Source organism: Aquirufa sp. A-Brett2-15D (assembly GCF_054558735.1).
Genome location: NZ_JBSKFT010000001.1, coordinates 403,700 through 634,385, shown reverse-complemented (window position 1 = coordinate 634,385; position 230,686 = coordinate 403,700). Strand labels below are relative to the sequence as shown.

Annotated in this window: 208 protein-coding genes and 4 tRNA genes (2 of these 212 cut by a window edge); 112 read left to right on the top strand and 100 right to left on the bottom strand. The window is 39.3% G+C overall.

Going from position 1 to position 230,686, the window contains the following annotated elements:
• Positions 1-2,825, top strand: partial view of a TonB-dependent receptor gene (locus tag ACST14_RS02905; RefSeq protein WP_459460378.1) — the 3' portion only. Its footprint begins 538 nt before the window's first position; 2,825 of the gene's 3,363 nt are visible here — the last part of the coding sequence; the start codon falls outside the window, past its left edge; its stop codon occupies positions 2,823-2,825.
• A gap of 213 nt (positions 2,826-3,038) precedes the next feature.
• On the opposite strand, the gene ACST14_RS02900 is transcribed toward ACST14_RS02905, so the two are convergent.
• Genes ACST14_RS02900 through ACST14_RS02885 form a run of 4 tightly spaced genes read right to left on the bottom strand, consistent with a single transcriptional unit; the run spans position 3,039 to position 7,362 of the window.
• On the bottom strand, positions 3,039-4,010 hold the full coding sequence (locus ACST14_RS02900; protein ID WP_459460376.1) for a UDP-glucuronic acid decarboxylase family protein: 972 nt from the start codon (positions 4,008-4,010) through the stop codon (positions 3,039-3,041).
• A gap of 1 nt (position 4,011) precedes the next feature.
• Entirely contained in the window at positions 4,012-5,322 is a 1,311-nt protein-coding gene (locus ACST14_RS02895; RefSeq protein ID WP_459460374.1) for a UDP-glucose dehydrogenase family protein, read from the bottom strand.
• Between the two features lie 4 nt (positions 5,323-5,326).
• Positions 5,327-6,922, bottom strand: coding sequence for an alkaline phosphatase PafA (gene pafA / locus ACST14_RS02890; RefSeq protein ID WP_459460372.1), 1,596 nt, complete (start codon positions 6,920-6,922; stop codon positions 5,327-5,329).
• The gene (locus tag ACST14_RS02885) at positions 6,919-7,362 is read right to left on the bottom strand and encodes a type I restriction enzyme HsdR N-terminal domain-containing protein (protein WP_459460370.1); all 444 of its coding nucleotides are present in this window, start codon (positions 7,360-7,362) and stop codon (positions 6,919-6,921) included. The genes pafA and ACST14_RS02885 overlap by 4 nt, the downstream gene beginning before the upstream one ends.
• A gap of 67 nt (positions 7,363-7,429) precedes the next feature.
• On the opposite strand from ACST14_RS02885, the gene ACST14_RS02880 reads away from it, so the two are divergent.
• Positions 7,430-8,203 (top strand): AMP nucleosidase, encoded by a 774-nt coding sequence (locus ACST14_RS02880; RefSeq protein WP_459460368.1) that lies wholly within the window; start codon positions 7,430-7,432, stop codon positions 8,201-8,203.
• Between the two features lie 32 nt (positions 8,204-8,235).
• Here ACST14_RS02880 and ACST14_RS02875 read toward each other — a convergent pair whose 3' ends face one another.
• The 4 genes from ACST14_RS02875 to argS are packed head-to-tail and all read right to left on the bottom strand — an operon-like array spanning position 8,236 to position 12,925.
• Positions 8,236-9,588, bottom strand: coding sequence for a tetratricopeptide repeat protein (locus ACST14_RS02875; protein ID WP_459460366.1), 1,353 nt, complete (start codon positions 9,586-9,588; stop codon positions 8,236-8,238).
• A 31-nt stretch (positions 9,589-9,619) separates the two neighbouring features.
• The gene (gene menA / locus ACST14_RS02870) at positions 9,620-10,528 is read right to left on the bottom strand and encodes a 1,4-dihydroxy-2-naphthoate octaprenyltransferase (RefSeq protein ID WP_459460364.1); all 909 of its coding nucleotides are present in this window, start codon (positions 10,526-10,528) and stop codon (positions 9,620-9,622) included.
• Between the two features lie 2 nt (positions 10,529-10,530).
• Entirely contained in the window at positions 10,531-11,109 is a 579-nt protein-coding gene (locus ACST14_RS02865; protein ID WP_459460362.1) for a glutathione peroxidase, read from the bottom strand.
• Positions 11,110-11,155: 46 nt separating this feature from the next.
• Entirely contained in the window at positions 11,156-12,925 is a 1,770-nt protein-coding gene (argS, locus tag ACST14_RS02860) for an arginine--tRNA ligase (RefSeq protein ID WP_459460360.1), read from the bottom strand.
• Positions 12,926-13,029: 104 nt separating this feature from the next.
• Here argS and ACST14_RS02855 point away from each other — a divergent pair, with 104 nt between their 5' ends.
• Both ACST14_RS02855 and ACST14_RS02850 read left to right on the top strand, forming a co-directional pair.
• Positions 13,030-13,593, top strand: a complete 564-nt coding sequence (locus tag ACST14_RS02855; RefSeq protein WP_459460358.1) for an L-threonylcarbamoyladenylate synthase — start codon at positions 13,030-13,032, stop codon at positions 13,591-13,593.
• 1 nt (position 13,594) lies between these two features.
• Positions 13,595-15,034 carry a CCA tRNA nucleotidyltransferase gene (locus ACST14_RS02850; RefSeq protein WP_459460356.1) on the top strand — a complete coding sequence of 480 codons (1,440 nt, stop codon included), beginning with the start codon at positions 13,595-13,597 and terminating at the stop codon, positions 15,032-15,034.
• A gap of 44 nt (positions 15,035-15,078) precedes the next feature.
• On the opposite strand, the gene ACST14_RS02845 is transcribed toward ACST14_RS02850, so the two are convergent.
• From ACST14_RS02845 to ACST14_RS02835, 3 genes are all read right to left on the bottom strand, one after another.
• Entirely contained in the window at positions 15,079-15,708 is a 630-nt protein-coding gene (locus ACST14_RS02845; protein ID WP_459460354.1) for an NAD(P)H-dependent oxidoreductase, read from the bottom strand.
• A 236-nt stretch (positions 15,709-15,944) separates the two neighbouring features.
• Positions 15,945-16,520, bottom strand: coding sequence for a YceI family protein (locus tag ACST14_RS02840; RefSeq protein ID WP_459460352.1), 576 nt, complete (start codon positions 16,518-16,520; stop codon positions 15,945-15,947).
• 12 nt (positions 16,521-16,532) lie between these two features.
• On the bottom strand, positions 16,533-16,997 hold the full coding sequence (locus ACST14_RS02835) for a MarR family winged helix-turn-helix transcriptional regulator (protein ID WP_459460350.1): 465 nt from the start codon (positions 16,995-16,997) through the stop codon (positions 16,533-16,535).
• 110 nt (positions 16,998-17,107) lie between these two features.
• On the opposite strand from ACST14_RS02835, the gene ACST14_RS02830 reads away from it, so the two are divergent.
• Positions 17,108-17,716 carry a Maf family protein gene (locus ACST14_RS02830; RefSeq protein WP_459460348.1) on the top strand — a complete coding sequence of 203 codons (609 nt, stop codon included), beginning with the start codon at positions 17,108-17,110 and terminating at the stop codon, positions 17,714-17,716.
• Positions 17,717-17,723: 7 nt separating this feature from the next.
• Here the strand turns inward: ACST14_RS02830 and ACST14_RS02825 are convergent, their stop codons facing one another.
• Entirely contained in the window at positions 17,724-18,050 is a 327-nt protein-coding gene (locus ACST14_RS02825; RefSeq protein WP_459460346.1) for a HesB/IscA family protein, read from the bottom strand.
• A gap of 150 nt (positions 18,051-18,200) precedes the next feature.
• On the opposite strand from ACST14_RS02825, the gene sufC reads away from it, so the two are divergent.
• The 6 genes from sufC to ACST14_RS02795 are packed head-to-tail and all read left to right on the top strand — an operon-like array spanning position 18,201 to position 22,625.
• On the top strand, positions 18,201-18,953 hold the full coding sequence (gene sufC, locus ACST14_RS02820) for a Fe-S cluster assembly ATPase SufC (RefSeq protein WP_459461246.1): 753 nt from the start codon (positions 18,201-18,203) through the stop codon (positions 18,951-18,953).
• Position 18,954: 1 nt separating this feature from the next.
• A complete protein-coding gene (gene sufD, locus ACST14_RS02815) occupies positions 18,955-20,166 on the top strand; it encodes a Fe-S cluster assembly protein SufD (RefSeq protein ID WP_459460344.1) in 1,212 nt (403 codons plus the stop codon).
• Positions 20,167-20,168: 2 nt separating this feature from the next.
• Complete coding sequence (locus ACST14_RS02810; RefSeq protein WP_459460342.1) at positions 20,169-21,395, top strand: SufS family cysteine desulfurase; 1,227 nt, start codon at positions 20,169-20,171, stop codon at positions 21,393-21,395.
• A gap of 14 nt (positions 21,396-21,409) precedes the next feature.
• On the top strand, positions 21,410-21,826 hold the full coding sequence (locus ACST14_RS02805) for a SufE family protein (protein ID WP_459460340.1): 417 nt from the start codon (positions 21,410-21,412) through the stop codon (positions 21,824-21,826).
• Between the two features lie 31 nt (positions 21,827-21,857).
• The gene (locus tag ACST14_RS02800; protein WP_459461243.1) at positions 21,858-22,169 is read left to right on the top strand and encodes an iron-sulfur cluster assembly protein; all 312 of its coding nucleotides are present in this window, start codon (positions 21,858-21,860) and stop codon (positions 22,167-22,169) included.
• Positions 22,170-22,211: 42 nt separating this feature from the next.
• Positions 22,212-22,625, top strand: a complete 414-nt coding sequence (locus ACST14_RS02795) for a BrxA/BrxB family bacilliredoxin (protein ID WP_459460338.1) — start codon at positions 22,212-22,214, stop codon at positions 22,623-22,625.
• 67 nt (positions 22,626-22,692) lie between these two features.
• Here the strand turns inward: ACST14_RS02795 and ACST14_RS02790 are convergent, their stop codons facing one another.
• Together ACST14_RS02790 and ACST14_RS02785 are read right to left on the bottom strand one after the other, a co-directional pair.
• Positions 22,693-25,521, bottom strand: a complete 2,829-nt coding sequence (locus tag ACST14_RS02790) for a M16 family metallopeptidase (protein ID WP_459460336.1) — start codon at positions 25,519-25,521, stop codon at positions 22,693-22,695.
• Positions 25,522-25,599: 78 nt separating this feature from the next.
• Complete coding sequence (locus ACST14_RS02785) at positions 25,600-27,003, bottom strand: tetratricopeptide repeat protein (RefSeq protein ID WP_459460334.1); 1,404 nt, start codon at positions 27,001-27,003, stop codon at positions 25,600-25,602.
• Between the two features lie 86 nt (positions 27,004-27,089).
• Between ACST14_RS02785 and ACST14_RS02780 the strand changes: the two genes are divergently transcribed.
• The 6 genes from ACST14_RS02780 (at position 27,090) to ACST14_RS02755 (ending at position 32,846) form a co-directional block, all read left to right on the top strand.
• On the top strand, positions 27,090-28,019 hold the full coding sequence (locus ACST14_RS02780; RefSeq protein ID WP_459460332.1) for a Ppx/GppA phosphatase family protein: 930 nt from the start codon (positions 27,090-27,092) through the stop codon (positions 28,017-28,019).
• 57 nt (positions 28,020-28,076) lie between these two features.
• Entirely contained in the window at positions 28,077-28,826 is a 750-nt protein-coding gene (locus ACST14_RS02775; protein ID WP_459460330.1) for a MotA/TolQ/ExbB proton channel family protein, read from the top strand.
• Between the two features lie 4 nt (positions 28,827-28,830).
• Positions 28,831-29,232, top strand: coding sequence for an ExbD/TolR family protein (locus tag ACST14_RS02770; protein ID WP_459460327.1), 402 nt, complete (start codon positions 28,831-28,833; stop codon positions 29,230-29,232).
• A 7-nt stretch (positions 29,233-29,239) separates the two neighbouring features.
• A complete protein-coding gene (locus ACST14_RS02765; RefSeq protein WP_459460325.1) occupies positions 29,240-29,380 on the top strand; it encodes a hypothetical protein in 141 nt (46 codons plus the stop codon).
• 66 nt (positions 29,381-29,446) lie between these two features.
• Positions 29,447-31,909, top strand: coding sequence for a bifunctional aspartate kinase/homoserine dehydrogenase I (gene thrA / locus ACST14_RS02760; RefSeq protein WP_459460323.1), 2,463 nt, complete (start codon positions 29,447-29,449; stop codon positions 31,907-31,909).
• Position 31,910: 1 nt separating this feature from the next.
• Positions 31,911-32,846, top strand: coding sequence for a homoserine kinase (locus tag ACST14_RS02755; protein ID WP_459460321.1), 936 nt, complete (start codon positions 31,911-31,913; stop codon positions 32,844-32,846).
• Here the strand turns inward: ACST14_RS02755 and ACST14_RS02750 are convergent.
• Positions 32,843-33,709, bottom strand: a complete 867-nt coding sequence (locus tag ACST14_RS02750) for a tyrosine-type recombinase/integrase (RefSeq protein ID WP_459460319.1) — start codon at positions 33,707-33,709, stop codon at positions 32,843-32,845. The genes ACST14_RS02755 and ACST14_RS02750 overlap by 4 nt on opposite strands.
• Positions 33,710-33,749: 40 nt before the next feature.
• Positions 33,750-33,944 (bottom strand): 30S ribosomal protein S21, encoded by a 195-nt coding sequence (gene rpsU / locus ACST14_RS02745; protein WP_459460317.1) that lies wholly within the window; start codon positions 33,942-33,944, stop codon positions 33,750-33,752.
• Between the two features lie 124 nt (positions 33,945-34,068).
• Between rpsU and metG the strand changes: the two genes are divergently transcribed.
• The gene (metG, locus tag ACST14_RS02740) at positions 34,069-36,099 is read left to right on the top strand and encodes a methionine--tRNA ligase (protein ID WP_459460315.1); all 2,031 of its coding nucleotides are present in this window, start codon (positions 34,069-34,071) and stop codon (positions 36,097-36,099) included.
• 229 nt (positions 36,100-36,328) lie between these two features.
• Here metG and ACST14_RS02735 read toward each other — a convergent pair whose 3' ends face one another.
• Positions 36,329-36,787 (bottom strand): hypothetical protein, encoded by a 459-nt coding sequence (locus tag ACST14_RS02735; protein WP_459460313.1) that lies wholly within the window; start codon positions 36,785-36,787, stop codon positions 36,329-36,331.
• A gap of 248 nt (positions 36,788-37,035) precedes the next feature.
• Positions 37,036-37,596: an aminoacyl-tRNA hydrolase gene (pth, locus tag ACST14_RS02730; RefSeq protein WP_459460311.1), complete on the bottom strand. Its 561-nt coding sequence runs from the start codon at positions 37,594-37,596 to the stop codon at positions 37,036-37,038.
• A gap of 83 nt (positions 37,597-37,679) precedes the next feature.
• On the opposite strand from pth, the gene ACST14_RS02725 reads away from it, so the two are divergent.
• Positions 37,680-38,429, top strand: a complete 750-nt coding sequence (locus ACST14_RS02725) for an SDR family NAD(P)-dependent oxidoreductase (protein ID WP_459460309.1) — start codon at positions 37,680-37,682, stop codon at positions 38,427-38,429.
• Here the strand turns inward: ACST14_RS02725 and rlmB are convergent.
• Positions 38,426-39,220: a 23S rRNA (guanosine(2251)-2'-O)-methyltransferase RlmB gene (rlmB, locus tag ACST14_RS02720; protein WP_459460307.1), complete on the bottom strand. Its 795-nt coding sequence runs from the start codon at positions 39,218-39,220 to the stop codon at positions 38,426-38,428. The genes ACST14_RS02725 and rlmB overlap by 4 nt on opposite strands.
• A 90-nt stretch (positions 39,221-39,310) precedes the next feature.
• On the opposite strand from rlmB, the gene ACST14_RS02715 reads away from it, so the two are divergent.
• Both ACST14_RS02715 and ACST14_RS02710 read left to right on the top strand, forming a co-directional pair.
• Positions 39,311-40,081, top strand: a complete 771-nt coding sequence (locus ACST14_RS02715; protein WP_459460305.1) for a class I SAM-dependent methyltransferase — start codon at positions 39,311-39,313, stop codon at positions 40,079-40,081.
• The gene (locus ACST14_RS02710) at positions 40,082-40,720 is read left to right on the top strand and encodes an O-methyltransferase (protein ID WP_459460303.1); all 639 of its coding nucleotides are present in this window, start codon (positions 40,082-40,084) and stop codon (positions 40,718-40,720) included.
• Here the strand turns inward: ACST14_RS02710 and ACST14_RS02705 are convergent.
• Complete coding sequence (locus tag ACST14_RS02705) at positions 40,697-41,605, bottom strand: lytic transglycosylase domain-containing protein (RefSeq protein ID WP_459460301.1); 909 nt, start codon at positions 41,603-41,605, stop codon at positions 40,697-40,699. The two genes, ACST14_RS02710 and ACST14_RS02705, sit on opposite strands and share 24 nt — an antisense overlap.
• Positions 41,606-41,663: 58 nt before the next feature.
• Between ACST14_RS02705 and ACST14_RS02700 the strand changes: the two genes are divergently transcribed.
• Entirely contained in the window at positions 41,664-42,236 is a 573-nt protein-coding gene (locus ACST14_RS02700; protein WP_459460299.1) for a DUF3109 family protein, read from the top strand.
• The gene (locus ACST14_RS02695; RefSeq protein ID WP_459460297.1) at positions 42,236-42,553 is read left to right on the top strand and encodes an MGMT family protein; all 318 of its coding nucleotides are present in this window, start codon (positions 42,236-42,238) and stop codon (positions 42,551-42,553) included. The genes ACST14_RS02700 and ACST14_RS02695 overlap by 1 nt, the downstream gene beginning before the upstream one ends.
• On the opposite strand, the gene mtgA is transcribed toward ACST14_RS02695, so the two are convergent.
• The 3 genes from mtgA to ACST14_RS02680 are packed head-to-tail and all read right to left on the bottom strand — an operon-like array spanning position 42,545 to position 45,702.
• On the bottom strand, positions 42,545-43,327 hold the full coding sequence (gene mtgA, locus ACST14_RS02690) for a monofunctional biosynthetic peptidoglycan transglycosylase (RefSeq protein ID WP_459460295.1): 783 nt from the start codon (positions 43,325-43,327) through the stop codon (positions 42,545-42,547). The two genes, ACST14_RS02695 and mtgA, sit on opposite strands and share 9 nt — an antisense overlap.
• A gap of 25 nt (positions 43,328-43,352) precedes the next feature.
• Entirely contained in the window at positions 43,353-44,468 is a 1,116-nt protein-coding gene (gene hemW, locus ACST14_RS02685; RefSeq protein ID WP_459460293.1) for a radical SAM family heme chaperone HemW, read from the bottom strand.
• A 4-nt stretch (positions 44,469-44,472) separates the two neighbouring features.
• Complete coding sequence (locus ACST14_RS02680) at positions 44,473-45,702, bottom strand: M16 family metallopeptidase (protein WP_459460291.1); 1,230 nt, start codon at positions 45,700-45,702, stop codon at positions 44,473-44,475.
• 68 nt (positions 45,703-45,770) lie between these two features.
• On the opposite strand from ACST14_RS02680, the gene ACST14_RS02675 reads away from it, so the two are divergent.
• Positions 45,771-46,769: a glycosyltransferase family 9 protein gene (locus ACST14_RS02675; RefSeq protein ID WP_459460289.1), complete on the top strand. Its 999-nt coding sequence runs from the start codon at positions 45,771-45,773 to the stop codon at positions 46,767-46,769.
• On the opposite strand, the gene ACST14_RS02670 is transcribed toward ACST14_RS02675, so the two are convergent.
• From ACST14_RS02670 to rfbC, 3 genes are read right to left on the bottom strand one after another with little or no spacing between them, the layout of a single operon-like run.
• The gene (locus tag ACST14_RS02670; protein WP_459456128.1) at positions 46,742-47,662 is read right to left on the bottom strand and encodes an aspartate carbamoyltransferase catalytic subunit; all 921 of its coding nucleotides are present in this window, start codon (positions 47,660-47,662) and stop codon (positions 46,742-46,744) included. The two genes, ACST14_RS02675 and ACST14_RS02670, sit on opposite strands and share 28 nt — an antisense overlap.
• Before the next feature lie 8 nt (positions 47,663-47,670).
• Complete coding sequence (pyrR, locus tag ACST14_RS02665; protein ID WP_459460287.1) at positions 47,671-48,213, bottom strand: bifunctional pyr operon transcriptional regulator/uracil phosphoribosyltransferase PyrR; 543 nt, start codon at positions 48,211-48,213, stop codon at positions 47,671-47,673.
• Between the two features lie 25 nt (positions 48,214-48,238).
• Positions 48,239-48,778, bottom strand: coding sequence for a dTDP-4-dehydrorhamnose 3,5-epimerase (gene rfbC, locus ACST14_RS02660; protein WP_459460285.1), 540 nt, complete (start codon positions 48,776-48,778; stop codon positions 48,239-48,241).
• Between the two features lie 66 nt (positions 48,779-48,844).
• Between rfbC and pyrF the strand changes: the two genes are divergently transcribed.
• Positions 48,845-49,669, top strand: coding sequence for an orotidine-5'-phosphate decarboxylase (gene pyrF, locus ACST14_RS02655; RefSeq protein WP_459460283.1), 825 nt, complete (start codon positions 48,845-48,847; stop codon positions 49,667-49,669).
• A 1-nt stretch (position 49,670) separates the two neighbouring features.
• A complete protein-coding gene (locus ACST14_RS02650) occupies positions 49,671-50,078 on the top strand; it encodes a DUF2721 domain-containing protein (protein ID WP_459460281.1) in 408 nt (135 codons plus the stop codon).
• A gap of 195 nt (positions 50,079-50,273) precedes the next feature.
• On the opposite strand, the gene glgB is transcribed toward ACST14_RS02650, so the two are convergent.
• Complete coding sequence (glgB, locus tag ACST14_RS02645) at positions 50,274-52,172, bottom strand: 1,4-alpha-glucan branching protein GlgB (protein ID WP_459460279.1); 1,899 nt, start codon at positions 52,170-52,172, stop codon at positions 50,274-50,276.
• 127 nt (positions 52,173-52,299) lie between these two features.
• Between glgB and ACST14_RS02640 the strand changes: the two genes are divergently transcribed.
• The 13 genes from ACST14_RS02640 to ACST14_RS02580 all read left to right on the top strand — a co-directional run bounded on the left by ACST14_RS02640 (position 52,300) and on the right by ACST14_RS02580 (position 68,733).
• A tRNA-Glu gene (locus tag ACST14_RS02640) sits at positions 52,300-52,371 on the top strand.
• Positions 52,372-52,788: 417 nt separating this feature from the next.
• Positions 52,789-53,196 carry a T9SS type A sorting domain-containing protein gene (locus ACST14_RS02635; protein WP_459460277.1) on the top strand — a complete coding sequence of 136 codons (408 nt, stop codon included), beginning with the start codon at positions 52,789-52,791 and terminating at the stop codon, positions 53,194-53,196.
• Positions 53,197-53,201: 5 nt separating this feature from the next.
• A complete protein-coding gene (locus tag ACST14_RS02630) occupies positions 53,202-55,559 on the top strand; it encodes an ice-binding family protein (RefSeq protein ID WP_459460275.1) in 2,358 nt (785 codons plus the stop codon).
• Between the two features lie 562 nt (positions 55,560-56,121).
• Positions 56,122-56,832 (top strand): hypothetical protein, encoded by a 711-nt coding sequence (locus ACST14_RS02625; RefSeq protein ID WP_459460273.1) that lies wholly within the window; start codon positions 56,122-56,124, stop codon positions 56,830-56,832.
• 7 nt (positions 56,833-56,839) lie between these two features.
• Positions 56,840-58,462 (top strand): hypothetical protein, encoded by a 1,623-nt coding sequence (locus ACST14_RS02620; RefSeq protein WP_459460271.1) that lies wholly within the window; start codon positions 56,840-56,842, stop codon positions 58,460-58,462.
• A 10-nt stretch (positions 58,463-58,472) separates the two neighbouring features.
• The gene (locus tag ACST14_RS02615; protein WP_459460269.1) at positions 58,473-58,997 is read left to right on the top strand and encodes a hypothetical protein; all 525 of its coding nucleotides are present in this window, start codon (positions 58,473-58,475) and stop codon (positions 58,995-58,997) included.
• A gap of 18 nt (positions 58,998-59,015) precedes the next feature.
• A complete protein-coding gene (locus tag ACST14_RS02610) occupies positions 59,016-62,627 on the top strand; it encodes a LamG-like jellyroll fold domain-containing protein (protein WP_459460267.1) in 3,612 nt (1,203 codons plus the stop codon).
• 430 nt (positions 62,628-63,057) lie between these two features.
• Positions 63,058-63,888, top strand: a complete 831-nt coding sequence (locus tag ACST14_RS02605) for a helix-turn-helix domain-containing protein (protein WP_459460265.1) — start codon at positions 63,058-63,060, stop codon at positions 63,886-63,888.
• Positions 63,889-64,090: 202 nt separating this feature from the next.
• Complete coding sequence (locus ACST14_RS02600) at positions 64,091-64,576, top strand: T9SS type A sorting domain-containing protein (protein WP_459460263.1); 486 nt, start codon at positions 64,091-64,093, stop codon at positions 64,574-64,576.
• Between the two features lie 77 nt (positions 64,577-64,653).
• Positions 64,654-65,187 carry a hypothetical protein gene (locus ACST14_RS02595; protein WP_459460261.1) on the top strand — a complete coding sequence of 178 codons (534 nt, stop codon included), beginning with the start codon at positions 64,654-64,656 and terminating at the stop codon, positions 65,185-65,187.
• A gap of 47 nt (positions 65,188-65,234) precedes the next feature.
• The gene (locus tag ACST14_RS02590; protein ID WP_459460259.1) at positions 65,235-65,738 is read left to right on the top strand and encodes a hypothetical protein; all 504 of its coding nucleotides are present in this window, start codon (positions 65,235-65,237) and stop codon (positions 65,736-65,738) included.
• Between the two features lie 196 nt (positions 65,739-65,934).
• Complete coding sequence (locus ACST14_RS02585; protein WP_459460257.1) at positions 65,935-67,200, top strand: ice-binding family protein; 1,266 nt, start codon at positions 65,935-65,937, stop codon at positions 67,198-67,200.
• Between the two features lie 174 nt (positions 67,201-67,374).
• Entirely contained in the window at positions 67,375-68,733 is a 1,359-nt protein-coding gene (locus ACST14_RS02580; RefSeq protein ID WP_459460255.1) for an alginate export family protein, read from the top strand.
• Here the strand turns inward: ACST14_RS02580 and ACST14_RS02575 are convergent.
• On the bottom strand, positions 68,710-70,167 hold the full coding sequence (locus ACST14_RS02575; RefSeq protein ID WP_459460253.1) for a sodium:solute symporter: 1,458 nt from the start codon (positions 70,165-70,167) through the stop codon (positions 68,710-68,712). The genes ACST14_RS02580 and ACST14_RS02575 overlap by 24 nt on opposite strands.
• A gap of 51 nt (positions 70,168-70,218) precedes the next feature.
• Between ACST14_RS02575 and ACST14_RS02570 the strand changes: the two genes are divergently transcribed.
• From ACST14_RS02570 to chrA, 5 genes are read left to right on the top strand one after another with little or no spacing between them, the layout of a single operon-like run.
• Positions 70,219-70,551, top strand: a complete 333-nt coding sequence (locus ACST14_RS02570) for an ATP-dependent Clp protease adaptor ClpS (protein WP_459460251.1) — start codon at positions 70,219-70,221, stop codon at positions 70,549-70,551.
• A complete protein-coding gene (recR, locus tag ACST14_RS02565) occupies positions 70,548-71,156 on the top strand; it encodes a recombination mediator RecR (RefSeq protein ID WP_459460249.1) in 609 nt (202 codons plus the stop codon). Before ACST14_RS02570 ends, recR begins: the two co-directional genes overlap by 4 nt.
• Before the next feature lie 16 nt (positions 71,157-71,172).
• Positions 71,173-71,847: a superoxide dismutase gene (locus ACST14_RS02560; protein ID WP_459460247.1), complete on the top strand. Its 675-nt coding sequence runs from the start codon at positions 71,173-71,175 to the stop codon at positions 71,845-71,847.
• A gap of 1 nt (position 71,848) precedes the next feature.
• Positions 71,849-72,817, top strand: coding sequence for an isopenicillin N synthase family dioxygenase (locus ACST14_RS02555; protein WP_459460245.1), 969 nt, complete (start codon positions 71,849-71,851; stop codon positions 72,815-72,817).
• A 2-nt stretch (positions 72,818-72,819) separates the two neighbouring features.
• Positions 72,820-73,986: a chromate efflux transporter gene (gene chrA / locus ACST14_RS02550; RefSeq protein WP_459460243.1), complete on the top strand. Its 1,167-nt coding sequence runs from the start codon at positions 72,820-72,822 to the stop codon at positions 73,984-73,986.
• Positions 73,987-73,992: 6 nt separating this feature from the next.
• On the opposite strand, the gene rfbA is transcribed toward chrA, so the two are convergent.
• The 3 genes from rfbA to galE are packed head-to-tail and all read right to left on the bottom strand — an operon-like array spanning position 73,993 to position 76,925.
• Positions 73,993-74,853: a glucose-1-phosphate thymidylyltransferase RfbA gene (gene rfbA / locus ACST14_RS02545; protein ID WP_459461241.1), complete on the bottom strand. Its 861-nt coding sequence runs from the start codon at positions 74,851-74,853 to the stop codon at positions 73,993-73,995.
• Between the two features lies 1 nt (position 74,854).
• A complete protein-coding gene (rfbB, locus tag ACST14_RS02540; RefSeq protein ID WP_459460241.1) occupies positions 74,855-75,910 on the bottom strand; it encodes a dTDP-glucose 4,6-dehydratase in 1,056 nt (351 codons plus the stop codon).
• Position 75,911: 1 nt separating this feature from the next.
• Entirely contained in the window at positions 75,912-76,925 is a 1,014-nt protein-coding gene (galE, locus tag ACST14_RS02535) for a UDP-glucose 4-epimerase GalE (RefSeq protein WP_459460239.1), read from the bottom strand.
• An 83-nt stretch (positions 76,926-77,008) separates the two neighbouring features.
• Here galE and ACST14_RS02530 point away from each other — a divergent pair, with 83 nt between their 5' ends.
• On the top strand, positions 77,009-77,842 hold the full coding sequence (locus tag ACST14_RS02530; protein ID WP_459460237.1) for a transglutaminase-like domain-containing protein: 834 nt from the start codon (positions 77,009-77,011) through the stop codon (positions 77,840-77,842).
• On the opposite strand, the gene ACST14_RS02525 is transcribed toward ACST14_RS02530, so the two are convergent.
• Entirely contained in the window at positions 77,822-78,433 is a 612-nt protein-coding gene (locus ACST14_RS02525) for a 4'-phosphopantetheinyl transferase family protein (protein ID WP_459460235.1), read from the bottom strand. The genes ACST14_RS02530 and ACST14_RS02525 overlap by 21 nt on opposite strands.
• A gap of 58 nt (positions 78,434-78,491) precedes the next feature.
• Here ACST14_RS02525 and ACST14_RS02520 point away from each other — a divergent pair, with 58 nt between their 5' ends.
• The 6 genes from ACST14_RS02520 (at position 78,492) to ACST14_RS02495 (ending at position 85,989) form a co-directional block, all read left to right on the top strand.
• Entirely contained in the window at positions 78,492-79,376 is an 885-nt protein-coding gene (locus ACST14_RS02520; protein WP_459460233.1) for a WD40 repeat domain-containing protein, read from the top strand.
• A gap of 45 nt (positions 79,377-79,421) precedes the next feature.
• The gene (locus ACST14_RS02515) at positions 79,422-80,345 is read left to right on the top strand and encodes a DivIVA domain-containing protein (protein WP_459460231.1); all 924 of its coding nucleotides are present in this window, start codon (positions 79,422-79,424) and stop codon (positions 80,343-80,345) included.
• Between the two features lie 8 nt (positions 80,346-80,353).
• Positions 80,354-80,710 (top strand): dihydroneopterin aldolase, encoded by a 357-nt coding sequence (gene folB, locus ACST14_RS02510; RefSeq protein ID WP_459460229.1) that lies wholly within the window; start codon positions 80,354-80,356, stop codon positions 80,708-80,710.
• A gap of 48 nt (positions 80,711-80,758) precedes the next feature.
• Positions 80,759-81,781 (top strand): LacI family DNA-binding transcriptional regulator, encoded by a 1,023-nt coding sequence (locus tag ACST14_RS02505; RefSeq protein ID WP_459460227.1) that lies wholly within the window; start codon positions 80,759-80,761, stop codon positions 81,779-81,781.
• A 114-nt stretch (positions 81,782-81,895) separates the two neighbouring features.
• A complete protein-coding gene (gene gyrA, locus ACST14_RS02500) occupies positions 81,896-84,493 on the top strand; it encodes a DNA gyrase subunit A (RefSeq protein WP_459460225.1) in 2,598 nt (865 codons plus the stop codon).
• Between the two features lie 50 nt (positions 84,494-84,543).
• On the top strand, positions 84,544-85,989 hold the full coding sequence (locus ACST14_RS02495) for a hypothetical protein (RefSeq protein WP_459460223.1): 1,446 nt from the start codon (positions 84,544-84,546) through the stop codon (positions 85,987-85,989).
• 263 nt (positions 85,990-86,252) lie between these two features.
• Here the strand turns inward: ACST14_RS02495 and ACST14_RS02490 are convergent, their stop codons facing one another.
• The 6 genes from ACST14_RS02490 to ACST14_RS02465 all read right to left on the bottom strand — a co-directional run bounded on the left by ACST14_RS02490 (position 86,253) and on the right by ACST14_RS02465 (position 91,211).
• Positions 86,253-87,626, bottom strand: coding sequence for a sensor histidine kinase (locus tag ACST14_RS02490; RefSeq protein ID WP_459460221.1), 1,374 nt, complete (start codon positions 87,624-87,626; stop codon positions 86,253-86,255).
• A gap of 2 nt (positions 87,627-87,628) precedes the next feature.
• Complete coding sequence (locus ACST14_RS02485; protein WP_459461239.1) at positions 87,629-88,306, bottom strand: response regulator transcription factor; 678 nt, start codon at positions 88,304-88,306, stop codon at positions 87,629-87,631.
• On the bottom strand, positions 88,306-88,773 hold the full coding sequence (locus ACST14_RS02480) for a pyrophosphohydrolase domain-containing protein (RefSeq protein WP_459460218.1): 468 nt from the start codon (positions 88,771-88,773) through the stop codon (positions 88,306-88,308). The genes ACST14_RS02485 and ACST14_RS02480 overlap by 1 nt, the downstream gene beginning before the upstream one ends.
• 164 nt (positions 88,774-88,937) lie before the next feature.
• Positions 88,938-89,435, bottom strand: a complete 498-nt coding sequence (locus ACST14_RS02475) for a helix-turn-helix domain-containing protein (RefSeq protein ID WP_459460216.1) — start codon at positions 89,433-89,435, stop codon at positions 88,938-88,940.
• 67 nt (positions 89,436-89,502) lie between these two features.
• Positions 89,503-90,351, bottom strand: a complete 849-nt coding sequence (locus ACST14_RS02470; protein ID WP_459460214.1) for a CvfB family protein — start codon at positions 90,349-90,351, stop codon at positions 89,503-89,505.
• A 41-nt stretch (positions 90,352-90,392) separates the two neighbouring features.
• Positions 90,393-91,211: a 2,3,4,5-tetrahydropyridine-2,6-dicarboxylate N-succinyltransferase gene (locus ACST14_RS02465; RefSeq protein WP_459460212.1), complete on the bottom strand. Its 819-nt coding sequence runs from the start codon at positions 91,209-91,211 to the stop codon at positions 90,393-90,395.
• A 503-nt stretch (positions 91,212-91,714) separates the two neighbouring features.
• Between ACST14_RS02465 and gap the strand changes: the two genes are divergently transcribed.
• The gene (gene gap / locus ACST14_RS02460) at positions 91,715-92,707 is read left to right on the top strand and encodes a type I glyceraldehyde-3-phosphate dehydrogenase (protein ID WP_459460210.1); all 993 of its coding nucleotides are present in this window, start codon (positions 91,715-91,717) and stop codon (positions 92,705-92,707) included.
• Between the two features lie 47 nt (positions 92,708-92,754).
• On the opposite strand, the gene trmB is transcribed toward gap, so the two are convergent.
• The 6 genes from trmB to ACST14_RS02430 are packed head-to-tail and all read right to left on the bottom strand — an operon-like array spanning position 92,755 to position 101,070.
• Positions 92,755-93,414, bottom strand: coding sequence for a tRNA (guanosine(46)-N7)-methyltransferase TrmB (gene trmB, locus ACST14_RS02455; RefSeq protein ID WP_459460207.1), 660 nt, complete (start codon positions 93,412-93,414; stop codon positions 92,755-92,757).
• A gap of 12 nt (positions 93,415-93,426) precedes the next feature.
• Positions 93,427-94,683: a bifunctional folylpolyglutamate synthase/dihydrofolate synthase gene (locus ACST14_RS02450; RefSeq protein WP_459460205.1), complete on the bottom strand. Its 1,257-nt coding sequence runs from the start codon at positions 94,681-94,683 to the stop codon at positions 93,427-93,429.
• 7 nt (positions 94,684-94,690) lie between these two features.
• Positions 94,691-95,563: a hypothetical protein gene (locus ACST14_RS02445; RefSeq protein ID WP_459460203.1), complete on the bottom strand. Its 873-nt coding sequence runs from the start codon at positions 95,561-95,563 to the stop codon at positions 94,691-94,693.
• Positions 95,564-95,567: 4 nt separating this feature from the next.
• On the bottom strand, positions 95,568-96,533 hold the full coding sequence (locus tag ACST14_RS02440; protein ID WP_459460201.1) for an HU domain-containing protein: 966 nt from the start codon (positions 96,531-96,533) through the stop codon (positions 95,568-95,570).
• A gap of 2 nt (positions 96,534-96,535) precedes the next feature.
• Positions 96,536-98,200 (bottom strand): TonB-dependent receptor, encoded by a 1,665-nt coding sequence (locus tag ACST14_RS02435; protein ID WP_459460199.1) that lies wholly within the window; start codon positions 98,198-98,200, stop codon positions 96,536-96,538.
• Positions 98,201-98,205: 5 nt separating this feature from the next.
• Positions 98,206-101,070 carry a tetratricopeptide repeat protein gene (locus ACST14_RS02430; RefSeq protein WP_459460197.1) on the bottom strand — a complete coding sequence of 955 codons (2,865 nt, stop codon included), beginning with the start codon at positions 101,068-101,070 and terminating at the stop codon, positions 98,206-98,208.
• 157 nt (positions 101,071-101,227) lie between these two features.
• Here ACST14_RS02430 and ACST14_RS02425 point away from each other — a divergent pair, with 157 nt between their 5' ends.
• On the top strand, positions 101,228-102,991 hold the full coding sequence (locus ACST14_RS02425) for a M61 family metallopeptidase (protein WP_459460195.1): 1,764 nt from the start codon (positions 101,228-101,230) through the stop codon (positions 102,989-102,991).
• On the opposite strand, the gene ACST14_RS02420 is transcribed toward ACST14_RS02425, so the two are convergent.
• Both ACST14_RS02420 and ACST14_RS02415 read right to left on the bottom strand, forming a co-directional pair.
• The gene (locus tag ACST14_RS02420) at positions 102,988-103,224 is read right to left on the bottom strand and encodes a hypothetical protein (protein WP_459460193.1); all 237 of its coding nucleotides are present in this window, start codon (positions 103,222-103,224) and stop codon (positions 102,988-102,990) included. The genes ACST14_RS02425 and ACST14_RS02420 overlap by 4 nt on opposite strands.
• Positions 103,224-103,661 (bottom strand): peptidylprolyl isomerase, encoded by a 438-nt coding sequence (locus ACST14_RS02415; RefSeq protein WP_459460191.1) that lies wholly within the window; start codon positions 103,659-103,661, stop codon positions 103,224-103,226. The genes ACST14_RS02420 and ACST14_RS02415 overlap by 1 nt, the downstream gene beginning before the upstream one ends.
• A gap of 73 nt (positions 103,662-103,734) precedes the next feature.
• Between ACST14_RS02415 and ACST14_RS02410 the strand changes: the two genes are divergently transcribed.
• Positions 103,735-104,478, top strand: coding sequence for a tetratricopeptide repeat protein (locus ACST14_RS02410; protein ID WP_459460189.1), 744 nt, complete (start codon positions 103,735-103,737; stop codon positions 104,476-104,478).
• Here the strand turns inward: ACST14_RS02410 and menD are convergent.
• The 6 genes from menD to ACST14_RS02380 all read right to left on the bottom strand — a co-directional run bounded on the left by menD (position 104,464) and on the right by ACST14_RS02380 (position 111,494).
• Positions 104,464-106,068, bottom strand: a complete 1,605-nt coding sequence (gene menD, locus ACST14_RS02405) for a 2-succinyl-5-enolpyruvyl-6-hydroxy-3-cyclohexene-1-carboxylic-acid synthase (RefSeq protein WP_459460187.1) — start codon at positions 106,066-106,068, stop codon at positions 104,464-104,466. The genes ACST14_RS02410 and menD overlap by 15 nt on opposite strands.
• Positions 106,069-106,102: 34 nt before the next feature.
• Entirely contained in the window at positions 106,103-106,966 is an 864-nt protein-coding gene (locus tag ACST14_RS02400) for a sigma-70 family RNA polymerase sigma factor (RefSeq protein WP_377982372.1), read from the bottom strand.
• Between the two features lie 62 nt (positions 106,967-107,028).
• Positions 107,029-109,182 (bottom strand): polyribonucleotide nucleotidyltransferase, encoded by a 2,154-nt coding sequence (gene pnp, locus ACST14_RS02395; RefSeq protein WP_459460184.1) that lies wholly within the window; start codon positions 109,180-109,182, stop codon positions 107,029-107,031.
• A 115-nt stretch (positions 109,183-109,297) separates the two neighbouring features.
• The gene (gene rpsO / locus ACST14_RS02390; protein ID WP_377980005.1) at positions 109,298-109,573 is read right to left on the bottom strand and encodes a 30S ribosomal protein S15; all 276 of its coding nucleotides are present in this window, start codon (positions 109,571-109,573) and stop codon (positions 109,298-109,300) included.
• Between the two features lie 74 nt (positions 109,574-109,647).
• Positions 109,648-111,090, bottom strand: coding sequence for an LptF/LptG family permease (locus ACST14_RS02385; RefSeq protein ID WP_459460182.1), 1,443 nt, complete (start codon positions 111,088-111,090; stop codon positions 109,648-109,650).
• A gap of 11 nt (positions 111,091-111,101) precedes the next feature.
• Entirely contained in the window at positions 111,102-111,494 is a 393-nt protein-coding gene (locus ACST14_RS02380; RefSeq protein WP_459460180.1) for an START-like domain-containing protein, read from the bottom strand.
• Between the two features lie 135 nt (positions 111,495-111,629).
• Here ACST14_RS02380 and ACST14_RS02375 point away from each other — a divergent pair.
• Together ACST14_RS02375 and ACST14_RS02370 are read left to right on the top strand one after the other, a co-directional pair.
• Positions 111,630-111,703: transfer RNA gene (locus tag ACST14_RS02375), tRNA-Met, on the top strand.
• A 33-nt stretch (positions 111,704-111,736) separates the two neighbouring features.
• Positions 111,737-112,195 carry a deoxycytidylate deaminase gene (locus ACST14_RS02370; RefSeq protein WP_459460178.1) on the top strand — a complete coding sequence of 153 codons (459 nt, stop codon included), beginning with the start codon at positions 111,737-111,739 and terminating at the stop codon, positions 112,193-112,195.
• 206 nt (positions 112,196-112,401) lie between these two features.
• Here ACST14_RS02370 and ACST14_RS02365 read toward each other — a convergent pair whose 3' ends face one another.
• The gene (locus tag ACST14_RS02365; protein ID WP_459460176.1) at positions 112,402-112,920 is read right to left on the bottom strand and encodes an FKBP-type peptidyl-prolyl cis-trans isomerase; all 519 of its coding nucleotides are present in this window, start codon (positions 112,918-112,920) and stop codon (positions 112,402-112,404) included.
• 92 nt (positions 112,921-113,012) lie between these two features.
• On the opposite strand from ACST14_RS02365, the gene holA reads away from it, so the two are divergent.
• Positions 113,013-114,059, top strand: a complete 1,047-nt coding sequence (gene holA / locus ACST14_RS02360) for a DNA polymerase III subunit delta (protein ID WP_459460174.1) — start codon at positions 113,013-113,015, stop codon at positions 114,057-114,059.
• Here holA and ACST14_RS02355 read toward each other — a convergent pair.
• Complete coding sequence (locus ACST14_RS02355; RefSeq protein WP_459460171.1) at positions 114,056-114,793, bottom strand: SH3 domain-containing protein; 738 nt, start codon at positions 114,791-114,793, stop codon at positions 114,056-114,058. The genes holA and ACST14_RS02355 overlap by 4 nt on opposite strands.
• Positions 114,794-114,930: 137 nt before the next feature.
• Between ACST14_RS02355 and ACST14_RS02350 the strand changes: the two genes are divergently transcribed.
• From ACST14_RS02350 to ACST14_RS02340, 3 genes are all read left to right on the top strand, one after another.
• Positions 114,931-115,003 (top strand) — tRNA-Lys (locus tag ACST14_RS02350).
• A 79-nt stretch (positions 115,004-115,082) separates the two neighbouring features.
• Positions 115,083-116,162 carry an HNH endonuclease domain-containing protein gene (locus tag ACST14_RS02345; protein ID WP_459460169.1) on the top strand — a complete coding sequence of 360 codons (1,080 nt, stop codon included), beginning with the start codon at positions 115,083-115,085 and terminating at the stop codon, positions 116,160-116,162.
• Between the two features lie 131 nt (positions 116,163-116,293).
• Entirely contained in the window at positions 116,294-116,776 is a 483-nt protein-coding gene (locus ACST14_RS02340) for a DUF3237 domain-containing protein (protein WP_459460167.1), read from the top strand.
• Positions 116,777-117,067: 291 nt separating this feature from the next.
• Here ACST14_RS02340 and ACST14_RS02335 read toward each other — a convergent pair whose 3' ends face one another.
• A complete protein-coding gene (locus tag ACST14_RS02335; RefSeq protein ID WP_459460165.1) occupies positions 117,068-117,784 on the bottom strand; it encodes a DUF4197 domain-containing protein in 717 nt (238 codons plus the stop codon).
• Between the two features lie 197 nt (positions 117,785-117,981).
• On the opposite strand from ACST14_RS02335, the gene ACST14_RS02330 reads away from it, so the two are divergent.
• Together ACST14_RS02330 and ACST14_RS02325 are read left to right on the top strand one after the other, a co-directional pair.
• Entirely contained in the window at positions 117,982-119,355 is a 1,374-nt protein-coding gene (locus tag ACST14_RS02330) for a M20/M25/M40 family metallo-hydrolase (protein WP_459460163.1), read from the top strand.
• Positions 119,352-120,164, top strand: a complete 813-nt coding sequence (locus ACST14_RS02325) for a ThuA domain-containing protein (RefSeq protein ID WP_459460161.1) — start codon at positions 119,352-119,354, stop codon at positions 120,162-120,164. The genes ACST14_RS02330 and ACST14_RS02325 overlap by 4 nt, the downstream gene beginning before the upstream one ends.
• A 30-nt stretch (positions 120,165-120,194) precedes the next feature.
• On the opposite strand, the gene ACST14_RS02320 is transcribed toward ACST14_RS02325, so the two are convergent.
• From ACST14_RS02320 to ACST14_RS02310, 3 genes are all read right to left on the bottom strand, one after another.
• On the bottom strand, positions 120,195-122,423 hold the full coding sequence (locus tag ACST14_RS02320) for an Lcl C-terminal domain-containing protein (RefSeq protein ID WP_459460159.1): 2,229 nt from the start codon (positions 122,421-122,423) through the stop codon (positions 120,195-120,197).
• Positions 122,423-122,938 (bottom strand): T9SS type A sorting domain-containing protein, encoded by a 516-nt coding sequence (locus ACST14_RS02315; protein ID WP_459460157.1) that lies wholly within the window; start codon positions 122,936-122,938, stop codon positions 122,423-122,425. Before ACST14_RS02315 ends, ACST14_RS02320 begins: the two co-directional genes overlap by 1 nt.
• 104 nt (positions 122,939-123,042) lie before the next feature.
• Positions 123,043-124,230 (bottom strand): helix-turn-helix domain-containing protein, encoded by a 1,188-nt coding sequence (locus tag ACST14_RS02310; RefSeq protein ID WP_459460155.1) that lies wholly within the window; start codon positions 124,228-124,230, stop codon positions 123,043-123,045.
• Between the two features lie 55 nt (positions 124,231-124,285).
• Between ACST14_RS02310 and ACST14_RS02305 the strand changes: the two genes are divergently transcribed.
• Positions 124,286-124,639 carry a hypothetical protein gene (locus tag ACST14_RS02305; protein ID WP_459460153.1) on the top strand — a complete coding sequence of 118 codons (354 nt, stop codon included), beginning with the start codon at positions 124,286-124,288 and terminating at the stop codon, positions 124,637-124,639.
• Here the strand turns inward: ACST14_RS02305 and ACST14_RS02300 are convergent.
• Positions 124,628-125,584, bottom strand: a complete 957-nt coding sequence (locus ACST14_RS02300; protein WP_459460151.1) for a zinc-dependent alcohol dehydrogenase family protein — start codon at positions 125,582-125,584, stop codon at positions 124,628-124,630. The two genes, ACST14_RS02305 and ACST14_RS02300, sit on opposite strands and share 12 nt — an antisense overlap.
• 74 nt (positions 125,585-125,658) lie before the next feature.
• Between ACST14_RS02300 and ACST14_RS02295 the strand changes: the two genes are divergently transcribed.
• From ACST14_RS02295 to ACST14_RS02280, 4 genes are read left to right on the top strand one after another with little or no spacing between them, the layout of a single operon-like run.
• Positions 125,659-126,417, top strand: coding sequence for a glucose 1-dehydrogenase (locus tag ACST14_RS02295; RefSeq protein WP_459460149.1), 759 nt, complete (start codon positions 125,659-125,661; stop codon positions 126,415-126,417).
• A 3-nt stretch (positions 126,418-126,420) separates the two neighbouring features.
• Complete coding sequence (locus ACST14_RS02290; protein ID WP_459460147.1) at positions 126,421-127,611, top strand: acyl-CoA dehydrogenase family protein; 1,191 nt, start codon at positions 126,421-126,423, stop codon at positions 127,609-127,611.
• Complete coding sequence (locus ACST14_RS02285) at positions 127,611-128,600, top strand: phosphotransferase family protein (RefSeq protein ID WP_459460145.1); 990 nt, start codon at positions 127,611-127,613, stop codon at positions 128,598-128,600. The genes ACST14_RS02290 and ACST14_RS02285 overlap by 1 nt, the downstream gene beginning before the upstream one ends.
• The gene (locus tag ACST14_RS02280) at positions 128,597-129,451 is read left to right on the top strand and encodes a 3-hydroxyacyl-CoA dehydrogenase (protein WP_459460144.1); all 855 of its coding nucleotides are present in this window, start codon (positions 128,597-128,599) and stop codon (positions 129,449-129,451) included. Before ACST14_RS02285 ends, ACST14_RS02280 begins: the two co-directional genes overlap by 4 nt.
• Here the strand turns inward: ACST14_RS02280 and ACST14_RS02275 are convergent, their stop codons facing one another.
• The 6 genes from ACST14_RS02275 to ACST14_RS02250 form a co-directional block, all read right to left on the bottom strand.
• Positions 129,452-131,512, bottom strand: coding sequence for a penicillin acylase family protein (locus tag ACST14_RS02275; RefSeq protein ID WP_459460143.1), 2,061 nt, complete (start codon positions 131,510-131,512; stop codon positions 129,452-129,454). It lies immediately after the preceding gene.
• Positions 131,512-133,974, bottom strand: a complete 2,463-nt coding sequence (locus tag ACST14_RS02270; RefSeq protein WP_459460142.1) for a PIG-L family deacetylase — start codon at positions 133,972-133,974, stop codon at positions 131,512-131,514. Before ACST14_RS02270 ends, ACST14_RS02275 begins: the two co-directional genes overlap by 1 nt.
• The gene (locus ACST14_RS02265) at positions 133,974-135,338 is read right to left on the bottom strand and encodes a Gfo/Idh/MocA family oxidoreductase (protein WP_459460141.1); all 1,365 of its coding nucleotides are present in this window, start codon (positions 135,336-135,338) and stop codon (positions 133,974-133,976) included. Before ACST14_RS02265 ends, ACST14_RS02270 begins: the two co-directional genes overlap by 1 nt.
• The gene (locus tag ACST14_RS02260) at positions 135,335-136,642 is read right to left on the bottom strand and encodes a glycoside hydrolase family 30 protein (RefSeq protein ID WP_459460140.1); all 1,308 of its coding nucleotides are present in this window, start codon (positions 136,640-136,642) and stop codon (positions 135,335-135,337) included. Before ACST14_RS02260 ends, ACST14_RS02265 begins: the two co-directional genes overlap by 4 nt.
• Positions 136,643-136,799: 157 nt before the next feature.
• Positions 136,800-140,153, bottom strand: coding sequence for a HEAT repeat domain-containing protein (locus tag ACST14_RS02255; RefSeq protein WP_459460138.1), 3,354 nt, complete (start codon positions 140,151-140,153; stop codon positions 136,800-136,802).
• Between the two features lie 8 nt (positions 140,154-140,161).
• Positions 140,162-142,561, bottom strand: a complete 2,400-nt coding sequence (locus ACST14_RS02250; RefSeq protein WP_459460136.1) for a TonB-dependent receptor — start codon at positions 142,559-142,561, stop codon at positions 140,162-140,164.
• Positions 142,562-142,664: 103 nt separating this feature from the next.
• Here ACST14_RS02250 and ACST14_RS02245 point away from each other — a divergent pair, with 103 nt between their 5' ends.
• The gene (locus ACST14_RS02245; protein WP_459460134.1) at positions 142,665-144,776 is read left to right on the top strand and encodes a penicillin acylase family protein; all 2,112 of its coding nucleotides are present in this window, start codon (positions 142,665-142,667) and stop codon (positions 144,774-144,776) included.
• A gap of 39 nt (positions 144,777-144,815) precedes the next feature.
• Here ACST14_RS02245 and ACST14_RS02240 read toward each other — a convergent pair whose 3' ends face one another.
• A complete protein-coding gene (locus ACST14_RS02240; protein ID WP_459460132.1) occupies positions 144,816-145,622 on the bottom strand; it encodes an SDR family oxidoreductase in 807 nt (268 codons plus the stop codon).
• Positions 145,623-145,693: 71 nt separating this feature from the next.
• Between ACST14_RS02240 and rlmD the strand changes: the two genes are divergently transcribed.
• The gene (gene rlmD / locus ACST14_RS02235; protein WP_459460130.1) at positions 145,694-147,112 is read left to right on the top strand and encodes a 23S rRNA (uracil(1939)-C(5))-methyltransferase RlmD; all 1,419 of its coding nucleotides are present in this window, start codon (positions 145,694-145,696) and stop codon (positions 147,110-147,112) included.
• A gap of 242 nt (positions 147,113-147,354) precedes the next feature.
• Here the strand turns inward: rlmD and dnaB are convergent, their stop codons facing one another.
• Complete coding sequence (gene dnaB, locus ACST14_RS02230; RefSeq protein WP_459460128.1) at positions 147,355-148,947, bottom strand: replicative DNA helicase; 1,593 nt, start codon at positions 148,945-148,947, stop codon at positions 147,355-147,357.
• Positions 148,948-149,050: 103 nt separating this feature from the next.
• Here dnaB and ACST14_RS02225 point away from each other — a divergent pair, with 103 nt between their 5' ends.
• A complete protein-coding gene (locus ACST14_RS02225; RefSeq protein ID WP_459460126.1) occupies positions 149,051-150,010 on the top strand; it encodes a PhoH family protein in 960 nt (319 codons plus the stop codon).
• Positions 149,991-150,443 carry a GNAT family N-acetyltransferase gene (locus ACST14_RS02220; RefSeq protein ID WP_459460124.1) on the top strand — a complete coding sequence of 151 codons (453 nt, stop codon included), beginning with the start codon at positions 149,991-149,993 and terminating at the stop codon, positions 150,441-150,443. Before ACST14_RS02225 ends, ACST14_RS02220 begins: the two co-directional genes overlap by 20 nt.
• Positions 150,444-150,568: 125 nt before the next feature.
• Here ACST14_RS02220 and ACST14_RS02215 read toward each other — a convergent pair whose 3' ends face one another.
• Positions 150,569-150,937, bottom strand: coding sequence for a DUF3127 domain-containing protein (locus ACST14_RS02215; RefSeq protein WP_459460122.1), 369 nt, complete (start codon positions 150,935-150,937; stop codon positions 150,569-150,571).
• Positions 150,938-151,010: 73 nt separating this feature from the next.
• On the opposite strand from ACST14_RS02215, the gene ACST14_RS02210 reads away from it, so the two are divergent.
• Positions 151,011-151,093 (top strand) — tRNA-Leu (locus tag ACST14_RS02210).
• A 36-nt stretch (positions 151,094-151,129) separates the two neighbouring features.
• Positions 151,130-152,119 (top strand): oxygen-dependent tRNA uridine(34) hydroxylase TrhO, encoded by a 990-nt coding sequence (gene trhO / locus ACST14_RS02205; RefSeq protein ID WP_459460120.1) that lies wholly within the window; start codon positions 151,130-151,132, stop codon positions 152,117-152,119.
• Here trhO and ACST14_RS02200 read toward each other — a convergent pair.
• The 3 genes from ACST14_RS02200 to ACST14_RS02190 are packed head-to-tail and all read right to left on the bottom strand — an operon-like array spanning position 152,110 to position 153,229.
• Complete coding sequence (locus tag ACST14_RS02200; RefSeq protein WP_459460118.1) at positions 152,110-152,463, bottom strand: iron chaperone; 354 nt, start codon at positions 152,461-152,463, stop codon at positions 152,110-152,112. The genes trhO and ACST14_RS02200 overlap by 10 nt on opposite strands.
• 5 nt (positions 152,464-152,468) lie before the next feature.
• Positions 152,469-152,795, bottom strand: a complete 327-nt coding sequence (locus ACST14_RS02195) for a DUF2834 domain-containing protein (RefSeq protein WP_459460116.1) — start codon at positions 152,793-152,795, stop codon at positions 152,469-152,471.
• The gene (locus ACST14_RS02190) at positions 152,792-153,229 is read right to left on the bottom strand and encodes a hypothetical protein (RefSeq protein WP_459460114.1); all 438 of its coding nucleotides are present in this window, start codon (positions 153,227-153,229) and stop codon (positions 152,792-152,794) included. The genes ACST14_RS02195 and ACST14_RS02190 overlap by 4 nt, the downstream gene beginning before the upstream one ends.
• A 55-nt stretch (positions 153,230-153,284) precedes the next feature.
• On the opposite strand from ACST14_RS02190, the gene ACST14_RS02185 reads away from it, so the two are divergent.
• Positions 153,285-154,166 carry a nucleoside phosphorylase gene (locus ACST14_RS02185; RefSeq protein ID WP_459460112.1) on the top strand — a complete coding sequence of 294 codons (882 nt, stop codon included), beginning with the start codon at positions 153,285-153,287 and terminating at the stop codon, positions 154,164-154,166.
• Here the strand turns inward: ACST14_RS02185 and ACST14_RS02180 are convergent.
• A complete protein-coding gene (locus ACST14_RS02180; RefSeq protein WP_459460110.1) occupies positions 154,132-154,608 on the bottom strand; it encodes a GNAT family N-acetyltransferase in 477 nt (158 codons plus the stop codon). The two genes, ACST14_RS02185 and ACST14_RS02180, sit on opposite strands and share 35 nt — an antisense overlap.
• 36 nt (positions 154,609-154,644) lie before the next feature.
• On the opposite strand from ACST14_RS02180, the gene surE reads away from it, so the two are divergent.
• Positions 154,645-155,412 carry a 5'/3'-nucleotidase SurE gene (gene surE, locus ACST14_RS02175; RefSeq protein WP_459460108.1) on the top strand — a complete coding sequence of 256 codons (768 nt, stop codon included), beginning with the start codon at positions 154,645-154,647 and terminating at the stop codon, positions 155,410-155,412.
• On the opposite strand, the gene ACST14_RS02170 is transcribed toward surE, so the two are convergent.
• The gene (locus ACST14_RS02170) at positions 155,383-155,937 is read right to left on the bottom strand and encodes an NUDIX domain-containing protein (protein ID WP_459460106.1); all 555 of its coding nucleotides are present in this window, start codon (positions 155,935-155,937) and stop codon (positions 155,383-155,385) included. The two genes, surE and ACST14_RS02170, sit on opposite strands and share 30 nt — an antisense overlap.
• Before the next feature lie 26 nt (positions 155,938-155,963).
• On the opposite strand from ACST14_RS02170, the gene ACST14_RS02165 reads away from it, so the two are divergent.
• Positions 155,964-156,950 carry a cation diffusion facilitator family transporter gene (locus ACST14_RS02165; RefSeq protein ID WP_459460104.1) on the top strand — a complete coding sequence of 329 codons (987 nt, stop codon included), beginning with the start codon at positions 155,964-155,966 and terminating at the stop codon, positions 156,948-156,950.
• Here ACST14_RS02165 and ACST14_RS02160 read toward each other — a convergent pair.
• Genes ACST14_RS02160 through ACST14_RS02150 form a run of 3 tightly spaced genes read right to left on the bottom strand, consistent with a single transcriptional unit; the run spans position 156,947 to position 158,731 of the window.
• A complete protein-coding gene (locus ACST14_RS02160) occupies positions 156,947-157,645 on the bottom strand; it encodes an SDR family NAD(P)-dependent oxidoreductase (protein ID WP_459460102.1) in 699 nt (232 codons plus the stop codon). The genes ACST14_RS02165 and ACST14_RS02160 overlap by 4 nt on opposite strands.
• 2 nt (positions 157,646-157,647) lie before the next feature.
• Entirely contained in the window at positions 157,648-158,349 is a 702-nt protein-coding gene (gene folE / locus ACST14_RS02155; protein ID WP_459460100.1) for a GTP cyclohydrolase I FolE, read from the bottom strand.
• Positions 158,309-158,731 carry a 6-pyruvoyl trahydropterin synthase family protein gene (locus tag ACST14_RS02150; RefSeq protein WP_459460098.1) on the bottom strand — a complete coding sequence of 141 codons (423 nt, stop codon included), beginning with the start codon at positions 158,729-158,731 and terminating at the stop codon, positions 158,309-158,311. Before ACST14_RS02150 ends, folE begins: the two co-directional genes overlap by 41 nt.
• A 69-nt stretch (positions 158,732-158,800) precedes the next feature.
• Here ACST14_RS02150 and ACST14_RS02145 point away from each other — a divergent pair, with 69 nt between their 5' ends.
• Genes ACST14_RS02145 through ACST14_RS02130 form a run of 4 tightly spaced genes read left to right on the top strand, consistent with a single transcriptional unit; the run spans position 158,801 to position 163,569 of the window.
• Positions 158,801-160,153 (top strand): Gfo/Idh/MocA family protein, encoded by a 1,353-nt coding sequence (locus ACST14_RS02145; RefSeq protein ID WP_459460096.1) that lies wholly within the window; start codon positions 158,801-158,803, stop codon positions 160,151-160,153.
• A 5-nt stretch (positions 160,154-160,158) separates the two neighbouring features.
• Positions 160,159-161,361, top strand: coding sequence for a sugar MFS transporter (locus ACST14_RS02140; RefSeq protein WP_459460094.1), 1,203 nt, complete (start codon positions 160,159-160,161; stop codon positions 161,359-161,361).
• A 30-nt stretch (positions 161,362-161,391) separates the two neighbouring features.
• Complete coding sequence (gene ispG, locus ACST14_RS02135) at positions 161,392-163,377, top strand: (E)-4-hydroxy-3-methylbut-2-enyl-diphosphate synthase (RefSeq protein ID WP_459460092.1); 1,986 nt, start codon at positions 161,392-161,394, stop codon at positions 163,375-163,377.
• A 3-nt stretch (positions 163,378-163,380) separates the two neighbouring features.
• Positions 163,381-163,569, top strand: a complete 189-nt coding sequence (locus ACST14_RS02130) for a DUF6728 family protein (protein ID WP_459460090.1) — start codon at positions 163,381-163,383, stop codon at positions 163,567-163,569.
• On the opposite strand, the gene ACST14_RS02125 is transcribed toward ACST14_RS02130, so the two are convergent.
• Positions 163,570-164,601: a thioredoxin family protein gene (locus ACST14_RS02125; RefSeq protein ID WP_459460088.1), complete on the bottom strand. Its 1,032-nt coding sequence runs from the start codon at positions 164,599-164,601 to the stop codon at positions 163,570-163,572.
• Positions 164,598-164,954: a gliding motility protein GldC gene (gldC, locus tag ACST14_RS02120; RefSeq protein ID WP_459460086.1), complete on the bottom strand. Its 357-nt coding sequence runs from the start codon at positions 164,952-164,954 to the stop codon at positions 164,598-164,600. Before gldC ends, ACST14_RS02125 begins: the two co-directional genes overlap by 4 nt.
• On the opposite strand from gldC, the gene ACST14_RS02115 reads away from it, so the two are divergent.
• Both ACST14_RS02115 and ACST14_RS02110 read left to right on the top strand, forming a co-directional pair.
• Positions 164,953-166,248 (top strand): competence/damage-inducible protein A, encoded by a 1,296-nt coding sequence (locus ACST14_RS02115; RefSeq protein ID WP_459460084.1) that lies wholly within the window; start codon positions 164,953-164,955, stop codon positions 166,246-166,248. The two genes, gldC and ACST14_RS02115, sit on opposite strands and share 2 nt — an antisense overlap.
• Positions 166,249-166,252: 4 nt before the next feature.
• On the top strand, positions 166,253-167,512 hold the full coding sequence (locus ACST14_RS02110; RefSeq protein ID WP_459460082.1) for a dihydrolipoamide acetyltransferase family protein: 1,260 nt from the start codon (positions 166,253-166,255) through the stop codon (positions 167,510-167,512).
• 35 nt (positions 167,513-167,547) lie between these two features.
• On the opposite strand, the gene ACST14_RS02105 is transcribed toward ACST14_RS02110, so the two are convergent.
• The 4 genes from ACST14_RS02105 to ACST14_RS02090 form a co-directional block, all read right to left on the bottom strand.
• Entirely contained in the window at positions 167,548-168,309 is a 762-nt protein-coding gene (locus tag ACST14_RS02105) for an acyl-CoA desaturase (RefSeq protein ID WP_459460080.1), read from the bottom strand.
• A gap of 85 nt (positions 168,310-168,394) precedes the next feature.
• Positions 168,395-169,099: an RsmE family RNA methyltransferase gene (locus ACST14_RS02100; protein ID WP_459460078.1), complete on the bottom strand. Its 705-nt coding sequence runs from the start codon at positions 169,097-169,099 to the stop codon at positions 168,395-168,397.
• 3 nt (positions 169,100-169,102) lie between these two features.
• Positions 169,103-169,678 carry a hypothetical protein gene (locus tag ACST14_RS02095; protein WP_459460076.1) on the bottom strand — a complete coding sequence of 192 codons (576 nt, stop codon included), beginning with the start codon at positions 169,676-169,678 and terminating at the stop codon, positions 169,103-169,105.
• Positions 169,679-169,684: 6 nt separating this feature from the next.
• Positions 169,685-171,892: a glutamine synthetase III family protein gene (locus tag ACST14_RS02090; RefSeq protein ID WP_459460074.1), complete on the bottom strand. Its 2,208-nt coding sequence runs from the start codon at positions 171,890-171,892 to the stop codon at positions 169,685-169,687.
• Between the two features lie 242 nt (positions 171,893-172,134).
• Here ACST14_RS02090 and ACST14_RS02085 point away from each other — a divergent pair, with 242 nt between their 5' ends.
• Both ACST14_RS02085 and mtaB read left to right on the top strand, forming a co-directional pair.
• On the top strand, positions 172,135-173,148 hold the full coding sequence (locus tag ACST14_RS02085) for a glutamine synthetase beta-grasp domain-containing protein (RefSeq protein ID WP_459460072.1): 1,014 nt from the start codon (positions 172,135-172,137) through the stop codon (positions 173,146-173,148).
• Between the two features lie 89 nt (positions 173,149-173,237).
• On the top strand, positions 173,238-174,551 hold the full coding sequence (gene mtaB / locus ACST14_RS02080; protein ID WP_459460070.1) for a tRNA (N(6)-L-threonylcarbamoyladenosine(37)-C(2))-methylthiotransferase MtaB: 1,314 nt from the start codon (positions 173,238-173,240) through the stop codon (positions 174,549-174,551).
• Positions 174,552-174,751: 200 nt separating this feature from the next.
• On the opposite strand, the gene ACST14_RS02075 is transcribed toward mtaB, so the two are convergent.
• The 3 genes from ACST14_RS02075 to ACST14_RS02065 form a co-directional block, all read right to left on the bottom strand.
• Positions 174,752-176,098, bottom strand: a complete 1,347-nt coding sequence (locus ACST14_RS02075) for an ammonium transporter (protein ID WP_459460068.1) — start codon at positions 176,096-176,098, stop codon at positions 174,752-174,754.
• A 26-nt stretch (positions 176,099-176,124) separates the two neighbouring features.
• Positions 176,125-177,267 carry a porin gene (locus ACST14_RS02070; RefSeq protein ID WP_459460066.1) on the bottom strand — a complete coding sequence of 381 codons (1,143 nt, stop codon included), beginning with the start codon at positions 177,265-177,267 and terminating at the stop codon, positions 176,125-176,127.
• 421 nt (positions 177,268-177,688) lie between these two features.
• Positions 177,689-178,036: a 4Fe-4S dicluster domain-containing protein gene (locus ACST14_RS02065; RefSeq protein ID WP_459460064.1), complete on the bottom strand. Its 348-nt coding sequence runs from the start codon at positions 178,034-178,036 to the stop codon at positions 177,689-177,691.
• Positions 178,037-178,148: 112 nt separating this feature from the next.
• On the opposite strand from ACST14_RS02065, the gene ACST14_RS02060 reads away from it, so the two are divergent.
• Positions 178,149-179,144, top strand: a complete 996-nt coding sequence (locus ACST14_RS02060) for an acyl-CoA reductase (RefSeq protein ID WP_459460062.1) — start codon at positions 178,149-178,151, stop codon at positions 179,142-179,144.
• On the opposite strand, the gene ACST14_RS02055 is transcribed toward ACST14_RS02060, so the two are convergent.
• Positions 179,117-179,662, bottom strand: a complete 546-nt coding sequence (locus tag ACST14_RS02055) for a phosphatase PAP2 family protein (RefSeq protein WP_459460060.1) — start codon at positions 179,660-179,662, stop codon at positions 179,117-179,119. The two genes, ACST14_RS02060 and ACST14_RS02055, sit on opposite strands and share 28 nt — an antisense overlap.
• Positions 179,663-179,665: 3 nt before the next feature.
• On the bottom strand, positions 179,666-180,637 hold the full coding sequence (gene trpS, locus ACST14_RS02050; protein WP_459460058.1) for a tryptophan--tRNA ligase: 972 nt from the start codon (positions 180,635-180,637) through the stop codon (positions 179,666-179,668).
• Between the two features lie 118 nt (positions 180,638-180,755).
• Here trpS and ACST14_RS02045 point away from each other — a divergent pair, with 118 nt between their 5' ends.
• The 3 genes from ACST14_RS02045 to trxA all read left to right on the top strand — a co-directional run bounded on the left by ACST14_RS02045 (position 180,756) and on the right by trxA (position 185,409).
• The gene (locus tag ACST14_RS02045) at positions 180,756-181,439 is read left to right on the top strand and encodes a DUF2461 domain-containing protein (protein ID WP_459460056.1); all 684 of its coding nucleotides are present in this window, start codon (positions 180,756-180,758) and stop codon (positions 181,437-181,439) included.
• A 6-nt stretch (positions 181,440-181,445) separates the two neighbouring features.
• Positions 181,446-185,012: a DNA polymerase III subunit alpha gene (gene dnaE, locus ACST14_RS02040; RefSeq protein WP_459460054.1), complete on the top strand. Its 3,567-nt coding sequence runs from the start codon at positions 181,446-181,448 to the stop codon at positions 185,010-185,012.
• 73 nt (positions 185,013-185,085) lie between these two features.
• Positions 185,086-185,409, top strand: a complete 324-nt coding sequence (gene trxA / locus ACST14_RS02035; RefSeq protein ID WP_459460052.1) for a thioredoxin — start codon at positions 185,086-185,088, stop codon at positions 185,407-185,409.
• 2 nt (positions 185,410-185,411) lie between these two features.
• On the opposite strand, the gene ACST14_RS02030 is transcribed toward trxA, so the two are convergent.
• Positions 185,412-186,575: an aspartate aminotransferase family protein gene (locus ACST14_RS02030; RefSeq protein WP_459460050.1), complete on the bottom strand. Its 1,164-nt coding sequence runs from the start codon at positions 186,573-186,575 to the stop codon at positions 185,412-185,414.
• A 125-nt stretch (positions 186,576-186,700) separates the two neighbouring features.
• On the opposite strand from ACST14_RS02030, the gene ACST14_RS02025 reads away from it, so the two are divergent.
• Positions 186,701-189,232, top strand: coding sequence for a DUF5686 and carboxypeptidase regulatory-like domain-containing protein (locus ACST14_RS02025; RefSeq protein ID WP_459460048.1), 2,532 nt, complete (start codon positions 186,701-186,703; stop codon positions 189,230-189,232).
• Positions 189,233-189,298: 66 nt separating this feature from the next.
• Complete coding sequence (locus ACST14_RS02020; RefSeq protein ID WP_459460046.1) at positions 189,299-191,479, top strand: sodium-translocating pyrophosphatase; 2,181 nt, start codon at positions 189,299-189,301, stop codon at positions 191,477-191,479.
• Between the two features lie 81 nt (positions 191,480-191,560).
• Here ACST14_RS02020 and ACST14_RS02015 read toward each other — a convergent pair whose 3' ends face one another.
• The 3 genes from ACST14_RS02015 to ACST14_RS02005 all read right to left on the bottom strand — a co-directional run bounded on the left by ACST14_RS02015 (position 191,561) and on the right by ACST14_RS02005 (position 195,461).
• The gene (locus ACST14_RS02015; RefSeq protein WP_459460044.1) at positions 191,561-192,127 is read right to left on the bottom strand and encodes a 50S ribosomal protein L25/general stress protein Ctc; all 567 of its coding nucleotides are present in this window, start codon (positions 192,125-192,127) and stop codon (positions 191,561-191,563) included.
• Positions 192,128-192,188: 61 nt separating this feature from the next.
• Positions 192,189-193,130, bottom strand: a complete 942-nt coding sequence (locus ACST14_RS02010) for a ribose-phosphate pyrophosphokinase (protein ID WP_459460042.1) — start codon at positions 193,128-193,130, stop codon at positions 192,189-192,191.
• A gap of 66 nt (positions 193,131-193,196) precedes the next feature.
• On the bottom strand, positions 193,197-195,461 hold the full coding sequence (locus ACST14_RS02005; protein WP_459460040.1) for an aconitate hydratase: 2,265 nt from the start codon (positions 195,459-195,461) through the stop codon (positions 193,197-193,199).
• Positions 195,462-195,641: 180 nt separating this feature from the next.
• On the opposite strand from ACST14_RS02005, the gene ACST14_RS02000 reads away from it, so the two are divergent.
• The 3 genes from ACST14_RS02000 (at position 195,642) to ACST14_RS01990 (ending at position 201,412) form a co-directional block, all read left to right on the top strand.
• The gene (locus tag ACST14_RS02000; protein WP_459460038.1) at positions 195,642-197,930 is read left to right on the top strand and encodes a DUF5686 family protein; all 2,289 of its coding nucleotides are present in this window, start codon (positions 195,642-195,644) and stop codon (positions 197,928-197,930) included.
• Positions 197,931-198,027: 97 nt separating this feature from the next.
• Positions 198,028-200,517 (top strand): type I DNA topoisomerase, encoded by a 2,490-nt coding sequence (gene topA / locus ACST14_RS01995; RefSeq protein WP_459460036.1) that lies wholly within the window; start codon positions 198,028-198,030, stop codon positions 200,515-200,517.
• A 1-nt stretch (position 200,518) separates the two neighbouring features.
• Positions 200,519-201,412: a bifunctional 5,10-methylenetetrahydrofolate dehydrogenase/5,10-methenyltetrahydrofolate cyclohydrolase gene (locus ACST14_RS01990; RefSeq protein WP_459460034.1), complete on the top strand. Its 894-nt coding sequence runs from the start codon at positions 200,519-200,521 to the stop codon at positions 201,410-201,412.
• On the opposite strand, the gene ACST14_RS01985 is transcribed toward ACST14_RS01990, so the two are convergent.
• From ACST14_RS01985 to ACST14_RS01965, 5 genes are read right to left on the bottom strand one after another with little or no spacing between them, the layout of a single operon-like run.
• Positions 201,409-202,314: a class I SAM-dependent methyltransferase gene (locus tag ACST14_RS01985; RefSeq protein WP_459460032.1), complete on the bottom strand. Its 906-nt coding sequence runs from the start codon at positions 202,312-202,314 to the stop codon at positions 201,409-201,411. The genes ACST14_RS01990 and ACST14_RS01985 overlap by 4 nt on opposite strands.
• Positions 202,315-202,317: 3 nt before the next feature.
• Positions 202,318-203,925: a hypothetical protein gene (locus ACST14_RS01980; RefSeq protein ID WP_459460030.1), complete on the bottom strand. Its 1,608-nt coding sequence runs from the start codon at positions 203,923-203,925 to the stop codon at positions 202,318-202,320.
• 2 nt (positions 203,926-203,927) lie between these two features.
• On the bottom strand, positions 203,928-204,332 hold the full coding sequence (locus ACST14_RS01975) for an EVE domain-containing protein (RefSeq protein WP_459461237.1): 405 nt from the start codon (positions 204,330-204,332) through the stop codon (positions 203,928-203,930).
• A gap of 3 nt (positions 204,333-204,335) precedes the next feature.
• Complete coding sequence (gene menB / locus ACST14_RS01970; RefSeq protein ID WP_459460028.1) at positions 204,336-205,160, bottom strand: 1,4-dihydroxy-2-naphthoyl-CoA synthase; 825 nt, start codon at positions 205,158-205,160, stop codon at positions 204,336-204,338.
• Positions 205,161-205,176: 16 nt separating this feature from the next.
• Complete coding sequence (locus ACST14_RS01965; RefSeq protein ID WP_459460026.1) at positions 205,177-205,626, bottom strand: DUF2452 domain-containing protein; 450 nt, start codon at positions 205,624-205,626, stop codon at positions 205,177-205,179.
• Between the two features lie 85 nt (positions 205,627-205,711).
• Here ACST14_RS01965 and ACST14_RS01960 point away from each other — a divergent pair, with 85 nt between their 5' ends.
• The 11 genes from ACST14_RS01960 (at position 205,712) to ACST14_RS01910 (ending at position 216,018) form a co-directional block, all read left to right on the top strand.
• Positions 205,712-206,728: an AMP-binding protein gene (locus tag ACST14_RS01960; protein ID WP_459460024.1), complete on the top strand. Its 1,017-nt coding sequence runs from the start codon at positions 205,712-205,714 to the stop codon at positions 206,726-206,728.
• Positions 206,729-207,487: a hypothetical protein gene (locus ACST14_RS01955; protein WP_459460023.1), complete on the top strand. Its 759-nt coding sequence runs from the start codon at positions 206,729-206,731 to the stop codon at positions 207,485-207,487.
• A gap of 9 nt (positions 207,488-207,496) precedes the next feature.
• Positions 207,497-208,891, top strand: coding sequence for an aldehyde dehydrogenase family protein (locus tag ACST14_RS01950; RefSeq protein ID WP_459460021.1), 1,395 nt, complete (start codon positions 207,497-207,499; stop codon positions 208,889-208,891).
• On the top strand, positions 208,882-209,775 hold the full coding sequence (locus ACST14_RS01945; RefSeq protein ID WP_459460020.1) for a hypothetical protein: 894 nt from the start codon (positions 208,882-208,884) through the stop codon (positions 209,773-209,775). Before ACST14_RS01950 ends, ACST14_RS01945 begins: the two co-directional genes overlap by 10 nt.
• 60 nt (positions 209,776-209,835) lie before the next feature.
• The gene (gene thrS / locus ACST14_RS01940) at positions 209,836-211,776 is read left to right on the top strand and encodes a threonine--tRNA ligase (RefSeq protein ID WP_459460018.1); all 1,941 of its coding nucleotides are present in this window, start codon (positions 209,836-209,838) and stop codon (positions 211,774-211,776) included.
• Between the two features lie 81 nt (positions 211,777-211,857).
• Positions 211,858-212,418 carry a translation initiation factor IF-3 gene (gene infC / locus ACST14_RS01935; RefSeq protein ID WP_459460016.1) on the top strand — a complete coding sequence of 187 codons (561 nt, stop codon included), beginning with the start codon at positions 211,858-211,860 and terminating at the stop codon, positions 212,416-212,418.
• An 88-nt stretch (positions 212,419-212,506) separates the two neighbouring features.
• Positions 212,507-212,701 carry a 50S ribosomal protein L35 gene (rpmI, locus tag ACST14_RS01930; protein ID WP_459460014.1) on the top strand — a complete coding sequence of 65 codons (195 nt, stop codon included), beginning with the start codon at positions 212,507-212,509 and terminating at the stop codon, positions 212,699-212,701.
• Positions 212,702-212,786: 85 nt separating this feature from the next.
• Positions 212,787-213,131 carry a 50S ribosomal protein L20 gene (gene rplT, locus ACST14_RS01925; protein ID WP_459460012.1) on the top strand — a complete coding sequence of 115 codons (345 nt, stop codon included), beginning with the start codon at positions 212,787-212,789 and terminating at the stop codon, positions 213,129-213,131.
• 67 nt (positions 213,132-213,198) lie between these two features.
• A complete protein-coding gene (locus ACST14_RS01920) occupies positions 213,199-214,284 on the top strand; it encodes a cysteine desulfurase family protein (RefSeq protein ID WP_459460010.1) in 1,086 nt (361 codons plus the stop codon).
• Positions 214,281-215,249, top strand: coding sequence for an XdhC family protein (locus ACST14_RS01915; RefSeq protein ID WP_459460008.1), 969 nt, complete (start codon positions 214,281-214,283; stop codon positions 215,247-215,249). The genes ACST14_RS01920 and ACST14_RS01915 overlap by 4 nt, the downstream gene beginning before the upstream one ends.
• Position 215,250: 1 nt before the next feature.
• Positions 215,251-216,018, top strand: coding sequence for a DUF3050 domain-containing protein (locus ACST14_RS01910; RefSeq protein ID WP_459460006.1), 768 nt, complete (start codon positions 215,251-215,253; stop codon positions 216,016-216,018).
• Between the two features lie 72 nt (positions 216,019-216,090).
• On the opposite strand, the gene dnaK is transcribed toward ACST14_RS01910, so the two are convergent.
• On the bottom strand, positions 216,091-217,983 hold the full coding sequence (dnaK, locus tag ACST14_RS01905; RefSeq protein WP_459460004.1) for a molecular chaperone DnaK: 1,893 nt from the start codon (positions 217,981-217,983) through the stop codon (positions 216,091-216,093).
• 160 nt (positions 217,984-218,143) lie between these two features.
• Between dnaK and ACST14_RS01900 the strand changes: the two genes are divergently transcribed.
• On the top strand, positions 218,144-219,148 hold the full coding sequence (locus tag ACST14_RS01900; RefSeq protein WP_459460002.1) for a fatty acid desaturase: 1,005 nt from the start codon (positions 218,144-218,146) through the stop codon (positions 219,146-219,148).
• Between the two features lie 155 nt (positions 219,149-219,303).
• Here the strand turns inward: ACST14_RS01900 and ACST14_RS01895 are convergent, their stop codons facing one another.
• A complete protein-coding gene (locus tag ACST14_RS01895) occupies positions 219,304-221,574 on the bottom strand; it encodes a family 65 glycosyl hydrolase domain-containing protein (protein WP_459460000.1) in 2,271 nt (756 codons plus the stop codon).
• 81 nt (positions 221,575-221,655) lie between these two features.
• Entirely contained in the window at positions 221,656-222,303 is a 648-nt protein-coding gene (gene pgmB / locus ACST14_RS01890; protein ID WP_459459998.1) for a beta-phosphoglucomutase, read from the bottom strand.
• Positions 222,304-222,401: 98 nt separating this feature from the next.
• Here pgmB and ACST14_RS01885 point away from each other — a divergent pair, with 98 nt between their 5' ends.
• From ACST14_RS01885 to ACST14_RS01855, 7 genes are read left to right on the top strand one after another with little or no spacing between them, the layout of a single operon-like run.
• The gene (locus tag ACST14_RS01885) at positions 222,402-224,168 is read left to right on the top strand and encodes an alpha-amylase family glycosyl hydrolase (RefSeq protein ID WP_459459996.1); all 1,767 of its coding nucleotides are present in this window, start codon (positions 222,402-222,404) and stop codon (positions 224,166-224,168) included.
• Entirely contained in the window at positions 224,165-225,490 is a 1,326-nt protein-coding gene (locus tag ACST14_RS01880; protein ID WP_459459994.1) for an MFS transporter, read from the top strand. Before ACST14_RS01885 ends, ACST14_RS01880 begins: the two co-directional genes overlap by 4 nt.
• A 1-nt stretch (position 225,491) precedes the next feature.
• Complete coding sequence (locus tag ACST14_RS01875) at positions 225,492-226,262, top strand: N-acetylmuramoyl-L-alanine amidase-like domain-containing protein (protein ID WP_459459992.1); 771 nt, start codon at positions 225,492-225,494, stop codon at positions 226,260-226,262.
• Entirely contained in the window at positions 226,252-227,400 is a 1,149-nt protein-coding gene (locus tag ACST14_RS01870) for a MalY/PatB family protein (protein WP_459459990.1), read from the top strand. The genes ACST14_RS01875 and ACST14_RS01870 overlap by 11 nt, the downstream gene beginning before the upstream one ends.
• Positions 227,393-228,031, top strand: a complete 639-nt coding sequence (locus tag ACST14_RS01865; protein ID WP_459459988.1) for a hypothetical protein — start codon at positions 227,393-227,395, stop codon at positions 228,029-228,031. The genes ACST14_RS01870 and ACST14_RS01865 overlap by 8 nt, the downstream gene beginning before the upstream one ends.
• Positions 228,024-229,739, top strand: a complete 1,716-nt coding sequence (locus tag ACST14_RS01860; RefSeq protein WP_459459986.1) for an IlvD/Edd family dehydratase — start codon at positions 228,024-228,026, stop codon at positions 229,737-229,739. Before ACST14_RS01865 ends, ACST14_RS01860 begins: the two co-directional genes overlap by 8 nt.
• Position 229,740: 1 nt before the next feature.
• Positions 229,741-230,457, top strand: a complete 717-nt coding sequence (locus tag ACST14_RS01855; RefSeq protein ID WP_459459984.1) for an SDR family NAD(P)-dependent oxidoreductase — start codon at positions 229,741-229,743, stop codon at positions 230,455-230,457.
• On the opposite strand, the gene ACST14_RS01850 is transcribed toward ACST14_RS01855, so the two are convergent.
• Positions 230,454-230,686: the end of a dipeptidase gene (locus ACST14_RS01850; RefSeq protein WP_459459982.1), read on the bottom strand. The gene runs 826 nt beyond the window's last position; only the last 233 of its 1,059 coding nucleotides appear in the window; its start codon lies off the right edge, out of view; the stop codon is at positions 230,454-230,456. The genes ACST14_RS01855 and ACST14_RS01850 overlap by 4 nt on opposite strands.

The window sequence follows — 230,686 nt, the reverse complement described above, 5'->3', positions numbered from 1 at the left end:
GTCGTAATGCTTTATATAACAACGTTACCGTTGATGGTGCGTTCTTTAATAATGCCTTCGCTTTATCACCTACGATTGGTGGTCAAGCAGGTGCGTCTCCTATCTCAGTGGATGCGATCGATCAGTTCCAAGTATTAATTGCTCCTTATGACGTTCGTCAAGGTATGGCAACGGGTGCTAACATTAACGTAGTAACTAAATCAGGTACGAATGAGTGGACTGGTTCAGCTTATTATTTTGGTACAGATCAAAACCAAGTAGGTAACAAGATCGGTGATGTGGTGAATCAATATGGTAAATTCCAAAGAGGACAATTTGGTGGTCGTATCGGTGGAGCAATCATTAAAAACAAATTATTTGTTTTCGCGTCTTTCGAGCAAGAATTACAAACTCAACCAGGTTCTAACTTCGTAGCAGCTCGTCCGGGTTCTACAGCAGGTAACCAATCTGTTGCAACTGCAGCTCAATTAGATCAAATCAAAGATTTCTTAAAATCGAAGTATAACTACGATCCAGGTGCATATGAAGGCTGGGATAGAGAGAGTTATTCACAAAAGGCAAACATTCGTTTTGACTGGAATATTTCTGATAAGCATAAGTTTAACTTGAAGTATAACTACTTACGTTCTTATTCAGATGTTCCTCCATCATCATCTGGATCATTAACGGGTGGTCGTAACCCATCGGCTACGGTATTACCTTTCCAAGGTTCTTTATACCGTATCAACAACAACTTGGATTCGTATATTGCTGAATTGAACTCTACGCTCTCTTCTACAGTAGCGAATAACTTAACAGTAGGTTATACGCAGATGCGTGACTTCCGTCAATCACCTGTAAATAATACGCCATTCCCTACGGTTGATATTGGTAACAATAATAATAACTCCCTTACAGCTTTTGGTTTCGAGCCATTCTCTGCAAACAATATCTTAGATTCAGATATCTTCCAAGCATCTGATAACTTGACTATCTATGCAGGTAAGCATGTATTTACATTAGGTGCAGCATATGAAACGAATGCATTTAGAAATGGTTTTGCACCTAATTACTATGGTGGCTACCAATTTAAATCAATTGATGATTTTATTAATTCTGCTACGAATGGTGTTTCCAACGCCATACAATACCAACAATCTTGGTCGAACTACTCGACTTTCCCTTTCTCTGAAATGAAGGGTTACACCGCCTCTTTATATGCGCAAGATGAGTTTACTGCAGCGAAGGGATTAAAGTTAACATTTGGTCTTCGTGCGGATGGTACTGGTTTCCCAGTAGCTGAGGATGCGAAATATAATAATGCATACGTTCCTAGCTTAACATTCCGTAACAACACGGTATTGAGAACAAATCAATTTCCTGACTTCACCACTTTATGGTCTCCACGTTTCGGATTTAACTGGGATGTGAAAGATGATAAGACGACTCAAGTTCGAGGTGGTTTAGGTGTATTCTCAGGTCGCGTTCCTTACGTTTGGTTATCGAATCAATTATCGAATAATGGTGTATTATTTGGCTCTGAGCGTTTAACTGCTCCTACTAATCGTCCATTCAATGCAAACGTAGATGCTTATCGTCCAGCTGTTGCAACTTCTATTATCCCTACGTCTTATAACTTAGCGATAACAGATCCTAACTTTAAGTTCTCTCAAGTATTCCGTGCGAACTTAGCAGTAGATAAGAGCTTAGGTGATGGTTGGTTAGTATCTCTAGAAGGTATCTATACAAAAGATATTAACGCGGTTTACTTAGAAAACGTCAACTTACCAGATTCGAAAGTGAAGGCAGTAGGTTCTGATAGCCGTGTAATCTATTATACCTTAGGTACTAATGGTTTACCTAGCTCGACTAAAAATAACCAAATCTATGGTGGAACTAGAGGTTTAAACGCTCCTACAACAGGAAATACGGGTTTAAATCCAAACATTTCTGATGCGATTGTAATAAAGAATACGCAATTAGGTTATTCTTATGCTTTAACGGCAACAGTTTCGAAAGCATTTGATAATGGTTTATTTGCTTCCTTATCATATACTAACTCTGATTCTCGTTCAGTGAATGACGGTGGTTCTATCGCTCAATCACAATGGAGAGACCGTGTTGTATCCGGTGATCCTAATGAGAATGTAGCGTCTTATTCTTCTTATATGCAAGCACACCGTTTCAATGCTTACGGTTCTTACAAGTTGAATTACTTGAATGAGAAAGCGGCTACTACATTTGGATTTACCTATTCAGTAGCACCAGCAGGTCGTTTCTCTTATACCTATTCAGGTGATATGAATGGTGATGGCCAAATTTCTAATGACTTGATGTACATTCCATATGGAGAAGGTGATATCTTGTTAAAGGATAAAGTCATCTCTTATAACGTTTCTGAGAAATTTACTTATACAGCTGCACAGCAATGGGCAGATTTAGATAAGTACATCTCTCAAGATGCTTATTTAAATTCCCGTCGTGGTCAATATGCAGAGCGTAATGGAGCTGAATTACCTTGGTCAGCTAACTTCGATTTCAAAGTAATCCAAGATTTCTACATCAACGTAGGTGGTAAGAAAAATACCTTACAATTTACTTTAGATGTATTTAACTTAGGTAACTATGTTTCTCCACAGTGGGGATTAGGTCAATCATCGCTTCGTGCTGGTTTATTATCTTACACGGGTAATGATGCAACGACTGGTAAGCCTTCGTTTGAATTCCCTCACCGCTACCAAGGTAACCCTACCTCATCTGTGCCTTTGACAGATTCATTCCAACGTAGCTTTGGTTTAGGATCTAGATGGCAAGCACAGTTTGGTGTACGTTATATCTTTAACTAAAAAAATGGGGACTTCGGTCCCCTTTTTTTTAGAGTAGAGATAATAGAGTAGAGAGTAGAGATTTGGTTAACACAAAAGGCGCCGCAGGCGCCTTTTGTGTTGTATAGGAAATATTTTCCTCCGGACTCTTTTCCTCCGGACTCTTTGACTAAGCCGAGGGCGGCATCGCCGCCTGCGGCGACTCATTGACAAAACATTTTAGACGCGAAGCGTCTAAAATGTTTTGTGATGCGCCATTCTAAACAAATCATCCTTACTCAACGACTTGAAGTACTCGTAGGTAATCTTTAAACCATCCGCGCGGTTTACCTTGGGTTCCCAGCCTAGTATGCTGCGAGCCTTAGTAATGTCAGGTTTGCGTTGTTTGGGGTCATCTGTAGGCAAAGGAAGAGAAATAAGCTTCTGTGAAGTCCCTGTTAATTTGATGATCTCCTCGCCAAATTCTTTGATCGTAATCTCATCCGGATTTCCAATATTTACTGGCTGTGCATAATCGCTCAATAAGAGACGATAAATGCCCTCTACTAGATCATCTACATAACAGAACGAACGCGTCTGAGAACCATCACCAAACATCGTTAAATCCTCTCCACGCAGCGCTTGTCCTATGAAGGCAGGCAATACGCGTCCGTCATTTAGTCTCATACGAGGTCCGTAGGTATTGAAGATGCGGACGATGCGTGTTTCTAAGCCGTGGTAAGTGTGGTAGGCCATGGTCATGGCTTCTTGAAAACGTTTGGCCTCATCATAAACTCCACGAGGTCCCACTGGATTCACATTTCCCCAGTATTCCTCAGGTTGCGGATGCACGTTAGGATCTCCGTATACTTCTGAAGTAGAAGCGATCAGTACACGCGCATTTTTTACGCGCGCTAAACCTAGGCAATTATGTATTCCAAGAGATCCTACTTTTAAGGTTTGGATCGGAATCTTTAAATAATCGATAGGAGAAGCTGGTGATGCGAAATGTAGGATGTAATCCAGTTCACCCGGTACGTGGATGAATTTAGATACATCGTTATGGTAAAATTCGAAGTGTTCTAATTTGAACAAGTGTTCGATGTTCTTTAAATCGCCTGTGATCAAATTGTCCATCGCGATCACGTGGTATCCTTCTTTGATAAACCGATCACATAAATGAGATCCTAGAAATCCAGCTCCGCCGGTGATTAAAACTCTTTTCATATTATTTTATCGTTTGACGGCCTATGGAATAATAGGTGTAGCCTAATTCTGCCATTTGGTTTAATTCGTATAAGTTTCTTCCGTCAAAAATGACTTTATTTTTCAATAAACTATCCATCCGATCGAAATCTGGTGTTCGGAATTGTGGCCATTCGGTGACGATCAAAAGGGCATCTGCGCCTTCTAAGGCCTCGTATGGATTCTTTGTGAAGGTGATTTTATCCCCTAAGATATTTTTGACATGACCCATCGCTTCCGGATCGTAAGCACTAACGGAAGCCCCCAGCTCTAATAAGGCGTCGATATTGTACAAGGACGGCGCCTCTCTAATATCATCGGTGTAGGGTTTAAAGGCAAGACCCCACATGGCGATTTTTTTACCTTGTAGATCACCTGTAAAGTGTTTTTGAATCTGAGGGATTAACTTCGTTTTTTGGTTCTCGTTCACTTTCATGACGGAGTCCAAAATTTTAAACTCATAATCGTTCTCAGTGGAAGTTTTAGCTAAAGCTTGCACATCTTTTGGGAAACAACTTCCGCCATATCCGATTCCTGCAAATAGGAAGCGTTTTCCGATGCGCGAATCAGTACCAATACCTTTACGTACCTCATCTACATTCGCGCCTACAAGTTCACAAAGATTAGCGATCTCATTCATGAAAGTGATTTTAGTCGCTAAAAAGGCATTAGCGGCATATTTAGTTAGCTCAGCCGAACGTTCATCCATAAAGATGATCGGATTACCTTGGCGAACTAAAGGTGCATATAGGCGTGACATTAAGTCTTTCGCTCTTTCTGATTGCGTACCTATAACCACTCGGTCAGGCTTCATGAAATCTTCTACAGCAACTCCTTCGCGTAAGAATTCTGGATTGGAAACGACATCGAAATCGACTTTAGCCCGCTTAGCAATAGCTGCGTGTACTTTTTCTGATGTGCCTACAGGAACGGTACTTTTATCAATGATGACCGCATAATCCGATAGGAGTGGGCCTAAATCATCCGCCACCTGCAAAATGTATTTTAAGTCGGCAGAACCATCCGCACCCGGAGGGGTAGGAAGAGCTAGGAAAATGACTTTTGCGCCTGCAATACCCTCTTTTAACGAAGTGGTAAAATCCAAGCGACCTTCTTCTGTATTTCTTTTGAACAAATCTTCTAAACCAGGCTCATAGATAGGAATAATTCCGGCCTGCATTTGCTTTACTTTTTCTTCATTGATATCTACGCAGGTAACATGGTTTCCTGTTTCAGCGAAACAAGTTCCAGTCACTAAACCCACATATCCGGTTCCTACAACAGCTATTTTCATATTCTTATTGAATTACTTTACCAATACTTCCTGAGGGTTCATTTATTTTTAACCAATTAGCTAAGGTGCTTGAAATATCACTAATATGTGTTCTTTGATTGATAGTGCCTGGTTTTACATTCCATCCAAAAAATAATAACGGAACGTGGCTATCGTAGGCATAAAGAGCACTATGTGTTGTTCCTGTTTTGTAGTTAGATGAGAACCATTGAGGCTTTAATAAATACATAAAGTCACCACTTCTGTGTTGATTGTAGCCATTCGTTATCATTTCGCGATAAAGTGATGGTATGGGGCTGGAAGCAGCTTCTCTCATGTTCACTAATTCAGCAAAACCAGGTTGATTTTTAAATGATTTTTCCAAAACCTTTCCTACAGCCTCCTTCGAAATCTGCAATCTAGCTAGGTTAGCCTGATTCAGGTATATTTGGTAATTATCCGTTCCCGTGATAATATCCACATCTCCAAATTCCTGCTTCAAAGCCTTTTTTGCATCACTTAAAGCTTTTCCATTATCAAATACGCCACCCGGCATACGCTTGCTTTGAATGTAAGCCGGAATTTCTGCCACCGCATGATCAGCCGTTAAAAACACTAAGTATTGATTCTTTCCTAGTTTTGCATCTAAAAAGCTTAAAATTTCAGCGATATCTTGATCTAAACGCAAATAAGTATCTTCTAATTCTATAGATTGGGGTCCAAAAGAGTGTCCCACATAGTCAGGTGATGAAAAGCTAATGGCTAAAAAATCGGTCGTGCCATTTTTGCCTAGTTTCTCCTCTTCTATTGCTTTCAGAGCAAAATCTTTCGTTAACGTATTACCATAAGGAGTTGTGCGAATAACCTCTAATGCATTTCCTCCTTTAAGTTCGTGAGGGAAGGTCGGCGTTTTTTCACCTGGTAATTTGCTTTCATACGGGCTGTCATCTTCTGCTGATCTCGTATAAGTAGAAATAGGATACAGGGTGTTCCATCCTTGGCTAACGAGCTTTTGAGGGCGCCCCTCTAAGTTGAATTTTTGAACCCAAGCCGGCAGTTCTTTCATGTAAAAGGTCGAGCTTATCCAATAACCATCAGCAGAGTCATACCAATAAGAACCGTTTGCTGTATGTCCTCCCGGTAAAATAGATCCTCTGTCTTTTAGCGCTATCGCAATTGTTTTCGATTTGTAATTTTGCGCCATTTTTAATTGATCTGTAATCGTAGATGTCCAAAGATTTTTAGGGGACATCATACCCGCTTTGCTTTTGCTTCCTACCGTTTGAACGGTCGAATCATCTGTGCAATACATTTTTTTTCCGTTAGCTACTTCAATCCATTCGTTACCTACAATGCCATGAACCGCTGGAACAGTTCCTGTGTACACGCTAGCATGTCCTGCTGCCGTTACCGTAGGTGCGTAATTATAATGATTATCCGTGCAATTTAAGCCTTCATTCATGAGGCGTTTAAATCCATTATTGGAATACCGATCGTAGAATTTGTTCAAATATTCATAGCGCATTTGGTCTACTACAATGCCTACGACTAAAGCAGGTTTCTTTTGTGCTGTAGCCGTAATAGAAAATAGGGAGAGTAAGAGTAAGGAAATCTTTTTCATGAATAGGAGGGGAAATCGCTTAGGATTTCGGATGATTTGTTGAAAATGTGAGAATGAAGTCCATTGGTAATAACTAAATAATTCGCTTGCTGGGTTTTTTGGTATTGACTAATTTGTTGTAGTGTTTCTAAGTTCAATTCCACCTGCGGAGCTTTGCATTCAATTAACATAAAAACATCTCCCTGTGTGTTGTAAATACGGATATCTGTTCGTCTGTTCAATTTGTCTACCTTCATTCCTCTTTCAATTTGAAATAAGGAGGCTGGGTAGTTTAAGTGTTTTACTAAATAATTAATGCAATGTTGTCTGACCCATTCTTCGGGTGTAAGTAATCGATATTTAGTAGAGATCTCTTCGAAAATATATAGTTTTCCTTCATTTTTCTTTACTTTGTGAGAATAGGCAGGAAAAACTAGGTTTAGCTCCGGAGATGTTGTCATCTTTATCAATATAAGCTCTAAATTAATCTTTTTGCTTAATTAATTCATCACATAGAAGCGTATAAATATGAAAACGAAAGAGGAAATTGTTCAGAATTGGTTGCCCCGGTATACGGGGACGAATTCAGACGCATTTGGTCAATATATTTTATTGACTAATTTCAAGAATTACGTGGATATGTTTGCTGAGAAATTTGGCGTTGAAATAATGGGCCAGGATCGTCCTATGCAGACTGCAACAGCGCATAATATAACAATCATTAATTTTGGGATGGGTTCCCCCATGGCGGCTACGGTGATGGATATTTTATCTGCCATTAGTCCTAAAGCCGTTCTTTTTTTAGGGAAATGCGGTGGTTTGAAGAAGAATTTAGCGCTAGGGGATTTGATTTTACCTATTGCCGCGGTACGTGGCGAAGGAACGTCGGATGAATACATGCCTAAAGAAGTACCAGCTTTACCCTCTTTCCGCTTGCAGCGTGCCGTTTCCTCGATGATTAAGAAACACGAATTAGATTATTGGACAGGTTTAGTTTATACCACTAATCGCCGTGTTTGGGAGCATGATGAAGTATTTAAGACCTATTTGTCGGATATTAGGGCAATGGGAATTGATATGGAAACCGCTACGATATTTACGGTCGGATTTAAAAATAAAATACCTCATGGGGCTTTATTATTAGTTTCTGATAATCCAATGACTCCAGATGGGGTTAAAACGGATGCAAGTGATAAGAATGTCACAGCTAATTTTGTAAATAAGCATTTACAAATTGGCATCGACGCCTTGGAAGAATTAGCGAATTCAGGTGAATCGGTTAAACACTTACGTTTTGACTAAGAAAAAAGGCCTTCTTAATCGAAGGCCTTTTTTTAATTACAAAAATCTCTAATCACATTATAGGCTCCAGCATATCCGAGTTCTCCGGATTTACTTAAGTCTAAACAGCCAGAGGAGTCATTTAGGGCAAGCTTAATTATTCCACGAATAAAATAGGCTTCGGCATATTTAGGATTTAAAACGATGGCATTGCTACAATCTTGAATGGCATTTCGCTGATCTCCCAGAGTAGACTTCGCTACTCCTCTTAGGAAATAGGCCTCAGCATAAGTTGGTTGAAGTGAAATGGCTCTGTTATAATCATCCATTGCATTTTTAGGATCCCCTGATTTTGATTTAGCTAATCCACGGTGAAAAAAGACTTCAGCTCTTTCCAGACTCATATCAGTCATTTTTGTGCGATCCACTAAACCATTACGTAATTCGTCTAATTGAATTTTACCTAGTTTCGCCGTATAAAGAATTTTAGCATTTTCATTATTGCCAAAATCAATAGCTCGAGTAAAATCTTCCATCGCAGCTCTTTGGTCTCCCAGCTTAGCTTTAACAAAACCTCGACCATATAAAGCTTCGATTTTTTCGGGATCTAATTCTAAAGCCTTGTTGAAGTCTTCTAAAGCGCCTTTTTCGCCATTTTCTCCTCGGTAATTCTCTAATTGTGCTTTACACAAACCAGCATAGTACCAATCATCGGCTTTCTCTGGGCTTAATTTCAGCACCTCAGTGAAATCCACTAAGGCTCCTTTGAAATCAGCGGTTTTAATTTTTGCGTAACCACGGCCAGATAAATAATTTGTCCGCTTAGGACTAATTTCAATTGCCTTATTATAATCCTCGATGCTTCCTGCAAAATCGCCTAATTTCGTTTTGCTATCGGCTCTTGCAGCTAATGTAGGTGCATAATCGGGAACTAATTCTAATGATTTATTGAAGTCGGTGATCGCCGCTCGGTAGTTTTCAACTTTGTTTTTGGAAATACCACGACTAAAATAGGCCGTTCCCTCTAAAGGATTTAATCGAATAGCTTCATTATAATCTTGAATGGCTAGGGGATGCTTATCTTGTTTACTATAGCTTTGACCGCGTGCAATAAAAGCTTCGAAGTAAATGGGTTTCAACTCGATGGCTTTGTTAAAGTCTAAAATCGCTCCTTGAAAATCCTTTAAATTGTATTTAGCAAATCCCCGGTTATAATAGGCAATTGGATTCGGATTGGCTGCCGTCTTTTCAATTTCTAAACTGAAATTGCGTAAGGCATCCGCATAGTTGCCAGATTTATTTTGATTTAAACCAATCTCTAAGTGATTGATCTCAGCTGTTTGTGCTGATAAGGATAAGCTACTTACTGTTAAGGCGAAGGCCAAAAAGCCTATATTGAATTTCATTGCGCTGTTTTTTTTGTAAAAATAAGCGAAATTACTGGCTTGTTAAAATTTGTATCACCCCAAAAATAAAGATCAAAAAAAGCGTCCTCAATGCGGTCTTTTTCAAATAAGGATCGATCTGCTCTGAACTCATGCCAGCGTGTAGTTCGCGGAACAATAAGACAATGGGATAAACACCCACAATAAGTAATTGTTGATTTATGTCTATTTTAAACCCTGCTACAAAAGGGTAGGCATAAAAACAGGCAATGGCTAAAATATAGAGAGCTTTTTGGTAATAAAATCCGAATGTTTTGCCTATTCGAACCGGAATTGAGAATTTTCCCGTTTTAATATCATTATCGATATCCCTTAAATTATTCAAATTTAACACGGCCACAGATAAGAATCCGCATCCTGAGGCTGGGAATAAGATGGCGAAATTTAAAGTAAAGGTTTGTAGGTAATAGGTTCCTAAAGTTCCGATCAAGCCAAAAAACAGAAAAACAGATAAATCGCCTAAACCCATATAACCATAGGGTCTTTTCCCTACGGTGTAGGCAACGGCTGCAGCAATGGCAGCGACTCCTAAGCCTAAAAAGGTGCCCCATACTTCGATGGGTGCCTCCTTGAGTCCGAAAAATAATAAGGAGATACCTGATAAAAAAGAAAGAACCGCTGTCATTATAACAGCAGTTCTCATTTCTTGTTGACTAATTTTTCCTGTTTGAACGGCTCTTAAAGCCACTTTACGATCTTGGTTGTCGACTCCGTTAGAGAAGTCCCCTAAATCATTCGCAAAGTTGGAAAGAATTTGTAATAAAAGGGTAGTTAATGTGGCAAGTACGGCAACTAGTAGATTAAATTTCCCTGCAGAATAAGCTAGAAAATTACCTAATAATATACTTCCAACCGCTAGCGGTAAGGTTCTTGGCCTTGCCGCATCTACCCATCTATTCATTATTACTTACCTATAGCAGCTAAAAATTCTGCACTGTTAGGTTTGATTCCAGAGGCGAAGAAGTTTTGTAACTCTCCTTTTTCATTAATCACATACTTACAAAAGTTCCAGCTAGGCTCTTTTTCATTCCAGCCATTTTTCGACTTATCTGATAACCATTGATATAAGTCACATTTTCCATTGCCTTTTACAACTACTTTTTCCATCATTTGAAAGGAAACGCCATAGTTTAGAGAGCAGAAAGACGAAATTTCCGCATTGGTTCCAGGCTCTTGTCCACCAAACTCATTAGCAGGGAAACCTAAGATTACGACGTCTTTGTTTTCTTTGTGGAATTTCTCCCAGTCTGCATATTGTGGTGTGTAACCACATTTAGAGGCTGTATTCAAAATGATAATTTTCTTTCCTTTAAATTGAGAAAAATCAATTTCTTTTCCATCAATGCCCTTCATTTTGAAGGAGTGGAAGTTCGAGGCTGCAGTAATTTCCATTTTTTCTGGTCTGTTTAAGACTGTTTTTTGGGTGAACGGTAGGGCCAAAGCCGTTAATAACGATCCGATTTTCATAAAACTTGCGATCATAATGATAATAATTAAAATGGTGAGGTAAATATAGTTACGTTTCAAATTACATACGATTAGGTGAAACTATCCCTAATAACGAGGTGGCATGCTGAATTGTTTTACCTGTCAGGTCAGCTAAGTTAATTCGAATGTTTCGTTTCACCTCATTTTCTTCTGAAAGAATAGTCATCTCATTATAAAACTTATTAAAAGTCTTCGCTAAATCATAAGCATAATTAGCGATAACTGATGGCGCAAAATTAGCCGCAGCTGTCGCAATGATGGCCTTGTATTCACCTAATAAGTAAATTAATTCTTGTTCTGAATTAGCTAATTCTGAATCTGTTGTCACTGGGGTAATTTCACCTGCTTTCCGTATGATCGAACAAATTCTGGCATGCGTATATTGAATAAATGGACCTGTATTTCCTTGGAAATCAATGGATTCCTCTGGATTAAATAGCATCCGTTTCTTAGGCTCTACTTTTAATAAGAAATATTTTAAAGCTCCTAATCCCAGGTTATGGAATAATTCGTTTGATTCTGCCTCCGTGAAACCGTCGATCTTTCCTAATTCTAGTGTGCGATCTTTCGCTGTTTGAATCATCTCTGCCATTAAATCATCGGCATCTACCACGGTTCCTTCGCGGGATTTCATTTTGCCACTTGGTAAATCTACCATTCCATACGAAAGGTGAAAATTACCTTTCGAGAAGGGCTTATTTAATTTTTTCAAAATATGGAAAAGTACTTCAAAGTGGTAATCCTGCTCATTTCCCACCACGTAAACTGATTGACTAGCTTTGAAATCGGCATATTTTAATTGGGCAGTTCCCAGGTCTTGCGTGATGTAAACGGACGTACCGTCTTTACGCAGTACTAATTTCTCATCTAAGCCTTCCGCCTCTAAATTAATCCAAACAGAGCCATCGGGCTTTTGGAAAAATACCCCAGAAGCTAATCCTTCGTCCACAATTTGTTTTCCTAATAAATAGGTATTCGATTCACGGTAAATTTTATCGAAAGAAACTCCCATGGTTTGGTACGATTTCTCGAAACCAGCGAATACCCAGGCATTCATCGTATTCCACAATTTCATCACATCGGCATCACCCTGTTCCCATTTTAAGAGCATTTCTTGCGCCTTCAATAGGATAGGAGCCTGTTTTTTCGCCAGCTCTTCTTCTACACCACTTGCCTTTAAGTCAGCGATTTCTTCCTTATAAGCGATATCGAAAGCCACATAATATTTGCCCACTAAATGATCACCTTTTAATCCTGCTGATTCAGGTGTCTCTTCCTTTCCAAAAAGTTGGTAAGCAAGCATTGATTTACAAATATGTATACCTCTATCGTTGACTAAATTGGTTTTAACCACCTCATATCCACCCGCAGCTAAAATTTGTGCTACCGAAAAACCCAGAAAATTATTCCTTAAATGTCCTAGGTGTAAAGGCTTATTGGTGTTAGGTGAAGAGTATTCGATGAGTACTTTTTCGCCTTTCGACTCTATTTGAAAAGGATTTTTATCGGATGCCACAGCTGATAATAAACCTAACCAAGCTGAATCATGAATTGAAATATTTAAGAAACCCTGAACCACCTGAAAAGCCTTTACAATGGCGCAATTAGACAGTAAATAGTTCCCTAAATCAGTTGCAATGGCTGCAGGAGCCTTTCCAGCTTGCTTGGTATATGGGAAAACAACTAGGGTATAGGCGCCTTCGAATTCCTTTTTCGTCTCTTGCAAAACGATTTCGGAAACCTCGATGCTAAATAATTCCTGTAGGCCCTTAGCTAGTTGTTCTTGTAATGTTTGTTGAATGTTCGACATTAAAAATGGTCTGATTTGTCAATCTACAAAGGTAGCTAAATTCGCTCTAAACCTTGCCTCTAATGCTCAGAAATGAATAAATTAATCTTACCTTTGTCGCTATTATGCAAAATATGTACCACGAGGCGATTCAAACTTTAAAATCAGGAGGAGTGTTGTTGTATCCCAGCGACACCATTTGGGGTTTAGGCTGTGATGCTCGGAATGATCAAGCGATTGAGAAGATTTTAGAACTTAAAAATAGACCAGCCAATAAAGGCTTGATTCTATTGATATCTAAGATGGAACAATTGAGCGAATATGTAGAGCAAGTGCCTGAAATTGCCTGGGATTTAGTGGAATTTGCGGAAGATCCTTTGACGGTCATCTATCCTAAAGGGAAGAATGTATCCCCTTTATTACTAGGTCCGGATGGAAGTATTGCCATTCGACTTTTGAAAGATGAGTTCTGTAAAGGATTAGTTTATCGCTACCAAAGAGGGATTGTTTCCACCTCCGCTAATCTTTCTGGTGATCCATCCCCGCTAAATTTGGCAGGCATAGCGCCTTCCATAGTGGCTGGAGTGGCAGGGATTTTAAAGAACCCAGCAGGAGAGGGGGCTGTAAAAAAGGCGAGTAAAATTGTACAATTAGGCCTAAACGGCGATTATAAATTAATTAGAGGATAGCATGAAAGAAGGGACGGAGATTGTAGCAGATCCTATTTTCCAAAAAATCGGTTTAGCGGCTGATCGTTTGGGATTGGATAGTTACGTCATTGGGGGATATGTACGCGATGCTATTTTAGGGCGTGAATGCAAGGATATTGATGTGGTTTGTATCGGTTCTGGGATTGATTTGGCTTTAGAAGTAGCTAAAGAATTTGATTTGCCCGAACACGCCGTATCTGTTTTCAAGAATTTTGGAACGGCAATGATCAAAGTCGATGACTGGGATCTCGAATTCGTAGGTGCACGCAAAGAATCCTATAATCGTGATTCCCGCAAGCCGGTGGTGGAAGAAGGGTCCTTAGAAGATGATCAAAACCGTCGTGATTTCACGATAAATGCGATGGCGGTTCAATTGAACCAGGCTAATTGGGGATTATTATTAGATCCATTTCATGGTTTGGATGATTTAAAGGCCAAACTAATTCGAACACCCCTTGCCCCCGGCATCACCTTTTCGGATGATCCTTTACGCATGATGCGTGCGGTTCGATTTGCTGCTCAGCTAGGTTTTGATATTTTTCCAGAGACTTTTGAAGCCTTGAAAACGGAGAAAGACCGCTTAGAAATCATTTCGATGGAGCGGATTTCGGATGAATTGAACAAGATAATCTTATGTAAAAAGCCATCCTATGGATTTTTACTTTTAGATGCCTGCGATATATTACCTATCATTTTCCCTGAGTTTATGAAATTGAAAGGTGTTGATACGGAAGATGGTAAAGGGCATAAAGACAATTTTTACCATACGCTGCAGGTTTTAGATAATATTTCAGATAATACGGATGACCTTTGGTGGCGTTGGGCTTCCATTTTACATGATATTGCCAAACCTCAAACCAAACGTTTCGTTCAAGGAAAAGGTTGGACTTTTCACGGGCACGAAGATATGGGTGCGCGTCAGGTTCCGAACATTTTCAAGCGTTTGAAATTGCCTTTGAACGAGAAAATGAAACTTGTCCAAAAACTCGTACGACTGCATTTACGCCCCATCGCCTTATCAAAGGAAGAAATAACGGCTTCAGCTTTGCGACGTTTACTCTTTGAAGCAGGAGAGGAGCTCGAGGCTCTAATGACCTTATGTAGAGCGGATATTACCTCTAAAAACGGGGATAAAGTCAAACGCTATTTACGCAATTTTGATGTTGTAGAGCAAAAATTGAAAGAAGTCGAAGAAAGTGATTCGCTGCGTAATTTCCAGCCTGTTTTCTCTGGAGAAGTTATCATGCAGGTTTTTGACATAGGCCCCGGACGTGAAATTGGCTTAATAAAAATTGCCATGCGCGAGGCTATCCTAGAAGGTTTGATTCGGAACGATTTCGAATCTGGTTGGGATTTATTACTAGAAGAGGGTAGAAAGCTGGACTTAAAACCTATCTTATCTTTTAGTGACCTTCAATAAAAAAGGCTCCGAATTTGGAGCCTTTTTTATTGTTTTGAAGTGGATTATAAATTAATCACAAAATCTTCTTTTGCATAACGGACTTTGGCAGCATTCGCCATAAAGTCATTAGCTGCATCACGTTCTCCTACGGCTAGCATTAATACAGAATGTAATCCCATAGCTTCTAAGCCAAGTAATTCATCTAATTTCGCTGGAATAAATCCTTCCATTGGCGTTGTATCGATTTGTAATTCACCTGCCGCTGCAAGGGCTGTACCCATAGCTAAATAAACTTGACGGGCTGCCCAGTGTCTTTTCGCCTCTACAGGACGACCTAGTAATGAACCAGCAATAGCACCGCGGTAATCCCCTAGCATATCTAGTGAAAGACCACGTGTATCAGCCACTAATTGGATGAAAGAATCGATTTGAGCTTCAGTAATATCATTCCAAGCTGCAAAAACTAATAAATGTGATGATTCAACTGCCTGTGGCTGACCATAAGCGATTGGTTGAATTTTTGCTTTTAATTCTGGGTTTTCAATCACTAAAACTTTATAGGGTTGTAAACCAAAACCTGATGCTGAAAGGCGGATTGCTTCTAATAAAGAATCAATTTTATCTGCGGAAACTTTGTTTCCGGTCATTCTTTTTGCGGCATAGCGCCACGATAATGAGTCGATTAAAGACATAAGTTGAATGGTGAATGGTATATGGTGAATGGTAAAATTCAAGGCTTACTCTAGAAAATGGTCTTCGACATATTTTCTGCGAATAAGCCTTGATAATTTATCAAATAAATAAACTCAAATGCTACTACTCCTGCTCCTAATTAAGAGAGCGAAAGAGTTAAATTAGTAGTGAAAATTTTAAAATTTAATCTCATAAAACATTGTCGTTAGGCAGTTTTAGAGATTACATTTTGAAATTACTCACTAACTAAAGACACAGTAAGAGCGAAATCATCATAAATCGCCTTATCACCGATTGATTCGAAGAATTTCTTAGAATTGTAACGGATGTTAAAATCAGTACGATCGATGGTAATGTTCGCTTTCGCAGTCACTTTACCGCCTTTAACCGTAATTTCTGCTGGGAAAGTGATTGATTTTGTGATTCCTTTTGCTGTTAAGTTACCAGTTACTTGCTTGCCCGCCACTTTAGTGATCACGAAAGTAGCCGTTGGGAATTTTTCTACTTCAAAGAAATCACCAGAAGAAAGATGACCTACTAATTTTTGGTTGTATCCAGGGTCAGTAAGATCTAAATCCTTGATAGTTTTCAAGTCAATGGTGAAGTTTCCTCCGATTAATTTGTTTCCATCTACGTTTAACGCGCCTGCAGAGATTCCTACAGTTCCATTGTGCTCTCCAGTTACTTTCTTGGCTAACCAAGCGATCGAACTAGCAGATTTGTTTAAGTTTACCACTTTCGGTGCAGCAACACCAGAGAAGGTGATTAGGCCTAAAGTCAAAGTGGCAATAATTACTTTTACAGATTTCATCTTATTTATTGTTTAATTGTGAGAAAATACGGTTCTAAATTCGTCCAAAATTTGGTTCATTTCTTCGAGTTTCTTAACTCCTAAGGCGTTGAAATGTTTCCCCCAGTCATTTTGAACTTGGTCTACTTGAGTTAATAAGGATAATCCCGCTGGTAGAATTAGGATATCCACCGCTCTGCGATCTTTAGGGCATTCGCGGCGTAGTACTAATTTTTTTTCAAGCAATTTATCCACCAGGCGAGAGGCATTGGACATTTTATCTAACATTCGTTCCGTAATGGCTAGAACGGTCATTGGAGTTCCTTGTTGTCCACGCAGAATACGGAGTACATTGTATTGTTGTACCGTAAGTCCAAAAGGTTTTAGCAATTCCTGCTGTTTCTGAACAATCCAGTTGCCTGTATAGATCGCATTCACAACGGCTTTAGAGGCCTCAGAAGGAAATTTGGTTTGCTTTAAATCTTCGGAAATACCCATGATTACAATTTGATGTCGTAAAATTAAATGTAATTACATTAAATACAAAGGAAATTAAATATATTTTTATTTTAACCCTGATAATTTTAAATTTTGGGCTATTTTTGAAGATGCAGAATCTATTATCCCTTCAATATCCTTTCATTTTAGCATCGAATTCTCCGCGTCGCAAAGAGATCTTGCGTTCTGCCGGATTTGAATTTTCAGTTTTACCGAGTGATGTAGATGAATCTTTTGATGAAAAAATGAAAGCCCAAGACGTTCCAGTACATTTAGCGGAACGTAAAGCCAGAGAATTAGCCAAAATTTCTCCCAATGCCTTAGTTTTAGCGGCTGATACGGTCGTGATTTTGGGAACAGAAATTTTAAATAAGCCTCAGGATAAAGCTGAGGCAATCCAAATGCTACAAAAATTATCAGGTCAAACACACGAGGTAGTGACTGGCATTGCATTACAAACTCCGCAAGGACTGTATACGAAAGCGGATTCAGCCTTAGTTAAATTCCGCAGCTTCGAAGATTGGGAAATCGATTTTTATGTTCGGGAGGGTTCTTGCATGGACAAAGCCGGTTCTTATGGTGTACAAGATTTTCTAGGAATGGTAGGAATCGAATCGATTCAAGGTTCTTTCTATACGGTTATGGGTTTGCCCATATACGAAGTCTACCAATTAATGAAGCCTTATATTTTAGACGGGAAACAGTTACTTATAAGATAAATAAGCCTTAGATAGAGAAGCTTTCTCCACATCCACACGTACGGCTTGCATTGGGGTTTTTGAATTGGAATCCTTTGCCATTTAAACCATCAGAAAAGTCTAATTCAGTACCAGCAAGGTATAAAATGGATTTTTTATCGACCATTACTTTTACCCCTTTGTCTTCGATAATCATGTCATTAGGTTGAGCTTCTGCGGCAAAGTCTAGGTTATACATTAAACCTGAACAGCCACCACCTTCTACCGCCACGCGGATATTGAATTCCTCCGTCAAACCTTCTTTAGAACGCAATTCTTTAATTCTATTGGCTGCTAAATCTGTTATCGTGATCATGATCGCTATTTTTAGATGTAATTCGAGTACAAAAATAGGAATAATTTTGATAATAAATTGATTAATTTAGAGTGAATCTAAATAAAGTCTAGTTTTTCAGAACCATTGGTCTTAATTTTGTGTTTTAAATGCAGATTCAAATATAATATGATGCTTTCAATTAAGAATTTACACGCAAGTATAGGGGAGAAGGAAATCTTGAAAGGGATTAATTTAGAGGTTAAAGCCGGAGAGGTTCACGCGATCATGGGGCCGAACGGTTCAGGTAAGTCTACCTTAGCCTCCGTTTTAGCTGGCCGTGCTGATTATGAAGTAACAAGTGGAACCGTACAATTTCTGGGTAAAGATTTATTGGAGTTAGCTCCTGAGGAACGTGCAGCGGAGGGTTTATTCCTAGCATTTCAGTATCCGATAGAGATTCCAGGTGTATCGACAACTAATTTTATGAAGTCTGCGGTAAATGAAATTCGTAAATACCGTGGCGAAGAGCCTTTAGACGCTGTTCAGTTTTTGAAAATGTTTAAAGAGAAGATGAGCTACGTTAATATAGACCAAAGTCTTTTATCACGTTCCTTAAACGAAGGCTTCTCTGGTGGTGAGAAAAAAAGAAATGAAATCTTCCAAATGGCGGTCTTAGGACCTAAATTAGCCATTTTAGATGAGACAGACTCTGGATTAGACATTGATGCCTTGCGCATCGTGGCAGAAGGAGTTAATAAATTAAAGTCCCCAGACAATGCGACGATTGTCGTAACGCACTATCAACGTCTTTTGGACTATATTATTCCAGATTTTGTGCACGTTTTGTACAAAGGAAAGATTGTGAAATCTGGTGGGAAAGAATTAGCGCTGGAATTAGAAGAGCGTGGGTACGATTGGATCATTTCAGCTTTAGGAGAATAAGATGTTGTATACAGAATTAACGTCATCAGCTCAGAAAGAGGCTTTGGAGCGTTTTAAGGCCAAAGGTTTTCCCACCAATAAATGGGAGGAATGGAAATATGCCTCCTTAAAATCTTTTAATGAGAAAGAACTAGAGTGGAGTCCATCAGCTTTGAATGAGTCTTCAGCGGCTAGCTTACAAACTCAAAATGGGCATACTACCTATACCGGTAAATTACCAGCAGGGGTAGAATTTCTACCTTTTGATCAGTTTTTAGCTACTAATCCAGCAATTGCCGCCAATTGGGAGCAGCGTTTTCCAATCCTAGATCAAAATTCGCTCTATGATTTGAATACAGCACTCGTGGTTAATACCCAGGTATTTTGGGTGAAAGCTGGTGTTTCTGTGGATGAGGCCATATCGCATGATTTTATTTTATCAGCGAATAAAGTGTCGGCGATTCAAAGTCGTTTGATCGTTTTCTTAGAGGCAGATGCCTCGTTAACTCTGATTGAGCGCGCTTATACCTCAGCGGGTTCCGAAGAAGTCTTGTCTAATTTTGTGCAAGAAATATATGTGAGTGAGAAGGCAAATTTGACCTACGTGAAGGAACAAGATTTGGCCCAAAACACCACCCACATCGATCATACCTTCATTACGCAGCTTTCAGATAGCCAAGTAGATTTATTTACATTCTCCCTGAATGCCGCATATTTACGTAATAACTTGCATTTCTACAGTGATGGAGAACGCGTAATGTCTAATCTAAATGGACTTTATGTGCCAGGAGAGGATCAATTAATGGATTCTCACACCATAGTGGATCACCGCAAACCAAATTCGGAATCCCATGAATTATACAAAGGGGTTTTGATGGGAAATGCGACAGGGGTGTTCAACGGTAAGATTTTTGTGCGTCCTGATGCGCAGAAAACGAATGCTTTCCAAAGTTGCAAAAACGTCTTAGCCTCTACTCGTGCTACGATGAATACAAAGCCTCAATTAGAGATTTGGGCGGATGATGTGAAGTGTTCTCACGGAACTACGACCGGTCAATTGAACGAGGATGCGTTATTCTATTTACGATCTAGAGGTATTTCTTTAGCAAACGCAAAAACTTTATTGTTATTAGCCTTTGTTCAAGAAGTAATCGATCGTGTGACACACGAAGAGACGAAACTACGTTTGACAGATAAAATTATTTCTAAAATCCAGACTTCTTTAGCGATTTAATCATGGCGAAAAAATTTAATATAGATCAAATTAGAGCGGATTTCCCTGTTTTACATCAACAGGTGAACAAGGCTCCCTTGATTTATTTTGATAATGCGGCGACTACACAGAAGCCTAAAGTCGTTACGGATGCCTTACAACATTATTATGAGCAGGATAACGCGAATATTCACCGAGGACTTCACACTTTGGCTGAACGCGCTACGACCGCTTATGAATTAACGAGAACAAAGCTTGCCGCCTTTTTGAATGCCCCTTCCACGGATCAGATTATTTTTACTTCGGGTACAACGGCGGGGATTAATTTAGTGGCCCAAACTTTTGGCCGTGCTAACATCGGAAAAGGCGATCAAATCATCGTTTCTAACCTAGAGCATCACTCGAACATCGTGCCTTGGCAGATGATCGCGGAGGAAAAAGGGGCAGAGATTAAAGTAATTCCGGTAAGCGACGAAGGCATTTTAGATATAGATGCTTTGAAGGGTTTACTAAATCCTAAAGTTAAATTAGTTGCCGTAAACCATGTTTCAAATGCCATAGGGACCATCAATCCCATAGTGGAAATCATTTCTTTAGCGCATGCAGTAGGAGCGAAAGTACTTATTGATGGCGCACAATCGGTAGCCCATTTGGCCGTAGATGTTCAAGCTCTTGATTTAGATTTCTTTGTATTTTCTGCACACAAGCTTTTTGGCCCAACTGGTGTAGGTGTATTGTACGGGAAACGCGAGTTACTGGAGGCTATGCCACCTTACCAAGGAGGAGGGGAGATGATTAAAGAGGTGAGCTTTGCGGGTACGACTTATAATGAATTACCCTATAAGTTTGAAGCAGGAACCCCTAATATTGCTGATGTGATCGCTTTAGGAGCTGCTTTAGATTATTTGCAGGCAATTCCTGCTGATGCCTTAGCGGCTCAGGAAGAAGCACTTTTAGCTTATGCTACGGAGAAATTACAAGCTATTCCGGGTTTGAAAATTGTCGGAACGGCACCTGAAAAAATTGCGGTTATTTCCTTCGTAATAGACGGTGTTCATCCGCAGGATATTGGCGTTTTATTAGATAAATTTGGCATTGCAATTCGCACGGGTCATCATTGTGCGCAGCCTTTGATGGAACGTTATGGCCTTGTGGGGACGTGCCGTGCCTCTTTCTCGTTTTACAATACGTTCGAGGAAATCGATCGATTTGTTTTATGTTTAGAGAAGACATTACAGATGTTACAATAGAGATGTTACAATAGATGGGACAGCCGATAAACGAAATTCAAGAGGAATTAATAGAGGAGTTTGGTCTTTTCGAAGATTGGGCTGATAAATATGAGTATTTGATTGATTTAGGCAAGAAATTAGCCCCTATGTCAGATGCTTTTAAGACAGAGGAGAATGTGATTAAGGGCTGCCAAAGCCGGGTATGGTTACATGCCGATAAACAAGGTGATTTAGTCGTATTTCAGGCTGATTCGGAAGCAATCATTGTGAAAGGAATGATTTCGATGTTGATTCGGGTTTTATCGAATCATACACCTGCGGAGATTTTGGCATCGGATTTATATTTTATTGATCAAATTGGAATGAGCCAGCATTTGGCCCAAACAAGATCAAACGGTTTAGTTTCCATGGTAAAACAAATGCAACATTATGCTTTGGCCTTCTCTTAAACGATTATTTAGAATGGAAAATTCAAGTCAAATGAATGAGGTAGAATTAAAGGAAAAAGTGGTAAAGGCGATTAAGACCGTTTATGACCCAGAAATTCCAGTCGATGTGTATGAACTAGGATTAATCTATGAGATCAAGATTTTTCCAGTGAATAATGTCTATATTTTGATGACTTTAACTTCACCCTCTTGTCCGTCTGCGGAAAGTATTCCGGTAGATATTGAGAAGGCGGTGAGAGAGGTGGAAGGTATAGCTGAAGTGTCAGTTGAATTAACTTTTGACCCACCTTACGAGCAAGATATGATGTCAGAAGTGGCAAAATTGGAACTCGGATTTATGTAATTGCGTTATCGTTTTAATTATAAAATTTAAAAATAGAAATATATGTATCCAGAACATTTAGTACATCCTATGCGGATGGATATCGTAGCCGGAGGATTCCAAGAATTGAAGTCAGCTTCAGAAGTGGAAGACATCATGGCTAAACCAGGTACAACCTTGGTATTTTTTAACTCTGTTTGCGGATGTTCAGCCTCTACGGCTCGTCCAGGTGTTAAAAATGCAGTAGCAGCCTCTGAAAAGAAACCGACAAACTTAGTGACGGTTTTCGCAGGTGTAGATCCTGAAGCAGTTCAAAAAGCACGTGAATATACGTTACCTTACCCTCCATCATCTCCATCGATTGCTTTATTTAAAGATGGCGAGTTAGTTCATTTCGTAGAGCGTCACCACATTGAGGGTCGTTCTGCAGATATGATAGCAGGGCACTTAGAAGGTGTGTTTGATGAGTTTTGCTAATAAAAATTAGCCATAAAAAAAGGGAGCTTCGAAAGAAGCTCCCTTTTTTGTTTCCTTTCAGAAAGGATTATTGCTTGGGCGCACCGCCCATCGCTCCTGATTCTGAACTGCTATTCTTAGCCTTCTCTGCCATTTTCTTCGCAGCCCCTTCATAGTCACCCGCTTTAATGAAGGACATCTTCAATAAGTCGATAGATTTCTGAGTAGCCTCTTGAATTTGAGCAGGAGTTAGGCTCTTCACCTTAGTCTCTAAATCTTCAGACCATTTCATATTACGGCCTAAGTACAAGTTACTGTTCAAGCTTCCTACTAAAGCGTTATCTTGAGAGCGTGTCACTTGACGTGATTGCAACCAAGATTTCTTCGCCTCATCGATTTCTTTCTGAGTAAATCCTTCTTTCAATACTTTCTCGATTTCCTCTTTGAAAGCAGACTCAAGCTTCGCTAAGTTCTCTGGAGCGTAAATTGCATATCCGATAAAGGCACCGCTTTGATCTAATGGACTCGCTACGAATTGTGATCCTACACCGTAAGATAAACCATCTTTCTGGCGAATACGGTTCATTAAACGAGAGCTTAATCCACTACCACCACCTAACATATAGTTAGATAACTCTAAAGCAGCAAAATTAGGATCGCTATCGGAGATCTTCAAAGGCTGGTAAGCTAAGAAGAAGGCATTTGCCTTATCAGGAGTTTCGATCGAAATTGCTTTACCACCCGTCTCTTTGAACACATCTGGAATGCGTTTGTAAGGCTTAGGGGATTTCCAGTTAGCAAATTCCGCTGTTATTACATCCTTCAATTCTTTCTCATCAAAATCACCTACAGCAGAGAATGTTGCATCCGATGCTCCATAGAAGTTCTTGTAGAAATTAATTGACTCATCTAATTTTGCAGCCGCATAATTTGCCGTTTGCTCTGCCATGGTAGGCTGGTAACGTACATCTTTCTTATCGTAGTGACCAGTTCTCAATTGGCCTAATGCATCTGACCCTTTTGCTTGCGGCTCACTTTTTTGACCTTCGATAGCTGTTAAATTCTCTTGCTTTAACTTCTCGAATTCAGCTGCCGGGAAAACCGGTTGCTTTAAAGCCTCAGCCACTAACTTCATAGCTGGGATTAAATTCTCTCGAGTTGTTTCGATAGAAACACTTGCTTGCGTAGGTCCGCCATTGATGCTCACACGCGCTTTTAATTTGTCTAATTCATCTTGGAATTGTTGACGAGTGTGCTTTGCTGTTCCTTTAGATAACATGTCTGCCGCTAAATCTGCAGCAGTTACTGTACCCATTAAGGATTTTTCATCACCAAAACGTAAAGTCATACGAGCATAAACCGAGTTACCTCTTGTCTTCTTAGATAAAAGCGCTAATTGGATACCACCAATTTTTTCTTTTTTAGTACGAGCATCGATATTTGCTGGAGATGGATCAAATGCCTCACCTTGGCTAACTGCTGCTTTTGGCTTGAAGTCTTTCAATACTGATGCTACGTCTTTTGCTTCTGGAATTTCCGCACGCTCTGGTTTCTCAGTAGGATAGAAAGTACCTGAGGTTCTATTAGATGATCTAAAATAAGCAGCTGCCACACGTTGAATATCCGCAGGAGTGATTTTTTCTAATTGATTGCGTGTGTGGAATAATAAACGCCAATCACCTTGAGCGATGTACTCAGACATTCCAACACCCACACGCTGGGCATTATTTAATAATAATTCGATGTTCTTAATGCCTTTCGTTTTGATACGATCTACCTCTTCTTGCGTTGGAGGAGTTTTAGCAAAATTCTCGATGGTGTTAATCATAATCTGACGAACCGAATCCACAGATTTTTCTTTCAATACTTCTGCACCAAAATAAATCAATCCTGGCTCTTTCAATTGGAAGGAGAATCCAAACTGGCTACTTGCCTTCTTCGTATCAATCAAGGCCTTGTATAAACGTCCAGACGGAGCATCCGTTAATAAATCAGCCATCACATCTACTGCAACATAATCCGGGTGTAAGCCAGATGGAATATGGTAGGCCATACCCAAAACTTGAACATCACCCACGCGGCGAAGTGTTACCTCTCTTTCGCCATCTTGTGTAGGTTCAGCCGTGAATGTAGGCGTTAAAACACGCTCAGGACGTGGAATTACACCAAATTTCTCATTGATTAATTTCAATGTCTTTATTGCATCAAACTTACCTGCCACTAATAACACGGCATTATCTGGTTGATAATACTTGCGGTAATAGGCTTGTAAATTCTCGATAGGCACTTTTTCGATATCAGAACGTGCTCCGATCGTAGAGTTTCCATAGTTATGCCATAAGAAGGCAGTAGAAACGACACGCTCCATTAAAACACTTCCCGGATCATTTTCACCACGTTCGAATTCATTACGAACAACTGTCATTTCGGTTTCTAATTCGCTTTTTGCTATGCGGGAGTTGATCATACGATCAGCTTCCATATCTAAAGCCCAGTCTAAGTTTTCATCAGATGAAGCAAATGTCTCGAAGTAATTCGTGCGATCTAACCAGGTAGTTCCGTTGAATTGAGCTCCGTGGTCAGAGATTTCTTTTGCGACTTCTTTGTGCTTTTCTTTCGTTCCCTTGAACACCATGTGCTCTAATAAGTGGGACATACCTGTTTCACCGTAGCCTTCGTGACGAGATCCTACTAAATAAGTGATATTAACTGTAACGGTTTGCTTCGATGGATCAGGGAACAATAAAACTTTTAAGCCATTGGCTAATTTATATTCCGTAATTCCTTCCGCTTCTGTTACCTTTTCGGGTATAGGAAGGCTAGCGGACGCCTTTTGTGTGGTTGGTGCGGGTTTCGTTTGTGCGATGGCTGGTTGCAAAAGACAAAGCAGTAAACCCGATAGAATAATTTTCTTCATAGGGGTATTTTGTTTATTGACTAGAAATTTAAAAGATTATTGAATTGAGTGTATGATTAATGTGATGAGCGGTTGAATTTATTTCTTGTATTGTTGAATTAACTTGTAAATCGCTTTTTGTGTTTCCATATTAGGGAAGTATTCGAAAATGATCTCATGCTTATCATAATCTAATAAAAGACCTGATTCTAGGAAGTGAAATGCCTCTTTGAATTGACCTGCTTTAATTAAAAAGATAGCAGCTCGGTAATATAAGTCGGCTTCCTCGGGAAGTTCATCGATGGCTGAAAGCATGATTTCGGCACATTTTTCGAAATCGTCTAAATCATAATGCAATTGTGCCCATTTAACCCAAGTAGGAGCGAAGAAGGAATCTAAATCAACGGATTTGGCATAAGCCTCATCCGCAGAAACTGGATTACCTAAATAGGATTCCACATCTGCTAAGCCTGTCCAATAGAGTGGATTTATATCATTTAATTTCAGCGCTTTCTTCAGGAAATGCAGAGCTTCAAACCATTTGTCCATCTCAGTTAAGCAAACAGCTAAACCATAATATCCTTCATCCCAAAGCGGGTCGACCTTAATCGCCTCCTTATAATTTTCTAAAGCGCCCTCAAATTTACGTTGACGCTCTAAACTGGCCCCTAAACAGCAATATAATTCTGGATTAGGATCATCATATTTCAAACATAATAGGTAAGATTCCTCTGCTTTTACGTACTCCTGAATATTCATATAGGTATTACCCAGGTTAAAAAGAGAGGACCCAAACGTAGGTTCAATCGCCAGCGAATATTCATAGGCATCGATCGCCTTTTCATATTGCTTCAGCTTAGAATAAGCAATACCTAAATTATACCAAGCCGTAAATGAGAAGGGATCAGAATCAATGAATTGCTTGTAATAAGGGATGCTTTCGTCGATTTTCCCTATTTCGTCCAAACAATTAGCCAATTCCACCAGCGCATTTTCATTCTCTGGATTCATTTCTAAACATTTCTTTAGCATGTCGACCGCCTCCCGAGGTTTCCCCCAGGCTTGGTAACTTAATCCGATTCGAAAATAGACCTCGTCTTTTTCTTCTGTTCGGTCTAAGGACGCTAAAAAAAGTTGGATGGATTCTTCGTGTTGGCCCATTTGGCTTAATAAATAGCCTTTAACGAGCGTTAATTCGATGTCATTCGGGAATAATAAGATGGCATTTTCGATTAATTCCATCGCCTCTTCAGGCTTCTGCATTTCGCCCAAAATTTGTGCTTTCAGCGTAATTAATTCCAGCGAATAACTGTAGTGCGTCAGACCTAGATTAACGGCCTCTAATGCTTGATCAAAACGCGATTGAACGAAGTAATGTTCTGCGATTTGTTCCAGCGTCTCTGCATCGAAAAACGCGTTTTCTTGCTGATTTAACATGTTCTCGTAACGTTGTACGGAAGATTGAATGTCTTCTTTATTTTCGTCGAATTCGGGATCTAGCATTTTTCAGAATACATTTTTACTAAAATAAAGAATATTATTTATTCTTGAACGCCTTTTAGGCTTATTTTTGTTCCAAATAGCTGATAATGTCAAAAATCTGTGCAATTGCGGACCTCGGTACGAATACTTTTCAATTATTAATTTCACCTAAGGAGGAATTTCACATTTTGGATCACCTTCAACGGCCCGTTGGCTTAGGGATGGGAGCGATGGAAAAGGTGATATTGCAAGAGGATGCCATGGATCGAGCTTTGGAATGTCTAAGGGAATTTAAATCAGTTTTTCAGGCCAAAGGTGGCGACCTCAAAGATTTTCATGCCATCGGTACGAGCATCTTAAGGCGCGCCTCGAATGCGGAGGTTTTTATTCAGCGAGTTAAAAATGAATTAGGGATTCAGATTCAAGTGATTGATGGAATGCAAGAAGCAGAATATATCTATTCAGGTATACGAAATTCCTTGCCTGAACGTTGGGACAAAACTAGTTTAGTGATGGATATTGGTGGAGGAAGTGTGGAATTCATCCTGTTTAAAGGTAATGAAGTGCTTTATCGGGTGAGTTTGGAACTGGGAGGTTTGCGTTTAAAATCGATGTTTTTTGTGGATAACGAATTTAATCTATCGATTCTAGCTGATTTAGATAGTCACGTAACGAAAGAATTGCAGATTTTATTTAGCGAATGCGCAAAGGCAAAACCGGCTGTTTTAATAGGAGCTGCTGGAGCTTTTGAGACGATTTTAGACTTAGAGAATAGACCTGGAGGAGCACCGGCATCCTGTGAAATAGATCTAGCTCAATTTTTAATGCATAAAAAGACCTTAGATGGCTTGCCTTATCAGGATAGGATAGCCTACCCGGGAATGAAGGCTTTTAGAGCAAGTATTTTCCCTTATGCGACTTTTTTAGTGGAGAAAGTTTTACGGGAATTGAGGATTAACGAACTTTGGTTTTCGTCTTATAGTTTGAAGGAAGGATTTTGGTTTACCGAACTAAGCCCTTCCAAGAAACAAGGATAGAAATTGTAAAAAAAAAATTGTAAACTTGTAGTATATAAGATTAATCAACCTCATCCTATGGCTTTTTCGCTAGCAACTATTTTACTTCAGGCGGGTTCAGTGACCGTCGACTCTACTGCTGCTATGGCAGATTCTATTGTTAATTCAGCTCCTGTTCAAGAGGTTACGAAAGTAGTCGTGGAGGAATTTTCAGTTTTGGATTTATTAGGAAAAGGGGGATACGTGATGTATCCGATTGGTTTCTTATTCGCTGCTGCGGTTTTCTTGTTCATAGAACGCTATTTATACATCCGCAAGACAGCAAAATTAGACGAGAATTTCTTACATACGATTCACGATATGTTGCAGGCGGGTAATGTGCAGGGTGCGATTAATTTTTGTAAGACGAATTCGTATCCGATTGCGAAGCTTTTGGAAAAAGGATTATCTCGTTTAGGTTCTCCTATCCGTGATATTGAGGCGGCGATAGAGAATAAGGCCAAAGTAGAAATCTACAACATGGAGAAGAATTTAGGTATTCTTAGTGCGATTGCTCGTATTGCTCCTATGTTTGGTTTCTTAGGTACGGTAACGGGTATGATTCGTACGTTTCACAATATTTCGATCTCGAATAAAATTGATATTTCAACGATTGCTGGTGGTATTTATGAGAAAATGGTGACTTCGGCATCAGGTTTAATTGTAGGTATCATTGCGTATGTATTATATACTTTATTAACGACGATGATTGATCGTACGATTAATAAGATGGAGATTACAGCGATTGATTTCTTAGATATTCTTCACAAACCAGCGTCTAAATCATAATTCGATGAACTTCAGAAAAAGAGCTAGAGAAGCATCGGAGGTAGAAACAGGAGCCCTAGCGGATATCCTTTTCTTCTTATTGATGTTCTTTTTAATGATTTCTACGCTTGCCTCACCAGATGCGATTAAATTGCTTTTGCCTGAAACGGCGAAGCCAATGCCAACGCCTGCAAATGAGGTGATTCGCTTAACAGTGGATGAGCAGCTAAATTACTATATTGACGATCGTTTAGTTGATTTTACGAATTTGGAGGCAGAATTAACCAAGGAAGCAACTTCGAAGAAAGCGGTGACCTTAGTAGTTCGGATGGATCGCAATCAGACAGTGCAAGAATTAACCAATATCTATGACCTGGCAGCTAAGTTAAAATTAGCCATGGTGATGGCGGCGGAAAAGAAAAAATAACCGTATTATGGAAGGCTATGTCATCATCGCCCTCAAATCAATAGCCGTTTACGTGTTCATCGTAGTATCTGTTTTTCCAGATTATTACCGTAATTCTAGTAAAAGAAAGCACAAAGCGCATCGAATTCTTGGTCAAAATACGGCCTAAATTCGTATATTTGTCCTTATATCTCAGCTGTTTGTAGAGTTGAGAATCATTTTGTTTTCTTTATTAATGGAAAAAATCCTAAAATTCGGTGGGACAAGTTGTGGAAGCATCGAAAGCATTCAATCCGTTTTGGCTATTATAGAGTCAAACTGGAAATCCTCCTCAGAATTTGCTGTTGTCTTTTCTGCCATGGGCGGTGTGACCAATCAATTGTTGGAAGCGGGAACCCTTGCGGCTCAGCCGAAAAGTACCATCAATACGTTGATAGAGACGATAGAAACACGTCATTTTGATATAATTAAGCACTTTATTCCAGTAACAGGTCAAAGTCAAGTGATTGCACATGTGCGCACCTTGGTGAATGAATTGCGGGATGTATTAAAGGGAATTAATTTAATAAAGGAGATTTCTCCTAAGACATCAGACCTGTTGGTTAGTTTTGGTGAGCGATTATCCACCTATTTAGTGTATGCTATTTTACATCAAAAGGGGCTTCCTGTGGTGTATGTAGATGCTCGGGAGATTATTAAAACAAATAGTGCCTTTAGTCATTCGGAAGTTGATTTTTTGGTGACTAATCCTTTGATTTCAGCTTATTTTGAAGCAAATAAAGGAAAAATAGGCTTAGTTACAGGATTTATTGCCTCTAACTCGAAAGGGGAAACGACGACTTTAGGTCGAGGGGGTTCTGATTATACGGCCTCTGTTTTAGGTGCAGCTTTAGGGGTGAAGGAAATTGAAATTTGGACGGATGTGGACGGAATGATGACCGCAGATCCGCGCAAAGTGAAATCTGCCTTTACTATTCCCTCGATTTCCTATGCGGAAGCGATGGAATTAACCCATTTCGGAGCTAAAGTTATTTATCCTCCGTCTTTACAACCAGCTTTTGCTGCAACTATCCCTATTCGGGTGTTAAATACCTTTAATGCCGGTTTTAAGGGAACGGTTGTGAGCAAAGAACCTACGGGAAGTCCTTATATTATTACGGGAATTTCATCCATCGATCAATTAGCCTTAGTTAATTTACAGGGTTCGGGAATGATCGGAGTGGCGGGGGTTTCTGCGAAATTATTTACGGTTTTAGCGCGCGAAAAAATATCAGTTGTCTTGATTTCACAGGCTTCTTCTGAGCATAGCATCTGTTTTGCGATTGATCCAGCGGTGTCTGATAAGGTAAATAAGGTGTTAGCAAAAGAATTTGCAGCTGAAATGGCCTCGGGAGATATTGAGGGAATCGATATTCAAAAGAATCTTTCTGTGATTGCGGTTGTGGGTGAGGGGATGCGCAAGCATACCGGTGTGAGTGGAAAATTATTCTCTTCTTTGGGAAAAAACGGGATTAATATTGTGGCTACGGCGCAAGGGTCGTCAGAGCTGAATATATCGGTCGTAATTGAACATAAAGACCTCTCGAAGGCCTTAAATGTGATTCATGAGACTTTTTTCTTTTCCCAAATCAAAACATTGAACCTCTTTTTAGTAGGAGCGGGCTTGATTGGAAAGACTTTATTGAAACAAATTATTGGTCAGGAACATTATTTGGCCAAATACAAAGGGGTCCGCATCCGATTAACAGGGATCGCGAATAGTCGCAAGCAGTTAATTCAGGAGGAAGGTATTGAACTTAAAAAAGCGTTAACCTTACTAGATCAGGTGGGGGAGCCCACTGATTTAGCTCAATTTATTGACACCATTAAAACCTTAAACTTGCCTAATTCCATCTTTGCAGATTGCACGGCGAGTAAAGAGATATATACCAATTATTTAAGCTTGTTTCAATCGAATATTTCGGTAGTCACTCCTAATAAAGTAGCGAATTCGGGTCCTTATGACCTATATGCGCAATTACATCAAACAGCTTTAGCTAAGGGAGTTAAGTTCTTGTATGAGACGAATGTAGGAGCGGGTTTGCCGGTCATTAATACCTTGCAAGGTTTGATCGCTTCAGGTGATCGTTTTGAGAAAATTGAAGGGATTCTTTCGGGAACTTTATCTTTCTTGTTTAATCAATTTAAGCCAGGGAAATCGTTTGGAGAGGTATTAAGAATTGCCAAACAAAAAGGATATACCGAGCCAGATCCGCGGGAAGATTTAAGTGGGATGGATGTGGCACGAAAAATTTTGATTTTAAGCCGCGAAATCGGATTGAAATTAGAGTTTTCAGATATAACGATTGAAAAAATTATTCCTCCCGCTTGTGAGGCAGCTCCTTCGGTAGACGCCTTCTTCGAGGAGATAGATAAAGCGAATGATTTCTTCGAGACATTAGTGAATGAGGCAGCTTCGAAAGGAGAAGTTTTACGGTATATCGCTTGTTTAGAAGATCAAAAAATTACCATTGGTTTACGTTCAGTAGGCCCCACTCATCCCTTCTACCAAATGGATGGGGCAGATAACGTAATCGCCTTCACAACCATGCGTTACCGCGATCGTCCTTTAGTTATTAAGGGGCCTGGAGCGGGTGCAGAAGTGACCGCATCAGGTGTTTTTGCAGATATTGTATCCATCGGTAGTCATCTCGCATAATATGGAAAAGATACGTGTATATGCGCCTGCAACGGTAGCGAATGTGGCTTGCGGATTTGATATTTTTGGTTTTGCTGTGAATCATCCAGGTGATGAGGTCGTGTTAGAAAAGAAGTCTACACCTGGGATTATCATTAAAGAAATTACAGGGGATGGTGGACGTTTGCCAAAGGCTGTAGAGAAAAATACCGCGGGTATCGCCATCCAAAAATACTTAGCTTTCATCGGTCGTGAAGACCAGGGTTTCGAGCTTTCCTTGCACAAGGATATGCCTTTAGGATCTGGTTTAGGTTCCTCTGCGGCATCCGCCGTAGCGGGCGTTTTTGCGGCAAATGAATTAATGGGCCGCCCGCTATACACAAAGGACCTCTTGCCCTTCGCGATGGAAGGCGAGCGCGTCGCCTGCGGCTCCGCGCATGCGGACAACGTAGGTCCATCGCTATTAGGCGGCTTTATTATTATTCGTTCCTACGATCCTATAGATATCATTCAAGTACCCGTTCCGGCAGATTTATACGCGAGTATCGTTCACCCCCAAATCGAGGTGAATACGAAAGATGCCCGTGGAATTTTAGATAAAGAGATTTCTTTATCAACCACCATCACCCAAATGGGGAACGTAGCAGGGCTCGTAGCCGGCCTCTTATTGCCTGATTACGACTTAATTGGGCGTTCCCTCGTGGATGTGATTATCGAGCCGTCTCGCGCCATATTAATTCCTGGTTTTTCGGAAGTAAAAGCAGCGGCGATTGCGAATGGAGCGTTAGGTTGCTCGATTTCTGGCTCGGGTCCATCGCTATTTGCTTTGTCTAAAGGGGAAGAAACCGCAAAAAAAGTAGCTCAGGCGATGGCTGCGGAATTCGCAGCCTTGGGTATCGGTTCGGAGCAATATGTCTCACAAATCAATCAAAAAGGCCCAGTAGTTTTAGCTGATTAGGCTTTAGGATGCGCTTGAAGGTAAATCGCCTTCATTTTCTCCATCGAATTATGGGTATAAACTTGCGTCGCCGCTAGATTAGCATGGCCTAATAATTCCTTGATGGCATTTAAATCAGCCCCTCTATTCAAAAGATGCGTAGCATAGGTATGTCGCAATACGTGTGGCGATAGCTTTTCTAATTGACTGAACTCCCCTAGATTTTTTTTAACTAATCGTTGTACGAACATAGGATATAAGGGCTCCCCTTTGTCTGTGAGTAATAAATGGGAGTTTTCGATAGTGCAGAAGCTCCGATAAGCCTGGATTAGCTCGATTAAAAGTTGGGGAATTGGAATAACTCGTTCCTTGTTTCTTTTTCCGATTACACGAATGGTTTTAGCCGCTAGATTTACGGCATTATTCTGTAAGGAGATTAATTCCGCCAGTCGAATTCCTGTGCCATACAGTAAAAATAGGATAAGTTCATCCCTTGCTTCGCTGAAATTAGTGGCTATTTTTCTGTTCTCCATTAGATTTTCCATCTCAGATTCCCGTACAAAGTGCGGCAATTTCTTCGTGGTTTTCACCATTCGGATGGATGTCATGGGATTTTCAGCCATTTTTCCACTTCTTGCTAAGTACTTATAAAAGGTGCGTAAGGTCGCTAATTTGCGGTTAATGCTTCGGTTTTGAATGGTGTCATCTGATAGACTAATGAGCCACTTGCGTACATCTATAGCTTGGACTTCTAGTAGCGTTTGCGGTTCAATAAAAGCTATAAATTGCTCTAAGTCAGTAGAATAGGAAGTAATCGTGTGCGGGCTGAGGCGCCTTTCTATGGACAGGTGGTCCAAAAAAAAATTGACTAATTCACGATTCATGATCGAAATTAGTCAATTCCTTTAAAGAATTTATAGGAAATTAGTTATTAATATTTCCGTAAGTGATCTGCTTATAAGCAGCACGAATCATTTCTTTACGACGACCTATAGAAGGTTTTTCGAAAGCAGATCTTCTACGTAGTTCTTTAACTACACCTGTTTTTTCAAATTTCTTCTTAAAGCGCTTTAAAGCTTTATCAATTGATTTGTTCTCTTTTATTGAAATAATTAACATTTTCTTTTGTCTGTTTTTTTAAATTGTGTGCAAAGATAATCATATTTTTTTGATGCGCAATAGGTGAATCGATTATTTCAATGAATGTTTTTGCCTATTTTTGTTCTTTCATTTAAAGAATTTTATGTCAGACTTTTCACGGACAACAGTTACAGCAGCGTTAATTTATGCGAACGGACCCATACACATTGGTCATTTAGCAGGTTGTTACTTGCCAGCAGATATTTACGTTCGCTTTTTACGCCTACAAAAAAAGGATGTGATTTTTGTGTCTGGCACAGATGAACATGGGGTTCCTATTACGATCAAAGCAGCTAAAGAGGGAAAAACACCTCAGCAAGTGGTTGATTTTTACTATACAGAAATCAAGGAATCCTTTGAGCAATTTGGGATTTCCTTTGATATATATGGTCGGACTTCAGATCCTATACATCACGAGGTCTCCCAAGATTTCTTTTTGAAATTGTACAAGGAAGGTAAATTCATAGAGGAGGTAACGGAACAATTCTACGATGAAGAGGCCAAACAATTCTTAGCCGACCGCTACATTACGGGTGATTGCCCATCTTGTAAGCAAGCTGGAGCTTATGGTGATCAGTGTGAAAAATGTGGAACGACGCTTTCTCCTACGGAATTATTGAATCCTAAGTCGGCCTTGAGTGGCTCTCAGCCTGTTTTGAGGCCTACCAAAAACTGGTTTTTGCCCTTAGATAAATGGCAGCCTGAATTAGAAAAATACATTGCCTCACATCCGGAATGGAAATCGAATGTGACAGGTCAGGTAAAGTCTTGGTTGCAAGAAGGTTTGAAACCGCGTGCTATGACACGTGATTTGAACTGGGGTGTGCCCATTCCTTTGCCCGATACGGAGGGAAAAGTGCTTTATGTGTGGTTTGATGCTCCCATAGGATATGTGTCCATGACGAAGCAATTAACGCCGGAATGGGAAACTTACTGGAAAGCAAAGGATAGCCGCATTGTGCATTTCATTGGAAAAGATAATATTGTCTTCCATTGTTTGATTTTCCCAGCCATGTGTATGGCGCATGGTGGCTATCAATTAGCTGATCAGGTGCCGGCGAATGAGTTTATGAACCTGGAAGGGGATAAGATTTCCACATCGCGCAATTGGGCGGTTTGGTTGCATGAATATTTAGTGGATTTTCCAGGGAAGCAGGACGTTTTACGCTATTCATTGACGGCATCGAGTCCAGAAACGAAGGATGCGGATTTTACGTGGGCTGATTTTCAGACCAAAAACAACTCTGAATTAGTCGCTATTTTAGGCAATTTCGTGAATCGGGCCTTTGTTTTAATTGATAAGAACTTTAATTCAGTGGTGCCACCTAAAGGCGATGGAACTGGTTTGGAAGCTGATTTAATAGCTGCTATGGCAGAAATTCCGGCAAAATTAGAGGCAGCATTAGAAAATTATAAATTCCGTGATGCGCTTGTTTTAGCCATGGAAATTGCCCGATTGGGTAATAAGTATTTAGCGGAAGCTGAGCCTTGGAAAATAATGAAGGAAGATCCGGCTAAGGCGGGAACGGTTTTGAATTATGCCGTTCAATTAGTGGCACAAGCGAGTATTGCTTTAGAGCCATTTATTCCGTTTAGTGCTCAAAAATTACGCTCTGCTCTAGGAATGACTAGTTTTGAGTGGTCGAGTTTAGGTGATTTTGAAGTTATTGCAGCAGGAACTGCTTTGCAGAATCCAGGTTTATTATTTGAGAAAATCGAGGATGAGGCCGTACAAAAACAAGTAGATAAATTAGTTCAAACAAAAACACAGATGGATTTAGCATCGAAATTGGTACCAGCCTTGAAAGAGACTATTGCCTTTGATGATTTTGCCAAAATGGATATTCGCATTGGTGAAATCATATCAGCAGAGAAGATGGAGAAGAGTAAGAAGCTATTGAAGCTTCAGGTGAATGATGGTTTTGTGACTCGAACCATTCTGAGTGGAATTGCTGAGCATTTTGCACCGGAGGATCTTTTAGGCAAACAGGTGACTTTTTTAGCTAATCTGGCTCCACGTAAAATGATGGGAATCGATAGCGAAGGAATGATTCTGCTGGCAGAAGATGCTGATGGAAGTCTCGCCTTAGTGCAACCGAATAAGAAAATTTGGAATGGAGGAACCGTTAATTAGGCCCCTAGAGCAGGATAGGTATAAAATAAAAATAAGGTCAGAAGAAACTTCTGGCCTTATTTGTTTAACCTCTAAACCTATTTAACTATGAAAATTTATACAAATATAATGCTTTTCTCCATATTTTATGAGTTTAGTGCAAAAAAAATAAAAAAGGTGAAGTTAAAAACTTCACCTTTTCTGATTACCTCTAAACCTATTTAACTATGAAAACTACTAACAATCTAATTTATAACATCACAATCAAGTGCTCTGGTTGTTCAGAACTATTATCGAAATTAATGTCGATAACGGGCTCTGTGTTCACAATGGACCAAACAATGTTGATCTTCTTAGCTGCTTGATTAATTTCCTTGATCCAGTTTAACGTAGTTATATCTGAAAAATTTTGTCCTTGCTCAGATATAGTTTTGATGGTTTGGTTAAAAACCACTTTTTCTGTTTCAGATACTTTTAAGTATTGTGTTTTGTTATTTTGAAAATCTTCTAAAATCGATATTGTCAAACTCGCTGCGCTTGCGCTCTTTACTTGAGCGTCCTTGCGAATCAACGAGGTGATCACTTCTGATAATGTTTCTGATTGTACTGATAAATCGTTTGAACGATTAAATGAACGTGCGTTTTCTCCTGCTACCGCAACTAGGTTTAATCCAATTAAACAACTAGCTAATAATAATGTCTTCTTCATATTTTTGTTATATTTATTATCTAAATCAACAATACAAATTTATTGCATTTTTTTAATATGACAAAACTTTATTTTAGTCTATTTTAGTGTTTAATTTTTCATTTATTCGGATTTAAGGTCTTATTTAAGAATAAAATACATATTTATCGAATATATACAAAATAATATTTGGCTAATTATTTTAATACATTTGAATAATTCTTATTCTGAAATTACGGAAAAATTCAAATATTCTTTAAATAATACAATCATTGGTTGTATTTGTTCATTGTTTTGGTAAGGCCTTCAGAGCAGAATGTTTCTATGATCTCCGTGGTTTTGTCCAAAATGAAGGGAATCGCCTCTAATTCTGCCTCCGGAAAGTTACTTAAGACATAATCCGATTGTCGACCTTTGGGAAAATCACTCCCAATTCCCATCCGCAAACGAGGGTATTCAGATCCCCCCAGAACTTCTTCGATACTTTTCAAACCATTATGTCCGCCAGATGAACCTTTTGGCTTTAATCGCAAGGTCTCGAAGGGGAGAGCTAAATCATCTACTAGGACTAAAATATTTTCCTTTTCAATTTTATAATAGGACATCCAATAATTAACCGCCTTTCCACTTAGGTTCATAAAGGTGGTCGGTTTGATTAAATAAATGGTATGTCCTTTTAATTTATAGGAGCTTACAGAAGCTAGTCGATCGATTTTAAAGGAGAGATCTTTTTGTTTGGCTAAATAATCTACCGCCATAAAACCGATGTTATGTCGAGTAAATAAATATTGTGGGCCTATGTTGCCCAGTCCAACGATTAAAAAGTTCATGCGGTTAAACGATATTTTTTACAAATTACGTTCAAATTTTTTAGAACACCTCTTTGCGCTTACCTTCGTATAAAATTAATCGTATGAATAAAATAGCCTGCATCACAGGTGCGAGTTCCGGAATCGGCCGCGCCACTGCTCAATCTTTAGCAAAAGAAGGATTTCGTTTGATTCTTTGTGGTCGTAGAAAAGAACGTTTAGAAGAATTGCAAGCTAATTTAAAGGTTGAATCCATTATTTTACTCTTTGATGTGGCGGACCAAAAATCGGTTATTTCGGCTTTCGATTCTTTGTCAGCTGATTGGAAAAATATCGATGTCTTGATAAATAATGCCGGAAACGCTCATGGAATGTCCGCTATTCAAGATGGAGACGTGGCTGATTGGGAGGCGATGATGTCCTCTAATGTGACTGGTTTATTATATGTATCGAAAGAGGTGATGAAGGGAATGGTAGCTCGTGAATCAGGTCATATCATTAATCTTTCTTCCATTGCGGGTAAGCAAACGTATCCGAATGGGAATGTCTATTGTGCCTCTAAGGCCGCTGTGGAAGCTTTATCTGCTGGCATGCGCCAAGATTTAAATCCATTTGGCATTAAAGTATCTAATGTAGCTCCGGGTGCGGTAAGCACCGAGTTTTCTGACGTACGCTTCAAGGGTGATTCGGCGAAAGCGGCCTCTGTTTATGCTGGATACGAACCTTTAGTGGCCGAAGATGTGGCAGATTTAATTCGCTATATCGTTGTAGCGCCAGCTCATGTGAATATAGCAGACGTGACTATTTTGCCCAAAGCGCAAGCTTCAGCCTTCCAAATTCTTCGTAAAAATTAAATGGAGCGCTGGCGAACGGTCTCAAAAATAATGACACCCGCTGCTACAGAAACATTTAAAGATCCTACCTGACCTGTTTGAGGAATTTTTGCGATTTCATCTGATTTGCGGATGATTTCGTCGGTGATTCCATCTTCCTCAGATCCCATAATAATCGCAATAGGGTCTTTGTAGTCGATTTCGTAAATAGAACTCTTTGCTTTTTCCGTACAAGCCACCACACGTAAACCCGAGTTTTGTAAGAAATCGATGGTCTGAATAAGGCTATCTTCTTTACAAACCGGAATAAAGTTCAAAGCTCCTGAAGAGGTCTTCATGGCATCCGCATTGATTTGAGCGGCACCGCGAGAAGGTAAAACAATCGCGTGAACACCAGCACATTCCGCCGTACGAGCGATAGCGCCAAAGTTTCTAACGTCCGTAATACGGTCTAAGATCAAAATGAATGGAATTTCCCCTTTTTCAAATGTGTCTGCGATGACATTTTCTAGTTTCGCATAATGAATAGCAGAAACGAAGGCGATAGCCCCTTGGTGATTTTTACGCGTGATGCGATTTAATTTCTCCAAAGGTACCTTTTGGACCTGTATGCCTTTTTCTTTTGCTAAATCAAGGATTTCCGTGTTTCCCAGTTCTCTTTGAACTAATAAACGATCAATCTCCTTTCCAGAACGAAGGGTTTCTAGAACAGATTGCACCCCAAATACAAACTCTTTATTGTCTGTTACGGGCGCTGTAAAATGCCTAAATGGTCGCTTAAATGGGGGTCTTGATTCGTTTTCTTCTGACACGTCTTTGCTTGAAATTTTGCACGAAGGTCGGCATTTTTTTTAACATTTCAGCTAGATAATTCCTTACCTTTGTCTCTTAATCCTTTTAGAATGTATAAAACTACCGAAATTGCGTCCTCTGATATTCCATCAGACAATCCCGTTCATCAGCGTTTATTGTATCCCTATATCCACGTTAGCAAATTGCTTTCAGGTAATTTATTAGAGATTGGATGTGGCACAGGACGTGGTGTAGCTGTGTTAGCAGATGCAATAAGTGAATATACAGGTGTCGATAAGAATACAGAATTGATGGAAAGTCTATCAAAGACGTATCCGAAATTCAAGTTTATCGATATGTTTTTGCCCCCATTACAGGATCTGCCTTCAAATCACTTTGATTATGTGGTTACTTTTCAAGTAATCGAGCACATTGAAAATGATGATTTTTTCTTAGCTGAAGCGGCCCGAGTATTAAAGCCGGGTGGAAAATTGTATTTAACGACAGTGAATAAAAAGTTCTCCTTAACACGCAATCCGTGGCACGTCAGAGAGTATTTGGCACCTGAATTACGTGATTTGATGAAAAAGCACTTCTCAGAAGTAATTACGGAAGGGGTTCATGGAAATCAAAAAGTGATGGATTATTACGAAGAGAATAAGGTGGCAGTCAAGAAAATCACCCGTTTTGATATTTTCAATTTACAATACAAATTACCTCGTACTTGGTTGCAAGTTCCTTACGATATAGCTAACCGCATGAGTCGTTTATCGATGTCTAAATCGAATAATTCACTTGTTAGCTCGATCCAGGTGGATGACTATTTCTTGAGTCAGGATCCGGATAATTCTTTGGACTTCTTTTACACGGGTATTAAATAAATGGAATTCATCGACGAAGGTATTGAGGAATATGCTCGTTTGCATTCTGAACCTGAAAATGACCTGCTGAAGGAATTGGTTCGGGAGACACACGCGATGGTATTGCAGCCACGTATGCTCTCAGGCCATTTACAAGGTCGTTTTTTGTCTTTTATTGCCAAAGTCTACCAACCCTCACTAATCCTCGAAATCGGCACTTACACAGGTTATTCTGCGCTTTGTTTAGCGGAAGGCTTACAAGAGGGTGGTCGGTTAATTACGATCGATGTGAATGAGGAATTAGAAAGCTTTACACGTTCCTTTTTTAATCGTTCAGACTTTAAGTCGCAAATAGATTACCGCATTGCGGATGCAGCACTAGAAATACCTTCTATCGCTGGTCCTATTGACCTTGTATTTATCGATGCAGATAAGCGTAATTATGCCCTTTATTTTGATCTAGTAATAGATAAAATGAAGCCTGGTGGGCTAATTTTGGTAGATAATGTGTTATGGAGTGGTAAAATTATTGATGTGGCTGCGAAAGATAAATCAACTGAGGCCTTACGTGATTTTAATACAAAAGTCGCTCATGATTCCCGAGTAGAGCCCTTATTATTACCTATTCGCGATGGTTTATTCCTTTTGCGGGTTCGCTAATTTCTTTTTAGGGGGCATTAAAAAATCCTCCGTCTGAATAATCTCCGGAATTAAAAGTGAATTATCAAAGAATATGACGTTCGAGGGATGATATAAAATGTAATTCTTGTCATCCGGTATATAATCATTCAAAATCCAAGGATTAAATTTCTTCAAATCGTCGTAACTGACATTCAACTCATCCGCAATCTGATAGAGGTTTTTACCGCAGGAATTATCATAACAAATTAATTCTGCTTGGTTCAAAGGTTTTATGCCTAAAGAATCGTCTTTTTTAAATTCGTCTGCCCAGAATTTTTGGTAAGCTAAAAAACGAAGCACATACCAATCTGTGGTTGAGTCTACTTGAATGTCCGATTTTCCTACCCAATCCATCACATAAGCTGTTTTCTTAGCCGTTCCTAAACCGACCCGGTAGGAGAGAAGCGTACCTATCCAGTTATTTAATACGCGGTTATTACGTGTGAAGTAGTTCGCAGCTCCCTTTGTGGACTCAATAATATGTTTGCGTTCGTCTACGTTAGCATTTACTTTCATTCCTACATCAGTAGCAGTACCTGATTTAAATTGCCAATAGCCTACCGCTTGCGAGCTTGAAACGGCTATGGGATTTAGTCCACTTTCTTGTACAGAAAGGTATTTGAATTCGTTGGGAATCCCAGCAGATTGCAATAAAGGCTCCATTACAGGGAAGTAGAAGCGCATTTTCTCTTTCATTCCCTCTACGAATCTTTTGTTACTTCCTAATCGCTTTTGTTCTGAATCTAAAATGGATTTAGCGGAAGGGTGTATGAATACTTTTACATTCCCTATCAGTAAAGAGTCTGGAAAGGATGTTTTCGCAAAAACGGGTAAACAGAATAAAAGTATCCAAATGGATTTCATAATGTAAAATTACCTATATAAACTATAATCTGTACCTTTGTGGTTCAAAAATAAGCAGATGATTTTAATTGATGATACCGTAATCTCCTCAGACATTGCAGACGAATTTTTTGTTTGTGATCTAGCCAAATGTAAAGGTGCCTGTTGTGTGGAAGGGGATTTAGGAGCACCCTTGGAGGAAGAGGAATTAGAGATTTTGGAGCGAATCCAAGAGGAAATTAAGCCTTTTTTATCTGAGGTAGGTCTGAAAGAAATAGAAAAAATGGGCGCTTGGGTGAAGGATGATGATGGAGATTTTTCCACTCCGGTGATTGAAGGACGAGAGTGCGCTTATGCTTTATACGATGAAAAAGGACATTTGAAGTGTGGAATCGAACAAGCCTATTTTGCGGGTAAAACTGATTTCAGAAAACCTATTTCCTGTCATTTATATCCGATTCGCCTGGCTAAATTAGCCGATTATACGGCTTTGAATTACGATCGTTGGTCCATCTGTTCTGACGCTTGTTCTAATGGATCGTCTTTAGGAGTTCCTATTTATGTATTCTTGAAAGAGCCATTGATTCGAAAATTTGGCGAAAAATGGTACGGCGAATTGTGTCAAGAGATCGAGGAGCGAAAGGAAGAATAATGGCAGATTTTGAGGCAATATACCAGGTAGTTTCCCTGATTCCTGTAGGACGAGTCAGTTCTTATGGGGCTATTGCAGGCTATTTAGGTTCAAAAGGCGGAGCAAGGTTAGTGGGTTGGGCGATGAATGCCTCCCACGGTCAGGCCTCGATTCCTGCGCACCGAGTGGTGAATAGAAATGGCGTCTTGACTGGGAAGAACTTTTTTGGCGGGAATCGGATGCAAGAATTATTAGAAGCCGAAGGATTGACCATTAAAGACGATCAAATTCAGGATTTCAGAAATCACTTTTGGGATCCAGCTGTTGAATTACTTTAGTTGTTTTAAATAGTTTTTACCACCTAAACCTCTCATTTGTCGTTGAATCGCTGATGTGCGTTTGCGTACATAAGCAGACGGATGTTCGATGGAGAATCGATTAGGACTAGGTAAGACGGCTGCAATTCTGGCTGCTTCTGATGTACTTATTTCAGCTCCACTATGCCCATAATAACGCCTACAAGCAGCTTCTGCTCCGAAGGTCATAGGTCCAGTTTCTGCTACATTTAAATAGACCTCTAGGATTCGCTCTTTTCCCCAAATCAATTCAATCAAGAAGGTAAAATAGACTTCTAATCCTTTGCGGATATAACTTCTATCTTGCCAAAGAAAGACATTCTTAGCCACTTGTTGAGAAATAGTGCTGGCTCCTCTAATTTTCTTTCCTTTCATATTGTGCTTCACCGCACCATACATCGCATCAAAATCAAATCCATTGTGATCAGGAAAAGCTTGGTCTTCTGAGGCAATGACGGCAATGGCTACATTTTTATCTAATTCTTTGTACGATGACCATTGGCTGTAGATCTTCGATGGATTCCCCTCTAACAAGGCATCTATTTTCCTCGATGCCATGGTGGGAGTGAAATAAACCGGAAAAAATTTCAGGAATACGACCGAAAAGAGGCTAAAAATCCACAGATAAAGAAAAAAGAATCCAACCTTTTTAAGCCATGAGCGCTTTGGGGGACTTTTTTTAGATAAGCGTTCAAACTTATTCCCCCCGCTTGCTGGTGTAGGTGTCTTCTTACTATATTCGATGCGCTTTGCCATAGTGGTGTAAAATTACAAAAAGGCCTTAGACCACAAAAATATCACTACTTAATCGGTCAGCTATTAATTTACCTTCACCTTTTAGAATTAAATTTTCGCCCACTAGATGTGCATAAGAATCCTTTATCCAGCTTTGAAACTCTTTCTCTGGATAGGGTTGATTTAGTTGCTGAAAGGATCTGCGGACAAATGACAAGTCAATTCCCCATTTAGTACGTAAACGAACCATCACATATTCATTCAGTTGATCAGCTGGACTTAGTTCTTCTTTTTCCGCTAAAAAATTACCTGAAGTTATGTATTTGGCATTATTGGAGACGTTCCATTGTCTCGAATGTCCGTTGAAACTGTGTGCTGACGGGCCAACACCTAAGTAGGGTTCTTGCTGCCAATAACTCGTGTTATGGACAGAATATTGTTCGTCTTTAGCAAAATTAGAGGTCTCGTAGCCTTCGTAGCCAGCTGCCTCTAAATAATCGCGTACCTGTTGAAAGGCAGATGCCATGGCAGATTCGGGGATTTCCACGAAATCACCTTTCTTTTTTTGAACGCTAAAAACCGTTTTAGGTTCGACTGTCAAGCTATAAGCCGAGATATGTGGAACACCGAAAGAGGTGGCTAAGTCTAAATCTCTTTGTAATTCATCGGAAGAATTCGATGGAATTCCATAAATCAAATCGATACTAATATTGTGTATGCCTGCATTTTGAGCATTTTTAATGGCTTGAACCGAATCGTCGGCGCTATGGTTTCGATTCATCAAACGTAGGTTTTTCTCTTGGAAAGATTGAATACCAATGCTCAGCCGATTAATTCCGCGCGAGGCGATCATTTGGCAGTATTTTAAGGTTAAATCTTCTGGATTAGCTTCAAACGTAATTTCTGCCTCATCTACAATGCTATGGTACGCACGAATGGCGGTAAAAATAGCATCTAATTCCGCGGCTGATAATAGGGAAGGGGTTCCTCCGCCCAAATAGATTGTTTTAAGTGGAGCACCTCCTAAATAGTCTTTTTGAGCGGCTATTTCACGACACAAGGCCTGAACCATTTCCTCTTTTCGGCTGGTATTCGTCGAAAAATGAAAATCGCAATAATGACAAGCTTGCCTACAAAAGGGGATATGAAGGTAGAGGTGCACCGAATTAAGGTTCGAAAATCAAATAACTTAGCGAATCTGGATTCAACATTTCGTTTGCAAGGGATTGAATGTTTGCGCTATCAATCACATCAATCTGTTCGAAAATATCTTCTAAACTCTCGATTTTTTCTCGATCTAAAAGATTTTTCGCCATCATTAGCATAAAATTAAGGTTTCCTTCCTCTGCCATGGCTAATTGACCTTTCAATTGACTTTTAATCTTTTTCAAAGATGAGGCCGTTAGTTCTTTCTCCTGTAGTTTCGAGAACTCTTTTTGAATCAATTTTAATGATTTATTCACCTGATTAGGCTCTGTACCAAAATAAATGGCCCAAAATCCTGAATCTAAAAAGGAGGTCAAACTTGCTTCAATCGAATAAACTAGGCCGTGCCGCTCGCGAACCGAAACGTTCAGCAAGGAGTTCATACTAGGTCCACCTAGCAGGTTGACTAATAAGAAAAAGGATAGCCTATTGGGATTTTCAATCGAGAAAGATTGGCGGCCTAAAGCGACGTGTGATTGCGTAATCCCCCTTTTGATGACCTTAGTTAAAGGAATCATGGGACTCGGCTCGATGCGTTTTACAATCTGCTTTTTGGCCTTAATCACACCTAAATGCTTTTCTGCCCAGGCAAAAACCTTAGCCGGATCTAATTTTCCGATGGAGGAGAATACGATGCGGGAGGTGTCTAGATTACGTTCGATGAAGGTTTCTAGGTCTTTCTTTTGGAAAGATTGAACTGTCTCAGTCGTGCCTAAAATATTCACTCCTAATGGGTGATTTGGGAATAATAATTCGTCAAAATCATCCTGAATGGCTTCTTCTGGAGCGTCATAATACATGGACATCTCCTCTAAAATCACCGAGCGTTCTTTTTCTAATTCTTTTTCTGGGAAAACCGATTCGAAGGTGATATCTGTTAACAGTTCCAAAGCCCGCTCGAAATAGGGGCTCAGAATGGAGGCATGGAAACAGATTTTCTCCTTCGTGGTATAGGCATTCAATTCCCCGCCATAAATTTCTAGGCGGTTAATGATCTCCATATTACTTTTTTTCTTCGTCCCTTTGAAGGCTAAATGCTCCCAAAAATGCGCTAAACCCTCTTCTCCCGCTAATTCATCCCGACTGCCGATGTCTAACATAATCCCTAAATGCGAGATCTCTGTGTGAAGCACTTGTCGGTGCACCACCGTGATTCCGTTGGATAAGGTATGCAAATGAATGGAATTCATGTAAGGGGTTTTAATGAAAAATGTCCCAAAAATAAGTAATTTTATGGCTAATCGCTTCCTTTTCTGACATGAATCCAGTTTCCAAGGTATTAATTATTCAAACCGCTTTCTTAGGGGATGCTGTTTTAGTGACGTCCCTTTTGGAAAAAATTCGATTGGAATCCCCCGAAACAGCCATTCATTTGTTAGTTAGGAAAGGAAATGAGTCTATTTTTCAAGCCTATACGCATCCTTGTTTACAGCGCGTTTGGACCTATGATAAGGCAAATAAGCGTACTTCATGGCTAGATCTTCGCGCAAGTTTGAAGCAAGAATCCTTCGATAAAGTCTTCGTTGTTCAACGCTTCTTCGGAATGGGTTTATTGAGCCTGATGATAGGCTCGAAGCAGGTTTTTGGTTTTGCTAAAAATCCACTTTCTTGGTTATTTTCAAAGTCTTATCCACATCCTTTCGGGAATGGCATTCATGAAGTGGAGCGAAATACGGCTTTATTAAGTGATTGGTTAGGGAATAAGGTCTACAAGCCTTTTTTGAATCCCCCTCAGGTCACAGCCCCTACGAAGAATTATATCTGTATTTCTCCCGGGAGTGTGTGGGAAACGAAACGTTTACCTATTCAGAAATGGATTGAATTCATCCATTTACTGCCTCGTGATCAGGCCATTGTATTGATGGGTTCCCCAAATGAAAAGCATTTGTCTGATGAAATTGAACAGGCTTGTCTAGGTTGGCCTATTTTTAATGAGACAGGCAAACACGCTTTATTAGCTTCAACATCTCTTTTTGGTCAAAGCAAAGGTAATTTCGTCAACGATTCTGGACCTATGCACCTTTCCTCTGCCGTTAATGTGCCCACGGTGGCAATGTATTGTTCTACTTTGCCTGATTTTGGCTTTGGACCTTTGGCTGATCATAGTCAAATTATTGAAGTTTCTGAGAAATTAGATTGCCGTCCTTGTGGAGATCATGGAAAGAAAAATTGCCCATTAGGTCATTACTCCTGCGGAAATCACATTTCCTCCCAAAAAATGTTATTAGCTTACGAAGCTCTCGAAGCGAGTAAATAAAGTACGGCCATTCTGACCGCAACCCCGTTTTCTACCTGATCTAAGATGATCGAATGTGGTGAATCTGCCGCATCAGAGCTTAATTCCACCCCGCGGTTTATTGGTCCTGGGTGCATTAAAACAATTTCTTTAGGCAGTTCTTCTAGCATTGCCCGATTAATCCCAAAGAATTGGGAGTACTCGCGAAGGCTAGGGAAGTATTTGATTTGTTGTCTTTCGAGTTGAATGCGAAGGACATTCGCCGCATCACACCAGGCTAGCGTGCTTTTTACATCATGTGAAACTTCCACCCCCAGGCTTTGTATGTGCTTAGGGATCAGTGTACTAGGTCCGCAAAGGCGAACTTCAGCTCCTTGTTTCTTTAAGGCGTAAATATTAGATAGGGCGACTCTTGAGTGCAAAATATCCCCGATGATAGCGATTTTCTTGCCTGCTAAATCCCCTAATTTTTCTTGTAAAGAAAAGGTATCTAATAGTGCTTGAGTCGGATGCTCGTGTGTTCCGTCACCGGCATTAATGATATTCGCTTTTATGTGTTTCGCTAAATAATGTGGGGCTCCCGGACTCGCGTGGCGCATGACTATCATATCCACTTTCATGGCTAAGATATTGTTTACGGTATCCAGTAGGGTTTCACCTTTCTTTACCGAACTGCCTGAAGCTGAGAAGTTAATGGTGTCAGCTGAAAGTCTTTTCTCGGCTAATTCGAAGGATAAACGGGTACGAGTGGAATTCTCAAAGAAGATATTAGCAATGGTCACATCACGCAGGGAAGGAACTTTTTTAATCGGTCGGTTTAGAACCTCTTTAAATTCTCTGGCCGTTTTAACAATCAATTGAATAGACTCTTCATCCAGATCTTTGATTCCTAATAAATGTGGCGACTTTAGCATAGTTCTTATCAGGGTTGTTGAGGAATTAACCAAATTCTATCCGCTTCATGGCCTTGTTCCGTCCACTCTACGAGTACTTTTTCGGTAGGTAAGGTGTTTACGCTTTTACCTACGTAATCTGCGTTTATAGGCAAGTCACGATTATAAATACGGTCTATTAAGACACATAATTCCACTTTAGCAGGTCTACCAAAACTATTCATCGCATCTAGCGCCGCACGAACCATTCGGCCCGTTGCTAAAACATCATCTACTAAGATGACACGCTTGTTTTCAATGAGGAAGGGAACATCGGTGGAATTAGGGGAGACGGTTTCTCTACGTCGGTAATCGTCGCGGAAAAAGGTTGCATCTATTTTTCCTACACTAGGAGCTTTTTCGAGGTGTTTACTCAATTCTTTAGCGATGCGCTCTGCAAAGTAGATACCTCGAGGTTGTAAGCCTAGAATTACTGTTTCAACGTCTTTGATTTGATTTTCAATGAGCTCTTGGCATAACCGAGATATGGTTATTTCGAGTAATGGGCTTGATAAAATCAGCTTGCGAGTCATTGTTGCAAAGATACTATAATTTTTTTTAAAAGATTACCTGATTAGGATCGAAGTCAGGTAGTATTTGGTCTTTATCAGATACAATCGGGCTCTCAACGCCCCATTCGATGCCTAATTTCGGGTCATTCCAGCGTATACCTGATTCCGCCTCTTTATTCCAAAAATTAGTGCATTTATAGACAAAAACAGTCTCTTCTAGGGCTATAAATCCATGGGCAAATCCGACAGGAACATAGAGCATATTGCCTTTATCTGCATCTAAAACAAACTTTTCGTGTTGTCCAAAAGTAGGGGAGTCCTTTCGTAAATCCACCACCACATCTAAGGCCTTACCCGTCATCACTCTCACTAATTTGCCTTGTCCTTCTGGATGGTGTTGGAAATGCAGTCCTCTCAGTACGCCTTTCGTAGAATAAGAATAATTGTCCTGTACAAAATCCTCCGGTATTCCATTGGCTGCGAAACGCTTTTGATTATAGGATTCGTAAAAATATCCGCGATCGTCATGAAATTTAGTGGGTACGCATTCAATGACTCCAGATAAATTGTGTTTAATGAATTCCATTCGTTGGTTTTTGGCGGGGAAAGGGATAGATTTGTCACAAAATTAATCCTATTTTCCTTCTTTCACATGAATTCAGCGGAATTAATTAAGCAAATTGAACAGAAGAGGTCTTTTTTGTGCGTGGGTTTGGACACCGATATCACGTTAATTCCGAGTCGATTTAAAACAGAAAAGGATCCTATTTTCGCCTTTAATAAGGCTGTCATTGATGCCACTTTGCCTTATTGTGTTGCCTATAAGCCTAACATAGCCTTCTATGAAGCGTCAGGGCCTGCTGGCTGGGAGAGTTTGCAGAAAACGATGGAATATATGCCTAAAGACGTGTTTTCCATTGCAGATGCGAAAAGAGGAGATATTGGAAATACGGCTACTAAATACGCTCAAACTTTCTTTGATCCGACCTACGCTGGCTTCGACTTCGATTCAGTGACGGTTGCACCCTATATGGGAGAGGATTCGGTGAGTCCATTCTTGCAGTTTGATGATAAATGGGTGATTCTCTTGGCCTTAACGTCTAATCCTGGAAGTACTGATTTTCAACAATTAAAAGACTCAACTGGCATTACCTTGTATGAAAAGGTGATGCGTAAAGCGATGGAATGGGGTTCTGCGGATGAATTAATGTTCGTCATTGGCGCCACTCGGACTGATTATATGGCCAATGTCCGCGAAATTGCCCCTGATAACTTCTTCTTAGTTCCTGGCGTAGGTGCTCAGGGAGGGAGTTTAGCTGATGTGGCGAAATTTGGGATGAATAAAAATATAGGTCTTCTAGTAAATTCATCTCGTGGGATTATCTATGCCGGCGATGATACGTCTATTTCTGCCGCTAGAGAGGCTAAAAAAGTGCAAGAGGAGATGAATCAATTATTAGATATTTACTATAAATAACATGGAATTAAGCATTGGTACACCTGCCTTATTGTTCTCAACGGTTTCCTTGTTGATGATCGCTTTTACGAATCGATTTATGTCGATGGCGTCCTTGATTCGTGGATTACATGAGAAATTTCAGCAGAATCCGGACGATGCGATTGTGATTCAGATTACTAATTTACGTCTACGGATGAAATTGATTCAACGGATGCAAATTATTGCCATTATTAGCTTGATTTTGAGCGTTATCTGTATGTTTTTGTTATTTATGAATCTGCAGGTAGCTGCTCGTTGGTTCTTCGGTATAGGCCTCGTAGGTATGAGTATTTCTTTAGGTTTAAGTGCTTGGGAAATTATGATTTCTACCAAAGCCTTGGAAGTGGAACTTTCTGATATGGAAGAGATTATTAAGAAAAGGAAATAATGCTATTTTTTATCTAAATATTAAAAAATAAAGTGCAAAATATTTTCCGCCTATAATTTATTTACTATTTTTGTGTACAATTTTTACATTTCATACAAACAAAGATTTTGAATGACTTTTGGTCATTAAAAATACTACTTAGGCGGATTGAATAAAGGCTCGGAATTTTTCTGAGTCTTTATTGTTTTTAGGCTTTTATGCTTTTAGAATGAGCGCTGAAAGAGGAGGGAGGTTGATCGCGATTGAGAAGGCCTTACCTTGCCAGTTGATTTCTTCGGTCATTGTTGCACCTGAAACCGCGTAGTTACTTCCACCGAATTCCTCTTTATCGGAATTGAATATGGTTTTCCAAATACCGGGAAGCGGCACACCGATCCGATACCCATCCCTTGGAGCTGGCGTTAGATTCAGGATAACAATTACTTGTTGCTTCACTGATTCGCCTTTTCTGATGTAGGAAATGACCGAATTACCTTGGTCATTGGATTCAATCCACTCGAAACCCTCGTGATTAAATTGTTTGCTGTAGAAGGCTGGTTCCGAGCGATAAAGCTGGTTTAATGCTTTAACCGTTTCTTGAATTCCTTTATGCGAATGATGCTCTGTTAGGTGCCAGTCGAGACTTTGGGTGTGATTCCATTCTTCTCTTTGGCCAAATTCCCCACCCATAAATAATAAGTGAGAACCCGGATGTGTAAACTGTTCCGTTAAAAGTAGTCGAAGGTTAGCAAACTTCTGCCAATCATCGCCAGGCATTTTATTTAATAAGGAGCCTTTTCCATAAACTACCTCATCATGAGAAAGAGGTAAACAGAAATTTTCCGTGAAGGCGTAAATCAACGAGAATGTCAGCTCATTGAGGTGATGCTGGCGGTAAATGGGATCTTTTTGGAAGAAGCGAAGCGTGTCATTCATCCAGCCCATCATCCATTTTTGGCCAAAACCTAATCCCCCCATAAACACCGGCTTCGTCACCCCAGGGAAACTCGTCGACTCCTCAGCAATCATCTGGATATAAGGAAATTCGCCATAAATATGGCTATTCAAGTCTTGCAAGAAGGAAATAACTTCCAGGTTATGGTTACCGCCAAACTGGTTAGGTTCCCACTCTCCGTCATTTCTCGAATAATCTAAATACAACATGGAAGCCACTGCATCCACGCGCAAACCGTCCACATGGTAGCGATCACACCAGAAAAAGGCATTCGATAATAAGAACGAACGCACCTCATTCTTACCATAATCGAAGATATAGGACTTCCAATCCGGGTGGTAGCCACGTTTCGGGTCTGGGTGCTCGTAAGCACTTCCGCCATCAAAGTTGTATAATCCATGGGCATCGCCTGGAAAATGGGAGGGAACCCAATCTAAAATAACGCCAATTTCAGCCTGATGAAAGGCTTCCACTAAGTGCATAAAGCCCTGAGGATCGCCAAAACGTGCCGTAGGGGCAAAATAACCAGTGATTTGATAACCCCAAGACGGATCATAGGGATATTCCATGATGGGCATAAATTCCACGTGCGTAAAGCCCATTTCCTTCACATAATTCACCAATTTAACGGCTAGATCATCATAAGTCAGGTAATCATTTTCCAAGGTCTTCATCCAAGAGGCTAAATGCACCTCATAGATAGACATAGGCGCATTCAAGGCATTTTTTGATGCTCTAACTTCTTGCCATTTCGTATCTTTCCACTCTTTATAGGTATTCCAAACAATACTCGCCGTCTTAGGCGGAGCCTCGCAATACAAGCCCATCGGGTCTAATTTCTCCAAATATTCCCCCGTGGCAGTTTCAATTCCATATTTGTATGTTTCCCCCGTTCTCACTCCCGGAATAAAGCCTTCCCAAATGCCAGATGAGTCCCAGCGAGGGAATAATGGGTGAGAATAACGATCCCAACTATTAAAATTACCCGTCACAAACACATTTTTAGCATTAGGAGCCCAAACCGCAAAAAAGGTTCCAACGATTCCTTCATGCTCTATTTCGAAGGCACCAAGCTTTTCGTAAAGCCGTGTGTGCTTGCCATTTAAGAAAAGAGCAACGTCAAAATCTGTTAGTCTTGAATAAGGTTGTATGTTCGTCATTAGGGGTTCTGATTCAATGTTTAGGCTAAAATAGCGAAAATTAATCATAAAATAAATCGTCTTTTTTAGCAGGTAGTTTTGAATATAAAAGGGAAAACCCTACCTTTGTGCCACCAAAATAAATAATGGTCCGTTCGTCTAGGGGTTAGGACACGTCCCTTTCACGGATGAAACACGGGTTCGATTCCCGTACGGACTACTTCGGTAGGCAAAAAACCACTCAGGCGAGTGGTTTTTTTGTTTTTAAGGGAGTGGTAGCAAATCAGGTAGAACGGGTGTGGTTTTCAATCGAAATGTTTTTTTTAATTTTAAACAAAGTCAAGAAAAAATTAAAGCAAGTTCGAAGACCAAAAAATATATATGAACGGGGTTATTTCGTTCATATAGAAAGTGAATGGAGAATAATATAACTTCTTTCAATTCAAAGGCCATCTCGTAAGGGGTGGCCTTTTTTATTTAATAAAATTAAAGTATTAATTGTTAAGTAGTTAATCCAATTTATATTGTCTACTTTTGCACTTTATTTAAAAACCACTAGTTCTTTCTTGAATTTATAATTATTCAATTTAAAAAACCCGTTCTTCTTTTTGTCTTACTTTGTTGGTCATCAATGTTGATGGCGCAATCAAGTCTTTCAAGTGCCGGAACAAGCATATCTGGAGCAACTGGTCAAATTAGTTTTAGATTAGGCGGTTATAATCATACAATTTCAAATAAAAACGAGATAATTAATTTCGGAGTTTTACAAGTTAATAATTTCAGCCCAATCGAAGTTCTTCACGAAGATCAAATTTTAGCTTGGCCAAATCCTGTCATAGAATCACTAAACATAAAACTTGATTCGAATCAAGCTTCACCCGTTTCCTTACAGATTTACGACTTAAATGGACAGCTTTTGGGAAATTACTCTTTTTCAGAAAACAACTCTTCCATTTCAATGCATTCTTATCCATCTGGAACTTACCTGTTGAAAATAATTTCTCCTCAGCAAATACCAATTACTAAAAAAATCAATAAACTCTAAAATCCATGTTCAAAAAAGGATTACTTCTAACCATCTATCTTCTAATCCATTTTACTAGTGCAGCTCAAGTACCGCACAAAATGAATTTCCAAGCAGTCATGCGAGATGCTACTAGTTCTATTTTGTCAGAACAAAAAATAGGAATACGAATTAGTATCTTGAAAGGCGGCCTAGATGGACTACCTGTTTACACCGAAGTACAAACTGCTCTCACGGATATCAATGGCTTAATGAGTTTACAAATAGGCAGTGGCAGTCCGCAATTAGGACAATTAGCCTCCATCGATTGGGGAAATGGACCATTTTTCCTAAAAACAGAAATTGACCTTTCAGGTGGAATAGACTATGAAATAAAGGGGACGTCCGAATTACTCAGTGTTCCTTTTGCCTTATATGCTTTGAATTCCGGCAGTGGCAATGGTTCAAAAGGATTAGATGGATCAAACGGTTTAGATGGAGAGCATGGCAAGCATGGATTAGATGGTACAAATGGTACGGATGGTTCAAAAGGATTAGACGGCTCAAACGGTTTAGATGGAGAGCACGGCAAGCATGGATTAGTTGGTACAAATGGTACGGATGGGTTAAAAGGTTTAGATGGTACAAATGGAGTTGATGGAAAACATGGCACGAATGGTCCAAAAGGATTAGACGGTACGAATGGTACGAACGGGTTAAAAGGATTAGACGGCACGGATGGTTCAAAAGGATTAGACGGTTCGAATGGTACGAACGGGTTAAAAGGATTAGACGGCACGGATGGTTCAAAAGGATTAGATGGTACGAATGGTACAGATGGATTAAAAGGATTAGACGGTACGGATGGTTCAAGAGGATTAGATGGCACGAATGGTACGAATGGTACAGATGGATTAAAAGGATTAGACGGTACGAATGGTTCAAAAGGATTAGATGGTACGAATGGCACGAATGGGTTAAAAGGATTAGATGGTACGCACGGTACGGATGGATTAAAAGGATTAGATGGTACGAATGGTACGAATGGATTAAAAGGATTAGATGGTACGCACGGTACGGATGGTTCAAAAGGATTAGATGGTACGAATGGGTTAAAAGGATTAGATGGTACGAATGGAGCGAATGGATTAGATGCACCTGCAGGAGAACCAACTATCGCAGCTGGAACGATTCAGCATTATTACCGGGGAGATAAATCTTGGCAGTCTTTAAATTCCGTTTCGGTAAACTTAGGCAATGTAGATAACACGAGTGACGCAAATAAAATTGTCTCGACACCCACACAAACTGCCTTGAATTTGAAATCCACTATTCTATCGCCAGAATTCACAGGAAGCCCTTTATCGACCACAGCCGAAACAGGGGATAATTCAACTCGAATTGCGACCACGGCCTTTGTTTTAGCTAATTCTAACCAATCTTATTCCATCAGTGCTGGCAATGAACTTACCACCACCTCCACTACTGACGTCGCGGCAACTGGAATAAGTCTTTCCCCTGCAGCAGGAAAATATAACATTCAATACAACGCACAATTTACTATTGAGCCCATTAGCACGTTGCAGTCTGGAACAGATTTAGACCTACTATATACTACCTTATTAGCTAAAACAGCTACTCATTCAACTCACTCCGCCACTTATACAAACGAAACTTTATTGCCGGGAGTTTACACAAATTCAGGGGCAGTTACGGCTAATGGAACGATTACCTTAGATGGACAAAATAATCCAAATGCACAATTCATATTTCGATTCGGTGGTGCATTTAGCACAGGCGCAGGCTTAAACATTATTTTATCAAATGGAGCCTCCGCATGTAATATATATTGGGTAGCAGAAGGAGCTATTGCATTAGGTGCAGAAACTTCCATGCAAGGAACGTTGATCGCAAATGTAGGTGCGATCACTCTAGGGTCTTTTTCTAAGGTGAATGGCAGTTTATTCAGCACAACTGGGGCTATTGGTATCGATGCGGCTACGATAACTTCCCTAAACAGCTGTAATAATATTTCAGGCACGATGAACCATTATGCCATATTTAGCAAAAACGGAGCAATTTCTAATGTCAACCATTCCCTCATTACAGGTGATATCGCCACACACTCAGGTTTGATTACTGGAATTTCTAATGCGACATTTAACGGAGTAATTGAAAGTCCAGGTTTGACAAATACGTATGCGAGTTTTAGTATATACAAAAATGGGGTACTTGTTCCTTATTCCACTCGTACCTATACGACGAGTTCCACAAAAAGCTCAGATGTTAATTTACAATCTATAGCAACGTTAGCTTCAAGTGATATTCTTGATATCCGATGGAAAGTGGGGTCTGGAACGGTAAAAATGACAAACCGAACATTCAGCGCTTTGAGTGTGAGATAAATGCTGTAAGCCTTTCAAATAAACTAAATGTAAGTGTACAAACCCCATATTACTTGGACACATTTTTTGAAAAAGTTGTGTAATAGTTGCTTATTTTTTGGTTTAAATTTTGGCTAAGGTATTTATAATATTGGTTTAAATCGCTGGTTATTTTACCTAGATTTTCTGACAAGTTTCGTTCGATTCTTTTTTGGTTTATTATGAAAATATTTTGTTACCACTTTTCTTTAAGAGTCATTCCGACTTGGTGCTAACTATTTTTTATATTTAGTGCAGCCTATTATCGAGTTAGTTCACATCCGCTGTTCAAAGGAAAATAAATAAATTCCGACCCGCTTAATCAAAAGGGGTCAAGGTCTATCATGTTTAATTTATTTATATAATAAACCATAGTCATCTTTGATAACTTTCTAATTAATTTTTTTAGAAACACATGTTTCCATTTAAAAAGGGATTAGTTTTTCTTTAAATAATATTTTTAAAGCCCCCAATCCTGAAATTTTGAAAACATCATTGTGTACATAACAAATTACTTAATCATTGTTCTAAATATAAAATTTTAATGTCTCAACTAGTAAAGCTCATCTTCGTCTTGGGCATTTCGTGTGTATTTTCGCACAATTCTTTTGGCCAAAAAATCAACTGGAACGTTGGACTTGGTAATTCACTCACCCAGTATCAGTTTAAAAATTCAATGGGTTCCCCCAAAAATCATTTAAAAATAGGATCGGGCAGCTCATATGCCATTGGTTTTGAAAGGGCTATTTTAGATACCTCACAAGTGTTGGTTACTAGTAGTAAAAAAGCAATTTATTTTTTAAAGTATAAATGGGCTACTAAAGTGCTTTCGAGTGCTGTATATGGTTTAAAGTTATCGGTGAACCAATACAATTCTGTTGGTGATTATCAGAATTATGAATTTATTTATCAAACCAATTTTCTAGGTCTGGAGGGTCATGCAGGCCCTAAGGTCATAATTGGCAGAGGCTGGAATGTTATTTTAAAAGGGCAGGGATCTATTCAGCGTATTCTTCAGGGGAATCAACTTGTAAATGGCACGTACGTGAATTTGTTAACAAACTCTGAATTCAATTCTATCATGTTGTTCTTAGGTTATGGTATTGAGTTTGAAAAAGAAGTGAATAAATCCATTAAAATATTTATCTCTAGTGGAAATAATCAATCATATAATTCACAAAAAAATGGAACAGAAAATTTGAATTTTCAATCCACTCAAATTTTACTAGGAATTAAAATAGCTAACATTAAATAAGTAATATATGAAATCAATGAAATACATGCTTGCGCTAATATTCCTTTTGGTACTATTACAATCTCAAGCTCAAACGGTTGGTATTGGATATCAGGCAATTATTTTGGATTCTAAGCAGGTTGAATTTCCAGGTCAAAATCTGGTCGGTCAGCCCTTATCAAATGGTGATGTTTGCATTAAATTTACCTTTATTTCAATGGATAAATCTATTGATTATGAGGAGATTCAGAGCACAGTTACTGATCAATTTGGGCTTGTATCCTTAACCATTGGAAATGAAAATACAACAGTGACCGTGACGAATGCAAGCAAGAATAAAAACTTCAAAAAGGTTAAGTGGGATGCTAAAACAAAAAACTTGCAGGTTTCAATAAGTTTTGATAAATGTGCTAGTTTTAATATCATTTCGAATCAAACACTTAATTATTCGCCTTATGCGCTCTATGCTGGAGCGGTCGATTATGAAAATGTGGTTGGTTCGCCAAGTAATCTTTCCCATTTTAAGAATGATGTTCGATATTTAGTCCCCGTAGATTTGGATTCCGTTAAGTTATCCATCGATAATAATAAAAGAGAATTCTTGAAATCCACTGAAAATACAGGAGTTAAATTTTTAGCGGTAAATCAAAGTTTAGTGCTTTTAAACCAAAATATCGCATCCTTAGACAGTAGCAATAGAGTTACAAATACAAAACTCGCAACGATTAATACTAACTTAAAAGATTATTATTTCAGAATTCTTTCTAACGCAAGTTTGATTGTGCAAACAGATTCAACCTTAAGCCAACAAATTAGTGGACTCCAGTCGCAAGTAGATTCAACCGTCATTGTAATCAATCAGCTCGTTGCTTCAGGTGCCCCGGATGCAACGACTCTAGTTATTGGTAAAGTACGATTGGCCGGCGATTTAGCTGGTACTGCAGAATTGCCAACTGTTCCTTTATTGGCGAGTAAAGAAACCCTATTAAATAAATCAACAAGCATTAGTGCGGATTCTACATCAGACTTAAAATATCCAAGTGTTAAAGCTGTTAAGTATTACGTAGATGCCAAAGCAGATAAAAATTCCCCAATTTTTACCGGGGTACCGAGTCTTCCTACTGGGACAATTGCTGTGACTCAAGTTGCATCGGATAGCTCAACCAATATCGCGACCACAGCATTTGTTCAAAATTCATTGCCAGTGGGTGTGAGTGATGCAACTGCCGACCTGAAAGGGAAATTAAGATTAACAGGCGATTTAGCTGGTTCAGCTGATTCTCCCACGGTTCCTAAATTAGCTGAGAAAGAAATATTAACCAACAAATCAAATAATACAAGTCTTGGGACTAGTTTAACACTTTATCCGAGTCAAAATGCAGTTAAAGTTTATGTTGATGCACGAGTGGCTAACGCTACGGCTGATTTCACTGAAACTTATAATGAATTTTCAGCCACTGCAGCACAAACTAGCTTCACCATTTCTCATGCGAAAGGCAATAACCGAACAATTAAAATGTACATCAATGGTATTCATATTAGCCCAACGGCTTTTAATGATAATAATTTGATCATAACATACTCGAGTTCAAACAACGGCGGCTACATATTAGTAGTGGGTGATCGAATTCATTTTGATTATTCTTATTGATACAAAATATATGAAAAAACCTTACAACTATGTGCTTGGGTCGTTTTTAGTCCTAGTGCTTCTCGCTTTTGATTTAAAAGCTCAAATTGTTCTAAAAAATCATATGGACAACGAATTGTATGTTAAATATTCTAAGTCAATCGATCTTTTTCAAGAAAACGTCAATTTGTCAAAAGATTCATTAACTATATTTTTGGCACCTAATTACTCCGTTTTTTTCTTAAAAAACGACAAATACGAGGATGTCTTTGTTCAAAAATTGAGTTTGGATGTTTTAAATTTTCTTCAAAATCACCAATGTATAGGTCTTTTATCTATGGATGTACTCAAGTCAATCATGCAGGTTGATAAATCAAAAAACTTTTTAGAATTAAATTCAAGTAAAAAACTGTTTTTTGACCTGAATGGACTTATGGTTTTATTAAGCAATGATTTTAGACCTCAATTTGTTCAAAGTGAGTCTAATATCGAAAAGTCAATCATTATTAATCATCGAATTTCAATCAATTTTCTCCAAGGAGTTATACAGTACTAACTAGCCAAAGGGCAAAATATGAAAAGGTTAATTATTTTTCTATTATTTATCATGTCAACTTTTGTTATACACGCTCAAACTTGTCCAACAAATTTGTCATTTGAAGCTAATAATATTTCATTTTGGGAATTTAAGGCAGGTCAATATTCTGGAAATTATATTGCAAGCTATTCATCAACCATAAATCCAGTTCCTTCAAAGGCATCAGTCATTCAATCAGCCAAGGACATATTTAATAGTTCAAGTAATGCTTTGACCGTTTTTCAAGCGAATTCAGATGGCTCTTTAACAAGTGATGAGAAGGAACCTAGTATTAAAAAAGTACCCGTAATTAATGGGTATAAATATCAATATAGCGTTCGGATCGGAAATTCCACAACAGGTGGCTCTGCGGATAAATTAACTTATCGAATAACGGTTCCTACCGGTTTAAAGACTTACAACATTACCTATGCATACGCGGCTGTTTTACAAGACCCAAGTCACACAGCAGATCAGCAACCAGCCTTTGCCGCCACCATTAGTGACTTATCGAAGCCAATTGGAAGTCAGCAAATTAATTGCGCTTCCAAGCGTTATTATTCTAATACCTCGCTCCCAACCGCAACGTATGATGCAAGTGCACGATATCTTTCTTGGCAAGAGGTCTCGTTCGATTTATCCCAATATGCCGGTAAAACCATTGAGATGAAATTCGAAGCGTTTGATTGTCAACCAACAGGCCACTATGGATACGCTTACCTAGCATTTAGAAATGATGGATGCGGAACAGGTGAAATTACAGGAAGTGAACTAATTTGTAATTCAACGACCTCATTAACTTATTCAACACCTACGGTGGATGGTGCTACTTTTTCATGGACTTTGCCTTATGGCTGGTCTGGTAGTTCTACCTCAAATTCGATAACTGTAAATCCCAATGGAAATGCTGGAGGGAATATTACAGTCACACCTTCACAATCCTGTGGTAGTATAACTACTCGTTCTTTAACCGTAAATACGGTGAACTCAATCCCTGCCACTCCGGTTTCAATAATAGGAGAAAGTACAATTTGTTCGGGTAGCTCTAATTTAACATATTCAGTTGATCCCGTATTAAATGCTTCCTCATATACTTGGACATATCCCAGTGGCTGGTCTGTCGTTTCGGGTTTAAACACAAGAAGTATAACTCTAAATGCCAATACAAGTTCAGGCGCAATTACTGTTAAATCGAATAATTTATGTGGCTCAAGTTCATCAAAATCAAGTTCAATTGTTATCGTCAATAATCCATTGAGTTCTGCTGGATCGATATCTGGTGCTCCGACAACTATTCAATGCGCTTCGTATTTTCCAAGGAATTTAACATTGGGAGCCAGTGTAGGTACGGTGACTAGGTGGCTTTATTCAGTCAATGGTGGGATTTCTTATCAAGAAATTTCAAATACATCTTCTGTTTTATCGATAAATCCAAGCGGCTCCACTTTTTATAAAGCAGAAGTTAAGAGTGGTTCGTGCGTTTCTAGCCAAAGTACCCCAGTACTTGTAAATGTATATAGTTCAATTGAGGTGGTGAATCATCCGCAAAGTATCAATACATGTAGTGGAGCGTCTAAATCTTTTTCGATTACCGCCGTTGGTGATGGGACTTTAAGCTATAATTGGCAAATTTCTACTAATGGAGGAGGATCTTGGAATAATATTAGTGATAGTCCCACAAATTATTCTGGTTATAATTCAAGTACCTTGACCGTTTCCGCTGCTCTTGTGACTAGCGGTACGGACAATTTATACCAGTGTATAATTTCGTCCAGCTCTAATTGCAATGCTGAAACATCGCTATCTGCCAGATTACAAGTTAGTAATTCTGTTTTACCTGTAGTTATTTCTCAACCACAAGATAAAATAATTTGTACTGGTTCCGTCGCAAATATAGAAGTGATAGCCACAGGACCTAGCTTAACATATCAATGGCAATCAGCCACTTCTCTAAATGGTACATATTCTAATGTGGGTGGCCAAAACTCAAGCCAACTAATTATTCAAACTTCGACTGCCGCTGTATTTTATTATCGATGTTTAATTACGGAGTCTTGCGGTGGACTGAATTTGTTGACTAACCAGGTAATTATTACTGTTTCGGCAGCATCAACCTCTTCTGTTAGCATCACGGCAGATAAAAATAATGTATGTTCGGGCTCAACTATTATTTTTAGCGCTTCACCACTAAATGGAGGTATAACCCCGATTTTTAGTTGGTACAATAATAGTATATTGATTCCAGGAGAAAATCTTGCGACATATACGTCAAATAGTATCGGTCAAAACAATGTTATTTATGCCACGATGACTTCTAATAAATCTTGTGCCATCGGTAGCCCCGCATCCTCTAATTCCATTGTCAATGTTATTACTTCGACATTATTAATTTCAAGTGTAGTCAATAACACGAGGTGCGGCACTGGAAGTTTAATTTTGGGGGCAACGGCAAGTGGAGTTGGTACCATATCATGGTTCACATCTTTATCTGGTGGAACCTCAGTAGGTACAGGAACCTCATTCACGACGGAAGTAATTTCTGCAACAAAAAATTATTATACTTCGATCTCAGATGGCACGTGCGTAAGTCCCACAAGAACAATGGTTACTGCAACAATAGCGGCTTTAAGTGTTGTTATCGCTGGAAATACAACAGGATACGATCAGGTATCTCTTACCGCATCTGGTGGTGTTACTTATGTTTGGAATGGTGGAAATACACAAAATTCAGCATCAAATACTTTTGAAGAATCGGGTACATATCAAGTTTTAGTTACAGATGGACTCGGCTGTTCCGGTAGTCAGTCTGTATCAGTCATTTTGAAATTAAAAGGGCTGAGTCGAATGGGTGAATTCTTGGATGTTAAAAACGATCAAATAAATAGATTTGGTGAGCGAGGTAGTGATTTTCCAATGTTAAAAAATGGACAAGAAAAAAAATATAAATTATCTAGAATAATTTCATCCAATCTTTTACTACACCTTAACGCATCAGCCCTGACAAGCTATAATGGGATTGGGACAACTTGGCTAGATATTTCAGAAAATGCGAGATCATCAACCTTGTCCAATGGGGTAACCCACAAAAGCTTACAGAACGGTGGTTTTTTTGAATTTGATGGGATTGATGACTTTGTTTCCATGTCACATTCAATCGGAGCAAGTGATAATTTAACTATAGAAGCATGGGTTTACCCGAATGTGTTTAAAGATTTCAGTGCAATAGCTAATATGAACGGTTGGTCAACAGGTTATTTTCGTTTTCAGTTTCAGGAAAATGGACTTCAGTTTTGTTTGAATGGAGAGTCGGATAAAAATGCTTCTTATATTTTTAAAGCTCAAAAATGGTATCATGTGGCTATTTCATATAATAAGTCAGCTAAAACAGTAAGTTTTTATGTGAATGGCAAATGGACTAATACAGAAAGTTACACTAATCCACCTAGCATTGCTGATCAACCTTTCACTATTGGAGCTTGGGACAATTTAGGAAATAAAGAAAGATATTTTCCCGGCAAAATTAGTATCATTAGAATGTATGGATCTAATTTATCTTTAAACGAATTAATTAACAATTTCAATAATTCTAAACGTAATTTTGGTTTATAAATGTTCGAAAGATTGAACAAATAGGATCTTGTCTATAAAGTATCAAATTACCTAACCATTATTGTTTCCTGAAAATTTGAGTTTAATTTTAGCTTTTTTCTGCTTTTTTATTTCAATAATACTGCTGATATATAGTAGTAAAATCAATGTGACTAATTATTTCTTAAGCCTCTACATTTTTATCATTGGGTTAACTGTGTTAGACACGCATGCGCGAATCAATGGAAATTCAATTTATTTTGCAGCGTTTATATTTGTTCATTTTATTCCAATTTATACTTTATTAGGTCCATGCTTTTACTTTTATATTCGAATTTTTCTCTATAAAAAATATCGATATTCTTATTTTGATTTTATTCATTTGATACCCGCTCTCTTTTTGTTTATCAATGAATGGCCCTATATAATTATACCATTTTCAGAAAAAATAATGGTGGCTAAGCTCGTTCAACTTAACTTAAATCATTTATATACGATTCAATTAGCCTTTTTCAATTTAGAAAAGGTCATTTTATTTAATTTCAGCATTTCCTTACTTTACTTACTTTATGGGTATGTGCTTTTTTTCAAGTTCAGGAAATCTTTATCCTTCAATGTGTTGACAACTTTAGAACGCAGGAGGAAAGTTGGTTGGATTTTTTTATTTATACTTTTATCCACGGTCATGTTTGGAGGAATTATGTTTGCGATGGCCTCGATAGTCAAATTAACCTATTCTCTTTATTTAAGTATTTCGGGAGTTGGGGTCTTATTTTTAATCATCAGTTTAATTTTATTTCCAACAATCTTATATGGGCGTGAGTTTATTACAGAACCTTTACTTAGTATAAAAAGTCTAGTTAAAGTCCCTAAAATCATTTTACTTAGTCAAAGGCAATTCATTGAAATAGATGAATTAGTGGCCGTATTTATGGTTGATTTACCTTTTACTCGAAAAGATTTTAATCTAAATAATGTTTCTTTAGGTTTAGGTATCCCTAAGCATCACCTTACGTATTACCTACATACCCACCTCAATTTGTCGTTCAATTGCTGGCGACATCATTTACGTATTGTCTATGCCATGGGCTTAATTTCAAAGGGAGGAGCCCAATCGTTTACACTTGAGAGTATAGGAAAACAGGCAGGATTTCAATCTCGTGATAAATTTACACGAGCGTTCAAAGCACAAACAGGAATCAATCCGTCTGATTTTTTAAACAAACAGTTAACATCTGACCCATTTGTAACAAAAGGGTCAGATGTTGTTATACTTAATTAAAAAAGCCTTCTTTATAATTCATAATTTTGCACTTTGTTTTGAAATAATAGCAATATTTTATACAAAAATACGAATGCGGTTTTAAACTAAAATCATTCTTTTGAATAAGATAAATTTATATTGTTGGCTATTATTAAGTTTTTGGTAATGATCCTTATTGACTTAGTAAACCAATTGAAAATCAATAAGTTTTGTTTATGTTATGAGCACCCAAAAAATAAAAATAGTTGTATTATTTTTATTAGTCTTAGGGCTTCTAACAGCACAGGCGCAAGTAGCAGTAATTGCAACAGGCGGTGATGCTTCAGGTAGCGCTGGAACCGTTGCTTATTCGGTAGGACAAATTGTTTATGCCACTAATATAGGTACTTACGGTTTAGTGGCACAAGGTGTGCAACAACCCTACGCTATTTCTATTGTTCTGGGTATAGAAGACAATTCCATTAATTTAGATTTTACAGCTTACCCAAACCCTACTATCAATTTTTTAACGCTTAATGTGGGCAACGCTGAACTTTCAACTTTGAGCTTTCAACTTTACGACCTTAGAGGAATATTAATTGAAAGCAGAAAAATAGTAAGTAGCACCGAAACAATTAGTATGGAAAATTTACCAAGTGCCATGTATTTTTTGAGAGTGACTAACAATAACAAAGACGTAAAAACATTTAAAATTATTAAATATTAAAAACTATCAAGAAGTTATATTCAATCTTAGTAGGGCTTTTATTAACGGTAAGCGTATTTGCGCAAGCTCCACAAAAAATGAGTTACCAAGCTGTAATCCGTAACAGCAGTAATGCATTGCTAACATCAACTCTAGTGGGTATGCAAATCAGTGTTTTACAAGGCTCATCAACCGGAACTTCCGTTTATGTAGAAACCCAAACACCAAGCACTAACTCCAATGGTTTAGTGAGTTTAGAAATTGGTATGGGTAAAGTTGTTAAAGGTACATTTGCAGGTATCGATTGGGCAAATGGACCTTATTTTATTAAAACGGAAACCGACATAACAGGCGGAATCGCTTATTCCATTGCTGGTACAAACGAATTAATGAGTGTGCCGTATGCTTTGTTTAGTGCAAACGCAACGGCTAGTGGAGTGCAATATTTTGAAAAAGAGTTAGTTGCTGACGGGGAAAATAGTATCGCTATAACATTCTCCTTGAGTGCTTTTTCTAGAATTAGTTATAATGGAGCTTTACTAAGACGAAATCAATGGTCAGGAATTGGTCTTACTACTTTAACATTAATTCTTGACACAAGGCAAAACGATAAATTAACAGTTACAAATTAAATATTAACCTAAAATCTTGCAGTGGTATAGATAAACTGAGTTAACCAATGATAAAAAAATACCTACTAACAATCGCATTATTTGTAATTTCCTATGCAGGATTTTCACAAGGTACAACAACTCCTTCAGGAACAGCTTCACCCACTGCTGTTACACCAACAGCCCAATTCAGAATTCCAAATCGAACAACTGCCTTTGGACAAAATTTGCCTATTGGAACGCAAATTTTTGTTTTGTCTGATTCAACTTTATGGCAAACAATTAATCCAATTGCTTCAATTAAAACAATTGACAATTCATACACTGATTTGGTATTAATTAACCGAAGTGCCAAATACTATGTTGAATCATTTGAGGCAGCCTCTTCATCTAGCACGTACGCACTTACATATCACCCAGTTTTAGGAACAGGGGGGATAACTGTTATGATGAATGGGGCGGCAATGAGACCTGGTACAGATTATACTTGTTTGGGGAAAATTCTAACTATTATTTCTAGTCAATTACAATATGATAAATTTGTAGTCTCCTATACTCATACCACTAATTAATCGGGCGATATTCCTACAGGACGATTTTCTTTATCCTGAAGAAGCGTGGATTGAGTTTTTAATTACTAACCTTGAAAGCAATAACAATCTTTGTTTATTTAGTGAGAGCTGGCGTTACGATGAATTATGATCGCCAGCTCTCCCTTAATTGCTTTTGATTGTATTTTACTTCATAATCACTACTTTATAAATTAAAATGAAAAAATTACTTATTTTATTTCTGTTTTTACTTCCCCTTATGTTTGCGCAGGCGATGATTTCACCATCAATATTAATTAAGGTAGCTAACGAAACAACTGTCTTTGGTATTAATTTATCGGTTGGTACACAAATTTATGATATGGCTAATCAAAAATTATATGCGGTAAAAACAAAAATAAACAACACCGAAACAATTACCTCTGCCACATTATCTTTGAATTTGCTTAATACCGCTGGTCATAGTTTTGTTGATGATTCTTCAACTTGTTTAACTACTTCAACTTCAGATGAAGTAATTACAAACATGACTAGAACTTTAGTAGAGTCTGGCAAGTATTCTATTCAATTTAATGGGCAAATAGAAATCCCTAAAGCTATTTATACAACGGGTTTTAGTACTGCTACTGCTGCTGAAGATTTAAATTTAATTTATAACGATATTATGGCAATACCTGTAACTGCTACCCATGCACTTACTTTTGGAAATGGTGAAATACTTTTTCCTGGAGTGTATAATGTAGCGGGTGCAGCATCAATTGCCGGCACTCTTACGCTAAATGGTAATAATGAAATAGACCCTATATTTATAATTAGAGCCAATGCAGGAGCATTTAATACAGGGGCTGGTACGAATGTAATTTTAACAAACGGAGCAACCGCAAAAAATGTTTTTTGGATTGCCGATGGAGCAATTGGTCTCGGTGCCAATACAAATATCTCAGGAACCTTATTTTCTCATGGAGCAGCAGTTGCAGGGGCTAATAGCATAGTAACCGGACGATTATTAACTACATTGGGCGCAATTTCTTTCGGACCAGGTGCACTTAAATTGCCAACAGGTAATAGTATTATAAATTTTAGGAGCTTATCTAATTTCGTCATGTTTACCAGTTCGGGTGGAGAAGCCAATAGTGGTGCCTCAGTATACAATGGAGATATTGGAACAGCTTTAGGAGCCATCACAAGCTTTGAAACTGCAACTGTAAATGGAAATATCTTTCAAGCAGGATCAACTACGGTTGTTACAGCCGTTAATCATATGGTTACATTTGGCTTCTATAAAAATGGCGTCTTAATTCCTAACTCCAGCAGATCAAAAATATTATTAGCTTCAGAAATTTCATTACTAGCCCTTATTACAATTGAAGCGGGTGACACGGTAGATGTGAGATGGAAAATTGATGAACAAATTTCTGATGGTATCGAAGTAGGTATTTTTAATAGAATTTTAACATTGATTAAAGTAGGAAATTTGCACTAACCACCTAATATGCTGGACTAGATTTTAAAAAGAGTTTAGCATAAAATAATTTAGTGGGAGGATGAGTTTTAGTATAAATCGGCAGATTTCCCCAAAACAAAAAAACCACACAACTCGTGTGGTTTTTTTGTTTTAAAATGAGTTCTTTTGTTCTTCAGATCCATTATTTAGCCTTTGAATAAGTTAGTAACTATTTTTTTCAGCCTCGTTGTATTTTCTTCTTCAGCTCAGCATATAGCGAGACTACGCGCGGAGGACAATTTCGACTATTTATTAGCCGATACACTACATAAATCCTGGGATGAAAAATTGAAATTTATGCCCCTTTTTTCAGGCGTAAATGTTAGTGTAGGTGGAGAATGGAGAGAACAATATCAGAACTATACGCAGGCGAATTTTGGCCAAATGCCCGCTAATTTTACGGATGAAAGTCCTCATCAATGGCTTCACAGGTGGTTATTACATGCGGATTTACAGGTTAATTCTCGATTTCGGATTTTTACGCAGTTGAATAATACGGTTCGTTTTTGGAATCCGAATCCTATTTTGTCCCAAGTAGAACAAAATTTGCTATCTGTTCACCAAATTTTTGGGGAATATAAATTTCATCAAAATCTAAGTCTGAGAGTAGGAAAACAAGAAATGCAATTCGGACAGGAGCGATTTATTGCCTCCCGCGAAGGGCCTAATAACAGGCAATCATTCTTGGGTGCTGAGGCAACCTATCATTCAAAGAAAGTTAGAGCGGTACTGTTTTACCTAAATCCGGTGAAAATGAATGTGGGTGCTTTCGATGATGGCTTGATGGATGAACGAATCGGGGGGCTTTATTTGACGAAACAAGTAATGCCTAAGTATATTAATCTAGACGCTTTTTATTTCAATTTCACTAGTTCACAGCGGTCCTACCTACTTAAAAATGGCTTAGAGGACAGGAATACAGCTGGAATTCGGTTCTATTCTTCTCCTAAATCCTTTAATTATGAACTAGAGTTAGCCTATCAATGGGGCACCTTTAAGGATTTAGCTATCAAATCATGGATGCTTGTGTGGGATGTGAATAAACAAGTAATTCCCTTTGTATTTCTAGGTGTAGGTGGAAACTATGTTCCGGGTGATAAATCTTCCACAGATTCAGAGTTAAATACATTTAATACGCTGTTTGCTAGACCGCCTTTTGGTCAAACTGTCGCACTAAACATTACCAATACGTTTAATATAAGTCCTTATTTGAGGTTCCAAAAAGGTACAAAATGGTTTATTACCGCGCGCGCCTCTTTTGTTAATCGAATTAGTGAAGCTGACGGTATTTATACCCCTAATATGTCGACTTTGCGCCCGGTTGAAAACGGAAAAGCTTCTAACTTAAAAGATCTCTGTTCTATTTACGCTCTTGATTTTAATTATAATACTGCCCCTCATTTGTTTACACAATTTGAATTGGGTTTTTGCAGGGCCGGTGACTATTTAAAAGAGTCTGGTTCCGGTAAAAATGTCGTTTATTTTGCGTTACGCAACGCTTACCGCTTCTGAGTTTTTGTCCCGGATCATCCACAGCATCACAAAACAAATCATCCCGTTAAGGATCAGTTTAGCGAAGCCAAAGCCACCGAATAAGCTCTGCGCTTGAGATTCTAACACAAACGTAATAATCGGTGATAGAACGCATACAATAGGAACCCATTTATCGCGAATGGCGTATTTAGTAAACAATCCGAAAGAAAATAAACCTAACAAAGGTCCATAGGTATAGCCTGCGAGGTTAAATACGGCGGCGATTAATTCAGAAGTGTTGAAGATGTGAAATAGGCCAATTACGACAAAAAATAAGGCAGAGAATCCGATGTGAACGTAATGCTTCATCTTCTTTTGCTTGTTCTCTTTGAATTTTTCTATACTTAAAAAATCAATGCAGAAAGACGTAGTTAAGGCTGTTAAAGCTGAATCAGAACTCGCATAAGACGCTGCAATAATACCTAATAAGAAGGTCACAGCGGCTAATGTTCCGAACTCACCACCCAAAGCTAGCATAGGGTACAATTCATCCGTTTTTGTAGGCACTGCAATTCCTTTTGAAGCCGTATATATGTACAATAAGGCGCCTAAAGAAAGGAAGAGTATATTGATGAATAATAGTACCCAATAGAACCAGAACATGTTTTTCTGTGCTTCGCCTATCGATTTACAGGTTAAGTTTTTCTGCATTAAATCCTGATCTAATCCCGTCATCACGATGGCGATAAACACTCCTGCTAGGAAGTCTTTTCCAAAGAAATGTGGATTTTTCCAATCCCACTCAAACAGATGCGAGTATTTGCTAGCGCTAACCTGTTGAATCATGTCAGGGATGCTCATGTCCATTTTTTGGCCCACTAAAATAATCGTGATAAATAGCGCAACTAATAAGAAAAGCGTTTGTAGCGTATCCGTCCAGATAATCGTTTTAACCCCTCCACGGTGCGTATATAGCCAAATTAAGAAGACCGAAACGAAAACGGTTACTATAAAGGGCACGCCAATAGGGGCGAAGATGGCAATTTGTAACACGTTTACCGCTAAATACAAGCGGGCGGCAGAACCAATAGTTCTAGACAATAAAAAGAAGGCAGAACCGGTCTTGTACGACCAAAATCCGAAGCGTTTTTCTAAATAGCCGTAAATGGAAATCAAATTAAGTCGATAATATAATGGCATCAGCACCAATGCGATGGTTAAATAACCCAAGGAATGCCCTAAAATCACTTGGTAATAGGTGAAATAGGTCTTTCCTACTGCTCCAGGAACAGAAATGAAGGTTAAGCCCGAAATCGATGTTCCGATCATTCCAAAGGCAACTAGCCACCAGGGGGACTCGCGATTTGCTGTAAAAAAGGCATGGGTATCAGCGCCTCTCGAGGTATAATAGGAGATGGCTAACAGAAGTCCAAAATAGAGGGCAAGAATTCCTCCAGCTAATTGTACAGACATAAGGTTTGGAACGGATTTTTTTTTAAATTTGATTTCAAATTCATCAAAAATATGGAATTCTGTGTAGATAGTATTTATCGTCTACCTTTTTCTTTTCAAAATCAGGAAAAATGGCAAGAAGACACGTCTACCCTCGTAGAGGAAGACGTGATCGAAGCCCATCAACTAATTGTCTATAATGATGAAGTAAATTCCTTTGAATATGTCATTTTAACGCTGATTGAAGTATGTGAACATACGCCTCAACAAGCGGAGCAATGTACCTTGCAGATTCATTTTAGAGGGAAATGCGGCGTGAAAACGGGTGGATTTGATGAACTAGTGTCCATGCGCAACGAGATTTGCCGTAGAGGAATTTCTGCAGAAATTGAAGCAAGCGCATGATGAATAACTATCCTTCGAAGATGATTGAGCAGGCAGTGGAGGAGATTTCCAAACTGCCCGGAATTGGCAAAAAGTCAGCACTTCGATTAGCCTTACATCTTTTGAAGCGCCCTGAAGCGCAGTCCTTGCAATTAGCGCACGCGGTGGTTCAGTTAAGAACGGAGACGAAATATTGTCCACAATGCCATATGATTTCGGACGGAGATTTGTGTGGCATTTGTTCCAGCCATAAGCGAGATGAGAGTATTATTTGTGTGGTGGAGGATTTGCGTGACGTTTTAGCTATTGAAAATACCGGTCAATTTATGGGCTTATATCACGTTTTAGGTGGAATTATTTCCCCTTTATCGGGTATTTCGCCGGGGGATTTGACGATCGAAACCTTGGTAGCTCGCGTGGCCTCTGGGAAGGTGGTAGAAGTGATTTTAGGATTGAGTCCGACGATGGAAGGGGATACGACGGCTTTTTATTTGACCAAAAAGCTGAAAGAGTTTCCCGTTAAATTATCCACCATTGCGCGTGGAATTCCGATAGGTGGTGATTTAGAATATACCGATGAGATTACGCTAGGCCGAAGTATAGTAGGTCGAGTAACGTACGAATAGTATTAAACTGAAAACGATGAAACGTGCCGAATTCCTTAAAAATTCACTAGTTCTAGCAGGTGCTAGCGTGGTTTTGCCTTCTTTTGCCTCACCTGTGGCAGATTCGTTCAGCTTACCGGCCTTGCCCTATGCTTTTGACGCTTTAGAGCCTCACATCGATCGTTTAACGATGGAAATTCACCACGTTCGCCACCACAAAGCGTATGTGGATAATTTGAATAAGGCTTTGCCAGGAACCACTAAATCTATCGAGGAGATTTTAGCTTCGGTTTCATCTCAAACAGTTGCGGTGCGTAATAATGGGGGAGGACATTGGAATCACAGTTTTTTCTGGAATGTGTTAGCGCCTGCGAAAGGATCCAAACCTTCAGTAGCCTTAGCAAAACAAATTGATACCGATTTTGGGTCATTTGATGCTTTTAAGGCAGAATTTGCGAAAGCAGCGACCTCGCGTTTTGGTTCGGGTTGGGCTTGGTTAATTAAAAAAGACGGGAAATTGGTGATTTCTTCTACACCTAATCAAGATAATCCTTTGATGGATTTAGCTGAAGTAAAAGGAAAACCGATTTTAGCCCTAGACGTGTGGGAACATGCGTATTACTTAAAATACATGAATAAGCGGGCGGATTATATCGCGGCGTTTTGGAACCTAGTGAACTGGGATTTTGTATCAACAAATTTTGATAAATAATATGTTATTAAATGAAATTCCTTCCTTGGATTTAGCGGATTTCCTTTCTGGAGACGCGACTCGCAAGGCGAAATTTGTACAAGAATTAGGCAGCGCTTTTAACACCATTGGTTTTGTGGCGATTAAGGGTCATGGTTTGACGAATGACTTTACGGCAAATTTGTATTCTGAAGTAGAACAATTCTTTCAATCACCTGACTCACTGAAGCAATCCTATGAAATTGAAGGTATTGCAGGCCAAAGAGGCTATATCGGAAAAAGAAAAGAAACGGCAAAGGGTTTTAATGTACCTGATTTAAAGGAATTTTACCACGTAGGTCAACCTCTAAAGGAGGATGGTGACTCGGTTTGGTCCGAATATCCGGCTAACGTTTTTCCTAACGAATATCCTGATTTTGAAAAGAATACCGTCGAAGCTTATCAAACACTTGAGACAGCGGGGAAGGCTCTTTTACAAGCGATTGCGCTCTATTTAGCTTTACCAGAAGACTATTTTGAATCCCGTGTTAAAAATGGAAATTCCATTTTACGTGCGATTCATTATTTTCCTATTTTGAATCCTGATTCTTTGCCACAAGGTGCAGTGAGAGCGGCTGCTCATGGTGACATTAACTTGATTACCTTATTAATGGGTGCGTCAGCAGAAGGATTAGAGGTATTACGAATGGATGGTGTTTGGATCCCGATTACGGCTTTACCTGATCAGGTGGTGGTGAACGTGGGGGATATGCTTGATCGTTTGACGAATCATAAACTAAAATCGACGATCCACCGGGTAGTTAATCCGCCTCGCGAAAAAATGGGGAACTCGCGTTATTCGATTCCCTTCTTTATGCATCCGCGTTCTGAAATGGATTTAACTTGCTTGCCTTCTTGTGTTTCCACTGAATTTCCTAAAATTTATACGAATATGACGGCAGGGGAGTTTTTAAATGAGCGATTAATCGAACTAGGACTTAAAAAGGCATAAGTATGCGGCTAAAACACGGGGATTTCCTGCTGGATATCTTGATTTTAGCCTGCACCTCTTTCGGTGGACCACAAGTTCATTTTGCGCTCTTTTTAGATAGATTAGTCAAGAAACGAGCCTATTTAAGCGAGGAAGAATTATTTGAAATTCAAGCGCTCTGCTCCGTTCTTCCAGGACCTACCTCGACTCAAATGATCACCGCTATCGGTTTGAAGAGAGGAGGGGCTTCGTTGGCTTATTTAACCTTACTTTGTTGGATTACGCCGGCTGTCTTGATTATGACAGCTGCGGCTTTAGGGATGACTCTTTTACGCAATAATTCCATTTTGCATTATGTGTTACCCGTCGGAATTGGCCTGATCTTACAGGCTGGCTGGTATATGGCTAAAAAGGTCATCACAGGCCCCAAATACGTGATCATTCTACTGGTGACTTTATTCCTAGGTATCGCCTTTCAAAGTCCCTATATATTTCCATTAGTATTATTATTAGGGGGGATTGTATCCTCGTTTAACTACAAAGATTTTCCTCGCCAAAACAAACATAAATTCGTTATTCCTTGGGCTAATTTCCATTTATATTGGGGATTTTTGCTCCTTTTGGCCATCATAGGCTATTTTACGGACTATTTTCCGATACGAATTTTTGAAAATTTCTATCGAAATGGATCCCTTGTTTTTGGGGGAGGACATATTCTTGCGCCCGTTTTATATACAGAGTTTGTGGAATTTAAACACTTGATAGATTCCGAGTCTTTTTTAACTGGAATGTCACTTTCACAGACATTACCTGGCCCCGTTTTTGCCTTGACATCCTATTTAGGCGTCCTATTGATGAAAGAATACGGAATTTTAGGTGAATTGGCTGGATCTGCTATCGGAGCTATTGGGATCTTTTTGCCCGGCACTTTTTTGATCTTCTTTGTGTTTCGAATTTGGGGCCAATTAAAACAATATCGCTTCATTCGCGCGTCTTTAGCCGGAATTCAGGCAGCTTCAGTAGGTTTGACACTAGTGGCAGTTTTTACCTTTACTAGACCCTTAATAGTAGAGGCACAATTTATATCCTTGGGAATAGTGGTAGCTGCGTTCCTCTTAGCAGAGAAAACAAAAATTCCCGCCATCTTGCTGTTTTCACTAGCCTTATTAGCGGGAATTTTGGGATTTTAATGCCTTTTAGGCGATTAAATTCAATAAGTATTGTCCATATCCACTTTTAATAAGTGGCTCAGCAATCTTCTTTAATTGAGCTTTGTCGATATAACCCATGCGATAAGCTACTTCTTCGATACAACCTACTTTCATTCCTTGGCGTTCTTCAATTACCTGAACGAATTGTCCTGCTTGCATTAGGGAGGCGAAAGTACCCGTATCTAACCAAGCCGTTCCGCGGTTCAAAATACCCACCGAAAGACGTCCTTGCTTTAAGTATTCCTTGTTTACGTCTGTGATTTCGTATTCTCCGCGGGGGGATGGGGCGATGTTTTTGGCAATATCCACCACGTCATTATCGTAGAAATACAAGCCTGGAACCGCATAATTAGACTTAGGATGCGTCGGTTTCTCTTCGATCGAGATCACTTTATTATCTGCATCGAATTCTACGACACCATAGCGTTCCGGATCAGTCACCGAATAGGCATAGACCACGCCACCCACAGGATCGCTGTTTGCTTGTAATAATTTACTTAAACCAGAGCCATAGAAGATATTATCTCCCAAAACCAAGGCCACCTTATCCTTTCCAATGAATTTTTCACCGATCACAAATGCCTGCGCTAATCCATTCGGTACCGCTTGAACGGCATATTCGAAATGACAGCCGATTTGTGATCCATCACCTAATAGTTTCTCGAAATGAGGTAAATCATGCGGTGTGGAGATGATTAAAATCTCTTTAATGCCTGAAAGCATCAAAATTGACAAGGGATAATAAATCATCGGTTTGTCATAAACCGGCATTAATTGCTTGCTAACTGCTAATGTTAAGGGGTGTAATCTCGTTCCAGATCCACCAGCTAAAATAATTCCTTTCATGTTATCTGCCTGCGTAGTTTTTGTCGTAATATGTTTGATAATCTCCTGAAGTGACGTCATTTAGCCATTTTTCATTCGCTAAATACCAATTGACTGTTTTTTCTAATCCTTCTTCAAATTGCAAACTAGGCTCCCAACCTAATTCCTTCATAATCTTGTTCGCATCGATTGCATAGCGTAAATCATGGCCTGCTCTATCAGTCACATAAGTGATTAATTGTACCGATGTTCCTGCTGGGCGTCCTAATTTTTCATCCATGATTTTGCACAATAAATGCACTAAATCGATGTTTTTCCACTCATTAAATCCACCAATATTATAAGTTTCGCCTATTTTTCCGTCGTGAAATACGGTATCGATGGCGCGCGCATGATCAATCACAAATAACCAATCACGTATATTTTCGCCCTTTCCGTAAACAGGTAGAGGTTTATTATTCATTATATTATGAATCATTAAGGGAATTAACTTCTCTGGGAAGTGATTAGGCCCATAATTATTCGAGCAATTCGTAATTACAGTAGGTAGACCATAGGTCTCATGGTAAGCCCGAACAAAGTGGTCAGAACTAGCTTTAGACGCTGAATAGGGTGAACGCGGGTCATAAGAAGTAGTTTCCAAAAAGAATTCCTTCGGATCATGCAATTCTCCATATACCTCATCGGTAGAAATATGGTAGAAACGTTTTCCTTCCATTTTTCCAGCCCAGTGTTTCTTCGCAGCTTGTAATAAATTCACGGTTCCGATCACATTTGTTTTAACGAAGGCCAAAGGATCCGTAATCGACCGATCCACGTGCGATTCCGCCGCTAAATGCAATACGCCATCAAATTGATGCTCAGCAAAAAGGGCATCCATCTGATCCGCATCGGTAATATCTGCCTTAATGAAGTGGTAATTCGGCGCAGACGCCACATCTTCATTATTCGCTAGGTTACCCGCATAAGTCAAGGCGTCCAAATTATAAATCTGGTATTCCGGGTATTTGTTGACAAACAAACGAACCACATGGGATCCAATAAATCCGGCACCGCCGGTGATAACTAATTTCTTCATCTTATTTCATGATGGCTTCTTGCCATTTCCAGGCATCTTGCAATGCTTTTTCTAAACTAAATTGTGTTTTCCAACCTAAAACTTGGTTCGATTTATCAGTAGAGGCATAAACGGCCGTAATATCGCCCGCTCTGCGCTCTCTTATTTCATAATTAACTTTCTTGCCAGTGGCTTTTTCGAACGCTAAAATAACCTCCATGACCGAACTTCCTTGGCCTGTTCCTATATTAAAGAAATCGTAATTCAAGGCCGATTTGTCCTCGATTAAGTGAGCTAATGCCTTCACATGGGCTCCAGCCAGATCTACAACATGTATATAGTCGCGAATCGCCGTTCCATCTGGCGTAGGGTAATCTGTTCCCCAAACCTGCAATGGCCCGCGTAATCCTGCCACAGATTGAGTCAAGAAGGGGATTAAATTAGCAGGTGGCCCTAAGGGTAATTCTCCAATTAAAGCTGATTCATGTGCTCCAATGGGGTTAAAGTAACGCAAAGCGATGGCTTTAAGCTTCGTTGAAGCTGCTACTGTATCTCGAATAATCTCTTCGCAGATCTGCTTCGAATTCCCATAAGGGGATGTAGCCGCTTGCACAGGGGATTCTTCCGTCGCTGGAAGCGTTTCTGGTTGTCCATAAACGGTGCAAGAAGAGGAGAATACTAAGTTAGAAAGACCATATTGAGCCATCTTTTCTAATAAAAGTACCGTCGAAGCTACGTTGTTTCTGTAGTATTTTAAAGGATTCTCCACGGATTCGCCTACTGCCTTAGAGGCTGCGAAATGAATGATTCCTTTAATATCGTATTTGGTAAATAATTGATCGTAGGTTTGGGGATTATTAACGTCCCCCTCTTCGAAAATAACCGCTTCTTTCGTGATTATTTCCAAGTTTTTTATAACCGATTTCGATGAATTAGAGAAGTTGTCTACGATAATGGGCGTATAGCCATTTTCTTTCAAAACCACATAGGTATGTGATCCAATGAAACCAGCACCTCCCGTAATTAAAATCTGCATCTGTAATTTTTAAAGAATTAAATACAAATTTAGGGGAAAATAGGCCAATTGTCTTTAATTTTGTTAAAAATATACGTTATAATATGACTGATGCTGCCATAAAAGCAATGATTCATTTATTAGACGATTCCGATCAGGAAGTCGTGACCATGGTGGAGCAGCAAATCCGGACCTTAGGGCCCTCTATTATTCCTGTATTAGAGTCTGAATGGGAATCGGAAAGTTTAAATCCACTCCTGCAATCCAAAATCGAGAACTTAATTCATGATTTTCAATGGCAATCGGTGAAAACTCGTTTGCAGATTTGGAAGGAGTCAGGTGGGATGGATTTATTAGAGGGGATGTGGATTTTAGCCACTTATCGGTATCCAGATTATAGTTTTGATGAGTTGAAATTAGAGATGGATCAGCTTTATTATGAGGTTTGGCCACAAATGCGGGAGGAAATACATCCCATGGATCAGGTGAAGGTGTTGAATGCGGTCATATTTGATCAATTGAAGTTTGGCCCTAACACGAAAAACTTTCATGCAGCGAATAATTCCTTCATTAATAATGTTTTGACGTCCAAAAAAGGTAATCCCATTAGCCTTTGTGTCATTTATATGTGGGTCGCCCAAAAACTAGGAATGCCAGTTTATGGTGTCAATCTCCCTAATCTTTTTGTGTTAACTCATAAGCAAAAGGGCTTACAATTTTACATTAATGTATTCAATAAAGGTTTGATTTTCAACAAGATAGATATAGATAATTACATAGCTCAGTTGAATTTAACGCCTAATGAAATCTATTATAATCCTTGTTCAAACCTAGAGATTATTCGTCGTGTAATCCGTAATCTAATGATGGCTTACGAAAAAGCGGGGGAACAGGATTATAAAGATGAATTAAATGAATTAATCGATTTGCTGGATTAGTGCCAGCGTTAGACTAAAATTAGGGTATTCTTCCCAAAAAAGCACTATTTCATCTCCTTTTGGCAGTAGGGCTTTCGTCGGGTTTTGATCAAAATCCACTACCTCAATTTCTTTTTGAAAGGATAGACCCGGTATTCCTACAGCCTTGTAGACGGATTCTTTTGCCGACCAGGCCAAAGTCAATAAATTCGACGAACTTTGCCATTTCTCCCATTCCATTGCGCTCAAGAATCTAGGCGCAATTTTTTCGATATTTCGTCCTGGTTTTTCAATATCAATTCCAATTCGGAATTTACGCGAACAAGCAGCTGCCACGTAAGGGTAGGAGTGGGTTAAACTGACGTGCCAGTCAGAATCCTGGAAATAGGGGCGATTTCTGTCATTTTGAATTAAGACCAACTTTTCAAAATCGGATGACATTAGATGCAAACAGTACCTGACAGCGGTTGATTCTAGTTTTTTGATAGGATTAAGCACATCAGGAGTAGACCAAGATGCCGGGAATGTTTCAAAAAAAGCCTGCGGTTCTTCGATTTTCCAAATCATAAATTGGAAATCAGCTGAACTTATTTTTGAAAATATTTGGGGCATAAAAGGGAATATTTGGACGTAAAATTATCATTTTTGTAGCTAAATCGATGGAAATAATTTGAATACGCTGCAAATCGAACGTATTGACACCTTCTCAGGACACCGGGGCCCCATTTATGCGCTAGAAAAAGGCCTAGATTCCTTGTTTTATTCCGCCGGATCAGATGGCTGGATTGTGCAATGGAATTTAGCGAAACCTGATCTAGGCAAAGTCATTGCGCAAGTAGATGGCTCTATTTACACCTTGAAAATAGATGTGGAGGACATTTTATGGATAGGCCATAATAACCAGGGTATTCAAGGGATTCGCGTAGCTGATCAAACCCAAGTATTTTCAATTCCAACACCGGGTTTGTCTATTTATTCGATTGAATTTATGGGTTCAGCTGCTTGGATCGGGCATAATGAGGGATTAATTACGGTAGTCGATATCGCTTCCAAAGAGGTCCTTAAACACATTAAGGCTAGCACAAAAAGTGTGCGATGTTTTTCTGTTTTATCTGATGAGCGTATGGCTGTAGGCTATTCAGATGGCTATGTTCGAATTTTTGATGCTTCATTTCAATTAATACAAGCCTTTCAAGCACACGAATCGTCTGTTTTTTCACTCCAAAGCAGGGGAGGGGAATTGTATAGTGTAGGGAAAGATGCTCGAATTAAGCAGTGGAACCCCGATTTTTCAGCTAAAAATGAAGTAGTGGGACATATTTATGCTATACATGATTTGCAATTTTCTCCTGATGATAAATGGATTGCTACGGCTAGTATGGATAAGACGGTGAAGATTTGGGAGGCTGATAGCTTGAAGTTACGAAAAGTGCTTGATGCAACTAGGCATGGTGGTCACAAGAATTCGGTTAATAAACTAATTTGGAGCTCATTTGAAGATTTATTAGTTTCTGCATCAGACGATAAAAATCTGTCTGTTTGGAAAATTCAATAAAATTTTTCCTATTTTAGTATTTGTATACCTAAATCTATTAACACATTGGCAGCATCCTTTTCAAAATCTTTTCGCGGTTACAATGTCTCTGAAGTAGACGCTTACGTTCAAAGTGTACAGAACTTTGAAACCGAAACCGAAAACAACTTTGCTAAATCGAATCAAAAAACAGCTGAATTAGAGGCTGAAGTGGCTCGGTTAAGAGAAATTGAATCCAGTTTATTTAGAGCATTAAAATTAGCGGAAGAAAGTCAACAAAACTTTGCCGCTAAGATGGAGAGGGAAGCAAAAACAATCTTGGATAAAGCCACGAAAGAGGCGGATGCTATTAAAAAGAAGGCAGACGTAGATGCCCAAAAACAAGCTTTATTAACAGAAAATGAGCGTAAACAAACCTTAGCGCAAGCTGGACAAGAATTAAAGGAGCAGGAGCGTCAACTACGTAATTTACAAGAGGCACAAAAGGAAATCGCCGCCCAATTAAAACAAATTTCAGAACAAACACTAGGGTCTATTGCTCTTTGGGATACAACATTCCTTGTTACTCCGCTTGCTTCCATCGAATCAAGTTCAGCGCCTGTAGGGAAAAGAGGTCGCAAGCCTGGGGTTAAAAATAAACCGAAAACGGCTGAAAAAGTGGCTGAAAAGTCCGCAAAACCAGCCGCTAAAGTGAAAGCTGTTAAGGCGAAACCAGCAGTTAAAGCTAAGCCCGTAGCTAAGGCTAAACCCAAGGCCGCGCCTGCTAAAAGAGGCCCTAAGCCGAAGGCAAAGCCACTAGTTGCAAAAAAAGTCAAGTCAGCAGCTAAACCAGCAGCAAAGCCAGCAGCTAAACCAGCCGCCAAACGCGGACCTAAACCTAAGATAAGCCTTGATACCATTACAGATGACGGATTGCCTACCTTAAACAAGGTTTTAGAGGCCTATGCAAAATCAGCAGGACCTCGGGGGAAAGTAGGGGATATCAATTAACATTTAACATGGCGAATTACCAGGTTTCTATCGATGATATTCGAATTTTTGCCTTTCACGGATTGTATCCTGAGGAGCGAATTTTAGGAAATTGGTATACTTTAGACGTTGTAGTTGAATCGGATTCAGAGCCTAATTTTTCAGATAATATAGCTAATACGATTGATTACTCGCATATTTTCGCGATTTGCAAACAGGTGATGGCGAATCCTGTGGACTTATTAGAAACTGTGGCAGAAAACATTGCTAAACAGATTCAAGCCGAAATGAGGCATGAAGTCTCGATTTTAGTGCAAATTTCAAAGGAAAATCCACCTATGGGTTTATCAGGAGGCAGAAGTACCGTCGTTTATCGCCTCGATTAATTTTTGTATAGTTTTATTGTGTAAATTTGGCTTAGTCAAACTTAATTTATGCGTCATCAAGTAACCATTAAAGATATTGCGAAACAGCTGGGAGTCTCAGTTGCGACGGTATCGAGGGCTTTACGTGATTTGCCGGATATTCGTCCAGATACGAAGAAGTTGGTTTTGGATTTGGCTAAAGAGCTAGATTATCAACCTAATGTACTCGCTTCTAGTTTAGTTAAATCTAAGACCAAAACTTTAGGTTTAATTGTCCCAGATTTAGGTTATTATTTCTTTTCTACGGTGGTAAAAGCAGTAGAAGATGCGGCTATAGCAGCCGGATACTCCATTCTAATTGCCCAAACTCAGGAATCATTTGAGCGGGAACTAACGAACATTCAGAATCTATCTCGTTCTCAAGTGGAGGGAATAATCATCTCTTTGTCTCGTGAGACCATTAATTTTGACCATTTGACTCGATTGCAAAAAAGGGGAATTCCTCTGGTGTTTTTTGACCGAGATAGTGACGAAATCGATGCCTCTAAGGTAATGGTAGATAATGAGCAGTCCGCTTACGAGGCTGTGAAGCACCTGATTGAAAATGATTGCAAGCGCATTGCCTTTTTAGCAGGCCCTATAAATGTGTCAGTAAGTAATCAACGTCGATTAGGTTATTTGCGCGCTTTAGAAGAGGCGGGGATTGTGGCAGATGCTAATTTAATTATTCATAGTGATTACTTCCAGGATTCTGCGATTGCAAAGACGCATCAGCTAATGAAGGAAGTCAATCGACCTGATGGAATTTTAGTCGTATCAGATCGTTTAGCTATTGGAGTTTTAATTGCCTTGAGAGAGCTGAATATTTCTGTTCCTGACGAGGTAAAAATGGTGAGTTTTAATAACGAACCTATTTGTTCTTTAATTTCGCCTACGATTTCTTCGATTTCACAACCTTTGGAAGAAATAGGACGATTATCCGTTGAATTATTGCTGGAGCAGATCGAGAATAAAACCGATAATCCGGTCCCTAGAGTCGAAGTTTTGAAGACAAAATTGATTGTAAGAGAATCTTCCGTACGTAAAAAATAATCCCCTCATTTTAGCCTCATTTTTTCTTGGAAAAATAGGTAGAATTTAAGATATTTGTTCTATTGAAAAATACTGCTTTTGGCGGTGTTATTCCCTAGAATCAAAACATTATTTATGTCATTACAAACCAATGTTATCCCTATCAACATCGAAGATGAAATGAAAGGGGCGTACATCGATTATTCGATGTCAGTAATTGTGTCTCGTGCGCTTCCAGATGTACGTGATGGGTTGAAGCCAGTTCACAGAAGGGTGTTATTCGGAATGGAGGAACTGGGGGTTAGTTACAACAAATCCCATAAGAAATCTGCTCGTATTGTCGGAGAGGTACTCGGTAAGTATCACCCGCACGGTGATTCATCTGTGTATGACACCATGGTACGTATGGCCCAAGATTGGTCTTTACGTTATCCATTAGTGGATGGTCAAGGAAACTTTGGTTCCGTAGATGGTGATTCTCCTGCAGCGATGCGTTATACGGAGGCTCGTTTGAAGCGTATAGCGGATGAGTTGCTTTCTGATTTGAACAAAGAGACGGTTGATTTTCAACCTAACTTCGATGATTCCTTAGAAGAGCCTACGGTTTTACCTGCAAAAATTCCTAATCTATTATTGAACGGTACTTCTGGTATCGCGGTAGGTATGGCAACGAATATGGCGCCACATAACCTAAACGAGGTAGTAGACGGTATTGCTGCGTATATTGATAACCGCGACATTACTATTCTTGAATTGATGCAATACATCAAGGCACCGGATTTTCCTACGGGAGGAACCATTTATGGTGTTCAAGGTATTCGTAACGCATTTGAGACAGGAAGAGGTCGTATTGTGGTTCGTGGTAACGCGACTTTTGATACGTCTAAAACGGGGAAAGAGCAGATCATTATTTCTGAAATTCCTTACATGGTGAATAAGGCGACACTAATTAAGCAATGTGCTGATTTAGTGAACGATAAGCGGATCGACGGTATCTCTGAGATTCGCGATGAGTCAGATCGTCAAGGAATGCGAATCGTATTTGATTTGAAGCGTGATGCGGTGGCGAATGTGGTATTGAATAACCTGTACAAGCATTCAGCACTACAATCATCGTTCTCTGTGAATAACGTAGCTTTAGTGAAAGGTCGCCCGATGATGTTGAATCTAAAGGATTTGATTCATCACTTCGTCGAGCATAGAAATGAGATTATCGTACGTCGTACACAATACGATTTGCGTGAGGCACGTAAGCGTGCACATATTTTGGAAGGATTTATGATTGCTCTAGATAATCTAGATGCAGTGATTAAGTTAATCCGTGAGTCGAAAGATCCGAATGCGGCTCAAGAAGGCTTAATGTCTAAATTCAACTTATCAGATCTTCAATCGAAGGCTATCCTGGAGATGCGTTTACAACGCTTAACCGGTATGGAGCGTGAGAAGATCATGAATGAGTTTGCGGAGATTATGAAGTTGATCGATGATTTGGAAGATATTTTGGCCAAACCTGATCGTCAACTACAGATCATTAAAGACGAATTAACGGACATGAAACAACGTTATGGCGATGAGCGTAGAACGCAAATCAATATGACGGACGAGGAATTCTCTGTGGAAGATATGATTGCGGATGACGAGATGTTAATCACCGTTTCTGCACAAGGTTATATTAAGCGTACACCGATCTCAGAATACCGTTCTCAAACGAGAGGTGGAGTAGGATCTCGTGCCGTAGTAACAAAAGACGATGATTATACAGAGCATTTGTTCTCAGCGACGATGCACAACTGGTTATTGTTCTTCACTGAAAGAGGTAAATGTTTCTGGTTACGTGTTTACGCGGTTCCAGAGGGATCTAAAATTTCTAAAGGTCGTCCTATCCAAAACTTGATGAACATCGAGAATGGAGATACCATTAGAGCGGTTATCAACGTGAAGTCGATCACAGATCCGGATTACATTGATAATAACTTCATTGTGATGTGTACAGAAGATGGAACGATTAAGAAAACTTCCTTAGAAGCTTATTCTCGTCCTCGTCAAAACGGTATTATTGCCATCACTATCAGGGAGGGGGATCGATTATTAGATGTAGCCTTAACAAACGGTAATAACCAAATCGTTATTGCGACGAATACCGGTCGTTCTGTTCGTTTCGAGGAGACGCGTGTTCGCCCTATGGGACGTTCAGCAGCTGGTGTGAAAGGTATTTGGATCGATGAAAAGATTCCTACGGAGAAAGTAGTAGGAATGGTTTGCGTTTCTGATCCAGCAGTTCAGCAATTGCTAGTGGTTTCAGAGAAAGGTTTTGGAAAACGTTCGGAAGTAGAAGATTACCGTTTAACTAACCGCGGTGGTAAAGGGGTTAAAGCCTTGAATATCACGGAGAAAACAGGTAATTTAGTCGCTATCAAGGAAGTGAATGATAATAATGACTTGATGATTATAACCAAAGCGGGTATCTTAATCCGCTCAAGCGTTGCAGAATTGCGCGTGATGGGACGTAATACGCAGGGTGTTAAATTAATTCGTTTGAAAAATGAATCAGATGAGATTTCATCCGTAACTAAGATCGAAAAAGAGCCTGAACCAGAAGAGGTAGAGGTTTTAGATGGTGAGGATGTGGTTATTGTAGAAGGAGTAGAGCCATCTACTGCGGAAACTGAAGCTCCAGAAGGAGGGGAGGAGAGTACATCTGAAGCATCAGAAGAAAGATTAACTGAAGAATAATTTTATTGGCCCGTACGTGAGTACGGGCTTTTTTTTAATTTAATATAACAATGAAAAAACTACTTTTATCCCTATTTACGGTGGCTTTGGCGATGAATGCTTCATTTGGCCAAGCAGAAAAAGCATTAGTTGAGGCGCAAAAAAAGAGCGTCAATGATGCAATCAAGAAATCTGACGAAGATGTAAAGAAAGCACCTACGAAAGCTAGAGCCTGGTTAACACGCTCTCAAGCTTATTTAGATTTAGCTTTGTTTCCAGACTCTACTTTTGCCTTAACTAATCCAGAGGCTGCATTTCAAGCATTAGAATATGCAAATGAAGCAATCAAACTAGATACAAAAGAAGGTAAAAAAGGCTCAGTTGCGAAAGAGGCTGACCAAATGATGGTAGAAAAGAAATTTTCAAATGCTTTCTTAAACATGGGCGTAATTAAGTACCAAGGTAGAGATTACCGTACATCACTTCGTTACATGGCTAAAGCATCTGAAGTGGCTCCTAATGACACAGTTTCAGCCATGTATACTGGTGTAACGGCTCAATTATGTCAAGAAGATAAAATTGCTAGAGTGGCATATGAGAAGTATTTGGCCATAGGAGGGAAGGATTTAGCTATTCTTTACGGTTTGTCCCAAATCTATAAAAGCAATAAGGAAGAAGAAAAATCACTTGCTATTATTGATAAAGCGATAAGTATTTACCCAACAAATAAAGATTTGAAAGGGGAGAAGTTCAATATGTTGATCGCCTTTAATCGATTAGATCAAGCGATAACGCAATTAACTCAAACAACCGCAAACGACCCTAAGGATGGAATTTCTTGGTTAAACTTAGGTTTATTGTATGAAAACAAGGTTTCTGGTCTTAATGATGAGATCAGAAAGATTCAAGATAAATTATCTAAAGTTCAAGAGGTAGATCGTCGTTTAGTTGCTCAAAATGACCAAATATCCGCTTTCCAAGATGAGGTGAAGCGTACAAAAGCGAAGTTAAAGACCGCTACAACTCCGAAAGCGAAGACGACTGTGAACAATCAAGTGACAAGCCTTGAAGCTAAAGTAAAAGAGTTAGCGGATGTATTAAATGGAATTCAAGAGGAGAAAGCAGCTGCTATTGCAGCAGCGGGGGATGTGGCAGCAAACAAGGCTAAAATGGATGAATTATCGGCTAAAGCAAAGGAAATTCGTGCAACTTTGCCTAATTACTATTTAAAGGCTTTAGAAATTGATGCTGATAATTATGACGCTTTATATCAAATGGGAGCTTATTATTATAATGATGCCGTAGCAATTAAGGGTCAGGTGAATAGTATGGATATGAATGATTATAAGAAGACTGGTAAAGATTTAGAAGCTAAAATAGCGGTTAAATACAACGAGGCTTTGCCCTTTTTCGAACGTGGTTATAAAGTTAAGAAAGACGAAGACTTGAAAGAAATCTTAAAGCAAGTGTATCGCGAATTGAAAGACGAAGCGAAATTAACTGAGTTAGAGAAATAAGGCGCTAGTCGCTAGTTACTAGTCAGGAATCGATATTAGAAAGGGCTGCTTAGAATAGGTGGCCCTTTTCTTATGGTTTAATTATTATTTAACATAATATAAATTATATAACAATTAGTCCGAAGGAAATTAGTCCGTAGGAAAATAGTCCGAAGTCCGTAATCCACTATCTATACTCTCTAATCTTTAATCTAATCCTTCGGACTCAGTCCCTCCGGACTCCGGACTCAGTCCCTCCGGACTCCGGACTCTTTCGCTCCGGACTAGCGACTAGCGACGTGAAACGTCACCGTAAACTCCGTATACGAATCCGGAACAGAAACCACCGATATTTGGCCATTGTGTAATTGAATGATACGTTCAACCAGTGATAGTCCGATGCCATAACCCTTAGAAGACGCTGTATTTTCGCCTCTAAAGAACGGTTGGAAGATATACGGCAAATCATTCGAAGGAATGCCTTTACCTTCGTTTTTAACGAAGATTTGGATGGTATTACCTGAATTTTTGAAGCTAACTTGTGCAGATTTAGTTGGGCTGAATTTGCAGGCATTTTCCATTAAATTCTTTAATGCTGTTAAGATAAGTTTGTCATCCCCTTTAACTAAGAGCATTTCTTCATCCTCTGGCATGTGTTGCGTATCGATGCTGACCTTGTAAGCAGAGTTTAATTTTTGGGTTAAACTTCTAGCTTCCCAAAGTATTTCATCAATTCTCCACTCATTAAAGCCAGCTTGGGTGTCAGTTAGGCTTAACTTGTTTAATTCTAATAAGGATTCAGTGATAGCCGCTAATTCTTGCGTGTCTTCTAGTACTGAACTGATCGTTTTTCTATAATCAGCTGACTCCCTTTCTTTTAAAAGACTCACCTCTAGTTGAGACGAAATTTTAGTTAAAGGATTTTTTAATTCATGGGATACGTTCGCAATAAATGTTTTTTGCAATTTAAAGGCGTTTTCAATGCGTTCTAGCAGTCGATTGACCGTAGACACCATCTTCCCTATTTCATCCTCAAAATCAGGCGATTTAAGGCGTTCTTCGAGACGTTTAGGTGATAGTTTATCTACTTGTTGGATAACTTCTGATATAGGATTCACGGCTTGACCGGCAAAAAACCAGCCTGAAATGACCACAATGAGGATAAATAAGAGAAATAAGGCGATCAGGATGTTCTTTAGATCTTTCGCATTTTCGGCGGAATACTGATCCACTGCGCCGGCAAAAACAACTAAACGACCTTGAGGTGTAGCAAATACAGTTCCCAAGACCTCGATATCCTCTCGTTGGAAGTGAATTTCTTGTTTTTGGCGGACCTGTTTGATTAAATCCACATCGATATGCAAATTAATGCTGTCATGCGAGGCGTAGATCCGTTCGTTACATAGATCATATACTAAAATACTCTCCCGGTAAAGTAAATCACGGTTTGTTTGCCCGATGATTCCCATTAATTTAGAATCTACCTGGTTGACATTGACTAATAATTGGGCGGTTGTGTTTGCTTTTTGGCGTAAACGACTATAAAATTTATCTTTATAGTTTTCTTGCGTGAAGATATAGATGACAAAATAGGATACGAATAAAATCGCAGATACGAGGTAGGTAAACTGGTAAGTCAGCCTGGATCTAATCTGCATAATTATTCGTTTTTAAGGATATAACCTCGCCCAAATTGCGTGTGAATCAATTTGCTAGCAAAGCCTTTGTCAACCTTCTTACGCAAGTAATTGACATACACTTCGATTAGGTTCGAGCTATTCTCGTCCTCTACTTCCCAAATATTCTCAGCTATTTGTGCCTTAGAAATAACCATCTCCTGGTTGCGAAGGAAGTATTCTAATAATTGAAATTCTTTCGAAGTTAAATTAATGGACTGCCCAGATCGAGTGACTAATTTACTGAGTAAATCCATCTCTAAATCAGCGAATTTGAGAACTTGGGCGTCTAATTGAGTTTGTGAAGATCGTTTTAATAGGGCTTTTATTCGGGCCAAAAACTCTTTGAAATCAAAAGGTTTTCCTAAATAATCATCTGCTCCTGCTTCAAAACCAATCAACTTATCATCTGTCGTACTCAATGCGGTTAACATTAGAATGGGAGTTTGAACCCCTTCTGCCCTTAATTGCTTGCAGAGTTCGATACCATTAATGCCTGGAATAATAATGTCAGATACAATTAGTGAATAAGTATTGCGAAGGGCTAATTGCTTCGCTATAGTGCCATCATAGGCTACTTCTACCTCATAGTTGTTCTCTTCTAATCCTTGTTTCAGAGATTGAACGGTTTTAGGTTCGTCTTCTATGAGGAGTATTTTGATCATTTTAGAATGGAAACCAAGTCAGCTGGTGAATAATTAATCGACTTTAACACCTTATTATCAGACTTACGATAAACTTTCCAAACCCCATTCTCCTCCTTTATTTCCGCCTCCGTACCATCTTTATCCTGATAGAATTTCACCGTATTTTCAGCCTCTTCTAATGAACTGCAAGCTTTAGACATATTAGAACGTTGTACTTCGTTGAATAATTCGACAAATTTTTCACCCATCCCAAACTCTAAAACTGCTCCTGATAAGACATATTGCAAGTCACAAAGTGCATCAGCGATCTCTACGATGTCATTAGCAGCAATAGCCTCTTTCAATTCATCCAATTCTTCTGCTAATAGACTTACGCGTAGATTACAACGTTCGATAGCAGGAATAGTGGGTTGAGCCAATATAGGGGCTCCAAAAGTTAGGTGAAATTGCGCCACCTGGTTCAATGAATCTAGTTTTTCCATATAAATCAATCATTCAATTTATTAAAATTAAGCAATTAATCGGGCTCAAACAATATGGGGCAAAAGCTGAAAATTGGAAAATACAATTGTGCACAAGTGTGGATAACTTGTGGATAACTTTATAAGATAATGTGGATAAGTCCGGTTTTGTTTACAATTATTAATTAAAATGGTTTACTCTCGCTGAAAGTGCCATCTGTATAAAAAATAATCACGCGCTCAATTTTCTTCGCCAAATGTACCGTCGTCGTGGTCTGGGCTGCTACCGGATTTTGTGTTTTAGGACTAGTCTCTCTAGGCCGTCTGAGATTCGATTGTACGATCGTTTGTTCAGGTAAAATACTTGTGGGCGATTCTGGAGAGACAGGGATAGGAGCATCAAAAAGCGACGGAGTTACCGAAGTCGGAGTGCTCACCACTTTAGGAGCAGAAACAGTTATTGTTAATTCACACTTATCATCTAAAAGTTCTTCTGCTGGAATTTCAGGGAAGGCGATGAGAATCTTTTGTACAACATCTAAGCTAGGTTTATTCCTTCCTGAAAGAATGTGGGAGATACTACTGCGAGGTATTCCTAAAGTATCTGCAAACTGAGAGGCACTTAGTTTCTTCGCCTGAATTAACAATTCTATTTTAGCGCTTAGATTCATCTTTGTAAACATGATTAATGTATTACAAATTTAAACAATCTAGGTTAATTTACAAATCACAATTAGATTATTGTATTGTTTACAAAAGTGACACACAGTCAGAGTGTAATGTTATCAGTTTACTTTTGTACAAACCCCCAATCGCTTTCTTGAAGTCTTTCTTAGACATACCTAATTGATCATAGATATCTTCTGCAGGACTTTTATCATGCAGGTAAAGCACACCTTTATTATCTTTTATTGCTTGTAATACTTTCTCAACTTGTGCATCTAAACGAACCATTCCTACTGGTTCCAAACGTAAATCTAGTCGCCCATCTTCACGCAAGTTTTCTACGTATACAAATGTACTTTGACCTAATGTTACATTTGTAAATATCTCATTTTTAAAAAGCATTCCTATTTTACAATTGTCAACCAAACATTTAATGCCTAAATCTGTGTATTCAAATGGAACAGCTTCAATCTTTGTTCCAGGTGCATAGCGCTCCTCCTCGTCTTCGATAAAGGCCGGGAAGAAGTTTTCAACTCTGGCAGAAGCGACGATTCGATCTGTTTGGGCATCTAAATAAATATACACTAAGTAGAATTTCCCTACGACCATTTTTTGATATTGCTGGCTAAAGGGAACAAATAGGTCTTTAGCTAATCCCCATTCAAGGAATACACCCAGGGGAGTAACTGACTTTACTTCTAAATAAGCGAATTGCTTAATAGTAGCGTAGGGCTTTAAGGTAGTCGCAATGATTCGATCTTCCGAGTCTCGGTAAATGAATACATCGATGGATGAATCGATTTCGTACGTTGCTGGTACGTATTGTAGTGGCAACAGGATTTCATCTTCGTAACCATCTAAATATAGGCCAAATGGGACTTCTTTAATGATGCGAAGGTGATTGTATTCACCAATTTTCAATTCATTTTCCATAAAAAAGCCCGGCTATGAACCGGGCATATATTTTGTTATTACTAAACGACTACGTTATTCTCCCTTAATGCTTGATTAAGCGACGTTTTTAAGTCGGTACTTTCTTTTCTTTTTCCAATAATTAAGGCACATGGAACGCCATAGGTACCAGCAGCGAAAGTCTTTTGGATACTTCCTGGTATTACAACAGAGTTCTCTGGCACATATCCGATGTATTCTACAGGCTCAGGGCCGGAAACATCAATAATCTTAGAAGAACCTGTAATGGTTACTCCAGCTCCTAAAACGGCTTTTTTACCGATGTGTGCGCCTTCTACTACGATACAACGAGAGCCAATAAATGCTCCGTCTTCAATGATCACGGGTGAAGCTTGTGGTGGTTCTAATACACCACCGATTCCCACACCACCACTTAAGTGTACATTTTTACCGATTTGGGCACAAGATCCTACGGTAGCCCAAGTGTCCACCATCGTTCCTTCATCTACATAAGCACCAATATTCACATAAGAAGGCATCAAGATCGTTCCTTTAGCTAAGAAAGCGCCATAACGGGCTACTGCTGGAGGAACTACACGAACGCCTAATTCTTTATAATTTGATTTTAAACGCATTTTATCGTGGTATTCGAAGATGCCCACTTCAGAAACGGCCATCTGGCGAAGAGGGAAGTACATCACAATAGCTTTCTTTACCCATTCGTTCACTTGCCAGCTACCATCTGCCTTTGGTTCAGCGGTACGAAGCTCCCCTTTATCTACTAAGTCTACGACTTTTTCAATAGCCTCTATGGTTTCAGCCTTCGAACGTAGTTCAGGGTTGTCCCAAGCGGCTGCTATACTTTTTTCTAATGAATTCATAAAAATGATATGCAATAAATGAAGATGCAAATTAATCAAAAAAGCCTTGGCTTCCCGATATCGAAGAAAATAAAATCTACGTCTATGGATAAATTAGGCAGAAAGTAGTCGAAAATTCGTACTAAATTTAACTTTAACTTTAATAAGTTATTTAGTTGATTATCAATTAGTTACGATTTGATGCAAAATAATATTCGGAGTATTAATGCTAGAAATTTAGCTAAAAAGACAAGTGACATTCTGTCACTCCCCTACCCCATCGACCTGGAGCAACATTTACTTATACAAATATGCAAAAATATTTTGAATAAAAAACGTATCCGAGCAAATTTTAATGAAAAATGCTATTATTAGCATTATTGCTAAATTAGAATATTGGGATTTACTTTTGTAAAATACCCCTTTTAAGCGTTTAGTTGGGTTTATTTTATCCTATTGCTCTTGGAATAATACATTTTAAATGCTATATTTGGTCTTTGTATGAAATCAAATTAATTTATTCAATGAAAAAAATTAAAGTTGCTATTAATGGTTTTGGTCGTATAGGTCGACTTACTTTCCGCCGCTTATTGGAAAAAGAAAATGTGGAAATCGTTGCTATTAACGATTTAACTGACAATGCTACTTTAGTACACTTACTAAAGTATGATTCAGTTCACGGTCGTTTTAATGGAACTGTTACGTCTGATTCTGACAGCATTACTGTTAATGGTCACGTGATTAAAGCTTTTGCTGAACGTGATCCTAAGCAATTGCCTTGGGGTGCTTTAGGAATTGATGTAGTTTTAGAATCGACTGGTCGTTTCATTGATCAAGATGGTGCTGGACAACACTTAACTGCTGGTGCTCGTAAAGTAATTATCTCTGCTCCTGCTAAGGGTGATATCCCTACGGTAGTTTTAGGTGTTAATGATGATACCTTAACTGATGATATGACTATTATCTCTAATGCTTCTTGTACAACTAACTGTTTAGCTCCAATGGCTAAAGTATTAGATGATGCGTTTGGTATTGAAAAAGGATTTATGACGACTGTTCACGCTTACACAGCTGATCAGAACTTACAAGATGCTCCACACTCTGATTTACGTCGCTCTCGTGCAGCTGCTTATTCTATCATCCCTACATCTACAGGTGCTGCTAAAGCGGTAGGTTTAGTTTTACCTCATTTAAAAGGTAAATTAGATGGTAATGCAATGCGTGTTCCTACTCCAGATGGTTCTGTAACTGACTTTACAGTTGTTTTAAAAAGAGATACTACTGTTGCTGAAATCAATGCTGCTTTAAAAGCTGCTGCTGATGGCCCGATGAAAGGTATTTTAGAATATACGACTGATGAAATCGTTTCAATCGACATTATTGGTAACCCCCACTCTTGTATCTTAGATTCTAAGTTAACTACAGCTATGGGTAACCTAGTTAAAGTGGTAGGTTGGTATGATAACGAATTTGGTTATTCTTCTCGTGCAGCAGATTTAATCGCTCGCGTAGGTTAATCTAAGCTTTGATATAATTGAAAAAGCCTCTCATTTGAGAGGCTTTTTTATTTTAGGTTTTTTGCTCTAAGGTAATTGATGCTAAATCCTTTTTCGTGGAACATCTGTTCGAAGCGTGTCTTTATTCCATAATGATCCTCGTTCCATTCAGAATTATAGAGATCATTTGTTTTCACGATAGTTTCCCATCCATTGGCGGCTAATGATTCTTCAGAAAATTCGAAGAAGGGTAAGGAATCCGTTTTTAAATGTAAGGTTCCCCCGGGTTTTAAAATTCTCTTATACCGATTCAAAAAAGTATGGAAGGTCAATCGGCGCTTTTCATCTCGATCTCTTAAGCGAGGGTCAGGGAATGTAATCCAAATTTCATCTACTTCATTTTCGGCGAAGTGTGCTTCGATTTCTTGCATGTGAATTCGAAGGAAGGCGGTATTGGATAATTCGAGTTCCCTAGCTGCTCGACCACCTTGTGCTAAACGATCCCCTTTTACATCTATTCCCACAAAATTCATTTCTGGGAATAGTTTACCTAATCCATTGGTGTATTCACCCCTCCCACATCCAAGTTCTAGAACGAGACGGTTTTCGTTTTCAAAAAGATCTGATTTCCATTTGCCCTGAAGAACGCCAAAAAGAGTTTTTGGTTCTTGAATCACATTGTCTAGCTCTAAGGCTAGGTTATACTTGGCTGTTTTTCGTCTGCTCAATTGATACGCTAATTAAAATGTAATCTCTCCTACTAAATAAGTGCTTCCGCAGATGAGAATTCCATCTGATGGGCTTGAATTTGATTTTGCAAGGGCAATGGCGGTATTTACGGAGGGGACAACCTCTCCTTGAAGTCCTTTAGCCGCGGCTAATTTTCGTAGCTCTAGTGCAGTGATGGCTCTAGGGTTATTTGCTTGTGAAAAGATATAGATGGCATCTTTTGGGAATAGGGATAATACGGAGTCGATATCTTTATCTGCGACCATACCTAAAATGATATATAAGTGGTCAAAATTCTCCTGGCGTATTTGTTGAAGGATTTCGGTTATCCCACTTTTGTTATGTCCCGTGTCAGCAATCACTTTAGGATTTTCTCCTAAAATTTCCCAACGCCCTTGTAAACCCGTATTTATTCTGGTCTTTTCAATCCCTTTATGAATTTTATCACCCTCTAGTGGAATAATTGATTGCAACTGTTCACACCAAGCCAAAACGCCTCGAATGTTTTTTTGTTGGTATTGGCCTGCGTAAGGACTATTTATCTTCATTGAACCAAAAGAGGGGCTGGTGAAGTTAAAATCGGAGGCTGAAATGATATCAGCAGCAAATTGAATGGGTGCCTCCATTTCAGCGGCTTTTACTAGAAATACCTCTAATGTATCCTCTTGCTTTTCACTAATGGTGACTGGTGTCCGGTATTTAATAATACCCGCCTTTTCTGCAGCAATTTTTGCCAGGGTATCCCCTAGCAAATCTTGGTGGTCAAAGCTGATGTTTGTAATTAAGCAGCCTAAAGGGGAAATAATATTAGTCGAATCTAATCGTCCTCCTAAACCGGTTTCGATAATGGCATAGTCAATTTTCTGCTCTTTAAAATACGAAAAGGCCATAATCACGGTCCATTCGAAGAAAGAGGGACGCACCTTTTCGATTAAATCGAGGTGATTACTCACAAAATTAGCTACCCATTCCTCTGCGACCTCTATCCCATTTATTTTAATTCTTTCTGTGAAAGATTTTAAATGTGGTGAGGTATACAAACCCACCGTATAGCCGTGTTCTTGCAGGATCGACGCCATAAAGTGAGATGAACTACCCTTCCCATTCGTACCGGCTATGTGCAAAGATTTAAAGGAACGTTCTGGGTGATCCATCAGTTCGCAAAGAGCTTCAATATTTCCTAAACCAGGTTTATAGGCCTTAGACCCCTCTCGATGAAAGACAGGTAACTGAGCATATAAAAAGGAAATAGACTCTGAATAATTCATGGATTGCCTATCTTTCTCCTACTCGGAAGGTGATAGACCCGGTCGCTTCTTTAGGACTAGGTCCTGAGGAAGTTTTAATGAATTTTGACTTCTCGATGGCTCTTTTGTATTTCTGTGCCAAAGAATTTGAGAATGAATTCTCCGCAATGACTAATTTGATGATATTTCCGTCTTCATCGATTTTAATCGTGAATCGAATCAATCCCGTTTCACCGGTATCATCTTTAACGTTAGGACGATTAGCAATTCTCCAGCCAGCGATGTTTACAGATGAACTACCTGCGCCATCTCCGCTTCCGCCATTGCCAGCATAATTAGTTGAATTATTGATAGTTCCGTTTCGACTTCCTTTATCCCCTATTTTACCTGCATCCGTTCCATTTGAATTTCCTCCTGGATTTGGATTAGTACCTCTAGTACCATTGCTGGTTGTTTTTTTCTTAAATAAAGCACCCTCGTCAATTTTTTCTTCTGGCTCAGGAGCTGGTTTAGTAGAAACTACGGCTGTCTTTTTTGTATTTTCTGAAATACTAACAGGACTTTTTACTACCGAACTAATGACCGTCTCTTTCGAACTAGGCGTAGGTTTTGCTTTAGTCACTGCAGCTACTTCTGTTTCTTTTTCGGCAGGTTGGGATTCATCATTATTTTGTAAATCACTCGCTTGATTATAGGATTGTACATTTCCTCCCCCTTCGTCATCAGTACCATAATTTACCTGGAATCCAGGTTCAGGTAATTCAAGCTTCATTTCTTCTGCTGACCATACTTTCGCATACCAAAACATTAAGAACAACAAACCTTGAATCACTAGCGTGATCGCTAATGCCTTCCGTTGGTTTTTTCGTTCTAAATTCTTTTGTTCTACAGTATTCGTCATGAAATTAAAAGGCTTTATAGACCCAAATATCTACTTTTTTTGATTCTTTAAATTCTGCTGCTTTAGCATAACCCGCATCCATCGATCTCTCCGATCCTAGACTAATGCGATAGAATTTCGTTGTCTCATTTTTCAGAATAATCTCCGCCTGGTCAAAACCGCGTGATTTGAATTCTTTTAGGCCTTTTTCAGCTTGCGCTAAAGATTGGAAACTGGCAGCCACTAAATAAATGACCTCTGATTTCACATCCTCCTTTGTTTCTACTACTACCGGTGCAGGAAGGGTTTTGAGGCTATCTATTACAGGTACAGTGGCTACAACTGGAATTGCCTTCTTCTCTATCTTAATTGGATTTAAAGAGCTTTGCGATTGATTAGTCGCTGGCGCAGTTAAGAAAAAAGCACCTAGCCCTCCTAGTATAAACGCTATAAAGGCATATACATAGATGGATTTAGTCAATTGAACCGGCTTAATCTCGTCTGGTGTTACTTCTGGTAAATCTTCAGCAATAGGCGCTGCCATTAGCTCTGGCTTTTTCTCCTTTAAAACGGATGCATGCCCCAGTCCTACTGGGAAAAGACCAAATACATCTAAATCAGCGTTAAAATCCGGGTTAGGGGAAAATGAAATTCGATTTTCTTGAATTAAGGTAAAGGAACCCAAAGCTCCGATAGTCAATTCTCTCTGGGAAATTAATTGTGATTTTAATTCTTTACTTATGCTAACAATTTCTAAGGATGCCTCTTTTTGTGAAATAGACCTATTCTTAGCCCATTCTGTGCTAAGGAATCGATCGTCTGTTTTTAGTTTTTCATTGAAAGCAACGCATTTTTTCTTCGGATGAATTTTTCCATCCTTCTCGTTCAACTGAAAACCCTGAGCGTTGACTACAAAACCACCAAAATTGGGGATAATTACGCATTCGTGGTCGTAGAGTAAGTGCTCAAGAAAGGTATAAAATTCGGTCATTATTAAAATGAATATGCGAGAGTTGCTGTAAAGTTAAAACCTTGAGTCGGATAAAATAAATATCGTTGGTAATTTTTTCCCAGGATATTATTAGCTGATAAACTGGCTGTGAATTTCTCTGTAACGGCATATTCTCCCTTTACATTCAGATCCACGATGTTATCTAACGTAGTTGACTTTTGGGTTCTTGGATTAAAGCCATATAATCCACCTATAAAGTAAATTTCAGGCAATACCTTAAATTTAGGAAGAACATTTATCGTGTTTCTCCAAGCAATTTGAATATTAGGTCGGTGGTATGCGTATAATAGATTCCCCAAATTTCCATAATTGGTATAATCCACCTGCAAATCGGATTGAACCTTATCTGAAATAGACATCTTAAAGTTAGCTTGCATTTGTAAGACAGAAACGGCTGCGTTAGCAGTAGAATATAAGATATCAAATTGAGATAAGTCGGCTGCAGAGGCTGTAAAGAAGGCCATTTTAGCATATTCGCCATACGATGCTTTCAATTCATAATGTACGTTGCGCTCGTTACTACCCGTTAAACCTCCGGAGATCATCCACTTTTGTTGGGTATTTTGTAAGCTGATGGATTGGGATAACCAAGGGTTCGTTAATAAACTGCTTTGGTAGGAATTAAATTGTGTATTTCCCTCTAATCCAACAAATAAGCGAATAAAGTCATTTGCTCTAAATCGAACATGAACTTTAGGATAAAGTCTCAAATCCTCATCTTGTACGGCATTTAAACCAGCTTCCAGAATTAAGCGTGGTAATATATCATAAGATAAACTAGGCTGCAATCGGAAGAAATTTCTGTTTATTGATGTATTGCTAGTGAAATTAGAAAGGATGGCATCTCCACTCACGCGGAATGTAAGTCCGTCTGAAATAGCGTAAGAGGATTTTAAGTAACTTGAAGACATCCATTCTTTAGGAGCTAAATTACCCGATAGAGAAGAAAACTCTGTTCCAGCTTGATAGCTAAATTTTTTGCCTTCTGTAGCGCTGTAGATGTCTCCATTGAATTTTAGTTGGTTATAATTTACGCCAAAGGCATCTTCTGGGGTATTTGCAGGTATACTTTCCTTGCCATAAAAATTAGTGGCCGTGCGGCGGTAATCAAGCGAAGCCTTTAGAAGAGCTTTTGACCAAAGCGACTGAGAATAAACTTTGATTTCATTTTCTGAGCGACTTGAAAAAGCATTATCAGTGGGTCCCATGGAATTAGCATCATGATTAATATACAATCCTCTTGATTCTTTTTCGGTCGGATTATATCCAAAATGTCCATTCAATAATGTGTGGCCATAATTTCCAGCACCAATTTTTATCGAGTTTTTTGCTTTAGATCCAAAAGGGGATTTTAACTCCTCTCCTGTCCGGGGGCCAATTACATTCGTTTGGATACTTGGTAAAACAAGTGATTGCGGCTTAGACACATCAAAATTAAAATCAACTTTATGATCCTTGCTATAATCAGGAATTTCATTTAAAGCTTCAAATGAACGGCTCATGGCAGGCTGAACTTCAATTTTACGTACCTTTTCCGTGACAAACTCTTCATTTTGAATGGATCCTTCCTTCTTCTGTTGACCATAACTGGAGATGGTAATCAGACTGAAAAAGGAGGCTATAACGATCTTAGATGTGAATCTCATATTCATTATTTAGGGAAATAGGTTTTCATTAGGTTTTTAGCAGCATCAACGCTCTCCTTATCCTCTGAATTATCAATAATGGATTTTAAAGTGGCCTTAGTTTGAGCAAGGTTTTTAAGCTCGAACAAATTTTTTGCTAAAAGTAAGTAGGCTTTTCCTAGGGTAGCATCTGCTACTTCGGCAAATTCGTTTCTGAATTTGTCTAATATCATCTCATTCGAAGTCGCGTAATTGCCCTTTGCATTATTTAATAGAATAATATCAAGGAATAATAAAGCCGATTGCTCTATACCGTCAGCTTCTTTACTAACAGAGGTTTGGTATTCTTGATAGGCAATCAAAGCAGAATCTAATTCCGATAATTTAAGATAGGATTCGAGGATACGTTTATTAGAGCGAATGATGACTGATGAATCCACTCCTTTTTCTTTTAATAATCGGTAGTGAATAATGGCATTCTGATAAGCTGCTGAATCAAATTCCATATCAGCTACTTTAGTGATGACTGAATTTAAAGATGGATGAACGTTTTGTTCGATTACTTTTTTGTAAAATTCAAAAGCCAACGCTTTATTATTAGATCGATTCGCTGCATCAGCAATTAAGTAGGTTACCTCACTTATGCGTTCATCAGCGGGGAAGTGTGCAACGAAATTTTTCAACGGCTCAATAGCCTTGTCGTATTTTTCGCCTAAATAAATCCCTTTAGCTGCCTGGTATTCTAAATCAGTCTTTTCTTCGTCATTTAAACTGCTGTTTTGGTACATATTTAAATAAGCAGTTATTTCTTCCGGACGCCCTACCCCATTTAATTCTTCTTGAAGTCCTGCCACAGCATCTTTTGCAAAAGTCTCTTTCGCATACTTTTCGATTACTTCCTTATAATCCGTAATCGCTTTTTCTGGTTGTTTCGAATTCGAATAGGATTGCGCTCTTTTTAAAATAGACTCTGCGTAATAGGGGCTATTAGGTTGATTTGTTATTAAATCGGTGAATCCTGCGATTGCATCGGCATATTTACCTGCACGGAAGGAAATGAGGTTTTCTTGAAAGCTTGCATCATCCCCAAACTTGGTATTAGGAAATGACTTCTTCAATGCTTGGAAGGTTGCTTTTGCTTCAGCATCCCTTTCGAGGTAGACTAGCGTGATCCCTTTTTGGTACATCGCATAATCCTTCTCCGTTTTTACATTTTCGATCGCTTGATTATAATAGCTTAAGGCCTCCCGGTAGTTTTTAGCTACTAAATAAGTGTCAGCTAAACGCAGAAGGGCATTTGCATTCGCTTTTCCTGCTGGATTTGCCTTTAATTGATCTATGTAGGTCTTAAAATAGGTGTTCGCATTGGTAAAATCTTTTACCGAGAAATAGGCATAAGCGATACCTATGCGATTCCTTTGAAGGAAATCAGCTGAATGTTTACCACTTAACAAGGGCTTATATACCTGGATAGCCGCATCGAAATCCTTAATTTGAGATAGGCACTCTGCTTTTCCAAAAGAGGCTTCATCCGTTAAGTTTTGATTAGCTCCTTGTGCAATGGCCTGATCAAAATAAGTCATGGCCTCTTTGTATTGCTCCTTGTTATAAGTCTTTATTCCTATATTATAAGTTAGGGTCTGATAAGCTACTTTCATTTCATCCGACACTGGAATGCCTGATTTTAGTAAAGTGGTGGCGGTTTGTAAGGCGGTTAATTTCAAAATGGCATCAGCAGCGAAACTTTGGTAAGATGCCGTAAATGAACTGTTTGGATACTTTTTTCCAAATCGTTCAATTGCCTGAAGGCCTTCTGTCCATTTTCCTAAGTCGATTGAAATGCTGAGGGATTTGAATTGTGCTTCTTCTTGCAGATCTAGATCAAAAGCTAAGGCCCCAGATTGATTGAAAGCCACAGCAGCATCCGATTTTTTACCCAGTTTCAATTTAGCCAAACCTTGAAGATAAAAGGCTTTTTGGCCTAATGAATCCGATTTTAATAATCCTTCGATGGTTTGAATGGCATCCTCGTATTTTTCAATCGAATAAAGTGCAAAGCCTTTTTTATAGGTAGCTGCGTTGTTTTTATTAGCTGTTAAATAATCGCCAAAACTCTTCGCCGCCTTCGCATATAGGGCTTTCTTAAATTGAACTTCAGCCACTAATAAGGCTAAATCTGGATGCGTTGAAATGATAGGCTCTGCATATTTCAATAATTCATCCCATTGGGCAGTTTGCTGATAGGAGGAGATTAACCAATAGGGTAAGTCTTTACGGAATTTAGAATGGCCGTTTGATTTCTTGAAATCAGCAATGGCTTCTAGGTAATTCTTTTGTTGATAATGAATCACGCCAGCATAATAAGCAGCTAAAAAGGCGTATTCTTCATCAGGATCCGTCTTTACTTCATTGAAAAGCGCTAACGCATTATCAAAGTCTTTTGTCTCAAAATAAGCAACACCTAATTTATAACGTGCCTCTACGTTTCCTAAGGAGGAATTTTCAAGGTAACGAATAGCTTTAACGTAATTCGCTATATCATAGAAATACAATCCGATTTTTCTAAAAAGTAAGTTGCTTTGCGGGCTATTCGGGTGATTTAGATTGAAATGATACCCCAAAACATCTATTTCAGGTTGATTCAAATAAAGTGAACATAAAACCTGGTAGTATTCAGCTAAAATTACTTCGTTTTTAGTCGCGTCTGATTGCCTACTTAAGTAGTTTGCGAACTCTTCGCGCGCTGCTACATAGTTAGCGGCATCAAAATACTCTTTACCTTGACTAAAGTGAATTTGATTGCTCTCAAAGGCCAAAGACTGTTGAGCGAAAGACGAGAAATGTAGGGATAAAAATAGGACGAGGCAGTAAAAGGATGATCTAAATACCATAGGTTTATTGTCAATTATCACGACTAAACAATAATACGATTTTTATGTCAAATAATTGTTTAGAGATTTAGAAAAAGTTGTAAAAAAATAGCATATGTTAGACTATACGGCTGATTTTTATAATTTTACCAAAATCTATTTCTCAACAAAAATAAATATGAAATTCAAACTACTATTATTCGGCCTGTTTCTATCGTTCTGCAGCTTAGCAGGACCCATTAAGCACGAAATCAGGATGTCAGAACCGTTTTCTCACTATTTTGAAGTGAAAACGACAGTAGACGTCAACAAAGAAACAGCTTTTATTGACCTTAAGATGGCTGCTTGGACCCCTGGATCCTATTTAATTCGCGAATTTGCAAAAAATGTGGAGTCTGTTTCAGCAGAATCCAATGGTCAAAAAATTGCTATCTCTAAAATCAACAAAAATACGTGGCGAGTTTCCTTGAGTCCAGGCCTGAAGCAAGTTTCAGTTAATTACCGAGTCTATGCCTATGAAATGTCGGTTCGTACCTCTTTTCTAGATGACGCTCACGGCTACATTAATCCAGCGAGTGTATTGATGTATGCGCCTAAATTCGCTGCATTGCCTCAGGAATTAAGTATTATCCCGTACAAAGACTTCAAAAAGGTGTCGACCGCTATGAAAAATGTAGGCGGCTTCAATTATGTGGCTAAGAACCTAGATGAGTTGATAGACTCCCCTATTGAGATTGGGAATCACAAGGTTTGGGACTTCAAAGTGAATAATGTTCCACATCAAATAGCTTTTTATGGCCCAGCAAAAGTGGATTCAGTAAAATTCTTAGCTGACGTACAAAAGATGGCTGAGGAGGCTCAGAAAGTCATAGGAGAACATCCTTGCGACCATTATTTGTTCATTATCCATAATTTGAATCGTGGTGGTGGCGGTCTTGAGCATTTGTATTCAACGACTTGTCAGGTAACGCGTTCTGGATATGAAACAACGAAAGGTTACCAAGGGATTATGAATTTATTAGCTCATGAATATTTCCACTTGTGGAATGTGAAGCGTATTCGTCCCAAAGCTTTAGGGCCATTTGACTATGAAAATGAGAATTATACACATAATTTATGGTTCTCAGAGGGAATCACGAGCTATTATGCAGATGTGATCAATCAACGAACAGGTTTGGTTTCTACTGCGGATTATATCAAGGCTTTAGGGGATGAAATTGCTGGAGTTGAAAATACGCCTGGAAATCAAGTAGAATCAGCGGCAGAGGCAAGTTGGGATGCTTGGATTAAGTATTACCGTCCTAATGAAAATTCCCGTAACTCATCTGTTTCTTATTATGACAAAGGCTCATTATTAGGAGGTGTTTTGAATATGTGGATCATTCAGCAAACGAAAGGGGTAAAATGTTTAGATGATGTATTCAAATTACTTTATCAAACCTATTATTTGAAAGCTGGGCGTGGCTTTACGGATCAAGAATTAGAGGATGTCTTTTCTAAAGTAGCCGGAGTTTCTGCTGCAGATTTCTTCAAAACACATATATATGGTGTGAAGACGCCAGCGTATTCGAGCCTATTTAACGCTTTTGGCTACCAATTCACTGATGCGAACCTAGCTAAAACGGTTCCTTATTTAGGGGTATCTATTGCATCAGGTCGCGTAGTGTCCATTTATAAAGGCGGAGCAGCTTATGTGGCAGGATTAAATGTGGGTGACGAGGTATCAAAAGTAAATGGCGCTGATTTTCAAGGAATGGATAAATTACTAGTTGATAAGAAACCAGGGGATTCCGTCGTTTTCACTATTAAACGAGATGGAATGGAGCGTACGTTTCTAGTAGCGGTACAACAAACGTCTTTGAAAGCATTTGCCATTGTATCTGACGCTAGTCCTTCCGAAGCGCAATTGAAATTACGCCATAAATGGTTAGGCGGTAATTAATCAGCATGCGTAGCCATTTCGGCGTACATGTTCTTAAATGTCTGTAAGACAAACTCTTGAAAGGAGGAGCTGGATACCAGCTCCTCTATTTCTTTTTGGGAGGAAAAATCCAACACAGAATACTTGTAGCACTGCTCCAGCTGTGGAGTCTCGAACTTCACGATATACTTCGAATTCCACTCAAAAAGTGAGATTCGCATCTGTGGATGAGTTATTTCCTTGATAAAATGCATTAGTCTTGGATGATTTTAACGCTCTGGATTTTATCTCCTTCGCGTACTAAATCAATAACGTCTAATCCTTCAATTACTTTACCAAAACACGTGTGCTTGCGGTCTAAGTGAGCCGTATTGTTACGTGAGTGACAAATGAAGAATTGTGAGCCACCTGTATTAGGTCCACGGTGAGCCATAGATAAAACGCCGCGATCGTGGAATTGATTATTTCCAGCTAATTCACAAGGAATTGTATAACCAGGACCACCAGCTCCAGTTCCATCTGGACAACCACCTTGAATCACGAAATCGTTAATCACTCGGTGGAAGGTAATACCGTCATAAAAGCCTTTTTCAGCTAAGTCGATGAAGTTTTTTACGTGGATAGGTGTATCCTCTGTGTAGAATTCAATTTTCATTAACCCTTTATCGGTTAACATTTCTGCGTATGCCATAATTTTACATTTAATTAAGCTACAAAGATGCGAATGAAATTTGAATTATTTAAATTGTACTTTCTTTCCGAACATGAAATACCTGATAATTTTTATTGCCTCTATTTTGCTCTTTGCTTGCAGTAACGCATCGGAAGATGAAAAGCGCGAAGCATCTGCCTTCTTTTTACGCGGTAATGCGAAGTGGAAGGAAAAAGAATACCATGAGGCGATTAAATGGTATACGGAGGCCATTGGAAAACAACCTGATTTCTCGGATGCCTATTATAACCGGGGTTTGATTTACAAAACTTTAGAAAAAAATGAAGAGGCCTTAGCGGACTTTTCCAAAGCCATTGAATTAGATCCTAAATTCGCTCCTGCCCTCTTTAAAAAAGCCGAAATGCTGCAAATTTTGGATCGCCTCGATGAAGCTCTACCCGCGGCACAGCTTTTAGTGAAGTCCTTCCCTGATTCGGCTGCGAATTGGACCTTGCAGGGTGATATTTTGCTTCAAAAGAGTGATTTAAACAGTTCTTTAGCCTCTTACGAGCGGTCTTTGTCCCTAGATTCAAACTCTGTTGAAACCCTAATTAATAAAGGCGTGGTATTGCAAGAGATGAACGAAATCGATTTAGCTGAAGCCGTATTTAAAAAGGCTTTGAAAACGGGCAAATACCCTGATTTACTGTATAATAATTTAGGTTTTCTGGCTATTCAGCGAATGCAATGGGATTTAGCGGCGTCCTATGTGAAAAAGGCGCTGGAAAAGGATCCGAAAAATGAATTGTATTTAAAGAATTGGGCCAAAATTCAGGCCAAATCAAGCCTTAAATAAGGCCATATATTTTTTCAATTCCTCCGCGTTTTCGACCGAATTCGTATGAATTTCTAAAAGTGCTGGACCTTCGTTTTGGAAAAAGGCATCTAGCTTTAAATCGGATGTTTTGCTAGCCGAAAAATAGCTTATTTTAGCGTCCTTAGCCGTATTTTCTGCCGTAAAACCTTGTTCAGTTTCCATAAATTCGTTCAACTCCGGCAGGTCTTTTGCTCCATCTAAATTTCGGAAAATTCCCCCACCCCCATTATTAAATACAATGATGCGCAAATTGGATGGGATGTATTTATTCCATAGCGCATTGCGATCGTATTGGAAGGCCACATCCCCTATGATGGAGATGCATAATTTGTCTGTTTTTCCGGCAGCTCCCACTGCTGTACTCAAACATCCATCGATTCCGCTAGTGCCGCGGTTCGAGTAAACTTCTGTTTTATTGAATTTTGCCAAAGTCCAGTTAATGTACCTGACAGCCAACGAATTAGCCACGTGTACTTCTGCATTTTGTTTCTCAATGGCATCGGTAATCGTTTGGTATAAGTGAATTTCCGTCCAATTGGGATGGGCAAAAAATGCAGATTGTGAAATTGCTATTTTAGTGGAATTCCAGGTATTCCAGTTTTTCTGTTTCCACTCCGTGCCTTCGATAAACGACGTAGCATCTGTGTGGATGACATGACTTAAACAAAGGAATGGATCCGGTCTGCCTATTGGATTTGGGTGGATGAGCCAGGATTGCTTAGGCTTATGAGAACGCAAAAATTGCTTAATTCGCTTGGAAACAAAAGATTTTCCGAAGTGAATGTGCAAGTCTGGTTGCAAGTCTGGCCATGCCGTTTCATCAGCGAGAATCAAATCATGAGCGATGTTACTGCCACAATTCGACGTCGCATCCCCTATTACTGGAATACCATAAGCTGATAATGTTTCGAAGATGGAATTATCCTCCATTTGGCCTACGGTAACAAGAATCTTTTCAGCAGCGGCGATCTCCTGATTGAAATAGGCAAAGTCCATCTTTGAACTTTGAACTTTGAACTTTGTCCGGGTTTCATTTTGGAAAATAGCTGAGCTATTTTCCAAAATGAAACCTGGCTCAGGATAAAACGGCTCCCTAATCGGTACATTTATCTGAACAGGACCTTTTGGCTCTGCTAATGTTACAGATGGCGCTAAAGAGCAATCATCTGTTTCGAAATCAAAAAAAGCCTTTGAATGCTTTCCAAATAAGTTTTCTTGGTAAATTGTTTGGCCATCCCATTGTCCAATCCATTCTTTCGGGCGATCTGCTGTAAGCACGATGAGTGGAACTTCTTGAAAGAAGGCTTCTACGACGGCTGGAGCAAAATTTAATCCAGCAGATCCGGAGGTACAGCAGAGAATCACTGCTCGACCCGTTTTTAGGGCGATTCCTAGGCCAAAAAATCCAGCTGAACGTTCGTCCGATATAGAATAGCAAGTAAAACCTCCATGACGCGTTAAAGCTAGCATTAAGGGAGCATTTCTAGATCCAGGACATATAATAGCTTCATTTACACCTTGTTGGTATAAAGAGTCTACGAGTTCGATGATGCCTTTAGGAAATGCCATAGCAAAAAAAAGCCTCGTGAGAGGCTTTTAAAAATTATCCAAGATATGTTTTTAGAGCTTTGCTTCGAGAAGTGTGTCGTAAACGACGGATCGCTTTCTCTTTAATTTGTCTCACACGCTCGCGAGTTAAATTAAATTTCTCACCGATCTCTTCTAAAGTCATTGCATGTTCTCCATTTAAGCCAAAATACAAAGTAACTACATCTGCCTCACGTTGAGTTAAGGTAGAAAGTGCCCGTTGTACTTCACGACGAAGGGAATCGTTGATCAAACCAGAATCCGGTTTGTCCTCAGAATCATTCTCTAATACGTCTAAAAGCGAGTTTTCTTCTCCTTGTACGAAAGGTGCATCCATAGAAACGTGACGACCTGAAATTTTCAAGGTATCCACTACTTCGCCGGTTGAGATCTCTAAAACCTCTGCTAATTCTTCTGGTGAAGGCTCACGCTCGAATTTTTGCTCTAATTCAGAGAATGTTTTTGAAATTTTATTCAAAGAACCTACTCTATTTAAGGGTAAACGTACGATACGAGATTGCTCCGCTAAAGCTTGTAGGATTGATTGACGAATCCACCAAACTGCATACGAAATGAATTTAAAACCACGAGTTTCATCAAAACGCTGTGCTGCTTTGATCAAACCTAAGTTTCCTTCGTTAATTAAGTCGCCTAAGCTAAGACCTTGGTTTTGGTATTGTTTTGCAACGGATACCACGAAACGAAGGTTTGCTTTCGTTAAACGCTCTAATGATAATTGATCCCCTTCGCGGATTTTCTGCGCGAGGATTACCTCTTCATCCGGAGTCAATAAATCGACTTTACCGATCTCTTGAAGGTATTTGTCTAGAGATTGACTTTCCCTGTTGGTAATTTGTTTGCTAATTTTTAGCTGTCTCATAAGATCTTACAACAGAATGAATGAGTCGCCTACCGAAGCAGACGACTCAGGATATACTAATATTATTCAGCTGAAGCAGCTGGAGCCTCTGGTTTTTCAGGCTTAGGTAAAAGAACCTTAGCAGACAAACGGAATTTACCCGTTTTCTTATCTACCTCGACTAATTGAACCCGTACTTTATCTCCTTCTTTGAAAACACCATCCATTGTGTCGATGCGATCCCATGAAATCTCAGAGATATGTAGTAAACCATCTTTACCCGGTAAAAATTCCACAAAAGCTCCGAATGCTTGAATATTCTTCACTTTTCCTTCATAAATCTCTCCTACCTCTGGTAAAGTTACGATTCCACGAACCATGCTGACCGCTTTCGCCATCGCATCTCCGTTAGCAGAGAAGATACTTACGTATCCACCATCTTCTTTTTCTTCGATCGTAACGGTAGCACCTGATTGCTTTTGGATATCTTGAACGACTTTACCACCTGGTCCGATTACCGAACCGATTTGGTCTTTCATAATCTTGATAACTGTAGCACGAGGAGTTTGAGGCTTGAAATCTTCTCTAACCGCTGGCATCGCTTTCTTCATCTCGTTTAAGATGTGTAAACGACCTTCCTTCGCTTGAGTTAATGCTTCCGCTAAAACCTCATAAGATAAACCTTGTACTTTAATGTCCATTTGGCAAGCTGTGATACCATTTTCCGTACCTGTTACCTTGAAGTCCATATCGCCTAAGTGATCTTCATCACCTAAGATATCAGATAATACAGCGTATTTTCCCGTTTTAGGATCAGAAATTAATCCCATCGCGATACCTGAAACAGGCGCTTTGATTTTTACACCTGCGTCCATTAAGGCCAAAGTACCTGCACAAACTGTCGCCATCGAAGACGAACCATTTGATTCTAAGATATCAGAAACAATACGTAAGGTGTAAGGGAAGTCTTCCATTTTAGGCAAAACCTTCTTAATCGCACGCATTGCTAAGTTTCCGTGACCTACTTCACGACGTCCTACTCCACGGTTAGGTTTTACCTCCCCTGTAGAGAAGCCTGGGAAGTTATAGTGCAACATGAACTTGTTGTACCCTTGTGTCATTGCTTGATCGATGATTTGCTCATCCATTTTCGTACCTAAAGTAACGGTAGTTAAGGATTGAGTTTCACCACGAGTGAAAACAGACGAACCGTGTGGCGTAGGTAAATAATCTACTTCACACGTGATTTGACGGATTTCATTCAATTTACGACCATCTAAACGGTAGCGCTCTTGCAATACTAATTGACGAGCTGCTTCTTTTTCGATATCGTGTAAATATACTTTCGCTAAAGAAAGATTTACCGTGTGATCTTCCGGTAAAGAGGCGATAAATTCGTCTACAATTGCCTTGAAACCAGCTTTACGCTCTTCTTTCTTCGGATTAGCTAATTTAGCTACTGCTAAGTATTTTTCGTAGTAGTTTTTCCACAGTTCAGCACGTAACTCTTCGTTATGTGTTTCGTGGCTGTAAACGCGCTTTTCAGTTTTACCACAAGCGATGGTTAATTCGTTCAATGCAGTACATTGAATTTTAATCGCGTCGTGTGCAATACGTAAAGCTTCTAGCATTTCGGTTTCAGAAATTTCATCTCCTTCACCTTCTACCATTAAAATATCGTTTGCGTTTGCAGCAACTAATAATTCTAAGCTAGCTCCAGCTAATTCGCTTACGCTTGGGTTTACTTTATATACACCGTTGATTTTCGCTACACGAACTTCAGAGATAGGTCCGTTAAAGGGAATATCAGATACGGCCAAAGCCGCAGCTGCCGCTAAACCGACAAATGCATCTGGTAATACTTCAGCATCTGCTGAGATCAAGTTAATTAACACTTGAACATCTGCATGATAATCATCCGGGAATGTAGGGCGCAATGCGCGGTCTACTAAACGAGAGATCAAAATTTCATAATCGGAAAGGCGCGCCTCTCTTTTTAAGAAACTTCCAGGGATACGTCCATTTGACGCAAATTTTTCTTGATAGTCTACTGATAAAGGAAGGAAATCAACTCCTTCTTTGGCCTCTTTGTTAGCCACTACAGTAGCTAACAACATCATATTTCCTGATTTTACAACGACTGATCCGTCCGCTTGTTTGGCTAATTTGCCAGTTTCAATCGAGACTTCTTTGCCGTCTGGCATTGAAATATGCTTTGTAATGATGTTAAATGACATACGATTTTGAATAAATTTCACGCAACCTCGCGTGATTTAAGATTTGTTTGAACGTTTCAAACGTTTACAGCGGTAGAATAAAATAGGGCTCCAATGAAATGGAGCCCTGTTATTCTTATTTACGAATACCTAATTCTGCAATGATTGCACGGTAACGTGTGATATCAGTACGAGTTAAGTAATCTAGTAAGCTACGACGCTTACCTACTAATTTCAAAAGTCCTAAGCGTGTGCTGTGGTCTTTCTTGTTTTTCTTTAAGTGCTCAGTCAGATAGTTGATTCTATACGTGAATAGCGCAATTTGCGATTCAGAAGAACCAGTATCGATTTTAGACTTTGCTTTCCCTTTTGTTTCGAAAATTTCTTGTTTTTTCTCAGGTGACAAATACATCTTTTACCAGTTTAAGTTTTAAATAATTATTGAATTTGCAAAAGTACAATTTTAATGTCTAATAAACAAATGTTCTAGGCGTCTGATTTTACTCTACCTACTTGGTTTTTTAGTCTATCCCAAATCACCTTATAAAAGTCCGTTTCAAACAATCGCGAATCAGCTAATGCGATCTTTAGGAAGTAAGCACCGATTAAAGCTAAAATACCATTAGCGAGCCAGGCCCCTACTTGGTGGATTATTGCCCCTTCTTTGGCCATCTTATCTCCCTGCTGTGTCAAAATATACAGTAATATAAAAAAGGAAACCGCTACCACGACCGGCACACCGAATCCCCCCTTCTTAATAATGGACCCTAATGGAGCCCCGATCAGGAACATCACTAAAATGGCAATCGCATTCGTGAACTTGTGGTGCCATTCCAGGTTCGTTTTGTTCAATTTTGATTCGTAATCCTCCAGCAAGACTCTATTCGTTTCGCCTGAGGTAATCATATTTTTCGCCTGCTGAGCTGCTAAATCGTAAGGAACTTTAGTTTTACTTGCCTGTAACTCCTTTTTTAGCCTTGGCTTTATCCAGTCTGTATTTTTAAAGAATGATAATGTTTTATTCACCGGGGTAACTTGGTACAAGAAATTAGTAGAAGATGCTTTGAAGAATCCTCTTCTGACAATGCTAATCGTGTTTGCCAAGGAATCTGCATCATCCGCTAACTGATTATTATTGCGCATAATCTCGTGATGGGCGAATTGTTGCTCATCCGTTTTTTGGAGATCAAACACCGCTAGTGACATCACCACTTTACTTTTCTTGAAATCATGCACCGCTAATTCCGTCGGATTAATCACAGAACCTTGGTCTGCATCCTCTAGATAATCTTTTCCATTAAAAAGTTCAAACACTAAATAACGTTTATTCATGATGGTATACATCAAAGCCGAATCCGCCAAAGTCACATGGCGATTCCCGTCATTATGCGTATGATCATAAATAAGTAAGTTTTTTAGGGTCTTATTATCCGGGTATTTCTTCCCTACTTTGATGGAATATCCCGTCAAATCGGTATAAAAAATACCCTCCTTAATGTTTAAGGTCGTTTTAGTAGTCTTAATGTCATAAAGTAAACTCCAGCCTTTGATATTCGCCCAAGGCAAAGCCACATTCATAAACCAAAACATAAAAAAGCTCAAAAACACCGCCACTGTTAAAATAGGCCGCATTATTCGGAAAATAGAAATTCCTGCACTCTTTAATGCTGTTAACTCGAAGTTCTCTCCCAGCTTCCCAAATGTCATTAAGGAAGATAGTAATACCGATAAAGGCATCGCTAAGGGAACTGTAATTAAGGAGAAATAGAAAAATAGTTCAACATAGACAAATGCGCCTAAGTCTTTGCCAAAAAGATCAGCAAAGTAAAACAACACTAATCGCAATAGGAAAATAAAGATGACAACGAGGAATGTCAAAGAAAATGGCCCTAAAAACGCCTGAAGAACTAATTTATCAATCTTACGCATCCTGTCAATTACTAGCTACCGACGATTTCTTTCAGTTTATCGATTAAATAATCCCATAATTCCTGTGCATCGTCTTCTGATTTAAAGCTGGATGCCCCATCAATAATCGTTAGATAGGTAGTATTGGAAACCTCACTCACATCTAAGCTCATCTCAATAATGTGCTTCCCTGGATCTGCATCCTCTTTTTTGAAATCAAATTTCACCGATTTATTAGGTTTCCCGGGAAGAACCGTGGCTGGATGATTTTCATTATCCCAAATAAATTGCAATTCCTGCGTTCCGCGCACAATTACCTTGTCTGCAAACCATTGTTGTAATCCGGATGGACTACTTAAATAAGGATATAGCACCTTAGGGGATGCTTTTATCTCATATTCAAAAGTATAAGTGGTTTGCGACATAATTATTGGGATTTAATATAGCTGTAAACAAAGGTATTAACTCTAGGCTAATTCCCAAATCCTGCGCAAAATTAATAAGTATTGTGAAAATATTTGTGTTCTACGGTCGGAACGCTTACCTTTGCGACATAATTTGGCGGGGTAGCTCAGATGGTTAGAGCGTTGGATTCATAACCCAAAGGTCGGCAGTTCGATTCTGCTCCCCGCTACAAGAAATCCCTTTTCGGGATTTTTTTATGCCTATGAAAAAGCCTTCGTTTGATGTGATTTTTATGGAACTAGCTCAGAATCTGGCGCTTCGTTCCCATTGCACTCGCGCTCAAGTGGGCTGTGTATTAACAAAAGATACCCGCATTATTTCGATTGGTTATAACGGTCCACCCGCAGGAACGCATAATTGTGATGATGAATTTGGCGAGGATGGATGTCCAAGAGATTCTAAAGGAAGTTGTTCTCTTGCTTTGCATGCTGAGCAAAATGCGATTCTTTATGCCTCTAAAAATGGTGTTTCAGTAGAAGGATCTACGATTTATGTGACTTTATCCCCTTGTATTTCTTGCGCTCGGATCATTTATAGCATGAAAATTAAGAAAGTAATTTACTTGAACTCATATGCGGCCTATAAAGGTTTAGCGTCTGATGAGGGAGTTGATTTTCTGAGGAAGTTTGGGGTGGAGGTGGTTTCATATTCAGATTTGTAGCTTCGCATCAAATCTGAATATGTAATGAGATTAGAGATAATAGAGTAGAGAGTATAGATGTAAAGCATAAAGCACAAAGAATAAAGATGGAATCAAAGAAGGCGCTAAAAGCGCCTTCTTTGATGATAATAGTAATGTTAAACATTTCATAAGGCATCGCCGAAGGCGAAGCAAACTTTATTCTTTATGCTTTGTGCTTTATTCTTTTAATGTTGTACTCCTCCTTCCCCATGCACGTGGCCATGGGCAAGTTCATCTGGAGTTGCTTCTCTGATGTTTAAGATTTTTCCTTGGAACATGAGTGTTTTCTCTGCCAAAGGGTGATTAAAGTCCATCGTGACTGTTTCGCCTTCGATGGAAACGACTAAACCTTGCATGCGATTTCCTTCATCGTCGGTCATTGGAATGAAGTTTCCGATTTGAAGGATGTCGTCAGCGTTTTGGTCTTCTGCTTGAAAAATAGAGGTAGGTAATTCAATGATGGCATTCGGATCTACGTTTCCGTAGGCATCTTCCGCAGAGATACTGAAATCAAAGGTGTCTCCGATGGAAAGGCCTAAAAGATTTTGTTCAAAAGCCTCTGGAAGGCCACTAAGGCCATGAATAAAGACCATCGGTTCTTTTTCGTCTACGATTTCTACTACATCTGGTTGCCCGTCTTCGTCTGGGAAAGCAAGTTGGTAGGAAATGTATACGACATTATTTAGTTGTATTTGTGGGTGCATAGCTGTTTTTTTGCCTGCAAATCTATGGGAAATACTTGAGATATTTTTCCTTCCCTTTGGTTTTACCTATTTTTGTTCAACTAATTTTTCATATGCAACAAAGTGCTCAAGAGGTTTTAAAGGATATCAAGCAGAAAAAGCTGGCACCTATTTATTTGTTGCATGGCGATGAGCCCTATTTGATTGATCAGCTGGTGGATGCTTTTGAAAAAGAGGTCTTGCCGGAGGATCAGCAGAGTTTTAATCAATTTGTCCTTTTTGGAAAAGATCATAGTCTAGGTTCTATTATTGCGACGGCGCGTCGATATCCGATGATGTCGGAGCGGCAGGTCGTGATTGTGAAGGAGGCTGCGTTTATCGAAGCGATGGCGAAAGCGAAGGAGAATGCGAAGACGAAGGATGATGATTTGAAGGTTTGGGAGGACTATTGTGCGAATCCGACGCCCTCTACCCTGCTGGTTTTGACAGTGAAATCATTGCTTTCTGATAAATCAAAGGTGTTTTCAGCCTTAGTGAAGCAAGGGGTGATTGTTACTTCGAAGAAAGTTTCGGAAGATAAATTAGGGGCTTGGTTAGTCGATTATTTGGGCCAAAGAGGGGTCAAAATTCAGCCTGCTACCGTCGAATTGATGGTTTCGTATGTGGGTGCGGATTTGTCTCGCATGGCGCATGAGGCAGATAAATTAATCGTAAATGTGCCGGCAGGCTCAGAGGTGGGTTCGACGGAGGTGGAGAAATACATCGGAATTAGTCGGGAATACAATTATTTTGAGTTCCAAAAAGCGATCATCCAACGCAATACCGAAAAAGCACAGAAGATTGCGTTTCATTTTGCCGAAAATGCCAAGCAAAATCCAGTCGCTCCCATGCTAGTGCTCCTGTTTAATTTCTTTTCCAAAGTATTACAGGTCCACGACGTAGGTAATGTCTCTGATGGAGAGATTTCTAAGTTGATTGGGGTAAATCCTTATTTCGTGCGAGATTATACGACAGCGGCGCGAAATTACCCTTTGGCAAAGGTGGTTCGCATCATCGAGGCGATTAAAAATTCAGATTTGAAGGTTAAAGGAGTTTTGGGTAGTGCGGAGACAGATCGCGAGATTATTTTGGACTTAAGTTTCCAAATCCTTCACCTCTAATTTATAGGCAAAAAATCATCCTCTTTCACGTAGCCTTGCTGGTTCTCGATTAGGCTATACACCCAAATATCGCGGGTAAACCAATAATTAATTCTATTTCCCTTCTTTAATAGGCGCTCCACAGGTGCAGCCGAGGAGGGGAAGTCGCGCATGTAGGACTTGTCTTTAGTGATTATTCCATAATTTAAAAATCCTGGAAAGTTAGCAAAGAGGCCTATCACGGCGATGTAGATGATTAAATAGCTGAATTGACTGCTCCGAATGGTCTTTTTCTGATATACAGAATAGCTTAAAATTCCAGCTCCATAAAGTGCGATCAATAAAAGGAATCCTAAAATCCAGGGGAAGAATTTGAAGTAGAGCCAGTAGATTTGATCCCAAATACTCATTTCAAAGCCATTCAAGCCCTGCTTCTCTCCTATTTCCTCTAAGCGCTTCGAAATTTCTGGTCTGGCATTCGTCGCTTGAATGCTGGATAAATAGTACAATTCTTTTAACCAGTCGTTTTTCGCTTTCGCTATATAGGCTAGTTTTAGTTTGATATTTTCGGATTCTCTAGGTTTGGTCTTTAAATGAGACAGGTATATTTTCTCCGCGCTCAAAAGTCTGTTCGCTTTAAACAAGGAATCAGCTAATGCGAGTTGATTTCTATCTATTTGGCTATAAGCTGTTTGGCCAAAACCAAAAGAAAAAACTAGTAGAAATATAATTTTATTTAGAGAAAGGGCTTGCATTATTTAAAAAAGGGTGCTAGTTTTGCACCGCAATAAGGGGAAAAAGTTACTCTTTTGCAAACGAAGGTCAACCAGTGGTTGGACTTCCTTTCGGTTCCAGAGTGAACCATTTTACATATACAAGCTTCGGCTTGAACGATTCCGTAGCTCAGTTGGTAGAGCAATACACTTTTAATGTATGGGTCCTGGGTTCGAATCCCAGCGGGATCACTTCTAAATTTAAAAAGCCTCAGAGAAATCTGAGGCTTTTTTCGTTTTTATCAGCTACTTTGCAAAGTAATATTTGTGAATGAATTCAATCGTATCTTCTACTTTTAATCTAAAACACCAACAATTGGGTATAGAAAAGTTGATTTCTGTGTTCAAACGAACAACGGCTTCCTATAAATTTTATTGGTTGATCTCCATTATTGAATTGGTTGAGCAAGGAAATGTTGAAATATCTAAGTCGACAATTTTTGCTAGAATGATTAGTAACTCTTGGTTTACCATTAATTATTTTAAGGTTTCTTTCGGGAAGGCGGATCAACTTCAAACTTTAGTAAATGATTTATTAACATTAGAGCGAAGTCTTAAAATTGATTCTACAAAATTACACGTTCAGGAAATCCTAGAATATTCCCAAAATAAGCATACAAAGCAATTATTAAATAAGCTAGATCATAATGTACCTCATTGGTTTTTATCATCTTGGTTTCCTCAAAATTCCAAAACAGGAATTTATTCTAAATCGCAACTATTTGAAAATGAGTGTTTGTATGCTTTGGATAAAGACAATATATTGATTAATCCGATTTGGATTGAATTTTTAATTTCAAACGCCAAACTAATCAAGGACTTTTGTTATTGGAATTTGTCACTTTATTTACAAGCAAGAAATCCAAATGTGCCTGATATTCCCAATAAATTAATAAAAGATGCTGCACGGAACAGTTTAAGGGAGCAGACAGATAAATACTGGAAAATAGTATTCCAAGAAAGTGGATCCATTGATTGTATCTTCACAGGAAAGCGGCTTAGTTTAGAAAATAAGAATTTTTCACTCGATCATTTTGTTCCTTATTCATTTGTTTCTCATGATTTGATTTGGAATCTCTATCCAATTGATAAATCAGAAAATTCTAGAAAATCCAATTTGTTGCCATCTATTGAAACGCATTTTAAACCATTCTATCAATTACAAGATGAAGCTTTTCAAATAGTGAAATTGAAAGATTCGAAAAATAAATTCTTAGAAGATTATCTGCCTCTCTCACCAGATTTGGGAGAATTAAAATATAATTCTCTACTAAATACGGTTCAGCCTCTAATTACCATTGCAAGTAATAATGGATTTCAATATTATTCTCATTACTCACAGGGGAATTGAAAAGAAAAAGCTAAAAGGTAAGAAATAGTGGATTTAAGCTATTTGTAAATACTTATTATTAAAAAATAACATAAAAGTATTTTAGTCTCAAAAAGATATTATAATTTGAGTTTCATTAAATCCATAATCTCATGAAAAAATTAGTGTTTGGCCTTGTTTGTGCATTGTGTTTTAACCTTCCTTCGGTTGCGCAAGAACTAAAAAGTAAATTGCTTTTTGAAGTAACATTTAATCTAAAACCTGGTGTAGAAGTCGGACAAACTTTAGCCGGAAAGAGAACCATTTATCCAGTATTGGACGGATTTTTTGAGGGTCCTAATTTAAAAGGAAAAGTATTACCAGATGGGGCTGATTGGTTTCTTCAGTTAAATGAAACTACTAATAAAATAGATGTAAGGGTTACTTTACAAACGAATGAAGGTGAAAATATCTATGTGACTTACCAGGGATATTTGAAGTTAAACGCTGACGGAACGTATTATTTTAGAACTACTCCCTATTTTGAAACAAGCTCTAAAAAATTAGCCTATTTAAATCATACCGTAAGTGTGGGTGTAGGGACAATTGTAAAAATGGGAGAAACGGTTTCCTATAAAGTTTATGAAATTTTGTAATTTTTTTAATGCATACCTTCTGATTAGCTATTGAAAAGTAAAAACACCGTCAGAGCAATTTGACGGTGTTTTCTTTAATACAAACTATTCATTTTTACACCTCTCCTATTAAATTTAGCCAAAAGCATCGCCATTGGAAAAATTAAAATCCAGCATAAAATGGACATAAAAAAGATATCAGTTAATAAACTGACAAAGCTAACCATAGGATCCGAATCTATTCCAGCTAAGATTATGGTTATACATAAGGAAGTTAGATAGCTGGTAAAAAGGAGTTTTTTGATTTTCATTTTACTTATTAAAAACCTTCTTCAACAAATCACTCGTTCTCGCCATTGGATTCGCCCGAATATCTTTTTCCTGCTTCGCAATTTCACTGTAAATGCCTTCCATCGCCTTTTCCGTTACGTAGGCGCTTAAGTCTGGATTGATCTTTTTATTGCTAAATGGGATGACATTGTAGGCCGTGATAGCCTTTTCCCAGTATTTTGTTGCGTTTACTTTGTCTAAAGAGGTTTTGACGATGGGATTAAATGTCGATTTTAATTGATCCGTGGTTTTCGAACGTAAATAGGAAGTCGCTGCTATTTCGTCGCCACGCAAGATGTTAATGCCATCGGTGATGGACATCTGCTTGATCGCATTCACGAAAATGGGGGCTGCGGTGGCTGAGGCATCTTCTGCGGCGCGGTTCATGCTCAGGATCAAATCATCGGCTAGTTGATTTAAGCCAACGCTTCTCAGAGTGCTTTCTACTTTTGCAGCTTCAGGTGGCATTAAGATTTTCAATGCAGCGTTTTTAAAGAATCCGTCTGGTTTAGCCAGGTTTGTACACCCTTTCTCTGCGCCTATTCTTAGCGCTTCTTTTAAACCATTTGCGATATCATCTGAACTTAGTGATGAGCCACCTGATGAGACAATTTCCGTGGCTTTTTTGAGTAGGCCTTGGAAGGATTGGGCTTTGGCATTAATAGAACAAAGCGTTAAGAGTATGAGTAGTTTTTTCATTTCATTAAAATTAAAGAATAAAGCATAAAGCACAAAGTATAAAGTAGAGTATGGAGAGGAGATAATGGTAAATGGTGAATGGTAAATGGTGAATTTTCCCTCCGGACTCTTTCCCTCCGGACTACTGACTACCGTCCACTGTCCACTGAAAATTTTCCATATTTTTCCCTATCTTTAAAAACAATTTTTACAAACCTATGATGAAATTACGTTTCCTCCCTCTCCTATTGCTTCCCTTGTTTTCTAGCGCGCAAACCGCATCTGACAGTCTTTTCATCAAAAAGATGTCAGACGAGATTATGACTAACGGGACGGCCTATGACTTATTGTATGAGTTGACCAAAAAGATCGGAGGGCGTTTAGCCGGATCTCCACAGGCTCAGAATGCGGTGGTTTGGGGAAAGAAGAGTTTAGAGGCGATGGGGCCGGATAAAGTGTTTTTGCAGCCCTGTAAGGTGCCTAATTGGAAAAGAGGTGGGAAAGATTTTGCGGCGATTGTGGGGGTGAATGGGGAAGCGAGAATGCAGCCTTTGGCGGCTTTGGCCTTAGGAAATTCAATGGGATCGAATGGATTAATTGAGGCGGAAGTGATCGCCTTAGCTAGTTTCGAGGAATTAGAAAAGCGTAAGGACGAGGTGAAAGGCAAGATTGTGTATTTCCACAGTGTTTTTGATCCCACGAAGATTCAGACGTTTAAGGCCTATGGCGAGAGTGGTGCTTTCCGCCGTTCTGGAGCGAGTAAAGCTGCGAAATATGGAGCTGTTGCGATCATGATTCACTCGTTAAGTACGGCGCCTGATAACGAGCCGCATACGGGTAGCATGACTTATGACGAGGCTTATCCTAAGATTCCAGCGGTGGCTTTAGGTCCGGATGATGCGAAGATGCTGTATTCTTTGGCCAAAAAAGGAACCATCAAAGCCCAAGTACAAACCTACGGTTTCTTCCTTCCAGATGCAGACGACAACAATGTGATCGCCGAAATCCGCGGATCCGAATTTCCAGACCAATACATCACCTTAGGCGGTCACTTAGACAGCTGGGACGTGAATGAAGGCGCACACGACGACGGCGCTGGCATCGTACATACTATGGAAGTTTTACGCGTCATGAAAGCCTTAAACTACAAGCCTAAGCGCACGATTCGTTTCGTTTTATTTGCAAACGAGGAAAATGCAGCGCGTGGTGGCAAGGAATACGCAAACCAAATAAAAATCAAACAAGAGAACCATATTTTTGCTTTAGAGAGTGATGAAGGTGGCTTCACCCCTCGCTCGATCGGAATTTCAGCCACTGCTGAACAATTCGCTCGCTTCCAAGCCTGGACTCCCCTATTAAAGCCTTATGGATCTGAAATTACTTTAGGCGGCGGTGGTACGGATATCGCTCCCATGGCTGGCGTAAATAAAGCTACGATTTTAGCTGGACTCATCCCCGATAGCCAACGCTATTTCGATCTTCACCACGCGAAGACAGACGTGTTCGAAAACGTGAACAAAAGAGAACTACATTTAGGCGCCGTGAACATGGCGGCCATCATCTATTTAATTGATAAATACGGCGTAAAATGAGATTAACGACATTATTTCTGCTTTTTGCTTTTGCTTCATTCGCATCTTTTGCGCAAAAGACCTCCTATTCTGTATTAGTCTACACGAAGAATGGTCCAGGTTATGTGCACGATAATATTTCGTCTGCTGTGGCGGCTGTCCAAAAATTAGGGGCAGAAAATCACTTTAAGGTAGAGGTGTCGGCTGATCCGCAGGTTTTTGAAGAAAAGAATTTGGCCAAATACAAAGTCATCATCTTCACCTCCACGAACAACGACGTATTCGACACAGACGCTCAGCGCGTTGCTTTCCGCCGCTATATCGAAGCCGGTGGCGGATTCGTAGGCGTACACTCCGTTACAGGCACAGAACGCAAATGGAGCTGGTTCAAATCGATGGTAGGCGAAACCTTCTCCTGGCACGCAAAATTCCAGCCCTTCTCGGTCATCAACATCGCTCCATCCCACCCATCCTTAAAAGGTGTCCCATTAAAATGGACTAAAGATGACGAATGCTATTTTGGCTTTGAACTATACCCTGGTATCCAAACTTTGATGATGCACGATGTCAGAACGCTAGACCAGTCTCAAAAAGACCTCATCACAAAACACAAAGGCGTTTACGGCGACTATTTTCCAGCTGTTTGGACCCAAAACTTCCAAGGTGGACACATTTGGGTCACCACGCTAGGTCATGCGAAAGAAAACTACCAAGAACTCACGTACTTGAATCACTTGTTACAAGGTATTAATTACATCGTTGGCCAAGTGAAGGCGATCGATTACTCGAAGGCTTTTTCGACGGATAGAGATGATGAGTTGAGGTTTTAGTTTTAATCCTACTGATCGATTTTGTGAATTTTAAAAAGAGCGGATTGATCTTATTTGTACTAAATTAGTATTTAATAAATTAGATAAATATTGAGATGTGCTAGTATCGAAATAATAACTTTTACTTTTTGTTCCTGTTAATCCACCTTCAGCATCATTACCATTATCAGTGTATTTCGTAGAACTCCAATAGGAAGAGTAAGCATATGGAGTTCTATTTGCACCGCCATTAAAATTCGCAATATTATAAAAAGTAGATGGCGCTTTATAGCCCACCGTATTGTTTATCAGAAGTAACTCATAAACAGTTGGTAAACGCCAGTCTGTAAAGTTTTTGCCGTTGGTTGAGTGGTTAGTAGGATTACTAATGACATTCTCTGCTTCAAGAAACGTGCAGGATGTACATTGGTCCATTTCTTCAACGACTAATCCATGTTTGTTATCAGGGGTTAAATAAAATACTATACCGCCCAACGTAGAATTTAAACCTAATGAATAAGTATTTGAGTTTGAAGGGGGACTTGAAATCCATGAGGCACCATTAGATGTTAAAACATTACCTGTATTCCCTGGCGCAACAAACTGTACTGTACTTGTTCCATTACCAATAATCACGCTGTTAGTAACTAAAGTTGATGTACCAGTCCCGCCATTTACTACTGAGATAGGTTCTGATATTTTGCTATTAGTTATTGCGCCATCCGCTAATTTACTTGTCGTTATCGCTGCAGATGTTAAGTCGCCACTGACTATAGAGTTTGTTAAATTTAATTTTGAATAATTTATAGCAGCGGAGCTTGAAATATCACTAGAAACAATTGAACCTATTAAATTTAATTTTGAATAATTAATTGCAGTTCCACTCCATGTGCCGCTATTTATAGTGCCAAGAGTCGTTAAATAATTACTTCCTGTCCAAGTACTTAAAGCCGTATTTTCCACATTACTCAGTCCTACTTTTGATTTACTTACACCTGTTGCTATTTTTACATCAGAAACAGCACCATCAAGTATCAATGATTCATTTATAGGCATAACATCAAAAGTTGTTGTGACTAAAGGTGAACCAGTTCTTCGGCCATTCGGAATTGATGTAGTCGTTTGGGTTAAGCCTTGCCCTGCCTGATAAATAATTATCTCTTCATCTCCAGCAAATCCTAAACCTACAATGTCCCCTTTTGCAATATTTAATTTCCTCCAACTAATCGATCCGTCAGCAACTTTTTCATTTGTTACTGCACCATCTGCAATTTTAATAGTTGTTATACCTCCATCAGCAACTCCTCCAGAATTTATTTGACCATCCACATAGGTTTTTACTGCTTTTTGTGTTGGGAATAAAACATCACTGGGGTTTATTCCTCCTAAATCTATGGCAGATGATTTGTTAGCGGAATTTTCTTTCGTAGCGATAGTCGTTGAAAAAGTCAAAGTTGAAACCTTCGTATCTAAAGCCGTTTGGGCGGCCGTGCTGATAGGTTTGGTTAAATCTGACGTATTATCCACTGAGCCTAATCCCACCATCGCCTTCGTAATTCCAGCAACCGTTCCAGTGAATGTAGGTGAATCAATGGGTGCTTTAAAAGCCAAATCAGTCGCGTTCGCTTTAAGTGCAACATCAGCAATATTCGCTTTCAAATCTAGATCAGATACATTGGCTTTAGCCGCTAACGTAGTTGAAAATGTGGATGTAGACACTTTCGTATCTAAAGCCGCCTGCGTCGCCGTACTAATGGGCTTCGATAAATCAGACGTATTGTTGATTTGATCAATAGCTAAAGCTGTTTTTAAGGCGGAAATGGAGGCAACGCCAGTTCCACCTTTGGACGCAGATAAAACGCCGTCTACGTTGTCTGCATTTACGCCATTTGCGTAGTAGGCAAAGGGAACGGATTGTAATCGAGTGGTTCCCATGGCCACGAAGCTGGTTTCTCCAGCGGGATCCATTTCGACCTTCAGGAATTTTGGATTGATTTTCCAGTTGATGTCACTGAAGTTTCCAGTTTTCGAGATTTGTGTTCCGTCACCTATGACCACAGAGAAAATGCCTTGGGCATTGGTGGTGACTTCTTTTGATTCCACGTATTCCACCGTTCCGGTTTCGGAGCTTTGAATGACAGAGAAACGGAGGCTGATTTTAGTATTTGCCAAAACTACACCGGAGGAGTTTCTACCTACACCTTGGAAATTGATTCCGTTGTTTTGGGAAAATGCAATGACAGAAACGAATAAGAAGATGAACGTAAGTGATTTTTTCATTAGTTTATTTTAATGAATTTGAATGATATAGCTTGTTTAAATCCGTCTGGAGACGAATAGATCAGACGAACGAAATAGGTACCTCCTTGTAAATGGGAGATGTTTATTTTCTTTTCGAGGTAATTGATATAATAAGTGGATAGGTAAGTTTCTAAAATTTGACCTTGAATATCAATGAGGTGAAACTCGTAGAATCCAGGTTTAGATAAGGCCCCATTCAGTCTAACATAATCGGTAGCTGGGTTAGGTGAAAGGGTAAGTCCATCTCCTTCTTCGAAGATTTGATTAATAATGCCAGTGATTAAGGGAGTAAAGGTTTGATGAAAACCAGTACTTAAACTGACTTGAGAACTATTTTGAAAGAAAGCAATGGATGCCGACTCCCCTATGCTATAATCTAAGGAAAAACTATTTTTTGTTTGAGCACCACCGCTATTGACTGAAATGGGGCTGATGCTTTGAGCGGAACCACGAATGCAAACCAATAAAAGGAACAGAAAGATTATTCGAACCATGTGTATCGTAGAACAAAAAATAAATCTACGATATAAGGATAAGCTTGTGAGTCCAATAAATTTTATAGGACTCCCATCTTCGGAAGATGAAACAAATAAACAGCTTAATTAGCTTTATTTATGGTTTCTAGGTACTCTGATGGAGTACATGAATAGAAGCGATTGAAAGCGCGGTAAAAGGAACTTTTAGAGGAAAAACCGGAGTCAAAAGCGATGGCTTCTATGGTTAAGCTGTCTAAGGTGTTCGCATCAATTTGAAATAAAAAATGCTGCAAGCGCATTTCATTTAAATAATCATTGAAGCGCTTTTGGTAATAATTATTGATAATATAAGACAGATCTCGATTGGGGATTTGTGTTTCCACTGCCACTTGACTAATGGCTAAATTAGGTTGCAAATAGGTTTTTTGCGTTTGGAAATATTTCTCCAGTTTTTTTACCTCTTTCGAATAATTTTCAAGAATAAATGGAACTTTAACCGTTTCATTATCTATTATACTTGAAGGAGTCTCTTTATATCGGATGAAAGGTAAACCATTCAATACCTGTGGATTAATCAATAAATAAGTGAAGACCACAAAATGGGATATCCCTAAGATCGTATTAGGGATAAGCGTAAGCTCCGAGCTTGTAAATAAATTTTCTTGTGTAAAATAAAGGACAATCACAGTGAAAAAGGCAGCAAGGAACCCGGTGGATGCAATGGTGAATATACTTAGCCAGCGGGTAACACGTTTGATTTGGTCTGTAATGGTTTGATTGGGGTTATTTCGATTAAATGATAGAATAAGCCGCCACTGGAAAATCAAATAGAGGACAGCTTGTATAGGTCTAAATAGGTAAAATACATTTTCAGGTAAATAACCTAATTGCTTTTCTATGCCAAAGTTTTTGTCTTGAATCGTCTTCGTTACAATTTCCAATTTGTATTCTAGTGGACTCAAGAAAAAGGGTAAGTAGTTAATCAAAAAGAAAAGGAATGGTAATAGATGTAAATAATCGTATCGTTGCCATTTTTTCTCATTGTACAACACACTCCTAACGTACAGATAGCTTAAGGGGGGTAATAAAAAAGTAAGCGGTGCTGCCGTTCTATACAAAAAGGGAAACTGCTGTATCGAACCAGAGAAAACAAAAAGGAAAAGTAATACTGTCCAGATTTGGCATAAAATAGAGGCAGACAATACAAAATCCGAGTAGGAACGAAGGGCATTTTTCTTGATTAGCAATATATACACGGTGAGTAATCCACAGAGTATTCCAGCATCCATAAAATCCAGTAAATCAAACATAAATCAAATGTAGTTTAATTTTCCTTTTTTCACGAAAAATCCCCATTTTTGCACCATGATTAGAGTATTATTAGTGGCTTTTGCCACCCTGTTCGTCCTAAATTCATGTGATAAATCCTCCACCGAAATCGAGGGAGAAGTTCGTGCATTATGGTTGCAAAATCTTCAAAAAGAGCAAGTTACGGGCGTCAGTGTTCTCGATGTTTCCCTTATTCAAAAGAGCGATTCACTCTTTACCGGGGTACTTAAAACGAAAGAACCTGATGGTACCTTTATCTATAATTTAGAGGTAATTGTCGCAGGAGATAAGCTATCTTACGAAGTAGTAGGTGATGGTATTCCGACCGATGGCCGAAATACCCACGAACCTGATGACCAGCCCGCTGAGCTGGATTCCTTACACCAATAAAATTTTTCCTGTTCGGCCTTCTTTCTGATAGGCGATTAAAGCCTCTTTGAATTGAGCTAAAGGATACGTAGCTTGAATATCTACCTTAACGTCTTGCTTTAAGAGATGGGTGAAAACCTCCTTGATGGCCTTTTGAATTCCTTCATTGCCTAGTTTTTCCCACCAAGAGCTCAACCACCAGCCTTCGACGCTTAGGTTTTTAAAGATTAATAGTCCAGAATTCAACGGAATCGGTTCGAGGCTTAATAGGCCAAAAACAAGCATCTTTCCACCTGGTTTCAGGCAAGTCAAGGCTTTGGCCCCCTGATCCCCTCCTACCGCATCAAATACATAATCGATTCCATCTGGAAAAATTTCTTTCACCTTCTTAGTTACATTCTCAGTCGCTACATCCACAACGGCCGTAGCGCCTAAATCCAATAAGGTCTGCTTCTGATCTTGTCGTCTCACCGTAGCGATGACGTGAATGCCCCGCATCGCAGCTAACTGAATGACTACTTTACCCCAAGCCGAGGCCCCAGCTGTAATTAACAACGTTCCACCTTTGCCTAAACCGGATGTTTCTAACATACCATAAGCGGTCACCGGATTCACAAAGGCCTGACAAGCCACCTCATCAGACATCCCTTCCGGAATGGGGATCAATCCTGCGTCAGGAACACAGGTATACTCTTTCCAAGTACCGATAGAGGTAAATAGCACGCGAGTTCCCGCAGGGAATTTAGCTGATTCCTCCACTACACCCGCTGCCTCAAAACCAGCGCTACTAGGTAATTTAGGGGTGATACCATATAAGCCCTGCACAAACATGACATCTGAGGGATTTATATTCCGCGCTGTGATGCGAATGAGAGCCTCTCCTTTAGCTGGAGTTGGCGTTTCGATTTCTTCTAATTGAAGGACATTTTCTGGTAATCCGGTTTCGTAGAATACGACTTGTTTCATAGGGAATTTTTTCAGCTATTGTATGCGTAAATTACCACAATTAATCTTTAAATTGTTTAAAAATAGATTAGAATATGCAAGCATTTTCATTGAAGAATCAAGTAGCCTTGATTACAGGGGCTAGTAAAGGTATTGGTTTCAGTATTGCCGAATTTTTTGCGGAGGCTGGAGCGAAGGTGGTCATTAGTAGTCGGGATCAGGCGGCTTTAGATCTATTAGCCCAGGAATTACGGGATAAAGGATATGAAGCGACGGGTATTGCCTGTCACGTGGGAAAGATGGATCAGCTAGCTCACTTAGTTTCGGCGACGATTGCTACGTATGGTCAAATTGACATTTTAGTGAATAACGCGGCGACGAATCCGACTTTTGGCCCTATTCACGATACTACGCTGGATGCATTTGATAAGATTATGAATGTGAACCTGAAAGCTCCATTCGAGTTAATGCGTTTGTGTTTACCTCATTTGCAGAAATCTGCAAATGCCTCTGTGATTAATATCAGTTCCGTGGGTGGTATTTCGCCTGAGCCAGGTCTGGGTATCTATAGTGTGAGTAAGGCAGCGCTGATTTCGATGACGAAGGCTTTTGCCAAAGAATGGGGCGACTTCAATATACGCGTGAATGCCATTTGTCCGGGCTTGATTAAGACGAAGTTTTCGGAGGCGCTTTGGTCCAATGATAAAATCCTTCAACATACGCTTCGTCAATTACCAATTAAACGCATAGGCACGCCCGAGGAAATCGGTGCTACCGCATTATACCTTGCCGCACCAGGAGCTTCCTACACGACCGGCGCAGTCATTACCGCTGATGGCGGCTTAACCATTTAATGTATGTTTGAATCAGATAAAGCTTTAGAGTTAGTTCCACGCTACCGAGAGTTTCTCGAAAAATATATTATTCCATTGGAACAAGGAGCCATTTATGGTTCATTTAGGGCTCATTTGCCTCAATTACGTGCACTGCGTGCTAAAGCAAAAGAAGAAGGCTTGTTCACCCCTCACCTGCCCGTATCACACGGTGGTTTAGGATTGAGTCTCGTAGAATTCGCTTCGATCTCTGAGGTGTTAGGCACGAGTCCTTTGGGCCATTACGTATTTAACTGCAATGCGCCTGACATAGGTAATATGGAACTGATGCATCAATTTGCGTCACTTTATTTGCAAGAGAAATATTTGCGTCCTCTAGAACGCGGAGAGATCCGTTCTTGTTTCGCCATGACAGAGCCAGAACACGCGGGAAGTAATCCGGTGCATATGTCTACTACCGCCGTTCGGGAGGGAGATGAATATGTCATTAATGGGCATAAATGGTTTACCTCTTCTGCGGATGGGGCTTCCTTTACGATTGTCATGGCGGTGACTAATCCTTCAGATGAAAACAAGTATGCTCGGGCAAGTATGATTCTAGTTCCTTTAGATACACCCGGCTATCGATTGATTCGTAATATTTCCATTATGGGCGATGAAGGCGAAGATTATCTTTCCCATAGTGAGGTGGAGTTTGTGAATTGCCGGGTGCCGGTGTCTCATTTGATAGGCGAAGAAGGTTCCGGCTTTCAATTAGCTCAAGTGCGCTTAGGACCGGGACGTATTCACCATTGTATGCGTTGGATCGGTATTTGTGAGCGGGCTTTGGGTATGATGTGCGACCGCGCGATTGAGCGGGAGTTAAACCCGGGTCATTCACTTGCAATGCAACAGACCATCCAAAACTGGATCGCCGAAAGTGCCGCCGAAATCAAGGCCTCTCGCCTATTAGTGTTGAATACGGCACATAAGATTGAAAAAGACGGCGCTAAGGCCGCAAAAGAAGATATTTCGACGATTAAGTTCTTCGTCTCCGATGTATTAATGAAGGTTGTAGATCGGGCGATTCAAGTGCATGGCGGTTTGGGAATTACGGATGATACGCTCTTATCGTTTTGGTACCGCCACGAACGTGGGGCTCGAATCTATGATGGGCCGGATGAGGTGCACAAGACCGTGTTAGCGAAAAGTATTCTTAAATCCCGTAGAGGCTAATGGAGGGCTTTGAAAAATTGCCGGCTTATTTAGGTGTTGACTCCATAGAGATTACTGCTTTTCCGGGTGGATTTTCGAATCTGACTTATCAGGTTAGTGTTCCCGGTGAAACGTATGTCTTACGTAGACCGCCACATGGATTGAAGATTGCCAAAGCTCACGATATGATTCGCGAGTTTCGCGTGCTTCAAGCTTTAGAAAAGGCAGGTTATACCAAAATGCCACATCCCATTTCTTGTTGTGAAGATGAATCTATCATCGGAGCTCCCTTTTTCCTCATGGAAAAGGTGGAAGGAATGATCATTCGGAATCGTCCGCCTGAGGAGGCAACTGAGGCATTTTTTCGACAACTTTCACAGTCTGCGCTAGATGTCTTGATCGAATTACACTCACTAGAATTAAACGATTCTGGTTTAGGCGCCCTGGGAAAACCGGAAGGTTATGCCTTACGTCAAGTGCAAGGTTGGGCCGAACGTTTTCAAAAGGCGAAGACCTCGGAGGTTCCACTGATTGAAAAGGCCTTTGAATGGCTTTTTGTGTCGATTCCGATAGAGTCGGATGTAGCCTTTATTCACAATGATTTCAAATATGATAACCTGGTCATTTCTGCCACAGGAGAAGTGCAGGCTGTTTTGGATTGGGAGATGGCGACGGTGGGTGATCCATTGATGGACTTGGGAACAACTTTAGCCTATTGGGCGGAGGCGGAGGATGAAGATATCTTGAAGATGTTTAATCTGTCGTATGTGCCTGGTAACTTTACTCGTCGGGAGTTAGTAGACTATTACGCTTCCAGGACAGGACGCGATTTGAGCGATTTTGGGTTTTATTATGTATTTGGGCTTTGTAAGGTAGCCACGATTGCGCAGCAGATCTACCAGCGCTTTAGTTTAGGCTATTCCAAAGACCCTCGATTCAGTGTTTTAAATCAAGTCGTGGAGGCAGCGGGCCGAAAAGCGACAGCATGTATTCAAACAGGTCAACTATGAAAATCAACAAGGTATGCATCTTAGGTGCAGGGACATTAGGAACAAGAATTGCACTTCAGGCTGCTATGTCTGGATTTCAGGTAACGGTATATGATATAAATGGGGAGGCTTTGGAATCGTCCAAAAAAGTGATGTCAAAGATCCTTCGAATGCTTTCTTTAAGTGAGGAGGTGATTGCGATTATTCAATTCACAACGGATCCGGCGGAGGCAGTAGCAGACGCTGATATTATCTCGGAGTCTGTGACGGAGGAATTGCCTTTGAAACGTCAGGTTTGGGCGCAATTTTCTGCTCTAGCACCGGCTAAAACCATTTTTACCACAAATACCTCGTATTTATTGCCTTCTCAGCTTGTTGATGTGGTAGATCGCCCGTCCCTATTTTGTGCGTTCCATTTTCACGATGTGTTTTATTCGAAGGTAGTGGATATCATGCCGCACTCGGGTACTTCGGAAGAAGTGGTGACATTATTAGAAGATTTTGGTAGGGCTTTAAAACAAGTACCCGTTATTGTGCGTAAGGAGAATCCAGGTTATGTATTCAATTTTATGCTGATGGCGGTGATAGGAGCTGCTGGTAAGTTAAGAACCAAAGAAGTGGCGAGTATCGAGGACATTGATAAATCCTGGATGGTGAATTTTCATATGCCGATGGGGCCTTTTGGAATACTAGATAGTATCGGATTAGATACGGCCTGGCACGTGACCCATAATCAACAAGATGCGGGTTCAAAGGCCTTTGCGGCCTTACTGAAGACTTATATCGATGCAGGAAGGCTAGGAGAAAAAACAGGGGAAGGATTTTATAAATACCCTGCCCCTGCGTATAAAGACCCTGATTTTATAGTCTAACTATTCAGGATGGTAGATTTTCTCGGCGTTCTTTAACACTTCGTCTTTATCTAAAGTCATCCGCTTTGTTTTCTGTGCCTGGTACAGTTCGCGTTGATCAGCAAAGTGTTTTGATTCTGGATGAGAACTAGCCCCAAAAGTATTCACCGTCTCAATCAGCGGCAAACCACCGCCTTTTGGAAACTTCACAAAACCGATATAGGCATCGCCAGAAATCATTTTACGTTGTGACTCACCCATAGGTTCCGACATCACCGCCGCTAACACATCCGGCATACCAGCTTGCGGCCAATCTTGGTCTCCCCTTTTCAGACGCTGAAACTCCCCCAGTGTCACGTCTAATCGGCCGTAATGCTTCATTAGGAAATCTTGAGCATATTGAACTATTTCAACAGCCTCTGCCTCGGTAAAAGGTTCTTTAGAACCAGTATGCCTAATTTTAGACGCACCGTAATACACGATGTTATAATACAAAGCACCGATACTTTCGCTGTTCGTGACGTGATTCCACTCTTTTAGTCCCTTGATGATGGTCGCGACAGCAGGATATTTTGCCGGATCTAACGTGAATAAAACGGATGCATCATAACCATACGGATATATAATCTTCGCCGGCAATTGGCGATCGAACTTAATGCGCTTTAAATCCTCCCAACCTATTTTGTCGTAGGTGTCGATGAGGTCTTTAGCACGCTGAGAACGGTTATTATGATAGGTCTCGTAACCATCGTATTTATCGAAATTAGCTGGATTCAGGTTTTCATTCACCGCGGTAGCCATAAAGGGCGAGTGATTCGTATTAAATAGATAGCCAGCTGCCGGATTCAAATGTTGAGGTAAAGCATCGAGTGGTTTGAATTTTTCCCAAAGCGTCTCCCGCGTATTACCCGGTAGTGTAGAGGCCCAGTTGTATTTAGGATTACGATACGGCATCTTTCCATTCGAGATATAAAAGATATTATCCTCCTTGTCTGCGTACATGATGTTAAACATAGGCAAATGGTTCTGGTTCAGCGCCGCCTTGAATTCCGTGAAATTCGTGGAGCGATTCATCGCGTACCATTGTTGCAAGGCACCCGCATCCATGAGAGATGGTAAGCGTATGGAGAAGTAGTCACCTTTTGGAGATTTCACCGTAGGGCCATAGATCGATTCGTAAGCCATTTTAGATACGGGGAAAGGAATTCCTTTAATGCTTAATTTGATTTTTCTTTTGGTTAAAGTCAACCATTCTCCATCCACCTTGTACTGGCCTGGATGAGCTTTGTCCGTCTGTAACTGATAGACATCGATTTTATCTTGAAAGTTCACCGTATGAGCCCAAGCTAAATTAGGTGTCACCCCGTGAAAGATCAAAGGACCTCCGGGAAATAGACCACCTAAAATATTCCAACCCTCCTCACTCTGTACATGAGCTTCATAGAATGCTGTAGCTCCTTCAATGGGCTGATGCGCATTAATGACTAACATCGGCTCGCCAGTAGCAGATTTCGAGCTCTTAATGGCAAAGGCGTTGCTACCTTCTCCCGTAAAGCCAGGCAGTGTGGGAATGGAACCATCGAGGATCTTAGGCAATGTCTTATCTACACCACAGAAAATAGCCACAGAAAACATCGTGGTAGCGATGTAATCTTCGATAGCAATCGGAAATATGTGTTTATTCAACACCTCTGATGGATGTGCTTTACCATAAGCTTCCAGACCCATTAAATATCCTTGCACTAATTGCAAGAACTTTGGATCCATCGACTTAATCTGCTCATCGACTACTTTACGCGTATTCAATAAACCAAACACGAAATCGACTGGAGCTCCTTTCTTACCTAGATAGGTTCCTAGCTTTCCTTTTCCTGTTAGAATAAGCGTTTGAATTGTTTTAAAATCATCCTCTGAATGTGCGTAAGCTAAGCCATAAGCTACTTCCGGATCCGTGGGAGCGAAAATATGGGGTATACCGTAATTATCGCGGGCAATGGTAATTTTATCTTGGCGGATGATGGGTTGCTGTGCGTTTGCTAAAAAAGTAAATAGACAAAGAGCAGCTACTAGTTTTAATTTCATTATTCAGGTTTTGCAAGTAGGTTAGCTAATAAGCGGTAAGCGCCAGGAACACCGGCTGGTATTTCGCGGAAGAACACAAGTCCGGTGTAAATGAATTGTCCTTTTCCGTATTTAGTCACGGCGATGTTCCCTTTGTTTTCTGTTTCAGTAGGATCAGAGAATCCTAAAGGAAACTCAAAGTGTGAATCATTTGTTTCGGCCGTATAAATACTGCGTTCCTGAATCCAATCGTTGAAATCTTTTTCAGTGATTTTATTTGGGCTGTTTAGGAGCGCGTGATTAGGTAGAAGAAAATTTGGCTTTGCTTCTTCTTTCGTAATCCGGTTACGTGTCACTTGTAATGGATAAGGCGACATGCTCGACTTCATCGGTCCTAAGAAACTGGCCGTATTGTATTGAACCACATAATTACCCCCGTTTTCGATGTATTTCATGATTTCTGGGTATGTATTTGCCCAATAGTCATTGGTATTATAGGCTCTTACCCCTGTCATTACCACATCGTATTGCTTTAAGTTTACAGCGGTCAAATCCTTCTCTGATAAAAAGTCTACCTCATACCCCATTTGTTTTATTCCCTCGGGAACTTTATCACCAGCACCTTTGATATAACCTAAGCGATTGCCTTTCTTCACAAAGTCAATATGCAATAAGCTCAAATTTACCGGTGAGAAGTAGCGTTGCGTAGGAATATGCGCATATTCGATGGTTTGTATTTCCAAAGAATCTACCCAGCGATCATTTCCAGAGGTGATATGCAATTGCAAATTAGAGGTTAGCTTCCCTTCTTTTAGGCTCGCTTCTGTGAATGAAATAGGCCATTCACGCTTCTCGCCAGCTTTCATTCCCTCTTTTAGAGGAATTAGGGCTATGGAGGTTCCACCTGTTTTTACGTCAATCGTTCCGGGCTTTAATGCCGCCATCGCCGTGATGGCGATTTGGATGGTTTTAGTGGCTTTACTTCCCTTCGGTAATAAAACGACGTTGGAGCTTAAGGCAAAGACCGTTTTAGGGCTGACGGTGATAGGTGACAGGATTTCCCCTTTTACCGGATCTACGATCAATTCTTGAACGGGTCTTTCTACTTTAAATTCTTCCCCTTGAATAGTGAATTTCGCGGAGGCCATGTAAGCTGGATCCACTTTCGCCTGACCTATTTTTTGTTGGTCAGTCACATTAAAGTGTCCGGTGGATTTTGTTTGCAGAATCCAATAGGGTTGTGTGATGGCCGTGGAGGCCGTGATACTGCGTTGTAAAGGGTATTTTTTGTAGGGCTGTAGTTTGCCTGCAAATGTGGTGTCTTGTCCTGCGAATGAAACAGATACATTCTCCACCGATATAGGTGCACGCACGATAAATTCGGTCTTAATGTTCAGTTTTTCGCCTGTGGCAATGATTCCTTGTGTCGTCGTTGCTCCTAGGTAAATACCAGCTGCCTGAACCACCCAGGCATCGATTTCTGCTATTTTCTTCTGAGTCCAAGTGCTTGTAGGAAGTGCTTTTATGGACTTTTTTAGTCCAATCAATGCCGAAATACTTTCGTAAGGTTTCGTGGGATTGTATTGTGTAATAATAGGCGTTATTAGCGCATCGATACTCGGATTTACGCGATTCCAAGTCGCATCTACTCCGTCCCACAAAAATTCTTTAGGAGCATCCCCTCCTAGTGTAGCGAAATATTCCGTGCTTCTTCCACGGTCTACTGCAAATCCAAAACCCTGTGATTTGTGTTGACTTCTGCTGTAGGCCGCTAATTCACCTGTGCTTTGGCCTAAAAAGGGCAAGAAATCACCTATGTCTACCTTAAATTGAGAATCACTGATAGTTGAATTTCCGCTTGAACCAGGGAAACGAAAGGTATTCCATAAAAGACGCTTAGCCTGCCAAACATCCACCCCCTGCTTCAATTGCTCCGGGAACATAGCAGGATCAGCTGCCGCCTTATAAGCCTCGATTGCTAAGGCCGCTGAGGCCGAATGGTGCCCATGCCCTGCTCTAGCATCTGGCGGAAAACGAGTAAATATGATATCTGGGCGTGTTTTACGGATCACCCACACTAAATCAGATAGAATTAAATTTTTATCCCAAAACCCTAAAGCCTCATCAGTCGACTTTGAATAGCCAAAATCAAACGCACGTGAAAAATATTGATTCGCTCCGTCGATGCGCCTCGCCGCCAGCAATTCTTGCGTTCTAATCAATCCTAGTGGTACGCCTTGTTCGTCTCCGATTAGATTTTGGCCACCATCTCCCCGCGTACAAGCAAAATAGTTAGTCTCCCAATGTTGCTGCTGGGCAAACCAGGTTAACATGTGCGTACTCTCGTCATCCGGGTGAGCTGCTACGTGCAGAACAGAGCCTAAAACTCGTAATTTCTTCAAGCCTTCGCCTAGTTGAGCGGCGTTTTGTTGTTGAGATAGTGCTGGAAAGGCCAATAAGGCGAGAAAAAGCAGTTTTTTCATTAGTTTAACATGTTTCGGTTCCAAGGTCCACGGTAATTTCTAGCGAGTAAGGCCGTTGCTTCAGGATCGTTTAAGACAGTTTTTGTACCAGGATCATACGAAAGAGGACGCCCTAATTTCATGGATAGGTTGGCTAAAATACAGGATGCCGTAGAAATATGTCCCTCTGAGATGTCTGCAATGGGTTTCGAACCTTTATCGATGGCCGCTAAGAAATCAAGCATGTGTCCTCTTGTTGCTGGTGCTGCATTTAATTCGATGCGGTCTTCTTTTAAATCTTCTGGATATTTCTCTTTCTCATACACTACATCCATATGTAATTTTTCTGCTTTCGAATCTGTAGGCGTGAAATCATATTTCATAGTGCTCATTCGAAGCGTTCCTTTTTCTCCGTAAATGGTTAAACCCCAAGGATATTCAGGGTCTGGAGGAGTTCCCCAGGTTCTGTGTTGCCAAACGCAATTCAAACCATTGTATTCAAAAACGGCTGTTTGTGTGTCAGCTATGTTGGATTTGCCTTCTTTTTGGACATATATACCTCCCTCTGAACTTACGCGATTAGGCCAACCTAAATCGAGCAACCAGCGGGCTGTATCGAACATGTGAATGCACATATCGCCCATAATTCCATTTCCATATTCCTCAAAAGTTCTCCACCAGCGCGTATGAGGCAAGCCATCGTAAGGACGTAAAGGTGCGGGACCCGTCCACATTTCATAGTCGAAATAGTCCGGAACCGCCTGCACAGGGGGATTTCCGTTATTTCGCATTTGATAATAACAATACATTTCCACGTGGGCTATTTTACCCAAAAGTCCTTTATCGATAATTTCCTTCTTCGCTTGAATCAAATGAGGTGTACTCTTTCTCTGTGTACCTACCTGAACTGTTTTTCCATATTTTCGGGCCGCAGCTACCATCGCCTCCCCTTCTAAAATATCAACTGAAATGGGCTTTTGAACATAAACGTGTGCCCCCGCCTTAACCGCATCTATCATTTGAAGGGCATGCCAATGATCCGGGCTTCCCACTATGGCGATATCTACTTCATTTTCTTTTAGTAATTGACGGTAATCGCCATATAATTTGGGTGTTTTCCGAGAGGTCTGTCTAGCTGCTACTAGTTTCCCTGCTTCTGTTAATTGACGGCGATCGGGATCACATAATGCCACGACTTCTACTGGCGTAACCTGCATTAATCGGAATAAATCGCTTTTTCCATACCATCCGGTACCGATTAAGGCTACCCGGTAAGGACGCGCAGGATTCACTAAATCCAATCCGTATGCGCCAAAAGTGGACATAGCCAAAGCGGCTGAAGCCCCTTTCATAAAATGTCTGCGGTTAATGTTGAAGTTTTTCATAGTACGATCGTTATAACTGATTCAGCTGGTATTTCTAGGTTTAGTTTTTCAATAGTGATATTTTTCTTGCGACCCTCATTTTGAACGATGATGGCTATTTTTCCATCCGGACGTTTAAATGCAGCCGCTTGAATACCTTCAGGCACCACTATGCCTAAACGTATGGAGCCTGCTGGCACAAATCGTGCCGCCTGCATTACAATATAATAAGATTGATTTTTTACGATGTCCTGACCTGAGATGGTTAAAGCTCCTAAGCATTCGGTGCAACCTCCGGGAGTATGTGGTCCAAAGGTCGAATCATTTGCTAAATTCCATTCAATGGCTGTTTTTGCATGATTATTAACGGCGCCCAAAATGACATTTTTTACATGCCACATAAAGTCCCCTGTAAAATCACCTTTATAGCCGGTCCATTGTTCTGTAAAATACAAATCTTTATCTGGGTGTGCTGCTTTCACTTTACTGAGGGCAGAAATATCGCCATTGTATAAATGAAAGGCAGAACCACTCACGTATTTTCTAGCCTCTGCATCATGTAATAAACCGATCGCATATTCAGGGTGGTCGCAATTATGGTCGTAAACGATGATTTTAGTCGTGATGTGTTGTTTTTGAAATACAGGTCCCAAAGCCGTTTTAATAAATTTAGTCTGCATTTCAGAAGTCATCAACATACTCGGATTATTGCCTGGATGAAGCGGCTCGTTTTGGGGAGTTAGCGCCCAGATGGGAATTCCCTCTTTTGCCATGGCCTGGATGTATTTGGCTAAATAAATGGCGTAGGTCTGGTAGTGTTTTTCCAAAAGTGATCCACCTTTACTTTCCCCATTATCCTTCATCCAAATCGGAGGAGACCAAGGTGTCGCCATGATTTTAATCGCCGGACTAATGGCCAATATTTGTTGCAAGACGGGTATTAAATCATTTTTGGAGGGTTCTAAACTGAATTTCCTCGGTTTGTCTTCATAGGAAAAAACGGAGGCATCTAAATCGGTAGCCCCCACGCCTATTCTCAAAACAGAGATACCGTCCTTACCAAATAAATCCTGTAATAAAGCAGCTCTTTTCGATGGTTCTAATTGTTGAATCAATTGAGCGCTTCCACCCGTTAAGGTGAAACCGAATCCATCGATGCTTTGGAATTGTTGCTCAGGATGAACTTGAATCTTTGCACCATTGAAATCGGAGTACAGATTTTCGGTCTTTTGAAAAAAGGATTTCTGCTTAGGTAAGCTGAGGAATATCTCTGTTTGTGAAAAACAAAAAAATGGCAAGCCTACTAGCAGCAATAGTTTTTTCATAGGTTTAAATTTCCTTAAAGGTATCGAATATTTACAAAAAAAATAAACCGCCTTTTTGAGGAGCGGTTTATTAGTAGGTAGGGAGTCTTAAGTCCGAAGTCCGTAGGAAGAATAGACCTCCGGACTCATTCCCTCCGGACTCATTCCCTCCGGACTATTATTTAAGTGAAGATAAGTACTCCACTACATCTCTAATTTCTCTCTTTGTCATTAAACTACCCATCGGAGGCATGCTAGACGGCAGATTTTCTCTAGATTTAATGCGCGCCACCGGAATTCTCAAGGGTTCGGCATCATTGGTTTTTAATTGAATTTCTTCCGCTGTCTCCGAAATGACAGATCCAATCGCCTCTTGTCCATCCGTTAAAATGAAGGTAGTCGTGCCATATCCAGGAGCGATGCGCGCACTTGGTTCGATCAAAGCTTGTAAAAGTTGCTCTCTAGTTAATCTTGACGCCACTCCTTTTAAGTTTGGACCTACTGTAGCTCCTTCCCCACCTACGTTATGACAACGAACGCATTGAATGGTGGAGTTATAATTAAATGCATTTCGCCCCTCTGTAATGGAGCCACCGTATAAAGCTTCTTTGAATTCATCTGTCAAGGATCCTTTCACCTTTAATGCATCTAGTTTTGCGATTAGCTTTTCTTCATTACTAGCTTCTACTGCCTCCATTAGGTCTAATTTAACGCCCACAGGTAGTTTATTATCTACCATTTGTTGGATCAAATCAGCTAAAATGGCTCCTGTATTTGCAGGTTTCATCTTGGCCATACTTTGTAATAATAATTGTTGCTCAGACACCGAACCTTTCTCAAAAATGGGTTTTGTAATGGCAGGCAATTGCGCCGCATTTAATTCAATTTTATTTAAATAACTGAGGGCAATTCCGCGCACTTTTTTACTCGTATCGCTGATACCCCTCTCTAATATGGGGGCAAGACCTGAACTTGTGAGTTCTGACAAAGTAGTTAACATAGCCGCTCTCACTCTTGAACTCGTATCTGATTGGAAGATTTTTAAGCTAAGCTCATTAAACATGCTTAGGTTTAAATCAGTCATCAATTTAGAAGTAGCAATTAATACATCCGGATTTTTTGAAGCTAAATACGAGGAAATTTTTGGCTGAATACGTGCAATTACATCGGTTGGATTTCTATCTAATGCCCCTCTATGGCGTCCATCTACCCGATCCATGACAGATGGATTAGCCCATGACCCCAAAGTAGCGATCGCTTCTGCTCTCAATGGCTCAGGAATTCCAGTTCTTTCAGAATACGCTACTAATAAATCAATTTCTTTTGCCGTTCCTACTCGTAAACAAGCATTAATCGCACGACGTATAATGACCGGGTCTGATAATCGTGTGTCTGCTAAAGTGGCCGCTAAAGCTGCTAAAGCCGTAGGAATGGATTCGTCATCATTAATTGCTCTAGCCGCTTCTGCCACAATATATTCATCCGAATCAGCTAAGAAAGCCTGGATTCCAGGATGCGCTAAACGTCGCAAGACAAGCACAGCTGCTATTCGTAAAGAACGATTGGGCGATTTTTGTAAAGCTAATAAGGGTTCTGCTTTTCCTATTCTGCTTAAAGCCAAAACAGCTGCGTGACGGATATACAAATCCTTATCCGCGTTCGTTTCAATTTGTTTTAATAACGCAGGAATCGCCTTTTCGGATTGAATTCGACCTAAGGCTTGTGACGCAAAAAAGGACACTCGCGGATTAGATGATGGCACTAATGGAATGAGTTTATCTTCAGCTGAGGCATCAAAAAGATCGCCTAAAACTTTTGCAGCTTGTGCTATGATTTCTTCATCCGAATCCGTTAATAAGGGCTGAATAGCGGATGCAGCCTTTATTTGGCCTAATCCCCAAATGCCATGTACCCGGGCTAGTTGATTCTCCTTTTGCTGAACCGCTTTTAAGAAAATTTCTGACGCTTTTCTTTCGGCTAATTCAAATTGTGCCTTTAAGCGAACGCGTTGATCAGCATAGAATAAAAGGTCATATAATTGAGTCAGGTTTTGTTTCGAATAATCCTGCTGAATGTATATTTTCGTCTGTTCCCGCTCTGCCTTTAAATCATTCTCTTTATCCTCCACATCAATCTTCCAAATACGTCCGTAGTTCTTCGTATCCCAACCAAAGATCCAATCTGAGGCATACAAAGCACCTTCAGGACCGAAACGTATGCCTGTGGGAAGAATTCCTTTGATAACATCTTCCTCTGAATTGAAATCAAACGAAGCTCCTTTTGGTTTTAAATCAAAACTCCAGATATGTGAATTGTTTGTATTCCCTACGAATTCAACTAAGAAAAATTTATTTGTCCAGCGCTTTCCTAAAGCCGTACCAGGGTTCCAAAGCATTCCAGTAGGTCCGTTATGGAAATTGCGAATCGGTGGAATAATATAGGCTGCTTGGCCTTCCCAATGAGGAATAAATAATTTTTCATCCATCCATACTTTGTAGGAATTATTGCGCGGATCCGTATACTTACCATATTGCCAGTTCGAACGCCATCCAGCGTCAGAACCCTCCACCACATGCACTAAACGCTCACTTTCACCCGGATGATCCCCATCATTATCTGAGCTAATTAAATTACCATACTTATCAAAAACGAACTCGTGCGTATTACGCAATCCGCTCGCATATACCTCAAATTCAGATCCATCTGGATTCGATCTTACGATAACCCCAGAGTTAGGGTGTTTGTATTGTTTTCCGTCTTTTGCGGTGATATTAGCACCAATATCCCCTATTTGCCAGTAGATTTTTCCATCTGGACCTTCTGTTAAACCGGACATTCCATGTCCTCCAAAACCAATGTGTACCGCATAACCCGTTGATATAGATTGCGGATCTTTCCATTGACCGTTATTGTGCTTTAAGCGCATTAAATCTGGACCTATCGCTACGAAGGCATCTTTTTTACGGACTAATAAGCCCCCAGCTACGTCGGTAACTTCTTCATTAAACCCATTAAAAACACGGGTAGATTGATCGGCATAGCCATCACCATTCAAATCCTCTACTTTATAGATTTCTTCTTTCTCCACCTTTAAATCCAACCAATCATGGGATCCATCACCGTTCATATCTGGCAACCAGGTATTTTTTGCACTGTTTTCAGGGGCAAAATTGCGGCGTAAAAAGGCTCTTCTATCTTCTACTGTTTGGAAGCCGATTGATTCCGTCATCCAGTCCCGGTGGCCACGAATATCAAATTCGGAGGCTTTATTTCGGTTCGTACTATTGACAAAAATAGCACCTTGATCATCTACCGCTATGGCTACTGGGTCTTGTAGAAGAGAATCGGAGGCCCATAAATCAATTTTTAGACCGGGTATGATCTTGATGGGTTGTTTGTCCTTGATGGCTTTTGCGGTCTGTGAAACCTTAGTTTGATCTACTAAAATGATTTTGTAGGTATCGTCTTTGCTTTGTTTGCTGCAAGCTGCGATGCTAAAGATGACACTAGAATAGAGAAATAATTTTTTCATATGGTGTATTAATTTTCTTCATCCATCATACTGCGACGTTGTTTAGCCGCTTGTTTGGTGGTTTTGAAACGGTAGTTAAAGGTCAAATTAACGGATCTTAAACGTCCTTGCGATTCACCGCGGGTAAAGAATCCTGATCCATCTCGAGGTTCTAAAAACCGTGATTCGTAGCGATTAATTCTGGAGTTAAAGATATCTAAAATACTTAAAGTTAGTGTACCATTTCCTTTAATTATGTCTTTAGAAGCGGACAAGTCCATCCAGGCCATATATCCTCGCGAACCTTGTGGTGTTAATTGCGGAGCTTCATAATTAGCTCTTATTTGGAAATCCGTGACTCCGATTTTAATGCGAGAGCTATGTCGAACAAACCAGGAATAGGTATCACTTTTAAAGGCTGCATTTATATTAGAAGCATCTGCAATGGCTCTAAAGGCGTTAACACTTAGGTCAGCCTTATAGGATTTAGTGAAATTCCAGGAGCTTGCCACTTCGATACCCATCGATTGTTGATCGGATATATTTGCTGGCAAAGTCCTTGAAAAACCTAAGCTGTCCACTGTTCGTATACGTTCAATTTTTCCAGCTGTTTGGCGATAATAAATCGAGGAACTAATACTCCCCTTATCGAAATATTTCAAGTGCCCTAAGTCAAACGAATTTGTGAATTCAGGATTCAAATTTGGATTACCGGAGAAGAAATTTCGGTTATCTGAAAGTGTGACAAAAGGTGATAAATCATTATAAGTAGGACGTCTCACCCGCCTAGAATAACTTAACTGAAAAGAATTATCGGGTGTTATGGTATAGGTAAAATGGGCACTTGGAAACAAATTGGCGTAGTTTCTTGGGTTTTTCTCTTTAGTCAACTCAAGTTCAGTTTGTATATCTGTCGTCTCCGCTCTTAGTCCAAATTGATAAGAGAATTTCTGAATTTTACTGCCAAAAATAAAGTAGGCAGCTGAGATATTTTCCTGATAATTAAACACATTTCGAAGGTTAGGCATAACTGTAAATTCCCCTGATGCTTGTTTTTCTGTTACGATATAATCGTTAATCATATCACGAAAACTTGTCCGCAGGCCCATTTCGATCTTCGCGTCTTTACCGATCGGATTTACATAATCTGCTTGCAATATCCATTGTCTTTCAAACTCGTCATTTAGGGCTTTTTGCACCTTCGATAGTTCTGAGAAAGCAGACCCGTCAGGTTTTTTCCCATTTTGGGTATATAATTGATCAGATCGTTCCCAATAGTCTAAATAGCGTAAATCAGCCGTAAATTCCTGCCCTTTTTTTGCGAAATTTTTCTTAAAAGTTAAGGCATATTCTCCATTAGGTTCCGCCTCTTTCTCATCTTGTTGTCGATACGTATCACTATACAAATTGGATAAATTCCCACGGTAGTCTAAGTAATAAAAGTCCGTTATACGTCGTACATCCGTGCGTCGGTAGATATAGGAGGCAGTTAAAATCGTTTTATCATTAAAGAAATAATCTGCCCCACCGCGCAGATTGTTAACTAAACCGTTGACATTATTTTGGGAACGTTGTTCTAAGAAATTGGTTTGTTTTCCTGTGTAGACTTCTTGGTAAATAGTATTTCGTCCCGGTGTTCTGCGATAGAATACCCCATAATTGAGAAAGAAATTGAATTTGTTCTTTCGGTAATTGACGATGGCTGTACCCCCAAAATTCTCTGGATATCCCGTCGTTGTTTCGATAGCACCATTAAAACCTTGGTTTTGGTTTTTCTTTAAAACGATATTAATGATACCCGCCATCCCTTCCGCCTCATAACGAGCGGATGGATTTGTAATGATTTCGACTTTGTCGATTAAGTTTCCTTGCAAGGATTGTAAACCCGACGAACCATTTATTCCTGCTAAAGTAGATGGTTTTCCATCGATCAAAATTCGAACATTATCGCTTCCGCGCAGTTTAATTGCTCCTTCTGGATCCACTTGTATCGAAGGTAAATTGCCCAAAATCTCAGCAGCCGTCGCCCCTTTGTTCGCTAAATCGGTCCCTACATTAAATATTCGTTTATCTAAGTTTAATTCCATGGAGGCTTTTTGGCCCTTAACTACCACCTCATTTAAGGTCTGAGTACTTTCTTTTACTGAAATCATTCCTAAATTAACGGAGGAAGTAAATGACTGATTAGCCATTTTAAGAGGCTCATAACCAATGCTTTCGATCAGTAAATCATAGACACCTGGAGCTATTTCTAAGCTAAATTTACCCTTGTCATTCCCGATTGTTCCGGTCACAAGCGTCGCACCTTTAAAGAGACGAATGCTCGAAAAAGGAACATTGACCTCCCCTTGAATTTTAACTTTATTTTGGGCAATTAAGCTGGATGAACACAATAGAATTAGTATCGGGAGGAGCCGAAAAATTTTCATATACTAGGTTTAGAATTATCTTGTAAGATAGAAAGACAATTTTATAAAGTTTATACCCTCCTGACCCGATTTATTCTTATTTTTAGATTCTCAACACCAAGCTATGAAAAAATTATTCCCTTTGATTTTACTTTTAATAGCACACATCATGCAAGCTAATCCGTATGATGCTCAAGCTAAGCGGGTGACTATTTACCGTGATGAATGGGGCATTCCGCACATTTATGGTAAATCAGATGCAGATGCAGTTTTTGGTCTTATGTATGCACAATGTGAGGATGATTTTGCGCGTGTGGAGATGAATTATATTGAAAAACTAGGCCGAATGTCAGAGGTGAAAGGTGAGAAAGAACTCGCCTATGATCTATATATAAAACTGTTAATTGATGAGACAGAGGCTAAAAACGAATACAAAACCAGTCCGCTTTGGCTTAAAAAATTATTGAATGCCTATGCGGACGGGATTAACTATTATTTACTGAAGCATCCAGAGGTAAAACCCCGTTTAATCAACCATTTCGAGCCTTGGTTTCCTCTATTATGGACTGATGGTTCCATCGGTGCCATTTCTACCGGGGACGTGACAGAACAAGAAACAGCACTATTTTACGGTTTACCTAAACAGGTAGCTAGTGCAAAATACCAAAATCCGGATGAGAAATTAACAGGCTCTAACGGCTTTGCTGTAGGTCCTTCCCTCTCTAAATCTGGCCATTCCCTTTTTTACATTAATCCCCATGTCACGTTCTATTTTAGACCGGAAGTTCATGTGGTTAGTGAAGAAGGTTTATCAGTATATGGCGCTGTTACGTGGGGGCAATTCTTTATCTATCAAGGTTTTAATCCGTATAATGGTTGGATGCATACCTCATCCGAGGTAGATGTGGCGGATGCTTACATCGAAACCACAAGAGATAATCAGGGTACGATGGAATATCAATTAGATGGGAAATGGATTCCATTTAAGACGAAATGGATCACGCTTGGTTCCAGAAAAATTAAAACCTATTATAATCATCGAGGTCCTGTTTTAGCGGCTAGAAATGGCCATTGGATTTCCGTGCGTTCGTATAATCGGGCTAGAAAGAGTTTAATGCAAAGTTGGTTGCGTACAAAGACAAGCGGTTTTGACTCCTTTAAGCAAGTTATGGAGATGCGGGCTAATACCTCGAACAATACCGTTTATGCGGATAATAAGGGAAATATAGCCTATTGGCACGGAAATTATGTGCCTCGTAGAAATGGAGCGCAAGATTGGGGTGTTCCTCAAGATGGTTTTTCTTCGAAAAACGATTGGAGAGGACTTCATCTTCTAAATGAGATTGTACATAGCTATAATCCGGCTTCAGGTTGGATTCAGAATTGTAACTCCACTCCTTTCACCGTTTCAGGTATATCAAGTCCGAAAAGAGTGGATTATCCCATTTACATGGCTCCGGATGGTGAGAATTTCAGAGATCGTAACGCAGTTCGATTGTTCTCTCAAACAGGCAAATTAGATCTTTCGGGATTGATTGAATTAGGATACGATCGTCGATTGATGGCTTTCGAAGTTTTGATTCCATCGCTATTACAAGCAATGGCAGGTGAATTGGATTTGGTAGAAGTGGCTCAAGAGTTGAAAATTTGGGATTATACTGCATCCACTTCTTCCATTGCCCAAACAATAGCCATTCGCTGGGGACAGAAAATTATGCCTAAAATACCTAAGGCCATGCAATTTGGTGGTGAAACGGATGTGGTTCAGAACATCGAAAAATATGCTGAATCTGGTTCTAAACAAGAAATGCTTCAAGCATTACGGGAGGTGATGGTGGATCTACAAAAGGATTTTGGGACCTGGCGAGTATCCTGGGGGGAATTAAATCGTTTTCAACGCGTTTCGAATGGAGATGTCTTTCAGATGGATGATGCTAAACCTAGTTTTTCCGTTCCATTTGCTTCATCTGCTTGGGGACAGCTTCCTTCTTATACCAGTCGTTCGATTCAAGGTTCGAAAAAGTGGTATGGGGTGAATGGAAATAGCTTTATTGCAGCAGTTGAATTTGGACCTAAAATTAAAGCCTATTCGCTTTTAGCAGGAGGCGAAAATGGGGATCCGTCCTCCCCTCACTTTTTTGATCAAGGAAAGAATTATTCCGAAGGTAAATTTAAAGAAGTTTATTTTTACAAAAGCGATGTAATGAAGCATGTAGTCAGTTCCTATCATCCTTAAATCTTTGTATATTTTTATCCAAAGACAAAGAGGGGAGCTTTATTTTAAGGGGCTATCCTTCTCCTTTTTCAACGTATTATAGACCATTCTGTCTAGAAATCCATTCATCCATTTGTTTAAGAATACCGTTAATTTTCCTTGGAATGTTAAAACTAAGGTCTTCTTTTTCGCTTGATAAGCATCAGCTATTCTAGTCGCCACTTCCTCTGCTGACATCATATTGCCTTCATCTCGCATACTTTCTCCGGTAATTTTTCCTTCACTATTTAAAGAGGCGGCTCTGATATTAGATGCCGTGAATCCGGGACAAGCAATTAATACATGAACACCTGTCTCTAATAATTCAGTTCTTAAGGCTTCTAGAAATCCATTCATAGCAAATTTAGAAGCGGAATAACCCGTTCTAACTGGAAGACCTCTATATCCTGCAATGGATGAAATACCGATAATTCCTCCTTTTGCGGCCTTAATATGAGGCAATGCAGCATGGGTGGCGTATACCGTCCCCCAAAAATTAATATCCATCACTTGTTTTAGCACTTGTAGATCCACTGTTTCGAACATAGATCGCATCGATATACCGGCATTATTAATCAATAAGTCGATACGGCCAAAAAGCTGTATCACAGTTGCTACCATTTCACGCGTTTGTTCTTCGGAGGCGGAATCGCAGACGATACCTTTGGCTTTAATTCCAGCTTTCCTTAATACAGTTTCAGCCTCGAGCAGATTTTGCTCGTTTCTTCCTGTAATAACAATTTGCGCACCTTTTCTTCCGTATTCAAATGCCAAAGCCTTTCCAATTCCCGATGATGCTCCCGTGATGATAACAACTTGATTGTTCATAGTTTAAAAATTATCAGACTAAGTTACAATTTTGCTCATTTAAAGCGTAATTTTGCGCATATTTTCAAGAAATGAACCAGAAAAAAGATCGGACCCCTAAGGTCATTGAACAAGTAAAAATCCTCGACTACGCGGCGGAAGCAAAGTGTATTGTGAAATTAGATGACGAAGTGATTTTCGTTCAAGGACCGGTTGCTCCTGGTGATATTGCCGATTTACGGATTTTAAAGTCGAAGAAAAAATTCAAGCAAGCACAAGCCATCAACATTCAAGCCCTATCTCCAGACCGTACGGAGGTAAAATGCTCCCATTTTGGTATTTGTGGTGGTTGCAAGTGGCAACACGTTTCTTATGAGGCCCAAATGGCTTTCAAAGCACGTCAGGTAAAAGATAATTTGACTCGTATCGCGAAAGTGAAACTTCCAGAATTTCAGCCGATTCTCGGTTCGGAAGAGACCTATTATTACCGAAATAAATTAGAATTCACGTTTTCTTGTGCGCGATGGCTCACAGAAGATGAAATTGGTAAAGAAGATTTGGGGTCGATGAATGCACTTGGATTCCATGTTCCTGGCCGCTTTGATAAAATTTTACCCGTAGACCATTGTTATTTACAACCGGATCCGTCGAATGCAATTCGCAACGGAGTTCGTGATTTTTCGGTCTTAAATGGTATCTCCTATTATGAATTAAAAAACCAAAAAGAAGGTGCTTTACGTAATTTAATTATTCGTAATACGGTAACCGACGAATGGATGGTGACGGTTCAGTTTGCCTATGCGACGGAGGATGAAATCAAATTGATCATGGAGTATTTGAAATTAACATTCCCGATGATTACCTCTTTAAATTATGTGGTAAACCAAAAAGGAAACGACACCTTCCACGATTTAGAAGTTATATGTTATCACGGAAAAACCTTTATGGTGGAAACTATGGAGGATTTAAAGTTTCAAATAGGACCTAAATCTTTCTTCCAAACAAACGCTAAACAAGCACTCAAATTATATCAATTAGTACGCAAATACGCTGATTTACAGGGTAATGAAGTGGTTTACGATCTTTATACGGGTACCGGAACTATAGGTTTATTTCTAGCGAAGTATGCATCTAAAGTTGTGGGACTCGAATACGTCGAAATGGCTGTAGAAGATGCCCGTATTAATGCTGAATTAAATGGCATTAAGAATGCCACCTTCTTTGCAGGCGACATGAAAAAAGTCTTAACGGAGGAATTCATAGCCATTCACGGCAAACCTGATGTAATTATTACGGATCCTCCGCGCGCCGGTATGGAGGAAGATGTAGTAGTTCAAATTTTGAAAGTTTTGCCTAAAACCATTGTCTACGTAAGTTGCAATCCGGCCACACAAGCTCGTGATCTAGCCTTATTAGATGTGTCTTATGAAGTAGACGTTGTTCATCCAGTGGACATGTTCCCGCAGACGCATCATGTGGAGAATATTGTCAGGTTGAAATTAAGAGCATAATTTAATTCATTAAGCGATTCTGAAATTGTGCTACGCATTTACTAAAAGCACAAATTTACTTAAAGCACAAAGAATAGAGCATAAAGCATAAATATAGAAGCAAAAAGGGCGATATATCGCCCTTTTTGTATTTCAGAAATGTATCGCCGAAGGCGAATCCAACTTTGAACTTTGAACTTTGAACTTTGTGCTTTGAACTTTGAGCTTTGAGCTTTAAGTTTTAAAAATTGCTTTAGCAATTTTTAAAACGGAGTGTTTAAAGGATCATAATCCTCTGGTGGTAAATTCATCTTACTTCCTTTGAAAACATTATCATTTCCTGATTCGAAAGCAGAGGTTTGGTCACCTAAAGCACTCAGGTCAAAATTACCTCCTTCTTTGTTGTTTGAGAATGGTTGGAAATCTAAGTCACAATACTTCGTGAACTTACCGATGAATTTCAGCCAAACATTCTCGAGTGAGCCTGAACGGTTTTTAGCCATAATAATCTCCCCCATTCCTGTGATGGAGTTTCCTTGATCATCTGCCGTTATTCCATAATATTCTGGACGGTAGATGAACATAACCTGATCGGCATCTTGCTCGATCGCACCTGATTCACGAAGGTCAGATAATTGCGGCTTTTTATTGCCACCACGGGTCTCCGTAGAACGATTTAATTGAGAAAGAGCAATTACTGGAACATCGAGTTCTTTAGCTAATTGCTTTAATGCACGGGATATTTGAGCAATTTCTTGTTCCCGGTTACCACTAGCCCCTTTACCTGAGCTATCCCCAGTCATAAGCTGTAAGTAATCGATAACGACAAGGTCTATGCCTTTTTGGGCTTTTAAACGACGACACTTTGCTCTTAATTCTAGGATAGATAAGGCAGGAGTATCATCGATAAACATATTTGCCTCAAATAATTTATTAATCTTCGTGTGTAATTGTTGCCATTCATGTGGCTCTAATTTACCTCTACGGATTTTATCTGCTTCGATCTCTGCCTCAGCTGAGATTATACGATTCACTAATTGAACGGCACTCATTTCTAGTGAAAATAAGGCAACTGAATGTCCAAAATCAACCGCAGCATTTCGGCATGCCGAAACTACAAAGGCCGTTTTACCCATACCAGGACGTGCGGCGATAATGATTAATTCTTGTCTTTGCCAGCCAGACGTTAGGCGATCTAGGTCGGTAAATCCTGATGGAATACCTGTTAAGCCACTTTTTTGTAATTGTTTCTTTTCTAATTCATCCACTGCCTTTTTCAAAATATCCGACATACTCTCGTAGTTCTTGCGGATATTGGATTCAGCTATGGTGAAAAGTTCTTGCTCCATCTTATCTAATAAATGAAAAACATCAGATGTATCTTCGTAGGATAAGCGTTGGATTTCAGAGGATATTTGGATGAGCTGGCGCTTCAAATACTGTTCAATGATGATTCTAGCATGGAATTCAACGTTAGAAGTGGAACTTACACGCGAGGTTAATTGAGCTAGATAGCTCGTTCCGCCTGCCTTTTCTAAATTGCCATTTTGCTTCAGATAATTGTTAACCGTTAATAAATCAACTGGTTGTGACGCTTGGAATAAACCTTGTATTGCCTCGAATATTAACTGGTGACCTTCTTTATAAAAGGTAGCCGGTTTTAGTATCTCGATGACATTAGCTAAAGGCTCTTTCTCTAACATTAAGGCACCTATTAAGGCTTCCTCTAGGTCTACAGCTTGTGGAGGTAATTTTCCTAAACCCAAATCGCTCAAACGAGTGGGACCTGTTTGTGTACGAATACCAGCAGACTGATTTCCTTTTTTATAAATGGATGAGGGGGTGTTAGATTCCATACCACAATTTTACGTTAAATTTTCAAAATTTTATTATAAAGGAAGATATAAAATTTCAAGAATTTCCTATTTTTACTTCTGTACGATTTAAACCCATTTTTACTTGTTAGAAAAAATAATTTCCCTCTCAGAGGTCTCTTTAATTGACTTTTTAGGCGTTGCTAACGCAAATATCAATTTATTGATTCACGCTTTTCCACAATCAAAAATCATTGCTAGAGGCGAGCAATTAACCGTCCGGGGATCGAATGATCAAATTGCCTTAGTGGAAGCTATTGTGAATTCTTGTGTGGCTCATTTGGACAAACATCATACGCTTGCTGAAAAACATATGCAGGCCTATATTGATGCCGTTCTGAACCCCACAGGTGAAGAATCGGAACAACCCTGGGTGGAGGATAAAGACGTGCTTCTTTTTGGCAATAAAGGAATCGTTATTAAGGCCAAAACTCCTAATCAACGTAAACTGGTCGAATCTGCATCCACGAATGACATTGTTTTTGCCATAGGGCCCGCAGGTACGGGTAAAACCTATACGGCAGTTGCCCTTGCGGTGAAGGCACTGAAGAATAAAGAAGTTAAAAAAATTATCATTACACGTCCTGCAGTAGAAGCCGGTGAAAACTTGGGTTTCTTGCCTGGGGATTTGAAAGAAAAAATTGATCCCTATTTGCGCCCTATCTATGACGCGTTGGATGATATGATTCCGCCCGATAAATTAAAGTTCTATTTAGAAAATAGAACGATTGAAATTGCGCCTTTGGCCTATATGCGTGGTCGAACTCTAAATAAAGCATTTATTCTGTTAGATGAAGCCCAAAACACTACTTCAATGCAAATGAAGATGTTTTTGACTCGTATGGGTATTCAGTCTAAGACGATCATTACAGGTGATAAATCACAAGTTGATTTGCCTAAACATCAAACCTCAGGCCTGGGTGAAGCGGAACGTATACTTACAGGCATTAGCGGAATTTCTTTTGTTGAATTAGATGGATCCGATGTGGTGCGTCACCGTTTAGTGCGTAAAATCATTGAAGCCTATGGAAAGCAAGACAAATAGGGTCATTCAAGCCATTTCTCCAGAAGAAATCGATCAGGTTTTTGAGATTCGTACCGAAGTTTTTGTCAAGGAGCAAAAATGCCTTCCCTCAGAAGAATTTGATGAATTAGATGCGGTGGCTAAACATTATTTATTGTTTGAGGGTGATATTCCAGTGGCTACTGGTCGGTATAGAAAAACGGATAAAGGGGTTAAAGTAGAACGTATTGCTACTTTAGAATCAGCTAGAGGCAAAGGATATGCTTCTATTGTGGTTAATCACCTTATGGCCGAAGCATCTGTGGCCTATCCAGATTGCTCTTATTTTTATTTACATGCACAAGTGAGCGTCATGCCACTTTATTCGTCTTTGGGCTTTCAGGCTTATGGTGAAACGTTTATAGAGGCTGATATTGTGCATCAAGCGATGGGGTTATCAGTCGCTAGTCACTAGTCGTCAGTCGCTAGTCTCTATTCTCTCGTTGCTAGTTATGTTCAAACAATTTATAAAATAAAAAAGCCAGAACTAAGTCCCGGCTTTTAAAATTATTTATTTGACTAGCGACTGACGACTAGCGACTAAAATGGTAAATCATCTCCACTCTCAGCTGCTAATGGAGGAAACTGATATCCACCTGCTGCTGGCGTAGGCTCTACTCCTGCTGGAATTGATCCTGTGCGATCTAAACGATAAGCACGAATCTCTGTATACCAACGGTCGTTGTATTCTCTTGATTCTACGTTGAATTGAACTTTCACGATTTCACCCTCTTGAACTGGAGTTAAATCTTGTGTTTTATCTCCCCAAACAGACATACATACCTTCTTAGGGTATTGATCTTGTGTTTCGAGTACAAATTCTTGTTTGATCCAATTAGTGCCGTTTTTACCTGTTCCTGTAACTTCAGGTAATTTCTTGATTAATTTACCGCTTATTTCTAAAGCCATTTTGCGTAATATTTTTGAGTTCTGTAATTCTTGGCAAGTAAGTAAATAATTGGTAATTTTGCTAACCGTTTTTGGCGATGTGGTGAAATTGGTAGACACGCTACCTTGAGGTGGTAGTGCCCCTTAGGTTTGGGAGTTCGAATCTCCCCATCGTCACTAAATTTTTTGTTTAATCTGTAAATCATGTTGAAGATGAAACCTTACAGTGTATTGCTTTATTATAACTATACTCCTATCCAAGATCCGGAGGAGTACCGGGTAAAACATCACCTTTTTTGTATTGAAAACAACCTTTTGGGAAGAATTATTGTCGCTGCAGAGGGTTTGAATGGAACGGTTTCGGGGCTAAAAGCAGATTGCTTCGCCTATATGAACTGGTTAGAGAATGATCCTATTTTCGCTGGGACTGACTTCGATTTCAAAATCGAGGAAAATGAGGCTCACACGTTCAATAAATTGCATGTTCGGGTTAAAGATGAAATCGTTCACTCTGATTTAGGGGTGGATCCGCGGGTAAGAACGGGTAAGCATTTAAAGCCAAAAGAATTCAAGCAATTATTAAAAAATGATCCTGATGTTGTTTTAGTCGATATGCGATCGAACTATGAACACGAATTAGGTCGTTTTAAAGGTGCTTATACTTTTGACATGGAGAATCTGCGTGATTTACCAGATCATGTGCAAGAGATTGAGCATCTAAAAAATAAAAAGGTTATTACGTATTGCACTGGCGGTATTAAGTGTGAAAAAGCATCTGCTTATTTGATCGAAAAAGGATTTACAGACGTCTACCAGTTGCACGGTGGCATCATTAAATATGGTTTAGAGGAAGGCGGTGAAGATTTTGATGGTTCTTGTTATGTTTTCGATAACCGCGTGGCTACGGCTGTTAATTCAGTAAATCCGGAAGTGGTTTCTACCTGTTATGTTTGCCAAACAAAATCAGATCACATGGTCAATTGCGCCAATCCAGAATGCAATGAGCATTTAGCGATTTGTCCTGCCTGCTTACAAGAAATGGAAGGGGCCTGTTCTCCGGAATGTAAAGAACACCCGCGGAAACGTCCGTTTAATGAGAAAGGTTATTATTCTAGAAACTCGGTGGGTTACTCGCCGGAATTGGGATTTAAATCTTTTAAACGTACTGAAAAGATCGAAAAACAAAAAAAGGCTCAATCTTGAGCCTTTTTCTTTTTGTTTAAATTCTCCTGAACTCTAAATAGAGTGATCTCTTTTATGAGCTCTAAAGGCATAGGTGTATGATATGGGAACTTAATCGCACCTTTCGATCCCTCATAGGGGGCTAATTCTTGTACGAAATTCTTGATTCCACTCGGAGTCGGATAAAAGCCTAAATGGTTATTCCAGGCAGCAAAATGTATCAGATTTCCATTTAATTTATAGGTAGGCATACCATAAGACATCGTTTCTTCCGTTCCCTCAGGCACGACAGAACGAATAGCGTCCCTGACTTCAATTAAGATTTTTTGTGTCGTCTCCGGAAAGGTTTTGATATAATCATCCATAAAAATTAGGCTAATTTTCGGTGTCTAAAAAATAAAAATAAAGGGAATGCAAAGGCAAATCCTATTAAAACGGTAGCCATTAAATACAGGTAAAGGTATTTGATTTTGATTCGGATTCCCTCTAAAAGTATAAAAAGTGTGCCAGCTATGGCGCCAGTCAAAAAGTCACAACTTATACTTTTTGCATAAGGGTTTGCTGTCCAGGTACTTTGGACAAATTCAATTACATTAAATGTTCCATTATGTAACATCATTCCTTCATACACAAAGTAAAAGGTGAATCCGCCCCCTACTATAGAAAGGATTAAATAGAGATAGTGTGCATTTTTCATAAAATAGACTTTATAGTGATTTTTTTGCTTCTCATTTCGACGCTCTCCCCTATTTTCTTACCCTTTAATATGGATCCCAAAGGCGATTCCACGGAAATCGCATACACCTCATCTAATTTGCCAAAACCAATCGAGATATAATAAATTCCTTGATCGGTTTCCACTAAACTCCCTTCGCATACTACCTGAGCCGGTTCAGTAGCTAGGTGATTTAATTTTTTTAACGAGTTTTGTGTTGAATCGATAAGGGCACTTATTTTATCCATCTCCCGCTGCATCATTTCGCGCCCCGTTTCAAACTTATCCCCCGCGCTGCTTTTTGTATCGGAATCGCGGGATTCTTTGGCCAAAATATACTCTCTTCGAGCTTCCTCTACTGATTTTTCGAGAATGGAGCAAAGAGTTGAGTGTATTTCGGACTTGATGCTTTTCATTTTGATACTTTCAAGGAAGACTAATTACATTGGAAAATTATCAATAAATTTGCGCATGACCTATTTCTCCCCCACTGACTTACTTATTAATCCGGATGGAAGTTCGTATCATTTGAACTTGCGTCCTGACCAAATTCCTGATACGCTTATTCTGGTAGGCGATCCTGAGCGCGTTCCTTTGGTAGCTCAATTTTTCGATGAGATTACTGAAATGGTACATAAGCGGGAGTTTGTGACTCATTTAGGCATTTTGAAGGGTAAGAAAATTGGAGTTTTATCAAGTGGTATTGGGGCGGATAATGTGGAGATTGTGATGAATGAATTAGATGCTTTGGTAAACATCGATTTTGAAACACGATTGGAGAAATCAGAAAAAAGATCTTTAAAGCTTATCAGAATAGGTACTTCTGGAAGTATTCAAGCGCACATTCCGGTGGATTCTATTTTAATTTCTAAGGCTGCCATTGGATTTGATAATTTAGCTCAGTTTTATGGCTTTGATTCAGCTCAGTCGATACCGGAGGATGTCCTGGCGCAATGGACAAAAGCTATCGATTATCCTTTTCCACTTTATGCAGCGAAAGCAAGTGCTACTTTATTAGCACAATTTGCTTTATTAGATGCGTTCCAGGGTGTAACCTTAACTGCACCAGGTTTTTATGCACCTCAAGGTAGAACGATTCGAATGAAATCGCTGAGGCCTGATTTTCTACAAAAAGTAGCCGCGGCAAATTTTGGGGACCAAGAAATAACGAATATTGAGATGGAAACAGCAGCCTATTATGCTTTTGCTGGTGCAATGGGGCATGAAATGATTTCTTTGAATGCTATTTTAGCGAATCGCATTACGCAAGAATTTTCGAAAAATCCGGAAGGACAAATTATGTCCTTGATTGAAAAAGCTATAGGTATAATCGCATCACATAATCGTCCATAACATAGCCATTTCCTATGTCTAAGACCATTTCGTGTTCCACTATAAATCCTTTCTTTAGGTAAAACTCAACAGCTGAATTCAATTTATTTACATTTAAATAGATCGATGTAAGGCCTAACGAGCGCGCCTGCAAGCTGATTTGATCAATCATGAAAGATCCGGCTCCTTTTTGTTTTATAGATGGACGCAAATAGAGTTTATGTAATTTTCCATCTGTTTCAGAAGTAATTTCAAAAGCACAATATCCTATCGTAAAACCATCCTCTTCTAACATAGAAAACAAGTCGATTTGCGGTTTAATCACCTCATTAGCATACATCATCGGAATCATGTACAAGGTCTGCTCTTCTGTCAAAATATGCCCATAAGTAGGTCTCCATGCTTCCTCTGCAATTTCTTGTATGGTAGGTATATCTTCGAGTCTCGCTTTGCGTAAAATCATCCTCAAAATTTGTAAATTGCATTCAAAATAGCAAAAATGAAGCCACTTATTCTCATCGCAAACGATGATTCTATCTATTCCAAAGGCATTCGTGTCCTCACTGAGATTATGTCTGAACTAGGCGAGGTCGTGGTGGTGGCTCCAGATACCCATCAATCCGGAATGGGACATGCCATTACCTTAGGAGAACCACTTCGCGTGGTGAAAACGAATGATTTTGGCGATCAGGTACAATCTTATAAATGTTCAGGAACTCCTGCGGATTGTGTGAAGATAGGAAAGCACCAGATTTTAAAAGATAGAAAAATTGATTTAGTCGTTTCTGGAATTAACCACGGCTCTAACGCGTCTATCGCTGTTTTATATTCAGGAACGATGTCTGCGGCTATCGAAGCTGCGATGGAAGGTATTCCTGCCATCGGGTTCTCCCTTTGTGATTTTGCCTCAGATGCGAACTTTTCTCATTGCCACGATTATATTATCAAAATTTGCCAACAAGTTTTAGTTCATGGTCTGCCTAAAGGTTTGACTTTGAATGTCAATTTCCCAGCCTTTTCTTCTATGCCATTGCAAGGAGTGAAAGTGGTAAAGCAGGCGAATGCCATCTTTAGAGAACGTTTTGAAGAGCGTAAAGATCCCTATGGAAAACCGTATTATTGGATGGATGGGGACTTATTTAATGAGGATTTGAATAACAATACGGATTTAGATGCTTTAGCTGAAAATTATGTCAGTATTGTGCCTATTAAGTATGATTTGACGGATTACGACGAACTAAAAGAGATGCAAAGCTGGGATCTTTAGAAGACTTAGAACGCTGAGAGCATCCGTAATTTCTCCATTTTGCGCCATTTCTAAAGCTTCTTTTAAAGGTAGTTTCCGTATTTTTAATTGTTCCGTCTCTTCTGGGCAGGCTTGATGCTGACTTAGGTTTTGGGCTAAATATATCACCGCCTTTTCATCACTCACCGAATTAGAAAGGTAAACCTCCCCTAATTCTTTCCACTCTAAAGCGACTAAACCAGTTTCTTCTAAAAGTTCGCGTTTAGCGGCCTCTAAAATGGATTCTCCTGATTCGATCGAGCAACCTCCTTCTGGCACTTCCCAGGAATAGGTATTTAAAGTATAGCGGAATTGACCTACTAAATAGGTGAAGCCCTCTGAGTCGACTGCTATAATGGCTACAGCGGTATTTTTAAAATGTACTTTTCCGTAAATACCTGGATTACCGGCGGGATTCAGTACTTCATGATGTTCTACCCGAATCCAAGCATTCTCATAGGCCGTCTCCTCGCTGATTGTTTTCCAGGGATTGTTTTCCTTTTCCATCCGGTAAAAATACTATCTTTGTGCTGATGAAACAGCGGCTTGTCCTTCTTTCTTTTGTGTTGTCTTTAGCTATTATGGTAGCGAAGTTTTATGTCTATTTTTTAAGTGGCTCGACGACTTTATTGACAGATGCATTAGAATCGATTATTAATGTAGTGGCTGCTTGCTTCGCTTATTATTCGATTTATTTAGCTTCTTTACCTAAAGACCTAAATCATCCCTATGGACATGGGAAAATCGAATTTTTTGCCTCAGGATTAGAAGGAGTACTTATTTTATTAGCCTCAGCCTATATTTTCTTACACGCTTCGCAGCATTTATATGCGTCTCCGGCCTTGAAGAGTTTAGACGTGGGTATGGCCGTATCCTTTGTTTCAGCGGCTATTAATGGATTATTAGGATACTATTTAGTGAAGAAAGGGCGAAGCTCTCATTCACCAGCCTTGATTGCAGATGGCAAGCACCTTCGTTTAGATGCATATAATGGCATTCTAGTGGTAGTAGCCTTAGCCATCACTTATTTTACGCATTGGTTTTGGGTAGATGCTATTGCTTCTTTCTTATTTGCTGGTTTCATGTGCTGGCAAGGGATTCATTTAATTCGGGAATCTGTGGCTGCCTTAATGGATGAGACGAATCCTGCCTTGTTTGAAAAAGTGACCGACTGGATTGTGGCTAATAAAAAAGAGGAATGGATTGATCTGCACAATTTGCGCGTACAGCAATATGGCGGTGATTTGCATATTGATTGCCATTTGACTTTACCTCGGTTTTGGGATTTACAGAGAACACACGAAGAAATTCATGGTTTTGAAACCATGTTAGGGGAATTGCAAGCAACTCATGTGGAGATTTTTGTTCACGCAGATCCCTGCTTAGATGAATGTTGTAACCACTGCTCTATAGCTGATTGTGCTATTAGAAAGATCGCTTTTTCGAAAAAAATTGAATGGAATCAAATGAATTTGGCCCTAAACCAAAAACATTTTAACGAGACTCTAGCTCGTTCTTAATTGGTTCTTAAGGAACCGATTCCTCCGTCTACCCCGATAATCTGACCTGTAATCCATGAATTAGCCGGATTTAATAAGAAGGCTGCTAAATTAGCTACATCTTCTGATTGTCCTACGCGTCCTAATGGATGTCTTTTTCCTCCAGCTTCTATTTTTTCTGGTGAATTTAATAAAGTCCCAGCTAATGGCGTTTGAGTCAAAGAGGGAGCGATAGCGTTTACCCGGATCTTATTTGCCGCTAATTCTGCTGCTAATGAACGAGTTAGACCTTCTATGGCACCTTTAGCACTCGCAATAGAGGCATGGAATCCCATTCCGGTTTGAACGGCAACTGTACTAAATAAGACGATAGAAGAAGTTTCTGACTGTTTTAAAGCAGGTAATAAAGCTTGAATCACTCGAACGGCTCCCAACACATTGATTTGGAAATCTTTCTCAAAATCAGCGGACGTTATCCTATGAAAAGGCTTTAAATTTATGCTTCCTGGGCAATAAGCAATACCATCTAAGGGACCAGTAATGGCCGCAATTGCTGAATCATCAACCTCTAAAGCATCCCACGTGTGATTTTCAACGCCCGTGATGGAGGATGGATTTCTAGAGAAATTAATAACTTGGTGACCAGCTGAAAGCAATAAAGATGCAATGGCCTCGCCTATTCCTTGGCTAGCACCTACAATGACAAATTTTCCCATGTTTACCCTTGAATGGACTGTAAGAATTCTCTTTTAGTACTATCGTCTTGGAATTTACCTCCATAATACGATGTAATCGTAGAAGTAGCATCATCTTTAACGCCTCTTGAAGAAACGCACAAGTGTTTAGCATCGATGAAAACCGCCACGTGATCCGTTTTCAAAACCTTTTGAAGGTATTTAGCAATTTGCATAGTAAGACGCTCTTGAACTTGCGGTCTTTTAGCAAAATATTGAACAATGCGATTCAATTTCGAAAGCCCAATTACTTGACCCGATGAAACGTATGCAATGTGTGTTTTACCTACGATGGGCACAAAATGATGTTCGCAATTCGAATAGAAAGAGATATTCTTTTCGATCAGCATCTCATTATACCCATATTTATTTTCAAATAAGGCTATTTTAGGCTCATTAGCTGGATTCAATCCATTGAAAATCTCTTTAATGTACATTTTAGCTACGCGCTTAGGTGTACCGCGCAATGAATCATCCGTTAGGTCTAAACCTAAGGTTAACATGATTTCACGGAAATGAGCTTCAATAATGTCTATTTTTTCTGAATCAGAAAGATCAAATGCATCCTCCCTCATCGGTGTTTCGATAGAGGTGGCTACATGATTGTCCCCAATTTCCTCGTCATTCAACAAGAAATGGTCATTATCAATTAGCAGGGAATTCAACGAAATTTCGTTCGGTTTCATATAATCTGATTTTTAAATCTAACTTAGAAGGGAGTTTAGCCCTCAATTTGTTGTAAATAACGATGACAATGTTTTCTGCTGAAGGATTTAAATCTGCGAACTCAGGTACGTCTAAATTTAAATTCTTGTGATCAAATTTTTTGCATACTTCTGTTTGCGCTAAATCAGATAAAAACTTTGTATCAATAACATAACCCGTTTCTGGGTCAATTGTTCCGGTAACCTGAATAATTAATTCATAATTATGTCCGTGGTAGTTTGCATTGTTACATAAACCAAATATTTCTTTGTTCTTCTCAGCAGTCCAAAGTGGGTTATGCAATCGATGAGCTGCATTGAAATGTTCTTTACGGAATACGGTAACGCGTGTTGCTTCAGTCATTTTTTCTAAATTCGTATAAAATTAAAGTATTTTCCTTAAATTTCATCTTTAATAACCTATTGTTAATATATGAAAAGAAGGAAATTTATCTCTGATTCCTTAGTATACACCTCTGGTACCGCTTTGTTTCCCACTTTCTTGAGTCATACACCAGTAGAACAAACAAAAGTACGTTTAGGTTTTATAGGTGTGGGATTAAGAGGCCAAAGTCACTTGGAAATGGCTATGTATCGACCAGACGTTGAAGTGGTGGCGATTTGCGATATTGACCTGAAGGCCATAGATATAGCCTTGAAAATGGTATCAGGCAAAGGAAGACCTACCCCCGCTGTATACGGTAAGACGGAAAAAGATTTTGAGAATTTAGCTAAACGTACGGATATCGATGGTGTTGTCATTGCAACCCCATGGGAATGGCATGTTCCGATGGCCTTAGAAGTGATGAAACAAGGCAAATATGCTGGCGTGGAAGTTTCGGCTACTGTTACCTTGAAGGAATCTTGGGATCTGGTGAACATGTACGAAAAAACAGGTTCTCATTGCATGATTTTAGAGAATGTGTGTTACCGAAGAGATGTGCTGGCAACTTTAAATATGGTTCGCCAAGGGATGTTTGGGACCTTAAATCACGTTCAATGTGGTTATCAACATGATTTACGTGAAGTGAAATTTAATGATGGAAAGCAGGGTTCTGGTGTTGGTGTTGAATTTGGGGAGAAGGGTTTTTCAGAGGCCAAATGGCGTACCCAGCATTCTGTCGATCGCAACGGGGACTTATATCCTACTCATGGCTTAGGACCAGTGGCTGAAATGTTAAATATTAACCGTGGAAATCAGTTTGCTTATTTAACGTCGATGGCGACACCTGCTTTGGGATTACATAATTATATCGTTGAAAAAGGGGGTGCTGATCATCCTAATGCCAGTGTAAATTTCAAATGTGGCGATATTGTTCAGACAATGATCAAGTGTGTAAACGGAGAAACAATCCTTATTACGCATGATACGAATTCACCTCGTCCCTATTCACTAGGATTTAGAGTTCAGGGAACGAAAGGTCTTTGGATGGAAGATAATAAATCGATTTATCTCGAAGGTGTTTCTGCCAAAGCGCATCGCTGGGAAGATGCTAAGCCTTATTTAGACAAATACGATCATCCTTTGTGGAAAACGCATGCAGCAGATGCGGAGAATGCGGGCCATGGAGGAATCGATTATTTTGTTTTAAGAGCCTTTATTGAGGCAATTAAAGCGAAAGTAGCGCCACCGATCGACGTATATGACGCGGCGGCTTGGTCTGCTATTGCACCCCTTTCAGAGGAGTCTATTAAGAAAGGCTCCGCTCCTATTCAAATTCCCGATTTTACCCGGGGTAAATGGAAAAAAAATCAACCAATTTTTGCTTTAAACGATCAATACTAAACCAAATGAACCAATCAAAAAACGTAAACGGACCTTTATTAATTATTGGAATTCTCTTCTTTGTCTTCGGATTTGTGACCTGGGTGAATTCGGTGCTAATCGCCTTCTTTAAGGATGCTTTTCAATTAAACAATTTCGATTCACTATTAGTCACCTTTGCTTTTTTCATCTCCTATTTCGTGATGGCGATTCCGTCTTCTTGGGTCTTAGCTAAGACCGGCTTTAAAAAAGGGATGTCTTTAGGACTTTTAGCCATGGCAGTAGGAACCTTATTGTTCATTCCTGCTGCTCAAATGGAGAATTATCCGATGTTTTTATTCGGTCTTTTCGTTATTGGAACTGGCCTAGCGCTTTTACAAACAGCTTCTAATCCCTATGTAACTATTTTAGGCCCTGCTGAATCTGCGGCGCAGCGTATTTCTGTGATGGGAATTTGTAATAAGGTCGCAGGAATTTTAAGTCAGTTTATCTTTGGTGGTTTATTTCTATCAAGTGCGGTCGCGGGTTCCTCGAAATTAGCCATCGTTATTATGCCTTATGGTATTATGACAGCCGTTTTAGTAGTTCTAGCCGTTTGGGTATGGTTCTCGTCTTTACCTGAGGTAGAAGCGGAAGAGACAGTAGAGGAAGCTGGAATTACGAAGTCAAGTGTTTGGTCTTATCCGAGTTTAGTCTTAGGTCTAGTGGCTTTTTTCTTGTACGTAGGAGTAGAAGTAATTGCTGGTGACACGATTATTAATTATGGTGTTTCACAAGGATTTAGTCAAGATGTAGCGAAAATATTTACCACCTACACCTTATATGGAATGTTAGTGGGTTACGTGGTAGGTATCTTTTTTATCCCCAAATACCTATCCCAGCAAAAAGCCTTGAACTATTCGGCTATTTTAGGAGTCTTATTTTCGATAGGCGCCATTACATTGACAGGATTTATGTCTGTTTTATGTTTAGCTCTGTTAGGTTTAGCTAATGCGTTGATGTGGCCAGCCTTATGGCCTTTAGCGATTAAAGGATTGGGGAAATTTACTAAGATCGGTAGCGCCTTAATTATTATGATGATTTCTGGTGGAGCCTTAATGCCTTTGTTGTATGGCAAAATAGCGGATCAGATAGGTAATACGCAATCGGCTTATATGATTTTGATTCCCTGCTATATTTTTATCTATTATTACGCAACAATTGGTCATAAAAAGAGTTCTTGGAAGTAGAATTGCCTATTTTTGCGTTTTATTCCCGCTATGTCTAATTTATCCTTTTCCACAGACCCTTTAATTGCAGACGGTAATCGTTATGCCTCGTCCTTGTACACGTATACTAGACGAAGCACCATTCCTGTTCAAATCGGGGATCTTTATGTAGGTTCAGACTTTCCTATTCGGATTCAGTCGATGACCACAGTAGATACGATGGATACCCAAGGTTCCATCGAGCAATCTATTCGCATGATTGATGCAGGCTGTGAATTAGTTAGAATTACGGCTCCTTCCGTGAAGGAAGCGCAAAACCTAGAGAACATTCGAAAAGGTTTACGTGAACGCGGTTATCATACACCCTTAGTAGCTGATATACACTTTACACCTAATGCAGCTGAATTAGCAGCTAGAATCGTCGAAAAGGTGCGTATTAATCCGGGTAATTACGCGGATAAGAAGCGTTTTGAGACAATTGATTATACTGATGCGTCTTATGCAGCTGAATTAGATCGTATTCGTAATAAGTTTTTGCCCTTAGTCCATATTTGCAAGGAATATGGAACAGCGATGCGTATCGGAACGAACCACGGATCATTGTCTGATCGAATTCTAAGTCGTTATGGTGATACACCTAATGGGATGGTGGAATCGGCTTTAGAATTTCTGCGCATCTGTGAAGATGAAAACTATTTTAATATTGTGCTGTCGATGAAATCATCGAATACGCAGGTGATGGTGGAAGCTTATCGTTTATTAAGCAAAAAATTGAAAGACGGCGGATTTAAGGATTATCCGATGCACTTAGGTGTGACTGAGGCTGGGGAGGGTGAAGATGGTCGGATTAAATCTGCTGTAGGTATAGGAACTTTATTAGAAGATGGTTTAGGCGATACGATTCGCGTTTCATTGACGGAGGATCCTGAATTTGAAATTCCTGTGGCGCAAGATTTAGTTCGTCGTTATGACTCACGCGCTTCATCACAAGATCCGATTTCAGTTTTTAGTGGTATTTCGCCCAAATATGACTCCCCTATTAACCCTTTCGCACATTCCCGTCGAAAGACCTCGGAGATTTTTTCGATTGGTGGACATCAAGTACCGCGGGTAATTGCGGATTTCTCCACTCGGGCATCCATTGAGATTGTAGATTTAAAAGCAATTGGTCATTTTTATTTGCCTGAGCCCGATAAATGGGCCATGAATGATTTAGGGGCTGACTTTATCTATACAGGAAAGCAAGCGCTTGATTTTATGTTGCCTAACGGTTTGCGTCAGATACAAGATGCCTCTGTTTATCAGGCCTCTGATTTTGTATATCCGCTATTTACGTATGCGGAGTATGAAGTAACGAACGTTAAGCATCCTGTTTTGAATTTTGTTCAGGTAGATGCAGCAGAATTACTAAGTGGCGCTGATTCTTTTGATAAGACAAGCGTGATTGTGTTGAATTCATCGAATGCGCATCAAATGCCAGCCATTCGCCGTGCTTTTTTTCATTTGAAGGAAAAAGCGATAGATAATCCGGTTATTATTCACTTGAATTATTCGTCCATTTCAGATGATCAATTTCAATTATTTGCTCCCACTGATGGAGGAGCACTATTTATTGATGGCTTTGGAGATGGGCTTTTATTAAGCTTGAATCATGCTAAAAATAAGGAAGCCTTGTGTAATGCGACTAATTTTGGGACGCTTCAGGCTAGCAGAATGCGTATATCGAAGACGGAATATATTTCTTGTCCTTCTTGTGGCCGAACCTTATTTGACTTACAAGAAACAACAGCCATGATTCGCCAAAAAACCGATCACTTAAAAGGGGTTAAAATCGGTATTATGGGTTGTATTGTTAATGGTCCAGGAGAAATGGCTGATGCAGATTATGGCTATGTAGGTATAGGAAAAGACAAAATTGCACTTTACAAGGGTCAAGACATCGTAAAGAAATCCGTTCCTGCGGATTCAGCAGTAGATGAGTTAATTCAACTAATTAAAGAACATGGGGACTGGCGAGAGCCGTCTGTAAACGAATAGAAAATGAGCAGATTAAGAGAACAATTTAAGGTAGGTGAAGTTTTTACGTATTTCGTTCGCGTCTTCAAGAAACCTAAACCAGGTGCGCCCTCTAATTTCAATATTCGTGCGATGCACACGATTAACAAGATATCCATTTTGATGTTTATCGTATGCTTAATCGTGATGACTTACCGCGCCTTTATTCGCTAGTTATTTCGTCCCGTACAGGCACCAATTTTTTGCCTTTTTCAAAGCGCTAGCGTCTTTCGTTTTTCCTTTCACATAATCACATAGGAATTGATTTTCCTTAGGACCTAAGGCATCTGGCATAGAATTGATGAGTTCATCAATTACCTTCATTGCCTGCGTAGCTTTACGCTGTTTAAACAACATATCAGATTCTACCATCCAGGTTCTACGAACGATACTAGAGCGATCTAGGCCCGTTCTAGCCATTTGTGATTTTAGTTTCACCATTCCTACTTCTCCTAGTTGAGAGGAGCGTGAGCTGGTTAAGGTGAGTTGGAAGATATTCTCATAAATCATTCTGACCACAGAAGGGTCGAATATGGAATTATAATAGTTCAGGTTGCGAATGAAATAATCAAATAAACGATTATCATGGCTCATTAAGGCCACTTGCATTACATTGAAGGTAGACTGTGAACTATATTGTGCAGGTTTCAATAAGCCTATATAGGCATTCATTGCCTTGATATTTGCCAACGTATCACCCGTAATCCGGGCATATTCAGCATAATTTAATAGCATACCTGGATTCTTTTCTCTGGCCTCTAACCGTTTAGGAAATTGGGATACTTGCTCAGCAGGATTAGCCGCTTTGGTGCCTATTCCATTTACCATGGCTACCGTATTTTCTTTTTCTCCAAAGATCCGTGCTTGAATGATTTTCATCGATTTTGGCTCGAAAAATACGAAGGTAGGCGTTGCGTTGACAATAATGCCTGCCTGCTTTAAAGCCATTTGATTCGCAGGATTGCGAATGTCTAATTGGTAATTAATAAAGTTTTTGTTATACACCGCTCCCACTGCCGCTTGATTAAATACACCTTTGAATGAAGTGCAAACGTGGCAATCCGGGGCATAGATCTCCATGAAGAGTAACTTATTTTGCTTAATGGCAGCTGATCTCGCTTCTTGCAACGAATTCACCTGTAAAAAATCAATTCCTTGAGCAACACTCAAAAAAGGTAAAAGCAGAGTTAGGAGTATGTATTTCATTTTTTGGTGCCTTTTTCAGCAGCTACGATTTCTTTTTGTAAATGAGATGACAAGGTGCGACAAACGGATTCTAGCTCTTGTGCGAAGAAATTATCTCCTGTGGCTTGTAATGAAGCATCAGCCACGGTGCCCACTATTTCGATAAAGAATCTTTTCATATCTACTACTTCCATGTCTTTTGTCCAAAGCGGCAAAGTCAATGTTCCCTTGTGATAGGGATCCCAAGTGGCTACTAAAATAGCCTTGGTTTCTTCGATGCCTTCGTTCGGATTATCGGTAGCTGACCATGAGATTTGCTCTGGGATATTTTGGTCGTCTAATTGTATCTTAAAATTGATTTCAGAATGTTTCATGGATGTAAAATTAATCGTATTTTCGTATAAATTAAGGAAATTAATGGTTAGGGCTGAAATTATTACCATTGGAGATGAGATTCTATACGGGCAAATCCTTGATACTAACACGCAATGGATCAGTCTTGAATTAGACAAATTAGGTATAAAAACCGTGCGGAAATCTTCCGTGGGGGATCAAAAATCAGAAATTCTTCAGATACTTAACGAAGCGGCTCAGCGAGCTGATGTTGTTTTTATAACGGGCGGATTAGGCCCGACTAAAGATGATTTAACGAAGAAAATTCTGGCTGAATATTTTGATTGTGACCTTCAAATGCACTCAGGGGCCCTTCAAGATGTAACCGAATTCTTTGCAAAGCGTGGCCGAGAATTATCGGATATTAATCGGGATCAAGCTTTACTGCCTGCCAAGGCTGAGTTTGTTCGCAACAGTCAAGGAACTGCACCTGGTATGTGGTTTAATGAAAAAGGAGTGATTTGGGTTTCAATGCCTGGAGTTCCTTATGAAATGAAATCAATCATGGAGCAGGAAGTGCTCCCGCGCCTAGTAAAGCATTTTAAAACGCCTATCATCTTCCATAAGCTTATCAAGACGGTAGGGATAGGGGAATCCTATTTATCTGATCTCATTGAGACTTGGGAATTGCAATTACCAGTTCATATTAAATTAGCCTATTTGCCTTCTATTGGTATTGTAAAGCTACGTTTAACTGCTTTAGGTGAAGATTTAGAGGTATTGAAGGCTGAAGTGGAGGTAGAATTGCAGAAAGTGCTTCCATTGATTCAATCCTATATCTATGGATATGAGAAGGACGAATTAGCTGAGGTGGTAGGTCGACTGTTAATTGATAAAAAGGCAACACTTGCCGTGGCAGAGAGTTGCACTGGCGGACATTTGGCCCACCAGTTTACACAAAATGCAGGTTCGTCAGCTTATTTCTTAGGAGGTATTCTCTCTTATGCTAATCAGGTGAAAATGGATCAGCTTGGTGTTTCTGCGGATATACTTGCAAAAAATGGTGCTGTATCTGAAGAATGTATAAAAGCAATGGCTGTAGGAGTGCAACGGCGACTGAGCACTACGTTTGCTTTAGCTACATCCGGTATTGCCGGACCTGATGGCGGAACGGACGAAAAACCGGTGGGAACCGTTTGGATTGCGCTTGCTCATGAGAACGGCGTAATTACAAGAAAATTAACTTTAGGAGGAAATCGCATGCAAAATATTTATTTAAGCTCTCTAGCTTGTGTAAATTTGCTGCGCAAATATTTATTAAACGATTTAACCTAAGCATATGGCCATTACAGAAGTGATTATGCCCAAAATGGGTGAAAGTATCATGGAGGCAACTGTTTTAAATTGGTTAAAACAGCCGGGTGACTACGTAGAAGCAGATGAATTTATTTTAGAGGTGGCTACCGATAAAATAGATACAGAGGTTCCGTCACCAGTGGCGGGTTATATGCAATCCATTTTAATTCCCGTAGGATCTGTCGCGACGATTGGTCATGCGATTTGCCTTATCGATGCGGTAGAGAATGACATTCCATCATCATCAACCGAATCGTTTTCGCTAGATGAAGACCTCAGTTCACTTATTGATTTAACCTTAGGGACATCTGAATTAAGTACGGAGAAATCGACAAATCCTTGGATATCCCCCTTGATTAAGCAGATTTGTCAGTCAGAGAATGTGTCTCAAAGAGAATTAATGCAGATTCCGGGTTCAGGTTTGGATGGTCGCATTACGAAAAAGGACGTGCTTAATTACATTGCTGTTCGTAATTCTAAAAGAATCATTTCATCGGGTACTTTAAGTCAAGGCGCAGGGATGCGTTTACCAGGTGATGAGGTGATTGAAATGGATCGCATGCGTAAGATGATTTCGGAGCGAATGTTAGATTCGAAGCGTGTAGCTCCTCATGTTACTTCGTTCTTAGAAGCGGATGTCACTAACATGGTCAACTGGCGTGCAAAGGTTAAGCAAGTCTTTCAAGATAATCACAAGGAGTCGCTGACATTCACCCCGCTCCTATTTAAAGCGACTGCTGATGCGCTAAAAGACTTTCCAGGAATGCTCATATCGGTAGAAGGCAATTACATCGTTCAGCACGCCCAGATTAATATTGGTATGGCGGTGGCTTTACCTAATGGAAATTTAATTGTTCCCGTGATTCACGAAGTCGATAAGTTAACTTTAACAGAATTAACCCAAAAAGTGAATGATCTTTCCGCCAGAGCCCGTGCAAATAAATTAAAACCGGCTGATTTAGAGGGTGGCACTTTTACTATCTCCAATATTGGCGGATTTGGCAATTTAATGGGAACTCCTATTATCGTGCAGCCACAGGTGGGTATTTTGGCCTTTGGCGTTATCGAAAAGAAGCCAGCTGTTATTACGAATGATAAGGGTGAAGATGTCATTGCGATTCGTCAAAAGATGTTCATCTCCCATTCTTACGATCACCGGGTGGTGGATGGTTCATTGGGTGGCGGATTCGTTAAACGCGTGTCTGACTACTTAGAGAAATTCAGCTTAGATACCCAGATATAAATAAAAAGAGCCTCATTCGAGGCTCTTTTTATCATTTAAAACTTAGCGTCCGCTGGTTTCACATTCGGACGAATGATCTTTAATAACGTCAAAAGTTTAATCATTGGATACGTAGGGTCAAACTCAAACCACTTAGTAGCGAAGTTCACGCGATTAGGTAATTTGTGGTGGTTGTTTTGGAACAACTCTCCCATCATGACTACGTCAAAAATTAATGAATTCTTAGAATGATCGTGATTATCATAGTTTTGGTAGCCATATTTATGACCTGACCAGTTTACAATCGCACCATGTACAGGTCCCATTAAAAAGTGAACTGGTAATAGGAAGAAAAATGCCCAATGCATATCAAAGTAGATAAATCCGACAACATATAAAGAGACGTAGGCTACTCCCCAACCAATACGAGAAATCCAAGAATCCCCAATTTTTTCGATGGTTTTAGACACAGGATATTGATGTTCAAAGCGCTCGTCTACTTTTTGCTTTCTATTGAGCACCGCATTATAAATGTCTTTTGTTTTCCACATCATAGTGAATACGTTACTAGAAAACATCGGAGAATGTGGATCCTTAGACGTATCAGAAAATGCATGGTGCATTCTGTGCAAAATAGCATAAGCTCTAGGGCTTAAAAAAGAGGAACCTTGCGATAAGTAGGTTAAGAAATAGAAGAATTTTTCCCAAAACTTACTCATCAAAAACATTTTGTGAGCAGAATAACGGTGAAGGAAAAAAGTTTGGCTAAATAATGAAACATACCAATGTATGAAGAAGGCCGGAAGTACTAATTGCATAATAGAAAGAGTAATTTTAATGTTTTAACAAAAGTACGAATCAATTGTTTCTAATTTGAGCTGATAATAATTAAAAATACTGATTTTAATCAATATTTAAGACATGTAATCCATGACAAACGGCTATTCCAGCAGTTTCAGTTCGTAAAATAGACTTACCGAGACTAAAGGGTTTCCAATTATTTTTTTTCAATTCTTCCGACTCCTTTTCCGTAAAGTCACCTTCAGGGCCTATTAGCACGTGGTATTCTTGACCTTTTGTTGCCACCTTGGATAAAACGGCGACTGGTGGATTACCAATGAATGCGAATAATTTTTCACTTCCCTCTTTCACTGAAATCTCCTTAAACGTGTGTAATCCAGATATTTCTGGTAAAAATAGATTCTTAGATTGCTTAAGGGCCGAAATAGCTGTTTTTTCTAACCGTTGTAATTTTATCTCTTTTCGTTCCGAATTTTTAGTCGCCAAAAAATGAATTCCATGGATTCCGAATTCTCCACATTTTTCGACCATCCACTCCATTCGCTCCATCTGCTTAGTGGGAGCCACATAAATATGAATGGAATACACCGGTTTAGGCTCTGATTCAATGACTTCTAAGCCACTAAAAGCCACCTTTTTTCCTTCAATAGCGGAAATTTTGGTTGAAAATTTAGAGCCCCTACCATCTAAAAGGTGAATTTCCTCTCCTATTTTGAGACGTAATACCCGTATAGCATGAAAGGATTCCTCTTCACTTAGAAAAGAGGAATCCTTTGCATTAGGAGCATAAAAAACAGCTATACTCATAAATTAATCTTCATCTTCCTCCTCCTCATCATCTGAGTTAAAGGTATAAAGCGAGGGGTCTAGACTTAAGGTATTACTATTAAAGTCAATGATGAATTGTGATAACATCTCGTCATCTAAAGCGGGAACATATAAAGCTACCTCTATGCTCACTCCAAAATCAAATTCTGGATCGATTTCGATATACTCCGCAACTTTAATCTCCTCGTTTTCTTCTAATTCTTCAATAACTTCCAAAATCAGCATTTCTACCTCTTCGTCTAATTCTTCATTAGGCTCGTAGTTTTCATCCCGATTCTCTAAAGGAACATACAAAGGATACTGTAGAATGATCTCGCGTTCGGCTGCTTCGTACAAAAGACTAGAATAGTGCAATTGCAGTGTGCAAACAATGGCATCATAAATAACCTCATGTTTTTCATATTGGCCCACAAATTGGATGTGTACCATTTCTCGCTCGTTTCCTGACGGTAATTCTTCATCCAAAATATAAACGAAAGAACGATTATCTTCAAGGCACTGCTTTTTTAAGGCTGCTATTTCTACTGGGTCAAAGCCTGGGTTGGTTGTTTTAGACATGTCTATTTATTTGATTAACAAGATTTCACGGTACTTAGGTAATGGCCACTCATCATCGTCTATGATTAATTCTAATTTATCAACACTATAGCGAATCTCTTCGAAATAATTTTTCACTTTCGTGCTATACATAACAGCTCTTGCTTCTAGTTCTTCGATGTTATTCGCTTCTTTTCTAGCCTCCGTCATTTCATTTTGTAATCGAACAATCGAAGAAGTATATTCTGAAATTTTCTTGATCATTTCGATGGTAGGAGCAAAATATTGCGGGTCAATTCCGATTTCTTTTTGGCCTTTCACATTCTCTACCAGTTGTGTCTGGTATTTCAAAGAAGTGGAAACAATATGGTTAATGGCCATATCTCCGATGACACGCGATTCAATTTGAATCTTCTTCACATAGTTTTCTAATTCAATTTCATGACGCGCATGCATCTCTTCTTTTGAATATATGCCGTGCTTCGTGAATAATTCAATGGATTCTGGACGAGCATAAACGGCTAATGCTTCTGGAGTAGTCTTTAAATTCGATAAACCACGACGAGCAGCCTCTTCTACCCATTCATCAGAATAACCATTTCCTTCAAAACGGATATTTTTAGACTCCTTCACATAACGCTTTAACACTTCCATGATGGCTAATTCTTTCTTCACCCCTTTTTCTAACACTTCTTCCACCTCCTTGCGGAACTTAATTAATTGCTCTGCCACGATGGTATTTAATACCGTCATAGGAGCTGCAGAATTAGCAGATGAACCTACCGCGCGGAATTCAAATTTATTTCCCGTAAAGGCAAAAGGAGATGTTCTATTGCGGTCTGTATTATCTAAGATTAAAGAAGGGATTTTATTGATACCTAATTTAAGGTATACATTATCTCCTTTTTCTAATTGAATCTCTTCTAGACCATCCATGTTTTCCATGTCGTCCAAAACTTGGCTCATTGTACTACCCAAGAAGGCAGAAACAATCGCTGGAGGTGCTTCATTTGCGCCTAAACGATGCTCATTACCAGCAGATGCAATGGATGCGCGCAATAAATCAGCGCGATCATGTACTGCTTTTACCGTATTTACAAAAAATGTCAAGAAGCGCAGATTTTCTTTTGGTTTAGAAGAGGGCGCTAATAAATTAATGCCTGTATCCGTAGCTAATGCCCAGTTATTGTGCTTTCCTGATCCGTTAATTCCAGCAAATGGTTTTTCATGGAATAGAACCTTTAATTTATGTTTAGAGGCCACCTTAGCCATTAAATCCATTAATAAGGCATTATGATCACAAGCTAAATTCGCTTCTTCAAACGTAGGAGCCACTTCAAATTGTGCCGGAGCTACTTCATTATGGCGCGTTCTAACAGGCATGCCTAATTTAAGTGCCTCGATTTCGAAGTCTACCATGAAGGTATTCACTCGCGTTGGAATAGATCCAAAATAGTGATCTTCTAATTGTTGGCCTTTCGCTGGCGCGTGTCCGAAAACAGTACGTCCCGCCATAACTAAATCTGGTCGCGCATTAAATAAGGCTTCATCTACGACAAAATATTCTTGCTCTGCACCTAACGTAGGAATGACCTTGTTTACGTCACGATTAAAGAATTCCTTTATGACAGCTGTAGCAGCTTTATCAACTAGTTCAATCGATTTTAATAAAGGTGTTTTATAATCTAAAGCTTCTCCAGTATAGGAAACGAAGACGGATGGGATACATAAAGTAGCCGTTCCAGCCGCATTTTCCATGATAAATGCTGGGGATGATGGATCCCAACCCGTATAACCTCGCGCCTCAAAAGTAGAACGAATACCTCCATTCGGGAAGGACGAAGCATCTGGTTCTTGTTGAACCAAGGCGGAACCTTTGAACTTTTCCACCGCTTTTCCATTGCTTAAATCAATATCAAAGAAGGAGTCGTGTTTTTCTGCGGTAGTACCCGTTAATGGTTGAAACCAGTGTGTATAGTGTGTGGCTCCTTTCGAAATGGCCCATGATTTCATGGCAGCTGCTACTTCGTCAGCTGCGTCACGGTCAATTTTAGAACCGGTTTGGATTGCGGTATTTATCTTTAAATAGGCTTCTGGAGATAATAATGAGCGCATTACTTCATCACTGAAGGTCATACTTCCATAATAATCAGATACTTTTTCCGTCGGTAACTTAACAGGTGTTACTGTACGGGATTGAGCCAATTCTAAGGCTTTAAAGCGAGTGATTGCCATTCTTTTTTTGATTTGTTTTCTATAGTAAAAGTAACGAATTGTCATGGGATAAAAAATGAACAAAAAGGAAAATTAAGATTCATTTTTTTGATTAAAATTTGGATTTTTTGAATTTTCAAAAAAAGCGGGTTGTTTTTCATTGATTTTCTGACATAAATTCTTGTTTTTTCTTTAAAGTGGTTTATTTTTGCTATACGAATTCCTAAAAAAGTATTTTTGTTTCAAAATCAAGTTTAAAAATCATGGCTAAATCAAAATTAGAGTACATTTGGTTAGATGGCTACAAGCCAACGCAAAGTTTACGTTCTAAGACTAAAATTGAGAATAATTTTAGCGGAAAATTAGAAGACCTAGATATGTGGTCTTTCGATGGTTCTTCTACGCTACAAGCTGAAGGTGGTTCATCAGACTGTTTATTAAAACCAGTTTATGTTTGTCCTGATCCAGCGCGTCGTGATGGTTATTTAGTTATGTGTGAAGTTTTGAACGCAGATGGATCTCCTCATGAGTCTAATGGTCGTGCAACTATTGAAGATGATGATAATGATTTCTGGTTCGGTTTTGAGCAAGAGTATTTCCTTTGGGATCCAGAAACAAATAAGCCTTTAGGTTTCCCTGCAAATGGTTTTCCAGCACCTCAAGGGCCATACTATTGTTCAGTAGGCGCTAGTAACGCGTATGGACGTGAGATTATTGAAGAGCATATGGACTTGTGTATTGATGCAGGTTTAAATATAGAAGGTATTAATGCGGAAGTAGCTGCAGGACAATGGGAATTCCAAATGTTCGCAAAAGGCGCTAAGCAAGCAGGTGATGAAATCTGGTTAGGTCGTTATATTTTAGAGCGTTTAGGCGAGAAATATGGTGTCGCTATCAACTGGCATTGCAAACCTCTAGGCGAATTAGATTGGAATGGTTCAGGTATGCACGCTAATTTCTCTAACACGCTTCTACGTACTGCAGGAAATAAGGAAGCTTACGATAAAATTTGTCAATCATTCGCTCCGTTTGTGAAAGAACACATCGAAGTTTATGGCGCTGACAATCACATGCGATTAACGGGTAAGCACGAAACAGCTTCTATTCATGATTTCTCTTATGGAATTTCTGATCGTGGAGCATCGATTCGTATTCCTATCGCAGCAGTAGAAAAAGGATGGAAAGGTTGGTTAGAAGACCGTCGTCCTAACTCAGCAGCAGATCCATATAAAGTGGCTGCTCGTATTATTAAGACGGTTAAAACAGCCAAAGTATAATACATTTATTAAGCATTTATATACTTTTATAAACAAGATGGCGGGTTTTCCCGCCATTTTTGTTTTACCTTTGTCACCTGATTTCAGGTATGAAAAAAGTCGCATTTTACACATTAGGTTGCAAGTTAAATTTTGCAGAATCTAGCTCTATCGCTCGGTCTTTAGAGCCATTAGGTTTTGTTCGTGCTGAATTTCAAGATCAGCCGGATCTGTTTGTTATTAATACCTGCAGTGTTACCGAACAAGCAGATAAGAAGTGTAAGAAAGTGGTTCGGGAAGCTAAAAAAGCAAATCCGTCATCTACTGTTGTTATTATAGGTTGTTATGCACAACTAAAGCCAGACGAAATTGCCGCTATTCCAGGGGTTGATTTAGTATTAGGGGCGAACGAAAAGTTTCAATTACCCGAGTTAATTCCCCCCTATTTAAATCGGGTTTCTACTAATTTACCTAAGTTAATTGCCTCAGAAATTCGCTATGATTTGGATTACCATGCCTCTTATTCGGTAAATGACCGTACGCGTACATTTTTAAAGGTGCAAGATGGCTGTGATTATCCTTGTTCGTATTGTACGATACCCTTAGCTCGAGGGCAGTCGAGATCGGATATGATTGAAAAGGTTTTGGGTTTAATCGAAGAGATTTCTGCCAAAGATGTAAAGGAAATTGTCCTTACCGGAGTGAATATTGGAGATTTTGGTATTCAAAATGGAAAACGTGTAGAGACTTTCTTTCAGCTGGTTCAAGCCATAGAAGAGAAATCCTCTATTGAACGTTTTCGTATTTCTTCTATCGAGCCTAATTTGTTGACATCTGAAATGATTTCATTTTTAGGTTCTTCATCTAAGTTTGTCCCTCATTTTCATATTCCCTTGCAGTCAGGATCTAATGCTGTTCTGCGATTAATGAAGCGACGCTACCAACGTGAATTATATGTGGATCGTGTTTCGTCGATTAAATCAGTTATGCCTACTGCTTGCATCGGTGTTGATGTAATTGTGGGTCATCCTGGAGAAACACCAGAATTATTTTTAGAAACCTATGAGTTTTTAAATACTTTGGATATTTCTTATCTACATGTTTTCCCCTATTCTGAGCGACCTAATACCTATGCGGTAGATATGGAACCTAAAGTGGATGGTATGCAAAAAGCCGAGCGCTCTAAGATGTTACATATATTATCAGATAAAAAGCGTCGTGCTTTTTATGAATCACAAGCTGGCCTAAAAGGGACAGTTTTATTTGAAGAATCTGCTACTCCAGGAACTATGGAAGGATTCTCAGAGAATTACGTTCGCGTGGTGGTTCCTTTTGACCCTTTGCAGATTAATACTATTCAGCAAGTGAGATATAAATCTTTGAATGAGAATGGGGAGATGCGTGGTGTGGTATTAGAGCATTAGTCCGGAGTATTTAAGTCCGAAGTCCGGAGGGGAAATTTCATCTTCATATATTTTTTGCACATACTTTCCCTTCGGACTTATTCCCTACGGACTGTTGTCGCAGACAACTATAAAACAAAAAAGTCGAAAGCTAGTAGCCTCCGACTTTTTGATTGAAACAAAACCACAAGAACCATTACTTGCGGCTCAGTTGTGTTGAATTATTTAACTAACGACTCGTCGTGTTGAGAAATATCCAAACCTAATCTTTCTTCTTCCTCGTTTACACGTAACGGAATGATTTTGTCCGTGATAACTAAAAGGATATAAGATGCGCCAAAAGCAAAGGCCGAAACGATTGCTAAAGCTAATAAGTGCTTTAAGAATAAAGAGGTCTCTCCGTAGAACAAGCCTTGTTCAACTACTGCCGCGTTTACAGCAGAGGTTGCGAAGATACCTGTCATTAACATACCTACCATTCCACCAATACCGTGGCAAGCGAATACGTCTAATGTATCATCTAAGTTAGAACTCGCTCTCCAATGTGCAGCCATGTTCGAAACAATCGCAGCAACTACTCCGATGAAGATGGCTACAGGAACAGTTACGAAACCAGATGCTGGTGTAATAGCTACTAAACCTACTACCGCACCGATACAGAAACCTAAGGCTGAAACTTTCTTACCACGAGTCACATCAAATAAGATCCAAGATAAACCAGCAGCAGCGGCAGCTACGTGTGTTGTTGCGAAAGCTGTTACAGCTAATCCGTTTGCTCCTACCGCAGAACCTGCGTTAAAACCAAACCATCCGAACCACAATAGACCTGTTCCTAATAATACGTAAGGAATGTTAGCTGGAGGCAAGATATTAGACTCGATATGAGACTTACGGCGACGTAAGTATAAAGCACCCGCTAATGCAGCCCAACCTGCAGACATGTGAACAACGGTTCCTCCTGCAAAATCCAATACTCCTAAGTTGAATAAGAAGCCATCTGGATGCCATGTCCAGTGTGCTAATGGAGCGTAAACCGCTATACAGAAAAGAACCATGAATAAAACGAATGCACGGAAGTTAATACGTTCTGCTAAAGCACCAGAGATAAGCGCTGGCGTGATTACTGCAAACTTCATTTGGAAAAAAGCAAACAAAGCAAAAGGAATCGTAAACTTTAGTTGATCTGCTGATCCTAGAGATAATTTGTGATCAAAAACACCATTGAACATAAAGAAACTTCTAGGGTCTCCAATCCAGCCCCCTAAAGAGTCGCCAAATGCTAAAGAGAAACCAAATACAATCCAAATAACTGAAATTACTCCCATGGCAATGAATGATTGCAACATAGTAGAGATTACGTTCTTGTGATTAACCATTCCACCATAGAAATACGCTAATCCAGGTGTCATTAAAAGTACTAAGCCAGAGGCTACAATCATCCAGGCTGTATCACCCGTGTCTAAACCTTCTGTTGGAATCGCTCCAGGAACAGAAGTGGTGAACAAAGCAAGAACTGCTATTGCTAATAAAACTAGTAACGGGATCCAGGTTGGTTTTTGATTTGTCATATTTTTAATTGTTAAGAGTGGATAAATTAAAACTTATAGATGAAGTGTAATCCTAAGGTTGTTTGAGATTTTTGATTTTTTCCATCACCATCTACGAATTGAGTGGAATGGTAAGAATCAGAACGTAATTCTGGTTTGATCAATAAGTGACCTTCTGCGGCTGTGAATGTAGCCGTTAGAGTAAGAGAACTAACATCGGTTCCAGAACCATCTGCTTTGCGTAAAGCACGAGCGCCTGATGTGTTATCAAAGACTTCATAGCGACCACCTAAGCTGAATTTATCAGTGAAAGCATAGTTAGAATATAAGGCAACTCCGCCCCATGATTTGCTGTTTCCTACAGTTCCACCACCTTGGAAATCACCAGTTTGTGTTCCGTATGCTGCATTTACGCCTAAAAGATATTTGGGAGTGATTTGGTAAGATGTTGTTAAATCTAATAAGTTATAACTTCCTGTATCATCTTTACCGTTAGCTAAAGGAGCTGATTCGTTAGAGCTGATTCCATTAACATATACGTTCCATCCCGCTACTGGTGAGGTGAATACTTGGTAGATGAAACCTTTAGAGGAATTGTTGTCATTTAAATTATCCACATTGTTGACCAATCCAACCATGGTAGAAAATTTGTCAGAGAATGCATAATTCGCTTTAGCACCAATGTGGTAGAACGGTCCATTATTGAACAGATTAGAAAGTGAATAGTTGTAGTTGATAGGAGCATCGATTACTTCGTATCCGATGTGGGTTCCGAATTGGCCTACCGTTAAGGTAAGTTTGTCACTTGCCTTCCAGTTAAAGTAAGCTTGTTTGATTGCCAAAGCCGTACTTGCTTTTCCCGCACCCAATGGTCCGATAACGTTTCCGTACTGACCTAAGTCTGCGTTAGGTCCAAAAGTTAAATCAACTACCACATCAGCTGATTTAGTTGCGTAACCAAATTTCGTTTGAACAAGTCCTAAAGAAAATTGATTTGACTTCTGGTCGAAAGCTCTTTCGTATCCAGAGGCACCTAAGTTGCTTCTACTAGTTGGGCTATTGAAATTCAACATATAGTATGAATCAATGTAACCAGAAAAAGAAAACTTAGGAGCTTCGGCTTCTTTTTCTTGGGAAAATCCACAAAATGCTGTTGCGGCGAAAATGGCTGTTAGGATAGTTTTTTTCATTTGGGAGATTGTTTAAGAGTAAAAAATGCTTGATTACGAATCAAAGATGTAGGCTTATTTTAGATAATCCAAATATTTTAAGCAAAATTTTAACCTATTTTTCATCTTTTTGCAAAAATATATCAAAAATAAGGTAAAAATTAAACTAGTTTTTATTGATTTTGCAAAAATGAATAAAAAATGAGTTTAAATTCAAACTTAAATTTTAAAATCTTGAAAAAGTATAAATACCAGTCACTAGTCACTAGGCGGTAGTGGATTGTCTTATTTAAATAATAGAGCACAACGCATAAAGAATAAAGATGGTATCACCTGCGGCGATAACCTCATGAAATGTTTGGACATAAAAAATGGGGCCTAAGCCCCATTCTATATCTATTCTTTATGCTATATGCTTTAAATTTTAAGCAAAGCTTAAAATTTATTCCGCATGCAACCATGCTTTCTTCGCCTGCAAAGTATCCGTATCTTCTACTCGATCAGGATCTGGCACACAACAGTCTACCGGGCAAACTGCAGCACATTGTGGTTCCTCATGGAAACCTGTGCATTCGGTGCATTTGTCTGGAACGATATAATAAAATTCCTCTGAAACGGGTTCTACTGGAGTTTTTGCATCCATTGAAGAACCATCTTCTAATTCAATTTCTGTTAAAGATGTACCACCACCCCAAGTCCATTCTACACCACCTTCATAAATAGCTGTATTAGGGCATTCTGGTTCACAAGCCCCACAGTTAATACATTCGTCTGTTATGATAATTGCCATACCAATGTTTTTGTTTGAAGCTGCAATTTACGAACATAAATTTGAATAGTATATAATTTATATGGACTAACCGAAAATTTTTCGACCTTTGTGAGGTAAAATCTATTATTATATGCCAAAGGCTTCCTTTTTACAGCTTATTACTTTCTTGAAAAATTATTTTTCGGATGAATCAAATCGAGATAAAATAGAACTATTTATAGAAAGATCGATAAATGAGAATCCTTGGTTTTCAGAATCCTTAGTTCGTCATGCCATGAAGGCAATAGAAGAACAGTTTTTTTCTGTAGAGTCTTGGGAGGCATTTTATATTAATCATCCCGCCCAGGTCAAAGATTCTAAGAAGGTAGGAATCGTTTTAGCGGGTAATTTACCTGCTGTAGGATTACATGATGTCTTAATGGTTTTAACTTCCGGTAATTCAGCTCATTTGAAATTAAGTTCTCAAGATAAATCCCTTATGCAATTGTATGTTCATGCGATGCAATCATTCGATGCAAAACTTCCACTACATGTAATCGAACGCCTGCAAGGCATGGAGGCCGTTATTGCTACGGGAAGTGATTTTTCGGGAGGGTATTTTGCGCATTATTTTTCCACTATTCCTCATATCATTCGTAAGAATCGGAGTTCTTTAGCTGTTTTGAAAGGGAATGAAAATCAAGACGACTTTAAGGGATTAGCAAAAGACATATTCACCTATTATGGTTTAGGTTGCAGAAATGTCTCCACTATAGCTGTTCCTGCAGCTTATGATTTAACGCCACTATTCGATGAATTGACTAAGGAAACCTGGGTTTTAGATCATTCGAAGTATTCCAATAATTTCCAATACCACAGAACTTTATTCTTATTGAATCAGATTCCCCATTTTGATTTAGGAAATCTACTAGTGACAGAAAATGACGATTTAGTATCCCCTGTGGGTGTTCTATATGTTCACCGGTATTCCAATGAAGCTTCTTTAGTAGCTTGGATTGCGGAGCGCGAGGAAAAAATTCAATGTAAGGTAGGTTTGGAGATTGTTTTTGGCCAAAGTCAACATCCAGCCCTCGATGATTTCGCGGACGGAATTGATACTTACGATTTTTTAGTGAATCTCAAATAAAATGTAAATAGTAGCCACGCTCCTACTGCCCCTACTATTGCACCTATGATGACATCCAGCGGATAATGTGCGCCTAGATAGATTCTACTATAAGACACTACGCCTGCCCAAATCAGTAGTGCCGCACCCATTCTTTTATTTTTACTCAATAAATAAAAGCCTACGGCTACCGCAAAGGCATTTGCGGCATGAGAGGAGCAAAATCCATACATTCCTCCGCATCCATCAGGCAAATGAATCCAAGATTGGAATTCTTCCACATGACAGGGTCTTAATCGCTTAAATAGAGGTTTTAGAAGACTAGAGCTAATTTGATCGGCAAAGAGGATGGTAGTCAATAAATAAACAATTGCTTTCCAAACTGCTTGTTTTAATTGATTGTATAAATAATAAATTAATAGGGCGTATAAAGGAATCCAGGTTAATTTACCCGAGATGATTTCCATAGGTTTGTCTAACCAGGGCTGATGTGCCTCGTTAATGAATCTAAACAGATCGGTATCCCAAGCTGGAAACATAGATTAGAATTTAAATTCAGATCTGATACGTTTGATAGTAGCTTCTGCAATCGGTTTTACCTTCTGCTCGCCTATCGCCAGTTTTTCTTCAATGATTTCTGGGTGGGCAATGAAATAGTCAAACTTCTCTCTCGCATCTTTAAAATAGTCGAGCATTAGTTCGTGTAAGGCTTGTTTTGCATGTCCATACCCATAGCCTCCTGCTTCATAATTAGCACGCATTTCTGCAACCTGCGTAGGAGAAGCCATTAATTGATATAGTTTGAAGGTAATATCGGTGGACGGATCCTTAGGATGCTCTAAAGGTGTCGTGTCGGTGACAATTTTCTTTATCTGCTTTAATAAATCCTTTTCTGGTAAGAAAATATCAATGTAGTTATTTAATGACTTGCTCATTTTAGCCCCATCTAGGCCTGGAATGGTCATTACATCTTCATTGATTCGCGCTTCTGGTAAAACGAAAATGTCTTTATTATATCGCTTATTCACGGAATTCGCGATGTCACGGGTCATTTCGATGTGTTGTCTTTGGTCCTTACCTACCGGAATAATATGTGCATCGTATAAAACAATGTCCGCTGCCTGTAAAACAGGGTAAGTAAATAGACCCGCATTAACATCTGATAATTTATCAGATTTATCTTTAAAGCTATGTGCATTTGCCAGCATCGGGAATGGCGTGAAGCAATTTAAATACCACATTAATTCGGTGTGGTAAGGGGCTAATTGGGATTGACGGTAGAAGTAATTTTTTTCTGTGTCAAAGCCAAAGGCTAACCAAGCTGCCGCAATCGACAAGGTGTTACTACGAATACTATCGCCGTCTTTTAAGGAAGTCAAGGTGTGTAAATCCGCGATAAATAAAAAAGATTCATTCCCTACTTGCTTTGAAAGTTCAATCGCAGGCATGATGGCACCTAATATATTTCCTAAATGGGGCTTTCCTGAGGCTTGTATGCCCGTTAATATCCGCATAGCTTTAATTATATTTTATGCAAAAATCAATAAAATAGACCGTAACTCCAAAGGATTTGCGCTTGGGCATTCGAGCTAAATTCGCTAAATTCGTTTTTACATTTTCATCCCTTATTTCATGTCTCTTTCCCTGAGCCTTTTGGCCTTTTTGCGTGACCTTCGTGTGAATAATTCACGGGAATGGTTTGCTGAAAATAAGGTGGTTTATGAAAAAGAGAAAAAAGGATTTGATACGTGGACTACTCAATTGATTTCCGAGTTTGCTGATTTTGAGAATATGGATGGGGTGCTATTAAAGCACTGCTCCTACCGCATTTATCGGGACGTTCGATTCTCTAAAAATAAAGAACCTTATAAGACTTGGTTCTCTGCTAGTTTTTCGGAAGGTGGGCGCAAGTCCGGATTAATGGACTATTATATACATATTGAGCCGAATGGAGCCTCATTTTTAGGTGGCGGGATGTATTCTCCTAGCCCAGAACAACTAGCGGCCTATCGTCAAGAGGTAGATTATAATGCAAATGGTTTACGTAAAATTATTTCTGATAAGAAGTTTGCTAACGTCTTTGGAGAACCTATAGGTGAAAGTTTAGTAAGAATTCCGAAAGGATTTGATCCAGAACATGCAGATGCGGATTTATTGAAGAAGAAACAATTGTTTTTTTGGAAGAAATATACAGATGAAGATGTCTGTAACCCTGCTTTTACTCAACAGCTGATTTCTGATGCGAAGGTTTTAAAACCTTATTTGGATTTCATGAATGCTGTATTTTTTGAAAAAGAACCCTTTATAAAAGAATAATACCCTATGCAATTTTCGCATTTGCACAACCATTCCCAGTTTTCACTTTTAGACGGTGCGTCTAAGATTTCGTCTTTATTTAAAAAGGCGAAAGAAGATAATATGCCGGCGGTAGCGATTACGGATCATGGAAATATGTTTGGTGTATTTCAATTTGTGGCGGAAGCAGCTAAGCAGGGTGTAAAACCGATTGTGGGTTGTGAGTTTTATCTAGTCAATGATCGTCATAAGCAGGTTTTTACAAAAGACTTAAAGGATAAGCGCTACCATCAGTTGTTTTTAGCTAAGAATCCAGAGGGTTACCAGAATTTGGTCAAATTAAGTTCTTTAGGTTTCATGGAGGGAATGTATTCTAAATACCCTCGAATAGACAAGGAACTCGTTTTAAAATACCACAAAGGATTAATCGCTACGACTTGTTGCTTAGGTGCCTCGGTGCCTCAGGCTATTTTGCGGGACGGTGAAGAGGCTGCTGAAAAGGAGTTTAAATGGTGGTTAGATTTATTTGGCGAAGATTATTATATCGAGGTTCAAAATCATTTTATTCCGGAGCAGCAAACGGTTAATGAGGTTTTATTACGATTCGCTAAGAAGTATAATGTAAAGGTGATTGCGTCGAATGATAGTCATTATTTGGACCAAAAAGACGCTAATGCACATGATATTTTGCTTTGTATTAATACAGGCGAAAAACAGGCTACTCCTACATTTAAAGATATTGAAGGCGATTTTGACATGAAGGGAAAGCGTTTTGCTTTCTATAATGATCAATTCTACTTTAAGACAACGGAGGAGATGACGAAGCTTTGGTCACATATTCCTGAGGCTATAGATAATACGAATGAGGTGGTGGGAAAAGTGGAAACGTTGAAGCTAGAGAAGGATGTTTTATTACCTAATTTTCAAATACCATCCACTTTCTTAAATCAAGATGATTTCCTAGAGCATTTATCGATGGAAGGCGCAAAGAAACGCTATGTCGATATTGATCAGGTAGTCGAGGAGCGATTGCGTTTCGAATTGTATACGATTAAGACAATGGGTTTCGCTGGCTATTTCTTGATTGTAGCTGATTTTATTCAAGCAGGACGTGATTTAGGTGTTTATGTAGGGCCAGGTCGTGGATCAGCGGCTGGATCAGTAGTGGCTTATTGTTTGGGAATTACGAATATTGATCCTATAAAATATAATCTCCTTTTTGAGCGTTTCTTGAATCCAGATCGGAAGTCTTTACCCGATATTGATACGGATTTTGACGATGAGGGACGTCAAAAAGTCATCGACTATGTGGTCGATAAATACGGAAAAAACCAAGTAGCACATATTGCTACTTATGGCACAATGGCGGCTAAAATGTCTATTAAGGACGTTTCTCGCGTTTTAGACCTCCCCTTGCAGGAATCCAATGCGTTAGCCAAACTTGTCCCAGATAAACCTAAAATTACCTTAGAACGCATATTTAATGCGGCACTAACTGGTGATAAGAGTTTAGCTGATAAGGAAGGTTTGAATTCGGAGGAATTAGAACAAGTGAAAGAGCTTCGTCGTATTAAAGGAGCTGGTGGATTACCAGCTACAGTAATAGAGAATGCGCTCGTTTTAGAAGGTTCTGTACGTGGTACAGGTATACATGCAGCGGGTATTATCATTGCGCCATCGGATTTAACGGATATATTACCCGTTGCCACTTCTAAAGATGTTAATCTCCTAATTACCCAGTATGATGGATCGGTGATTGAGAATGCGGGTGTGATAAAGATGGACTTTTTAGGGCTTAAAACCCTTTCCATTTTAAAAGAAGCGGTTCGCTTAATTAAGCAAAATCATAATGAGACGATCATTTTAGATGATTTACCGCTGGATGATCAGATTACGTATGAGTTATACCAAAGAGCGGAAACGAACGGTACTTTCCAGTTTGAATCCCCAGGAATGCAGAAGCACTTACGGGATCTTAAACCCGATCAGTTCTCGGATTTAATTGCGATGAACGCTTTGTTCCGTCCAGGGCCGATGGTATATATTCCTAATTACATCGCTCGTAAACACGGTAGGGAGAAGATTGAATACGATTTGCCGGTAATGGAAGAGTATTTAAGTGATACGTATGGTATTACGGTCTACCAAGAGCAAGTAATGCTTCTTTCCCAGAAGATTGCCAATTTTACTAAAGGAGATGCCGATGTGCTTCGTAAGGCCATGGGTAAGAAGGACAAGCCTACCATTGATAAGATGAAGGGCAAGTTTATGGAAGGCGGCGCAGCGAATAATCACCCGGTTGATAAGCTAGACAAAATTTGGACTGACTGGGAAGCATTTGCTCAATATGCCTTTAACAAATCGCACTCAACTTGCTATGGTTTAGTGGCTTATCAAACTATGTACTTGAAAGCTAACTATCCTCCTGAATTTATGTCGGCGGTACTTTCGAATTCATTAGGGAACATTGAGAAGATCACTTTCTTTATGGATGAGTGTAAGCGAATGGGCTTAAGTCTGCTGGTTCCTGATGTGAATGAATCGTCTCGCTCTTTTGCGGTCAATAAGAAAGGCCAAATACGTTTTGGTTTAGCCGCTATTAAAGGAGTGGGTGAAGCAGCAGTCGATGCGATTGTAGAAGAACGTCTGAAAAATGGCGAATACAAAGATATTTATGATTTTGTCTCCCGCGTTAATGTAAGGCAAGTCAACAAGAAGAGTTTAGAATCCCTTGCTTTTGCAGGTGCTTTTGATTGCTTCCCTGAGGTCCAACGTTCACATTATTTTTCGGTGGATCCACAAGATAATACCAACTTTATTGAAAAAATTGTTCGGTTTGCCTCTAAAATAAGTGAATTGAAGGCATCGGCGACGGCTTCTTTATTTGGAGAATTAGGGGCAGGAACTGGAAATGACATAGCAAAACCTCGCATTCCGACATCTGAGCCATGGTCTGTCATGGAGCAATTGAAAAATGAGAAGGAAGTAGTGGGCGTTTATATTTCGGGTCATCCATTAGACGACTACAAAACAGAAATCTCTAATTTTTGTAATTCTACTACAGGTCAGTTAGAAGCCCGTCCTAATATAGCTCAATCCTTTGCCGGTATCGTGACTAAAGTAAATGTGCGGACCTCTGCAAATGGAAATCAATTTATGATTTTTACCATCGAGGATTATGCTGGTAATTATGAATTCGCGCTATTTTCGAAAGATTATATTCAATTTGAACGTTTTATTGCCCTAGATCGACTTTTGTACATTAATGGTTCGTATCAATTAAAGAATCGCCACATGGATCAAATGGTTTTCAAGATCCAGTCTATTGAATTATTGTCCGAAATTTTAAGTGATCGTACGAAAGAAATCAAATTGCGCTTAGACTTGAATCGCTTAAATACAGGCTTTTTGGATCTATTGCAAGAAACTTTAGAGCGAAATAAGGGAGAAAAGAAATTAACGATTGAAGTTTTTGATGAGCAAGAAAAAGTAGGAATGGATTTTCTTTCTCGTAAAATGCAGGTTTCCATCACGAAGGGACTGATTTCAGAACTTAGAGAACTTGAACATGTGGGCTTTAGATTAATTTCTTAAATATTTTTTGACCTGGAACTAATTCTTATCCGGGTTTTGTTTTAATTTTGAATTTTATAAAATATATCAAACAATGGGAAAATACGTAGAGGCAACAGATGCTAATTTTCAAGAGTTAATAGGCACTGATACACCAGTTTTAGTAGATTTTTGGGCAGAATGGTGTGGCCCATGTAAGATGATCGGACCGATTGTAGAGGAGTTAGCTGGAGATGTAGAAGGTCAAGCTATTGTAGCTAAAATGAATGTAGATCAAAATTCAGCGGTACCAGCTTCTTTAGGTATTCGTTCTATTCCTACTTTAATGGTGTTTAAGAACGGTGAAATGGTAGAGCGTCTTGTAGGAGGAAATATCCCGAAGTCTGTTTTAGCTGAAACTTTATTGAAGCACGCTTAATTTTATAGCGCGTAGATCTTATCCATAGCCTGTAACAAGATGTTGCAGGCTATTTTTATTTCCTCCTCTGTAATCGTTAATGGAGGAGCAATACGAAGTGAATTATCGCAGAATAAGAACCAATCGGTGATCAATCCCTGCTGAATGCATTCATCTATGACGGCTTTGACCGTTTTAAAATCCTTCATTTCGACTGCTAGCATGAATCCGATGCCGCGTACCTCGTGAATGATGGGGTGTTTTAATAAACTCTTGAAAAGATCGTTTTTAGCTGGAATTTGATCCATTAATCCTTCCTCTTGAATGTAGTGTAAGGTAGCTAATGATGCAGCACAGGATACCGGATGCCCCCCAAAAGTAGTAATGTGACCCAAAACTGGCTCAAAACTCAAGGTTTTCATTACCTCATCGTTTGCTAAGAACGCACCTATGGGCATTCCGCCTCCCATTCCTTTAGCTGTAAGTAAAATATCCGGGATAATGTCCATGGCTTGAAAAGCCCAGAAAGTGCCTGTTCTTCCAAATCCAGATTGGATTTCATCTACAATTAATAAGGATCCCGTTGCGTTACAACGTTTGCGCAAGGCTTGGAAGTAGCTAGGTGATGCTGTTTTTATTCCGGCCTCCCCTGCTACAATCTCAATAATGACAGCGGCCGTTTTCGGAGTTATTTTAGACAGATTAGCTATACAACCGTGGTGAATATGGCGAATATCTGGTAATAAGGGTCTGAAAGCATTTTTGAAATTCTCATCCCCAGCGATTGATAATGCGCCCTGACTGGCGCCATGGTAAGCATTGAAACAGGAAATAAACTCGGTTCTGCCTGTATAACGCTTCGCTAGTTTCATCGCACCTTCTACCGCTTCTGTTCCTGAGTTCGTGAAATAGACTTGATTTAGGTGGGTTGTGCCTGTTGATTCAACCAGTGCATGGGCAAGTTGTACTTGCGGACTTTGGATGTATTCCCCATAGACCATTAAATGCATGTAGGCATCCACCTGGTCTTTAATCGCTTTTACGACGGCAGGATTACAATGGCCTACATTGGAAACAGCAATACCTGAAATTAAATCGATATAAGATTTTCCTGTTGAATCATAAAGATACACTCCTTTAGCCCTGGCTATTTCTAAGGCCAATGGCGCATCAGATGTAGGAGCCATAAATTTCTGAAAAAGCTGTCGATGCGTGAATTCCATACATCACAAAATTACGTTAATTATCGTTAATCGTCTGCCGTTTATAAAATTTATCATTTTGTTTAGGGCGTTTCGCGTAATTTTGGTCGATGAAAATTTTCTTCCTATTTCTTTGTTGTAGTATGGGCCTTCATGCCCAAACACTTAGTGGTATAGTACGTTCCAATAAGGGCGAATTGATGCCTTTTGCAACTATTTGGGTGAATGATTTGAATAGAGGTACGCTGGCGAATGAAGATGGGAAATATGCCTTAACATTACCAAAGGGCGAGCATGAAGTTGTTTTTCGATTTCTCGGTCATACACCTAAATTGCATCGCTTGATCATATCAGGTGATGTTTCCTTAGACGTTGTTTTATCCGAGGAAGCCATCACATTACAGGACGTGAATGTGGGTGGTTTAAAAGAAGATCCTGCCATAGGTATGATGCGCCGCATGATTTCAATGGCACCTTTTCATTTAAAAGAGATAGATCGGTATTCTGCCAAAGGTTATGTAAAAGGAGCCGGTAAAATTACCTCTATCTCTAAAGTGATGAATGCCCTTGTGGGAAAGAAGATGGAAAAGGAAGCTGGAATCAAGGTAGGTTCCACTTATGTATTAGAAGGAATTAATCAGATCACTTATACTAAACCAAACAAAATAGAGGAAAAGGTATTATCAAATCGCAATAACCTTCCTTCTGTGATTAAAAATTCAGGAGCGCCTAATCTGCGCATTACTCAAACGAATTTTTATCAACCTAAGGTTTGGTTTTCCTTAATTAGTCCCATTTCACCCTCCGCATTTTCTTTTTATACTTTTGCTTACTTAGGTAGTTTTCAACTGAATGGGCAAACCGTTTCTAAAATACAGGTTAGACCTAAGTCAGCTTCGTCTGATTTATTTGAAGGAACTTTATCCATAGTGGAAGATACCTGGAGCATCTATTCATTTAGTTTAGCTTTCCGAAATTCACAAGGATATTATACGTTTCAGCAACAGAATGCACTTTTTCAAGGTGTTTGGATGCCCATTAATTATGATGTGAATGTCAATTTTGAGGCGATGGGATTTGGTGCTACTTTTCGTTACATCACGCAAGTGAAGGAATACTCAATTAAAGTAAATCCTGCTTATGTAGTTAAACCAACCATTATAGAGGAGCGATTACACAAAGATTGGGCGAAGGAAATAAATAAAGAAAAAATTGCTACGCCTAAATTGGCCTTAAGCTCAGATATAACACGTAAAAAGTTAAAAAAGGTGCTTAAAGAATTAGATAAGGAAGAAAAAAAGGAAGTAAAAGAAGAGTTTAGCTCCGATTATACATTTACGGTGGATTCTACGGCTTCCACTAAAAAAGAAGAATTTTGGGCCTCGGAAAGACAAGTGCCATTAACAGAGGCGGAGGTGAAGGGATATAAAGAAGCGGATAGTCTGTATGTTCAAGACGATAAAAAACGATTAAAAGATTCTGTAAATGCATTACCCCGATTCCGCTATGGAGATATTTTTAATGCAAGAACTTATTCTTATGGTCTAAAGGGTTTAGGGGCTCGTTTGTCAGTCAGTGGTTTTGAGTCAGGTTATAATGCGGTGGATGGAGCTAGTTTAGGCCGATCTGTTGATTACCGTTTTACTTATAAGCTTGCTGATTATTGGGGAACGGGACTGAATATTCAATATGCATTTTCGAGAAAGGCATGGAATGGGTCTGTTTATGCAGAACGAAATTGGGATGAAAATAGACAGAGAATTCGTTTTTCAGGAGGATCAAGTGTTCTCCAGATTAATAATACAGAACCAATATCCTCTTCTGTCAATTTAATTTATGCCCTTTTCTTGTCTCAAAATTACTTGAAGCTTTATCAAAAGGATTTTATTCAAGCTTTTTATTCCTATCAATTAAATGCTAAATGGAATGTTTCCTCCACGTTAGAATATCGCAATAGATCAAGTTTAGTTAATCATGAGTCTACTGGATTCTTTTTTAAAGAACGAACCTTTGAAAGTAATGGGGATTCATTTGCGGCCAATAGTCAATTATTTGCTGCTATTCGTTTGCGTTTTCAGCCCTTGGCATCTTGGCGGAGATTTAATGGTGCAAGACGGCTTTCTAATGAATTAGGACCTACTTTTATGCTAAACATGGAGAAGGCTGGAGGGGATTATGCCTACTCTAGGTTATCCTTTCAGATTAGCCAAAGCATTTCTTTGGCTAATTGGGGAGATCTAAATTACCGAATTTCAGGAGCTCATTTTATAAATAAACCATCTATATTACTTGATTATCAGCATTTTAAAGGAAATGAAGTGAATGTAGTTTCGGGTCAAACAGATTTTTTAGCACTACCCTATTATCAACTATCTAATCCGAATGGTTATTTCAAGGCAATTCTATCTTGGGAGCCGCGTAAATTCATCCTTACCCAAAACGCCCTTTTATCTCTATATGGCTTGAAAGAGAAGGTTGGATATGCCTATCTTCAAACGTCAGTAAGCTCTCAAGTAATTAATTACCAAGAGATTAGTTATGGATTGACGGGAATTGGCAAAATATTGGGAATAGTTTTAGTCTACCCTATAGGTTCTGTAGTGCCTGAAAAATGGAAAGTTCTCGTCAGATTGCCATTCTAATTGTTTATTTGCACCTTTTTACCTAAATTGTGCTAAATTTTTTGAGTATAATCTAAATTAACCTTTATGAATCAAATTGTTTACTTAGTTCCTGCTTTTGGTATAGTGGGATTGCTGTACACAGCATGGAAATTTAACTGGGTGTCTAAACAGGATGCTGGTAACGAAAAAATGCAGGAGTTGGCTGGTTATATCGCTGATGGTGCGATTGCCTTCTTAAAAGCAGAATGGAAAATTTTGACTTATTTCGCTATTCCTACGGCTATTCTTTTAGCTTGGTTAGGTACTCAAGAAGGAACTCCGGAAAATCCGATTCATTCCTCTCCTTTAATTGCAGTTGCTTTTTTAATCGGTGCTGTATTTTCAGCAACGGCTGGTTATATCGGTATGATCGTCGCTACAAAGGCGAACGTTCGTACGGCTGAAGCCGCTAGAACTTCTTTAGCTAAAGCTTTGAATGTTTCTTTTACTGGTGGATCCGTGATGGGAATGGGAGTTGCTGGTTTAGCTATTTTAGGTCTTGGTGGCTTGTTCATTGCTTTCTATCAATATTTTGCTGAAGGCAAAGCTTTGACATCAATGGAGATGAGAACGGCAATCGAGGTATTAGCTGGTTTCTCCTTAGGAGCTGAGTCTATTGCTTTATTTGCTCGTGTGGGTGGTGGTATTTATACGAAAGCAGCCGACGTAGGTGCTGACTTAGTAGGTAAAGTAGAAGCAGGTATTCCTGAAGATGATGTACGTAATCCGGCTACTATTGCGGATAACGTGGGTGATAACGTAGGTGATGTGGCCGGTATGGGTGCTGATTTATTTGGTTCTTATGTAGCTACAATCCTTGCAACGATGGTTTTAGGCCAAGAAATTTCTGTGGCAGATAATTATGGCGGCTTCTCCCCTGTTTTATTACCAATGTTAATTGCAGGTGTAGGTTTAATTGCCTCTTTAGTAAGTACGTTCTTTGTTCGTATATCTAGCGAAACAGCCTCTGTTCAAAATGCGTTAAACGTAGGTAATTATACGTCTATTGCTATCACATTCGTGACATCTTATTTCTTAGTAAAGAATATCTTACCTGATTCTTTAACGCTTCGTGGTACTACATTTACTTCGATGGATGTCTTCTATGCAATTATTGTAGGTCTAGTTGTGGGAACTTTAATGTCCATCATTACGGAATATTATACTGCAATGGGAAAACGTCCTGTGGATTCAATTGTTCAAAAATCAGGTACTGGTCATGCAACTAACATTATTGGTGGTTTAGCGGTAGGTATGGAATCCACGGTATTGCCTATTTTAGTTTTAGCGGCTGGTATTATCGGTTCTTACCACTTTGCTGGTATATATGGTGTTTCCATTGCTGCAGCTGGTATGATGGCTACAACAGCTATGCAATTAGCTATTGACGCTTTTGGTCCTATTGCTGATAATGCGGGTGGTATCGCTGAAATGGCTCAATTGCCTTCGGAAGTTCGTGAGCGTACAGATAATTTAGATGCAGTAGGTAACACTACAGCGGCTACAGGTAAAGGTTTTGCGATTGCGTCTGCAGCCTTGACTTCATTAGCCTTGTTTGGCGCTTTCGTAGGCATATCTGGCATTACAGCTATTGATATTTATAAAGCGAATGTATTAGCAGGTTTATTCGTTGGAGGAATGATTCCATTCATATTCTCTGCCTTATGTATTTCTGCGGTAGGTAAAGCGGCAATGGAAATGGTGAACGAAGTTCGTCGTCAGTTCCGTGAGATCCCAGGTATCATGGAATACAAAGCAAAACCAGAATATGAAAAATGTGTAGCTATCTCCACAGAGGCTTCTATTCGTCAAATGATTCTTCCAGGTGCTATCGCTCTTACTGTTCCAGTAATTGTTGGTTTCACTATGGGACCTGAAGTTTTAGGAGGTTTATTAGCCGGTGTAACTGTTTCAGGTGTATTGATGGGTATTTTCCAATCAAACGCAGGTGGAGCTTGGGATAACGCTAAGAAATCATTTGAGAAAGGTGTATTGATTGATGGTCAAACTTATAAGAAAGGTTCTGAGCCTCACAAGGCTGCTGTAACAGGTGACACGGTGGGTGATCCTTTCAAAGATACCTCAGGTCCTTCTATGAACATTTTGATTAAATTGATGTCAATCGTATCCTTAGTTATTGCACCTTACATTCACGTAGGTGATAGTAATCATGCAGCGAAGATCGAAAAGGCTCCTATTGTTAAGTCGATAGTAGCTAAGAAATAATCCTTATTCACAAGGCATAAAAAAAGCCCCGCAATTGCGGGGCTTTTTCTTTATCTATCAATCTGGATTTCCTTTAAGAAATTAAGCAGTTATTTTACCTCTTAATGCTCTTGGGATTTCGATTGTTGCTACGGGATTAGATATTGGATTTAAGATCTCACATCCTTCTACCTGTAATTTGTTTACTTTAACTGTTTGACCTAAGTCCAAACCAGAAATATCAATTGTTACGAAATCAGGAATATTTTCTGCTTGACCACGTAAAGTAACTTTACGTAATTTTTGCACCATTTTACCCCCTTTGATAACGCCTGGAGAATTTCCAACTACTTTAATAGGTACAGCAATTTTGATTGCTTTACCTTTTTGAATTTCTAAGAAGTCTACGTGGTAGATCATCTCGTTCACTGGGTGAAACTGTGAATCTTGTAAGATAGCACGGTATTTCGTACCCTCAATGTTTAATTCAACTTCGTACACATCCGCAGAATATAATAATTCACGGAAAAGGATCATTGGAACAGCGAAATGAACTTGCTCAGAACCACCGTACAATACACATGGTGCTAAAGCTTCGTTGCGTAAATCATTCGCGCTCTTCGTACCGAGATTCGCTCTTTTAAACCCTACAATCTCTAATTTTTTCATCTTGTTTTTGTTAATGCTTCTAGTCTTTCGCACAAAGGCTATCCCCTAGAACCGGTTGAAATTAATATTTAATAAATAATGAACTGATAGATTCGTGATCACGGATACGTCCGATCGCCTTCGCAAAAAGCTCAGCTACCGAAAGAATCTTTATTTTGTCACAAGCTTGTTTAGAAGGAATTGTATCAGTCACTAATAATTCCGTTAAAACAGAATTAGAAATGTTTTCATACGCTTTTCCTGATAAAACCGGGTGGGTGACAACCGCCCTTACTGAATTTGCTCCTTTATCCATAATTAATTGAGCCGCTTTACACAAAGTACCTCCGGTATCAATTAAGTCATCGACTAATATCACATCTGAACCTTTCACGTCTCCAATTAATTGCATGGAGGCAATTTCATTAGCACGTTTACGGTGCTTATCGCAAATAACCATCTCCGCATTGAAGAATTTAGCCATGTTGCGTGTACGAACAACACCTCCCACATCGGGTGATGCGAAAAGGATGTTTTCTAAATTTAAAGACTTTAAATAGGGAACAAAGATGGCATTACCTTCTAGGTGATCTACCGGGAAGTCCATGAATCCTTGGATTTGGCCAGCATGTAAGTCTATCGTCATTAGACGATCAGCTCCTGCTGCTGTTAATAAATTACCTATCAATTTTGCTCCAATACCTACACGTGGACGATCTTTACGATCTTGACGTGAATACCCAAAGTAAGGAATAACAGCTGTTACATAATGTGCAGATGCACGTCTAGCGGCATCGATCATTAACAATAACTCCATTAAATTATCCGCCGATGGGAAGGTAGACTGAATAATAAATACATCGCAACCACGTACGGATTCATCAAAACTGGGTGACATTTCACCGTCTGAGAACTTTAAAGTAGTTACAGCGCCCAAATCTTTTCCATAGAACTTAGCAATATCTTTCGCTAAATAATTAGAAGCAGAACCAGAAAATATTTTAACTGCGTTAATCGCTGCCATGTGTTTTTGAGAGGGCTTATTTTTTTAATAAAGGGCAAAATTAATCAATTTTGCCCCAATTTCAAATTATTTTACGGAAGCACGGATGATATTTAAGGCACCACCTGCTTTGAACCATTCAATTTGTTGTTCATTATATGTATGGTTTACAGCAAAACTGTCTGTGCTACCATTTGAGTGAACTAACTCTATAGTCAAGGATTTTTCTGGAGCAAAGCTTCCTAAACCTATAATATTGATAGAATCATCTTCTTGAATTTTATCATAATCAGCTTCATTGGTAAAGGTTAAGGCTAACATACCCTGCTTTTTTAAATTTGTTTCGTGTATACGAGCGAATGACTTGACTAAAACGGCACGAACACCTAAGTGACGTGGTTCCATTGCTGCGTGCTCGCGAGATGATCCTTCACCGTAGTTGGTATCCCCTACCACAATAGTTCCTACACCCGCTGCTTTGTAGGCACGTTGTGTAGCAGGAACTGGACCATATTCTCCTGTTAAAGCGTTCTTCACGTTATCTGTCTTCTCATTGAAGAAGTTAAGCGCCCCTATTAACATGTTATTAGAGATATTATCTAAGTGACCACGGTATTTTAACCAAGGACCTGCCATTGAAATATGATCCGTAGTACATTTACCTTTGGCCTTTATCAATAATTTTAACCCTTTTAAATCAGATCCTTCCCATGCTGAGAATGGATCTAATAATTGTAAACGATCGGAAGTAGCAGAAACTTTTACTTCAACGCCTGAACCGTCTTCCGCTGGAGCTTGATAGCCAGCATCTTCAGCAGCGAATCCTAATTTCGGTAATTCATCTCCTGTAGGAGCGTCTAATTTAACTTGTTCGCCTTTATCATTTGTTAAGGTATCCGTTAAGGGGTTGAAGGTAAGATCACCTGCGATCGCTAAGGCAGTCACCATTTCTGGAGATGCTACGAAAGCAAACGTGTTAGGGTTACCATCTGCACGCTTTGCAAAGTTTCTATTGAAAGAGTGAACAATTGTATTCTTTTCTCCTTTTTCTGCACCCGGGCGAGCCCATTGTCCTATACAGGGTCCACACGCATTAGAGAATACGGTAGCACCAATGGAATCAAATGTCGCGATGAAACCATCCCGCTCGATCGTATAACGAACTAATTCAGAACCAGGAGTAATCGTAAATTGAGCTTTTGTTTTTAATCCTTTCGCAGCTACTTGTTTTGCCAAAGATGCTGCACGTGCGATGTCTTCGTAAGATGAGTTCGTACATGATCCGATTAAACCCACCTCTACTTTCGTAGGCCAGCCGTTTTTCTCAGCCATTTCTTTCATCTTAGAAATAGGCGTAGCTAAATCTGGAGTGAAAGGACCATTCAAGTGTGGCTCTAAGGTATCTAAATCAATTTCGATTACTTGATCGAAGTATTTTTCTGGGTTAGCATATACTTCAGGATCAGCTGTTAAGTGCTCTTTTACTCCATTAGCTAAAGCTGCCACATCTGCACGACCGGTGGACTCTAAATAACGAGCCATGGACGCATCATAACCAAACGTAGATGTCGTGGCACCGATTTCCGCACCCATATTACAAATGGTTCCTTTACCTGTACAAGACATGGATGTCGCACCTTCGCCAAAATATTCAACCACGGCACCAGTTCCACCTTTTACCGTTAAGATTCCAGCGACCTTAAGGATAACATCTTTAGCAGATGTCCAACCATTTAATTTACCAGTTAATTTAACACCAATCAATTTAGGGAACTTTAATTCCCAAGCTAAACCTGCCATAACATCGCAAGCATCAGCTCCACCCACTCCGATGGCGATCATTCCTAAACCACCCGCATTAACTGTGTGTGAATCAGTTCCAATCATCATGCCACCTGGAAAAGCGTAATTTTCTAATACGACTTGGTGAATGATACCTGCACCTGGTTTCCAGAAACCGATACCATATTTGTCTGAAACAGACGATAAGAAGTCGTAAACTTCTTTATTTTTATCTACTGCTACTTTTAAATCGGTAGTAGAGGCTACTTTTGCTTCAATTAAGTGATCACAATGCACTGTAGAAGGAACGGCCACCTGTGGGCGTCCTGCTTGCATGAATTGTAATAAGGCCATTTGAGCTGTTGCATCTTGCATAGCCACACGGTCAGGTGCAAAATCTACATAAGAAGCACCTCTTGCATAAGCAGTAGAGGCTGTGCCTTCCCATAAATGGCTATATAGAATTTTCTCCGTTAATGTAAGCGGTTTACCTGTTAACGCACGAGCAGCAGCAATGCGCGCCGGCATGCGATCGTAAACAGCTTTAATCATTTCAATGTCAAAGGCCATGGTAATATTGTTTGGTAAAAAATGTTCACAAAATTAATAGATTAGCTTCAATTTTGCCACTATTTGTAGGATAACATTTCCTTTGTTAAGTAATTATTAAGAACTTTGTTTTAATGCTTGATTTTATCTATTTTAAATAGCACTATTTTTACATTTTAATATATCATCCGCTTGAACTTTTTGAAAATATTCCTTTTGATTGGATGTTTTTTTCATTTTTCACAGAATGAAATTCAAGCGCAATCTCTTGTTCCAGCCTCCGTTTTAGATAAAGCTTTGCGTTTAGCGGAAGACCACGGAAAAGCTATAGGCTCTTTTAAAATGAGAGTTAAAGTTCAAGAGAAAGCTCGTTTTAATCAGGTAGTGGGGATAGCCCGCAAACGATTAGCCGCTAAAGAAGGAATTCAAATGGGTCAATGGTATGGCAATCAGACCATATCAGAAGTTCAAGTGGGTCATCTCAACCAAATTATACATGGTATTGAATCGGTTCAAACTTTTCACAAGAAATATGCGAAACCTACTTTGTTTCTTTGGCCTGATTTATACCAGGATTATGTGGGGACATCTTGTGTATCACCGCTAAGCTACCAAGCTAAAACATACTATCATTTTAATTTTAAAGGCGATACCCTAGTAGAAGGTAAAACCTGTCTGCAATTTCAGGTAGAGCCTAAATTAAGGCGAGATCACTTATTTAAAGGAACACTTACGATAGATGAAGCGGGTTGGCTTGTACGATTTGAAGGGGCCGTTTTTGCTGATGCTATTGACTATCAATTTGATCTAATTAATCAGTCTTTTCAGGGAAAATGGATTCCTAAAAAGGGTAAAATTCGACTAGTAGCAGGATTATTGGGTAGTGATGGGGAATATATTTGGGAGCAAGAAACTGTAGGATCACCGGAAGAGTGGACTTTTGATACTGCGCTTTTTTCTGAACCATCCCAATCAACGGAAACATTAAATATTTCAGCAGTCGCTTTTGATGAAACGTTTGCAAATCAGTTTTTGACTAATCTTCATGGTTCATTATTGAGAAAATGGAAGCAAAGGCCCACCTCTAATTTATTGATGATTGATTCGGTTTACTATAAAGGAATGAATAAGGGTACAAGCCTAGATCCATCCTTTTTTACGAATGATCCTAATTTAAAAACTAAAGAGGTAGCGATTGATAGTTTTAGCGTAACACCCTTTAATCCGTCTCAATTAATACTGAGTAAATCCTTTTTCTTTGGTCAGTTTAAAAAGGATTTTTATCCTTTTGAGATATACTATAAGTCGCCTGTGTTTGATTCGAATTTCAATACGGTAGAAGGTTTTGTGGCTAACTCAGGGCTTGTGTTTCGGAAACGGTGGTCACGCTATCATCTGTTAGAGGCAGAGGTTTTAGGCCGTAGAGCCTTTGGCATAAATCGTAATTCTGGTTTAGTTAAATTGCGCTATCGAGCTGATTCATTTGATTTATTACTAACTAATGGGGACTTTGTTGCTCAATATAATCCCGAGAATACGATTTCTCCAGAGATGAATTCCTTATCTACTTTGTTATTGAAAAATAATCAAATGAAGATTTACAGGTCAAAATTCACCTCTTTAAACTTTACCAAGCGTTTTTCTGCTCGCTTCTTCTTGAAATCAATGTTGGAATATTCGGAGCGAAGTCAAATGGATAATACGACTGATTATTATTGGATTAATTTTTTAAATCGGGAATACCAACCTAATAATCCTACTAATTTAGAATATAGAACGGTCGGATTTGCTACCCATAAATCATTCATAACACAATTACAACTAGGTTTTAGACCTTTGTTGACTCAAAGTTATCGAGCTAATACTCGCTTAACAGATTGGGGATCTTCTCCCCTTTTATTAGCTAAATACCGGGCAGGATGGAAGGATGTGAACGGATCTAGCACTGACTTTAATCAAGTGGAGATTTCGTATTTACATAATATTGAACTAAACCCTTGGATTAAAATGGGACTCTTGGTTAATGCCGGAACATTCTTTGGGAATAAACCAGCGTATTTTATAGATTTTAAACACTATAACGGGAGCTTAAATTTGATACAAGCAGGCGAAATGTTAGCCTCTGAACGTTTAGTCGGTTATTATCAAAATTTAACGAATGGGTCTAATCAACGTCTAAATGTGAATCACTATGCTAACTCGACAGCCGGATCTTATGTAGAAGCCTTAAGCTTTTTCCAGTTTTCTAATCTGTGGTTAAAGCCGCTAATAGGAATGAAAAAGTTATATGTTAAAGAGGTTTTAATAGCCAATGTGAATTATGTCCAAAATCAAAATTTACTGTATAATGAAATAGGTTATGGCTTAGATGGTGTTTTTAAAATATTGCGATTAGAAGCAATCGCGAATTTTATCAATGGTGAATTTAGTTACATTGGTTTTAGAGTGAATATTAATTCTCGGGTTCGAATCGGAAATATTCCGGATTAATATTTTTTTTTGCCTTTCGGCAATTTTTAACTCTTTGTTAAATTTAGAGCCCTTATATTTGGACTCGTTTTAAGAATTTCATTATTTAACCAGCATAATGGCAAAAAATTTAGTCATCGTCGAGTCTCCAGCGAAAGCAAAGACCATAGAAGGATATTTGGGGAAGGATTTCGTGGTGAAGTCTTCTTTTGGTCACGTACGAGATTTGCCTATAAAGGGTGATAAAGCCATTGATGTAGATAATGACTTCGCTCCTACTTATGTAGTTTCAGCAGATAAGACTAAAGTCATTTCTGAGTTAAAAAGTCTAGCGAAATCAGCGGAAGAAGTTTGGTTAGCAACGGATGATGACCGCGAGGGAGAGGCGATTTCTTGGCATTTAAAAGAGGCATTAGGATTAAAAGATAATGCGAAACGTATCGTCTTTCGCGAGATTACTAAACCAGCCATATTATTAGCTATTACGCAACCTAGGACCATTGATATGGACTTAGTGAATGCTCAGCAGGCTCGTCGAATTATGGATCGCTTAATTGGATTTGAGTTATCTCCGGTGCTTTGGTCTAAAGTTCAAAAAGGCTTATCGGCAGGTCGTGTACAATCTGTAGCGGTACGATTAATTGTAGAGCGAGAGCGTGAAATTGAAAATCATGAGTCGATTGCCACGTTTAAAGTGGTGGCTCATTTTGACTTACCAGGAAAAAAAGTACTGAAGGCAGAATTATCGAAAGCATTTGCCAAAGAAAATGACGCTTTAGACTTCCTTAAAAGATGTGTTGGCGCTGCTTTCAGTATCAAGAGTTTAGAAACTAAGCCGGCTAAAAAGTCCCCAGCCCCTCCATTTACAACATCTACATTACAGCAAGAAGCTTCGCGTAAATTAGGTTTTGCGGTCGCTACTACGATGTCTGTGGCTCAGAAATTATACGAATCTGGTCGAATTACTTATATGCGTACCGATTCAACCATGTTATCTCAGGAAGCAAGGGATAAGGCGAAAGCAGAGATTGAATCATCCTATGGTGCTAAATTCCATTATGGCCGTCAGTTTAAAACTAAATCTGAAAACGCGCAAGAGGCCCACGAAGCCATTCGTCCGACGGATTTTGCTAATCATAGTATATCAGGCGATGCACGCGAGAAGCGTTTGTATGAATTAATTTGGAAGCGCGCGATTGCGTCCCAAATGGCAGATGCCTTAATCGAGCGTACCACTGCTCTAATAGACATTTCTACGACTCCTGAGCTTTTATCTGCACAAGGGGAAGTGATTGCTTTTGAAGGATTTTTAAAGGCTTATTTAGAAGGCAAGGATGAGGACGAGGAGGATGAGAACAAAGATATGTTGCCTCCTTTGAATGTAGGTCAAGTATTAGATTTAGATGAAATGAAAGCTCAGGAGCGCTTTTCCCGCGCTTCTCCACGTTATACGGAGGCGAGTTTAGTGAAGGCTTTGGAAGAAAAAGGTATCGGTCGACCATCTACTTATGCCCCTACAATTTCCACCATCATTAAGCGTGCTTATGTGGTAAAGGAAGATCGGCCAGGAAGAGAGCGTGAGTTCCAAACCTGGGTTCTTTCCAATAACGAGATTGCAGGCACCAAGGCAACTGAAATTGTAGGAACCGAGAAATCTAAGCTTTTCCCTACGCACATCGGTACCTTAGTAACAGACTTCTTAGTTGAGAATTTTGAAAACGTGGTCGATTATACGTTTACTGCGGAGATGGAGGATGAATTTGATAACATCGCTAAAGGTAAATTAGAGTGGACGACTTTAATGAAGAATTTCTATAAGTCTTTCCACCAAACCATTGAGGATTCGAAATCCATCAACCGTAGTACTGTAGGTGGCGGTCGTGAATTAGGAGTTGATCCTAAAACAGGTCGTTTAGTTTCTGTTCGTTTAGGTAAATTTGGTCCTTTTGTACAATTAGGTGAATCGTCTGAAGAAGAAAAACCTGTCTTTGCGAATTTAACTAAGTCACAAACCGTGAGCACATTAACGTTTGAAGAGGCTTTGGCTTTATTCGAACGACCTAAATTACCTCGTGAAGTCGGTATCCATGAGGATATGCCCGTGATTATCGGTGCAGGTAAGCTAGGACCTTATATTAAATACGATGGTAAGTTCACGAGCTTACCAGATACACATGATCCGTTTACGATTGAAATGGATCAAGCTATTGCGGTGATTGCTCAAGCACTAAAAGATGCGGAAGCGGGAGGATTAGGTTATTTTGAGGATTCCTTAATCGAGACAGGAAAAGGTCGTTTCGGCCCTTATGTGAAGCATAATGGTAAATATTATTCCTTAGCTAAAACAGATAATTTAGCCACGATCGATCAAGAACGTGCGATTGAATTAATTGAAGCAAAGCGTAAAGTAGAGGCGAATAAGTTTATCAAGGAATTTGCTGAAAATGAGACGGTTAAAGTTGTAAATGGAATGTATGGCCCCTATATCCAAATCGGAAAACGCAATGTGAAGATTCCGAAAGGAACAGAACCTGCTGATTTAACATTAGAGGAGTGTTTAGCTTTAGGCGATGCCGCTCCTGCACCTAAGAAAGCACGTAAAAAATAAGATGATGAGTCAGATTATTGATGGAAAAATGGTAGCCGAAACGATGAAAATCGCCATCGGTGTGGAAGTTAAAGAAATGGTGGCTGCCGGCCAAAAAGCGCCCCATTTAGTAGCCATTCTGGTCGGTAATAATGGTGCTTCAGAGACTTATGTGGCTAATAAAGTGAAGTCTTGCGAAGAATTAGGCTTCGCTTCTACCCTATTACGATTTGACCCATCTATCTCAGAGACCGACTTACTAGCCGAGGTTCAAAAAGTGAATGATAATCCTGATATGGATGGTTTGATCGTTCAATTACCTCTTCCTACTCATATTAATCCAGATAAAGTAATGGAGACGATTCATCCTTCGAAAGATGTGGATGGATTTCATCCAATCAACATAGGCCGGATGGCGAAAGGTTTACCAGCCTATATTTCTGCCACACCTCAAGGCGTGTTGGATTTATTAGCTTATTATAAAATAGAAACAGCTGGAAAGCATTGTGTGGTAGTAGGTCGTTCCCAAATAGTGGGCTTACCTATGTCTATTTTGATGCAGCGTAATCATCCGGTAGGAAATTGTACCGTTACGTTAACTCACTCAAGAACGCCTAATTTAGCCGAGATTTGTTCACAAGGAGATATTGTTATAGCTGCTCTAGGGAAACCAGATTTTATAAAAGCGGCACATATTAAACCTGGCGCCGTAGTTATTGACGTAGGTTTAACCCGTGTGGAAGATGCTACAAAGAAATCTGGATTTGCTTTAAAGGGAGATGTTGATTTCAACGACGTAGCTCCGCATTGCTCTTATATCACCCCAGTTCCTAAGGGAGTCGGTCCTATGACCATCGTTTCTTTAATGAAAAACACGCTATTAGCAGCTAAAGGTGTGATTTATCCCAAGAACTAAGATTGATATAGGTAGCGATAAAAGACGCCAAGTGGGAGTTTTTTATCGTATTCATCATTCAAATAGATCTCACCTGATTCTGCCATATCTGGTACATTGAAAATGCCTCTCATTAAATTTTCGACTACTAAAGTGGAGAAACCCAGCGAGTAGACATTGGTTAATAATATATGTTCTTTCGGATCTAAAATTTCCTTTACGGAGCGTAACATGTCATCAATCTGTTCTTCTAATATCCACTTCTCGCCTTCAGGACCTCGTCCATAAGCCGGTGGATCTAATAGAATTCCTTGGTAGAAATTTCCTCGTCTGGCTTCTCGTTTGACGAATTTAAGTGCGTCCTCTGCCATCCATCGAATGTTATCTAGTTTAGAAACTTCCATATTTTCTCTAGCCCAAGATAAAACGGGTTTAACAGAATCAACGTGTGTTACATCTGCTCCTACTTGCTTACAAGCTAAACTTGCTCCACCCGTATAGGCGAATAGATTTAATATTTTAGGTTTAGGGGTTTTAAGTAAGGGAATATTTTTTGCCAAAAATTCCCAATTAGTCGCTTGTTCTGGAAAAATGCCCACGTGCTTAAATGAAGACAAAGAAATCTTAAAGTTCAGGTCTAAAGCTTCCGATTTATAAGGCATAAACCATTTATCAGGTACACCTTTTTTTACATCCCAAACACCACGCTCCGAACTACCTTTTTCTTTACTAAAATAAGCATGCGCTTTACTAGCCCAAAATTCCTCCGAAAGTGATTTTTGCCAAACAGCCTGAGGTTCTGGTCGTCTCACGACAAATGCACCGAACTGCTCTAATTTTTCGAATCCCCCCGAATCTATTAATTCATAATTTTTTCCCCAAAATGAGGGTGTTTCGATGGCAATTGATGCTAGATTTTTCAAATTTTAGGGGTTCAATGGTATTTTAGTTAGGAAGTAAACAGAACGTCTCCCGTCTTCTGAATTACTGATGGTTTGATTCCCCGCAGCGAGGAAAATAGTACTAAACCAATAGTTTAAATCAGACTTTTCTTGACGTCTTATTTTATCTCCCTCGTATTGTATACTTAATTCTTGTATTTTCTCTTCTCCGGATTGTCCTTGCGCGGTGATGTATTTTGAGATGATATTATTTCCTCTTTGGTAAGACAAAGTTAGTATATCTCCATGCAAAGAGGTCTTTATTTTTTGAATCAGCTTATCTTCTTTGATATTATTCAAATCAATAGAATGATCCCATAGCAAATTGCCTTTTTCATCAATTTCTGCAATGACGGCATGCGTATATATCCAACCATCAAATTGCTGAGAATTACTGTAGGAATTATAACCTCTATATCCCCAAGGACTGTAGTAACTTGAGAATGGTGAGTACAAGCCATAATTACCATAACCCCAGCGGTATGGATTGTATAACATATTCCATGGCGAATAGAGTCCTCCTCCTAGCATAGCCATATTACCGCCAAACGGTGAATAATTCGTGTATTTATAATCTGGATAAAATGCTTCTGCAACAATAATGTAATGATCGCCTTTTTTTATGATCTCATGCATTAATAAACGGTAATCTAATCGAAGTTCTTCCCCTTTATCTTCTTTACTTTTAATCTTTTTTTCCTGTTTGCTCTTTTGCTTCTCACCTAAGAAATTGAAGAAATTATTGAATTGAGTAAAGCTATGGAATTTAGATTCTTGTAAATCTCCGTCAAGGTAGGAGGAAAAATATAATCCTTGTGAACCAGGTCCCCTGGAGGAGCCGATTGTATTTTTGTGTCCATACGTGCCCACAACTACCTGTAAGGAATCATTTAATTGAGTGGATTTGGCATTCATTTGGGCATATTCCTCTTGAGGATTCATGGTTATTTGACCTAATTGATTTCCATCTTCATCAAAAGATTTTAAAATCAATTGGTAGTTCTTAGCTTTCTTTCCTACTGAATAAACCACATTTATTTGCTGTTGCACTGTATCTAGATCCATCGATTGGATCTCTGCTTGACCATTCACAACCGCTGGCAAAATACGAGTACTTTTTTCCGTTAAATTAGTAAATAAGATAACAGGAGTATTGTTTACTACACCTCCTATAAAGAGCGATTGGTTTAATGCTTTGAAGTTTGAAATTTCCATTTTCTCCACGGAGTAGATTTGGAATTTTTCAAATTTACCATCGCTAGGGTTTACTCGAACGATATAATAGTTATTGCTTTTAAAGCGGCTAAATAATAGATATAGACTATTTCCATCGTAGCAATGGGTTACATAGTCTAGATTTCCATCTACACTTCCCTGATTCATCCAAACCTGTTCTAAATCAGTATTGAATTTGCGAATATTGAATTCTGCTTTGCCTAAATGAGTTAATACAATCACACCCTTTTCACCAATTGGAATGGAAAATGTTTCCATTTGAGATCCTCCAATAGGAAATTCGATTCGCTTCATTTCTTGAGCGAAAGAGGACATATGTAAAATAAGGAGTAGGAATAGTAGGCGAATCGATTTCATACTTATTCTGCTAGGCTTAAAATAATATCGAATTCTGCTTTCGCAACTGGAGTTACAGATAGGCGTGATTGCTTGATTAAAGCTAAACCACTTAATCTATCATCCGCTTTCATTGCTTTTAAGGTTACCGTTTTTGCGAATTTTTTAATTGGAATTAATTCCACAACCACCCAACGCGTATCTTCCGTCGTCGGATCAGGGAAATGTTCTTTGTTTACTTCTGCTAGGCCAATGACCTCCATTCCTTCATTTGAATGGTAAAAAAAGACCCAATCGCCTTTTTTCATGGCCATCATATTATTCCTAGCTTGGTAATTTCGTACGCCATCCCAAACAGATTTCCCCTCCTTAACGAAATCATCCCAAGAATATTTGAATGGTTCAGATTTTACTAACCAATAATTCATCATTTAGGGGAATTTAGGGAATTTAGAGAAATCGGGTTTGCGCTTTTCTAGGAAGGCATTCTTACCTTCTTTAGCTTCATCTGATAAATAATATAATAAGGTCGCATTTCCGGCTAATTCTTGAATACCAGCTTGACCGTCTAATTCTGCATTAAAGGCAGATTTTAACATACGTAGGGCTAAAGGACTCTTTTCTAAAATCTTTTCACACCAAGCAACGGTGGTTTTCTCTAGATCCTCTAAAGGCACCACTTTATTAACTAATCCCATTTGAAGCGCATCTGCAGCGTCGTATTGATCACAAAGGAACCAGATTTCACGGGCTTTCTTTTGACCTACTACACGAGCAAGATAAGAGGCGCCAAAACCTCCGTCAAACGAACCTACATTAGGTCCAGTTTGTCCAAAACGTGCATTTTCAGCGGCAATTGATAAATCACAAATGACATGTAAAACGTGTCCTCCACCGATTGCCCAGCCTGCTACCATAGCGATAACGGGTTTAGGGATAGTTCTGATTTGACGTTGAAGATCTAATACATTTAAACGAGGTACCGTATCTTTTCCCACATATCCCCCGTCTCCACGGACGCTTTGGTCTCCTCCAGAACAAAATGCTTTCCCGCCCTCGCCAGTTAATATGACTACGCCAACACGGGGATCTTGACGAGCTAATTCCATCGCTTCAGACATTTCTTGAACCGTTAATGGTGTAAAGGCATTGTGCTTTTGCGGCCTGTTAATGGAAATTTTAGCAATTCCGTTGTAGAATTGAAATAGAATGTCTTCGTAGATCTTGATGGTTTCCCAAGGGAATGATGAAATCATAAGTTTAATCGATTTATTATGCGGGTGAATCGTTGTATTCAACCTCCCACGTATGGTCGGCTAATAATTTTACTTTAGCTAAATAACGGCTATACTTAAATGAACGACCCCATTCTTCTGGTGCAACTAGGGACATTAAGTCTGAACCATCTTCTTTTTCATATAAATAATAGGTTTCGCTTATGATGGGCTCGAAACCCATGGCAGCCTCATAAATACGTTCAGAAATCTCTTTTCTTTCCGCTATTAACTTGGCTTGCCGAGCTAAAACCTCCATTTGTTCGTACAATTGGTTCATTTGGCGATCCGTTTGCTGGCGCATGGCTAAAACGGAACGACCTTTAATTTTGCCCATATCGTCCGGTTTTATAACGGCTCCTCCTGCGGTATGCGCATATGGTAGTAGACCCGGATTTTCGGCTACTTTGTCTGGATTAATGGGATTTAAGAATGGATCTTCTGACATGAATATGGGTGGCTTTACGTTTACCCTTTATTAACTCACGAAATTAGAGAATGTTTGGTTAATTTTGGAATGAATCTCTGATTATATGCGCATCCTGCACTCGCTTTTATTGGAAATGCCCCAGGCTGAATCGGAATTTGAACAACAAGTGTTCGAATTTTGTCAATTGTGGCGTTCTGGTCAAAAGGAATTTTTGTTTTATAGTTCTGGTTCAACTGGTGATCCTAAGCCTATTTCGATTTCTCGTGAGCGTTTGTATGCTTCCGCTATCATGACTAGCGAATGGTTACAATTAGTTAAAGGAGATGTAGCTTTATTATCCCTTCCTCCTACTTATATAGCAGGTGCGATGGTGCTTGTTCGGGCGCTAGTTCTCGATTTAGGTTTGGTTTTAGTAGAACCATGCCAAAATCCTTTAGAAAACCTTCCTCCTACCACTATTCATCTCGCTTCCTTTGTTCCCACCCAATGGTCTACGATGTTAGATGCCGGGATAAATTTCAATAATTATTTTTCGCGGGCTAAAGGAATTCTTTTAGGCGGGGCCCGCGTTCCCGAAAAATTACGCATGGCTATGGGATTTCCTGTTTATGAGACCTATGGAATGACAGAAACCGTTTCTCATATTGCTTTTCGAACTTGGAATCAAGATTATTTTCAAACACTTCCCGGCATACAAATAGCACTTAGTGACTCATCTTGCTTACTTATATGTTCTGTATTAACGGAAAATAGGTGGCTAGAGACACGCGATGTGGTAGAAATGGAGGAACCTGGTAAATTTAGGTTATTGGGTCGTTTAGATCGGGTAATAAATTCTGGTGGGCTTAAAATTCAACCAGAAAAAATAGAAGGGGTATATTCTTCATTGACTAAGGCCTCCCTTTTTGCGGCAGGAATTCCCGACGAATTTTGGGGAGCAAAAGTAGTTTTGTTTGTCGAGTCAGCCGAATTTATCGTTTGGGATAGGGATTATATCCAATCACGTTTAGCGTCTCATGAGGTTCCTAAAGAAATAGTAATTCTACCTTCCTTCATTAAAACCACGAGTGGTAAAATTGATACGGCGAAAACCGTAACTTTGTATTTTAATTCAATTTAGATGAACCCGAATAAATTATCCCGGCTTTTTAAACTTTTCTATGAGTCGCCCATTAATGTGCCAGCGCCTTATCATTTAGAAGCTGTTTTTTCTTTTATGCAATTTGACACAGATACGCCTACGGTAGCTATTGAAATTCAATTCATTGATCGTTCTGATTTTTCTCGTGAAGAATTAATTGCTGACGGCCTAGTTCCTGATGATAATTGGACATTTACAGGTGATTTACCCCTTGTTTGGCGGGATCGATTGTTGCCTCAATTTCAAGAATATGTGACTGGATCTTGTTCTCCGAAGGACCAAGAGCCATTTATTACCTTGGAAGCGAATGATACAACACCTAATGTTCCTTTGTACCTAGAGCCACAAGAATCGTTGATTCAGGAGTTTATGCAGGCCATGTTTGAAATTGATGGACGTGAATTACCCCTGTATTTAGGTTTTCAATTTAAAGACCGGGCAGGAAATTGGCGGAAGATTGAAGGAGAAATGTCCTTTGCTTCTTTAACCTTTACTTATCTAGATGGCGAAGAAGGTCAAAAAGTCTTTACGAATTGGGATGAATTACAAGATTTAATGAATCATGTTTTTATTGCGGAATTCCAGGCAGATAAGGCGAATCAAAATTGCAAATCAGCTAGTTTAGCTGTTTATCCAGGTGATGGCTTATGGTATGTAGCAGGGCATTCCTTGCGTAAACCAAGTGGAAACAATTATTATTTTGACGAGTTAGAAGAAAAATTACTATTCATCTTTTAATATACTTTGATGGAAAATCAAATTTTAGAAGTTCTCTCCTTACAAAAATCTGCTTTATTGCGCTTAAGCACGACGAGCGCCACAGAACGCATTGAAAAATTGCGTAAAATAGAGTCTTATCTGATGCAGCATAAAAACGATTTATGCGACGCTTTATATACTGATTTTAAAAAGCCTGCCTCTGAAGTAGTTATTGCAGAGATGCTAGGTGTTAAACGCGAAATTCAACACACAGTAAAGCATTTGAAGTCTTGGATGAAGCCATCGTCTGTTTCTGCGCCCTTGATGCTATTAGGAACAAAAGGCCTAGTTCAATATGAGGCGAAAGGTTTGTGTTTGATTATATCCCCGTGGAATTACCCATTTAATCTATCGATTTGTCCCTTAGTTCACGCTATTGCCGCAGGGAATGCAGTGATTTTAAAGCCATCAGAATTAAGTCCTGCAACATCAGCATTTATTCAAAAGATGATTTCATTTCTTTTTGATAAAAGTGAAGTGGCTGTTTTTGAGGGTGATGCCAATGTTTCAACCTTCCTTTTAGAGCAAAAGTTTGATCATATATTCTTTACAGGAAGTCCTGCGATTGGTAAAGTGGTGATGGCGGCAGCGGCTAAGCATTTAACCTCTGTTACCTTGGAATTAGGTGGTAAATCACCAGCTATTGTAGGGTCTGAAGTAAATGTGGAAGAAGCAGCAGCAAAAATAGCTTGGGGTAAATTTTTGAATAATGGCCAAACCTGCATCGCTCCCGATTATCTTTATTTGCATGAAAAGAATTATTTTTCTTTTCTAAAGGCTTTAGAAGCAACGGTAGAACAATTCTATGGAAAGACGGTAGCGAAAAGTAAAGATTATGCCAGAATAGTCAATCGCCGTCATTTCGATCGTATTGTCTCACTATTAGAAGATGCGAAAGAAAAAGGGGCTCAGGTATTATTTGGAGGTATTACTGATCCCGATGATTGTTTTATTTCTCCGACAGTACTTGTTAATTGTACTCCGGAAATGCGAATTATGCAGGAGGAGATCTTTGGCCCTATCCTACCGGTTATGTCTTATCAAGACGAAATTCAGATTACCGCTGAAATTCGTTCAGGAGATAAGCCATTAGCGTTGTATGTTTTCTCAACAGACATGGAATTCAATCAGTATATTTTAAATCATACGAGTTCAGGTACTTCTGTCGTGAATGATTGTTTGATTCAATTTGGTCATAATGAATTACCATTTGGAGGTGTTAATCATTCTGGAATAGGTAAATCAGGTGGACATTATGGTTTTGTTGAATTCTCAAATCAAAAATCTGTCGTTATTCAACGAACGAATTTTGTAAAGTATTTCTACCCTCCTTATGGGGTTAAAGTGCGTTGGTTGATTGATTTTGTCTTAAAATGGTTGTAAGATTATTTCTTCTTGGATTTGCCTTCTTTTTTGTGTCTTGCCAAAGCTCCCCCGACTCAAAGGGTGAAAACATTCCCAATCAAGAAGCGATATTAGCAGGTCAAAAAGCGGAGACGAATGTTCAATTTTTGACCAAACAAATGGAGGTACAATCGAGTGCTAACCTCTACTATTTACGGGCAAAGAATTACCTCGTTCTGCATGCTTACGGTTTAGCAGATCAAGATATGGAGAATGCTTTGCGAGATAATCCAGGTGAGCCAGCTTATTTAGCTCTATCTGCTCAAACAAAGCATTTTGTGGAAGATTATTCGACTTCGATTGATCGGGCAAAATTAACAGAATTATCTTCTTTACATCTCACTCAAAACAGCCTTTTACTGGCACATAATTATTTTGCAACTAAGCAAATGAGTTTAGGTCGTTTCTATTTACAAAAAATAGAGGGCTCTCTTTTATCTACTATGGATCGCTCCTTACTGAAAGCAGTAAAGGACTATGGAGTTTCAGATTCTACTCGCTTGTTTTCTTTACTGAATACCAAACCTAGTGATGAAAGCCCTTTGGTTTATGTGTATTATGAACGAGGATTTTCTTCTATACCCTCGCTGCGCTACCAACAAGAGATTTTGGCTAGTTTAAACAAATACCCATTGGATCCTTATTTTATGCGTTATTGGGCTCGTTTTTTAGTTAAAATGAAGAAATATGCTCAAGCAGAATCGGTCTACAAGCAAGTACTGAAGGTCTACCCCAAAACGAAATCCTTACAAACTGAATTAATCTATTTTGATTTAGCGAAGCAAGGTTTACTGCCCACGAAACAATCAGAATCAACTTTGGATTCAGTAGCAATTGCAAAAGACACCTTGGTTCGAAATTAATCAGGTTGCCATTTCGTTGAATTGCGCCTTAATTTGTACCTTTACACAAATTTTTTTAGAATGATCAAAATTACATTTCCCGACGGGCAGGTTAAAGAATTTGAAAATGGAATTACTCCATATCAAGTTGCATTGCAAATTTCTGAAGGTTTAGCACGTAATGTGTTAGCCGCTAATTTAAATGGAGAAGTAGTGGATTCGTCTACTCCTATTGATTCAGATGCGTCATTGCAATTATTAACCTGGAACGACGATGAGGGGAAAAAGACTTTTTGGCATTCTTCAGCTCACTTATTAGCAGAAGCAATCGAGTCTTTATACCCAGGTACTAAATTCGGTATAGGTCCAGCTATTGAGAATGGTTTTTATTATGATATAGATTTAGGCGAACAGGAATTTGGTTCAGACGACTTTAAAGCTATCGAAGACAAAATGTTGGAATTAGCGCGTTTGAAAAATGATTTTTTACGCAGCTCTGTCTCTAAGACAGATGCGGTAGCCTATTTCGAAGAAAAGGGAGATGAATATAAGTTAGAATTGATCGAAGGCTTAGCCGATGGTTCCATCACCTTCTACAATCAAGGAAATTTTACGGATTTATGCCGCGGACCTCATATTCCTAATACCGGATTTATTAAATCAGTTAAATTACTTTCTGTTGCTGGTGCTTACTGGCGTGGAGACGAGAAACGTAAACAACTCACTCGCATATATGCGATTACCTTCCCTAAAGCGAAGGAATTAGAAGAATATTTGACCTTATTAGAAGAGGCGAAGCGTCGTGATCACCGTAAATTAGGTAAGGAATTAGAATTATTCGCCTTCTCAGAAAAAGTAGGAATGGGTCTTCCTTTATGGTTACCTAAGGGAACTTTATTGCGCGAGCGATTAGAGAATTTCTTACGGCGTGCGCAAGTGCGGGCAGGTTATTCACCTGTAATTACCCCGCATATTGCTAGTAAAGAGTTATATGTGACTTCTGGGCACTATGCGAAATATGGTAAGGATTCTTTTCAACCGATCCGAACGCCAGATGAGAATGAGGAATTCTTCTTGAAGCCAATGAATTGCCCACATCATTGTGAAATTTACAAGACTAAGCCCCGCTCCTACAAGGATTTACCTTTGCGTTTAGCTGAGTTTGGCACGGTGTACCGATATGAGCAAAGCGGTGAATTACATGGATTAACCCGAGTAAGAGGTTTTACTCAAGACGATGCGCACATTTTCTGTCGACCTGATCAGGTGGAAGATGAATTCATGAAGGTGATTGACCTGGTATTATATGTTTTCAAAGCTTTGGGTTTTGATACGTATTCAGCACAGGTTTCCTTACGAGATAAAGAAAATAAAGAGAAATACATTGGTAACGATGAAGATTGGGATCGTGCGGAATCGGCTATTATTCGTTCAGCTGAAGAGAAAGGCTTGCCTTATGTGATTGAATATGGTGAAGCTGCATTTTATGGTCCTAAATTAGACTTCATGGTGAAAGATGCGCTAGGTCGCAAATGGCAATTAGGCACGATTCAAGTGGATTATCAATTACCACAACGCTTTGAATTAGAATATACGGGTTCAGATAATGCAAAGCATCGTCCTGTGATGATTCATCGAGCTCCATTCGGTTCATTGGAGCGTTTTGTAGCGATTTTAATTGAAAATACAGCGGGTAATTTTCCTTTATGGTTATCCCCAGATCAAATCGCAGTTCTACCTATTTCAGAGAAATACGAGGATTATGCGAATGAATTGTATCTACGTTTACAAGAAAAGGATTTACGTGGTTATGTAGATCACCGGAATGAAAAAATGGGTCGTAAAATTCGGGATGCGGAAATCGCTAAAGTTCCTTTCATGATTGTAGTAGGCGAAAAAGAAGAGGCGGAGGGAATTGTCAGTGTTCGAAAGAAAGGTGATGGTGATTTAGGATCAATGACTTTAGATGCTTTTATCGCGATGGCACAAGAAGAAATCCAGTCCTTAACCTATGAAAAATAGGAGCTTATGCGTTTTTTGCTTGTTTATGCATTATATTTGATTTAGCTTGCGATTTAATACATATTAAACCCATTTTATTTTATGGCTTTACGCCCGAATAACAATTACAGAGGAAATAGAAGAGAAGAAGAACCCTACCGGATTAATCAGTTGATACGTGGTGTGGAAGAAGTTCGATTAGTAGGTGAGAATATTGAGATTGGAGTATATCCTTTTGAGAAAGCATTAGAACTTGCTGTTGCTCAGAGTTTAGATTTAGTAGAGATTTCTCCTAAAGCTGTACCTCCTGTTTGCAAGATTATTGATTATGCTAAATTCAAGTATGATCAAAAGAAAAAGCAAAAGGAAATCAAGGCCAATGCAACTAAAACAGTCATTAAAGAAATTCGTTTTGGTCCTAATACGGATGAACACGATTTCAATTTCAAGTTAAAACACGCGGTTAATTTCTTAAAAGAGGGTGCAAAGGTAAAAGCTTACGTGCACTTTGTGGGAAGAACGATTGTGTTTAAAGAGCGTGGTGAGATGTTATTATTGAACTTCGCTAAAGGTCTAGAGGACGTAGGTAAGCCAGACGATATGCCTAAATTAGAGGGCAAGCGTATGAGTATCATCTTCTCCCCTAAGGCTATCAAGAAATAATTTTCAATTGATGGTGGATTTTAAGGGTAATTTTCATTACTTTTGCATTCCAAATTTCAAAATTTAATTTTTACATAATTATCATACAATGCCAAAAATTAAAACTAACTCTGGAGCGAAAAAACGTTTCAAAGTAACAGGAACTGGTAAGATTAAGCGTAAACACGCATTTCATAGCCATATCCTAACAAAGAAAACAACTAAGCAAAAGCGTAATTTAGTTCACGCTACTTTAGTTCACCCCACTGATATGGACCGCGTTAAATTAATGCTAGGTCTATAATTAGTATTTTAGTTATTGTTAAACCAGAAAGAAGGCTTAAATAAGTAATCGAGAGATTCGCCTCATTTCAAAAAACAAAAAAATTATGCCAAGAAGTGTCAATCACGTAGCCTCAAGAGCTAGAAGAAAGAAAATCCTTAAGTTAGCAAAAGGATTCTATGGTCGCGGAAAAAATGTCTGGACAGTAGCAAAAAACAAAGTAGAGAAGGGTTTGCAATATGCATACCGTGACCGTAAAGTTAAGAAAAGAGATTTTCGTGGTTTATGGATTCTACGTATCAATGCAGCAGCTCGTCAAGAAGGTCTTTCTTACTCAGCGTTCATGGGTAAATTCAATAAATCTGGAATGACTTTAAATCGTAAAGTTTTAGCTGACTTAGCGATGAATCACCCAGAAGCTTTTAAAGCAGTTTTGGAGAAATTGAAGTAATTCATTTTTCAATAGAAAGAGAGCTTCGAATTTTTCGGGGCTTTTTTTTTATGCCTATATTTGTCTAATGATGAATCAGCCGATCTACCTTGATTATGCAGCAACTACTCCGGTTCACCCGGAGGTGCTTTCGGCCATGCTCCCCTATTTTACTGAAGTATTCGGTAATGCTGGTTCTAGTTCGCATTTATATGGCTGGAGAGCTGCAGAGGCTGTGGAGCAATCGCGATCCACAGTTGCTAACTATTTCAATGTAAAGTCTTCTGAAGTTGTATTCACTTCTGGAGCAACGGAATCAATTAATTTAGCTATTCGTGGATATTTGATTGATAAGCCTAAGGGGCATTTAATTACGAGCGCTTTGGAACATAAAGCAGTCTTAGAAGTATTTCATGCTTTAGCATTAGAGGGCTGGGAAGTCACTTATTTAAAGGATGTCTCTGAATTAGCTACTGCTATTCGAAAAAGTACTGTATTGGTTTCTTTGATGCTAGTCAATAATGAATTAGGTAGCATTCTTCCCTATCATGAGGTTTTGGAATTGTGTGATCAACGAGGGATTTGTTTTCATTCAGATGCTACTCAAGCGTTAGGAAAGCTTGATCTTGATGTTAAGTCTTTGCCTCACTTACTTAGTTTTAGTGGTCATAAGGTATATGGGCCTAAAGGAATAGGAGCTTTAATTCATAGAAGGCCGCTGCAGGCCATTAGTTTTGGTGGAGGTCAAGAGCGTGGTTTAAGGCCAGGGACGCTTCCTGTGCCTTTAATGGTAGGCCTAGCGAAGGCGATAGAGTTAATTCCTCAATGGTTATCAAAAGAGTCATTCTATCAGGAGGCGAAAAATAAGTTTCTTGCTGTATTGCCTACCTATAGTATCAATTCTCCCTTGAATTCTGTTCCTTCCATTCTTAACTTTACTCTAAAAGGCGCGGACTGGGAAAGAATGTTTCAAGAATTAACTGGTTTGGCTTTTTCCAATGGCTCAGCTTGTAATGCTAAAACTGAATTACCATCTCACGTTTTAAAGGCTTTAGGTCATTCTGATGAAGATGCCTTAGCTAGCGCTCGATTCAGCTTAGGGTATTTTACTACGGAAGAAGATGTAGAAAAGGTTTGTGCTATTTTAGTAAAAAATTTACCAAAGCTCCAATGAAAGAATTAAATCTTGTTATTCAGCAAGTGATTGAGCTACAAAAGGCAGGTTTAAAATTCGTTTTAGCCACTGTAGTTCGGGTAGATGGAAGTGCCTATCGTCGTCCAGGTGCTAGAATGCTCATAGCTGAAAATGGGAATTGGTGGGGTGGCATTTCTGGTGGTTGTTTAGAAGGGGATATTTTGAAGAAGGCACAATTAGCCCTTTTCTCTCAGTCCTATAAATCAATCATTTATGATACACGAGAGGAAGATCCTTTCGCTTTAGGCATTGGTTTAGGATGTCAAGGTGTGATTGAAATTTTAATTAACCCGTTCCAAGATCAGATTAATCAGCTCGTATCTGAGTTAGAGAAGCATTTAGCTGGAAATGTGGCGCATACCTTATCCATTTCATATGGTAAAGTCTTTCAAATAGCTTTACAGGAAGCAGTTGAATCACATGGATGTGTTTGGGAAGAGGATATATTTACCGAATATTTACCGGCTCCTATGACGGTTTGGGTTTTTGGGAATCAATTTGATGCTCAGGCATTTATTCAGCAAGCAAATATAGTAGCTTGGAGAGTTAATTGGGTGGGTATTTTGTCTAAGATGTCATCTGATGTACTTGTGCATAGGCGTTTGGGGTTTGATGATCTTTGGCCTATCGAATCGACTGATTATATTGTGATGATGACGCATGATTTAGAAAAAGATGTAAAGATTCTAGAAAAATTGCTCTCTGCTCCTACTAAACCGGCCTATGCTGGAATACTAGGACCTAAGAAAAGATTTGACAAGCTTCAAAACCATTTCAAGGAAGATTTAGTTACCCTATTACCTATATCAACACCAATTGGTCTTGATATAGGAGCCGAAGGGCCAGAAGAAATTGCCATTTCCATTATGTCAGAAATATTATTAACTAAAAATAACAGAAACGGTCAGCGATTAAGTTTACGCAATCGCGCCATTCACGAATAATATGAGTAATCACATCAACCGCCTAAAAGAACAAATTGCCCCATTACGTGATGCATTAGTACATCATCCAATCAATTCGTATATACAAAGTACGTCAGAATTAGAGGTCTTTATGAAGCACCATGTTTTTGCGGTGTGGGATTTTATGTCTTTAGTCAAGAAAATGCAGCAGGAATTAACTTCTGTAGACGTGCCGTGGAATCCGAAAGGAACAGCAGAGATTCGTTATCTGATTAACGAGATTGTTTTAGGGGAAGAATCGGATGTGGATCAAAATGGAGTTTATATTAGCCATTTCGAGCTTTATTTACGTTCCATGGAGGAATTATCAATTATGCCCTCCCCTTTCTTACACGAACTTAGATCTTTTGAGAACTTGGAGGAATTATTATTAGCGATTCCAGAGGCAAATATTCCCGATTCAGTCAAGCATTTTTTAACATTTACTTTCTCAGCTATTCAAGATAGAAGCATTGAAGAGGTAGCTGCTATTTTTACTTTTGGAAGAGAAGATATTATTCCTGCCATGTTTCAGGTCATTGTAGATCAGTTGAAAACAGAAAATCCAGATAAGGTGGAAACCTTGGTTTATTATTTAGAACGTCATATCGAAGTGGATGGCGGGCACCATAGTGAATTAGCTTTCCGGATGATGGAACATTTATGTGGTTCAGATGAGGCCAAATGGGAAAAAGCCACTCAAGCAGCGATTGAATCTTTGCAGGTTAGGTTGATGTTATGGGATGGGATTGTTTCGCTGAAAGCATAAAGCACAAAGAATAAATAGGATAAAAAAAGCCCGGCTGTTAGACAGACCGGGCTTTTACTTTACCACTCAGGCTTATTTTACTTCTTCAAAAGATACATCTTCTGCACCGCCATCAGACGCATTTGCATCAGCTGATTGCGCTGGTTCTCCACCCTCTGCTTCAGCGCCTGCTGCATACATCTCTTGAGATGCTGCTGTCCAAGCGGTATTCAGTTTTTCTAAACCTGCATCGATACCAGCTAAATCTTGCGCTGCATGAGCTATTTTTAATTCTGCTAATGCACCTTCAATGGCTGTTTTATTTCCTTCCGATAATTTCTCACCGTATTCTTTCAATTGCTTGTCCGACTGGAATATCAACGCATCCGCTTGATTTACTTTTTCAACTTTATCTTTTTCTAATTTATCCGATGCCTCATTTGCTTTCGCTTCATTACGCATCTTTTCGATGTCCTCATCAGTTAAACCGCTGGACGCTTCGATACGGATTTTTTGTTCTTTACCAGTTCCCTTGTCTTTCGCAGAAACATGTAATATACCGTTTGCATCAATATCAAATGTTACTTCGATTTGAGGTACACCACGTTGTGCTGGTGGTAAACCATCTAAGTGAAAACGACCTAATGAACGGTTATCTTTCGACATGGGACGCTCCCCTTGTAAAACATTAAGTTCTACTGAAGGTTGATTGTCTGCTGCCGTAGAGAATGTTTCTGATTTCTTCGTAGGAATAGTCGTGTTAGATTCGATCAATTTTGTGAATACGCCGCCCATTGTTTCGATACCTAAAGAAAGTGGTGTTACGTCTAATAATAAAACGTCTTTCACTTCTCCGGTTAACACACCACCTTGGATGGCTGCTCCGATAGCAACTACCTCATCTGGATTAACTCCTTTAGATGGTTTTTTGCCAAAGAATTTCTCCACTTCTTCCTGAATACGCGGAATACGCGTCGAACCACCGACTAAGATTACTTCATCGATATCCGAATTTGTATAACCCGCATTTTTCATGGCGCGCTTACATGGCTCTAAGGTACGTCTGATTAAGCTATCAGCTAATTGCTCGAATTTAGCACGAGTTAATGAACGCACTAAGTGTTTCGGGATACCATCTACCGGCATAATGTACGGTAAGTTGATTTCAGTGGAAGCACTGGAGCTTAATTCGATTTTTGCCTTTTCAGCTGCTTCTTTTAAGCGCTGTAAAGCCATTGGATCTTTACGTAAGTCGATATTTTCGTCAGCAATGAATTCTTCCGCTAACCAGTTAATGATTACTTGATCAAAATCATCACCACCTAAGTGCGTATCACCATCAGTTGATTTAACTTCAAATACGCCGTCCCCTAATTCAAGAACAGATACATCAAAAGTACCGCCACCTAAGTCGAATACCGCGATCTTCATATCCTTTCCACCTTTATCTACTCCATAAGCTAAGGCTGCAGCAGTAGGCTCGTTGATGATACGTTTTACTTCAAGACCCGCAATTTGACCTGCTTCTTTTGTTGCTTGACGTTCTGCATCATTAAAGTAAGCCGGAACTGTGATAACAGCTTCGGTTACTGTTTGGCCTAAATAATCCTCAGCCGTTTGCTTCATCTTAGTTAGAATCTGCGCAGAAATCTCTTGTGGAGTATATAAACGATCTCCGATGCGAACTCGTGGCGTATCATTATTGCCTTGGTCTACCGTATATGAAATCGTTTTAAGTTCAGAGCTAACCTCTGAATATTTTTTACCCATGAATCGCTTCACAGATGAAATTGTATTCTGTGGATTTGTAATCGCTTGTCTTTTAGCAGGATCACCTACTTTACGCTCGCCGTTCTCTAAAAATGCAACGATCGACGGCGTTGTGCGCCTTCCTTCTGAGTTTGCAATAACGACTGCCTCGTTTCCTTCCATTACCGCCACACATGAGTTGGTGGTTCCTAAGTCAATTCCAATAATTTTTCCCATGATTATTTTTAAATATTTTGACAACATTTATACAATGAATATGCCATTGTAGATTGCCCAAGGCTTTTGTGACATATTGTCATCTTTTGATTTAAAATCTTATACCGAACGGAAAAAATGGCGAGATGTAGTATATTTGTATACTAAAATATAGACAAGAATGTCCGAAATAAAAGATTTTACGTGGGTTGAAGGCCCAGAACCTCATAGAGCTCGCACACGCGCAATCATCAAATCCCATCCAGAGGTCAAGAAATTGATTGGTAAGAATCCGATGACTTTTGTATGGATCTTGGCTTGCGTAGGCATGCAAGTAGCCATGGCTTATTTTATAAAGGATTATCCCTGGTGGGCTATCGTGGGGGTAGCTTGGATTTTTGGTGCCTTTCCTACCCATACTTTATTTGTATGCATACACGAATCAGCGCATAATTTAATATTCAAAAAGAACTCTTGGAATGTATTTGCTGGTATTATTGCTAATTTTCCTTCTCTTTTTCCGACTGCGATTTCTTTCAAAAACTTTCATTTAAAGCACCATGCTTTTCAAGGTGTGCATGAATTAGACGCTGATTTACCTGATTATTGGGAAGCGAAACTGATTAATAATTTCTTCATAGGAAAAATGATTTGGTTAATGCTCTTCCCTTTCTTTCAAGGAATTAGAACGATGCGCTGCATTGAATTAGCCGTTTTAGATCGCCCGGTCATATTAAATATATTAGCTCAAATTACTTTTAATATCGTGATTGTATATTTCTGGGGTTGGTCAGCCCTAGCCTATATGGGATTAAGTTTTATTTTCTCTGTGGGTCTTCATCCTTTAGGTGCCCGGTGGATTCAAGAGCATTTTTTGGTGTTAGACAAGAATCAAGAAACCTATTCGTACTATGGGAATTTGAATGGCATTAATATGAATGTAGGTTACCATAATGAACACCATGATATGCCATCTGTGCCTTGGAATAATTTGCCTAAATTAAAGGCAGCAGCACCTGAGTTTTATGATAATTTAAAATACCATACTTCATTTGTGAGGTTGTTTTTTACTTTCATTTTCTCCCAAGAATTGGGTCTGTATTCCCGAATAGCTCGCAAAGAGCGTGGCGGAGTTCCGTTGACAGATAAGTCGATGCCAGATGTGGAGCTAATAAATAAAGTATAGAGCATAGAGCACAAAGAATAAATTTAGTATTAAAAAAGGGATCAATTTTTGATCCCTTTTTTAATTAATTCATGAAATACATTTCAAATACTCATCGCCTACGGCGATACCAACTTTATTCTTTATGCTTTGTGCTTTATTCTTTCTGTAAAGCTTTATACTTTCGTAAGCACTCTTGCTTCCCCCTGCACAAATACCGTAATTTCAGGTCCTGATAGATTAGTTATTTCTATTCCAGATGGCTTTACAGCAATGTTTAATTGATTCGCTCGGAAGTTGATTTTGAAGGAGAATTCGTTCCACTGTTTTGGCAAAAATGAATTAAAATGCAATGAATGACCTTTTAGTCGCATTCCCCCAAAACCTTTAATTATCGACATCCAGGTACCTGCCATACTAGTTATGTGGCAACCATCGTCCGTATCATTATTATAATCATCTAAATCAAGACGTGCTGCGCGAGTATAGAATTCGTAAGATTTATCCTCTTTACCTAATTTTGCAGCCAAAATACTGTGAACACAAGGGCTTAAGGAGGATTCGTGAACGGTAATCGGTTCGTAGAAATTATAATTACGTTCTAATTCGGCTAAGCTGAAATCATCTTCAAAAAAGTACATTCCTTGTAATACGTCTGCTTGCTTAATATAACAAGAACGTAGGATTCGGTCCCATGACCATTTCTGGTTAATAGGGCGCTCTGCTGAGATAGTTTCAACAGGTGCAATTACCTTATCTAAGAAGCCATCTTGTTGTAGAAATATGCTTTGAGACTCATCAAAAGGTAAATACATATTCTCGATGATATGCTGGAATTGATCTATTTCCTCCTTTTTAAAGGATGTTGACGCAATTTTTACAGAAGCCTCAACTGGATAATTCTTTTGAATTTCAGCATAAACCTCTAACGTATATTTTAAACACCAAGTGGCGATATAATTGGTGTACCAATTGTTGTTTACGTTGTTCTCGTATTCATTAGGGCCAGTTACGCCTAACATGACGTATTTCTGCTTGTCTTTTGACCAGTTAACTCGTTGAGCCCAGAAACGTGCGATTCCGACTAATACTTCCCAGCCGTATTCAACAAGATGCTTGCGATCATCCGTATAATTAACGTAATCCATGATTGCATAAGCGATGGCTCCGTTGCGGTGAATTTCTTCAAAGGTGATTTCCCACTCATTGTGACATTCTTCGCCGTTCATGGTGACCATTGGGTAAAGGGCTGCACCTTTTGAGAAACCTAATTTTCCCGCATTTTCAATGGCACGATCTAATTGTTTCCAACGGTAGATTAATAGGTTTTTAGATACGTTAGCAGGTGCTGTTCCTAAATAGAAAGGAATGCAATAAGCTTCGGTGTCCCAATAGGTGGACCCGCCGTATTTTTCGCCTGTAAAGCCCTTAGGTCCTATATTTAAACGATTGTCCTCCCCTGTGTAGGTTTGGTTCATTTGGTAAATATTGAAACGAATTCCTTGTTGTGCAGACGCGTCTCCTTTAATGATAATGTCGTTAATGGCCCATTTCTTATCCCAGGCTGCTGCTTGTTCGGCTAGCATTAGGTCAAAACCTTTATCAGCAATTCTAGCAAGATAATCAGTAGCAATCTTTTCGAAATCTTCTATTGGATGGTTCTCTGAGCTTATATTAACAGCATATTTTATGATCGTTAATTTTTCTCCTTGTTTTGCGGATAAGGTATAACTTAGTTCGCTGTATTTTTCTCTTGTAATGGAAACGGCTTTAGCGTCTACTTTGCTTCCGTTTGATTTAATTTCGATATGTTGCGCCGTTAGTACTTCGAAACCTGTTTTCTTTGTTTTAGACCAAACAAAATGGGATCCTACTTTTACTTCATCCCAGAATTTTTCATCGTAATTAGAATCTTTATTTTTAATGTCTCCATCAATGAACGCTTTTACTTTAATTTCTTCTGTGAAATTAATGGGTGTAATAGAATAGGAAATTACTCCTGATTCATCGTCAGCCATGCTATTTAATCGGATAGATTCAATAGCGAGACGTTTTCCGTTTTGTAGGGATATTTCACAAGTACGAAGGATATAACCGCCCTTCATGTTTAATTCACGGTAAAAAGAATGAATGGTACTTGTGTGTAAATCTACTTCTTCTCCATCTACCTGAATGGAAAGACCATTCCAATTAGCTGCATTTAAAACTTTGGCAAAATATTCAGGATAACCATTTTTCCACCAGCCTACTCGAGTTTTATCTGGATAATAGATTCCTGCTACATAATTTCCTTGTAATGTCTTACCTGTATAGGTTTCTTCAAAAGATCCCCTCTGCCCCATGCGACCATTGCCGAGTGAGAAAATACTTTCAGTTATTTCATTATAGGCGGGATGGAATTGGTCTTCGATGACTTTCCATTCATCTATTTTTAAGTATTGCTTCATTCAGTTTAATAAGGTATTGCAAACAATATTACAAAAATAGAAAATTGTAAATTTTGGACATTTCTGTGCTAGGCTGTTTCTTTAGAATTTTAGTAAATCAGCCGAAAAAATGCCTACAAAATTGGGAATTACCTTATCTGCCCTCCCTAAAACTTTGTCTTCACCTATACCAATGGCTTTCATTCCTCCAGCTTTTGCAGCTTCTACACCTGCTTGTGCATCTTCGAAAACGATACATTCCGATGCTGCGACGCCTAATCCCTCCGCTCCTTTTAAGAATACTTCTGGATCAGGTTTACTTTTTGTTACTTTATTTCCATCTATAATTAAATCAAACCAAAGCAGTAGATTTGTTTTCTCTAATATGATCTCAGCATTCTTGCTGGCTGAACCTAAAGCGATTTTATAACCTTCTGCCTTTATTTGGACTAAGAAATCAATGACCCCTGGTAATATTTCGTCAGGGTTCATGTTAGAGATGAGATCTAAATAAATGGTATTCTTTTCGATTAACCATGTTTCTTTTTGTTCTGCTGTTGCGGAGAAATTAGCCCAAGCTAATATGCGATTCAATGATTCTACTCTGGAAATCCCCTTTAATTGTTCGTTTTGTTCTTCGGTTAATTGGTAGTTAAAATTTTCACCGAGTTTTTTCCAGGCTTGAAAGTGGTAAATCGCGGTGTCCACTAAAACTCCATCGAGATCAAAAAGGCAGGCTTTGTAAGACATAATTAGGTAGGGATTGTTTTAAAGATTAGCAAAATTATTACATTTACATCTACCAAAAAACCTTTTTCTGCTGTGCTAGGCAGTTTGTTTTGAAAAATATGCGTAAATTTTACTTAGTTCTATTGTCCGCCGCCTTAATCCATCCCCTTATGGCTCAAAAATCTTTGAAAACAGATAAGCTTGTTGTATATCAAATGATGTTTCATCTTTGGGGAAATCAACAAACTGATGTGAAAAAAAATGGATCCGCCGCTGAAAATGGGGTGACTAAATTCAAAGATGTTTCATTAAAAGGACTAAAAGCTTTAAAAAAGAAAGGGTATTCTCATTTATATACGACTGGAATTTTAGAGCATGCGACCATGGAAGATTTTTCTGCTCATGGTTCACCATTAGATCATCCTCAAGTCGTTAAAGGTCGCGCAGGATCTCCATTTGCAATTAAAGATTATTATGACGTCAATCCTTTTTTAGCATATAAGCCTACTGAGCGTTTACAAGAATTTTCAGAGATGCTAGATCGTATCCACGCTTCAGATTTAAAATTAGTTTTGGATTTTGTCCCTAATCACTTAGCTAGGGCTTATTACTCAGATCAAAAACCGGTTGGTGTAATTGACTTTGGACAAAACGATAATAAAGATATCTCCTTCTCCCCCGCTAATAATTATTATTATCTACCCGGGACTCAATTTACGGTTCCTGTGGGAGTAAATCCCCCGATTCCTGTTACGGTCCCTTACATTGAAATTCCTGCAAAAGTGAGCGGAAACAATGTATTTTCAGCTCAACCCTCTATTAATGATTGGTTTGAAACGGTAAAATTGAATTATGGTGTAGATGTTCAACACGGAAATTTGACTCATTTTGATCCCATTCCAGATACCTGGTTAAAAATGACGGATGTTTTAATCTATTGGACTAAAAAGGGAGTGGATGGTTTCCGTTGTGATATGGCAGAAATGATTCCTGTGGAGTTTTGGGCTTATGCTATTCCTAAAGTAAAGGCAATCAATCCGGAGGCTGTTTTTATTGCAGAGATTTATAATCCGGCAGAGTACCGTAATTATATTTTTAAAGGAGGCTTTGATTATTTGTATGATAAAGTAGGTTTATATGATGGTATACGTCATATAATGGAGAAAAAGACGGGTGCAACTACGGCTGATATTACCCGAGTTTGGCAACAGGAATCAGGGGATTTTGCTAATCATATGCTTCGTTTTTTAGAGAATCATGATGAGACGAGATTAAATTCACCGGCTTTTGCTGCAACTAATTTTTGGTCTACCATTCCTGGTATGGTTTTGACGGCTAGCATGAACGATGGGCCAGTGATGATATATTTTGGACAGGAGTTTGGTGAAAAAGCGCAAGAAGTAGAAGGATTTAATGTAGCAGATGACCGTACTTCCATGTTTGATTTTTATCGAGTAGATACACATCAGCGCTGGGTAAATGGCGGTAAATTTGATGGAGGAAAGCTATCCGCGGATGAAAAGGAAATTGATTCGTTCTACACTTCCTTATTAGCTTGGATTAACTCGAGCGATGTGATTCAGAAAGGAAAGTTTTTTGATTTACAATATGCCCAAAATACCTCCTACCCTAAGGAAAAAGTATATGCTTATCTGCGTTATACGGAAAATGAGCGTAATTTGATCATTTGTAATTTCGATACTGTTACTCATGATTTTTCCATTGAAATACCAACCTTAGCGTTAGATATGATGGGACTGAAAAATTATCAATTGAAAGAGCTTCATACTTTTTTACCTCCTGCCAGTAAGGCCGCGACTATAAGTGGAAGTCTAATTCAGATTCCTGCGAATGCGGCACTTGTTTTAAAACTAACAAAACCATGAAAACATTTAATAAACCACGATTAAGTCTAGGGCAAATATTCAATATGAGTGTGGGCTTTTTAGGTATTCAGTTCGGCTTTGCACTGCAAAATGGTAATGCGTCTCGTGTTTTGCAGAATTTTGGTGCAGATGTGGAACAACTATCTTGGTTTTGGCTGGCAGCACCTTTAACAGGGATGCTTATTCAGCCTATTATCGGTTTTTATTCTGACCGCACTTGGAATGGATTAGGACGTCGTAAACCCTTCTTTTTAACCGGGGCAATTTTTGCAGCCACTGCTTTGTTCTTTTTTCCACATGCAGGAGCTTTAGCAAATTTCATTCCACCTATGATGGTAGGTGCAGGTATTTTAATGATGATGGATGCCTCCTTTAATGTGGCCATGGAGCCTTTTAGAGCTTTAGTTGCAGATAATTTACCGGAAGAGCAGAATACCTTAGGCTTTTCGATTCAGACCTTTTTAATTGGTATTGGTGCAGTTGTAGGTTCTTGGTTGCCTTATGCGTTTGGTAACTGGTTCGGTATTTCTAAAGAGGCCGCAGCGGGTCAAATTCCCGATAACGTTTTGTATAGTTTCTATGTGGGTGCTGTTGTTTTTATTTCAGCGATTGTTTGGACCATTGTGACGACTAAAGAATATTCGCCTTCAGAACGCGAAGCCATGGGATTTCAGGAAGAAGGTACGAAGGATACGATTTGGTCGGTGTTTCGTTATATCAAAGAGATGCCTTTTACTATGCGTCAATTAGGTGTCGTTCAGTTTTTTTCTTGGTTTGCCCTATTTTCGATGTGGGTATTCTCCACTCCTGCTATTGCTCACCATGTGTATGGTTTACCAATGGATGACCATAGCTCTCCTGAATTTCAAAATGCGGCGAACTGGGTGGGTATTATCTTCGGTGTATACAGCGCTGTTTCCGCTATCTATGCCATATTCTTACCTCGTATTGCGCGTGCCATTGGAAATAAAGCCACACACGCTATTTCATTAATTGCTGGGGGTTTAGGTTTGATTTCAATTTATTTCATCTCTGATCCCGATATGTTAATCCTAAGTATGGTAGGTGTAGGAATGGCTTGGGCTTCTATTTTAGCAATGCCTTATGCGATTTTAGCGGGTTCTATTCCCATGTCTAAAATGGGTGTTTATATGGGAATCTTTAATTTTTTTATCACCCTACCCCAAATCGTTAGTGGCATTATCGGTGGATCTTTAGTGAAACATGTGTATGGAGGTAATGCCATTTACGCTATTGTCGTGGCTGGATTCTTTTTTGTTGCAGGTTCAATTAGTGTTTTGTGGATTAAGGATAAGGCATAAGATGAAGTTTTGGATATTTGTACTTTTTCCTTTGCTGAGTTTCGCACAGATTATTCCTCAAGCATTGCAAACTAAAATTCAGGATGCTAATTTGAAACATGAGCCCTTGATAATTGCCAACTCTTTTAAGGGCTTGCCCTATAAAGCTCACGCTTTATCTAAAGAGAATCCAGAGAAATTTGTGGTAGAATTCGGTGGCTTTGATTGTGTGACTTTTGTGGAGAATGTCTGGAGTTTATATCGGTCTAAAGGTGTGGATTCTATTTTCCTTACCGAATTAAAACAGATTCGGTATGTTCAAATGCCCATATCATATGAAAATAGGAATCATTATTTGACTGCTACTTTTGCACAAATGGAGGAAAAGGGACTTTTTAAACCCGTAATTCCAGCCTCATTCTTAATTTTAGCTAATAAAAATTTAGACTATTTATCTAATTTTTTGGTCCCTAAAAATCTATTGATTACGATTCCTGCTATTCAGTCTATGGAGAAGAATTTAGGACCACTGACTTATGTACCTCGTACTAATTTTTCTTTAATTATGTCCTATTTAAAATCGGGGGATATCATTGCTTTTGTTTCTAAACGAAAAGATCTTGATTATCAACATATAGGCTTTGTGCGTGAAGTCAAGGGGAATTATTATCTAGTTCATGCCTCACAAGATCGCAAGCAGGTGTGTCAATCAGTTGAATCTATTTCCGTATATTTAAAGAATCATCCTACTATGTTAGGATTTAATGTCTTTAGGCCGGAATATGAGCGATAAAGTGTACGATTTTGATCAAATTATTGATCGCCGCCAAACGCATTCTTTCAAATGGGATAATGTAACCTATCCCACAGGAGTAGATATGATTCCGATGCCTGTTGCGGATATGGATTTCGGTGTAGCTGATGAAATTTTAGAAGCTATTGAGCGGATTAGCTCTCATGGAGTTTTGGGTTACTCTATCGTCCCAGAATCGCTTAAAATAGCTGCTCAACAAAAGATACAAACCGATTATCTTTGGAATACGTCTCTTGATTCACAAGTTTGGATTCCTGGTATTGTACCGGGCATTACAGCCGCTTGTGCCGTTTTAACAAATGAAAGGGAAGGTATTATTACGGCTGTTCCCGTGTATCACCCGTTTCACTTAGTGGCAGGTTGGGTTAATTGTCCTTTGATTACTTTTGAAATGATTAAAGAAGGTGATCGGTGGACATTTGATTTTGATGATTTCGAAAGAGGCTTACAGAAAGGGCCTAAAGTTTTTCTTCTCTGCAATCCTCATAATCCAGGTGGAACGGTATTTAATGAAATCGAGATCAAACGAATAGTTGAACTTTGTGCGGCTTATAATGTCACCATTGTTTCGGATGAAATTCATGCTGATTTACGATTGTATGCTAAATCTGAACATATCTCAATAGGACGATTCGAGAAACAACCCATCATTAGCTTTTTTGCAACTTCGAAAGCATTTAATACCGCGGGTTTAGGTGGTGCAGTAGCTATTATTCCGGACGATTTGCTTCGTTCTAAATTTATAAAAGCCACAGCTGGCTATTTTTCTATGCTTTCTAGACATAGCATCGATGTGATGTTAGCTACTTATGCGCACGGAGAAGAATGGTTATCTCAACTTCTTCCCTATTTGCAGGAGAATCATGATTTACTCTTAGAGTTCGTTAAATCCACGCCAGGTTTATCTATGCAGCCATTAGAGGCCACCTATTTAGCTTGGATAGCATATGATGAAGTATTGTTAGGGGATTTTCAAAAGAAATGCTGGGATGCAGGACTTCATGTACTTCGTGGAGAACAATTCAAGGGTAAGAATTTTGTGCGATTAAATTTTGCTTGTCCTAAATCCACTCTTGAAAAGGCTATTGAGCGAATGAAATCTATTTCACATGGCTAATATGTTAAAGTTTTTCTTGTTAGTGATTTTGTTGGGGTTTTTGGCCTATATATTTATCTATATCTCTGATATAGATGATCAACCAGAAACGACTGAAATAACGGATATAGACGTGGTAAAAGCTTACGGTGATTCTTTGTCACGTATCGCGGTGGATGATACCGTTTCTAAATCGTTAGTTACTAGCCTTAGTTCTGCTTTTGAAGATTTCACTATTTCTGTGGATGAGGGGAATATTCACATTGAAAAAAGTCATTCGAAACTATTTGACCAGAAATTTGATAATTTTAAACCTGCGTCTGTTTTTGCAACAGATTTAAATGGGAATCAATTACCCGAGTTTTGGGTAGCGGGATTTCAGGGTAAAAATTACCGTATTTTTGCTTTTGAATATGTGGCAGGTAAAATTAATGCGATTCGGTTTCCCGCAATTATGGGTCGTCAACGTTTGGGTTATGCGGGTAGAGATAGTTTGTATTTAGAGAAATCGGCTATTGTTCATTCGTTTAATTTTGAAGATGATGCCTATTCGGATATCACATCAGGTATACGAGCCTGTTATTATAAATACGGAGCGGATGGAAGTTTTGTCCTCTCTAAAACTTTAGACCTAGAAAAACAAGATGAGTAAAGTAGAATTGCGATCGCAACAGTGGTTTGGAAAAACGGGTAAAGATGGATTTATCTACCGCGCTTGGATGAAAAATCAAGGTATTCCAGATGATTATTTTCAAGGTAAACCGGTCATTGGTATTTGTAATACTTGGTCTGAATTAACGCCATGTAATGCTCATTTCAGAGAATTAGCCGAATTTGTAAAGAAAGGAATTATCGAGGCAGGTGGATTTCCGGTGGAATTTCCTGTAATGTCTTTGGGAGAAACCTTAATAAAACCTACAGCGATGTTGTATCGCAATTTAGCGAGTATGGATGTGGAGGAATCTATCCGGGCTAATCCGATTGACGGTGTGGTTTTAATGTGTGGTTGTGATAAAACGACTCCTTCCCTAGTTATGGGCGCTTGTAGCGTTGACTTACCTACCTTAGTTCTTTCGGGAGGTCCCATGATGAAGGGAAAGTTTAAGGGTAAGGAAATTGGAACTTCGGATGTATGGCGTTTTGCGGAAGCCTATAAGTTAGGAGAATTATCTCAGAAAGAATTTATTGAAGCCGAGGCTTGTATGGCTAGAACTCCGGGTCATTGTGCGGTGATGGGAACGGCGTCCACTATGGCTACTATGGTGGAAGCTTTAGGCCTAAGTCTTCCTCAGAATGCGGCTATTCCAGCAGCTGATGTACGAAGAAAGGTATTAGCACAGCATTCTGGACGTCGTATTGTGGAGATGGTAAATGAGGATTTGAAGATGTCCAAAGTGTTAACTCGTCCCGCTTTCGAAAATGCGATTCGGGTAAATGCAGCTACGGGCGGTTCTACCAATTTTGTCATTCACCTAACAGCTATTGCGGGTCGATTAGGAGTTGATTTAAAATTAGATGATTTCGATGAGTTCTCCCGCAATATTCCTTTGTTGGCTAATATTCAGCCGTCTGGCGAGCACTTTATGGAAGACTTGTATTATGCCGGTGGACTTCCAGCTCTAATGAATCAGATGAAAGATCATTTGCATACTTCCATCATCACGGTGAACGGAAAAACGGTAGGAGAAAATATTGATAATACGCCTATCTATGACGCTACAATTATTTCTTCTTTTGCGACTCCATTTAAACCTGATTCTGGTATTGCTGTGGTTCGAGGTAATTTAGCCCCTAACGGAGCTGTATTGAAGCCATCTGCTGCTTCCAAGGAATTGTTTAATCACAGGGGAAAGGCAGTTGTTTTTGAAAACATTGAAGATTACCATGCTCGGATTGATTCACCGGAATTAGATGTCGATGCTACCTCTGTGATGGTTTTAAAGAATGTAGGTCCTAAGGGTTATCCCGGTATGGCTGAAGTGGGTAATATGGGTATTCCTAAAAAGTTATTAGAAAAAGGAGTGAAAGATATGGTTCGCATATCGGATGGTCGAATGAGTGGAACGGGATTTGGTACGGTAGTTTTACATATTTCGCCTGAATCTGCCGCTGGAGGGCCTTTGAATTGGGTTCAAAATGGAGATTATATTGCGTTAGACGTGGAAAAGCGTACGATTAACTGGGAGGTTTCTGAGGAAGAATTAGCAGCTCGAAAATTAGCGCAGCCACTTGAAAAACCCAAAACTATTCGCGGTTATGTGGGTCTATTTATTGATCATGTGGAGCAAGCTGATTTAGGAGCTGATTTCGATTTCTTAAAAGGAGGTTCTGGTTCTATTGTTACTCGAGATTCTCACTAAAATGAATATATATATCGTTACTGGCGCTGGTCAAGGAATTGGACATCAAATTGCGAAGCAATTGATGAAAGAAGGGCATTTAGTGGTAGTTAATGATATTAATGCTGGATTATTACATGGGGCCCATACGTTAGCAGGGGATGTTAGTTCTCCGCTATTTATTAACGAATTGGTGGCTTACGCGACGGCTCTTCCTGGTACTTTAGCTGGTTGTGTTTGTAATGCGGGGATTACTACTTTTGGGAGCTTTTGGGATTATAGCCCAGAATCCATGAAGTCTTTACTCGACCTAAATATTCAAGGTACTTTTTTCCTGATTCAAGAAGTGGCAAAAGCACTACGAGATGCCGGGCAGCCTGGATCGATTGTACTTACATCTTCAGTTACTGGACATCAAGCGCATCCAGATTTAGCGGCCTATGGAATGACGAAAGCTGCACTTAATCAATTAGTGCAAAATTTAGTCACCGACCTCTCCCCTGTTCAGATTCGTATTAATGCCGTTTCTCCAGGGGCTACGATGACGGAACGTACGGAGAAAGATGCGACTTATTTGAAAGAATGGAGTCGTCTAACACCCCTAGGCAAACCAGCCGATGTGGAGGATATAGCGGAAGCAGTTTGTTTCTTTTTAAGTGATAAGGCCAAACACATAACAGGTCAAACCTTGATAGTAGATGGTGGCTGGACTAGTATAAGTCCACCTCCTGTTTCTTAAGACCAGGCTTTTTCTAGAAATTGCAGCCAGTTTTGGTGACTGAACTTAATAATATCTTGCTCTGAAAAACCTCGCTGAATTAATAATTCTGGTATTTTTTGTAAGTCTGCGATGGTTTCAATATCCGCTGGACATTGTTCTCTTCCAAATCCCCCATCTAAATCCGTTCCTAATCCGACATGATCGGTATTTCCGGCTAAATCACAGATGTGCACTAAATGATCAATCA

Coding starts and splice junctions, on each gene's coding strand:
- ACST14_RS02470 (WP_459460214.1), bottom strand. CDS start 90,351: ATGGAAAATGAATTGAAAATTGGTGAATACAATCACCTTCGCATCATT.
- ACST14_RS02220 (WP_459460124.1), top strand. CDS start 149,991: ATGGAAAGCAAGACAAATAGGGTCATTCAAGCCATTTCTCCAGAAGAA.
- ACST14_RS02845 (WP_459460354.1), bottom strand. CDS start 15,708: ATGTCTTTAATCGACTCATTATCGTGGCGCTATGCCGCAAAAAGAATG.
- ACST14_RS02280 (WP_459460144.1), top strand. CDS start 128,597: ATGAAAATCAACAAGGTATGCATCTTAGGTGCAGGGACATTAGGAACA.
- rfbA (WP_459461241.1), bottom strand. CDS start 74,853: ATGAAAGGAATTATTTTAGCTGGTGGATCTGGAACGAGATTACACCCC.
- ACST14_RS02320 (WP_459460159.1), bottom strand. CDS start 122,423: ATGAAAAAATCACTTACGTTCATCTTCTTATTCGTTTCTGTCATTGCA.
- rplT (WP_459460012.1), top strand. CDS start 212,787: ATGCCAAGAAGTGTCAATCACGTAGCCTCAAGAGCTAGAAGAAAGAAA.
- ACST14_RS02270 (WP_459460142.1), bottom strand. CDS start 133,974: ATGAAAAAACTGCTTTTTCTCGCCTTATTGGCCTTTCCAGCACTATCT.
- dnaK (WP_459460004.1), bottom strand. CDS start 217,983: ATGGGAAAAATTATTGGAATTGACTTAGGAACCACCAACTCATGTGTG.
- ACST14_RS02830 (WP_459460348.1), top strand. CDS start 17,108: ATGCAGAATCTATTATCCCTTCAATATCCTTTCATTTTAGCATCGAAT.
- ACST14_RS02140 (WP_459460094.1), top strand. CDS start 160,159: ATGAACCAATCAAAAAACGTAAACGGACCTTTATTAATTATTGGAATT.
- ACST14_RS02780 (WP_459460332.1), top strand. CDS start 27,090: ATGTCAAAAATCTGTGCAATTGCGGACCTCGGTACGAATACTTTTCAA.
- trxA (WP_459460052.1), top strand. CDS start 185,086: ATGGGAAAATACGTAGAGGCAACAGATGCTAATTTTCAAGAGTTAATA.
- sufD (WP_459460344.1), top strand. CDS start 18,955: ATGTTGTATACAGAATTAACGTCATCAGCTCAGAAAGAGGCTTTGGAG.
- ACST14_RS02620 (WP_459460271.1), top strand. CDS start 56,840: ATGAAATCAATGAAATACATGCTTGCGCTAATATTCCTTTTGGTACTA.
- ACST14_RS01990 (WP_459460034.1), top strand. CDS start 200,519: ATGATGAGTCAGATTATTGATGGAAAAATGGTAGCCGAAACGATGAAA.
- ACST14_RS02070 (WP_459460066.1), bottom strand. CDS start 177,267: ATGAAAAAAACTATCCTAACAGCCATTTTCGCCGCAACAGCATTTTGT.
- ACST14_RS02490 (WP_459460221.1), bottom strand. CDS start 87,626: ATGCAGATTAGATCCAGGCTGACTTACCAGTTTACCTACCTCGTATCT.
- ACST14_RS02800 (WP_459461243.1), top strand. CDS start 21,858: ATGAATGAGGTAGAATTAAAGGAAAAAGTGGTAAAGGCGATTAAGACC.
- rfbB (WP_459460241.1), bottom strand. CDS start 75,910: ATGAAGAAATTAGTTATCACCGGCGGTGCCGGATTTATTGGATCCCAT.
- metG (WP_459460315.1), top strand. CDS start 34,069: ATGTCAGACTTTTCACGGACAACAGTTACAGCAGCGTTAATTTATGCG.
- ACST14_RS02055 (WP_459460060.1), bottom strand. CDS start 179,662: ATGTTTCCAGCTTGGGATACCGATCTGTTTAGATTCATTAACGAGGCA.
- trhO (WP_459460120.1), top strand. CDS start 151,130: ATGAAACCTTACAGTGTATTGCTTTATTATAACTATACTCCTATCCAA.
- folE (WP_459460100.1), bottom strand. CDS start 158,349: ATGAAACCGAACGAAATTTCGTTGAATTCCCTGCTAATTGATAATGAC.
- ACST14_RS02495 (WP_459460223.1), top strand. CDS start 84,544: ATGAAAAAACTACTTTTATCCCTATTTACGGTGGCTTTGGCGATGAAT.
- ACST14_RS02410 (WP_459460189.1), top strand. CDS start 103,735: ATGAAATACCTGATAATTTTTATTGCCTCTATTTTGCTCTTTGCTTGC.
- ACST14_RS02440 (WP_459460201.1), bottom strand. CDS start 96,533: ATGACCGAATTTTATACCTTTCTTGAGCACTTACTCTACGACCACGAA.
- ACST14_RS02700 (WP_459460299.1), top strand. CDS start 41,664: ATGATTTTAATTGATGATACCGTAATCTCCTCAGACATTGCAGACGAA.
- ACST14_RS01865 (WP_459459988.1), top strand. CDS start 227,393: ATGGCTAATATGTTAAAGTTTTTCTTGTTAGTGATTTTGTTGGGGTTT.
- ACST14_RS02255 (WP_459460138.1), bottom strand. CDS start 140,153: ATGAAAAAATTATTTCTCTATTCTAGTGTCATCTTTAGCATCGCAGCT.
- ACST14_RS02635 (WP_459460277.1), top strand. CDS start 52,789: ATGGCGCAATCAAGTCTTTCAAGTGCCGGAACAAGCATATCTGGAGCA.
- pyrF (WP_459460283.1), top strand. CDS start 48,845: ATGAATTCAGCGGAATTAATTAAGCAAATTGAACAGAAGAGGTCTTTT.
- ACST14_RS01870 (WP_459459990.1), top strand. CDS start 226,252: ATGAGCGATAAAGTGTACGATTTTGATCAAATTATTGATCGCCGCCAA.
- ACST14_RS01960 (WP_459460024.1), top strand. CDS start 205,712: ATGCGCATCCTGCACTCGCTTTTATTGGAAATGCCCCAGGCTGAATCG.
- ACST14_RS02710 (WP_459460303.1), top strand. CDS start 40,082: ATGGAATTCATCGACGAAGGTATTGAGGAATATGCTCGTTTGCATTCT.
- menD (WP_459460187.1), bottom strand. CDS start 106,068: ATGGCATTTCCTAAAGGCATCATCGAACTCGTAGACTCTTTATACCAA.
- ACST14_RS01955 (WP_459460023.1), top strand. CDS start 206,729: ATGAACCCGAATAAATTATCCCGGCTTTTTAAACTTTTCTATGAGTCG.
- ACST14_RS02600 (WP_459460263.1), top strand. CDS start 64,091: ATGAGCACCCAAAAAATAAAAATAGTTGTATTATTTTTATTAGTCTTA.
- ACST14_RS01855 (WP_459459984.1), top strand. CDS start 229,741: ATGAATATATATATCGTTACTGGCGCTGGTCAAGGAATTGGACATCAA.
- ACST14_RS02315 (WP_459460157.1), bottom strand. CDS start 122,938: ATGGTTCGAATAATCTTTCTGTTCCTTTTATTGGTTTGCATTCGTGGT.
- ACST14_RS01950 (WP_459460021.1), top strand. CDS start 207,497: ATGGAAAATCAAATTTTAGAAGTTCTCTCCTTACAAAAATCTGCTTTA.
- ACST14_RS02445 (WP_459460203.1), bottom strand. CDS start 95,563: ATGACGAATACTGTAGAACAAAAGAATTTAGAACGAAAAAACCAACGG.
- ACST14_RS02095 (WP_459460076.1), bottom strand. CDS start 169,678: ATGTCTAAAACAACCAACCCAGGCTTTGACCCAGTAGAAATAGCAGCC.
- ACST14_RS02240 (WP_459460132.1), bottom strand. CDS start 145,622: ATGAACAATCAAGTTGTTATCATCACGGGAGCATCATCGGGAATTGGA.
- ACST14_RS02715 (WP_459460305.1), top strand. CDS start 39,311: ATGTATAAAACTACCGAAATTGCGTCCTCTGATATTCCATCAGACAAT.
- ACST14_RS02145 (WP_459460096.1), top strand. CDS start 158,801: ATGAAAAGAAGGAAATTTATCTCTGATTCCTTAGTATACACCTCTGGT.
- ACST14_RS01920 (WP_459460010.1), top strand. CDS start 213,199: ATGATGAATCAGCCGATCTACCTTGATTATGCAGCAACTACTCCGGTT.
- ACST14_RS02775 (WP_459460330.1), top strand. CDS start 28,077: ATGGCTTTTTCGCTAGCAACTATTTTACTTCAGGCGGGTTCAGTGACC.
- thrS (WP_459460018.1), top strand. CDS start 209,836: ATGATCAAAATTACATTTCCCGACGGGCAGGTTAAAGAATTTGAAAAT.
- ACST14_RS02705 (WP_459460301.1), bottom strand. CDS start 41,605: ATGAAATCCATTTGGATACTTTTATTCTGTTTACCCGTTTTTGCGAAA.
- ACST14_RS02370 (WP_459460178.1), top strand. CDS start 111,737: ATGAAAAAGCCTTCGTTTGATGTGATTTTTATGGAACTAGCTCAGAAT.
- ACST14_RS02670 (WP_459456128.1), bottom strand. CDS start 47,662: ATGCTAAAGTCGCCACATTTATTAGGAATCAAAGATCTGGATGAAGAG.
- rfbC (WP_459460285.1), bottom strand. CDS start 48,778: ATGGAATTCATTAAACACAATTTATCTGGAGTCATTGAATGCGTACCC.
- ACST14_RS02880 (WP_459460368.1), top strand. CDS start 7,430: ATGAAAACGAAAGAGGAAATTGTTCAGAATTGGTTGCCCCGGTATACG.
- ACST14_RS02555 (WP_459460245.1), top strand. CDS start 71,849: ATGTTATTAAATGAAATTCCTTCCTTGGATTTAGCGGATTTCCTTTCT.
- ACST14_RS02865 (WP_459460362.1), bottom strand. CDS start 11,109: ATGATCGCAAGTTTTATGAAAATCGGATCGTTATTAACGGCTTTGGCC.
- ACST14_RS02630 (WP_459460275.1), top strand. CDS start 53,202: ATGTTCAAAAAAGGATTACTTCTAACCATCTATCTTCTAATCCATTTT.
- rpsU (WP_459460317.1), bottom strand. CDS start 33,944: ATGTTAATTATTTCAATAAAAGAGAACAAATCAATTGATAAAGCTTTA.
- ACST14_RS02085 (WP_459460072.1), top strand. CDS start 172,135: ATGGCTAAATCAAAATTAGAGTACATTTGGTTAGATGGCTACAAGCCA.
- ACST14_RS02480 (WP_459460218.1), bottom strand. CDS start 88,773: ATGGAAAAACTAGATTCATTGAACCAGGTGGCGCAATTTCACCTAACT.
- ACST14_RS02215 (WP_459460122.1), bottom strand. CDS start 150,937: ATGGCTTTAGAAATAAGCGGTAAATTAATCAAGAAATTACCTGAAGTT.
- ACST14_RS02170 (WP_459460106.1), bottom strand. CDS start 155,937: ATGGAAAAGGAAAACAATCCCTGGAAAACAATCAGCGAGGAGACGGCC.
- chrA (WP_459460243.1), top strand. CDS start 72,820: ATGCGGCTAAAACACGGGGATTTCCTGCTGGATATCTTGATTTTAGCC.
- trpS (WP_459460058.1), bottom strand. CDS start 180,637: ATGCGGATATTAACGGGCATACAAGCCTCAGGAAAGCCCCATTTAGGA.
- ACST14_RS02560 (WP_459460247.1), top strand. CDS start 71,173: ATGAAACGTGCCGAATTCCTTAAAAATTCACTAGTTCTAGCAGGTGCT.
- ACST14_RS02885 (WP_459460370.1), bottom strand. CDS start 7,362: ATGACAACATCTCCGGAGCTAAACCTAGTTTTTCCTGCCTATTCTCAC.
- ACST14_RS02075 (WP_459460068.1), bottom strand. CDS start 176,098: ATGACAAATCAAAAACCAACCTGGATCCCGTTACTAGTTTTATTAGCA.
- ACST14_RS02125 (WP_459460088.1), bottom strand. CDS start 164,601: ATGAAATACATACTCCTAACTCTGCTTTTACCTTTTTTGAGTGTTGCT.
- ACST14_RS02625 (WP_459460273.1), top strand. CDS start 56,122: ATGTCTCAACTAGTAAAGCTCATCTTCGTCTTGGGCATTTCGTGTGTA.
- folB (WP_459460229.1), top strand. CDS start 80,354: ATGGCGAATTACCAGGTTTCTATCGATGATATTCGAATTTTTGCCTTT.
- ACST14_RS02260 (WP_459460140.1), bottom strand. CDS start 136,642: ATGAAAAAACTATTGCTGCTAGTAGGCTTGCCATTTTTTTGTTTTTCA.
- ACST14_RS02595 (WP_459460261.1), top strand. CDS start 64,654: ATGAGTTACCAAGCTGTAATCCGTAACAGCAGTAATGCATTGCTAACA.
- ACST14_RS01885 (WP_459459996.1), top strand. CDS start 222,402: ATGCGTAAATTTTACTTAGTTCTATTGTCCGCCGCCTTAATCCATCCC.
- surE (WP_459460108.1), top strand. CDS start 154,645: ATGAAGCCACTTATTCTCATCGCAAACGATGATTCTATCTATTCCAAA.
- ACST14_RS02010 (WP_459460042.1), bottom strand. CDS start 193,130: ATGGCAGCGATTAACGCAGTTAAAATATTTTCTGGTTCTGCTTCTAAT.
- ACST14_RS02365 (WP_459460176.1), bottom strand. CDS start 112,920: ATGCACCCACAAATACAACTAAATAATGTCGTATACATTTCCTACCAA.
- ACST14_RS02855 (WP_459460358.1), top strand. CDS start 13,030: ATGCAAAATATGTACCACGAGGCGATTCAAACTTTAAAATCAGGAGGA.
- ACST14_RS02425 (WP_459460195.1), top strand. CDS start 101,228: ATGAAATTCAAACTACTATTATTCGGCCTGTTTCTATCGTTCTGCAGC.
- dnaE (WP_459460054.1), top strand. CDS start 181,446: ATGCAATTTTCGCATTTGCACAACCATTCCCAGTTTTCACTTTTAGAC.
- ACST14_RS02755 (WP_459460321.1), top strand. CDS start 31,911: ATGGAAAAGATACGTGTATATGCGCCTGCAACGGTAGCGAATGTGGCT.
- pth (WP_459460311.1), bottom strand. CDS start 37,596: ATGAACTTTTTAATCGTTGGACTGGGCAACATAGGCCCACAATATTTA.
- ACST14_RS02345 (WP_459460169.1), top strand. CDS start 115,083: ATGAATTCAATCGTATCTTCTACTTTTAATCTAAAACACCAACAATTG.
- ACST14_RS02100 (WP_459460078.1), bottom strand. CDS start 169,099: ATGAGTATAGCTGTTTTTTATGCTCCTAATGCAAAGGATTCCTCTTTT.
- ACST14_RS01965 (WP_459460026.1), bottom strand. CDS start 205,626: ATGTCAGAAGATCCATTCTTAAATCCCATTAATCCAGACAAAGTAGCC.
- ACST14_RS02065 (WP_459460064.1), bottom strand. CDS start 178,036: ATGGCAATTATCATAACAGACGAATGTATTAACTGTGGGGCTTGTGAA.
- ACST14_RS02165 (WP_459460104.1), top strand. CDS start 155,964: ATGAAACAGCGGCTTGTCCTTCTTTCTTTTGTGTTGTCTTTAGCTATT.
- pyrR (WP_459460287.1), bottom strand. CDS start 48,213: ATGACTCGCAAGCTGATTTTATCAAGCCCATTACTCGAAATAACCATA.
- ACST14_RS02305 (WP_459460153.1), top strand. CDS start 124,286: ATGATTAGAGTATTATTAGTGGCTTTTGCCACCCTGTTCGTCCTAAAT.
- menA (WP_459460364.1), bottom strand. CDS start 10,528: ATGAATAGATGGGTAGATGCGGCAAGGCCAAGAACCTTACCGCTAGCG.
- ACST14_RS02340 (WP_459460167.1), top strand. CDS start 116,294: ATGAAAAAATTAGTGTTTGGCCTTGTTTGTGCATTGTGTTTTAACCTT.
- ACST14_RS02295 (WP_459460149.1), top strand. CDS start 125,659: ATGCAAGCATTTTCATTGAAGAATCAAGTAGCCTTGATTACAGGGGCT.
- ACST14_RS02895 (WP_459460374.1), bottom strand. CDS start 5,322: ATGAAAATAGCTGTTGTAGGAACCGGATATGTGGGTTTAGTGACTGGA.
- ACST14_RS02505 (WP_459460227.1), top strand. CDS start 80,759: ATGCGTCATCAAGTAACCATTAAAGATATTGCGAAACAGCTGGGAGTC.
- ACST14_RS02160 (WP_459460102.1), bottom strand. CDS start 157,645: ATGGGAAAATTTGTCATTGTAGGTGCTAGCCAAGGAATAGGCGAGGCC.
- ACST14_RS02615 (WP_459460269.1), top strand. CDS start 58,473: ATGAAAAAACCTTACAACTATGTGCTTGGGTCGTTTTTAGTCCTAGTG.
- ACST14_RS02585 (WP_459460257.1), top strand. CDS start 65,935: ATGAAAAAATTACTTATTTTATTTCTGTTTTTACTTCCCCTTATGTTT.
- ACST14_RS02005 (WP_459460040.1), bottom strand. CDS start 195,461: ATGGCCTTTGACATTGAAATGATTAAAGCTGTTTACGATCGCATGCCG.
- ACST14_RS02435 (WP_459460199.1), bottom strand. CDS start 98,200: ATGAGATTCACATCTAAGATCGTTATAGCCTCCTTTTTCAGTCTGATT.
- ACST14_RS01900 (WP_459460002.1), top strand. CDS start 218,144: ATGTCCGAAATAAAAGATTTTACGTGGGTTGAAGGCCCAGAACCTCAT.
- ACST14_RS02190 (WP_459460114.1), bottom strand. CDS start 153,229: ATGAAAAGCATCAAGTCCGAAATACACTCAACTCTTTGCTCCATTCTC.
- pnp (WP_459460184.1), bottom strand. CDS start 109,182: ATGTCATTTAACATCATTACAAAGCATATTTCAATGCCAGACGGCAAA.
- ACST14_RS02765 (WP_459460325.1), top strand. CDS start 29,240: ATGGAAGGCTATGTCATCATCGCCCTCAAATCAATAGCCGTTTACGTG.
- ACST14_RS02450 (WP_459460205.1), bottom strand. CDS start 94,683: ATGAATTATTCAGAGTCTATTTCCTTTTTATATGCTCAGTTACCTGTC.
- thrA (WP_459460323.1), top strand. CDS start 29,447: ATGGAAAAAATCCTAAAATTCGGTGGGACAAGTTGTGGAAGCATCGAA.
- ACST14_RS02900 (WP_459460376.1), bottom strand. CDS start 4,010: ATGAAAAGAGTTTTAATCACCGGCGGAGCTGGATTTCTAGGATCTCAT.
- rpmI (WP_459460014.1), top strand. CDS start 212,507: ATGCCAAAAATTAAAACTAACTCTGGAGCGAAAAAACGTTTCAAAGTA.
- ACST14_RS02840 (WP_459460352.1), bottom strand. CDS start 16,520: ATGAAATCTGTAAAAGTAATTATTGCCACTTTGACTTTAGGCCTAATC.
- topA (WP_459460036.1), top strand. CDS start 198,028: ATGGCAAAAAATTTAGTCATCGTCGAGTCTCCAGCGAAAGCAAAGACC.
- ACST14_RS02185 (WP_459460112.1), top strand. CDS start 153,285: ATGACCTATTTCTCCCCCACTGACTTACTTATTAATCCGGATGGAAGT.
- ACST14_RS02570 (WP_459460251.1), top strand. CDS start 70,219: ATGGAATTCTGTGTAGATAGTATTTATCGTCTACCTTTTTCTTTTCAA.
- ACST14_RS02415 (WP_459460191.1), bottom strand. CDS start 103,661: ATGGCATACGCAGAAATGTTAACCGATAAAGGGTTAATGAAAATTGAA.
- ACST14_RS02110 (WP_459460082.1), top strand. CDS start 166,253: ATGGCCATTACAGAAGTGATTATGCCCAAAATGGGTGAAAGTATCATG.
- ACST14_RS02180 (WP_459460110.1), bottom strand. CDS start 154,608: ATGATTTTACGCAAAGCGAGACTCGAAGATATACCTACCATACAAGAA.
- ACST14_RS02250 (WP_459460136.1), bottom strand. CDS start 142,561: ATGAAAATTTTTCGGCTCCTCCCGATACTAATTCTATTGTGTTCATCC.
- mtgA (WP_459460295.1), bottom strand. CDS start 43,327: ATGGCAAAGCGCATCGAATATAGTAAGAAGACACCTACACCAGCAAGC.
- ACST14_RS02115 (WP_459460084.1), top strand. CDS start 164,953: ATGGATGTAAAATTAATCGTATTTTCGTATAAATTAAGGAAATTAATG.
- ACST14_RS02030 (WP_459460050.1), bottom strand. CDS start 186,575: ATGGCTCCTACATCTGATGCGCCATTGGCCTTAGAAATAGCCAGGGCT.
- ACST14_RS02385 (WP_459460182.1), bottom strand. CDS start 111,090: ATGCGTAAGATTGATAAATTAGTTCTTCAGGCGTTTTTAGGGCCATTT.
- ACST14_RS02475 (WP_459460216.1), bottom strand. CDS start 89,435: ATGTTTACAAAGATGAATCTAAGCGCTAAAATAGAATTGTTAATTCAG.
- ACST14_RS02810 (WP_459460342.1), top strand. CDS start 20,169: ATGGCGAAAAAATTTAATATAGATCAAATTAGAGCGGATTTCCCTGTT.
- ACST14_RS02590 (WP_459460259.1), top strand. CDS start 65,235: ATGATAAAAAAATACCTACTAACAATCGCATTATTTGTAATTTCCTAT.
- ACST14_RS02805 (WP_459460340.1), top strand. CDS start 21,410: ATGGGACAGCCGATAAACGAAATTCAAGAGGAATTAATAGAGGAGTTT.
- mtaB (WP_459460070.1), top strand. CDS start 173,238: ATGAAAAAAGTCGCATTTTACACATTAGGTTGCAAGTTAAATTTTGCA.
- ACST14_RS02130 (WP_459460090.1), top strand. CDS start 163,381: ATGAGCAGATTAAGAGAACAATTTAAGGTAGGTGAAGTTTTTACGTAT.
- infC (WP_459460016.1), top strand. CDS start 211,858: ATGGCTTTACGCCCGAATAACAATTACAGAGGAAATAGAAGAGAAGAA.
- ACST14_RS02060 (WP_459460062.1), top strand. CDS start 178,149: ATGCCAAAGGCTTCCTTTTTACAGCTTATTACTTTCTTGAAAAATTAT.
- ACST14_RS02325 (WP_459460161.1), top strand. CDS start 119,352: ATGAGATTAACGACATTATTTCTGCTTTTTGCTTTTGCTTCATTCGCA.
- ACST14_RS02835 (WP_459460350.1), bottom strand. CDS start 16,997: ATGGGTATTTCCGAAGATTTAAAGCAAACCAAATTTCCTTCTGAGGCC.
- ACST14_RS01945 (WP_459460020.1), top strand. CDS start 208,882: ATGGTTGTAAGATTATTTCTTCTTGGATTTGCCTTCTTTTTTGTGTCT.
- ACST14_RS02605 (WP_459460265.1), top strand. CDS start 63,058: ATGGTGGCTAAGCTCGTTCAACTTAACTTAAATCATTTATATACGATT.
- ACST14_RS02650 (WP_459460281.1), top strand. CDS start 49,671: ATGGAATTAAGCATTGGTACACCTGCCTTATTGTTCTCAACGGTTTCC.
- ACST14_RS01975 (WP_459461237.1), bottom strand. CDS start 204,332: ATGAATTATTGGTTAGTAAAATCTGAACCATTCAAATATTCTTGGGAT.
- ACST14_RS02090 (WP_459460074.1), bottom strand. CDS start 171,892: ATGGCAATCACTCGCTTTAAAGCCTTAGAATTGGCTCAATCCCGTACA.
- ACST14_RS02680 (WP_459460291.1), bottom strand. CDS start 45,702: ATGAATTCCATTCATTTGCATACCTTATCCAACGGAATCACGGTGGTG.
- holA (WP_459460174.1), top strand. CDS start 113,013: ATGCAACAAAGTGCTCAAGAGGTTTTAAAGGATATCAAGCAGAAAAAG.
- gyrA (WP_459460225.1), top strand. CDS start 81,896: ATGTCATTACAAACCAATGTTATCCCTATCAACATCGAAGATGAAATG.
- ACST14_RS02525 (WP_459460235.1), bottom strand. CDS start 78,433: ATGCCCCAAATATTTTCAAAAATAAGTTCAGCTGATTTCCAATTTATG.
- ACST14_RS02200 (WP_459460118.1), bottom strand. CDS start 152,463: ATGGATGATTATATCAAAACCTTTCCGGAGACGACACAAAAAATCTTA.
- ACST14_RS02020 (WP_459460046.1), top strand. CDS start 189,299: ATGAATCAAATTGTTTACTTAGTTCCTGCTTTTGGTATAGTGGGATTG.
- ACST14_RS01915 (WP_459460008.1), top strand. CDS start 214,281: ATGAAAGAATTAAATCTTGTTATTCAGCAAGTGATTGAGCTACAAAAG.
- pafA (WP_459460372.1), bottom strand. CDS start 6,922: ATGAAAAAGATTTCCTTACTCTTACTCTCCCTATTTTCTATTACGGCT.
- menB (WP_459460028.1), bottom strand. CDS start 205,160: ATGATTTCATCATTCCCTTGGGAAACCATCAAGATCTACGAAGACATT.
- ACST14_RS02310 (WP_459460155.1), bottom strand. CDS start 124,230: ATGTTTGATTTACTGGATTTTATGGATGCTGGAATACTCTGTGGATTA.
- ACST14_RS02795 (WP_459460338.1), top strand. CDS start 22,212: ATGTATCCAGAACATTTAGTACATCCTATGCGGATGGATATCGTAGCC.
- ACST14_RS02265 (WP_459460141.1), bottom strand. CDS start 135,338: ATGAAAAACTTCAACATTAACCGCAGACATTTTATGAAAGGGGCTTCA.
- gap (WP_459460210.1), top strand. CDS start 91,715: ATGAAAAAAATTAAAGTTGCTATTAATGGTTTTGGTCGTATAGGTCGA.
- ACST14_RS02245 (WP_459460134.1), top strand. CDS start 142,665: ATGAAAAAATTATTCCCTTTGATTTTACTTTTAATAGCACACATCATG.
- pgmB (WP_459459998.1), bottom strand. CDS start 222,303: ATGTCTTACAAAGCCTGCCTTTTTGATCTCGATGGAGTTTTAGTGGAC.
- ACST14_RS02045 (WP_459460056.1), top strand. CDS start 180,756: ATGTCTCTTTCCCTGAGCCTTTTGGCCTTTTTGCGTGACCTTCGTGTG.
- ACST14_RS02275 (WP_459460143.1), bottom strand. CDS start 131,512: ATGAAATTAAAACTAGTAGCTGCTCTTTGTCTATTTACTTTTTTAGCA.
- ACST14_RS02575 (WP_459460253.1), bottom strand. CDS start 70,167: ATGTCTGTACAATTAGCTGGAGGAATTCTTGCCCTCTATTTTGGACTT.
- ACST14_RS01875 (WP_459459992.1), top strand. CDS start 225,492: ATGAAGTTTTGGATATTTGTACTTTTTCCTTTGCTGAGTTTCGCACAG.
- ACST14_RS02850 (WP_459460356.1), top strand. CDS start 13,595: ATGAAAGAAGGGACGGAGATTGTAGCAGATCCTATTTTCCAAAAAATC.
- argS (WP_459460360.1), bottom strand. CDS start 12,925: ATGTCGAACATTCAACAAACATTACAAGAACAACTAGCTAAGGGCCTA.
- ACST14_RS02770 (WP_459460327.1), top strand. CDS start 28,831: ATGAACTTCAGAAAAAGAGCTAGAGAAGCATCGGAGGTAGAAACAGGA.
- ACST14_RS02355 (WP_459460171.1), bottom strand. CDS start 114,793: ATGCAAGCCCTTTCTCTAAATAAAATTATATTTCTACTAGTTTTTTCT.
- ACST14_RS01880 (WP_459459994.1), top strand. CDS start 224,165: ATGAAAACATTTAATAAACCACGATTAAGTCTAGGGCAAATATTCAAT.
- ACST14_RS01910 (WP_459460006.1), top strand. CDS start 215,251: ATGAGTAATCACATCAACCGCCTAAAAGAACAAATTGCCCCATTACGT.
- ACST14_RS02195 (WP_459460116.1), bottom strand. CDS start 152,795: ATGAAAAATGCACACTATCTCTATTTAATCCTTTCTATAGTAGGGGGC.
- dnaB (WP_459460128.1), bottom strand. CDS start 148,947: ATGGAATCTAACACCCCCTCATCCATTTATAAAAAAGGAAATCAGTCT.
- ACST14_RS02285 (WP_459460145.1), top strand. CDS start 127,611: ATGGAGGGCTTTGAAAAATTGCCGGCTTATTTAGGTGTTGACTCCATA.
- ACST14_RS02825 (WP_459460346.1), bottom strand. CDS start 18,050: ATGATCACGATAACAGATTTAGCAGCCAATAGAATTAAAGAATTGCGT.
- ACST14_RS02750 (WP_459460319.1), bottom strand. CDS start 33,709: ATGAATCGTGAATTAGTCAATTTTTTTTTGGACCACCTGTCCATAGAA.
- ACST14_RS01980 (WP_459460030.1), bottom strand. CDS start 203,925: ATGAAATCGATTCGCCTACTATTCCTACTCCTTATTTTACATATGTCC.
- recR (WP_459460249.1), top strand. CDS start 70,548: ATGATGAATAACTATCCTTCGAAGATGATTGAGCAGGCAGTGGAGGAG.
- ACST14_RS02530 (WP_459460237.1), top strand. CDS start 77,009: ATGACTGATGCTGCCATAAAAGCAATGATTCATTTATTAGACGATTCC.
- ACST14_RS02785 (WP_459460334.1), bottom strand. CDS start 27,003: ATGCTAGATCCCGAATTCGACGAAAATAAAGAAGACATTCAATCTTCC.
- ACST14_RS02875 (WP_459460366.1), bottom strand. CDS start 9,588: ATGAAATTCAATATAGGCTTTTTGGCCTTCGCCTTAACAGTAAGTAGC.
- rpsO (WP_377980005.1), bottom strand. CDS start 109,573: ATGTATTTGTCACCTGAGAAAAAACAAGAAATTTTCGAAACAAAAGGG.
- ACST14_RS02335 (WP_459460165.1), bottom strand. CDS start 117,784: ATGAAAAAACTACTCATACTCTTAACGCTTTGTTCTATTAATGCCAAA.
- ACST14_RS02430 (WP_459460197.1), bottom strand. CDS start 101,070: ATGGTATTTAGATCATCCTTTTACTGCCTCGTCCTATTTTTATCCCTA.
- ACST14_RS02025 (WP_459460048.1), top strand. CDS start 186,701: ATGAAAATTTTCTTCCTATTTCTTTGTTGTAGTATGGGCCTTCATGCC.
- sufC (WP_459461246.1), top strand. CDS start 18,201: ATGCTTTCAATTAAGAATTTACACGCAAGTATAGGGGAGAAGGAAATC.
- ispG (WP_459460092.1), top strand. CDS start 161,392: ATGTCTAATTTATCCTTTTCCACAGACCCTTTAATTGCAGACGGTAAT.
- ACST14_RS02105 (WP_459460080.1), bottom strand. CDS start 168,309: ATGCAATTAGTACTTCCGGCCTTCTTCATACATTGGTATGTTTCATTA.
- ACST14_RS02380 (WP_459460180.1), bottom strand. CDS start 111,494: ATGTCGCAAACCACTTATACTTTTGAATATGAGATAAAAGCATCCCCT.
- ACST14_RS02790 (WP_459460336.1), bottom strand. CDS start 25,521: ATGAAGAAAATTATTCTATCGGGTTTACTGCTTTGTCTTTTGCAACCA.
- ACST14_RS01860 (WP_459459986.1), top strand. CDS start 228,024: ATGAGTAAAGTAGAATTGCGATCGCAACAGTGGTTTGGAAAAACGGGT.
- glgB (WP_459460279.1), bottom strand. CDS start 52,172: ATGACGAACATACAACCTTATTCAAGACTAACAGATTTTGACGTTGCT.
- ACST14_RS02465 (WP_459460212.1), bottom strand. CDS start 91,211: ATGAATTCATTAGAAAAAAGTATAGCAGCCGCTTGGGACAACCCTGAA.
- ACST14_RS02735 (WP_459460313.1), bottom strand. CDS start 36,787: ATGAAGAAGACATTATTATTAGCTAGTTGTTTAATTGGATTAAACCTA.
- ACST14_RS02150 (WP_459460098.1), bottom strand. CDS start 158,731: ATGACTGAAGCAACACGCGTTACCGTATTCCGTAAAGAACATTTCAAT.
- ACST14_RS02420 (WP_459460193.1), bottom strand. CDS start 103,224: ATGCATTTTATCAAGGAAATAACTCATCCACAGATGCGAATCTCACTT.
- ACST14_RS02725 (WP_459460309.1), top strand. CDS start 37,680: ATGAATAAAATAGCCTGCATCACAGGTGCGAGTTCCGGAATCGGCCGC.
- ACST14_RS02610 (WP_459460267.1), top strand. CDS start 59,016: ATGAAAAGGTTAATTATTTTTCTATTATTTATCATGTCAACTTTTGTT.
- gldC (WP_459460086.1), bottom strand. CDS start 164,954: ATGAAACATTCTGAAATCAATTTTAAGATACAATTAGACGACCAAAAT.
- rlmD (WP_459460130.1), top strand. CDS start 145,694: ATGAACCAGAAAAAAGATCGGACCCCTAAGGTCATTGAACAAGTAAAA.
- ACST14_RS02290 (WP_459460147.1), top strand. CDS start 126,421: ATGTTTGAATCAGATAAAGCTTTAGAGTTAGTTCCACGCTACCGAGAG.
- ACST14_RS01895 (WP_459460000.1), bottom strand. CDS start 221,574: ATGAAGCAATACTTAAAAATAGATGAATGGAAAGTCATCGAAGACCAA.
- ACST14_RS02695 (WP_459460297.1), top strand. CDS start 42,236: ATGGCAGATTTTGAGGCAATATACCAGGTAGTTTCCCTGATTCCTGTA.
- ACST14_RS02300 (WP_459460151.1), bottom strand. CDS start 125,584: ATGAAACAAGTCGTATTCTACGAAACCGGATTACCAGAAAATGTCCTT.
- ACST14_RS02675 (WP_459460289.1), top strand. CDS start 45,771: ATGAATCCAGTTTCCAAGGTATTAATTATTCAAACCGCTTTCTTAGGG.
- ACST14_RS02400 (WP_377982372.1), bottom strand. CDS start 106,966: ATGAGACAGCTAAAAATTAGCAAACAAATTACCAACAGGGAAAGTCAA.
- ACST14_RS02330 (WP_459460163.1), top strand. CDS start 117,982: ATGATGAAATTACGTTTCCTCCCTCTCCTATTGCTTCCCTTGTTTTCT.
- galE (WP_459460239.1), bottom strand. CDS start 76,925: ATGCAGATTTTAATTACGGGAGGTGCTGGTTTCATTGGATCACATACC.
- ACST14_RS02015 (WP_459460044.1), bottom strand. CDS start 192,127: ATGAAAAAATTAGAGATTGTAGGGTTTAAAAGAGCGAATCTCGGTACG.